This is a genomic window from Metabacillus sp. RB-C-LZQ-3-1, from assembly GCF_058315175.1.
Genome location: NZ_JBZFLI010000003.1, coordinates 115,344 through 346,029, shown reverse-complemented (window position 1 = coordinate 346,029; position 230,686 = coordinate 115,344). Strand labels below are relative to the sequence as shown.

The following is a 230,686-nucleotide window of genomic DNA, read 5'->3' as shown; positions in this document are numbered from 1 at the left end:
CTTGATACTCGAGCAACAAAGGAACCAACAAAAGGAGACCAGGCAATTACCCAAGCCCAATAAAATACTGTCCAATCATGTGCCCATGTATCTCCTGTATAAGGTGTCAAATAAAAACTCATTTCAACAAAATGTTGAAGATAATCACCGATACCAAGTACAAAACTTTCGAGAATAAAAACTGTTGGTCCTCTAAACAAGAAAAAGACCATTAAAACAAGGACGAGTAGCATATTAATATTACTTAAAAACTTAATCCCTTTGTCAATCCCGGTAGTGGACGAAATTAGATAAAGAACAAGCATTATTCCAACAATTCCCACTTGGACCCAGGCAGTATTCGGTATCGAAAAAACATAGTTTAACCCACCATTAATTTGTAGTATCCCCATCCCCATTGAAGTTGCAACACCAGTAATTGTCGCAATAATTGCAAGGATATTAACCGATGACCTAATAATGGATTTCCCTTTTTTATCCTTTACTCCATCAAGTGTCTCACTAATAAGAGCTTTTCTTTTATGTCGGAACTGGAAATAAGATAGAGCAAGTCCAACGATAGCGAATACTGACCATTGATGAATGCCCCAGTTAAAAAAAGAATAGCGCATGGCAACACGGGCAGCTTCTGCAGTATTTGGTTCAACATCCTGAAGTGGTGGTGATGAAAAATGGGTTAAAGGTTCTGCTACACCCCAGAATACAATTCCTACACCAAAACCTGCACTAAACAACATGCTGATCCATGTAAATAAAGAGAATTCAGCTTTTTCATTATCTTTGCCTAGCTTAATATTTCCATATTTACTAAAGGCTAAATATAAACAAAAGAAGACGAACACGGCTACGCTAAATAAATAGAACCATCCGAAGGAGTGACTAGTAAAATCGAACACAGCAGAAGCATACTTAGCTAAGGTATCTGGTGAGAATGCTCCCCAAATAGTAAATAACCCAATGATTAATGCTGATACTTTAAAAACAGTGTTATTATAAGATGCACGTTCCGGGCTTTTCTTCAAAATAAGATCTCCCCTTCATCTCTCACTTTTTTATTTAAGCTCTTTTCTTAAAGTTTGTTATTCCAAGATATAAAAACAACTAATGGGTTGGAAAGACAGATCAATAAACATCATAATATCCGCACGACAACAATCTTTGAGAAAACAGCCTCTATCTTGTGGAAAAAGCAACCATTTTATAAGAAGAGAGAAAATATATAATTAACCAAATTATAATTTTCCCTCTATTCCCAAAATTCAGAATGCAGTTTTTATACTACTATCATCTGCCTTTGATACTAATCTAATTTCTCATTTTTATAGATTGTAGCAAACGACTTTCGGCTCTGTCATTTCCTGGATTGAAAAAGAAATACCTTCACGTCCTAATCCAGACTTTTTCACTCCTCCAAATGGCATCGCATCAATTCGGTAATCACTGCTATCATTAATCATAATGCCTCCTACCTCTAGTTTTGCAATGGCTCTATGTGCTTTACCGACATCATTTGTAAAAATCCCTGCCTGTAGACCATAGTTGACATTGTTCGCCAGAGATATCGCCATGTCAAGATCAACAACCGAGTACAATAACGCAACTGGTCCAAATATCTCTTCTTGAGCAATTGTGCAGTCGTCTGGAACATTTGCTAGTACAGTAGGTGAATAATAGGCTCCATTTCGTTCTCCACCAGTTAACAAACTGGCACCTTTTTCAATTGCTTCATTTACTAGGTTTTCAACTCGAATTGCTTCTTTTTCATTAATAAGTGGCCCCATATCTGTTAGATGTGACAATTTATCTCCTACACAATATTGGCTTGTATGTTCAATAAACTCAGCTTGAAATTGGTGATAAATACTGTCTTGGATGTAAATACGTTGTACACCTAGACAATTTTGACCAGCTGCCCAGAATGCCCCCGATACAGTTGATTGTACAGCTTTTTCTATATCTGCATCTTCTAGTACAATGACTGGAGAGTTGGAACCAAGCTCCATACTAATTTTTTTTAAACCCGCTTTTCTTGCGATTTCCTCTCCTGCCTCAAGTCCACCTGTAAAAGTAATCATACGGACATCTGGATGTGTAACTAACACATCACCTATTTCACTACCATAACCAGTAATGACGGATAATATTTTTTTTGGCAAACCAGCATTGGCAAATGCTTCTGCTAATAAAAGAGCACTAAGCGGGGTAACGGTGGCAGGCTTCACAATAATGGCATTTCCAGACGCGATCGCTGGCCCTACTTTATGCGCAACAAGATTTAAAGGATCATTAAATGGTGTAATAGCACCAATAATTCCAATTGGAAAACGATAATAATAGCCAACTCGATTTTCACTTCCAGGACTTTGATCAAACGATATTGTCTCTCCATTTATACGTCTAGCTTCTTCGGCGCTAATACGAAGCGTTTGTATACATCTTGCCACTTCTTTTGTTGCTTCTCGAATGGTTTTACTTCCTTCTCTGGCAATCGTGTGCGCGTATTTTTCTGAATATTGCTCAATATAATCTGCGGCAGAGTTGACAATTTTTATTCGTTCATGCACAGGCATGGAAGCTGCAATAATGGCTCCACCCTTTGCTTCTTCAATACATTCCAACATCTCTTTCGCTGAAGCAGCAGGTACAGTATCAATAATACTGTTATCCTGAGGATCACGAACCTCAATCATCCGATCACTTTTCACCCAATTACCTGCAAGAAACATTTTTTGACCTGTAAGTTGAGTTGTCATACTATTACCGCCTTTCTATGATTAATTATTAACTAATTGCTTTTGACGATTGATATGGATTAAATCGATAAGTAGAGAGAAACCTGTTTCAACCTTACCTGCGCCTGCTCCACTTAATGTTACTGTACCTAATAGATCACATTCATACGTTATAGCATTAATTGCTCCATTAATTGACGCAAGCGGATCCGTTACATCCACTTTTTCAGGAGCAATGGATGCTATAACCTTATTACCTTCCTTACGAGCTTTCGCTAATAACTTCCAACGCTTGCCTTCAGCTTTTGCCTCTTCAATATCCCGTAATGTAATATTTGTTATCCCTTCACAGCTAACCTCTTCAACGAATAATGGTGTATTCATGACATAATTTGATAGAATAACAATTTTATATCTTGCATCAAATCCCTCTACATCACTTGTCGGATCTGCTTCAGCATACCCTAGTTGCTGTGCTTCTTTTAAAGCATCCTCATATGATACTCCTTCAGCTTCCATCTTCGTTAAGATATAATTTGTCGTCCCATTTAATATCCCGCGGATTTCAGTGATTTCATTTCCTGCCAATGTAGCAGATGGCATTCTTAAGGCAGGGGTTCCACTCATAACCGTTCCTTCAAATCCCCAGTAAACATGATGTTTCTTAGCCAATTCCGATAATTCTTTATAAGCTAATGCAACTGGACCTTTATTGGTCATGACAACATTTTTACCAGTTTCGAAAGCAGCCTTACAATGATCAATTGCTGGTTGACCTGTTTTAACATCAGTATAAGAGACCTCTATTATTGTATCTGCATTTGTTTCACGAATCGTTGTAAGACTATCCCATCCTGTCATAAGCCCGGGTTCATGCGGATAGTTTTCAAGATTACCAGTTTCCTTTACTACTCGTAACACTGTTTCAATATCAAGTCCGTTTGGATGGTAAATTGACCCTTTCATTACATCTGAGATTGCAACAATTCTTGCTTCAAATTCTTCATTTTGTTTTAAGGCTTCCCTCTTATTTTGTAGTATTTCTGCTAAACCTTGACCGACTACACCAAATCCAATAAATGCTAATTTATGCGCCATTTATTTGCACCTCCATATTTTGATCAGTCAGAAAGTTCCCATCACCTTTTAAAAACTTTATAGCCGTTTGCACGAGTATAGACGTACCAATCGGCAAGCAATCTTCATCAATATCAAAAATTGGAGTATGCAAATCCCTTTGAAGTCCACCTTTTTGAGCACTTCCGAGAAAAAACATCGCCCCTGCGAGGTTTTGTGTAACATATCCAAAATCTTCTCCTCCCATACCGAAAGGCTTCTTCTTAACCTGTAGGTGAGGATATATTTCAGAGATTGATTCAATAATCAATTTGTTAACAAGTGGACTGTTATTTAAGGCTGGTTCTCCTCTTTTCACTTCAAGCGAATATTCACCACCAAGTGATTCGACAATAGAAAACGCTTTCTTTATTTCATTTTCTAATAAATCGCGAATTTCAGGTGAATAGCTTCGAATTGTACCTTCAATAACAACTTCTTTAGGGATAATATTGCTTGCTGTTCCAGCATGAATTTGACCTATACTAACGACTGCTGCATCTAATGCAGGAACCTTTCGAGCCACAATACCATGAAGTGCTTGCATGACGGGTCCTAACATCCAAATTGGGTCTGTACCAAGTTCTGGATAAGCCCCATGACCACCAGTACCAACTATTTTCCCTTCAAACACATCAACATTTGCCATACTATAATGATCACTTACTTGAACAGAACCAACTGGAAGCCATGGACACATATGAAGGGCAATTGCTACATCAACTTCATCATAAACTCCTGCATTTACCATATAAGGTGATCCAGAAAGCCCTTGATCATCAGTACTTTCCTCAGCAGGCTGAAACACAAATTTAACTGTCCCTTCTACCTCTCCCATTTTAAAGAGATTAGCAAAAATGGTTGCAACTCCTAATAAAATCGCCGTATGTGCATCATGACCGCACGCATGCATGACACCTTCATTTTTTGAGGAATAGCTAACTTGATTTTCTTCCGTTATCGGGAGTGCATCCATGTCAGCTCTAATCGCAATTGTTGGTCCCTTTCCGGAAGATAAAGTTCCGACGACACTTGTTTGAACACCAATACCAGTTTCGACCTTCATGCCCTCCAGATTTCCTAATATATCAGCAACAAAACGGGAAGTCCCGAACTCCTGAAAGCTAAGTTCGGGATGTTGATGAAGCGTGCGTCGCCATTCAATTAGTTGATTTAATAAGCTATTTGCTTGAATAACGATTGGATGATCTTTTACCATTCACTCTTCACCTCTAATAAGATGTAAAAACTATGCCCTTTTGGCGACAGGTGCTCTAGCATAATCGCATAATCTTTCAGTTCTACTAAACTTGTAATGCACTTTCTACGCGATTAAAAGCCTGTTCAAAATCTGCAATAATGTCTTCAATATCTTCTATTCCACAAGAAATCCGAATAAGTCCTTCAGGAATCCCCATCGCTGCACGTTCTTCCGGTGTACATTCTACATGGCTCGTTGTACGCGCTGGTCCTACAGTTGTTTCAACTGCTCCTAAATTAGCAGCACGGTGAGCATATTGTAATTTTGGGAGAAGATCCCTTACTGTATCTACCCCACCTTTTACAGCAAAGCTAAGCATTCCTCCAAAATTCTTCATTTGTTTTTTTGCAATTTCATGATTGGGATGTGATTCTAAACCTGGATAGAAAACATCTTCAACAAGATCTTTTGTTTGTAAGTATTTTGCAAGAGCCATTGCATTAGCTGATTGTTGACGAACACGAAGGTGCAATGTTTTCATACCTCTTAAAGTTAAATAAGCAGCCATTGGGTCCATTGTCGCCCCGTTGATCTCACGGAAGTGATAAATTTTTTCGACAAGCTCCTGTGCCCCACAAACGACACCACCTAATGCATCTGCGTGACCACCTAAAAATTTTGTTGCACTATGGATGACTAAATCTACTCCAAGTGATAGAGGGTTTTGATTAATTGGTGTTCCAAACGTATTATCAACAATGACAAGTGCTCCAGCATTACGACCTGCTTTAGCCATGCGCTCAATGTCGGTAATTTTCACTGTTGGATTAGTAGGTGTTTCTAAGTATAAGATTTTGCAACCTTTTGCCACTTCTTCTTCAATTTGTTCATGATTTCCAGTTTCACAAAGTACAACCTCAACTTGTTGACGAGGAAGAAATTCCGTAAAAATTTTATTTGTTCCACCATAAGTATCTTTAATAGAAACAATTCGATCACCTGGTAATAAAAACGTCGATAACGTATTACTAATTGCTGCCATTCCTGTTGAAAAGCTTGTTGCTGCTTCTGCACCTTCGAGAATTTTCACTTTGTCTTCAAATGCTTGAACCGTTGGATTTGTATTTCTTCCATAAATATGGCCTTTTTTCTTTCCGATCGCTACATCATACCACTCATCCATATCATCATAGTTATAAGCTACACTAAGAACGACAGGTACTTGTGTTGCACCATGTACTAAATATTCTTTTTCTCCAGCCCATACTGATTTTGTTCCTACTTTAATGTTTTCATTTGTCATATGACCACTCCTAATTGGTTTCTATTGAAAATTCTTTATTTTCAATGGGTAATCCTATTTGACGTTTCACCATTTCGTTGTATGCATATAAGGCGATAGCTGTATCTTGAACCCCTGTACCTGTTAAATCACAAATTGTAATTTGATCATCCCTATCTCGACCTGATACTTTATTTGAGGTTATTTGCCCTAATTCAATTATGTTCGATTGATCTGATATAACTCCAGAATCTAATGCATGATGCAATTCACCGAGTCTGGCACATTGCGCCTTTGTATCACACACAAGCTTATCTACACGTGCAAGCACCTCAGACTCTATCTCTTGCTTATGCTCTGCATCTGAACCCATCGCCGTAATATGGAGGCCAGGATGTAGCCAATCTGCTTGAATAATCGGTTCCCTGGCAGGTGTTGTCGTAATGACTACATCACTATTTCGCACAACCTGTTCAGGACTTTCTATCACTTCAACCACAATATTTAATTCCTTTGCCATATCATCTGCATATTCCTTAGCACGATCAGATGACCGAGCATAGACTAAAACCTTTTGAAAATCCCTTATGAGTTTTAACGCCCTTAGCTGGAATCTAGCTTGACTTCCTGCTCCGATGATACCGACAGTGTGAATATTCTGACGGGCAAGGTATTTAACAGAAATAGCTCCAGCTGCTGCTGTCCGAACCTCTGTTAAATATCCATTGTCTAAAAGCAACGCCTGTGGAATTCCAGTTTGAGTACTAAGTAACATCATGAGCCCATTTCCGCTTGGCAGCCCAAGTTTATAGTTATCAAAGAAACCAGAGGATACCTTTATTGCAAACATATCCTTTCCTTTGATATAGGCTGTTTTTACATCTACCTCACCATTTTGATCGTGAACATCCACCCTCATAATGGGAGGCATCACTACTTCACCTTCTGCTAATTTTGTAAATCCTTCCTCAACAATGGAGATGGCTTCAGAATTTAGTTTCACATATTGCTTAAGCTCCTGCTCTGTAATAATAAGCAAAGCCAGTTCCCTCCTTTGATCATCTCTAATTTTTGGTAAGCACCCCATCTTTTATAAATAAATCTCTAGGTAATTCGGCAAAGGTTTCACAGCCAGTATCTGTGATTCTTATTGCTTCACTAGCTTCAAAACCGTACTGGTCTAACCATATTCCAGGTATGAGATGGAATGTCATGTTTGGCTGAAGAATCGTTTTATCACCTTTACGGATACTTGCTGTGTGCTCACCCCAGTCAGGTGGATAGTTCAATCCCATTGCATATCCTAGACGAGACTCTTTGATAATGCCGCTCTTTTCAATCGTTTTTCTCCATGTTTCTTCGATCTCTTCACATGCAATTCCTGGCTTGATCATATCAAGACAAGCATTCAATCCCTCAACCACAACATTAGAAAGTTTTTTCACTTTATCAGACGGCTGACCAATATTTACTGTTCTTGCAAGTGGCGAATGATAGCGTTTATAACAACCAGCCAATTCTAAGATCACAGTATCTCCTTGTTTATAACGCTCATCTGTCCAAGTTAAATGAGGAGTAGATGTTTTTTCTCCGGACGGAAGTAGTGGAACGATCGCTGGATAATCACCGCCGAACTCGGCAGTTCCTGTAATTTGTGTGTGGAAAATCTTAGCTGCAACATCACACTCACGAACTCCTTCATTAATCATTCCAATGCCGTCCATCATAGCCTTCTCAACAATTACCGCTGCACGTTTCATATACTCAATTTCAGTATTAGATTTAATTAATCGAACCCAGTTAACGAGAAGAGTAGCATCATGAAATCTTGCATTCGGTAATCCTTTTTTTAGTTGTTCATAGCATTTTGCAGTAAAATAGTAGTTTTCCATCTCAACACCAATGGAACGTTTATCCTGACCGATTTGCTTTAAAATATCAGCTACAAAGTCCATTGGGTGTTTGATATCAGATTGTACATAATCATCCGGGTAAGGAATGATGTTTTCATGGTAAAGCCAGGTTGTTACTTTTGCTCCATTTGCATCCTGACCTCTTCCAATCCAAATTGGTTGATCTTCATCATTAATAATGACTAACATTTGATGTACATAGAAGGACCATCCATCATACCCTGATAAATAATTCATGTTAGCCGGATCGGTAATAAGCAATACCTCAATTCCCTTTTCCGCCATTCTCTCTTTTGTTTTACGAATTCTCTCTTGATATTCAGCTGTTCCAAATGACATGGGAACGATCACTCCTTGTTTCGTATAAGTAAAAAGAATAATTAACTATGAATTTATTATAATTTGGAGGCAATTCTTCTATCATCCGCAACAATGTATGAAAATTCAAATTATTTTGTAGTCAGATTATCAAAAAATCCTTGTTTTTTGGTAGATAATCTGACAGGCACCAAGTTATTTCATCAAAAAAATAGACCGATATCTTCGGCCTATTTTCGATAAACTTTGTTCCCTTACACCAAATACTCATCTTCTATATATTTGGTTATCAATTTATGTAATATTGAAAGATCAACGTTTTTCCCACTAATGATGAGCACAATATCGCCATTTTGATGTGAAATCTTCTTACCGAGTACTGCTGCTACACCAGTAGCTGCTGCACCCTCCATAATCATTCGATGCTTATCCATCATAAAAGCCATACTATACCCAATTTCATCTTCCGGTATCAAAAGAACGTCGTCCATATATTGCTGAACCATTCTGAAAGTGTATTGATTATCAAGACCAATTCCACCTAATAAACTATCTGCAAGTGTTTCACTTTCTTCCATTTTAATTGGTTTGCCCGCCTTAAGACTCTCGTACATAACGGCTGAATTCTCCATTGAGACACCAGTTATCTTTGTTTGTGGAGCAATGGATTTTAGTGCTAAGCCAATTCCTGAAAGGAGTCCGCCGCCAGATAGAGGAACAATCACATCTGTCAGCTGTGGAAGATCTTCCACGAGCTCTAAGCCAATTGTACCTTGACCAGCAATTACAAAAGGGTCATCAAAAGGTTGAATGACAGTTAATCCTTTCTCTCTTTCTAATTCAAAACATCGCTCTCCTGCTTCATCTTGACTATCACCAATTATTTCAATTTGCGCTCCCAGCCTTTTTAATGAGTCTACTTTTGCTTTTGGAACACGATTAGAAATGCAAACAACAGCAGGGATCCCAAGCTTTTTGGCAACATATGCTACAGCCATTCCATGATTTCCCGTAGAAAATGTTGCGACTCCTCGTTGTTGTTCTTCATTACTTAAACTGACTATTTTATTTGCAGCTCCCCTTACTTTAAAAGCTCCTATTTCATGAACATTCTCTAATTTAAGATATACGCTACGACCGATCTTTTCTGATAGAATATCTGATTTAATTAGCGGAGTCTTGGTTATTAAGGATGAAATTCTTTTTCTAGCCTCCCATACATGCCGAATACTCATCTCAATATCTTGATTTGTAAGGTATGTCATTTCCTTTCTCTCTCCTTTATAGATCAAACCTAGTTAAGATAAATACTAAAACGACGAATATATGTTATCAATTGTCAAAACTGCCTAAAATTTAGATTATTTTTCATACACTTTTAAAAATGAAACCTTCTGTTCTAAACAAAAAAGCTTAAATCCTATTTTCACAAGGATTTAAGCCAAAAGAAAAATTTATTTTTCTATCAATATATTTTCCTTACACATTCTCCAACCAATTTACCTCTTCTTCTGTCAACGTAATCATCGAACCTTCATAGCATGATTGTAACTCCTGCTCATTTTGCGCCCCAATTAAGGCACAAGTTGGAAACGGCTGATTAAGAACATAAGCAAGTGCAATTTGAATCGTGCTGACACCTTTTTCCTTTGCTAATTGTTCTGCACGTCGCAGACGCTCCCAGTTTTCATCACTATAAAAAACTCTTACAATGTCACTGTCGCTTCGATCCTCTGGTGAAAAACGCCCCGTAAAAAATCCTCTAGCTTGAGAAGACCAAGATAGAAGCGGAAATTGATGTTCTTTATGCCATGCACAATCCGAAGCATCAGCTGATACACATCCTGCCCAGAATGGTTCATTGGCCTTTGCAAGACTTAGGTTCGGACTGCTAAAAGTAAACCCAACAAGTCCCTTTTCAGCAGCATAATCATTAGCCTCTTGTAATCTCTCAACCGACCAGTTTGATCCGCCAATGGCTTTAATACGGCCAGCCTTAATATGTTCGTTTAAAACCTCTACTATTTCACTTACAGGAACAGTTGGATCATCTCGATGTAGAGCATATAAATCTACATAATCAGTTTGAAGTCGATCTAAGCTTTCAAAAAGATCCTTGGTAATTGCATTAGCATTCACACGCGGACCTGTTTGATCGTGATGTGCTCCCTTTGTTAGAATGACAAGATCTTCACGATTGTTTCGTTCTTTCATCCACATCCCGATCGCTACTTCACTTTCACCACCACAATAGATATGTGCCGTATCGATTGTATTTCCTCCGATGGCAACATAACGGTCAAGAACATTACACACTTTCTCGTATACACTAGGTCTAAAATAATCTGAACCTTGAATTAATGTTGTGACAGGTTTTTCTAAGCCTGGTATTGTAATTGTTTTCATTAGGAAACCTCCTCGTTTTTATAATTCAACACGGCGACGCTCTCTTGCTGATGTTACACAAGCATCAAGTGCTTTCATATTTAAAATTGCATCTGTTGCTGGAAATGGCAGCACTTCTCCATTACGAATGCTTTTTCCTAACGCATCTGCTTGTAATGCATATTGATTAAGGTAAGGAACCTCGATCTCTCTTTTCCCATCATTCGTATAAACATGGATATGATCCTGCTCGTTTTGATGAACAATAAATGCTGACGGAACTTCAATTCGACCCTCTGTTCCAACAATTTCAAGCTCATTTCTAAAGGCAGCCCACATTCCGCAATCAAATGTTAGTGCCACACCATTTTCAAATTCAAGAAGCCCTGAAGCCATCATATCTACATTATCATGCTGCTTAGAGAAGAAAGCGTGTACTGTTGCAGCCTGTGGCTCCTGATTTAAAATCATTCTTGCTGCACTGATTGGATAAACCCCTACATCATATAAGGATCCTCCACCCCATTCTTTTTTGTAACGAACATTTTTTGAATCCTTTGCATTGTTGAATGTAAATGTCCCGTGAATACCTCGGATTTCCCCAATTTCACCCGATTGGATAATATCTCGAATAAGATCATAACGAGGGTGATAACGATACATAAAAGCTTCAGCAAATACAACGCCAGCTTTCTGACAAGCTTCTACCATTTCTTCCGCTTCATTAGCATTGATTGCTAGGGGCTTTTCACATAGCACATGCTTACCTGCTTCTGCTGCACGGATTGCCCACTCTTTATGTAAGTGATTTGGAAGCGGAATGTAAACGGCTTCAATTTCTGGGTCTGCCAATAACTCTTCATAGCTTCCATATGCTTTTGGAATATTTAATTGTTCAGCTGTCTCCTTTGCTTTTTCAATACCTCTGCTTGCAATGGCCACAACTTCACCAGTTTCTGATTGCTGAATTCCTGGAATAACAGATCCTTTTGCAATTTTCGCGCTGCCAATAATTCCCCACCGTATTTTTTCCATTCTCATCTCTCCTTCACGTAAACTTACTACTATATTGTCATTATATGAAACTAGTCATAAAATAAAAATAGAATCATTTTGCCCTTATTATGAAAGAATATTGCGATGAAAGAGTGATACTGTTGCCAAGACAATATTTTTTACCAACCCTACAAAATCATGAATATATGATCCTTCCTGAATCGATTGGCTGGTATTGGGATAAACCTGATCATGATGTTGACCGAAAAGTAGGAACCTTAAACAACTTCAGCATCCACTTCGTCATTTCCGGTACAGGATTTATCGAAATTGATGGCAATCAATTTACATTAAAGCGCGGTGATGCATTTTTATATTTTCCTATGCAGGAGCAAAAATATTATAGCAGCAATGACGATCCTTGGAGTATTCGGTGGGTTCATTTTTATGGGAATACCTTAAATTCATTTTTGTCAGAACAAGGTTTTGATCAGCACATACTATGGACCATCCAACACCTTTCTTCTCTTGAAAAAGCGCATGAAAAACTTTTAAATGATGCTGAAAGGAATAGTTTTTTGCATTTATTACAGCTTTCTACTGTTACATACACCTTTTTAATGGAATTTATTACAAATGCATCACCTAAAACCTCTGAGCGAAGAAAGGAATTAGATGATCGGATTCAAACACTATTACCTAGCATGCAAAGGAGAGCATGTGAACCTTTCGAGTTGGATTATTGGGCAGAACAAATAGGGGTTAGCACATATTATTTCTGCCGATTATTTAAACGCGCAACTCAAATGACCCCCATGCAATTTATTACCCTATGCCGTCTGCAGATGAGCAAACAATGGCTACTGGACAAAAAAGAAATGACCATAAAAGAAATCGCTCTAAAAGCAGGCTACCCAAGCATTAGCTATTTTAATAAGCGCTTTTTAGAGCAGGAAGGCATGACTCCTACTGAGTATAGGATGTTGTATGATAGTAGGCTTGAAAGGTGAACATGGAAGAAAGTTCCCCTGCAATCTTGAATCTATTTGTTAAAATCCTTCAACTTTGATAAAAAATCTATCTACTTTGGCAAATAATCTATCATTAAACAAAAGCAGACAGACTCAAATCAAGCTCTCATCAAAACATAAACAAGCATATAGAAAAAATCGGAGACATTACGCCTCCGATCCAGCTTTTAAATCTATAACATTTTCTCTTTTTCTTGTTAATGTAAAAAACGAGACCGAACCAATTAATGAAGTAAGAAATAACGTTGCTCCCATCGGTACTGCCGTTGTTTCATTTATTCCTACGAGAGGAGATACAAATGATCCGAGTAATAGCGGAAGTAAACCTAATAATGCACTGGCGCTTCCTGCTCGATGCCCTTGCTTTTCCATGGCAAGTGTAAATGAACTTGTCAAAATCATTCCCATCGATGTCATATAAATAAAAATCGGAATGACAAGTGTGGCAAGAGGCCCCTTGATGATGGTCATGATCAACAGAACCGTTGTGGCACTAACCGCTGTTATAACAGCTACGCGAAGTAAACTTCTTTCATGAAAAATACTACTTAAACGTCCAATCATAAAGCTTCCTGAAATAATTGCTAGACCATTGATTCCAAATAGAATACTAAAGGTTTGTGGAGAAACCCCATAAATCCCTTGATACACGAACGGTGTACCTGACACGTAGGCAAAACTACCACCATGTATGAACCCTACTGTTAACGCATATCCGATAAATGAACGATCTCTTATTAGATCGCCCATTGTACGTACAGAATGGCCTACAGAGCTTGGGATACGTTTCTCAGATGGTAAGGTTTCTGGCAGTTTTAAAGCAATAAGTGTCACAATGATAATACCTAGTAAACTTAAAAAATAAAAAATTGTATGCCAGCTTGCAAAAGGCAGCAGTAAAATGGCCCCGCCTGCTATCGGAGCCAGCATTGGAGCTGTCGCGTTAATGACCATTAATAAGGCAAAGAATTGTGTAAGCTCTTTTCCACTAAACACATCTCGAACAACTGCACGCGAAAGAACAACTCCTGCTGAAGCTGTAAGCCCCTGCAACAAACGTGCAATTACTAATACGATAATATTTGGTGCTAACGCACAGAAAAGCGATGATAAAGCAAATAACGAAAGCGAAATAATCAAGGGCTTCCGTCTACCTTGCGCATCACTTATTGGACCGACAATCACTTGACCAACCGCAAGACCAATTAAACAAGTTGTTAAGCTAAGCTGTACGAGCGAAGCACGAGCTCCTAAATCATTCGCGATATCTGGAAAACCAGGTAAATACATATCAATATTTAACGGGCCAAGTATACCTAGTGAACTCAAAAGAAAAGCTAATGCTAACCGCTCTTTTCCTGTTGGATTATGTAGCATAAATTTAGTACACCTCACATCTTTCAAATACCTCTATACATCCTACACCTTTTGTCAAAAGATTGGAAGAAGAAAAAAATTGGCTTTTCACTAAGTTCATTAGAGAAGGCTTAACTTAACTTTTTCCTATAGTTACATAAATTTGATCTTCATCACTTCTTTTTTCATGTAAGTAGTGCAAAAACCTTCAATTTAAGATATCTTAATAGTAAAGATCTTTTATACTATTTTCCTTCAACGTAGTATTGAACTTGAAAAGAGGTGTATTTTTTTGGATGTAAAAGAAGCATTTAAACTATTAGAACTGCCGGAAGGCTCTACAATGGAAGAGGTTGAAAAGCAATATATGACTTGGATCAAAAGGGACCGGGCGTTTCAGGATCTGCCAGATAGTGAAAAACCATTTGATATAAACAAAATTACTGAAGCCTATAATATTATTAAACACGTAAATGAATACGGTTCCATTTCCAAGGAAGAAAACAAATCTGTTAAAAATAAGCTGCAACACTTTCTTCATTATCATAAATTGCACATTGTCGGGGTCATCATTTTGCTTATATTCGCGGGGTCCATCATTCAGACAATTGTAAGTAATCATCAAGAGAAAAAAGAGTTAGCTAGTCTTCCGCCTGAGGACCTGGGCATTATGCTGTATGGAGATTATTTTTTACTTGGAAGTGATGTGACTCCTGTTTCTGAAAATGTTCTCTCTCTTTTCCCGACATGGAAACGAGTGACAACGAACTCTAATTATGCACCCACAGAAATTAATGACACGATGGATGCCGGTAATCAACAAAAAAGCATTATCACCCTTATGAACGATCAATCAGATGTGTATATCGTCGGTGAGGAGAATTTTGATCAACTTATGCAGCTTGAGTTATTTCAACCACTTGAAGCTTCCTTTAAAGACCAGCTGCAGGAAGATGATCTTATATATGCAAAGTTACCTGAAGATGAATCAGAGCAACTTTATGGTGTTGTGATCGATGATAGTACCTTGTTTGAAGGACTAGAAGTAAAAGATAATAGAAAAATTGCGGCTATTAGAATGGATTCGGATAATAAAGAAAATGCCATGAAACTAATAATGGAATTAACTAAATAACGAACAAATCAGGACAATTTGACTTGATCAAATCTGTCCCTTGTATCTCTATCTAGATAATGAAAGAAGCAGATCTATTGATTGTAAACTTAAGAATGAATGTTAACACTAGTACTCAGTAAAAAAGATTAAGATTGAGGTCTGTAATAGTCTCCATCTTAATCTTTTTATTTTTAGGATATAAGGGTTTCTGTTTCTTGATCAATTTCAACTGTTTTTCCGGTTCTTGCAGATGTATAGATGGCTTCTAAAATTTGCGTTACAACTAACGCCTGTTCAGGTTTAACTAATGGCTCTGTATCGTTATTAATACAATCCAACCACTGCCTTGCTTCTATCACATCTTCGGCACCTGAATCAAAATATGCAATACCTCCACCTGTTGCAGGTTTTGTTTCGACTAACTTCCCATACCTAGTACTATTAAAGACAAGTTCTCCTGCACTTTTGATTTGCGATTCCACCACAACCAATAATACAGATTTTTAATTTACCTTTTGACATGTCAATCACTCCTCATTAATCGGCTTTTGTAAACTCAGGAACATATTTCTCCATCACCTTTAAATCACTTGCTATGCTCTCAAATTTATTTCCAACAGTACCTTCGTTTTCAACTATCGCATATCGAACCGTTCCCAATTCATGGATCTTTTGGTATGTACCCTCAAAATCGACAATGCCTGTTCCAAGATTTACAAAGTCGGTTGGTTGTACAACTTCACGATAAATTTTTATTGTTTCAATCTCTTCATCCTGCTTTCTGGCAGAGAGAACATTCACGTTATCTACATGTAGACCTAGATCTTTTTGATGAATCATGTCACAGCGTTTTCCTAGTTTTTCAAGAACACTCATTGGATCATGTCCACCTCTTGTTACCCAAACAAGATCCAGCTCAAATTTAACAGCTTCAGGATCTGTATTTTCTACTAAAATATCAAATATTGTTTTTTCACCAATTTGTCTAAACTCATGCGCATGGTTATGATAATAAAAGTCTAGTCCTGCTCTTTTGCATTTTTCAGCAATGATATTTAATTCTTCAGCCGTTTTTAACGCTTCATCATGTGTACTAATAAATGTCATCGGCATTACAATTGACTCGCAACCAAGCACGGCATTTTCTTCAATGATTTTATCCCAGTTTCCATCGACAAGAGCCATTCCCGGTGCAACACCTTCATGTGCAGCAAATGCTCGTAAGCCAAGCTCATCAAATTTCCTTTTTATTGCTTGAACAGTAAATGTATCTGCAAATCTTTCTCCTGTTGAAAAATTCGCAGAAATAAGCTCCAAATTTTTGTACCCCATTCCAGCAATCTTTTCCAACGTTCCAAAATAATCTTCATTTAATTCTCTAAATACAGAGAATAAGTTAAGTCCGATTGTAGTAGTCATCCTATTTTCTTCCCCTTTCAAATCGTTTAAATAAATCACTAGTAGGAATATATCTCCAAATCCATTATAAAACGTTTTCATTTCTTGCACTACATAAAAACTGACTGCTTTCTAGCACTATTCTGACTTCAAATGTGATCACCTCAAAATTCCACCCCTTTACTGACTTCTACCAATCACTTTCATGATTTACATTTATTTTTTATAAACTATTAAAGTTTTTCTTTTCTTTCAATTAGGTTTGGGATATGATCATAGCTAAAAAAACGTGAAGCATCCGGAGGGGTTTCTGAAATGGATTACAAATATGAGTTGGTAAAAACCGATGATGATTTGCCTATTAAAGTCATCCTTCATACCTCAGATGAAGAAATGTTCATTCCCAGGCATTGGCACGAGAATATCGAAATTTCCTATGTTCTTTCTGGGAAAATTGATCAAATTTATACAGATGGTATAGAATATGAATCAAATGAAGGAGATATCGTGTTAATTAATTCAAATTCGATTCATTCTTTTTCAGTGACTACAGGTAAAAATCGGAGGGCAGTTACGATCTTTATAAAGTATGAATTTATGAAAGCGATCTATAAAAACTATGATCAAATTGTGTTTCATTGTATCTCCATTCATGAAGTAGATCCTATTAGAATAAAGAAGTTTGAAAAGTTACGATTATTAATAAACGAAATTGTTGCACAATATCTTAATAAAGAATCTGATCCCTTGGCACACATTAACTTAACAGGTCTATCATATCAATTAATCTATCAATTACTAAACAACTTCAAAGAGGAGAAAAAAAATAGTCCTGCCATTAAATCCAATAAGTATTTGGATAGGTTAACATCGATAACGAATTACATAAAAGAACATTACAATCAAAATCTAGCCATCGATCACCTGGCTGCACAGTTTAATTTATCTTCAGAGTACTTTTCCCGTTTTTTTTTCAAGCATATTGGTATGACTGTACTCAATTATATCCATACAATTCGCCTTGAGAAATCCTATCCTGATTTAATGAATACTGATTTGCCAGTCATTCATATTGCATTAAAGCATGGTTTTCCAAGTGAAAAGTCTTATACAAGGGTGTTTAAGTCTGTTTACCACATGACACCAAGTCAATATCGAAAAATGAATAAATCGAAAAAAGCTGATGCTTCTGAGTTCGAAATCAAGAATTGACCTTTTTTTAGCTAGAAAAAGACAGGTCTTCATGAAGAAAGTCTATTAAACTAACTATGTAAGCGTTTTATAAATCCATTCCAAGGAGGTTTTTCATTTGTTCGCAGGTATGAAAAAACATGCCAAAACAGCGATGTTAAGTACATTAGTTGCTGGTTCCACACTTTTTTTTACATCGGAAGGAGAGGCAAAAGAATTGAAGACCCAACCAACATCCTACAAAACAGTAACAGAAATTGAAGATTGGGGTGCTGCGATTACAAAAGTTATTGTTGACGTTGGAAAACCAATACCGAAGGATTCTGTAACGTCAGACACATTTGATGTCCATGTCTCAAGGAGCGATAGCCGTTTATCTGCACCATTTTTAGAAGAGGGATCACGAAATGTGACGAAAGCTTATGTTGCTGATAAAAATGGAAACCCGGTTGTACAGACTGGAAATTATGTTGTATTAGAAATGCAAATTGGTCCAGATATTTCCTTAGGGTCAGCGATTCACTATGATTGGGCTGGCTCGGGATATAATGATTGGAACGAGAATACCTATACAATTACTCAAAAAGAAGCAATTGAAACTACAGCAGGAAGCATTTCAGGTTTAGTCGTGGACACATTTAATGGTGGTGTTAGAGAACTAGTAGATAATTTTTCAACTGGACAGGCTACATATGATGAAATCACACTTACTTACGCCGACTTTTCACCAGCAAAAGATAAGGGGAAAAACCCGTTAATCATTTGGCTTCATGGAGCAGGTGAAGGTGGAACAGACCCTACAATTGCTATTTCCGGAAACAAAGCGGCAAACTTTGCCTCGGATGAAATTCAATCCTATTTTGATGGGGCCTATGTACTTGCTCCTCAAACACCAACTTTCTGGATGGATGGATTCACAGGATTTGGCGATGGTACGTCCAAATATCAAAATGCGTTAATATCGTTAATCAAGGATTATGTAGCAAAAAATGATGACATCGATCCTAACAGAGTATACATCGGCGGAGATTCTAACGGCGGATATATGACCATGCTGATGATTCGTGATTATCCTGAGTATTTTGCCGCTGCTTTTCCAACTTGTGAAGCACTTAAAGATACACTAATCACAGATGATGAGATTGAAAAAATGAAAAACCTGCCTATCTGGTTTATTCATGCGAAAACAGATGATGTCGTACCTCCTGAACAATATGTTGTTCCAACTTATAATCGTTTAATGGAGGCAGGGGCTGAGGATGTTCATCTCTCCTTATTCGATAACGTTGTCGATACATCTGGATTATACAAAAACGCAAATGGTACACCATACGAATATCATGGTCACTGGTCATGGATTTATGTTTATAACAATAATGTAGAGAAAAACATTGACGGGAAAACAGTAACCCTTATGGAATGGTTAGCTTCAAAAAGTAAATAACAAACAAATAAAAGCTTCAATCCGTATAGCAGGGATTGAAGCTTTTATGTTTACAACGTCACACCAGTTTTAAAAATACCAATTTCTCTAAAATGATTTTTCTCATTATTTACTTTTTCCCCACTCGCAACATTTACAATATACGAAATAAAATCTTCCAACAACTCTTCCTGAGATTGACCATCTATTAGCGTTCCAGCATTAAAATCAATCCAATGCGGTTTTGTTTCATAAATTTGCGTATTTGTTGAGATTTTAATCGTCGGGACAAATGTACCTAATGGCGTTCCTCTTCCTGTTGTGAATAACACTAATTGACAACCAGCAGCAGCTAAAGCTGAAGATGCAACTAAATCATTGCCGGGCGCACTTAGTAGGTTTAGACCTTTTGTTTTTAGAACTTCCCCATATTTTAATACATCCACAACTTGAGACGTTCCTGCTTTTTGTGTACAGCCGAGTGATTTATCTTCAAGTGTCGTGATTCCGCCTGCTTTATTACCAGGTGATGGATTTTCATAGACAGGCTGATCATGTCGTTCAAAATATCGTTTAAAATCATTGATAAGGTTGACAATTTGCTCAAAGACCTCTTCACTTTTTGCTCGCTCCATCAAAATTTCCTCTGCCCCAAACATTTCAGGTACTTCTGTTAATACTGTTGTCCCGCCATGAGCTACTAAATAGTCGGAAAATTGCCCTAATAATGGATTTGCTGTTATACCAGAAAAACCGTCTGATCCTCCACACTTTAGTCCAATTTTCAATTCAGATAACGGAATGTCTTCACGGCGGTCATCTCTAGCATTCTCGTAAATTTCTAGCAGGAGCTTTACTCCCTCTTCTACTTCGTCCATCACATCCTGTGAGCGTAAAAACTTTACTCGTGAGGAATCAAACTCCCCAAGCATTTCTTGAAATTCATTGATGTCGTTGTTTTCACAGCCTAGTCCTAAAACTAAAACCCCACCTGCATTTGGATGCTTAACGGCGTTTCCTAAGATCGTTCTTGTATTAACATGATCATCACCAAGCTGAGAACATCCGTAATTATGCTTTAGAACTTGTATATGTTCAAATGGAGCGATGTCCCCGACTTTTTCCTGAAACACTCGAATCATTTGATCAGCAATACCATTCACACATCCTACGGTTGGCACGATCCAAAGTTCATTACGAATCCCTACCTTGCCATCTTTTCTTCTATATCCTTTGAATGTGTAATGAGCTTTGGGGGGTTGCTCAGTTTGAACCTTTGGCTTATACTCATATTCCTCCACACCTGACAAATTTGTTTTCGTATTATGCGTGTGAACCCATTCGCCCGCTTCTATATGTTGACTAGCATGCCCAATTGGGAAGCCGTATTTCACGACATTTTCACCTTTTGGAATTGGCTTTAGTGCAAATTTATGTCCTTTATTAACAGTCTCTTTTAATTGAATCGTCGTACCGTCTACCTCAATTATTTGATCTTGATCAATTTTGCGAATCGCCACTGCAACATTATCAGATTCCTTAATTTTAATAAACGCTTTCATTTTTCTCACCCTTCTGTTGCATGAATTGTGTTAAAGCCACGTTCATTCCGAATTGATTGATTGTCTTTAATTGGTGCGTAACTGATTCAGCTAATTGTGGAACTTCGGTTAAATCAGCACCCCACAATTTTTCTTTTGAAAGGACGGTTAAAACAAGTTCTTCAATATTATCAGCATATAATGCCCAACATTCATTAAATAAGTGTAAAGTAGATTCATCATCAACAAGAGAAATTGATTCATCTCCACGCTTACCTTTATAAAAATATAGCAATGCACTTAATGAAAAGACAGTGGCTTTAGGTAAAACCCCAAACCTTTCTATATATTCGAGCAATGTAGGCAACATACGTGCTTGAAACTTTGAAACCGAATTTAAAGAAATACTAGATAAATAGTGGTGTATATATGGATTTTTGAATCGATTTAGTACATCTTCTGCAAATTGGTGCAAATTCTCTTTTGGAAAAGGCAATGTTGGAATAATCTCATTATATATAACTCTTTCAACAAATTGTTTAGTAAGATTATTCGTCACAGCTTCACAAACGGTATTAATTCCACATAAATAAGCTACAGGTGTCATCGCAGTATGGGCGCCATTTAAGATTCGTACTTTCTTTAATCTGTACGAGCTTAAATCATCGACTACATGTACATTCAGACCTGCTTGCTCTGCTGGAAACTCTTCTTTAATGAAAGATGGCCCTTCAATAACAAATAGATGGAACTGTTCACCTACTACCATTAAATGATCAATATAGCCTAGCTCCTCTGTTTTTTCTTGAATCGAATCTTTTGGAAATCCAGGAACAATGCGATCCACTAGTGTATTGCAAAATGTATTTGCTTCCTCGACCCATTCAGAAAACTGAGGTTCTAACCTCCAGGTATCCGCATATTTTAACACGATTTTTTTAAGCTCTTTTCCATTATCTTCAATTAATTCACAAGGAAAAATAATAAAGCCCTTGCTTTGATCCCCTTTAAAAGCTTGATACCTCTCATATAAAAGGGCTGTTAATTTCCCTGGAAAACTTTTTTGTGGCTGATCTGTCAGAAGGTCTTCTTTATGATATTGAATACCTGCTTCTGTTGTATTGGAAATAATAAAACGTAATTCGGGATTTTTGGCTAGCTTTAAATATTCATCATATTCACTCGTAATATTTATACCCCGGCTAATACTACTAATGACTTCATGCTCACTTACTGGCTTATTTTCTTTCATGCCTTGTAAATATAGGGTATATAAGCCATCTTGTTCATTAATTGTATCAACAGCACCTTTTGATGTTGATTGGACAACAACCACTTGGCCATTGAACAAATTTTTCTTATTCATCTCATGAATTTGCCAATCTGAAAAGGCGCGCAGGAAATTTCCCGTTCCAAATTGCAATACTTTTTCAGGATACGTTGTATACTCTTTATATAATTTTTTTGATATTTGATCCATCATCATCCCTCCAATATTTGCACACGTTAACATTTTATTGAAAAAATAGCTGAGCCCCATTCGTAAGCTCAACTATCTTTCTTTACTTTACATCAGCAACTGAGTGGCGAGTAACCACATTTGTAGTGAGAAAAGTTGTTCCTTCTTCACCTTTACCTTTATCCATTACTTGTAACAGTTTTTCCGCTCCAACCATACTTATTTCTTCAATCGGTCTTTTGACCGTCGTAAGGGCTGGTGAGGTATACTCTGAAAATCCAATATCATCGAACCCAATAATTGAAATGTCAGATGGAATAGCTAGGCCTTCTTCATGTATCGCTTTCATGGCACCTATTGCCATATCATCATTTGAACAAAAAACAGCAGTCGGGCAATTATCGAGGGCTAATAATGTTTTCATTGCCTCAAAGCCACTTTCCATATCATAATTACCCTTTACCATATACTCCGGAAGAATTGGCAGCTTAAATTCCATTAAAGCTTTTAAATAGCCATTCTTACGTTCTTGTGAAGATTTGAAATGTGGAGTTCCCTCAATAATCGCAATGTTTTGATGTCCATGCTGGATCAATAACTGAATCGCTTCATACACACCTTCTTGGTCATTAGATAGCACATTCACCACAGAACTCTCTTCAATTTGTCTGTTTAAAACAACAAGCGGGATTTCCTTTTCAATGACATGATAAATAAAAGAATTGTCACTTTCACTTTGACTCATCAAAATGATGCCATCAAACCTTTTACGAGTAATCATTGAAAAATCTTTAACATCTTGGATTCCCTTAATATATAAATTATAGTTTTCATCAATGACCGTATTCACACCTTTTATTGTTTCAGACAAAAAACTAGAAGATGTACCATTCGATAAACTCGTAAAAAACAGTCCAATTGTATATGATTTTTGTAAAACCAAGCTTCTTGCATGAACGTCAGGTGAGTAATTTAATTGATTAGCAATTTGAATGATCTTCTGCTTTGTTTTTTCCTTGATTAATGGGCTATTATTAAGTGCTCTTGATACTGTTGTGTGTGAAACATTAGCGATTTTTGCTATATCCTTGATTGTAACTCCCACTTCATTACCTACTTTCAATTCCTTTTCAATTAGGGTATCACAGTCCTTATCCTCGGACCATCAGTTCCTTAAACTGAAAATATTCTTTTGCATTATGATATGAAATTCCTTGAACAATTTGTCCAAGCAGTTCATGATCATTTGGGACTTCTCCACTTTCTACCCATTCCCCAATTAGACCACAAACAAGTCTTCTAAAATATTCATGTCTTGTATAAGATAAAAAGCTTCTTGAATCTGTTAACATGCCAATAAATTGACTAAATACCCCAACATTGGCAAGAGCCTTCATTTGATCAAGCATTCCTTCCTTATGATCATTAAACCACCATGCTGTACCGAATTGAATTTTCCCTTTAATGCCGCCACCCTGGAAGCTTCCAATAATACTAGCAAGCACCTGATTATCTCTAGGATTTAAGGAATAAAGAATCGTTTTCGGAAGTGCATCCTCCTTATCCAGTGCGTCAAGCAGCTGAACTAACGGCTTTGCGATAAGATCGTCATTCATGCAGTCAAACCCTGTATCAGGACCTAATTTTTCAAACATTCGAGTGTTATTATTTCGCAGGGCATTAATATGTAATTGCATCGCCCATCCTAAGCTTGCATATTTTTTTCCTAAGAAAACAAGTGTATAAGATTTATATTTCATTTCTTCTTCGAGTGTCACTTTTTCACCAGATAATGACTTTTTAAAGATTTCATCGACTTCCGCTTTATCAGCTTCCATAAACATAGCCGTATCAATAGCATGATCTGACACCCTTCCACCAAGTGAATGGAAAAAGTCTATTCTTTCTTCGAGTGTTGTTAAGAAATCATCATAGCTTGTCATTTCTTTTCCTGATACTTCTGATAGCTTTTTAACCCATTCACAATAACTATCACGATTTATTTCCAATCCTTTATCAGGTCTAAAGCTCGGTAATACCTGAACATTGAAATCAGCTTCGTTTTTTAGCTTTTGATGATATTCTAATGAATCAGCTGGATCGTCTGTTGTACAGATCACTTCAACATTAGACTTTTTGATTAGCTCTCTAACCGAAAACTCTTTTTTATTTAGTAATTCATTTACTTTTTCCCAAATCATTGGAGCCGTTTTTTCATTTAAAAGCTCGTAAATTCCAAAGAATCGCTGCAGCTCAAGATGTGTCCAATTATAGAGCGGATTTCCAATTGTCATTGGGATTGTTTTTGCCCAAGCAAGAAATTTCTCATAATCACTGGCTGAACCTGTAATATACTCCTCTTCAACCCCATTTGCTCTCATTGCTCTCCACTTATAATGATCTCCATACAGCCAAGCCTCTGTGATGTTAGCAAACTTTTTATCTTCATAAATTTCCTGCGGACTAAGATGACAGTGATAATCAATAATTGGCAGGTTTTTAGCATATTGATGATATAAATCCACCGCTACATCATTTGATAATAAAAAATTTTCTCCCATAAATGTACTCAATTGCTTCAGCCCCTTTGTTTCATTTTTTGAAAACGTGAACATTTTAGTAGATACTAAATAATGACACTATTAAAATCTACTGTTACCCCAAAATGCACACGTTAACATTTATTCTTATTATAAGTTATACAGGAAAATACTTCAATCTTTTCCTGTATAACTATTTGCCTCTTTTTTGGATTAACCCTTCCCTTGATTCTTCCTTCGGAAAAAATTCAGGACGTTCGTTAGGGGTTTTATTTGGCGTATGAATCGTTTCGGTTATGTTTTTGCAACTTTCTTTGAAAATCTATCAACTATTGACTGGAATCTATCAACTTTGGTAATAAATCTATCAAGTTTCCATATAAATCTTTCAACTTTCTTTAATAATCTATCATTTGACAAAATTTGACTTAATTATAATCGCTCTAAAATAGGGTCAAAGCACTTAGTATAGTTGCTTTGACCCTAAATATCGTTATAGGTTACTCCTAAGATTTTCAATCATTTTTTCTGCTTGAGCAGTTAAGATAGATTTGGCTTTTTCAGTTGCATTATTGACCGAGTTTTCATCATTCAACTCTTTTAAGAACTTTTCTAAGAATGAAATGCCCTCGTTATATGAGCCTTTATCTACATGATGCTGAGCCTGTTTTAAGGAGTTTTCGAGTTTTGGTTCAAGGGATCCGTTTATCTCATTCTTTTCAACATACATTTCGAATATGCTTATTAGGGCAGTTAATTCACCAGGCATAAAAATATCAGGATTTGGCACCTTGCTCCACTCAGTATCTGAAGCAAAATAGAAGCTTGGGTATGAAGGTTGATTATAGCCTACATTTTGCCATGCAATACCTGTTCGATATTGTGCGTCATGCATTAGTGTGTAAAGCTTTCGATCTGTAACGTCTGAGCTTAAATAAATCCGGATTGCTTCACTATCCTCTGTTCTCACAAGCAATTCTTCTCTCCAGTCACCAAAGATATCAGCGACTAAGGAAGGGTTGCCTTTAGTATGATTATTTGTTCGGGTATTTGCAGCTGTTAAAACCGTTCCTTTTTTCCAATCCTTGATTGTCGGGGTTTGATCAACGGCTCCATCAACAATTTGAGTTGTCATGTCTGCTGACCATTTAATATTCATATTCGTACCTGGTATACTATTATTTATCTTAGTTCCATCTGCTGTCCAAAGGCCAACAGCCCAGGTTTCAAGTCCTTTATGGTCAGGATCAACGTCACCAACCATACCTCTTCCTGTGTCTTTTCCAGTATATCCACCATAGATAACTTCACCTGTTGCAGCATCTCGAAGTGCATAACCATATGGTGCGTATCGCCCACCTTCATGAACCATAAAGATTTCCAGTCCTTCACGATCTGGGTCAATATCTGCCACATGTAAGGCATCACCATGTCCTAAACCAGCCGTAACACCAGGGGTTGCACTTTCTGGCGGCATCACATCACTTGAGCTGTACAATAACGAACCATCGTGATCAATTGTTGCGGATCCGTAAATAATTTCCTGCTTTCCATCTCCATCCACATCAGCTGTACTTAGTGAATGGGCACCTTGAGTTGTAAGAGATCCATACTCTTCACTAGTACCTAATCGTCCATGTGGTCCATCATTAAACGGATTTGTCATTGGAGTCCATCCACTATCAACGTCCCATTGTTCTTTTAGGTGCTTACCATCCCAAGTATAAGCAACCATTGTTGCTCTTGTGTAATAGCCTCTTGAGAATATAGCAGAAGGCTTTTGGCCATCTAAATAGGCAACACCAGCTAAGAAACGGTCAACCCGATTGCCTGGCTCAATTCTGGACATTGCATAATCTCCCCACATTAAGCCATCATCATGACGCTCATATTTATAACGAATTGTTTCAAGTTCTTTTCCAGTTTCACCTTCAAAAACGGTTAAGTACTCAGGACCTTTTAAAATAAATCCTTCAAAATCTCTTAAATCGTTGCGGGCACTTCGACTTGGGGCATATTCATCGATAAAATAATCAGCCAATGCTTTTGCATCCTCAGTAGAGAGTGGATAATCGTACTGCTTTTCAATTCCGAAGCATTCCTCAAGTGTTGCTGGCCAATTTCCGTTCACAACTTCTTCATGGTTATGCCAATTTTTAAACATATCAACAACATGGTTATAAAAATCTTCACTGTTCATCCGGTAGTCATCCTGATGACTGTACCCAGCTTTTGTATCTTCTTTCAGCATCGTAATATACTCTTCTGAAGTTACCTGTCCGTTTTTATCATAGTTGATCACTTTCGTCCCTGGAGCTGTTTTAAACATAAGCTCACTTTTTCCATCACCATCAAAGTCATAGACTAAAAATTGTGTATAATGGGCACCAGAGCGAATATTTACTCCAAGGTCAATTCGATAAAGCAAGGTGCCATCAAAGGTGTAACAGTCAATATATGTATTACCTGTATACCCTTTTTGTGACACATCCTTTGAATTAGTCGGATCCCATTTAACAAAAAATTCGTATTGGCCATCACCATCCACATCACCGACGCTCATGTCATTTGCTCTATAGGAATAAGCCTCTCCGCTAGGTGTGACCCCATCTGCTGGTTTTTTTAGTTTTAAATCGTAATATGTATTTTTCCATGGTGTCGTTTCACTGCTTTGATCTATTTCCTTTCCATCTTTCACAGCTGACACATAGTACTTGGATGTAGCTGCACCATTTGGATCTAAAAAGTTTGTACTATCTTCAACAGTTCCAATCTTTTGTCCGTCACGAAATACATGAAAATTCACACCAGTTAAACCTGAATCGGAATAACCTGAAATTTCATCTCCAAGTAAGCGCCAGCTTAAAAAGACACCTTCTGATGTGCTTGCTGCTACTAGTCCTCTGTCGAGATATTCTAATTGAACAGCAGTTCCATGATCTCCTTTCGGGGAGGCTGCTAAGGAACTACTTTGAAAACCAGTCATTAATAGTGGTGCTGCGATTGATAAGGATAATAGTTTTTTCGTTAAAGATTGTTTTTTCAAGCTTCATTCATCACCTTTCGTTTTTCATTCGTAGTAGAAAAAGTGTACTAATTGCTTGAGGGGAACAATTTCTGTATTGATTACTTTTAGTTAATAGAAAGATATAGTAGGTCATCTCATTGCTGGGGTTACTCTTTCTTCTAGATGTTTTCTTTTAAAAGACTACTTTGATTCCTCCTTCTTTTTGGTATTCACAACTATTTTGTAAGCCTTTTCACAAGAGGCTAAAGCCCATTATAAGGATCAAGTTTGTTTATGAACATATAAAAAACCGTTTAATTTCTCAGGAAAACAGTGTAATTATCAGTTCATAAAAAAAGAGGAACAATGTTCACCATTATTCCTCTCTCATAATCGTAATTTATTTAACTTTCAATTTACTACTTCCAGTAAATGTTAGTCCTGAATCAACATAACCTGTTAGCGTCACGTCAATCTCACCTTTTATTGTTTCTAATGCAGAAATGATCTCCTGACGATCTACTTTGATTTTAACCTCTTGATCATTTTGAATGATTTTTCCAAAAATTGTTATTCCATTTACATGAAGCTTGACTACTTTAACGGTCCCTTCAATGTTGGATGAAAGGTCAACTGTAATAGTAATAGCATTCTCACCACTCTTGCTTTTTGTATTCAGAACTTCTGGTTCTACTTGAAAACTTACTTCTTTAACTTTCCCAGTATGAATAGCAGGGAATGGAGCTTTTTCCATGTCATGCCCTAGAAAGTAACTTGGGTGAGGAGGTTGATTGTACCCTACATTCTGCCATGCGATCGCAACTCTGTATTGTGAATCATGCATAAGAGTTGGAATACGGTGTTCTGTAACATCTGTTGTAGTATAAACTCTTAAAGCACTGCTATCATTTAATCTCCAAATGGCTTCCTCTCTCCAGTCTCCCAGTAGATCAGCTTGTAAAGCCGGATTTCCTTTTGTCCAGTTATTAGACGTTACTTCATTATCTGTTAATAAATTGTCCAGACTATTTGTTTCAGGATTCCATTTATCAATTTTGGCAGCACCTAAACCGTATCTATGACTACCTTCTGTTTCATCAAAATCATGATCTAATAATTCGCGAAGTAAGTCACCATCCCACCAAATCGCAAAGTTAGAAGTTGGAATGTTTGTACCGATTTTTTCGCCTTTTGCTGTATAGATGCCACCTGTTCTATCATTCCACGCTCCTCCGATTGCCCAAGCCTCTGCACCTGGATAACGAGGATCCACATCAGCTGAAACACCTCTACCTGTATCTCTACCAGTTTTTACACCCCAGATAATTTCACCTGTTTCGCCATCACGGAATGATAATCCATAAGGTGAACCCGCACTTTCATGTACACCAAAAATCTCAAGTCCAGGTCTAGTTGGATCTAAATCACTTACATGCTGAGCATCACCATGCCCCCAGCCTGTAGTATGCAAGCCTGTCCCATCATGGTCAATTGCAGCCGCACCATAAATAATTTCATCTTTCCCATCAAAGTCGACGTCTGCAATACTCATGCTATGGTTACCTTGTCCACGATATTCTTCATTTCCAGGAGTATTTGTATCGAAATTCCAAAGCTTTGTAAGCTCACCATTTTTAAAGTTATAGGCTGTTAAAACAGCTCTTGTGTAATACCCGCGAGCCATGATAATGCTCGGTGTTTTTCCATCTAAATACGCTACACCGGCAAGAAAACGGTCAACTCGGTTTCCATACCCGTCTCCCCAATCATTTACATTTCCCCTTGGCGGATCATATTCTGTTGTTGTTAATGCTTTTCCAGTTGCTCCTTCAAATACAGTTAAGTATTCTGGACCACTTAAAACATAACCGCCTGAATTTCGGTAATCTGCATTAGCATCTCCGATAATCGTGCCTTGTCCATCCTTTGTACCATCAGCTGTTTTCATCACAACCTCAGATTTGCCATTACCGTCAAAATCATATACCAGGAACTGAGTATAATGAGCTCCAGCTCGGATGTTTTTCCCTAAATCCAACCTCCATAAACGAGTACCATCTAATTTATATGCATCAATATATACATTTCCAGTATAGCCGGACCGTGAATTATCCTTTGAATTGGATGGATCCCATTTTAAAATGATTTCATATTCACCATCACCATCAAGGTCACCCACACTGGCATCATTTGCACTATAAGAATATTCGACTCCATCAGGGGTTGTCCCGCCTTCTGGTTTTTGAAGAGGAATGTCAAAGTATTGATTGCTTAACACTTCAGCTTTATCAGCTGTTGGCTGTTCTTTTCCATTTATTACTTCGCGAACTTCATATTCAGAATCAACTGTTCCTTTTGAATCAACATAATTCGTGCTAGTCGCAATAGGTTTATCATTGACTTTCTTTCCATCACGGTAAAGATTAAAAGCTGTACTCTCAGAATCAGTACCTAACAAACGCCAGCTTACATATACCCCTTCTTCTACCTTTACTGCAACAAGGTCACGGCCAAGCTCTTCCATTTGGCGAACCATTGTATTGGCAATAGGCGTTTTAAGTGGGATTGAAAGTTCAGAGAAGCCCCCTAAATTTACTGCACTAATTTTGTAATAATAATTTGTTGTGGTAGCAACAGAATCAATAAATGTTGGCTCTTGAGACGTACCTACTAAGGAATATGATCCATCTTCTGATTTTGAACGATAAATATAGTACATAACCGCACCATCTATTGATTTCCAATTGATTTCAATTGAATCCTTTTCAGCTTTAGTAAGGGCAAGCTGAGCAGGCTCACCTGGAGCTTGTGTCTTTTCATCAAATACATCTACAGTTACTTCATCACTTGGTGTTGACTCAATACCACCTTCATTAATTTGAGTAACCGTATATTTGTATGTAAATCCGAGCTGTGCAGTGGTATCGATAAATTCTCCATTTTCCGTACTTCCAATTTGTATGGCATTTTCTTCTCCATCCAGCTTTCTATATATATTGTAGCTATTAGCACCGTCCACGGTGTTCCATTTCAACGATACACTTGATTCAGTACCTAGCTTCTTGTCTGCTACTTCTAATCCACCTGGAGCGATCATGGGGATAATTTCTAGTGAATTAATCCGTCCATTTTCACCAATGGCGATATTGAGTTGTCCGTCTGTAACTTCAGTATTTGCTTGGAGCTCCTCATACTTAGCAGCACTAGATGAAATGGAACCATATGATTTCTCTTCAATTGAGAAGCTAGTACGATTTGAAGCAATATAATCACCGCTTTTTATTCTGACTGCATATTCCCCATTTGGAAGATCCACCTTAAATTCCCTTCCGCCTGCAAGAGCAAAATCTCTTAATAATGCATCGGGTTCCCCTCTGTCACGAAAATCAACTGCTGAGCTGAATCCATACCCCTTTTCAGGTGTATAAACCAATGTATTGGCTACTTGGTTGTATCCCTCAGCAACAGGACTTGAAGCAGATCCAAAGTCAAATTTTAAGTTCTTTACATCATCTGCAGCTGTAACCGAAGGAGTAGCTATTGGTGCTAGTCCACTAAACATAGAAGTTAACATAACTGTACTTGTGAACACAGAAAATCTTTTGGTTAAACTTTTCCCCACAAAACATTACCTCCCATTTTTTGAATCCCCTAATGCCGCTTTCTATTTCTTACATCAACTACTTCGTAACTCCCTTTACACCTCCCAAGTTTTGGAAACCCTTACATTTTGAAGAATCCTAAATTAATAATCCTTTTTATTTTAAAATGGATCCTTTTAGAAAAACATGTAGATAACAGACTTTATCGTTTAAAAAACAGTGAGATTCACATCAAGAACTCCCGATTAGAAAAAACGAGCTTATTGCCAAGTCCTAATGGCAAAAGTCACCCATAAAATTTTAAAACTTTTTAGTAGTATAAAAAGGAAATCCCGAAAATGGTAAAACCATTATTCGGGATTCATTCGTTTAAATAGCCCATCCAGGTAAATAGTGCTTTGTGTTCTGAAGCATTTCCTCAAATAATGCTTCAGCTTCTGTACGATCAATGGCAAGAAGGGGCTCATTAATGAATGTATTAAGTGCAAGCGCTTTATCCTTTGTTAACGCTGCTTGCAAGATCGACTCTTGATTTAGCACATGCCTGTGAACCATGTTATGAATATCAAGCGGCAGCTTTCCAGCAAACACTGGTTGTACAGAGTCTCTTCTGAATACAGCATTTGTTTCAACAATTGCTCCTAATGGCAAGCCTTCAATTTGACCCTTATTCGGAAAATTAACATTTGTGACGAATTCCTCTAAACCTAGAAGGGCTTGGATAATCTTAACGCCTTCTTCCCCTGAAGCTTTCACCTCAAGCTGCTTCGTTTCTTCAATCAATGCTTGGTTTTCACTCATCTTCTTCTTTAAGTCTTCCTTACGAAAATCAACTGTTGTTAAATGAAATTTCCATGAGGCAACTGTTTCTGGATCTTTTAAATAAATTGGCGGCATGAATTCAGCTAAGTGACGATCCCCTGCCGCGGCGATTAACCCATATTTTTTAAATAGATCAAATTTTACACGGTGACAAGAAGAGAACACGCTGTTCTTCCATTTCCCTTCTTCCTTTTCAAAACCTTTTTCAGCATATTTTTCAGCAAATTGTTTGTAGTATGGCATAAGATCGATATTTTTATAGCTTGCTTGATCAATCCACGTAAAATGATTAATTCCGAGTACATTGACTTTAATATCAGAGCGTTTCTCAACTTCTACGTTAAAATACTCTTTCACGACTTCTCCAAGCAAATGCTGTGTTTCAAATACTTCATGACAACATCCAAATGCTTTGATATCAGGGAATACTTCATAAAGTGTACGTGTACAAAGTGACATTGGATTCGTATAATTAATGACCCAAGCATTCGGAGCATGATTCTTAATTGATTCTGCAATTTCGACATACATAGGAATAGTCCGCAGCGCTCTAACATGTCCACCTGGACCGACTGTGTCGCCAACAGATTGATAGATTCCATATTTCTCAGGAGTATGAACATCTGACGCCATTTCTTCAAATGATCCAGGCAAGATTGAGATAATAACAAAATCACTTTCTACTAAAGCTTCCTCCATCGTGCTAACTGCCTCATACTTCCAATCACTTTTGGCATCATCTAATTGTGATATCCGATTACCAATCTTTGCATTTTGGACAGCAGCCTCATAGTTTAGATCATATAAGGCAACAGTACCTGATATCCTGCTTTCTAAAGCAAGGTCATTCATTAAACTTCTTGCCCAACTTTTTGAGCCCCCGCCTATATAGGCGATTTTAACTGATTGTAAGTTCTTCATGAGAAAACTCTCCCCCCTGTTCATTGTTCATCCGAAACGTGATGATTTTATGCTGAAAAGGTCCAATTTCAATCTGTCCTTTTTCTAATCGTTTTCCTGTCACTTGATCAATTCCATTATTAGGTAAAGACACAACTCCTCCTGCTCCATCCATATTGACAACCACCCAGATCGTTTCATCCTGTCGGGTTCGCGGAGCAACGATCGTACCTTTTGATACATCTGTTTTAAGTTGTACGTCGGCTTCTTTTGCATAATGATCGATACATTTTGTCAGCAAGAGGTCTCCCAACTCTCCTGCAGGAAGTGAACCGATCATGACAATTTTCCCTTTACCACGCTTATGCTCCGTCATAAAAGCAGCTCCGTCCGAGTTGCCGCCCTTAATTGTTCCTACAGCTTTACCTGCTTTTGGTTGAAAAACTGAACTCCACAAGCTTAATGGAGCTGTAACTCCCATAAATTCACCATAAGATTCTGTTCCATCCATTGGATACGTATAAAGTGTTTCCACACCAGCTAGTTGTTCTAGCTGTCCTAATGCTGCATCTGTATGGATTGTATGGTTTTCAGTTCTTCCTCCTGTAAGTGGACCAACAATCCAGATCCCACCCTCCTCTACAAACTTCGTAGCTTTTTGAAGATAGTCATGAGATACATAATGGACAAATGGAGTGAATAATAATTTGTAGCCTTCTAGTTTTGCCCCTTCTGGCAGCAAATCACGATGATAGCCAGCTGATAGTACATTCTCGTAAAATGGGATAATGAGGGAACGATAATCTAACCCTTTATGTGGCTCTGTTTTTAAATAAGCCCTTGCTTTATCAGAATAAGTGATCGCTACCTCAGCTTGTAAAGGTCTAGTCGAGGTCATGATCGGCTCAAGTTCTTTTCTTGCCGCTTCTACTTCTTTAACATTTTTAAACCCAACAGTCGGCTTTCCCCAAGCACTAATAACAGACCCATGTGGTTGTTCACAGCCTGTACGCTGTTGCCTCCATAACCAATAACAAAACGCTTCTCCCCCTAAAGCATATGACGCAACAGCCTCTGCCTTTAAATAACCATTTGGATGCGGGGCTGCATAACTAGCTAGAGACGCACTATGTGATGGACTTGTTTCCATAACCCAATAATCTCTATCCGATTTGAAATTTCTCCATAAATCACAATTAAATAAATACGAAGCAAAGTTACTTCTCTCGGCATACGTATCAAATGAAGCAAAATCAAGTTCTTTGTATAATCTTTCATTATCGACATGAAAAAAAGTTGTGCTATTATGTGTAATTGGTGCCTTAGAATATTGACGAATAATGGCTGCTTGTTCTTCAGAAAATTCGGCGATTTTATCAAATGAAAACAGCTGATACATTGTTCTTAACGATGAATTATGAAGAAAAGGTGTTGAAACCGGCTGTGGAACCTGATCAAAGGAATGATAATATTGACTCCATATATGGGTTCCCCACGCATCATTTAATGCATCAATCGTGCCATAACGCTCTTCTAACCATTCGTGCCACAATGCTTTACATGTTTCACACATACATTCACTAACATGGCATTTAAACTCATTATCTAGTTGCCATCCAATTACTCCAGGTAAATTGCCTACAGCTTTAGCCATTTCCTCTGTAATGATCGCGGCTCTTTCTCTAAAATAGGCATTATTCGTGCAAATGTGCTGTCTAGATCCATGACTCATGACCCGTCCTTCTTCATCAACATGTAATCTTTCGGGATGATTGTGTGTTAACCAAATAGGTGGAGTAGGTGTTGGTGTACACATAACCGTCTCAATTCCATGATTGTTTAGCCTGTTGATGATGTTAACAAAAAAGTTCAGATCAATCTTTCCTTCTTCCTTTTCCATTGTGGACCAGGCAAACTCTCCCATTCTCACAACATTAATCCCTGCTTCTTCCATCAACCTAATATCTTCTTCAATTGTTTCCTCATCCCATAATTCAGGATAGTACGCGGCTCCATGGTATAGTTTTTTCCTCATTAAGCTATCACCCCTACATGTGAATTTAAAAAACCACGAGATCGTGGTCCTAATTTCTAAACATCAAGAACATATCTAGCAATAGGTAATTGAAGCTCTCTTATCCCTTCGACTACTAATTTCCCGACGGCTTTTGCCCCATGCTCACTAAAGTGAGTATTATCTATAATTCCATCCGGATAATTGGGCTGTTCATTAGGAGCAAAAATCGTAAAGAGCTTTTTAGATCCTTCTACGCCAAGATCTTCATATAACTTTTTTGTTTTTGACCATAAGTCAATGAGTGGAACACCATGTTCTTTTGCTAGTTGCATCATTGCATCTGGATAGTCACCTAAAGTGTTTTCCAGCTTTCCTTCTTCATTAAATTTTCTTCGATGAACAGGAGTGATTAAGATAGGAAATGCCTCCTTTGCACGAGCTCCTGTTATATATTCGGTTAAACTCGTTTGAAATGTTGTGTAAGGTTCTGTTCCATACGATTTTTGATCATTATGACCAAACTGAATAAATAGGAAATCATTTGGGTGAATTTCATTTAAAATAGCTTCAAGTCTGCCTTCTTCAATAAAGCTATTTGAACTTCTTCCCCCCATTGCTTTATTAATAATCACAACATGGTCTTGAAAAAAATGATGGAATGTTTGCCCCCACCCAGCCATTGGTGCTTCATTGCTTGGGCAGTTTGCAACTGTTGAATCGCCTGCTAAATAAATCGTAAAGGATTCCTCCATACTGTCTCCTCCAAACAAGAAATCTAGGAAATTAATGAAATACTTGTCTATTACTTTTTAATAATTCAGCTAAAAAGACGAGAGTTAATCCTTGCCCCCACCCTTGAATACGCTTATAAGGTACCTCCTTATAGCCATCAGCATCATTCATAACAGCTGTTCCTGCTGAAACCTTTGATACTTTTCCGTCCTCTTCTATTTCGTTGATGATGCCATGAATTGATTTTTGAATATATTTATTGTATAAAGACCCCCTTTTAAGAAGGGCAGCTGCAATTGCAGATGATCCGGAAACTTCATAATAAGAGGTTGGATCATCAACAATTGTATGCCAAAGCCCATTCTCACCTTGAAGTCGTACTAATGCGCTTAATTGATCACGTAAGGAGCAATCGATAATCATATAGGAAGGATCCTGTACTTCAATTAACTCAAGAGCTTTCGCCATTGTTAGTGCAGCCCAGCCATTCCCACGAGCCCAATAAATAGAAGACATATGATTTTTCGCAATATTGTCCCATCCGTGATAATACAAATTAGTGACAGAATCTTGAAGGAAATCTTCATGGCCATGGTACTGCTTTAAGCCATCCCTGAAATAATCTTCACGATCCAGTAACTTACCAACTCTCAGTAAGAATAAACCTGCCATCATCATCGTATCCACCCAAGCTTGCTCAGGGAATACATCCTTTACAGAATTTACGGTATGCTGAAAGATGCCATCCGCAAATCGCGGTGCATCATTTTGAAGGTAGTCTGCCATTTCTTTAATGACATTTAAATATTTTTCATCTTCTGTTACGTTATAAAGAGTAATCAGCGCATGGCCAATTGATACTCCATTAATCGAAAGCTTTGGTAAACCATCTTCAAGCCATTCATCAACCCATGCTTTTAATAGATCGATATACTCCTGCTTTTCTGTTGCTTCATATGCAGCGGCAACTCCATAAAAGGCAACACCACCCGGCCAATCCCAATTAAAGTCCATATCAAATGTTCTTTTCACAACTTTATCTAGCAAATCTTTGATTTCATTTTCATCAAACTGTAATTTTGGCATACCTTCAAACCTCCATATTATCCTTTTTGTAATATTTCAATTGCTTGGTCTCTAAACTTTTTTGCCCCTTCTTCTGGTGTTATTTTTTTATACATAATCTCGTCTGAAATATTCTTTAGTACTTCCATTACCTGTGAGCTGCCGGTTGGATCTGGTGGATACATTTCCTCTGTAAGTTTTGCGGCTTTTTCCACATAATGAACAATGTCCAATTCCTCTTCAGAAAGCAGCGGCTTCAATTCATCAGATACTTTTGAAGAAACTGGTACACCCCGTTCACCTTTCATTAATTTATTCGCTTCTACATTATTCACAATAAAATCAATGAATTTAGCTGCTTCTTCCTTATATTTAGAGCTTTTTGGAATAGATAGAAGCATGCTTGGCTTTAAAAAAAGCGCCTTATTTTTATGATGCTCTGGAGGTAAATTTAGTGTTAAAGGTGTATCTGTCAGTTGATCAAAACTAGCATATTGATTGGAATAATTCCAAGAAATCGCTGACTTCCCATTAACAATTAAGTCATCCTCCATCCCTCTAACCGCCGCTACCTCATTAGGGGTTGGAAAAGCCTCTCCTTCAATGAGCCTTAACTGCATATTAAAATAATCAATAAATAATTGATCATCTTTATAAGCAAGGCCATTTCCTTCTTTGTTGTAAAATTGTTCACCCTTTGTTCTTAAGTAATAGGGAAAGAAAATATCAGGTGGATGCATACCATTTGATCCATACACATTGGCATTCTTCTTAATATCTAATGCCATTTGCTCCATCTCTTCCCATGTCCAAGCCTCATCATGGATTTTTACACCAGCTTTATCTAACAGCATTTCATTTGAAATAACGGAAAGAACATTTATGCCAATCGTAAAGCCGTATAATTCCTCACCGATCTTCCCGCTGTTCACAACACTGTCCTGAACAGATGAAGTATCAATGGTATCGTTTTCGATAAACGACGATAAATCCTCAAGTAAACCTTTTTCACCGTATTGCGATAAAAAAGCCATATCCATTTGGATGACATCAGGTAGCTGATTTCCTGCAGCCATAGGCGCTAGGTTTTTCCAATAATCATCCCAATTTGCAAAAACAGGTTCCACATTAATAGCTGGATATTTCTTCTCAAAAAGTTCGATTATTTTCGTCGTATACTCGTGTCTTGGGTGCCCTCCCCACCATGCAACCTTGATCGTAATGGTTTCTTTATCATTGATACTTTCATCTTGAAGTTGATTTGACTGACACGAGGTTAAAGATAATAATACAAATAGGGCAATACTTAATAGAAAAAGCTTTTTCATAGTAAATCATCCTTTGTAAATGCTTACATATATAATTATAGTTTAGTAGGGTTTCACAGGATTTTTAATGAAAAATACAGACTGAAATGATGAAAAAACAGTGGTTTCTTCATCATTTCAATTGTAAGCATTTACTCTTGATCTATCTACTTAAAATCTTTTTCTTTATTGATGAACGGTCACTGATTCATGTTTTTTATTTACTTTGTTAAACGCATTCATTGCCGGCTTGGACATGACCAATGCTAATACATTTCCACTGCAAACGATCATAAGTGGTGGAGCAAACGAAAACAAAATAACTAACCCCACACAACTAATCAGCATAATAAGTGTTTTAAATGGATTCATCACCATCACAAAAAATGCATTTTTTAGTACATCCAATACCTTCATGTTGTAATGAACATACATTGGAAACACATAAAGCAACGAACAAATAAAAATAAGGGAAATGATTAAAAAAGGAACGTTCAACAAGTTTTGAACCATTGAAGAAGCTTGTTTTAAAAACAGGAAATCAATGAATAAGATTATTCCAATCAGCGATATAACAGCTCCGAACATATTACTTTTCATAAACTCGCTTTTATATGAGCTCCAAAACACGGAAAACACCGGTGCCTCAAAATCTCCCATTGCCCATCTTCTCACAACAGCAAACATGGCAACTGTTGCGGGATAAAAACCAAGGACAATAAAACCTAGTAAGGAAAAACCGATCCACAATACATTTAATAGTGCTAATCGTGAAATCCATTCCAGTATGTTGTTTACACCACTCATAAATCCATGTGTTTCCATAGCTCTGCCCCATTCCTTTTTTAATAATTTCTTAAAACGTTCAGATGAGGGGTTAGGCTATTAAAGCTTAACCCTTTAATCCGCTTGTACTAATTCCTTCAACAACATGTCGTTGGAATAAGAAGAAGATAACAAATACAGGGATTAGTGTAACAATCGACATCGCAAACATAGCTCCCCAGTTTGAAACTGTTTCATTACTTAAGAACATATTTAAAGCCATTGAAACAGTATATTTATCAGGACTATTTAAATAAAGAACAGGTCCTAACAGGTTATCCCAAGTCCAATAAAAAGAGAAGATCGATACTGTTGCTAAAGCTGGTCTAATTAATGGCAAAATGATTTTATAAAAAATCTTGAATGTTCCACATCCGTCAATTGTTGCTGCTTCATCTAATTCTCTTGGAATTGTTCGAATAAATTGAACTAAAAGGAATATGAAAAACGGATGACCAAAGTAAGCTGGAACTGCAATTGGTTTTATAGAGTCAAGCCAGCCTAATTTTGAAAAGATAATATACTGAGGTATCATAACGACCTCATAAGGCAACATGAGTGTAACCATCATTAGAGCAAACCAAAAGCTTTTTCCGAAGAAGCTTAATCTCGCAAATCCGAATGCTATCACAGCTGAAGAAATCACTTGACCTATCATAGTAATGATAACAAGGACTACCGTGTTCTTAATAAACACACCAAATGAGTTTCCGCCAATTCCTTCCCATCCTTGAGCGAAATTTGAAAGAATAAATGGATCCGGAATAAGTGATTGCGCTGTTACAAAGATCGTATCACTTGGCTTAAAGGAGCTCATTAACAGCCATATAACTGGATACAGCATAAGCACAGCAAACCCGCCAACAAGGATGTGATAAATCCACCACTTCGGCTTCTTTACATTTGGCATTTCAAAGCGTTTTGAAGCCGTATTGATTTCTGTATTTGTTTGCATCCTTATTTTCCTCCTTCCGATTCATAGTGAACCCAAAACTTCGATGTAGCAAAGATAATCGCTGTTAGAATCCCTACAATAATAAGCATGATCCATGCCATCGCTGACGCATAGCCCATATTAAAGAATTCAAATCCTTGAATGAATAAATAGAGTGAGTAAAGAAGTGTTCCATCTAAAGGACCTCCTGTTCCCTTCGAAATAATGAAGGCTGGAACAAAAGTCATAAATGCTGCAATGGTTTGCATAATTGTATTAAATAAGATTACTGGACTTAACATTGGAAGTGTAATTTTCGTGAATTTTTGCCAAAAGTTCGCTCCGTCTACACTTGCTGCTTCATAGTAAGTCATTGGTATACCTTTTAATCCGGCTAAGAAGATTAACATCGAAGAACCAAATTGCCATACAGATAGAAAGATAAGCATCCAGAGTGCTGCTGTTGGATCACCAAACCAACGAACATCAGGAATACTAAAGAATGCCAGCAACAGGTTAATAATTCCTTCATCACCGAAAATATTACGCCACATGATGGCAACAGCAACACTTCCACCTATTAAAGAAGGCAGATAAAATAATGTACGGTATAGCCCTACAGCTCTTGATGCTGTGTTAAGTACCATAGCGATGAATAAAGCAAATCCTAAACGTAATGGGACTCCGGCAAACACATAAATAAGGGTAACTTTAAGAGATTGCCAATACCTTGGATCTTCAGTAAACATTTTTTTATAGTTTTCAAGACCAATCCATGTTGGAGAAGCGAATAGGTTATATTGTGTGAATGAAAAGTATAATGAGGCAACAATTGGGATAAACGTAAACGCTAAAAACCCAATAATAAAGGGACTAATAAATGCGTAGCCTTTCATATTTTGTTTAAGGGCGCGAGCACTCATACGATCATTTCCTTTCTCCCAAATAGTGATGGTATTTTAAAGTCTAGTAGCTGATCGTTTATTGACCAGCTACTAGTGTTTTAATCACTATTTATTTTGAGATAATATGCTTTCTGCTTGTTGTCTAAATTGTTTTGCAGCATCTTCCGGCTTCATTTGACCATAATTCATTTGTTCAGATAAGCTATCTAAAAGCTCAATAACTTGACCTGCACCGATCGGATCCGGACCATCAAATTCAGAACTGTTTTGTTCAGCCCATTCAACACTGTCAAATACTTGAACTTGTTCCGGTGTTAACACAGGCTTTAGTTCATCTTTAATGACAGAAGAACCAGGGATTCCACGATCTCCTAAATTTAATTTGTTTGCTTCAACATTATTTACGAAGAAGTCGATAAACTTCGCTGCTTCTTCTTTATGTTTTGAATTCTCAGCGACAGACCAGAACATACTCGGTTTTAAATATAGTCCATCACTTGTGTTAGGCCCTGGCATGTTGTGGATTTTTAGTGGACGGTTTGCTACTTGCTGAATTCCAACGAATTGGTTAGACCATTGCCAAATTCCTACCGCCTTCTCTTTTACAACCGGATCATCTTCAAGCCCTTTCAACTGAGCAAGATAATCAGGTGTTGGGGCAGCTCCATCTTTTACTAAATCAGAAGTCATCGTAAAGAAGTCAATAAACATTTGATCATCTTCATATCCTAATGTTGTTCCATCCTTGCTATATAAGGATTTCCCTTGTGTTCTTAAGTAGTAGTTAAAGAAAACATCCGCTTTCATACCTGTGTCCATAAAGAGACCAGCGTCTTTTGCTTTTGCAGCAATTTCCTTGTAATCATCCCATGTCCAATCTTCAGCTAATGAATCAACACCAATTTTCTTCAAGAGTGCTTCATCATAATGAAAACCAACAACGTTTACCCCTAAGTTAAAGCCATATAATTTGTCGCCAATTTTCCCACCGTTAATATAATTATCAGTGAAGTTAGTTGTATCAATTTGATTACCTACAAAAGGTGTTAAATCAGCCAATTGTCCATTTTCTGCATACTGTGAAAAATAAGAGAGATCCATTTGGATAATGTCTGGAAGCTGTTGTGCAGAAGCTTGGGGTGCTAACTTCTTCCAGTAGTCATCCCAGCTTGCATATTCCGCTTGAATTTTCACACCTGGATTTTCTTTTTCATACATTTCAATAATTTTTAACGTATAGTCATGTCGAGGCTCAGATCCCCACCATGCAATTCGGAGTTTAACTTCTTCTTTACTTCCGCCACCTGAATCAGAAGTAGATTCTCCAGAAGAACTACTGCTTCCGCCACTACAAGCAGCTAAAGAAAATATCATGACAACTGTTAACATCCAAAACAACCATTTCTTCATTTTCTCTTCCCCCCACTTTTTGTGTTAACGCTTACAAATCTAATTTTATAAGGTTTATAGGTCTTTTGAAATGCAAAAATCAGATAACTCTGTTCAAAAATCAGTGAATTCTGATAAAGCAAAACTTCCATAAGTGGGGTTTTCTTCATCCCCCACTGGTTTGTTGAACCGATCTGATCTTTACAGGCAGTTATCCCTACTTAGCCTCTTTGTAAACTCAGAAGCTTGAGACGGGGGTCCTACTGCTCGATAAGAGTGGGATAGATCCATTTTTTATCATATGGTTATTAACGACATGACAGGTATTTCTTCCTATATCTATTAGGACAAAAAAGCTCACATTCTAGTTCAATAGAATATGAGCTATAAAAGATCAATTTACTTTCTTATATTCCGAAGGAGAATACCCTGTGAATTTCTTAAATACCTGACTAAAATATTGTGGATTATCACCAAATCCTATACTTTCAGCTATTGCAAACACTTTAATATCATCCATTAATTCTATTTGTTCCATCGCCTTATTAATGCGTTGCTGTGTCACATAACTGGAAAATTTTTCACCTGTTTCCTGTTTAAAAAGCTTCCCTAAATAGTCAGCATTCATATACACCTTATTTGCAACCCATTTTAGTGATAGCTCTGTATTTGCAAGGTTTTCATCAACAAGATCGATCATTTTCTGAATAACCTCAGAATGATTGGATTTATGTTTCTCATAATAAATCTGTGTAATCTCATTTGCTGTAACAAGAAATGATTCTTTCATTTGTTGAATCGTATCCATTTCCAGCAATGAGGACATTTTCCCTGTATATGATTGAATCCTTTTAGGATCAGTATGTTGAATCATTACCAAGAATAACTGCATAACATATGATCGTGCTAATCCAATTGAAAGCCTCTTGCTGGCTAATTCCTCGAAAAAATTAAGTATTTCCATTTCAACCTTTTCGAGATTCCCAGATTTAATGAATAAACACAAACTTTGTCCATCATACTCATAATCCGTTAATTTCGTATCCTTCTGAATATCATTTGTTGTTATAATGCTTCCTTCACCTAAATAGAAACGATGATTTAAACATTCAAGTGCCTCTAAATATAGTTTTCTAACATTTGTTATGCAATCCATCTCACTAATCGCAACTGTCATATCCATTTCATAAATTTTAAAGAAATGGTTTCTTAATTGTTCAATTTTTTCTTGAAGAGTGATGAAATTCTGCTCATCCACAAGAAATAATACATATTCTCCTATATTAGTTGATAAGACGGATTCAGAAAAAAGATCTTCTCCAAGATTCTCGATTACAAACATATGCTCATAATGATAGTCGCCTTCAATACGGAAAATGATAAGTCTTATGAATTCATCGTGAAAATTCACCCTTAACAGCTTTTCATAAAAATGAATACTTTGATTTCTATCAAGCTTACTTGTAATAAATTCCTTAAGCAGCTGTTTTTTCACATATGGTTGAATCTGATCCAGTCTACTCTTCATATCAAAGAGAAATTGCTCTTTCTTTGCGTCTTTTGATAAATCATTCATAATACTTGTTAGTGCTTCAACAATACTATTCTCGTTACAAGGCTTTAATAGATAATGCTTAACTCCATGTTCCATGGCTTGCTTAGCATACTCAAATTCATTGAAGCCAGATAAAATGATAAATTTAATAGAAGGAAATTCTTTAGACACTCTTTCCACTAACTCCAAACCAGTCATACCAGGCATTTTAATATCACAAATCACAATGTCTGGATGTTCCTTCACAATAAAATCATAGGCTTCAAGTCCATTTCGTGCAGTTCCAATCAATTCTGTACCGATTTCTCCCCAATTTATAATACTTGAAATACCTTCTAAAATAATTCTCTCATCATCGACAAGTAATACTCTATACATAACCCCACCTCGTTTGATATGGAATGATAATGAGCACCTTCGTTCCAACGTTTAACTCGCTATCGATTTGTAATCCATATTTCGTACCGAAGACAAATTTTATTCTGGAATCAATGTTGCTAAGCCCAATCCCATTTCCTCTTGTCTTGAATTCTCCCCTTCTAACTTGTTCAAGCTGAGCTTTGTCCATCCCAAATCCATTATCCTCAACAACAAGATGCAATTCTTTCCCTTCTTTAAAAGCTGAGACTTTTATTTTACATGGCTCCATCATCATTTCTAAGGCATAATTAATCGCATTTTCGACAAGTGGTTGGATCATTAGTTTCGGCACAAGACATCCTTTCACATTTTCTTGGATATCCAGTGAAAAATCTAATCGTTCCTCAAACCTAAACTTTTGAATAGTGATATAGTGCTGGACCATTTCGATTTCTTCTTGAACAGTAATAACATCTTCCTTTAAACTAATTGCATTTCTTAACAAAAATCCTAGTGATTCAACCATTTTGGAGATTTGATCCTGTTTATTAATTTTCGCTAACCAATTAATTGATTCAAGTGTATTATAGAGAAAATGCGGATTGATTTGTGATTGCAATGCTTTAAATTCCGTGTCCTTTATAAGAAGCTGTTTCTCATAGTTTTCATTGATTAAATCATTAATTCGTTCGATCATGATAAAGAAATTCCTGTGAAGTATACCTATCTCATCTTTTTTATCAGATAATTTAAATGTATCTACAGCTTTAAAATCACCGTTTTGAACGACTTTCATTGCAGAAACCAAGTTTTCAATTGGGTTCGTAATCCTTTTCGAAAAACGAATAAAAAAGAAAATAGAAGATAATAAGATGACAAAAAATAAAAAAATGACCATAAACTTAATCGTAGTAACCTTGGCAAACATCGTTTCAAAAGGTAGTACATTCCAATAAGTCCAATTGGCATACGAAGAATTTGAGTATGTGACAAAATAGTTTCTTCCAAATAGTTTTTGAATTTGGTAGCCTTGCCTATCATTCACAGTTAAATTCAATTTATCAAGCTGTGTAGATGTTTCTTCCGCGAAAAAGACGTCTTCTCCATCTGAAATGACAATACGTCCCTCGTGTCCTCCCCACTCCCTAGGAAGCTCCTTTACAATATCATTTAGTGATACCTCAATGATCAATGTACCTAAATTGTCTAGACTCAGATTTTGATAGGACCTTAACTGTCTTGCTGAAAAAATGGTATTTTGAGAATCCTTTAGTGAGACCCAGACATTTCTTCCATCACCTTCTCTTGCTCTTTGCTCAAGATGGTCAATATTTTCATAAAGAATAGAGGCTGTGATTTTACCTGCTTGATATTCTTTGCCATTTGTGTCGAATAAATGAATGGATTGAATATATTCCTCAGATCCTATATAGCTTGTCAACGTATCCCTGATTTCTTTCTCAATTTGGTATTGATCATAATTTGTGAGTTCTTTCTTTGCTTCAATTAATGCCCTTTGAATTGAGTTATCAGCCAATACTTTATATGAAACTTCTTCTATGTTTTTTAGTTCATCTTCAATTCGATTTGAAGACATAATTAATACTTGGGAGGATTTACGATATATTTGCTCGTCATAGCTATTAAATGCATACTGAAATCCTAAGATAATAAATGATAAACAAACAACCATGATCGTTGAAATAATGATGATTAACTTATACTTTATTTTTAAGTTGTTGTATCGGTTTGAAATACAATTTTTCATGTTTTTCATCATCTTAGAACTCCAATTTATGATTTGTAGGTAACCGCTTTCATTAAATGGTTAAATAGGCACTTGCTTTAGCAAGTTACCTCCTCTAAGCTCTAAGCGGATAACCCATAGTTGACATTAGGGCTAGACCAGGCTGTGTAGAGTCAAGGCGACTGTATTGAACAATAATAGGAATATCGCTTTCTACTTCAATAGAATATGGAACACCAACTGGTATTTTCCTACCGTCCAATTCTAAAGATGAGGTTCGAAGGTGATTACTTCTTTTTCCTTGAACAATGACCGGAATCTTTTCGATTGGGTCACGGTCTTCAAAATAAATTGTAATAAACAGTTGTGCATCCTGATGATGACAATTTAGGATACAGATGGATTCATGACTAACTAATTCCCCAGTACTTTGTGGTGGAATATACCCATCTGGTATAATCCAATGTGTTTCTCCTTTACCAGTATACATGCTAATTCCTCCTTCATAAATGTATAAATTATCCCATTACATTTATTATAATAACAGCAGCAGGGTTGATTACCGTTTCATTTCCCTTTTCTACAGAATGAAAATGTCTTTTCTCTTAATCATATAAAATATGAACGAACATAAATAGATAATTATCAGACAAAAAAGTTTAGAAATCAGTGTATTTTTCATAAGTTAATAGAGATCGAGATGGTGCCTTTGGTTATGTTATGATACTCAAGCCTTTCACTCCATCCAATCAACCATTATAAAAATAGTGCACTATCCAATTAGGATAACGCACTATCTTAAATACTCAGTTATTTCAATTCTTCCATTTTTACAGCATCCATATCTGTAAACGTATAATTTTCACCAGCCATAGCCCAAATAAATGTATAGTTGCTAGTGCCTACACCTGAATGAATTGACCATGGTGGAGATAAAACAGCTTGTTCATTTTTCACGAGTAAATGTCTTGTTTCTTTCGGTTCTCCCATAAAGTGGAATACTCTTGAATTCTCGTCCATATCAAAATAGAGATAGACTTCCATACGACGATCATGAAGATGCGCTGGCATTGTGTTCCACATATTGTTAGGCTCTAATAATGTCATCCCCATCATTAACTGACAGCTTTGAATGCCATCTGCATGAATGTATTTATAGATTGTACGCTTATTTGATTCACTATCAGATCCTAAATGAGTTGGCTCCGCATCTTCAATTGGTGCTTTTTTCGTTGGATATTGTTTATGTGCAGGAGTGGATACAATGTAAAACTTAGCTGGATCTGATGAGCTCTTGCTCTCGAATAATACTTCTTTGTTACCTAATCCAACATATAGACAATCTCTTTTATTCAATGTATATGCTTGCCCATCAACTAAAACAGTTCCTTCTGCTCCAATGTTGATAATGCCAACTTCTCGTCTTTCTAAAAAGTACTCTGTTTTTAAAGTTTCTTGATCTTCTAGTTTAAGAGCTTGATTAGTTGGAATAGCACCACCAGTTACAACACGATCATAATGTGAATACGTCATGTTGATTTCACCTTGAACAAACAGTGAATCAATTAAAAAATCACTTCTTAATCTTTCTGTAGTATAACTTTTAAAATCTGTTGGATTTGTCGCATGTCTAATTTCCATTTTCTTATTCCCCTTTCAATTTTCATAATCTAGTAAAAGCTAAACTTAAGAGCTCATCCATCCACCATCAACACATAAAATATGACCATTAACATAGCTGGAAGCATCAGATGCTAGAAAAATGACCGCACCCTTAAGATCTTCAGGAGTCCCCCAACGACCTTGAGGAATTCTAGAAGTAATATACTCGTTCCGCTCTTTATTTGCTCTTAGTTGAGAAGTATTATCTGTTTCCATATAGCCTGGAGCGATAGCGTTTACATTCACACCTCTGCTTCCCCATTCATTTGCAAGAGATTTAGTTAATCCTGCAACAGCATGTTTGCTAGCCGTATAGGCAGGTACTCTTAAGCCCCCTTGAAAAGAAAGCATAGATGCCACGTTGATGATTTTACCTGAGCCATGTTCAAGCATATGCTTTCCTGCTTCTCTGCAAAGCTGAAACACGGAATGCTGGTTGACCTTAATAACTTCAAACCAATCATCATCTGAAAAATTCTCAGCTTCCGCTCTTCGTATAATACCGGCATTATTAACTAAAATACCAATTCTATCCGTTATCGCTAATGCCTCAGTTACTAGCTTTTGGGCAGCTTGATCCTCTGACAAGTCAATTTTCAAGTCATGAAACACGCCACCAATAGATTCTATTTTGTTCCGTGTTTCTGTCATATCGCTCATACCAGCACCTATAACGGTAGCACCAGCTTCAGCTAATCCAACCGCCATACCTTGACCTAAACCACGGCTTGCTCCTGTTAATAAAGCAACTTTTCCTTTTAGAGAAAAAAGTGAATCCATTTCGGCCCCTCCTTGTTTATTATCGTACTTAAATGTTCGATATTGTTCAGTATAGTTTGATTATAGCACAAATAAAAAAGATGACAACGATAAATTATTTGGTTGCCGTCTTTTTTGGCATTTACTTAGCAAGTACAATGAGCTTGTTATTTTTAAATCGTTCGATTATGTTCGGTTTAATATATTTTTTGTTTATCTTCTTTTTATAAAAATATAAAAAACCTTCTCCAAAAAAGAAGAAGGCCTTTTAATCATAATTATAAAACAAATGCAAAATATGCCATAAAAATAAGAGCTAATACATAAACAATTGGATTTATTTCTTTGTGCTTCTTTAATGCAAGCATAGTAATAGGGTACATAATAAATCCAAGACCTATTCCGGTTGCTACACTATACGTTAATGGCATCATGATGATCGTCACAAATGCAGGTATAGCAATTTCAAGCCTCTCCCATCTTATGTGGCGGACCTCACTTGCCATTAAAGCTCCCACAATAATTAATGCTGGTGCTGTCACTTCTGAAGTAACAATCGAAAGAAGTGGAGAGAAAAATAAAGCTATGGCAAAAAATCCAGAAATAATGACAGAAGTAAAACCAGTTCTACCTCCAGCAGCAATACCTGCTGATGATTCAATAAAAGAAGCTGTTGTTGATGTTCCTAACACAGAGCCTGCGACAGAAGCTGAAGCATCTGCTAGAAGTGCACGGCCTGCATTTGGAATTTTATTTTCTCTCACTAAACCTGCTTGATTGGCAATTGCAATCAATGTGCCTGCTGTATCAAAAAATGCAACAAATAGGAATGTAAACACAACGGCTAATAATTCGATTGAAAAGATTTGATCTAATTGTAATAATGCTACACCAAAGGTTGGCTCTAAGCTTGGAATAGCTCCAACAATTGCAGATGGCTTTTCAATGACTCCAAATAACATCCCGATAATCGAAGTAAGAACCATTCCATAAAAAATTCCGCCACGTATGTTTTTTATTAGTAAAATAACTGTCACAATAAACCCAAAGATCGCTAATAATGTCGGACAGGATTGGATATTTCCTAGTGACACGAATGTGGCTGGATCAGCTTGAATAATACCTGAATTTTTCAAGCCAATAAACGCAATAAAGAAGCCAATTCCACTGCCAATCGCAAATTTTAAATCCTGCGGAATAACCTCAATGATTTTTTCGCGGATCTTAAAAATACTAAGAATGACGAATAATACTCCTGAAATAAACACTCCTGTAAGAGCTGTTTGCCAAGGGATCCCCATCCCAATAACAACTGAGTATGTGAAAAACGAATTTAGCCCCATGCTTGGTGCAATCCCTATCGGATAATTTGCTAAAAGACCAATCAATAAGGTCCCGATAATGGCAGAAACAGCTGTTGCTGTGAATACAGCCCCTTTGTCCATTCCTGCTTCTGATAACACTAAAGGGTTCACAACTAAAATATAAGCCATCGACAGAAAAGTTGTCATACCTGCTAAAATTTCTTGTCGATACGTTGTTCCTCTATCCGAAAACTGAAAAAATTGTTTCATCTTAACCTCCTAATAACTAAAGCGCAGGCGCCTTGGTTAGCCTAGGGCAAATAAGACGATTTAGAATTGAAGTCGTTCTATGCCTTCAATTCTAAATTGCCTTATGACCTCGAGGGGCTAGGCGCCGGAGCTGGATGTAAAAGCGCTTATCCACAGTACTTGGAATTAATAATTTCCTTAGACAACAAAAAAAGCTTTAGGGTCATCTACCCTAAAGCTTCAAATACAAAGATTACACACACCAGTAATAACTGCTAGTGAACATATGTAACCCTTGTAGTCATGCTATTTAAGGTAGCTTGGTAGAAACGTTTAGGCCATATTCCTAAACTTATACAAGGACAATATATTATATTAATATAAGAAAACATTTTAGAGAAAAAAAGCCCTGGCGTCAATGTAAATAATTCTCAAATTGATATTTTTATAGAAAAATAATGTTTACAAAACACAAAAAGCCTCAATACCTTTTCATATAAAGGCACTGAGGCTTTTAAAAAGACAATTATTAAATTTTATAATCCCTCTTAAACAACTTTCCTAAAATCTATATGTCTATCAAGTTTTCGTTTAATTCTTTGTAATGCGTTATCGATTGATTTTACATGGGTATTTAGCTCTTCGGAAATTTCAGCATAAGAATGTCCTTCCATATATAGCATTAAGACACTTCTTTCCAAATCACTAAGTAACTCTTTTATCTTTGTTTGTATTTCATTTACCTTTTCCTTGTTTATTAGAAATACTTCAGGATTTGTGACATTTTCTCCAGAGAGGACATCCATAAGAGTATATGTAGATTCCTCATTCATAAGCGGCTTGTCCAAAGAAATAGAAGAATTTAGCGGGCTATGCTTTTGACGGGAAGCAGTTTTTATTGCCGTGATGATCTGCCTTGTTATACATAATTCCGCAAAAGCGTAAAAAGAGGCCATTTTTTCTTGCCTAAAATCACGAATTGCCTTATATAATCCGATCATACCCTCTTGAAAAAGATCTTCCTTATCAGCACCAATTAAAAAGTATGACTTCACCTTCGAACGCACCAAATGTTGATATTTACTAATTAAAAAAGATAACGACTCACTATCTCCTTCATGAGACATCTCTATTAAAATATGATCGTCTAATGAAGAATAACGTTCAACAGGCTCTACTACGATGTTCACACTCACTCATATCCCTCCCAGTTATCTTTGAGTTTTTGATGATTTTCAAACTAGTAGATTTCCACTACTTGCTTTTAAATTTGTAGTGTTCCTACATTTCTTTTTTCTAATCTCCTTAATTCCTTTTCAGTAAGTATAAGTTTACAGGCTGAAAACTAAAAACGTTGTCGAAATATATAATGGAATACAAATTATTTTAAATTTCGATGGGAAGTTATGTTGAATGGGGGTGAGGTTTACTGAAATTCCCTAGAAAATAGGTGAAAAAAAGAGCTACCGGAATATATTGAACTCATAGCTCTTCTATCGTGGTTGGTTTATTTTTGTTTTATTAAAGTAAATCCAATTCAAAATTTGTGCTTCGAAACATGTACTACTTTCCATTATTCAGCTTTTTCTACATACACACTAACAATTTCAAAGGTTTCAGCATATTCACTAATTGTATACACATCTAAATTCCAGGAATTCCCCGGCTTTAAATCGAAAATCGAGCTAATTTCGCTATCTACGATCGTACCATCTTTATCATAAAATTGTACATCCACACTTATGTACCGATACTCCTGTTCAGAATTATTTTTTATCGTCCCGATCACTTTTGTTTCATAACGATCCTTTTGCATTTCCATATCTGTGAATTCTAGTTGAAAGGTTTCCTCAGCTTCTTCCCTAGGTAATGCGTCAGGAATTACCTCATCATAAACCTCGACGACATGAAATTGTGGTCCGACAATATAACCTGTTAGTACGGCAACCCCTATAAAGAGAAGAAAGCGAAGGAATCCGAACTTCTTTTTTTGCGGTACCCGATTTTTCTTTATATTTTCGTAAAAATCAATTTGAAACGTCAGATCTTGCTTAAAGGAGTTTGCATCATCTGGAGGCAAATCATTTATTTCAATTTTCGTTCCAGCAAAAAACAACTCCATTGTCACATAATAATCGACTTGTTTAACATGTAAATATTCTAATTTCTCATAAGCTACTTCCAACACTTTTGATTGATTAATTTCGTTATAATAGATAAATAATGCCCGGTCATCTGTTAATAAAAATAAACCCTTGTAGCCATCAAGCCCGCCAGTTGTGATATTCAAAATCGTTTCATCTTCATATAATACGTTTTGCAATTCATCTACTTCACGATATGAAAGATATTCATTTGCTTTGGAAAATTCTCTAATTTCTTCTCTTATGTATTCAATATTTTTCAATAAAGGTATCCTCCTTATAACATTTTGCACCTATCCATAAACTAACTATTTGTTAATGATCCTTTACCTTGCAATACAAATCCCTTCCCTATTTTAGCCAAAGGCTTTCCAACGTGCACTAAGTCAAATATCATGTTATTTTATGGAATGAGGTCTCCTGAGGTTATTTTTTTACAAAATATGTGTATTCAGACCTATGTGAAAGGATGTTTAGAAAGGGATTAAAAACTTGGTTTTCTAATCAATATAGTTATAGATGTCTCCATCGTTTACTCCATTAGAAAAGGAGTTGCATTAGCAACCCCTATCCTGGCTTTTATGATAATTCTATTGCTTCTTTCGCTGCATCATTTAATTGCTTAATCATTCCCTGAAGCATTTCCTCTGTAAACGCACCATTACTGAAATTTGATAAGGCACGCAATGGCATATATTTCATCATGGCTTCCATCATTTCAGAGAATTCCCCCTCATCTTGACTTGCTTGAGCAAATGGGCTTCCTTCTTGTGCTTTCATTAAAAGTTCCTTCGCAAGAGGAGCTACCTTTGGATTTGCAAATAAATCTCCGACAGTTGTATTACGATGAATGACAAACGGCAGTTCTGAAGTCGAGTTAACGACAACTTTTTCTGATAAGACAATTTCTTTAGAGCTTTTTCCTACTAATAGCTCGAATTCACCGCTTTCAACATGCCAATCTGCTAAATCTGTATGATAGTAGGCAAATGAACGCTTATCTAACGTGAACGTAACAGTTTTTTCCTCGCCAGGCTGTAAATCTACTTTTTCAAATCCTTTTAATTCTTTTTCAGGTCGGGTAATGCTGGTTTCAACATCCTTAACATATAGCTGGACAACTTCTTTCCCTGCAATACCCCCTGTATTTTTTACATTTACTGAAACTGTTAATGTATCAGTATCTTTGATTTCACTTGAACTAATTGAAAGATTGCTATATTCAAACGTTGTATAGCTTAAACCATAGCCAAATGGGAATAACGGCTCTACCTTTTTCGTATCATAATAACGGTATCCTACAAAGATTCCTTCTCGGTACTCCACTTTATCGCCATCACCTGGGAAATATAAGTATGATGGATTATCATTTAATTGTTTAGGGAATGTTTCAGCAAGCTTCCCACTTGGATTTGCATCTCCAAATAGAATGTCCGCAATCGCACCTCCAAGTGCTTGGCCTCCGAGATAACCTTCTAGCAATCCTTTCACTTTATCTAACCATGGCATTTCAATTGGTGCTCCATTGCTTAACACAACCACGATATTGGAGTTCACTTCAGCCACTGCTTCAATTAAGCGTTGCTGATTTTCTGGGATGTGTAAGTGCACACGGTCATAACCTTCAGATTCGTAGCGATCAGGCAAGCCGGCAAACAAGATAACAGTTTCTGCTTTTGCAGCTACTTCCTTTGCCTCTGCAATTAATGCATCATTTATTGTATCTTTATCACGATAATAGCCTTGTGCATACGTAATATTTGCACTAGATCCAGCTGATTTTTCGATTTCCTCAACAATGTTTTCAAGCTTTGTTGGCTTAATGTGAGAGCTGCCGCCACCTTGATATCTAGGTGCTTTCGCAAATTCGCCAATAACTGCAAGATTGCCTTGCTTTTTAAGCGGAAGAATTCCTTCTTCATTCTTTAACAATACCATGCTTTCTCTGGCTGTTTCTCTCGCAAGCTGGTGATGTGCTTCTTTGTCATACGTCGCATTTTCTTTCTTCTCTTCAACTGCTTTAAAAATAATACGTAATATACGCTCTACAGCAGCGTCAAGCTTTTCTTCAGATAATGTCCCGTTTTGAACCGCTTCAATAACCTTCTTCTCACCAATTCCTTTAGATGCTGGCATTTCAAGCTCTAATCCGTTTGCAAGAGCTACATCCCGTTCATTTACAGCACCCCAGTCAGAAACGACAAACCCTTCAAATCCCCACTCATCTTTTAAAATATCATTTAATAGATAGTTATTTTCAGAGGCAAATTCTCCATTCACTTTATTGTAAGAACACATAACTGTCCATGGCTGTGATTGCTTTACTGCCCCTTCAAAGCTAGCTAAGTAAATTTCTCTAAATGTCCTTTCGTCAACGATGGCATCTGTTGACATTCTTCTATGCTCTTGGTTGTTTGCTGCAAAATGCTTTAACGATGTTCCAACTCCTTGACTTTGAACACCTTTAATATGGTTAGCTGCCATTTCAGATGATAGATAAGGATCTTCTGAAAAATACTCAAAATTACGACCACATAAAGGAGAGCGCTTAATATTTGCTCCTGGTCCAAGAAGAACAGCAACATCTTCGGCTTGGCACTCTTCCCCAAGTGCAACACCCACTTTTTGAATGAGATTTCGATCCCATGAGCTAGCCATACCTGCTGCTGATGGGAAGCATGTTGCAGGTACACTGTCAAATAACCCCAAGTGATCTGCCCCAATTTTTTGTTTACGTAACCCGTGTGGACCGTCAGTTACCATGATTGATGGTATACCTAATCGTTCGATTCCTTTTAAATTCCAGAAGTCTTTCCCAGAACATAAACCGGCTTTTTCTTCTAAAGTCATTTGTGATATCAGTTCTTTAATATTTCTTGTCATCCAAATCCCTCCAAGAATGTATTCAGGAAACGCTTTCTTATAAATTTATTATAAATCTACCGCTTTATCTTTTTTGGTATTATTTTAATTTTTATATCTCTTTTTTAAGATTACTTCAAAATGATATACTATACTTTATCCAGAATAGTTAATGGGAGGTGTTAGTAATGAGCGTTAAGAATTTATCTTATATTTGCAAACTTATTTACGAGTCTTTTAAAATTCCTGTTACTTATATTAATGAACAAGATTCTGTAGAACTTGAATATGGATCCCATTACATACAGAATCCTTTCTATACGTCACCGCAAGACTTTTATCAAGGGATCAACTTTCCAAAGGAGCTTGTATATTTTCCTTTCGTAAGTACAACCACTTATAATGAAAATTATTTTATGATACAGGTTGCAGATCAAAATCAATATAATGGAACAATTGTCGTAGGTCCCGCACTTCCAATTGAGCTTACTGGTGATCGTTTGCAAGCATTAGTTTATGATTTATCAAATCAACAAAATATAAGAGACTTGTTATTACAATATTATGAATCTCTTTCTCGTATATCTAGCCTTACATTTATTCATATCAGCATGCATCTCTACTATATGTTGTATCAAAAACCCCTAGACCCTGCAGAAATTATTCTTAACAATAAATTAGTAGGAGAGCAAACTCTAGAAATTGAGGATCCTCATATCACGATCTCTCTTAGGAGAGAGAATGTATCATTCCACCATGACCACCTGTATGAGAAAAAATTATTTCAATACATCAAAGAGGGAAGAAAAGAAGAGTTTTTAAAGGCCTATAAATTAAGTCCTGAACTAGGAGAAATGGGGGTTCTTTCAAAGAAGAGTCAATTAAGAAATAGAAAAAACCTAGGCATTTCAGCCATTACCTTAGCTACACGAGCAGCAATGGAGGGGGGACTTCACCATGAAATTGCTTACACACTTAGCGACCTATATATTCAAGAACTCGAGGAACTCACTGATATCAAAACAGCGGATATTCTCATTGAACAAGCATTTAGTGACTTTGCAGAACGAGTACGGAAAAATAAACAGCAAAAGTATTCCAAACCAATCAATATGTGCTTGAACCATATTTTTAATAACCTTTATGAAGATATCACACTCTCAAGCCTTGCTAATCTCGTTGGAATGCACCCTAACTATTTATCGTCTTTATTCAAAAAAGAAGTTGGCCTGTCCATAGCAGAATATATCCAGCGAACGAAAATTGAAGAAGCAAAGTCATTATTAACTTTTACAAATTATTCATTGTTAAAGATTGCGACGATGTTAAATTTCCATGATCAAAGTTACTTTACAAAGATCTTTAAGAAATACACCGGAATAACGCCGAGAAAATATAAAAATACTTCTGAAGGAATAATTAAATGACGTAAAAAAAGCATCAATTTCAATCTATGGAAATTGATGCTTTTTTTATTGAATACTGTTATACCCTATTATCCTCATCTAATTTTACATTGTACCCTTTATCTTTAAGCACTTTATGTAACTGCTCAATATGATCCTGATTTTTTGTTTCAACCGATATTTCAAGCTCAGCAAATCCAGGGTAAATATGTTTACCTATTCGATTAAGATTAACAAGCTGAATATTTGCATCTAAGTCAGTAATAGAACTTAATACCCTTTCTAATTGACCAGGCTTATCTTTTAATGTAAGAGTAAAATGAGCATATCTTCCAGCTTCGACCATTCCTCGCTCAATAATCCTAGAAATAAAGTTAACATCTACATTGCCGCCACTCAAAATAGCAGCCACCTTTTTCCCTTTCAGATTCACTTTTTCATAAAGAAGAGCTGCAAGCGAACTGGCACCAGAGCCTTCGACCAATAATTTATTTCTTTCGAGTAGCATAAGCATTGTTCGGGCAATTTCCATTTCATCTACACAGTAAATATCATCAACAAGATCTTTAATGATTTCAAAGGTCCGCTCCCCAGGTTTTTTAACAGCAATACCATCAGCCATCGTTGGTGTTGCTTCTACCATAACTGGTTTCTTTTCTTGTAAAGACATTTTCATACTGGGACAAGCAAGCGTTTGGACTCCATAAACAGAGATGTCTGGATTTTTTCCTTTCACTGCCATCGCTACGCCAGCAATGAGACCACCGCCTCCAACAGGGCAAATAATCGCATCTACGTCTGGAAGTTGATCAATGATTTCAAGTCCAACCGTACCTTGGCCAATCATAACGGCATCATCATCAAAAGCATGGATAAAGGTAGCACCCATTTTATCTTTAAGCTCCAATGCAAAGGAAAGTGCCTCATCAAATACATTCCCCTCCAAAATGACTTCTGCACCATATTGCTTTGTTGCCAATACTTTACTAAGTGGCGCACCCTTCGGCATGACAATTGTACACGGAATACCAAGCATCTGACTGGAGTACGCAACACCTTGAGCATGATTCCCAGCCGATGCTGCTACAACTCCCTTTTTCAATTCTTCCTCTGATAGAGAGATCAACTTATTATAAGATCCCCTTACTTTAAAGGAGCCTGTCTTTTGAAGGTTTTCTAGTTTTAAATACACTTCATTATGAGAAAGGTCACTAAATGTTTTAGAATAATCAAGATGAGTTGTGTGGACAATTCCCTTCAACTTCTCCTTTGCCACGATGATATGATCGAGATTCAACATGTTATTCCTCCTAAAAAACACACTTACTTCTTTTTAGGATGCATGATGAAATGAATAATATTACTACTTTTTATAAAAACGAAAACGAGGAATTATAGCTTATAACTTAAACTTTTTCCTTTTTAGTGATAATGCTCTATTAAATTGAAGACTTTATACTTTTAAAGATTGTACTCAAATCAAAAAAACACTTAAAACATTCTAAATTTAGGACTTAATAAAAAAAGAATCCAATCCTTAGATCAGACTCCTTTTACTATGAATAAATTGCTGCTCCCAATACCCCTGACATCACAATTACCAACGCAGGATGAACACGGAGCTTTATTAAAGAAAACAGTGATAAAGCAAAAATGATGAGTAGACTAGCCGAATACCAAGAGAATGAACCTACTAAATCATTACTGACTGCAAACTTAATTGCAGCATAGCCAATTAAACCAGTGATGATAGGGCGTAAGCCATAAAAGGCAGATTCCACATGTTTATTTTTACTGATTTTATAGAAAAATGTGGCAATGATGATAACTAATAATAACGAAGGAATGACCATCCCTAAGCCGGCTGCAATCGCACCTGTTATCCCATTGACCTGATAACCAACAAATATTGCACTATTTGTTGCAATTGGTCCTGGAGACATACCTGCAATTGCAATAACATCCGTAAACTGTTGAGTTGTCATCCAGCCCTTATTTATCACCTCAAGCTCGATGACAGGGATCATTGCATACCCTCCACCGAATGAAACAAAGCCAATTAATAAAAACGTCCAGAATAATTCAAATAATATCATTTTATATGCCATCTCCCATAAACCATTCTAGTTGCTGTGGCGATGAAGGCTTTTCCTTTTTCCCATCTACCGAAAAACCCAATTTTCTTTTTAGGTTTACAAGAACGATACCAAGAATAATACCTAAGAAGATAATTAAAACCGGATGTAGATGTAGGAAAAACAGGATGGCCATTGACCCAAATGAAATAACGCATGTCGTTTTATCAATGATGGCTGTTTTACCAATCATATATCCTGCATAAACAATTAGGGCAACGATAGAAGCGCGAATCGCTTGAAATGCTGCTTCAATTTTAGGGTTATCTTGAATTTGCAGAAAAACAATACTTAGAACGACAACAATAAGAAAGGTTGGGAGAAACACTCCTAATAATGCTGCTATTGCTCCCCTAATCCCTGCTATTCGGTAACCTATAAAAGTAGAAGAATTAATAGCAATCGCTCCGGGAATAGATTCCGCAATTGCAAATACATCTGTTACATCTTCATGACTAACCCATTTCTTTTTATCAACAACTTCTCTTTCTATTAGAGGAATCATGGCATATCCTCCACCAAATGTGACCGGACCAATTTTTAAGAAGGTCCAGAAAAGTTGAAAAAGTTTTTTCGTTTCTTCCTTCATTATATACGCCTCTTTCATACTGAAAGTTTCATTCTACAATTTATACATTTTTATTCTTACTTCTACGATACCACGCTTAGTGGAAGTTGAATATTGCAAGAAATGCATGGGTTATAACAGAATGTTATATGCTCCTCTTGCAAACTTAATGAGCATGGTATGGTATGATCTTAATATAAGAATAATCGGCATTTATAATCGAGGAGGAGGTTTTCTTGAACATTGAAAATTTGAAAATGTTTTGTTTGGTAGTGGATGAAGGCAGTATAAGTCAAGCAGCTAGATTAAGCTTTGTATCACAGCCTGCCGTGACAAGACAAATACGCCAGCTGGAGAACTTTTATGGAACCTTGTTATTTGACAGGACGGAAGGAAAACTGATTGTCACAGAAACTGGCAAAATGTTATATCCATTTGCCAAAGCTATTATTAATGATTTTGATCGTTCTAAAGAAGTCATCCTTCAGGCAACAGGAGAATACAATTCAAATCTTCGTGTTGGCGCCTCTTTAACTATTGGGGAGTTTTTATTGCCTAGCTTACTAGGACGATTTAAAAAGCTTACCCCAGACATTCGAGTAACATTAACGATCCGGAATACACCTAGTGTTTTAGAAGATTTAGCAAACGACGTCATTGACATCGCTTTGGTTGAAGGAATTGTTGAGGATAAAAGCCTTATCGTTGAAAAATTTGCTGATGACGAACTCATTCTTGTATGTCCCCCTGACCATCCTTGGAGCAAGCGAGCAGAAATCAAAATTGAGGAACTGGCAGATGAACGAATGATATGGCGAGAATCGATTTCCGGGACTAGACTAATCGTTGAAAATGCCCTAAAAGAACATGGTGTATTAAAAAAAATTAATAGTTATATGGAAATTGGCAGTACACAAGCAATTAAAAGTGCAGTTGAGTCAGGGCTGGGTATCAGTATCCTATCTAGGTTAACTGTTGCTAGGGAATTGGAACAGGGATTTTTACAAGAAGTAAACATTAGTGATGTACATATTAAAAGAAGTTTATGGCTTGTAAAAAAACCTCAGAGGTTTCATCGAGAAGGTGTTTCTAAGTTTGTTGAGTTTATACAGGAATAACCATTTATAAAAATACTCTATTTAAAAGATTTTTGAATGATTTCGAATTGAACGAAAAGAGCTTTCATGAACCATTTAGGCACATGAAAGCTCTTTTTGTTTTGACTTAATACAAACGATTAAATTATTTCACCAATTATTAAACGCTTTCAATAAAGAAATTCACCATTTTTAGTTATGCAGTCACACCTTTAACTTATCACGTTTATTTTGATTTAATTTCTATGATCCTTCATGCCTCTTTAGCGACTTGTTGAGCTTCTTTTCTTTCCTTAATTTCTTGGATAATTCTCGCATAGAATTTGTTGTCAATTTTATAGAATTTTAATGCAATAATCGTTGCCACATGCCCTAGGATTGGGAATATTGCATAGAGATATAAAATCATTTGTAAAGTTTCTGCTGATTGAGCTTGACCTGCAACATATCCTGCGCTAGCTAATAGCGCTCCCCCAAGAATCCCTCCAACTGCACTTCCTAATTTATTAATGAAAGTCAAACTAGAGGATACGACACCAGCGCCTTTTAAACCTGTTTTCCATTCACCATACTCAACACAATCTGGTAGCATAGCCCAAGCAATTGCGCCTGTAAATGGTGCAAGAATATTCACTAAAACTGCTGCTGTAAAGTTAACCCAAACCATTTCAGATGGAGCAACGAGTAACACAATAAATGGTATGATGGATGCAATACTTCCATAAAGGAAGACACCTTTTTTCTCAATCTTTTTAGACAGCTTCGGCATAAGGAAAAATAATGGAATAGAAAGCAGTAAACCAACTAGAGATAAAATCGGAAACAAATCAGCTCTACCAACATTATAAGTCCAGAAATATAGAGCAACAGCACTTTGAATTGATGTCGCAATTAGGTTTGTGCTCATTGCAACCATTAACATTAATAATGGTGTATTTTTCCCTATTAATGATAATTGATCCTTAAAAGCAATCTTTGGCTTTGATTCAAGTTTATCATTAACAATTTCGACCTTATCATGTCGTTTAGCACTACTTGCACAGGTCCAAAAGCTTAATACGACAACAATCGAATATATAATCGCTGTAGTTAGATAACCCTGTTCACCACCTCCAAATATAGCGACAAGAGGTAAGAAAAGAACTTGAGCTAACATCTGAGCTGGTATCCCCATAAATTGCTTGGCTGTTGCAATCCAAGTTCTTTGATTTGGGTCTTCACTTAAAACAGGTGTTAATGAATGATAAGGAATATTTACGACAGTTGAGATTAATGAATAAAGAATATACGTGACAAAAACATATACTATTTTTTGACCGTCTGGTAAATCTGGAATCCAGAATAAAGAAACTGTACTTAAACCTAATAAAGGTGCACCGAAAATGATATACGGACGATACTTACCTATTTTTGAATTCGTTCGATCCGCAATGATCCCCATGAGCGGGTCTGTAACAGCATCAATAAAGCGAGTAATAAAGAACAAAGTACCTACTAATGCAGGGGAAATCCCCTCCACTTCAGTATAGAAGAACATTAAATAAGTCAGAATTAGCATGAAAGGTAAATTAGAACCTAAACCACCAAACGCGTACTTAAAAACTTCACTTTTACTTGCTACTCTAGTAATGTTTTGCATAATTTATACTCCTTTATTTGAATTTTAATAGACAATTTAAGTGCACCCCAAATCATTAATTGAAACTTCACTTATATTTGCCTAGCTCGTACGACCTGCTAATCCGATAAAATACTTCGCTTTCACTTTTTCGTTCTTTTGGAGAAAAACATCTATAAATTTCTCAACTACACCAGTATTAACTACAGTGCACTTATAATTTAATACAAATTCTTTAAAACTATTTAATAGTTTCTGGCGTTCATTCTCAGGAGTAATATTAAGTATTGCTCTCATTTGATTCTGTGCCGCTCTATCCCATTGATGGTCTTCTAAAATACTTATTTTTTCCGCTTCTTGAATGGCTTCTTTCTGTTTTTTTAGTTCCTCAATAGTCATTATTCCGTTTTCAGGAATACCCAATCTAATGAATTGCTCTTTAGGAGCATCATTTTTTCTCATCTGCTCAGCTATTTTTTGGATAAACTTTAATTCTATCTCCAGGTCTTCTACTTCCTCTTTTTGTTCTGTATCTATTGTTAGGTTAAACAATTTCGACCCGTACTGGAATGCGTTTACAAAACCACTTCCGGCTTCAATTTTCATCAACTGACATCCTTTAGTAAATGAAAATGGCTCTTGAATTTCTATGTTTTGTAACTCCCCTGGAGCAAACGGCTGTCTCATATGTGTCGGCATTAATGTATATTCAAATAATGGTTTATTTTCTGGAGAAACTGGACCTCTCATATACACATAATTGCCATCTGTTATATTGACATGCCCCCCATGGAATCCAAATAAAGCGGTTTCGCGAATTGGCTGATCTGATTGAATCACTTGTCTTAACGGCTTTCCATCCATATCACCTGGTAATGAAACACCAAAAAATTCAAGTAAAGTAGGAGCTAAATCTACTGTTTGAACGATTGACTGTCTTCTTTCTCCTTTTTTACCTTCTCTAGGATCCCAAACGAATAATGGCGTGTGAGCGATTTCATCGTAGACCGGCATAACACTCTTGGACCACCATCCATGCTCACCTAATAAATATCCATGATCTGTATTAACAATTAACATTGTATCTTTCCACATATCGTGTTCATCCATCATGTCCAAGACTTTTCCTAAATAATTGTCACACATACTTAGTAGAGCAGCATATTCGTACTTACCATGTTCCACTACTTCATCTGACTCTTGAACAAAATAATAAGGTGGCCAATCAAAATGTTTACCATTGTACTCATGTGGATACAGATCTTTGTATTGCTGATAAGCAAAAAATGGTTCATGTGGATCAAATGTTTCTAGCTGTAGAAACCAATTGTCTTCGTCTTTGTTTTTTTGGATAAAATCCATCCCTAAAGAGAATGTTACAGCCTGTGGATGATTCTCTTCTGATTCAAAATAACTTCGGTTCACCATATCTTGTTTAAACATAGTAGAACTAGCAAACAGCTCAGGTGTTTCAGTTTCGGGCATTACTGGAGCTTTCACATGACCTTTCCATGGATCCCCCTCTTGTCCTCGAACCATTTCGAAGGAACTATATCTTGGGTGATATGTGGCACCACCATCTTCCCAATAGTGCTGGTGATCTGTTACTAAATGAGTGTAAACACCATTTTGTTTCAACATTTCTGGCATTGAATTGTCAAAAGGTTCGATGGGACCCCAGCTTCGATGTAAGAAGTTATATCGACCAGTATGGAGCTCTCTTCTTGCTGGCATACATGGTAAACTCCCTGCGTAACTCTGATCAAAAGCGACTGTTTTCTCTCCTAACCGCTTAAAATTAGGTGCATGTGTCCAGTCGCAGCCATAGTTTGGCAGCATATGCCTGTTTAGTGAATCAAACATCACCATAATTGCTCGCATTTTTGAATCATCTCCCATTATAATTTCTTCTTCTGAAAAAGTGCCTTGTATCTTTTGTTGTAGATTTCCCCAAAATATAAAAGCGCTTTTATAAATGTTTAAAAATAAAAAACCTAACGATCTAAAATGAAAATTTAAACATAACAAACTATGTGGAAGCGCTTTTACTTTCCTTGCAACAAATTTATCAGATAATTAAAAACCTTGCAACAACAATTATTTTATAGGGGTATAACAAAATATTATACCTATTATTCTAGGAATTAAGATAATCGAATTGACCATGCTAAATAAATTTGATAACTTTTAAATGTGGAAGCACTTCCATATTTAAAAGCTCTTTTTTCAATGAAAGGAACAATATGATGTTTTTTCTAGAAAAAATAAGATATTTATTTGATATACCGAAACATAATATTGTGGTGAACAATTATGAAAGCATCTATCTATGACGTAGCCAATTTAGCAGGAGTTTCTATTTCTACCGTTTCAAGAGTGTTAAATAAAAGTGGGTATGTAAGCAGTAAAACTGAAAAGAAAGTATATGATGCAGTTAATAAATTAAATTATACACCTAACGTTGTTGCCCAAAATTTAGCGAAAAATGAAACAAAATTAATTGGATTATATTTCCCCCCTCTAGTTGACTCGACAGAAATTCTATCAAGTACTTACATCCTAGAGTTTATAAAAGGAGTCAATGATGTGTTGATTCAATGGGGATATCATCTTCTTTTGATTAATGAAATGAATGATCGTGAACAAATTTTATCAGATAAATGTAGGCCACAGTATTATTCGTTTATTAAACAGAACCGGATAGATGGCCTTATTTTAGGGAGCGCTCCAATTGCATGCTCTTCCTTCATAGAGCTGCTCAATCTTAAATTACCGATGGTGTATATTGGAGAAAAACTTTTTCATAATGGACTAAATGTATACGCTCAATTTAAACAATACAATAAAGATGTATTAGACTATTTTTATAGTAAAGATCATAGGTATATAGCTGTTATTAGTTTAGAAGAAAGGTTAGATTCGGTCATTCGTGAGTTCAAGGAAGATAAACATAATGAAAAGCTAAAGGTTGAGAATTATTTTGACCCCGTCAACCTAGACACATACCTCGGTTTATTAACGAGAATTTTCACAAGTGAAGATAAACCTTCAGCATTATTGGTCCATGATCTATCAAAGGTCCAACAGACCATTAACTTTTTGAACAATATTAAATTGTCTGTTCCTGATGATGTATCAATCATGACGATTGAACATAAATATCAAGATGCTGAAAAATGCTTTCCTTCCGTAACAAGTGTTTATGTACCCGCTTATCAAATGGGTGTTGAGGCTGCTAATCTACTCTTTGAATATTTACAAAAGCCTCAAGACTATTCTAAGGAGATTATCGTTGATTCAAATATTATAGAACGGAAGTCTGTTAAAAGTATGACTAAATCGAGTAATACCTAATGAAGTCCACCGTTCTCTTACTAGATACTAAAATCATGAAAAGAAATTTCTCAAGGATGTGACGAAATGAAGATGGAGCAAAAAATGTCGTGTTGTGCAATAAAAAGAGGAACATCACTTGAACATAAAACCCAAGAAATTACAACTTCAACTGAAATTCAATTCAAGGACAAAATGGTGTATCTTCCTGGTGGAGAATTTTTAATGGGGACAAATGAAAAAGAAGGTTTTCCAACCGATGGTGAGGGCCCTGTTCGGAAAATAAAAGTAGATCCTTTTTTAATTGATCGGCATGCCGTAACAAATGCTGAATTTAAGGAATTTGTACAAGCTACTGGATATGTAACCGAATCAGAGAAATTCGGTTGGTCATTTGTATTTTACAGTTTCTTACCTCCACAGATTTTAAGTCAAGTAAAGAGAGTGACTTCGACCCCTTGGTGGTGTGGGGTCAATGGTGCTTTTTGGTACCAACCAGAAGGTCCAAATTCAACGATTGATGACCGCATGGATCATCCTGTTGTTCATGTAACCTGGAATGATGCCCAAGCCTTTTGTAAATGGGCTGGTAAGCGATTGCCAACAGAAGCTGAATGGGAATATGCTGCACGGGGAGGTCTTGAGCAAAAAAGATATCCATGGGGTGATGAATTAACTCCAAATAATGAGCACTACTGTAATATTTGGCAAGGAAAGTTTCCAGAAAAAAATACCACTGAAGATGGTTTTAAAGGCACTGCTCCAGCAATGTCTTTCCCTGAAAACGGGTTTGGTCTTTATAACATGTCGGGAAATGTTTGGGAATGGTGTTCTGACTGGTTTAGCAGAAGTATTCACAGTCGAGGTGGACGTACAAATCCTAAAGGACCGGCAAAAGGTGAAACGAAGATAATGCGTGGCGGATCCTATTTATGTCATGTTTCTTATTGTAACCGTTACCGAGTTGCTGCTCGAACTTCAAATACACCCGATAGTTCATCGGGGCATCTTGGGTTTCGATGTGTGGCAGATGTTTTGTCTTAGTTTTATTTTCTCTTAGGCTAGTAATTTAATAAAAAATAAAAGAATCTTCAATCACTTATTCAAAGTAATTGAAGATTCTTTTTAATGCTTAACTACAAAAATCTCACGTGAGGTAACACATCACTTATTCCTTAATTAAAGATACATTCCCTCTTTTTATTTAGTTAAGATCTTTTCACTAGTTTTATTTATTCTTCCCCTATGAGCTTTGATTAGTGATGTTTTAAACTATTATAATTTAGCAGTGTAAGTGTGACAATAACGCCTAAATAGGAAAAAAGATGATGATACGAAAAACGTGTATCATCATCTTTAAGAAACTAACTATGCACTATATCTCTCTTGTTCAATTTGCTTTAATGATTTCCCTCTTGTCTCAGGTGCCATGACAAATCCGATAATAGCAGCTACTAATAAGAATCCAATCATAATTAATCCGGATATTTTAAAACCTAGTACCGTAATCATCGTTGGTACTATTAGTGAAATCAATCCGACCGCCACACGAGCAATACAAAATAGGAATCCCTGAGCTTTTGCACGATATTTTGTATGGAACAATTCACTTGCCCATAATCCATAGAACGCTTGGGCTCCAAACCCTGCTGCTATTCCCCATAGGATTACAAACAGGAACAACTCAGTAAGGCCCATTGATCCTAATGATAAGATCGCCCATGCTGCTATTCCCATAACAGCTCCTACTGTATATAGAATTTTCCTGCTTACTTTGTCACCTAACTTAATGAAAACAAAGTAGGTTGATGCGACTGTTAATATCCATAAGAATGCCTGTAATAAATTCGCCTGAGCTGAAGATAATCCGCCAACTCTTTCATATATATATGGCATGAAGTAGCCCATTACCCCTGCAACTAGATTCCAGAAAACATAGATTCCTAATAATAAAGTGATTGCTTGTCGATTTGCTTTTATTGTGAAAAGTTCCTTTATAGGATTTTCTGTTTTTTGACCAGTTGCTTTTAATTTTGCCTTTAATTTCTCTTCTTTCTTCTTTTCTTCTTCCCAGATTGTTGATTCATTTATTTGCTGTTGTAAAATCCACGTAATTAAAGCGATTACAAACAATTGAGCAAAAATAATTCTGCTCCCTAACAGACCAAGTGGTGCTAATGCAACGGAAAGTAGTAATGATACTGCTGGGCCAATTGACCAAGCTAATTGTCCATATCCTACTCGAGCAGCCCGCTCATTATCTGGTGCCTCTTCAGCAATATATGTCCATGCAGCTGGGATAGCAGCACCTACAGCAATACCCGTGATAATATAACCTATTAGTAACATTGGAAAGTTGAAAGAAAAAGTAATTAATAGAACACCAAGCATATAAACCAATAAATCATATTTATAGATTAATTTACGACCATATTTATCTACTAATATTCCCCCAATTAGTGCCCCAATCGCTGCTCCAAAACCATTTGCACTTAAAGCCCCCAGCAACCCTAACTTAAAGTCGTCTAGATTTAAATATTCCATCCAAAGTGTAAGACCACCAGCACCAGCAACAATTGAACCAGCTTCTAAATAGTTCGACATTGCTACTGTAATCGTAGACTTCATTCCCTTTTTTCCTGCCATATTCATACTCCTTTCATGCCATTAGGATCTAAGCTAAATAAAAAACATGTTTTAATTCTTTAGAAACCGGGCTTTTATCAGGGTTTGTTTCCATAAGCGGTTCCATATATGCCCACCATTTTTGACAAATATCTGTACTAGCCATATGATTCCATCTTTCCTCATCTTCAATTTCTAAATAAGCAAATAACTGACCTGACTCTTCATCTAGGAAAATAGAATAATTATGCACTCCATGTGCCTTGAGTTCTTTTTCCATCTCAGGCCATAACTCATCATGGCGACGTTTATACTCTTCATACTGATCCTTATAAACAAACATAATAGATGCTTTTCTAATCATGATAGTCCCTCCAAAGGATTGATTTAAAACGTTTTCTGTTTACGCTTTCTTTTTGATACTCTTACTATATAAAACTTCATTTCCTGTTGGTAGGAGACAAAACTAAGGTAGGGGGGTGAATATTACGATGTTTGAAAGGGGTTTCGAATTAATGTAAAAAACACTAAATCTAACATGAGATTTAGTGTTTTTTAGAATGATATTCACGATATTGGGAAGGAGTTTGACCATACCATTGTTTGAAAAGCCGACTAAAGTATTTTGTATCCTGATATCCTAACTGGGAAGAAATATCATAAATCTTTATGTCTGTCATTTCCAGAAGCTCCTTCGCTTTTTCTAACCGGCATTTCGTTATATAATCTAAAATTGTCTCACCCGTTTGTGCTTTAAAATAATTACTAAAATAGGTTGGGCTCATATAGATTTGTTCAGCAATTTCCTTTATTGTTATATGCTCCCCAAGGTTTTCTTGAATCCAATTTTTCGCACGTTGGATAGGATCTGAATCAAGTTTTCTACTGGTATCTACTCTCCCTTTTATCTCAAAGATCCACTTTTTAATACTCTCTTTAAGTTGATTGAAATTCCCTGCTTTTTTTGTAAGTTGGAAAGCATGAGATAATAGCTCTGAAATTTCACCAAAACCATCGATCACCATACACTTATTAAAGATTTGAAGACATAAATAATGAATCGCATCCTCTATAACTTTCGGAGAACTTATGCTTTCTAACTCCTTAAACAGCTGATGGATAGCTTGGGCAGTTACAGCTTCACTTTTACCATCTAATGATGATAATATTTGTTGAACGTATTTATATAAAGTAGACGATACATTTTGGGGCTGGGTTTTAGCATTCAAACCATCAAGCAGATTTTGATGAAATATCTTATTTCCCCCTTGTATGATCCTGTACTGCAGCAAAGATAAAAGCTGATCCTTTATGTTAGGCATTAAACTTAGCTCTTGAAAGGATTCAGCTAATCCGATCGAAACTGTAAACGGCGTTGATTTCTGTACATCGGATTTGAATTGTTCAATTAATGGATCGACCTTTCCTTTTCTTGTATCATCATAATGAAATAATACCCAGTATTGAAGTTTTCCACTTCTCCACCACCAGTAATCCATATCTTCTACAGCTATTTGAACTCTTTGTTTGAGCATCTCTTCGAATTTCAAATCCCAGTTTTGTGTAGAATCTACGTTTTTTATTAATGATTCGTCCTGGTCAACACTGATATATATTAATTGATAATCCCCTTCTGGAAATTCCTTTGTCCAATCTAATACCGATAAATCTAAATCGGCATTCCAAGTGATTTCACTTAATAACTGTATTTGCTTCGTATAAGTTAGTTGTGTTGCCCTCCCTTGAATATCACTCCACTCTTGTTGTTCTCTTTGTTTGACATATATTTTTGCTTTTACTTCTTCTAATTGCTCAGCAAATTGATGTTTATCTACCGGTTTTAAAATATAATTTACTGCCCCTTCACGCATGGCAGTTTGAAGGTAAGTAAAGTCATCATAGCCACTAATAATCAGTGAAGTAAATGAATGTATTTTTTTCAATTCATTAATTAAGGTGAGTCCATCCATTTCAGGCATTTGAACATCTGTTATAAGTAAATCAAAAGAAATAGATTGCCTTTTAATTTCTTCATATGCTTCTTTACCATCTGAAAAGACTTTAATAATTTCCCAGTCTTCCCCGCAGGATTGAACGAGTCTTTCTAATCTGCGTCTGATTCTACTTTCGTCATCTACGATGATTGTTTTTATCACGGTCATGATCGATCACCATTTTCTCTTGCGTTTTTATCATCTGTGGAATTTTTATCGTTACCACTGTTCCCTCATCTATCTTGCTTTCAATCGTGATTCCATACTCTGATCCATACATCATAACAATTCGTGCATGGACATTTGTAATCCCAAAGCCTGAATCCCTTTTAATAATAGGGTTTTTGTCTAATAGCTGATTCAATTCTTTAAGCTTTTCAGCAGTAATCCCCGGGCCATTATCTCTAATAACAAATAATATTGAATGATCAGTCTCATGGATTACGTCTATTTCAATATGAAGGGATTTTCTCTTTTGCATCCCATATTTAATCGAATTTTCAATGATTGGTTGTAAAATAAATTTTGGAGTCAAGTAATCCTCTTCATATTTGTTCTGATCAATATGAAAAGAGATTCTCTCTTCAAAGCGAAATTTCTGTATAGTTAAATAATCTTCTATATGAAGAATTTCCTTTGAAATTGGGACAATTCTATCTTTATTACTAAGTGAATATCTAAGCATTCTTCCTAAAATCGCTACCATATCCACTACTAATTCAGACTCACCGTCTTCAATAGCAGCACCAATTGTTTCTAACGTGTTATACATAAAATGAGGGTTTATTTGCGACTGCAACGCATATAGTTCTGCGTCTTTTTGACGTAACTCGATGTGATAATTCTTCTTTATTAATTCCCTTATTCTGCTGATCATTGATTGAAAGCTAGTTGCTAAAACTCCTACTTCGTCCTTTGAATGAATTGGGATTTTTACATCAAGGTTACCGCTTTCAACATCCTTCATGATTTTTCCTAGAATATTGATTGGTTTTGTTACACTCCAAGCGACACTAATTGAGATGAAAGTTGTAATGATCACAAGAATAACAAAAATAATCATTGCAGCAGTTTTAACAACATCTGTCCTCTCTGTTAAATAATTAATTGGTATACTGTGAACAAGAATCCATTCCTGTTTCTCAGACTGATTGATACTAATTAATGTTCTATCTTGTTCATCATTTGTACGAAAGCTTCCATTGAGAAGAGGATAATGATGAACTTCTTCAAAATATGAACCAATCTTTGTATGATCTTGATGGTAAATAATTTGGCCTTGACTGTCCATTAGCCACATCATTGCTTTTTCTTCTTCATCTAAATCTTCAAGTATTTCTTCTATAAAAGTTAATTTGACCGCTAAAAATAATGTTCCAAGATTTTTTCGATTATCGAGGTCCACAATATCCTTTACAAGGAGCATATATGGAGGGTTTCCCTCGAAGGACAAATTAACTTGACTTGGCAGGAGTACTTTTGTATCTCCTCCTAAATCATGCGCCTCTCCATATGGAAATGTATGGTCACTAAAATCAAAGCCTTCATAAGATACACGAGTACTAATAAATGATCTATTTTTTGAAAGCAAAAAAGCCCCTAAGATATTATCATTATTACTCCCTAAATAAGTCCTAGAGAGAAAGCTCTCTATTGTAAATTGGTCTTCCAGCAAAGAAGAACACTCATCATAAGGGTTTGTCCTTAAGATCGCCATAACATCACTTGAATTGTAAATAAGATTGGGTAAATTCCCCAGCTCATTAATTTCATTTTCAATATTTTTATTTGCCTGATTTAAAAGCCTTGGTACGTACTCTCCCACTTCCTCCTCTATTGCTTTTGTATTTTGATAATAGGTGATATACCCTAATATAGCCATCGGAATAACGGTTAGAAGAATATACGTAATGATTAATTTTGTCTTAAGGCGGAAGTGCTTTAGATGCACCGCTTCCTTTATTCTAGAAATCATACTGATCAATATTCTCCTTTGTAAAATCAATTGGTTGCCCCATGATGACAGTATCTTCTTTCACACGAATATTTCCGATATTTGAAATATATTGATTATCCTGAATCTCCTGACCATCTAAAATTTCTTTTGCCACACTAACTGTTAAATAGCCAAGCTTTTTCGGACTCCACAAGGTCACAACCTGTGCAGACCCATTCTTTATATATTCTCTCATCAAATTAGGTGTTGATAAGCCCACAATGGTCATTTCACCTGCTTTGTTAACATCCCGGACAGCTTGAGATGCCGCAGGCGGACCTACAGATGAACTTCCTATAATCCCCTTCAAATCAGAGTATTTTTTAAGTAACTCTTTGGCGGCTTTATAAGCTTGTTTCGGGTCATCATTTGACTCAACGATTTCCACAAGTTTCATACTAGGGTAATTCTCCTTTTGATGAAGCTTCATCCACTCGATCCATTCATTTAAGTTAGCTGCATCACTTGCACCTGTAATAATGGCATAACTCCCTTGCTCATTTACCCGGGATGAAAGGGTATCCATAATATGACGCCCTAAAACCTCAGGATCAACCATATTGATAAACATTTCTCTATATTGTTCATTCGTATCTGAATCCCATGTAATCACTCGGATTCCCTGCTGCTTGGCTTTCGTTAAGACTTGCCCAAGCTTTTCGGGGTCATTTGCTGAAACAGCTATTAAGTCTACACCTTGTTCAATATATCCATTAATAATAGCCTCTTGCTGCTCCCAATCAGCTATCAATGAACCTGAATAAAAAACCTCCACATCTAAATCGTTTCCAGCCTCCATTGCCCCCTCTTCTACTGCGTTAAAATAAGGGATCCCAGTAACTTTTGGTACAATAGCAATTGTGTAATTTGGATTGTTTTGAACAGGCTGTTCCTGTTTTTTGTTCTTCTCTCCGTTGTATATGATCTCATATTTTGATGAATCAAAATTGGTATTGCACCCGCTTACAATTAGAAGTAAGAATAGGATGGGAAAAATTCGAAATCGCATGGAATTCTCACCTCATTGTTTACTATATATATTTAAATAGAAGTTCAAATTTTATTATATCAGTAACTATAGAATAGTTTATTATAAATTAAGTAAATAAGAGAATATTATGTTTTGAATACCTTTAAATAATCATGAAGTATATGAATTAATCCTTAGAGGTGTCTATACAAAAAGTGAAGGCCCCAGAAAGTCATTATTCACTAATTTTACAATCATACCTAGATTTTATTTTGTTAACAAAGTTGATCCGGCCATTTTATTTTCATCTTACATTTCAGTTTATAAATTGTGGCCCTTTCGATTACTTGTTATAATTTAAGTTAATATCGTTATCTACAAATCTCAAAAATGTAATCGGTTTCAATGCTTTAACTACTCTTTGGGAGGGTGAATCTATGCAATATATATCTGGATTTAATATTTTAAGAATTTCCGAATGGATATTAAAACTGCTTTATTTAAACATTTTGTTTATTGCATTTTCTTTTTTAGGAATACTTATTTTGGGAATCTTCCCTGCAATAGCAGCTATGCTATTTATCATAAGAAAATGGCTAATGGGTGATACCGAAATTCCTATGTTTAAAACATTTTGGCAATCTTACAAGAAGGACTTTCTTCGTAGTAATTTGCTTGGTTTTATTATGGCCTTCTTCGGATTAACAATCTTTCTATATTACATCCTTCTTAATCAACAAAGCGAATCTATACTTTGGCTGCGCTACCCGCTTTTAATGATTTCTTTTATGTACATAGTATTTCTTTTTTATGTTTTTCCCGTATTTGTTCATTATGATCTGAAAATAGTTCGTGTTCTAAAAACAACTCTATTTATTATGAGTGTTTCTCCGCTTTCAACAATCATGATGATTGCAGGATGTATGATCATCTATTTTGCAATATCCTATTATCCTGGTTTAGCCCCTCTTTTTGGCGGGAGCTTGACGGGTTTTATGATCATGTGGTCCTCTTATCATGCATTTTCAAATTTGAAACAACGTGAAAAGGAGGCAACTTCTCAAAATTCATAAGCTTTATGGCCGAATTGGCTATTCACATGGCTGAATCGGTTTCGAAAATTCTGCTTACCTTCATTTATAATATTCATAAGTTATAGACAAAGGGGGCTGCACCATGAAAATAATTATGATCTCACTTGATTCACTTCGTGCAAAGAGATTAGGTAGCTACGGTTATCATAAGCCAACAAGTCCATATATAGATAAAATCGCAACAGAAGGCGTATTATTTGAAAATGCCTTTGCTTCTGATATCCCGACTGAAGTTGCTCACACTTCTATTTTCACAGGAAAAATCGGACTTCGTACTGGTATTGTTTCACATGGGTCTGAGCTAACAAATCTTCCAAAGACGATAAATTGGCTTCCAACAATGCTTAGGAAAGCGGGTTTTACGACGGGAGCAGTAGATAATCTTTATCAATTAAAAGAGTGGTTCGCAAGAGGCTTCCGATATTATACAAATAGTGTAGGAAAAAACCGCTGGATTGATGGACAGACGATTAATGAGTTGACGATGCCTTGGCTTAAGGAACACAAGGATGAAGACTTTTTTCTATTTCTTCACTATTGGGATCCTCATACTCCATATTTACCACCTGAAGAGTACATCCCCCTTTTTTATGATAAAGATAAAGACCCTTATGATATACACAACAATAGTATGAATCCTGCTTATAACCATATGGCTTATCCATTTTTTAAGCACCACCATTTTGATTTGTTAGGTCCTGTTACGGATGCTGAATATGTCAATGCCTTATATGATGCTGAAATCCTCTATTTAGATAACAAACTTAAAGAACTTGATCATTATTTAGAAGAGTTGGGTATTAAAGATGACACCCTTCTTGTCTTATTTGGAGACCATGGAGAGAGTTTAACAGAGCATGATATATACTGGGATCACTGCGGACTATATGATACAACTGTTCAAGTGCCAGTCATCATGAGATGGCCCGGACATATCCCGCAGGGCAGAAGAGTTGAAGGACTTATCCAACAAGTGGATCTTTTCCCAACAATTTTGGAAGCGGTTTCTGATAACCTCCATTTGGACTTAGAGCCTATAAGCGTTCCGAATGATCTTGATGGCCGAAGCTTATGGCCTTCTATTTTAGGCCATGAGGAAGGCACTCACTCTAAAGTTTATCTAAGTGAATGTGCTTGGCAAGCAGCGAGGGGTATACGTACAAAAAAATTCAAGTATATCCATACCTATGATAGCGGTCCTTTCACACGGCCTCAAAGAGAGTTATATGATCTATCTTCTGACCCTGAGGAAACGATAAATCTAGCAGAAACACTTACAGATTTAGCAGAAGAGTTTGAGACGGACTTGAATCATTGGGTAAACAGTGTTTTACAAGGTAAAGAAGATCCGATGATGATTCAATTAGAAAAGGAAGGACTTCCATTTCGAAAGAGAATTGAAAAAATCCTTTCGGAATCAAATCTTTCATGGGATGCTTGGAAAAAAAATCCATCCCGTGATAGATTAGAACTTACGACTCGTTCATAGTTGATAAACCAGATGTCCTATAATTAGGGCGTCTTTTGTTATCTATTAGAAGTTGTACACTCAAATATCAAGTAAAAAGAACAGGATCATATTGACCCTGTTCTTTAGGTATTTCTAAGCATCCTGTTTTTCTTTGGCCTGGATAGCTCGTGCATTAGTGATCGAACCAAGATATAGTTTTTCATACGCTTCTTGAGATGTCTTGATTGGTCCTCCACCTTGACCATGATAATTTATGTTTCTAACCATTGGATTGATTCGTCCTGTTTGATCTTCTCTTTTCGCGATATGATCTGCCATTTTCTTTTGAAGCATCGCTACAATCTCCGGTTTTTCTTGAGCAACATTATTATTCTCTTCCGGATCATCTATTAGATTATAAAGTTCGATCTCTGGTTTAAAATGAAAATCCGGTTCAAGAGCCTGTATTAACTTCCACTCAGGCGTTCTCCACCCATGCTTCCGCATCCAAGTACATTCCGTAATATAGAACTCAGTTACTTTAGGAATCTCTTCTCCCTTTATTACCTTAACAAGATTACGTCCATTAAACTCAATATTTGTTTCAACCCCAGCTAATTCAAGGATTGTCGGCATAATGTCCTGAATTAGACTTACATCTGAATACCGTTTCCCTTGAGGTAATTTTCCAGGAAACTTCAAAATTAATGGAACTATTAAACAATTATCATACATTCCATGGTGATCAAAATAACAATCATGCTCATAAAGTGTCTCACCATGATCAGATGTAATGACGATCAAAGTTTCCTCTTCAATTCCAAGAGCTTCTACGGTTGCAAAGATATTCTGGATACAAGTATCCATGTACGCAATAGCTCCTTCATATTGAGCTGAAACATATTTCTCATCCGTTACACCCTCTGGAATCCAAGATTTTAAAAAGTCAGCATGCGGTTTAAAATTATAAACAGGATCCATTGATTTATTTTCAGGGTCTTTTTCATTTCCATCATAAAAAATTCGTTCAAAAGGTCGTGGAGGAAGATATGGTGAATGTGGATCCATATGACGAAGAAATAAGAAAAAAGGCTCTTCCTTTCCAGCTAGTCGTTTTAATTCTGGAATAGTAACTTCATTTAAATTCTCTGCTTTAGGGCATCTTCCTGTTTCATCAGGAACCCATGCCTCATAATCCAAGTAGCGATCAAATCCTCTGGAAGAAGGATTTCCGGTAAATCCAACACATGTTGTATTGTAACCATTATCACCTAAAACTTCGGCTAAAGTTTGGACATGATCTCCTAGAGGACCTTCGTGTCGTAACGCGACTACATCAGTTCCAAAACAATCCATTCCTGTCAGCATAGAGGCATAAGCAGGAGTAGTTGGAATACTTGGGCTAAAGTGCTTCTCAAATAGAACTCCTTCCCTTGCAATCTTATCCATATGCGGAGTTGTTAACCTGTGGTATCCGTAACTACTCATATAATCTCGTCTTAAACTATCTATACCGAATACAATAACATTTGGTTTTTTCATCATTAATTTCCCCTCCTAGCTTAGATTTACTATATATCGAAACTTCCTATTGAAATCTAATGAATAGCTTCATCCCTTATAAACGAGTCCCGAAATTTCCCCGGTGAGCAGCCAACCTGCCGATTAAATAAACGAGTGAAAAATGCAGGGTCATCATACCCGACTTCCATTGCAATTGAAATTATCTTTTCATTTGATTCAGTAAGAAGGCATTTTGCTCTTTCAATTCGAATTTGGTGGACAGCCTCAATGACTGTTTTACCAGTCTCCTCTTTAAATACTCTGTTAAGATGTCTGGAACTTATATTGAATAAATCAGATAAAATAGCAAGAGAAACCTTTTGATCATAATGTCTTTCCAAATAACCGCAGATTCTTTGAACAAGCATCTTTCTTTCCTGAATACGCATAACGGAATGGTTTGTTGATGTATTCTGCTGCTCTCCATAAATTCTAGATAACTGAATGAGCAATTGGATTAGTTGTAGTCGGATAAGCGTTGGGTAGCCGGTCCTCTTTTCCTCAAAGTCATTTGATATGCCATCTAATAGAGAAAGAACACGTACCGTGTCATTCCCCTTTAAATGTAAAGAATGATGGAAACGCTCACGTTTATCTAAAAATGGATGTATATAGTAATAGTCCATTGACTCAGATATTCCTAAATTACGCAACCAAACTTTGTTAATAAAAGACGGCATAAAGAGACAGTTTATTATCTCTAGCCTTTTTCCTGGCTCAATAAAATAAGTATGTACTTCGCCAGGATTAATAATAAACACATTTCCGGAAGAAACATCGTAATGTTCTCCTTCAAAAATATGCTTTGCCTCGCCATCAACTACATAAACTAGCTCTACAAAATCATGACCATGGACAGGCGGCATATTAAGGTTAGTATGAACATAGCGATGAATACAAAAGGGAAATTCTTTTACCTTCATATACTGGCTACTATTGTATCTCAATACGATTCCGCCCCTCTTTCCATCCAATATTCTCAGTGAATTCTTACAGGCTATCAGCTATCGACATCTTACAATTTAAAGCTATTCTGTTGGGTATGCCATTGTCGTAAACAACGCTAACGCTTCCTGAGAAGTGTCCAGCCTGCTATGCTGGACAACGATAGGAACATTGCTATCTACTTTTATTGCATACGGTACATTTCTTGGTACTTGGTTTCCTTTTTGATCTTCAATTTTATCTAGACGTATATGATGTGTTCTCTTTGCTCCACATTCTGTGTTAAAGCTTTCCATTGGATCTCGATCCTCAAAATAAAAGGTTAACTGAATTGATGCATGTTCTTCTGTTAAATTTAAAACACATACTGCTTCATGGCTAACCTGTTCACCTATACTTTTGGGCTGCAAAAAACCATCTGGGATAATCCAGCTTTTCTTTCCGATCATTGCAGCATTTCCTTTTTAATTTGAGGAACCTCAATAACGGCACCATCCTCCATCTGAGAGCGGATTGCAGCTTCAATAACCTCTTGACCTGCTAATGCATGTGCACCGGAAGCCTCGATTTGATCAGGTGCTACCCCTTCTTTCACTTGTTTAACAAAGTGGTCAAGTCTATTTTTAAATGTCTCTTGGAAACTACTCACACCTGTCATAATTGAATTACGAAGCACCAACAACTCATCACTTTCATGTGGGTAAAAAGTGAAGTTTTCATAAACATTATCGATCACAAACCTGCCTTTATTGCCTGCTACTTCACAATATTCAATCGGATGGCGCCCAGCAGAATCATAGCTTCCTGTTAAATGACCTACAGCGCCAGATGCAAACTGAAGATTGATAGAAGCAGTGGACCAAATATTCCGTCCAGGTGCTTTTGTCATAAAGGACTGAACTCTTTTAATATCACCTGCAAAATAACGTAATACATCGACTGAATGCGGATGCAGGGCACGAAGATGGAACCACGGACTTGTTTCATTCGGATTTTGAATCGTTAGTTTCATATTTAAATATAGTAGTGACCCTAGCTCACCACTTTCTATTAACTCTTTTCCTTTATAAGCAGCAGGAACAAAACGATGGTTTAAATTGCTAGCTAATCGGACATTTTTCTCTGCTGCTAAACGGACCATTTCTCTTGCTTCTTCAATATTATTCGAAATCGGCTTTTCTACTAAAACATCCTTTCCCGCTTCGATCGCGATAATAGCAGATTCATAATGGTCTCCTCCATTTTCTTCTCCCGCTGTTGCAATGCTGACAATATCAATCTCATCTTGCCTTAACATTTCTTTCATGTCCGTATAGACCTTACATCCGTATAAATCCCCCATCGCTTTTGCTCGTTCTTCAATAAGATCGCATGCAGCAACAAGCTCAACATCCGGGTTTTGACTATAGTAGCGACAGTGAATTTTCCCAATATTTCCAACCCCAACGACAGCAACTTTTAACATGTTACATTCTCCTTTCTTTCCTTAGCTTCCTGGAATAAACGGCTTAAATATCCATGACTTTCTGCTGCAATTGCAACAACCTTTGGTAATTCATAATTTTTTGCACCGATGATCTCTAAAACAGTAGCACCTTCATATCCAACTTCCACCATTTTATTTACTACTTCTTTTAAAGGAACAGTCCCTCTACCTGCAATTTGATATTCTGGTGCCGCAATCGTCAACTGTTCAATAAAAGTATCCCGAATATGACTATGAATAATATGATCTTTAAGGGCTTCAAAAGCAGCTACCGGATCATCACCAACACGTCCGACGTGCGTTGCATCAAAATTCAATCCAAGAGCCGGATGTTTCACTTCATTCATAAGACGAAGAGCTGTTTTTGTATTATAAATGCTTTGGCCATAATGTAATTTAAGGGCAAATTTTATCCCTGCGTCACCTGCTGCTTGAGCTAATTCCTCTATTGCTAGAATAGAAGCTTCCGTTTTCTCTTCATTATCAGACTCACCGGCACTTCCTACCGTGACAATAGGAATGCCTAATTTTGCCGCTCTCTCAAACACTCTTTTAGTCCGTTCCATATTTTCCGGTACTAATATATTTGTAGCAGCTTCAATACAATACATGTCTAGATCGGCCTCTTCAATCACCTTCCTTATTTCAGATAAATCTTCATCACTTGCTGTATCACTTAAGTGCTCTGCCATCCCAACTATAGAAGCTAATTCGATTCCTTTGTATCCGCTAAATTTGATATACTTGACAGCTGTTTTTAAATCATATCCGCCAAATAGTACTGAATTAACGCCAAGTTTCATTCTTATCTCCCCTTTATCTGATTGTTATCCCTAAAACTGAATCCGTTTACATTTTTAGAATCCTTTGCAGGCTTCCCACCCCTATATCTACATAGTAAACTGAAAAGATTCTCGGCTCATTGTTTATGTGGCCTTCGCGAGGGTCTATTAAGCCATTTATTAATTGATGTTTATCCTTTCACTGCTCCAGCTGTCATTCCAGCCACAATTTTCTTATTAAAGAATATGAACAGAATCAGTGGCGGAATTGAGATTAATAGAACATCTGCAAATAATAAATGCCAGGAAGTACCGTACATACCTAGGAAATTATAAAGTGTTAACTGGACGGTTGCATTTTCTGCACCCGGAAAAAAATAAAGCATGTTTTCAAAATCGTTATAAATTTGGATGGACGATAAAACAATAATTGTTGAAGTTACTGGCTTTAATAACGGAAAAATAATTTGGAAGAACAACCTAAAACTACTGCATCCATCTATTAAAGCAGCCTCATCAAGTTCACGAGGAATGGTTGCCATAAATGCTTTGTATAGTAAGCATGCAAACGAGAAATGCAAAGCGGATTCAAGTAAAATAATTCCCGGAAAGGTTTTAAACAATCCAATTGACTGGAGAACCCATATTGTTGGTACAATAGCAGGCGGTATCATTAATCCCATTAGAATGAGATAATTTGCCTTCTCAGTTAATTTACTAGAACGGCGCTGTAAAACAAAAGCAGCCATTGAGCACACAAGAATTAAAATCGCTAACGAACAAATCGTGATAAATGCACTATTAAAGAAGGCTCGAATAACTACACCATCATTTACAGTAAGAACCTCTTTATAGTTTTCAATAAAGTGAAACGTACTTGGCCAAGATAAATTCATCGCAGCAGCTTCTGTGCTGTTTTTAAGTGAATTAATGATAACAAAGTAAAAAGGGATTCCGAATATAACGAGTGACACCAAAACGGCAAAGGTTTCAATTGATAATAGTTTTAGATTCTTCATTCCGCCTATTCTCTTTGCTTTTGCTTGAGTTTGATAGTTATTTTGAATAACTACATTGCTATCTTCATGCTTGATACTCATATATCCACCTCTTTACGATTAAGCAGTTTAAATATTGGAAAAGCAATTAAGCCAACAAACAGGAATAAAAGCACATTACCCGCTGTTGCAAGTCCATAAAATCCACCAGCATATTGTTTATAAACAATTGATGCGAGTAAATCTGTTGTGAACCCTGGTCCACCACCCGTCATTGCCCAAACGAGATCAAAAGTACGTAATCCGCCGATTAATGCAAGAATGATAACCGTATTCATAGCAGGTCTTGACAATGGAAGGGTTAAATGGATAAATTCTTGGAAGGAAGATCCTCCATCAATTTTTAGTGCTTCATAATAATGTTTTGGTATAGCCATAATCCCTGCAATGAAAATAACCGTTGCAATTCCGACACCTTTCCATACGTCAACCATAGCAACTGAAAGAAGTGCGATTTTCGTATCACCCAACCAGTCAATTCCCGGAATGTTTAATAAACCTAACCCTTTATTAATGAGACCTAGAGTAGGATGCATCATAGCTTTAAACACAACTCCAACTGCAATGGTACTTAACAGAACTGGGAAAAAAACGACAGATCTTAGATATCCTTTGTTGCGAATTTTGGAGCAGAGAAAAATAGCGAGCAAGAGCCCGATAACTACTTTTAAACCCATTGTTGTAAAAGCAAAAATAAGCGTATTTTTAAACCCAATCCGCAGGGAGGGCTCTGAGAAGAAGTTAATATAGTTTTCAAAACCGATAAACTCCCAATCAAAAAGTGTCCACCTTGTTAAGCTAAAGAATATGGACATAAAAGTTGGCGCTAAAAAAAATACAGTGTAAATAATAGCTGCAGGTATGAGAAAGGCGTAAGAGTACATGTGTTTTGAAACATTATTCAATATGATCCCTCCTAATTCCTTAAAGAATTGAAGAGGCTAAAAAACTTAAGTAACAGACATTTTTGTGTCAGCCTCTCCTTCATTTTTTATCTAATAAGTAATTACCAGCCTTCTAGTCCAAGCTGTTGTGCTTGCTTCTCAACATCTTTGTCATACATCTCTGCACCTTCTTTAGCAGGTGTAATGCTGCCGCCAACTTGTTGAGTAATTTGCGGTAAGTTAGCACCTTTAATCGGAGAAACGAATTCAAGCGCAGGGGCTACTTTCCCTTCTTCAAAATATGGCATCATTTCCTTTACAGCTGCATATGCGTCATCTGGAATAGCTGCACCTTCAATAACAAATGGTCCAATGTTCTTCGCTTTAGATGCATAAATTTCAAGACCCTCTGGAGAAATAAAGAATTCTAACCATTTCTTCGCAGCCTCTAGATGTTCTGTTTTATTATTAATAAGGACAGCACTAGGCATCCATGTTGTAAACCCATTTACATCCGGATGATCACTTGGTTGTGGAAAAACACCAATATCATTCACTTTATCCGGATAGTTTTCTGCAATAATTGGAAGTGCTTGTGTTAACATTGGGTAATGAGCGCCTTTTCCCTCTGCAAGCATTTGAATACCTTGGTCATAGGTTGTTGCATTAAAGTCTTCATTTAAATAACCCTTTTCCCCAACTTCTTGCAGTTTTTCAAATCCTTGTAGAGCAGCTTGGGATGTTGCATATTTTGCTTTACCAGCAGTGTAGTCCTTTGCGAAATTTGGTTCTTGAGCCTGCACATTATAGTAATCAGCAAGCAAAATCAGCTGTGATGTCCAACTAGTCGCATAAGACCCAATGACGGCAGTTTTACCAGATTCTTTAATCTTTTCATTATTGGCCATTAACTCATCCCAAGTCTTCGGAACTGAAAGTCCTAGCTCTTCATATATTTTTTTGTTATAAAGCCATGCACCTACTTGACTAGAAGAAGAAGGAATACCAAAAACCTTTCCATTTTCACTTACTACTTCTTTATAGGAATCCATTACTTTGTCCATAAATGGTTCATTCGTTAAATCAACGAAATGCTGTTCTGGATTAAGTGTTTTTAACAATGAACCTGAGTTGAAAATGGTTAAATCGGCCATATCTCCAGTTGCTAGACGTGTTTTCATAATATTTTCTCCTTCTGGTCCACCTGGGTGTAATTCAACTTTAGTTTTAATATTTAGCTCTTCTTCAATGGCTTTCACTACTGCTTGGAAACCAGGAGTATTGGCTGTTTCTCCCATCAACATTGTAAGTTCAATTGTCCCTTCAGAGTTAGAACTGCCGCTTGATCCACTCGTCTCTTCATTTCCACCGCTACAACCTGCAAGGATTGTTGAGAGTAACACACCAGTTGTGATAAATTTAGCTAGTTTTGATTTTATTTTCAGCATCGATATTCCCCCTTGATTCCAAAAGTTTTCACGTCTAACGAATAGTGTAGAAAATTGTTGATACTTGTTGAAACCGCTTACATTTAGTTCGTAATTGAATTATTTTCTTTTTATTCCCCCTGAATGTTCGATTAATCATCAGTACTTAAAGTCGTTATTCAACACCTCCTTTAAGCATTACTCAATTGACTTAGTATTCAGAAAATAGCAGATGTTTTTACTATGTGAAAAATGAATTTATATGAGGTTCATCCTGATAGATCATGTTTTTTGTTCTCTAACTAGATGATTAATTGAAAGTATTATTGTATAACTTCTTTTTTAACTTGAGGTACTTCTATAACAGTTCCATCCTCCAAATGCGATCGTATCGCTGCTTCAATTACTTCCTGACATGCAAGAGCATCATATCCAGAAGCATCAATTTTATCTGGGGCAACTCCTTGCTTTACTTGATTAATAAAATGATCCAGTCTATTTTTGAATGTTTCATTAAAGCTTCCAACACCTGTCATAATAGAATTCTGCAGTACTAGTTGCTCATCTCTTCCATGAGGATAAAAGGTTAATTTTTCATACACATTATCTATAGTAAATCTGCCCTTATCTCCTGCAACCTCACAATACTCTATCGGATGTCGCATAGACATGTCATAACTTCCTGTCAAATGTCCAACTGCTCCAGACACAAATTCAAGATTAATAGAAGCTGTTGACCAACTCGTCCGTCCCGGTGCCTGTGTTAAAAATGCCTGTACCCGTTTAATCTCCCCTCCAAAATAACGTATAACATCTATAGAATGAGGATGTAACGCTCGGAGATGGAACCATGGAGTCATATCCTTTTGGTTTTTAATAGTAAGCTTCATATTAATAAATAATAGAGTTCCTAACTTACCGCTATCAACTAACTCTTTGCCTTTATGTGCAGCCGGAACAAAATGATGATTGAGATTACATGCCAACCGAACATTCTTTTCAGCAGCCAAATGGACCATTTCTCTAGCTTCTTCAATATTATTAGAGATAGGTTTTTCAACGAGGACATCCTTCCCTGCTTCAATTGCCAAAATAGTTGGTGTGAAATGATGTCCTCCATTTTCTGTACCTGCTGTAGCAACACTTACAATATCAATTTCTTCATTACTTAGCATGGTCTTCATGTCCGTATAGAACCTAATTCCATACTGATCCGCAATTGCTTTTGCTCTTTCTTCAATCAAATCACATACACAAACAAGTTTAGTATCCGGATTTACCATATAGTTTTGACAATGAATTCTACCAATGTTATTAACCCCAACAACAGCAACTTTAAGCATTTTTTGCCCCCTTTTTCGTAAAATAATGGATTCCTACCCTATAAGGATGATTGTCTTTTCTTAAGTATGTTCTTTAAAGACATTTAAAGCCTTTCTTGTCTTTATATTAATACATATATTTTGGGACATCATGGTCTATCTGGCCTTCTTTTTGTTCTAAACGAAACTTTCAAAGTAGGTTACTAAATAAAATCCCTCACTCTTATTAATAGAAAAACCTAAACCTTAATATTTAAGGCTTAGGCTTTTCATGACCTTATCTCTTTGAAAGTACTTCTTCCTCATACTTCTTCACATCTTCCAACCAAGTTTCCTTTACGGGAACTCCCATTTGGTCACAATAGTAATCCCAAATGGCACCGAATGGATATGTTTTAAATTCTTCCATTAATGCTAATCTTTCTGTGAAGTTTCCTTCTTCTTGAAGTTGTTTAAGGTGAGCGTTTGGTACAAGCATTGCATATAATAATGATTTAATCATATTACGTGTTCCGATTGTCCATGCTGCAACACGGTTAATGCTTGCATCAAAGAAATCCAGACCAATCATGACTTTATCTAAAGCGTCGTTACGCACAATTTCAAGGGCGATTTCTTTTAGTTCATCATCAAGTGTGACAACGTGGTCACTGTCCCAACGAACTGGTCTTGATACGTGTAACGCAAGTTTATCGCTATAAAGGAGCATAGATGAAATTTTATTTGATACAGTTTCTGTTGGATGGTAGTGACCAGTATCTAGTAAACATAGTTTATTATTTTTTAGTGCATAACCCATATAAAATTCATGGGATCCAACTACATATGCCTCAGACCCAATTCCAAATAATTTGCTTTCTACGGCATCGATATTGTATTGCTCATCAATTTGCTCTTCGAATATTTTATCCAATGATTCTTTTAAACGTACTCTTGGGGTCATGCGATCACTTGGAACATCTTTGTAGCCATCTGGAATCCAGATATTCGTTAATGCTGGAGTTCCTAATTCTTTTCCGAAGTACTCGGCAATTTTACGGCTGGCAATACAGTGATTAATCCAAAATTCGCGGATTTCTTGATCTGGATGTGCTAATGTTAAACCATCAGCAGACTTTTCATGTGAAAACAATGTTGGGTTAAAATCAAGTCCTAAGCCGTTTTCTTTTGCCCAATTTACCCAGTTTTCAAAATGCTTTGGTTCTAATTGGTCACGTTCAACGACTTCACCATTTGTTTCTGCATAAATAGCATGCAGGTTGACACGGTGTTTCCCTGGAATTAATGATAATGCTTTTTCTAAATCGTTTCTTAGTTCTTCAGGAGTTCTGGATTTACCTGGGTAATTTCCTGTTACATCAATTCCTCCAGATAATTCACCTTTATTTACTTCAAAGCCGCCAATATCATCACCTTGCCAACAATGAATTGAAATTGGTACTTGTTTTAATTGCTCTAGCACTTGATCAACATTGATTCCCCATTTTTCATATTCCTTTTTGGCTAATTCAAAGTTTTCTTTTACTGACATCTTCATCATCCTCTCACGTATTGTTGTTTAAATGTTTTCACTTCAAAAGAGTCTTTAATTGTTGATCTTGCTTCTTGAATCGTGTTGATTTCGCCAAGAGCCATAAATTGGGCTACAATATTTCCAATAGCTGTTGCTTCTACTGGTCCTGCACAAACCTCTTTGTTTGTCACATTGGCAATCATTTGGTTTAGCATTTCGTTTTGACATCCACCGCCAATGACATTTACTTTCGGAAAGTTTTTCTCAAAAATTTCCTCAATTTCTCTAATCGCCTGTTTATAACTTTCTGCTAAACTATCATACACACATTTTGCGATTTGACCTGGTGTTTGCGGAATTGGCTGATTTGTTTGCTGACAGTATGCTTGAATTTCTTTCACCATATTGTCAGGCTTTAAGAAACGATTGTCATCAACATTAACGATTGACTCGAATTGTTGTTCTTTTTCAGCCAGTTTTACTAATTCAGCAAAAGAGTATTTGTCATCATAATTTCGCTTTACTTCTTGAATCATCCAAAGTCCCATGATATTTTTCAGAAAACGATAGCGATAATCGATGCCGCCTTCATTTGTGAAGTTGTATTCAAGCGCTTGCGGAACACAAATTGGGAAACGATTTTCGACTCCGATTAATGACCATGTACCAGAGCTAATATAAATCGTATCGTCTACCTCAGGTACTGAAATAACAGCTGATCCTGTATCATGTGTTGCTGGCAAAACCACCTTCATATCAAAGCCAAATTCCTCAACAAGCTCTTTTGATAATGTGCCTAACACTGTTTTTGGCGGTAAAATCTCATGAAACATTTCTTTATTAATCCCTAATTTGTCGAGCAGTTCATGATCCCATTTTTTTGTAAAAGCATTTACAAGCTGTGTTGATGTTGCATTTGTGTACTCATTCGCTTTTTTCTCTGTTAATAGAAAATTGAAATACTCAGGAATCATTAAGAATGATTTTGCTTTTTGTAGAATCTCTGGTGATTTTTGTTTTAACGCATATAATTGATAAATCGTATTAAATTTCTGAAATTGAATACCTGTTTCAAAATACAGCTTTTCCTTTGGAATGATAGAAAAGACCTCTTCCATCATCCCATCAGTTCTTGGATCTCTATATGCGACCGCATCTGTTAAGAGGTTATCATGCTCATCAAGTAAGACATAATCAACTGCCCAAGTATCAATCCCAATGCTATCCGGCTTGATATTCCGTTGATTGCATTTTTTTATCCCAACCTTGATTTCTTGAAATAACGCCTCAATATCCCAACAAAAATGATCATTTTTTTTCACGATCTTATTTTCAAAGCGATGAATTTCATCTAAATGTAATTTTCCATTTTTTAAATGTCCAAGAATTAACCTACCACTTGAAGCACCGATATCTACCGCTAAACTATATTTACTCAATTTTACACCTCTTCTCTGAAAACGCTTGCTTTAATTATATTTTAAGTTATATACCCGGAAGTTCCTATATCTTGATTCATTAATTTTATTGTCCTTATTTGCCTTGATAAAAATAGATAAAAAAAGTCATATCTCTACCTTTTTATAGTAGTGATATGACTATTTACTAGATAGCTGCTCTCGAAACTTTTTAGGTGTATAACCATATTTGCCTTTAAATACTCGATAAAAATAGCTAATATTTTCGTATCCTACTTCTTCTATGATCGCTGAAATCGATAGGGATGTATTCTCTAATAACTCCTTCGCAATCGTTAATCTTTTTTCTTGAACAAGCTCTTTAAAGGTAAATTTTGTTGATTTTTTTATTTCTTTACTTAAGGTGTAGTGAGGTTGATTTAGTTTTTCTGCCAATTCATATAAAGAAGCGTGACGAAAATGTTCTTCAATATATTTTAACGATTCTACAATAATATAATGCTTGTTTAAATCTTGATTATATCTCACCTTATCAGAATTCTTGATAAGTTCTACCATTAATAATCCCATATATAACTTTATTGTTGATTCAGATAACATTGAGGGATTCATAATTTCCACAATAATTTTCCTAATAAGCTCTTGAACACTTTCAACGTCTGATACAGCAAAATGTAAATGTTGTCCTTGCTGTGTTTGGTCGAATAAGCTGCTAATTAAAAAGTTTGATATCAAATTCTCTGTCGTTAAGTAAGAAAAAATAAACGAAAAAAATTCCGGTTTAATGATAAAATTTATAATAATGTCTTCTTCATCACATGCTTCAAGTTCATGTTCAATATGTTGATTAAGAAATAATAGATCCCCCTTTTTCAACTCCATACGTTCATTTCCAACCGTTTGGGTAAGGGAACCATTAAAAACATAATTGACTTCTATATAGTTATGCTTGTGCTTCGGGAAGTGCACAAATCTAGTGTGTTTTCGTACCATGATCATTGTATTTTGATTTAAAAATCGTTCTCCTTCAACAATGAAATGTTCTTGGCTTGTATAAAGCTCCTTTTGTACTTCCTTTTTTTGCTGAAGCATCAATTTTTCTTCATCATTTAGTTGTAATAGCTCTTGTAAAAGATTATCATTCATTTCGTTCCCTCATTTTTATATCAGACACTCTTACCATTTACTGCTTAGGTTACCCCAAAGAAATCATATCGTTTATAGCAAAAAACGGAATAGCCTCCACTACTCCGTTTTATCCATTTATCCCAACTGTTTTTACTTGAACGCCTTTTTCCTCTAAAGCTCTGTAATAAGATTCATCAATATGATCATCTGTGATGACAAAACCGATTTGCTGAATATCCGTAATTTGGGCAAAAGTTCTTACTCCAAACTTTGTGGAATCTGCCATCAAAATGGTTTGGTCTGCAATTGACATCATTTGGCTTTTTAGTAAGGCTTGCCACTCGTTTGAATCACTTAAACCTGCTTTAATGTGTACGCCTTTACATGATATAAACGCTTTGTTTACATGGTACATATTGAGTGATCGTTCAGCTAAAGGACCCACATAGGAAAGAGACTTTGGTTGGAGCATCCCTCCGGTTGAAATCACTTTAACCTGTTCTTTTTTACTCAGCTCTATCGCTACTTTGATTGAATTTGTTAAAACAGTTAAGGGCAGATCAGGCATTTCCTTTGCCATATACCATGCCGTTGTACTTGCATCAAGAACGATCTGATCACCTGGTTGAATAAGTTTTACTGCCTCAATAGCAATTGCTCTTTTTTCAGCCGCATTTGTAATTTCACGTTCAGCATACGATACTTCTGTTTGCTCGTCTTTTATACTGACAGCTCCACCATGACTGCGGCGAAGCAGGTTTTCTTTTTCTAATTTTTCTAAGTCACGTCGAATGGTTTCTTCCGTTACTTGAAAAATCTTACTTAATTCTGTCACGCGAACACTTAACTTTTCATTCACAACTTCAACAATTTTTTTGTGTCTTTCTGCTACAAGCATGGTTCTATACCTCCTGATACTACTTTCTAAAAAATGAGGTCGAGCTTACTTGCTAAAAGAGATAGCTCTTATGCTTGTAGGCTCTAAATATTATTATGACATAGTATTAGTTTAAACGCATAGTGTTTTACCACTAATACTATGTCATAATACTGATAAGAAAAGCGCAAGCGCCTTGGTTAGCCCAGACAGGCACATAAGGACGCTATGGGATAGAAGACGCACTTTGTCTTTTAATTCCTTAGTGGCTTATGACCCCGAGGGGCTAGGCGCTGGAGCTAGACACTAACACTAAGTACAAGTATCTGATCTTGTTACAAAACTTGGCATATCGCCAAGTCCTATGGCGAAAGCCTTAAAATTTTTATACTTACTTACAGTATAAAACAAGGTGTAAAAGAATCTCTATTCTGTTACACCTTGTTTTGAAATTTATTATCTAGTAAACGCAGCCGGAACTCCACCATCAACTGTTAACATACATCCTGTTGTACGATCTGATTTTGATGATGCAAAGAATAAAATCGATTGTGCGATATCCTTTGGATAGATATTAACAAGTAATGTTGTACGTTTACGATAGTGTTCTTCTAATTGATCTGGATGAATTCCGTATGCTGCTGCACGCTCTTCTCTCCAGCTTGATCCCCAAATTGCAGATCCTTGAAGTACGGCATCTGGAAGTACTGAGTTAACGCGGATACCAAACTCTCCACCTTCGGCTGCAATACACCTTGCAAGGTGAGTCTCCATTGCTTTAACAGAGCTGTATGCTGCTGCATTTTTCCCTGCATACACGGAATTTTTAGAACCGATGAACACCATGTTTCCGCCAGTTCCTTGTGTTTTCATTTGTTTGAACGCTTCACGAGCAACTAGGAAATAACCTGTACCAAGAACGTTCATGTTTAGATTCCACTCTTTTAAAGATGTTTCATCAAATGGGCTGGAAGTTGCTAGACCTGCATTGTTTACGATAATGTCAACACCACCGAAAGTTAAAGCTGTTTGTTTGAATGCTTCTTGAACTGCTTCTTCACTTGTTACATCCATTTTTACAGCTAATGCACGGCCCTCTCCATATTGTCCATTGATTTCTGCTGCTACCTTTTGAGCACCTTCCAGGTTAAGGTCAGCTATGACAACATGTGCACCTTCTGCAACAAATTGACGGCAAGTTTCACTGCCGATTCCACCAGCACCGCCTGTTACAAATGCTACTTGTCTTGAGAATTCTGCTTCTGCTGGAGCTAATGATAATTTGTATAGCTCTAATGGCCAGTATTCTACATTGAATGATTCATTTTCATTTAAAGAAACAAAGTTTCCTAGAGTTGTAGAGCCTTTCATAACTGCAATTGCACGGTGATATAACGCACCACTTACATTTGCCATTGCAATGTTTTTGCCAGTGTTCACCATTCCGATACCAGGAATTAAAATAACACGTGGAGCTGTTTCTGAAATTTGGTCACCTTCGTTTTTGTTTCTTTCGAAGTATGCTTTGTATTCTTCTTTAAAGCTCTCAATTCCAGATTTTACTTTTTCGATTAAACTAGCAACATCTTGTTCTTGAGGATTCCAGTCGATGAATAGTGGTGTCATTTTTGTATGAACTAAGTGATCTGGACAAGCTGCACCAACTTGTGATAATTCAGGAGCGTTGTTGCTGTTTACAAATTGTAGAACATCTTCAGCATCATCGTAAGTTAAGAGCATTTTCTTTTCTTCGCTAACAGCACCGCGAATAACAGGCATTACTTGTGCTAGAGCATTTTTACGATCTTCTTCAGAAAGTGCCTCGTATTTTTGACCACCAAATACGTTTTCTTCTACTAATCTTGCTTTGATATATTGTTCTGCTTCATTAATAACAGAAATTGTTTTTTCATAACTTTCTTCAGCTGTTTCACCCCAAACAACAAGGCCATGTTTTTCCATCAATACTAATTCTGCGTTAGGGTTGTTTTTTACACCTTCTGCGATCATTTTTGATAAAGTGAATCCAGGTCGTACATAAGGTACCCATACGAAGCGATCTCCATATATTTCCTCGGCAATTTGTCTGCCATTGTCTGCACAGCATAAGCTGATAATCGCATCCGGATGTGTATGGTCAACATGCTTGAATGGTAAAAATGCATGTAATAAAGTTTCAATAGATGCACGTGGGTGCTTGCTATCGATCATGCAGTGTGCAAGGTAAGCAACCATTTCTTCATCTGACATTTCATCACGCTCGATTAATGGGCGAATGTCTTCCATTCTTAAGCCAGTGAAGTTATGCGCCTTCATTGTTGCTAAATCTGATCCGCTTCCTTTAACATACATTACCTCTACGTCACGGCCACGGAAGTCTTTTTCAACCGTTTTCATTGATGTGTTACCGCCGCCCCAGTTACAAACGGAACGATCTGAACCTATTAGGTTAGAGCGATAAACCAGCTCTTCTACTCCTTGAGATAATGAAGCTGCTTTTTCTTTATTCCATAAACTTTGTACCACTTTGTTTCCTCCTCTATTGCGTTTATATCTGTTTTTGTTTGATTATCTGTTTTTAATTATATACTATGTTTGTTTATTTTTGAATATGTTTTTTGTTTATTTTTGAATTTATTTATCTTCCACAAGAATATATGTTGCTTTTATTGGACCGTGAACCCCTACAATAAGATTCAATTCGATGTCAGCACTATTACTAGGACCTGTTATAAAATCAATACAAGAAGAAATGCTTTTGCCTGCTTGAACCTGCTTGTTAATATACGCAGTAGCCTGCGTCATTCTTGGAACAAGCGTGCTTTTTGGTACAATAGCAATGTACGTTTTTGGTAATAAGCTAACAGATCTTCCTTTGTTTTCACTGCTGAATAAAACAACTGTTCCTGATTCAGCTAGTGTTATATCACTGAATGTAATCCCAACATCTGCTTTTTCTGCGGCTTCAATGTTTTTTTCTTTAAGAACCGGGTCCCATATATGAACATCCATTTTCTCTTCAGACAGTTTATCTAAAAGTCCTTCTTCCAGACCAAATTCTTTATGACGCTCATCTTTCCACGTGACAATACTTCCAACCTCATATTGCTTGAAAACCTCACGAATTTTTTGTGGAAGTTCTTTTGTATTTGTTTCAATGAATTGAGTATGAATGACCTCACAATGCTTTTTTAGCACCTCTACTAATTCATCTTGTGTTGCATCTTTTAACACATCATATTGAGGGGTCGTGGTCCATTGTGGTTTTGCGACTGATGTTCTTCTCTCTCTTCCCAGTTTTGCAGCAACTGTACTAAGAAATGAATCACGATTGTGTATTTGTCCTTCTGCCATCTATTATTCCCCTCCCTTCTCTCTCTTTTTATACCAGTCTCTAAATCTTTCTTTATTAGGAGCCGGGAAATCACGCACATCTGTCCAAGGCTTCATTGGGCCTGGTCCTTTTTGAATGCTATTGGATTGGGTAAAAGGTGCCATGACAGAAGATGCTGATTTCGTTCCTGCTTTGTATATGCTTGGTGAACTCGCTGCTAGCTGGTACCCTTTCATCGCAAGCTTTTCTCCAAATGGAGATTTCTTTTCATCTTCAACAATTTTCCTGCGATGCTTTATCAATAATTCATGAAGAGGGATCTTCACCGGACATGCATCTGTACAAGCTGCACATAATGATGATGCATATGGCAACTCTTTATAATCCTCATATCCACCAAGTAATGGTGTTAAAACAGCACCAATTGGTCCTGCATAGATCGATCCATAAGAATGACCGCCGATATGACGATACACCGGACATACATTCACGCATGCTGCACAACGGATACAATGAAGTGCACTTTGGAATTCTGTTCCTAATATATTTGATCGGCCATTATCAACAATAACAAGATGAAATTCTTCTGGGCCATCAACGTCGTCCTCGTCCTTTGGCCCTGTTAATCCTGTAATATAACTTGTTAGCTTTTGTCCGACAGAGCTTCTGCATAACAGACTAACAAGAATATCTAATTCTTCCCACGTCGGAACAATCCGCTCCATCCCCATGACTGTAATTTGCGTTTTTGGTAAAGCGGTTACAAGTCCTGCATTTCCTTCATTAGTAACAAGGCTAATAGACCCTGATTCAGCAACAGCGAAGTTACAGCCTGTTATCCCAAGGTCTGCACTTAAAAATTCTTGTCTTAATTGTTCCCTTGCAAAAAGAGCAAGTTCTTCAGGAATTTCGGATTTATCATAACCTCGTTTTTCTTTAAATGTGTCACGTATTTGCTCTTTATTTTTATGAAGAGCAGGGACAACGATATGGGATGGCGGATCATGATCATCAAGTTGAAGAATATATTCACCTAAATCTGTTTCGATTACCTCACAGCCTGCTTTTTCTAAGGCACTATTTAAATGAATCTCCTCTGTGACCATTGATTTTGACTTTACAACTTTCTTGGCTTGTTTTTCCTTCGCCACTTTTGTTATATATTCATTCGCCTCTTCTTTAGTCGAAGCAAAGAACACATGGCCTCCACGCTTTTTCACATTTTCACTTAATTGCTCTAGATAGTAATCAAGATTTTGAAGTGTGTGTGTGCGAATTTCTTCACCGAGCTTACGCCACTCTTCCCAGTTTCCAAGCTCTTCTGCTGCAGCAAGTCTCTTTCCTTGCATTCTTTCTTGTGCTGACACAACAGCATTTCTCATAAAGGTATTATTTACACCTTTGTCTACACGTTCAAAAAACTTTTCATCACTTATTTTCATCGCCATCTTACTTCACCTCGCTGTTCAATACTTCTGCGATATGCATCACTTTAATCGGCTTTCCTTTTCGATTAATTCTCCCGCCTATATTCATCAAGCAGCCGCAATCAGCACCAATCAATACCTCTGCACCCGTTTCTTCAATATGTTTTACTTTTTCATCAACCATTTGCTCTGATATTGGGACCATTTTCACCGAGAACGTCCCGCCAAATCCGCAGCAATCATGACTATTTGGAAGTGGTTTTACATCTAAACCCTCAACATTATCTAACAGTTTCCCTGGTGCATTTTTAACTCCGAGTAAACGAGTCATATGACATGATTTATGATATGTTGCACAAGCTGGTAAACTAGCATTCACATTTTCTATTTTTAATACTTCAACAATAAATTGTGTTAATTCAAATGATTTCTTAGCTAGTTTTTCTGCCTTTTCTTTCCATTCTGGCTCATTTTCAAAAAGATGGCCATATTCACGTAGCATGGCAACACATGAACCAGACGGTCCTACCACATAATCCGAGTTCTCAAACGTACGAATCATGTGCTTTGCCACTTCTTTTGTTTCTTTATGATATCCGCTGTTAAAAGCTGGCTGTCCACAGCATGTTTGCTGTTCAGGAAAATCAACTACACACCCAAGCTTTTCTAAAAGCTCTACAGTATGCTTTCCAACGTTTGAATAAAAGACATCTGCTAAGCATGTAATAAATAAGGATACTTTCATTTCTAAATTCCCTCCGTTCATTTAGGAGCAGTCTTTTTTTATTGATTATACTACTAAACCCACAAAATATCATCCGTTTTTATTTGTTTTTTTTGTTTTGTTTTTATTTTTATTTGAATTTAGGGGGTTTATAAGAGAGGTTCAAAAATTGGGACATCTATTTATCAGGCTGTTTTCGCAACTTTGCCGTTATAAACTTAGTGTTGCGAAAGGTTGATTTCTGCTACAGGATACTCTCTTTTCATAAGGCGAGCGGTGACTTCCTCGGAGTACAGCTCCTGCGGGGTCTCACCACCTATCTCGCTACTCCAGTTCTTGCTCCAGCACTTATCCAGCAATAAAAAAGCTGTTGAGCATAACTTAGCTCAACAGCTTTTCCAATCATTATTCAGTTTCTGTTTCGGATTCTGTTTTATCCTTTTCAATAACTGATTTTACTTTACTATAATCATACTTGGAACGATCAACAGGATTAAAACCTTGTGGTGTGTAGAAGCGTAAAAGGTCTCCTTCAACAAGTTTATCAGAGTAACTTAATTTCATCTCTGCAATCTCTTGAAGCTGTTTTACCTCTTCTGTAGCTTCTATTTCAGTTCCAGTAGCTGAATCATAGTATTTGCCACCAGTGTACACTACTTCCGGACTTACAAAGTCACCATTTCTAAATGGAACTAGCTCATCATGTTCTTCTGATAATAAGTCTGTTCCAAATTGTACATACTGTTTTGTATCGATTCCTAGTAAGTGCATTAATGTAGGAAGAAGATCAATTTGACCGCCATATTGATGCATGGTGCCTCCTTCAATTCCAGGTGCATGAATAAATAATGGAACTCGTTGAAGACCTGCACTATCAAATGGCGTTACTTCTTTTCCTAATACTTTAGACATTGCTTTATTATGGTTTTCTGAAATACCGTAATGGTCACCATACATGACAACAATCGTATTTTTATCTAAACCAGATTCCTTTAGGTAATCAAAGAATTCTTTTAATGCCTCATCAGCATAACGTGCTGTCTGGAAGTAATTATCAACTGATGTATCTCCCGTTGTATGAGGAGCAATCGTTGCTAATTCTTGATCCATTTTATAAGGATAATGGTGTGTTACTGTGATGAATTTTGTATAAAACGGTTGTGGCAATGATTCAAGTAATTCTTCAGATTGATTAAAGAATGGCTTATCCATCAATCCATATTCAGCAAGATCTTTTGGATTTAACTCATAATATCTTGAATCAAAGAAATAATCATATCCAAACGATTTATAAATTTCATCACGATTCCAGAATGAACCCTTATTACCGTGGAATACAGCTGAAGTGTATCCCTCTTGACCTAAAATAGCTGGTGCAGCTTGATAGGTATTTAAGCCTTTCGTTGAAAAAGCAGATCCTTGCGGAAGCCCAAACAACGAGTTTTCTAACATAAATTCAGCATCAGCCGTTTTCCCTTGTGCTGTTTGATGGAAAAAGTTATCAAAATACAACGTGTTAGAATCCTTTGTTAAAGAATTCAAGAACGGTGTTACTTCCTCTCCATTCAACTTATAGTCGATTAAGAAATTCTGAATCGATTCTAAATGAAGATAAATAACATTCATCCCTTTTGCAGCACCAAAATATTCTGGATTAGGGCTTGCATAGTTAGAACGAGTATAGTTCAGAACTTCTGTAATATCATTACTATCTGCCATTGCACGTTTGGCAGATGCTCTAGTACTTTGTACAGCATCATAAATCGTATAGTTGTACATTCCTAAATATTTCACGATATAGTTACGGTCAAATGTTCTTGTCAATAGTTGTGGTCGATCTTTTTCAGCTAATCCGAGATTAATACTAGTAATAAGAATAGCTGCTAATAGCACTGTTCCCACTTTTCTAAGCTTAATGTCTGGAGCATGGTTGTTTTGGCGGCGTAATAAAATTCCTAACACAAGCACAATAATTGGATCCAGGAACATTAAGATATCAGTTGGATTCAATAATGATGTCACACTCGTACTAACATCTCCAAAGTTTTGAGTCTGAGTCAATGTAGGTAATGTAATAAAATCACTAAAGAAACGATAATACACAACATTGGCAAATAATAAAAAGCTCATTAAAAAGTCAAATACAATTAACCACAGTAATTTTCTTTTTCTTGATAATAATGATAACCCAAGGAACAAAAGAGCTGATCCTAATGGATTTAAAAACAGCAAAAACTCCTGTAAACCATTTTCTAAGCCTAAATTAAATTCATTATGTTGAACGAAATATGTTTTTATCCATAATAATAAAACAGCTAAAAAGAAAAGGCTCATATAATTATTTTGGATGTTATGAAAAAACTTCCTCATTATTTCACCTCTTGTTCTAAATCAAAGTCATTCAATTATTCTATTAGATTTTTAAGATTATGTAAAGAGGAGATCATACACCTTATTATTCCAATGGGTTTAAAGATCTATTTTTAAAAGGAAATGTGAAACTTTAATCAAATTTATTATGCGGCTTTAATAGATGAAAAATAATAGGGAGATTTTAGGGGATGTATAAGAAGGATCACAGCATATGTCTGCGATCCTTCTATCAGTAAATAACTTAATATGCCGTCCATCCAGCATCAGCTGTAATAACTGTACCATTAACAAAACTAGAGTCATCACTTGCTAAGAATAAAGCAACCTTAGCAATTTCTTCCGGTTGTCCTACCCGAGGGTTTATTCCCAATCCTGGTTGGATACGCCCCATCCCAAATTGATTAACTCCCGTCATAGAAGCTGAGATATTTGTTTCTACCCCTCCTGGAGCAATTGCATTACATCTTATTCCTTGTCCAGCATACATATAACCAGTATTTTTTGTAAATCCAACAACAGCATGTTTTGAAGCGGTATATGCAGCACCTGCTCGTGCCCCGTATAAACCTCCTGCAGAAGCGATATTAATAATGACTCCATTTTCTTTTTCTAAAAATATTGGTAATACTTTACGAGTACTTCTCATTACACTATTTGTATTAATCGCAAATATTCTTTCCCATTTTTTATCTTCAATATCACCAGCAGGCTCAAAATTATCCATGATACCAGCATTATTAACAAGGACATCAACTGTCCCATAAGTTTGAACAGCTGTGTCAATAAGATTTTGAATATCATCCTCTTTAGCCACGTTTGCTAAGACAGCGGTCGCTTCTCCTCCCGCAGCTTTAATTTCTTGAACAACTGCGTTTGCTGCCTGGTCATTAATATCAGATACGATCACTTTAGCTCCTTCTTTTGCGTAGAGAATCGCTATTTCCCTTCCCATACCAGAAGCTGCACCAGTTATAACTGTTACTTTGTTTTGAAGTTTCATTATAATTCCTCCTCTCTGATATCGCTTACATACAATTAAACAACATTTGTTTATTATCTTTTCTCTTTTATAGTATGATGAATATGGTAAGCATTCAATCAGCAAATAAACCTTGATTTGTTTGTTAAGCAACATTTCTTTATCGTTTGTCTACTAATGTATGTTTTTTGGACAATAGGAGGGCATTATGTACAACAAAAATCACTCTGTAGATCGAAGAATCATCAAATCGAAACAAGCTCTAAAAAAGGCTATGATCTCACTTATGCAGGAAAAGAAATTTAAAGAAATTTCCATTAAAGATATTGTGAAGTGCGCAGACTTAAACAGAGGAACTTTTTATAAACATTACCAATATAAGGAAGATTTATTAGATGACATTATGAATGATGTGATTGATGACTTAATTGCCTCTTTCCGAGAGCCCTATATAGGGAAAAAGACATTCGAAATGGAAAAATTAACAATTGCTTCTATTAAAATTTTTGAGCACGTAGAAAAAAACAGAGATTTTTATACATTAATGGTTAGATCAAATGTCTTATCCGGGTTTCAAGTGCGTATTTGTAACGTAATAGAAAATTTAGCTTTACACGATTTACAGGCACAGCCTCTTGATTCAAAAATTAACCGTGAACTACAGGCTAGTTATCATTCCTATGCCATATTAGGTTTGATCATCGAATGGATAAATGATGGGTTTACATATAGCTCTACTTATCTCGCGGAACAATTACTTGAGATTTTAAGGTATAATAAGGTCGATACTGTTTTTGAATTAAACATCAATGAATAATAGTTGAATTTTATATAATTACTACAACCAAGAGAGGTTAAAAGATGACACCAGATCAATTTAGTCTAAAAGATTTAAAAAAAGTTAAAGTTGAATTAACAAGATTTATGATGGCCTACCAATTCGCTTTAGATGAAGTTAATACAAAAATTAATATATTGAAGGATGAATTCACATATATTCATGACTACAATCCAATTGAGCATGTGAAGTCCCGCCTAAAATCACCTGAAAGCATCTTAAACAAAATCATAAAAAAAGGTTGCTCTTTGTCATTAGATTCCATTAAGGAGAATATTCGGGACATAGCGGGGATAAGAATTAACGTTTCATTTATCTCAGATATATATGAAATTAGCAAGATGCTCTCAAGCCAAAAAGATATTCGTGTGATCGAATATAAAGATTACATCAAAAATCCTAAGCCAAATGGATACCAGAGCCTTCACATGATTTTAGAAATTCCTATTTTCATGTCAGATCGCGAGGAATTAGTAAATGTAGAAGTTCAAATCCGTACGATTGCAATGGACTTTTGGGCAAGCTTAGAACATAAAATCTACTATAAATATAATAAAGGAATTCCTAAAGAATTGAGGCAGGAGCTTAAAGAAGCTGCAGATGTCGCTGCAAAGCTTGATAAGAAAATGGAGCGCCTTAATCGTGAAATTAATGCTTATAAGGAATCGGCAAATGAACAAGAAAAAGCTGATCCAATTATTACGATTGATAAAAACCAATTTCAGCTTCCGTTAGCGTTAATTGAATCTTTTATTTCAGAGAAGTGATTATGATCATACCGTCTTCCTATTTGAAGACGGTATTTTTATATGATTTATGAATGAAGGTGGAAATTTTTCGCAATGATTTAATTACTGTTTTACCGCACTCAATAGAATTGCTTCCCCAAGAAACGATTTTATTTGGTTATCTTTTATGACAATTTGAAATTTGTGCTTTACCTTTTCTGGTGCCTGAAGGATCAATTCGGTTAAGTCATCTTTCTCTTTTTTCGTCAACTGCATCCGATCACACCAACTTTCAAATTCAAATCTTTTTTCGAAGCGTGAGATTTCTTGAATTTCGAAGCCTAATAATTCTACCTTTCGAATCCACTCTGTTTTTTTCCATGCTCGATAATGACTATAGTCTCTCATTTTTTCAATTTTATTATAAAAGTGATCAAATTCATCGTTCTCAGGAGCAACATTATCATCTAATAAAAATTGCCCGCTGCTTTTTAACACGCGATAAACCTCATTTATAAACTTATCAATGTTTGGGAAATGGTGAGGAGCAATACGACATGTAACGATGTCAAATGTTTCATCTTGGAAAGGCATTTTTTCAGCATCACCTTCAACAAACATAACATTAGTATGCCCATTTCCTTTAATGAATTTTTTAGCCGCTGTTAGCATTTCTGGTGTTAAATCCATTGCTGTTACCTTTTTCGCAAAGGGAGCAAAAGCATTAGCAGTATGTCCGCCTCCTGTTGCGACATCAAGAACCTCTTCGTTTCCTGTTAAATTAGCCATTTGTAGCAGCCTATTTAAATCCAAGCCTTTACTGTGTATCTTGCTTTTCACATAATCATCAGCACTGCGACCAAATTGCTTTTTCACATCGTTCTTGTTATTCATTTTTTCTCCTCCTTATGGTTCATCCCCTGAACATAACGTTGTAAACTCTTTACTTTAAATTATAGTGATTAGTTGATTATAAGAAAATTATATTCATTTTATGATTAATGATAAGGAAAAGTTATTAACAAAAGTTCGAAAAGTAATAAAAAATCCTTAACACTTCATTTTTAAAAGTGTTAAGGATTTTCTCGTTTCTTCTATTATAATTACTTTCAAATACGTATCGAATTATTTACTTAACAATCCAACCATTTGCAAGCCATGAACAATTCCATCTTCTTCAACAGACTTTGTTACATGCTTGGCAACAGCCTTTACTGGTTCTTCAGCATTTCCCATTGCCACACTATTTGATATCTTTGAAAGCATGTCGATATCATTTAAACCATCACCAAATGCATACTGTCGCTCTGATGGATATCCTAATTTTTCAACAATCTTTTCAATGCCTTTTGCTTTAGATCCTCCCTTAGGAAGAATATCAACAGACAACGGATGCCACCTGATAAAATCAAATTCTTCAAAGTTCTTTTCGTATTGAGTTTCTTCTCCTTCTCGGCAGAAAAGAAGTGATTGATATAACTCACGACCTTTGTAGTAGTGCGGATCATGTGTAGGAAAACGATCAATTTTCAATGTGTTAATACTTTCATTAATATATGCATGCTCTGGAACATTTGCTTTCATGTCTTCATGATCCATATACACAACAGGATGTTCATTTAAAAGGGCAGCTTCTGTTAATTTTTTAAGTGATTCAATATTCAACGGGTTTGAATACAATACTTCCCCATCTAAGACAACATACTGACCGTTGTAGCTGACATATGTATGAATGTCCAATTCCTTTCGTATATCTTCAAACATAAAAGGAGCGCGTCCTGTTGCAATGGCAACTTCATGTCCTAATTCCTTTAATTGAAAAATAGCTTCTTTCGTTGAGGCTGGTAACGTTTTATCATGTTTCAGCAATGTTCCATCTATATCAAAAAATATGACGCTTCTATTTGTCATCATAATTCCACCTTTCGTTTTTCCTACCTAAAGCCATTATATAGTAAAAAATGAAATTTTACATAAACCGACTTCAAGCTGTTCCTCTTACAATGAATTGTACCGAAAATTCTTTATGTGTAACATCCGAATTTACGGCTTGAAGAAACATGTTTTCCCCCATTTCCTCAAGGGGAAGTTCAAAAGAGGTAATATTCATCATTCTTGCTATTGGTTGGTTGTCAAATCCGATTATCGCGAGCTGTTCAGGGATCAATATTTGTGAATTTTGACAAGAAGTCACAATTCCAGCTGCCACCTGATCATTTGTCACAATTAATGCAGATGGTGGCGATTTCATTTCTCGTATTCGTTTGACCACTTTCTCTCCGTCCTCAAAATAAAGACACTGATCCATCACATAATCTTGATTGTACATTAACTGATACTTGTTCACAAAATCCCTATAAGCCATCTCTCGCTTACGACTATTTGTCCCGGATTTCCTTCCAATACAATATCCAATATTTCGATGTCCTTTTTGATACAAGTACTCTAAGGCATTAGTAAACGTACTGTAGTGATCAATAAACGTAGATGACAGCTCTTTTGCCTGCACATTTTCACATAATACGATCGGCCCATACTGTAAATGCTCTTCAATTGTTGGTACATCACAGCTTCTAGAACAAATGATCAGTGAATCGATCTGCTTATGCTTTAGCATTTGTAAAGCTTCCATTTCTCTGCTTTCTTTATAATCCGTTTGAAACAAAACCAACTTATAATTGTTTTCTAATGCTTGCTTTGCGATCCCCTTTAATAATAGTGCAAAATAGGGATGATCTGAATAAGGAAGTACGACCCCCATCAACAATGTTTTCCCTCTGCTTAGGTGAACCGCATTAATGTTCTTATGATAATTACTATCCTTAATTGCCTTTAGGACAGCATTCTTTTTTTCTTCACTAACATATGGATGGTTATTGATGACACGAGAAACTGTTGTGACCGAAACTCCAGCCATTTTTGCTAAGTCTCTAATATTTGTCATTTTCTCACCTTCATTAATTGTGCATGTTTTCTTTTGATTTCATTCTACCATTGCTTTCAATAAAATAATCGTCAAAATCTTTCATTGATTTTACATTTACCGATTGCCCGGAACCACGTAAGCACAAATAAGCTGCAGAATAGATAACAAAGCATAGTATCATTAGTCCTAACATAAGTATCTCTCCTTGCTTTCATTCTTTGGTTATGAGTGTAATGTATGAAACGCGTTCCAGGTCAATAAGAGAATAAAAATAAAAAAACTTAACTCCTTTACGTAGTTAAGGCTATGTTCTTATTCAAGATATTAATTAAAAATAATAGACGGGATCAGGTGCTTTTTATTCATAAACATAGCAGGAATCTGCTGTGTAAGATACAAAAAAAGAAGCACTAAACTTTAACAGCTAGTGCTTCTCTACCAATCACTCTATTAGCCTTCCCTTCTTTGGCTATCCTTTTTGAGCTTTTCTAGTACACTATTTAATTCATCCTCATTCGTATAGTTACGAAAGTAAGGGTCATGCTGAGCTAATGGACTCATAAACTTGTTGCAGGCTTGTACCTCAGCTTCCATTAATAATATACGTTCTTTAACACGAGCCACGCCTCTGGAAATCGTATCTGTTTGGAAGGATGCAGTAACATTTTGAATCTGTTTAATCGACTGAGCACATTAACTCTTGATGCTAAAAGTACCTTTTGGTTGATAACAGGTTTATATGGAGCAAGACAGAGGGGAGTAGCGTGTTCGGTGAGACTCATGCAGCGCATTGCGCCGAGCAGGCTCACCGAACGCCCCACGGAAAGCGAGCAACCTGGAGCTGCATCAACCATGCACAATACTTATTGCTTTAGCAACAAAGTTTGCGAGAAAAGCCCAAAAATAAAACCTTATACCGTAAAATGGTATAAGGCCTTAAAAAAGAATTTCATTAAATTTTTCAGTATGTAGATGTATAAAGGAACACCGTTCTACAAACCAAATAGATTAGGTAAAAATAAACTTATTTGCGGGATATATGTGACTAGCAACACGATCATAATGATTGCAACATAAAACGGCATTAATGGCTTTAGGACTTTTTCTATTTTTACTTTACCAATACTCGCTCCTACAAATAGCCCGGTACCAACAGGTGGTGTTATTGTTCCGATACATAAATTGAAAATAAAAAATATACCAAAGTGGACTGGATCAATACCTAGACTTGTAGCGATCGGTAAAAAAATAGGCGTGAAGATCAAGATAGCCGGTGCGATATCCATAAATGTACCAATTAATAATAATATAATGGTAATACAAGCAAGGATAACAAATTTGTTATCTGAGATGCCTAAAATAAGATTACTAATTGCTTCTGGTAACCCAGTTAATGACATAACAAAGGACATACCGGATGAAGCAGCAATTAAAAACATAATAATGCCGGTCATTTTAACTGCTTCTACTAAAACACTTGGCAGTTGTTTAAGTGAAATGGACCGATAAAAGATTAGAGCTAAAAATAATGAATAGACAACACATACTGCTGAAGCCTCTATAGCAGTGAAGATACCAGAAAGAATTCCTCCGATAATAATGACGATCAACAATAAGCTAGGAATTGCTTCAATAATGATTTTCTTTGCTTCACTAAAAGAAACCTTTGGTGCTACTGGATATTTATTCTTCTTTGCAATAATATAGGCTACTAACATAACAGCTAATCCCCATAATATACCCACAACATATCCTCCCATAAACAAGGCAGCAATAGAGGTACCTCCACTTATTAATGAGAAAATAATAAATGCGGAGCTTGGCGGGATTAACATTCCTGTTGGAGCTGATGCGATATTTACTGCAGCAGAAAATGTCTTATCATATCCTTCTTTTTGTTGCAGTGGTATTAATGTACCCCCAATTGCTGTTGATGCAGCAATCGCTGACCCGGAAATAGATCCGAAGAACATATTCCCAATAATATTTGTATGGGCTAATGAACCAGGGATTCTACCACCTATTAACTTTGCTAAATTTACAAGTTTGATAGCAATTCCACCATTATTCATAATAATTCCCGATAAGATAAAAAATGGAACAGCCAATAAGGAAAAGCTATCTAAACTAGTGATCATCTTTTGTGCAGAAGTAAATACAGATACATCGAAAGGTAAAACAATGATCACTGTAGCCAGTGAAGCGGTTGCAATACTAATTGCAATTGGTATTCCTATAAACATAAGGACAGCAAAAACACTAATTAAGATTAAACTAGCTTGTAACTCCATATGATTCACCTACTTTCATGAATGATCTTTAACTTGCATTTCTTTCTTCAATAATCGTGACTTTTTTCTTCTTATTTACTATCTCAAGGATATTGATCGTGCTGTAAACAAGAATGAAAACTCCTGATAAAGGTAGTGCCAAATAAACAAAACCCATCGGTACATGCAATGCTGGAGAAATCTGAGCCATCGTAAGGGAAACTGCCTTTATACCGCCGTATACCATAATAGTTGCAGAGAATAATAGGAAGAATGCTTGAATAACGATATCCAGCTTAAACCCGGAATCCTCATCCATTTTGTCCCTTAAGAATGAAATTGCAATATGCTCACTTTTTCCAACAACATATGCTGTTGCCAGCATGGCAAGCCAAATTAAACTATACCTTAATAGTTCTTCTGTAAATGTACTTGGATTTTTTAAGATAAAGCGACTTAATACCTGCCAACTTGCAACCGCTATCATTATTAAGAATAAAGTACAAGTAAGAAATTCAATGACTCTATCGATACTTTTCTTTACATGCTTCATGTTATCGACCCCGATTATTTATTTTCCTTCATATTTATAATGTCATCATAAATTTGTTTAAACTCTTCGTTATTAGCAAACTCATCATGCAATGGCTGCACAGCTTCTTGGAATGGTTTTTTATCAACTTCATTAAAGACCACATTAAATTCATTTTCTGATCTCTCTTTTGCTTGATTTACAGCATCTTTCCAAACTAATTTTTCAAATTCTGTTGATTCCTTCGCCGCCTCATATACAGCTTCTCTTTGAGCTTCTGTTAAACGATCTAGTGTTTCTGTATTGATGACCATAATGTCTGGAACTCTTGTGTGTTCATCATATGAATAATATTTTGCTACCTCACCATGTCCGGCTTCTGTGATCGCAAACTCATTATTTTCTGCACCATCTAAAATACCTTGCTGTAAGGAAGTATACACTTCACCGCTATCCATAGGAGTTGGTGAACCTCCTAACAATTGAATCATTTTAATTGCTGTTTGACTCTGCATAACCCTAATTTTTTTTCCTTTTAAATCACTAGGTTTTTCAATAGGACCCTCTGTCATATAAAAGCTTCTTTGACCAGAATCATAGTATGTTAACCCAACAAAACCTAATTTTTCAGTTGATTGATAAATCGGTTTTACAAGATCACTATCCATTACCCGATAAAAATGTTCCTCATCCTCAAACAAGTAAGGAAGGCCAAAAATTGAATATTTATCTGAAAAACTTTCTAATGCTGAACCGCTAACCTTTGTTATATCGACTGCCCCTGTTTGCGTTAATTCAATTAATTCTCTTTCTCCACCTAATTGTCCATCTGGATAATATTCAACTGTCACTTCACCATTTGTTTTTTCTGATAATAACTTCCCGAATTCAGCCATCGAATCTTTTACTGGTTGACTATTACTCGCATAAGCAAATCGTAAAACTATGGAATCGTTCTCATTTTTACTATAGCCGGAGATTAAGATAATAGACAATAAGCCTATTATGATAATAGGAATGATCTTCTTCAATTTGTTTACCCCCTTGTACCTATGTTGTTTAATAGACTTGGTAAATAATGAACCAAGTCTATTAAACTTCTGAATGATATTTGTTTAGATATATTCGTATAAAAATTCAGCTAAACATAAAACAGCTAAAGACTGGCCGTATGGCATTGTCGTAATTTTGATTTCTTTATAAAACTCCAATGTATCACCCATGCCTGTTCCTACAGACACTTTTTGTAAGGCACCCTCATCATTGATTTCCTCAACAATTCCTTTGATCGCTTTGAAAGCCACCTCTTTGTATTCCTGACTAATATAACGTTTATGGACTGATTTTAAGATGCCATAGGCAAAGCCAGCTGTTGCAGATGCCTCTAAATAAGATGTTTTATCATTGATCAATGTATGCCATAATCCGCTTTCATTTTGATATTCAGCCAATGCTTCGATCTGTCTTTGTAATGTTTCGATTAGAAATTCCCGTAAGAAATCTCCTTGTTTTAAATCTAGTATTTCTATAATTTCCGGAATGGCTATTGTAATCCAACAATTGCCTCTTCCCCATAAAGCTTCTGCGTAATTGTGATTTTCTTCAAATGTCCAGCCATGAAACCATAATCCAGTTTTTCGGTCACTTAAGTATTTAATATGGATTAAAAATTGTCTTTTTGCTTCTTCAATATATTCTTGTTTATTGAAAAGTCTTCCAATTTTCGCTAAAGGTAATACAGTCATCATTAATGTATCATCCCAAAGCTGATTTTTATTTTCAGGCCCGTAAGTCATATGCTGTAAACCATTTTCATTTGTGCGCGGCATTTCATACATGACCCATTCTGCCCAGCTTTCTAGGTATGGAACAAATGTCTGGTCCTTTGTTTCTTCATACAAAAAAGCTAATGTTAGTAGCGGCGCCATTGTGTTTACATTTTTTGGCGGAACACCTTCATCAAATCTAGCGTTAAACCAATCTGTTATAATCTTTAATGCCTTCTGATTGTTCGTTAGTTTCCAATATTTAAATATCCCATATAATCCAACACCTTGGGGCCAATTCCAAACATTCCAACTCTTATCATCAACTACTAAACCATCAAAGTTTAATAAAAATTCCCCTGTATCATCTTTAATTTGTGAAAGGTTATCCATTAATAGATCTATATAATTTATGATGTCATTCTTTTTAAGAGATGCTTGCTTTTGTACCATTATTTATACCCTCCCATTTAGTTTCCACATTCATTTCCAGCAATCCTAAAATTAAACGTTTTCATTTTTCCTTTTATTGTTTGATTTTTCTTATCTTCTACTACACTAAGATGTACATTCTCTTCTCGGTATGTTTATTTACTTCTGTTTTTGTTTATTTATTTCCACTTTGATTATAAAGAAATTATTTTATCAGGTCAATGGAATTTTAGATAAATTTATAAATAATCAGAAAAATAAAAGTGATTTTTTTCCCGTATTAAGGCTATATCATTAGCATTCTAGCCTTCACTTAGTATTTTCAGTAAATATAAATACTATTTTCCTAATTTTTTAAACAGGCCTAAACATCTCATTTCCTCTTGCGTACATCAAAGGAGCTTGAATCCAACCAACAAAATTCACTATCTTATTGTTTGATATTATCTGTTTATGTTTGTTTATGTTTGGTATGGTTTTATTATAGCACAAACAAAAAAGATGACAACGATTAAATGATCGGTATCATCTTTTTTATCTCTAATATCTGCTTACTTTAACAATTATTATATCTTTGCAAGATGCAGATCAATATTCTTTTCTTGGAATTTTTCTTGTACCTGTTGATCAAGCCGAGAATCTGTTACAATCTCATCCACTTCTTGTAATGTAGCAAATTGAATAAGGGCCACTTTTTCAAATTTTGTTGAATCTGCTAACAGAGTAATTTGGTCTGCACAACTAATAATCTGTTTTTTCCAGTCTGCGTGAATACTATTAAAAACAGTTAATCCATGTTCTATCGACACACCTGTCGTACCAAAAAATAGCCTATTTACTCTCATACGGCTAAGCATTTCTGTAGCTTGTGCCCCCATTAAAGAAGATGATTTATCGATTCTCATTCCTCCTAAAACCATTAATTGCACATTCGTTTTATTTAATAATACATTCGCAATCTTTAAATCGTTTGTAATAACAGTGATTGGAAAATCACCTAATAGCTCGGCAATCGCAAGGGTTGTACTTCCACCGTCCATTAAAATTGTTTCATTTGGTTTAATAAGTTTAACTGCTTCTCTTGCAATCGCGAGCTTTACATCACTATGCCCAGATTGACGTTCGGCAATAGGGAGCATTTTTCCAGCATCCTCTGCTATCACTGCTCCGCCATGTATACGATTTAACAATCCTTTATTTTCTAAGAGCTCAAGGTCTCCACGTATTGTTTTTTCAGTAACACCTAAAAGAGTACTAAGCTCTGATACTTTTACAATTTTATTTTTATCTAGCTGATCTAAAATCCTTTCATGCCTTTCTAATGCAAGCATCATTGTTCCCCCGTAATTTATTCGTTTTTTATATCATTATAGGATAAAATCATACAAAAACAAACCTCACATCGCCTTAAAGTATAATGAGGAATAGCTTTCTAAAATTTTATTCTGTACAAAAAGGCAACCCTCAAAATGATTGGTTGCCTTTTTCAAACCTATTTCTCCCTTGCTTCCTTCACTGCGTTTATAAATAATGATGCTGTTGTTGTGATTTCGCTTAAGTAAGCAGACGTCAGCTCTTTTTTCGTATTCACTAGTGAGCTGCCTACCCCAACACCAGATGCACCTGCTTTAATATATTCACCTGCATTATCTACCGAGATGCCACCAGTTGTAATAAGCGGAACTTGCGGAAGAGGTCCATGAATATCCTTAATATAGCTTGGGCCGAACACATTTGCCGGAAACACTTTAATTAAATCCGCCCCGTTTTCATAGGCAGTGAGTATTTCTGTTGGTGTTAACGCTCCTGGAATGCTCGCAACTCCATATCTTTTGGCCATTTCAATAGTTTTTGGGTTTGTCGTAGGGGAAAAAATAAATTTAGCCCCCGACATAATAGCAACCCGTGCTGTTTCAGGGTCTAAAACAGTTCCAGCCCCTACTAAGACATCGTCGAGTTCTAATGATGCTTTTTCAATTGCTGCACATGCGCCTGGTGTTTCAACTGTTATTTCTAATACCTTTACTCCACCTGCTTTTAGTGCTTCTGCAATGGCGATAATATTGTCAGTTGTTGCCCCGCGAATAACTGCTGCTACTCCAGTTTCCTTAATAATATTAATAGGATTCATTTTTCCCTCTCCTTATCGAACGATATCTTCACTATTTTTATTTAGTAATTGCTCTACTTCATCTCTTTCAGGTAAACCATCAACATCTCCATTTACCATTGTAACTAATGCCCCAACAGCGTTAGCTCTTTCAACCGCTTTGCCCAATTCTAAACCATCAAGTAGCCCTGATAGAAAACCAGCAGCAAAGCCATCTCCTGCACCGACTGGATCTACTACCTGCTTGACAGGGAATCCCGGAATTAAAGCGCTCTCTTTTCCAGTGAAATAATAAGCGCCATCGGCCCCCATTTTCATCACAACAACTTTCGCACCTTGCTCTAAAAATAATTGTCCGAGCTTATCGGGATCCGTTTCTCCAAATAAAAATTCTCCCTCAGCCACACCAGGTAACACAATATCGGCTTCTTGCGCCATTTTTAACAGTGTGTCTCTTGCTGTTTCCTCATCCCAAAGCTTTGTACGGAGGTTTGGGTCGAAAACAATTGTACATCCATTTTGTTTTGCTAACCTTATTGCTTCAAAAACCGTTTCCTTACAGCTTTCACTTAAGGCAGGTGTAATACCAGTTATATGGAGGTATTTAGCCTTACCAAGATAGGTAGAATTAAGATTATTTGGTGAAAGCTTACTTGCTGCAGAGCCTTTTCTATAATAATACACTCTTGTACTATTCTGTCTTCTTGGCTCTTTAAAATAAATACCTGTCGGTGCCTCTGTATCAAAGGTTACTTGACTAACATCAACATTTTCTCCTTTTAAAAAGGCAAGGATCGCTTTTCCAAATTCATCATCACCAAGCTTGCTAACCCATCCCGCTTGATGTCCTAATCTAGCAAGGCCAACAGCAACGTTTGATTCTGCTCCGCCAATCTTTTTTGTAAATTGAGAAGCATTTCTCATAAAACCGTCACTCGTTGGTGTAAAAACAACCATTGATTCTCCAATCGTTACAACATCCATAAAATCCCCCCGCAAACTATGTTTATTTTTGTTTACAAATTATCTTTTTTGTTCACTTATGTATAGTATATAATTAGTTCATGAATTTCTCTATACTTTGTTATAAATAATATAAATGTTTTTATTCGTTGCTAGGATTTTCAATATGAAGATAGAATGAGAGGATATTAAGAGTATAAAAGGATAGCGTTAGGACCAGATTTAAGAAGCTTATGATCCATAGATACTGGTTTATCAACAATTAATGCTCACGCTTCATAAAAAACCGCTCAAATTGATCTATTACTTGAGCGGTTTAAAAGATTAATCTATTATTATTAAATTTAAAAGTTTAAAAAGTTAAATAAATAGATGTGCATATTAAATTTACCTTATTAAAGTAGAGAGTAACAGATATAATCACATAGTCTATTACCACTCTGCAATACTGCTGTCCTTATGCCTCCATATTGGATTTCTCCAATTGTGTCCTATCTCAGCCATCTTTCTTACATGTTCCTCATTTACTTCAATTCCAAGACCCGGACCATTCGGTATCTTTACGAAACCGCTCTCATAATGAAATACACTTTTATCTACAATATAGTCCAATAGATCACTTCCTTGATTATAATGAATACCAAGGCTTTGTTCTTGAATAAAAGCATTATGACAAGTAGCGTCAACTTGCAAACACGCTGCTAACGCTATCGGCCCTAATGGACAATGAGGTGCTGCTGCTACATCATAGGCCTCGGCCATTGAAATAATTTTTTTACATTCTGTAATACCGCCTGCGTGGGATAAATCCGGTTGAATAATGTCTACATAACCATCTGCTAAAAGATTTTTATATTCCCATCTTGAAAACATTCTTTCACCTGTTGCGATAGGTATGTTTGTCGCCCTAGCAATCTCCCTTAATGCCTCATTGTTCTCTGGCAGAACCGGCTCTTCAATGAACATTGGTCGATATGGCTCAAGTTCTTTTGCTAGTACTTTCGCCATTGGTTTATGAACTCGCCCATGAAAATCAATACCTATCCCAACATATGGACCAACAGCTTCTCTCACGGCAGCAATCCTTTCTACCGCTTGGTCGATTTTTTCATAGGAATCAATTATTTGTAATTCCTCAGTTCCATTCATTTTCACAGCCGTAAACCCAGCATCAACAGTTGCTTGCGCAGCAGCCCCAACTTCCGACGGGCGATCTCCACCTATCCATGAATATACCCGAATGGAATCTCTACATGCTCCCCCTAATAACTGGTAAACCGGAGCATTAAAATATTTTCCTTTTATATCCCAAAGTGCTTGATCAATTCCTGCAATTGCACTCATCAAAATAGGACCGCCTCTATAAAAACCTCCTCGATACATCGTATTCCAATGATCCTCAATTCTTAACGGATCTTGACCTATCAAATTTTCCATTAATTCCTTTACCGCTGTTCCAACTGTTTCCGCTTTTCCCTCAATAACAGGCTCTCCCCATCCGACAATCCCCTCATCTGTTTCAATCTTCAAAAATAACCAACGAGGTGGTACTTGAAATAATTCAAATCCTGTAATTTTCATAGATAACTCTCCCCATTTAGTGTTTATTGGTTACTGCAAGAACAAATTGTTTTGCCCTTTCAGTTAGTTGTAACAAATATTGATCTGAAATTTCTTTCCGTGTATCAACAAGAGCGCTTCCAATTCCACACCCTACAGCACCCGCTCTCATAAACTCTTGAATATTGTTTAAATGAACACCACCTGTCGGGAGTAACGGGATTTGAGGAAGCGGCCCTTGAATATTCTTTATGTAGCTAACACCCAAATTAGCTGGAAAAACCTTAACAATATCACCGCCATTTTCATAGGCTGATAGAATTTCAGTCGGTGTAAACGCTCCCGGAATACTTACAGCCCCATACCTTTTTGTCATTTTAATCGTTTCACAATTAACTGTAGGTGATAATATGAATTTAGCTCCTGCTAAAAGAGCAGCACGGGCAGTTTCAGCATCTAATACAGTACCGGCACCAACTGTCACTTTATGACCAAATTCATTTGAAACTTCTTCAATGACTGATAGGATATTTGGTGAATTCATCGTTATTTCTATAACTTTTACCCCGCCATCGTAAAGTGCTTTTACAATCGGTAAAACATCTTTAGGTTTTGCACCGCGAATAATAGCTACAATTTTGTTATCTAGAATTTGGGACATTGTACTCATATGAAAGATACGCTCCTCCTCTACTTTTAACGTGAAATATCCTCATCTCTAGAAGATTGAATAAAAGAATTTAACATCTCTCGATTAGGTAAGCCTTCAATATCACCGCTAACCGTTGTCACCATCGCACCAACTGCACAACCTCTCTGCACAGACTCGCTTATTGTTTTTTCATCTAAAAAACCTGAAAGTAATCCAGCTGCAAAGCCATCACCTGCACCGACTGGGTCAACTACTCTTTCAACTTTAAAACCTTCAATATAATCTGTTTCAACCGGTGTTGAAAAATAGGCACCTTTTTCTCCAAGCTTTACGATAACGCTTTCAACGCCAATCTGATGAAATAATGCTGAAATTTTTTCACACTTGTCAGTGCCAAACAAAAACCTCCCTTCATTTATTCCTGGTAACACAATGTCCGATCTCTCTGCAATGGCAAGCAGCGTATTTCTCGCTTCTTCGTCATTCCACAATTTACGGCGTATATTAGGATCAAACACAACTTTTTTATCATGCTTTTTCGCAAGTTCAATAGCATAAAAAATACTCTCGCGACATGTTTCACTTAACGCAGGGGTAATCCCTGTTACATATAAGTATTTAGAGTTAGCAATATAATCTTCGTCAATGTGGGAAGGTGCTAAATTACTTGCAGCTGAAAGTTTACGATAATAATACATTCGAATATTTTTCTCATTCATCATCTCTTTAAAAAAGATACCTGTCTGTGCCTCATTATCAATCGTCACCTGACTAACATCCACACCTTCACCACGAACAGTTGAAATGATAAACTCCCCAAATTCATCCTTACCTACACGGCTTATCCAACCGACTTTATGACCTAGCTTTGCCAATCCAATTAATGTATTGGTTTCAGCACCGGCGATCCTTGAGGAATAATTTCTTGAGTACCTCATTTGTCCTTGTGTATGAGGAGTAAATAGCACCATTGTTTCTCCAATACTAACTATGTCCATGTTTTCCTCCATTCTCAATAAGACCTTTATCTATATCCAATCGTTTTAGAAATTTTCTTTGCACTCTGAAGAAGCTTTTCTAAAATATAATCCTTTCGGTTTACCATTCTCTCCCTCGGCCCAGCTACACTAATTGCAGCTTGAATTGTTTGATCTGCTCCAAAAACAGGAGCTGATAAACAATATAGACCTTCTTCATTTTCCTCATCATCAATTGAATATCCATTTTTAGCAAATATTTTTAAATTCGCCTCTAATTCTTCCCTATTTATAATCGTTTTTGGGGTAAAAGGAATAAACTCTGTATGATCCAGAATGTCGTTTTTTTTCTCCTCTGACAAAAAGGCTAAAAAAGCTTTTCCTAATCCGGTACAATATAAGGGTTTTCGATAACCTGGTTGTGCTGTTGTACGTATAGATCGGTTGTTGTCTATTTTTAAAACATAGACTAATTCCCTTTCAGACAAAACAGCCATAAATACTGTTTCTTGCACATCTTCCATTAATTGTTTAAGATACGGTTTCCCTTGAGAAGAAATATCTAAAGATTCCATAGCAAATGTTCCAATTTGTATTAATTTAGGTCCTAACTTATATTGTTTAAACGTATCTTGGCTTAAATAGCCTTCGTTTAAAAGAGTACCGATAAGATTTGATGTGCTGCTTTGGGGGAATGAAAGTTTTTCACTAATCTCTTTAATTGTTAAACCTTCTTTGTATAAAGCTAATAGTTCAAATACTCTTAATACACGTTCTGCTGATTTTACTGACATATTACCACTCCTTAAATCACGTATGTGATTTTCAATCCTATATGTGATTTTGCAACTTCATCATATCACATAACATTTACAACGTAAAATATTTTTCAGAAAATTAAATCAATAAAAAAGGAGCAACAAAAAATACTCTGTTTGCTCCTAAAAATGACCTATTAAATTTAATAAAAGCTCAAGTTGATAGATAACTGAGCGATTAAATATATAAACCTAATAAAACTGAAGGTACAGGTGTTGTAAAAAAACCAGTCTACTCAAGTTGTTTCCAAACTTGTTCGTACACTTTTTTCAAAGGAACTTTATATGTGTTCGCAATTTTTTTACATTCCTCAAATTCCGGGGCCCTTTGGATAACTTGTCCATTATATATCCCTTCCTTAACAGTTACAGGTCCCCACTCAGTTTGAACTCGTCTAAACGTCCTTTCGGCCCTATACACGGTCAAAGGGTAATATCTTATTCCAAGAGTTGTTGTTTCATTAAGCAATATTTCTTTTATAGTTGCAAGTTTCTCTTGATTACATAGGAGCTGAAGTAACACACCTGGTCTATTTTTCTTCATATAAATGGGTGTATAAAAGACATCATTTGCACCTGCTTCAAAAAGCAAATCCATCACATAACCAAGCCATTCACCTGAAATATCATCAAGATTCACTTCTACTTTGAGCATTTGATCATCAATATGTTCCTCGTTTGGAGGAGGCTGAGAAATCATATAATTCCCCCTATCCGTTATCTATTCCCCTATCACTACTCTTAGTACATTTGGTCGATCTTTAAAGGTTTTGGTTCCTGCCCCATATCCGATTGCTTTTACCTCCATAGATGGAAGCGTACAAAACTCTTCAGCTAAGACGGATACTATGGCTGCTCCAGTTGGTGTCGTTAATTCAAATCGAACATTACTTTGTTCAATCGGAATACCTTTTAACATTTCTAACGTTGCAGGAGCCGGAACAGGATAAATCCCATGATCGATGTGAATTCTTCCCGATCCTACTGGAATTGCAGACGATTTTACTTTTTTTATACCTAACTGATGAAGTAAAATGGCTGCTCCTACAATATCTATAATTGAATCGACGGCACCAACTTCATGGAAATGAACTTTATCGAGAGGTAAACCATGTATATGACCCTCTGCTTCACCGATTTTTCTAAAAACATTTAATGCCGTTTCTGTTACTTCACTCGAAAAACCTGCTGACTCTATTAAATGAACAATGTCTTTGTATGTTCTGTGATGGTGTGCATGATGCTGATGGTCGTTATGATCATGGCCGTGATGGTGACCATGTTCATGATGATGGTCATGCTCATGGTGGTGATCGTGTTCATGATGGTGATCGTGTTCATGATGGTGACCATGTTCGTGTTCTTGTTCATGGTGATGATCATGTTGTTTTTTTAATATCACATCAAATTTCGTGCTTGTAATACCATTTTTCACAACTTTTTTCCATTGTAGTTCATACTCTTCTTCTATTTTAAGCTTCTTTAATTCTTCTTCAAGATAAACCGGGTCTCCTCCTACATCAATAAGAGCACCAATCATCATGTCACCGCTAATTCCAGAAAAACAGTCTAGATAAAGTGTTTTCATTGTTGTTCTTCCCCTTTTTGAGCTAGTTGATCAATTAAAACTGCATTATATGCTGCTCCAAAGCCATTATCAATATTTACAACGCTAATGCCTGATGCACATGAATTTAGCATGGTTAATAAGGCAGACAATCCATTGAAATTTGCCCCATAACCAACACTTGTTGGTACGGCAAGGATGGGATGACTTACGAGCCCTCCAACGACACTCGGTAAGGCTCCCTCCATTCCAGCAACCACAACGGAAACAGTAGCATTTTGGATCTCTTCTATATGGTCAAATAACCGATGTATTCCTGCTACTCCTACATCATAAAATCTCCTCACATTGCTTCCCAATGCCTCAGCTGTTATTGCCGCTTCCTCTGCAACCTTTAAATCAGATGTTCCTGCACAAACAATAGCAATATAACCTTTGGATCTCACACTTTCCTTTTCATCTTTCCAAAAAAGAATTTGTGCAATCTCATTATAAGTAAATTCAGGATACTCTTTTAAAATGTGTGCTGCTTTTTCTTCAGAAATCCGTGTAACAAGTACATTATTGTCCTTTGAACGTATAGCTTTTATAATAGCTAAAATATGTTCTTTCGTTTTTCCTTCACCATAAACGACTTCCGGGAAACCTTGTCGCTTCTTTCGATGGTGATCAACCTTTGCAAATCCTAAATTTTCATATGTTGAAAGCTTTTCCTTTGCTTCATTGATACTTAATGATCCTGTCTGAACTTGCTTTAAAATATCTTCAAGCATTATTTTCCCTCACCTTAGTTTAAGCTCTTTCCCTAATTATGCTTTATTTAAAAATGCTTTGCTATATCTTTGGCCAATGCCTCATATTTTTTATAGATTTCTAAATAGATATTATGACTATTTTCATTTGGTAAAATTGGAGAACTCATTGGAATATTGTCTTTTATTGTTTCAAAAGAAGGAACTTTTCCAAGAGCGACTAATCCTGTCCACGCTGCACCCCATGCTGCACTATGATGACTCTTGGACACATAAACTTTTTTACCAAATATATCAGCCAGCATTTGAAGCCACAACTTTGATCTGGACAATCCACCGTTCACATAGATCTTCTCAGGTGCACCTGCTTGGCTTTCTAAACTTTGTCCAATTTGATAGAGATTAAATGTAATTCCTTCTAAAACAGCGCGGACGAAATGGTCTTTCTTATGAGTCATATTCATACCAAAAAAATTACCTTTTGCCTGCTGGTTCCATAATGGTGCTCTTTCACCATTGATATATGGAAGAAAAATTAATCCTTCAGCACCTGGAGCTATTTTCTCCGCTAGTTTTGTAAAATCATCAAAACTTCCTTCATAATTTAAAAGTTCCTTCAACCATTGTAATGCTATTCCGCCATTATTTGTTGGACCGCCAATTATTGAATAATCCTCTGTAAAAGCATAGCAAAATGTTTCACGCTTATCGGTTATGCTGAAGCCGCTTGTAAATTGTCTGATGGCTCCACTTGTTCCAGCTGTGATGGCTACTTCCCCTGAAGAAATTGCTCCTATACCTAAGTTAGCTAATTGTCCATCTGCTGCTCCTAATACAAATGGTAAATCCTCTGTGATTCCGATTTCTTCTGCAACTTCTTTTTTCATTCCCCGTAAGACCATTGTAGGTGAAGCTACTTCCGAAAGCTGCTCCTTCCTAACACCAATCATCTCTAATAGTTCACGATCCCAATCAAGTGTATGTGCATTCAATAAACCAGTTGCAGCAGCCATTGAATAATCAACTACACGATTGTTAAACCATTTTATAAGGATATATTCCTTAATTGAAACAAAATAGCTTGCCTTCTCATAAGGCTCATATCCTACCTCTTTCATCCATAGTAACTTTGATAGTGGAGTCATTGGATGAATAGGAACACCCGTTTTTTGAAAAACCTCTATTCCATCTTGTTGCTTCAACTTATCTGCCTGCTCAGTACTTCTCCCGTCTGCCCAAATAAGTGCATTCGATAAAGGTTGATCATCATCATTCATACACACTAATGAATGCATAGCAGACGAAAATCCAATTGTAACTAGCTCATTCTTTTGGATATTTGCTTTCTCTATCACATCTCGCACTGCTTTTCTTGCAAAACTCTCAATTTCGATTGGGTCTTGCTCCACCCAACCTTGTTGTGGGTAAAAAGATGTAATGAGTTCTTCTGCTTCTGAGATTACTTTTCCATTCAAATCGAATACAACGGCTTTAACACTTGTCGTTCCAATATCAAGTCCAATAACAAACTCTCTTAACATATCATCATCTTCCTTCAACAATATTCTTTTCCATAGAAAAGGCCTTGGACTAATTCCAAAGCCTGTTTGATTATAAAAGAACCTTATTCATACTACCGCTCTTATATCCAATTAAATCTAAGGTTATATATTTATAACCGTATTTTGTTAGCTCACTAGCGATCATTTCATGATTTTCAAGAACAAGCTTCATATCATTTGGTTCTACTTCAATTCTCGCCATTTCTTGGTGTGTTCGAACACGAACTTGACGAATATTAAGTGTTTTTAGATATGCCTCTGCTTTTTCAACTTTTGTCAGCTTCTCTATTGTAATCTTTTCCCCATAAGCAATTCTGGAAGAAAGACAAGCAAAGGAAGGCTTATTCCATGTAGGTAAATCAAATTCTCTTGAAAGCTCTCTTATTTCATCTTTAAATAAGTTTGCCTCCTGCAATGGACCACGAATTCCCTTTTCCTTGGCAGCTTTCATCCCTGGTCGAAATTCATTTAGGTCATCTGCAATAACACCGTAAACGATATTTTTAAATCCCTCTTTCTCCATGACAGGGATTAAATGTTCAAATAAGCTGTTTTTGCAAAAATAACATCGATTTCGATCATTTTCTGTGTACCCTGGAATCGCAAGTTCTGACGTTTCGATCACTCTATGATTTGCCCCAATTAATTCTGCTAATTGTTTTGCCTCTTCTAGTTCACTAGAAGGATACGTTTCAGAATCTGCAGTTACAGCCAGGACGTGTTCAGTTCCTAATGTATCAACTGCTACCTTTAACAGAAACGTACTATCTACACCACCTGAAAAAGCGACAACAACTGATTTCATCTCCCGGAGAATTGACACTAAGTTAAGTAGTTTCTCATTCATCGCTGCCTTCTCCTCTCTTTCTATAAAACTAATTATCTCTATTTTAAATTGTCATGCTTCCGAATCCGCCATCTACACGAATAAGGGCTCCTGTTACAAAGCTTGATGCATTTTCTGAAGAAAGCCAAACGGCTGCACCTTGAAGCTCATCCGGGCTGCCAAATCGTTTCATTGGCGTATGATTCATAATAGATTCCACTCGTTCTTCACTTAATATTTTACGATTCTGTTCAGCAGGGAAGAATCCAGGGATAATGGCATTCACGCGAATGCCGTGAGGAGCAAATTCCCTTGCAAGGAATTGTGTCATGCTATTTACTCCTGCTTTTGATACCGAATACGTAAACACTTTCGAAAGCGGTGTTGTTGAAGAAACAGAAGAAATATTGATGATACTTCCTTTTCTTCCTTGTTCAATCATTTTCTTAGCGAAAATCTGACAAGTAATCATCATCCCTTTTAAGTTTACGTCCATAATATCATCCCATTCTTCATCACTTATTTCAAAAAATGGGGTTGAGCTATTTTTACCAGGTGCATTTAGGAGAATATCAAAACCGCCAGACCATTCTTCAATTTCTTTAACTACCTTTTCTAAAGATTCACGGGAGCTAACATCTGCTTGAAAAGCTTTTGCCGTTCCTCCAGCTTCTTCGATTTCTTCTACAACTTGATTTGCTTTTTCAAGATTACGTCCAACAATGGCTATAGATGCTCCATGTTCTGACAGCCCTTTAGCAATTGAAGAGCCCAATACGCTGTTACCACCTATTGCAACAGCTGTTTTCCCTGTTAAATCAAATAAATTAGACATTTTAAAAGTCCCCCTCATTTTATTCAAAAATCAAATGGTATATGTGAAGATCAACGTTTATGTTAAGTTTCCGTCCTCATTAAATGGAAGTTCATAAAGATCTGATATTTGTTCCATACTTGGATGTTTAGCAACATGATCAATCAAAGCTTCTGAAACTTCAATTTCAGCGATCTCTAATGTGTTCTTAATACGAACCATTTTCACCTTTGTAAAATCTAAAATATTACATGTTTTAATGGCAGCTTTAATCGCATCCTTATCATTTGCTAATGTTGTTGCAATTTTCGTCGGTGCACAAACTGTTGAAGTTAATCCGTTAGCATATGTGACTTCCCGATCCATTTTGTCTACAAGGCGTTGAGTGGTAAAATCAGCTGTCCCTACGCCATTGGCATTTCCTTCTGTTTGATGAGTTAAATCAAGAACGACCATTTTATTTACATCTGGTCCCCCCTTAGCATATGGGGTTGGATAACGACCTGTAATATTCGGATCCATTCCATCACCACTAATATTTTTCCCAATCTCATCTATAACAAGAACATCAATTTGTTCAAAAAATAACTTCGGCAATAGTTGTTTTGCTAATGCTTGTAGAGCAGGCTCCTTTTCCTCGATCTCCTCTACTGGTAAAACCTCAACCCTTGCTACTTTATCAAAGGCATTTTCAAGAGTTGCGACACCGAATAAAATTGGTGTTTTTTCCATCATCATTTTCGCCATCGCAGGCACATTCTCTGCCATATATTTAAACCCTAATTGGTGTGTTGCTTCCGCACCTTTTTGCTTTCCTAAACCGATACTTATCATTTTCATAATACCGCTCTCAACAGGACCTCGAAAGGCTGTGTGCGGTTTGATACGGTTGATGACAACAATGCCATCTGCTTGTGAAGCATATTTATCAATATAAACGGGTAATCCATTAGGTAATTCCCCAAGCTTAATTACATCCATGGAGGAACGGATTTCGGCTTTTACACTTTCTTCTGTTACGCCTAGATGAGCTAAAACATCACGCTGGCCTTCTGCAGTCGCTCCACCATGACTGCCCATACTTGGAACAATAAATGGAATCGCACCTAAATCCTTTAGAAATTGTACGGTATGTGCAGTGATCTCTACAAGTCGATCCATTCCACGGCTACCAACAGCTATCGCAATTTCCATTCCCGGCTTTATTTTTGAACGAATCGACTCTTGTTGAAATTTTTCATTTAACGCTTGTTCTAAATCCTCTATTTTCGTATTGTCAAAATGTTGTTTCACTTTTGCCATCTTTGGAACTGGAATGTCTTTTAATAAATCCTGAAGAATACCCATTATTATCTGCTCCTTTAAATATTAACGTTCTGAAAAATATTTTTTTGCATTATTGAAGCCAATATTTTCAACCATTTGCTTTAGAATGTTTTCATCATTTGGTACTTTTCCTTCTTCAACCCACTCACCAATGATATTGCAGACAATTCTTCTGAAGTACTCGTGGCGTACATATGATAAAAGACTGCGGGAATCAGTTGTCATCCCGATAAAATGACTTAAAATACCTAAATTCGCTAAGTCTGTCATTTGGTTGACCATTCCATCATATTGATCATTAAACCACCAGCCGGAGCCGAATTGTACTTTACCTGGAACTCCTTCTTCAAAGAAGTTGCCAATCATCGTTCCTAACACATAATTATCTCGCGGATTTAAATTATAAAGAACGGTTCTAGGTAAGCTTCTAGCTTGGTCCAGCGTATCTAAGAAGCGTGATAACCCTTCTGCTAACAATTGATCTCCGATGGAATCAAATCCACCATCAGCACCAATTTGTTCTTTCATATACGTATTATTATTTCGTAATGCACCCATATGCAGCTGCATGACCCATTGTTTATTTGCGTACATTTTTCCTAATTCAACAAGTACAAATGAACGATAGCCAATTAGCTCCTCACTTGTAAGTTCTTCATTATTCATACGCTTTGTAAAAATTTGATCTGCTTCATTTTTCGATAATTGTTTATATGCCATTAGTTGAATATCATGATCTGATGCATAACATCCATGCTCAGCAAAATAATCCACTCTTTGTTGTAAAGCTTCTATTAATCCATCAAGAGATTGAATTGTTACACCTGAAACATTCTCTAATTTTTTTAGCCAATCTGAAAAACTGTCTCTTTCAAGATAAAGGGCTTGATCAGGACGAAACGTTGGGGCTACTTCCACTTCAAAAGCTGAATCTTCTTTTAGTAACTTATGGAATTCAAGCGTATCTGTAGGATCATCTGTTGTACCGATAAATTGTACATTTGATCTTTCAATAAAACGGCGAGGTGTAAACTCCTCTTTTTGAAGTTTCTCATTACATTCTTCCCAAATTTCTTGAGCGGTATCAGGAGAAAGAAGCTTTGTAATACCGAAGAATGTTCTTAGTTCCATATGTGTCCAGTGATATAAAGGGTTTCCAAATAAATGCGGTACTGTTTCTGCCCAAGCCTCGAATTTTTCCCAATCACTTGCATCACCTGTAATTAAGGCTTCTTTTACACCGTGGATACGCATCGCACGCCATTTATAATGGTCTCCTGCAAGCCAAAGCTGTGTAATATTTTCAAATGATTTATTTTCAAACATTTCTTTTGGACTTAAATGACAATGGTAGTCAAAAATCGGTAACTCCTTCATGGTGTTATGATAAAGTTTCTCTGCAGTAGAATTTGTTAATAAGAAAGCATCACTTAAAAACGTTTTCATTTTATCTCCTCCGTACCTTTTATTTATGATTTTCCAGGCTGTTTCAGCAAACTTTGTGGTTCTGTAATTAGCATTGGGAGTGGTTGATTTCCGCTCCAGAATGCTCGCTTCCGCGGGGCGGGCGGTGAGCCTCCTCAGCGCACAGCCCCTGCGGGATCTCACCTGTCCCGCTACACCAGCAGGAGTCTCGCACCTTTTGCTCCAATCAACAAAAACAGTTTTGTTCATTGAACTTAATAAAACACCTTTTTCGATTGTGCCTTTATTAAAATTTCCTGTTAGTCATGATTATTTGTGCTATAATTAGGTTATTCTTATTAATTAGTTTACAAAACAAATTAATATGTTATGTGTAGAATATCATTTCTACTTTTACTCGTCAATATTTTATCACTCACTTCTTAAAGGGTTGTTTTTCAACTGAAGTGGCAGAATGTATAATAATTTTTATTGATGTTTAAAGTGATAATTTTTAATAAATTTTAAGGGTGATTTACATGGCAATAGGTGATGCTGCTTTTATAAAAAGTATTAATAGACGTTTAATTATAAGTAAAATTATTGAACAAGGAATGATCTCAAGGGCAGACTTATCAAAAATTACGAAATTAACAAGAGCAACCATTTCTGTACAGGTAGCTGATTTAATAGAAGAAGAGTTAATTGTTGAATCTCAACTAGAACATAATAGTGTCGGAAGAAAACCAATTATGCTTTCAATAAACAAAAAAGCAGGTTATGCATTAGGGATTGATTTGGACCACAAACATATTACATTTACTCTTTCCGACCTAGGGGGAAACCATGTAACGACAGATGTAATTGAGTTAAAAAACTCAAATTATGAGGAGATTCTCATATTATTAGTGAACAAAATCAAACAATATGATGATCTATATTCTGATAGCCGCTTCGGAATTGTAGGTGTCGTAATCGGAATACATGGAACTGTATCCAATGACGAAATAATTAATTTTATTCCTCAGCATAAATGGAAAGATACGGACTTAAAAGGGGATTTAGAAAAAGAACTCGATATGGAAATCCATATCGAAAATAACGCAAACTTATGCTCATTTGCAGAAAGAGTATTCAAACATCATCAAAGTGAGAATTTAATCAGTATCAGCATGTACTCAGGCATTGGATTAGGTGTATTAATAAATGGAGAGCTTCTTAAGGGATACCATGGTTACGCTGGAGAAATGGGACATATGATCATCGTACCCGATGGAAAGCCCTGTAACTGTGGAAATTCAGGTTGTTGGGAATTATATGCTTCTGAAGCTAGTATCTTAAACCAACTAAAAGAATTACATTCAAATCAACATCTAACATATCAGGATATCCAAAAGCTTATCAAGGATCAAGATAAAGAAACATGCGTTATACTAGATCAATTTATTAAATATGTTGCCATTGGTTTAAACAATATTATTAATTTACTAAATCCGGAAACAATCGTTTTAAATAGTGAATTATTGAAGATATATCCTGAGGCAATTCAAAAAATTGAATCAAACCTTACTTCATCAATAAGCAACTATAATGAAATATTCATTTCTGATCTAGGAAAACATGCAGCAGCAATGGGCGCCTGCTCTCTGGCCATTAAAAACTTTTTAGATGTTCCTGATATTCGTTTAAACATAGAAGACCTAGATCTTTAAATATAATAAAAACCTACTCTTTGGAAGCTAAAGGGTTTAAGTTTTGAGGTGCTTTTCTGAAATATAAAGCAGAAATAACAAAATTTTAGACAGAGCAGTTGGTAGATTAAAATGTAAAAACTCACCGCATATGGTGAGTTTTCTTTATAAGGCTTATGAAACCTAGTCCGTTCGGAAAATCAGAGAAAATGGGCTTCATTAAGGTGATGATGACTATATCCCTTTGAAAAATCAAAGAAAGTGATCTTCATTAAAACGAAATAGGTCAAATCTCTTTGAAAAAATAGAAGAAATAGTTTTATAGCAAATGCATTTGTTCCATCAACCTTAACCATTTAGGAATAAAAAACTTTAACATATACAGTTAATTTGGCCGTTTTTCTTATTTGTACAATGATTGTTTTCCATCATAAAAAAAATGATGTCAATTGTCATGTCAGAACGATCAAAAATGTTCATTACCCTTGATAAATAAAGAAAATGACGTGTACCAAATTACACGTCATTTCTTATGTCATTTATTAAGAATGCACCCGAAAACGGAACCCTTTGTTTGAAAGCAAAGTTAGGTTTTTTAATACAATGTTTGAAATTAAGACATCCAGTTTGTATGAAAAACTCCTTCTTTATCAATACGTTGATACGTATGAGCACCGAAATAATCACGTTGTGCTTGTAATAGATTAGCAGGCAATGTTTCACTACGATAACTATCATAATAGGCAATTGCACTTGAGAAAGCAGGAACTGGAATTCCATTTTCTACGGCTAAAGAAATAACTTTACGCAATGCTCCTTGATAGTTTGCAGCAATTTCGTTGAAATACGGATCTAGTAACAAGTTTGCCAATTGAGGATCACGATCATAAGCATCTTTAATTTTTTGAAGGAATTGCGCACGAATAATACATCCGCCTCTGAAAATCATCGCGATATCCCCATAACTAAGATTCCAATCGTATTCTTCGGAAGCAGCTCTCATTTGAGCAAAACCTTGAGCATATGAGACAATTTTACTTAAATATAAAGCTTCACGAACCGCTTCAATTAATTCATCTTTATTAGCTTTAAATGAAGCTACTTCAGGACCTTTTAATAGTTTGCTAGCTTTTACACGTTCATCCTTCATGGCAGAAAGAAAGCGAGCAAAAACTGATTCTGTAATAATTGGAAGCGGGGTACCTAAATCAAGAGCATTCTGACTTGTCCATTTCCCTGTTCCTTTTTGACCTGCTGTATCAAGAATCACATCTACTAATGGCTTTCCTGTCTCTTCATCAACTTTTGTAAAGATGTCAGCTGTAATCTCAATTAAATAGCTATCTAATTCACCTTTATTCCACTCAGAAAATACATGGTGAAGCTCATCTGCACTTAATCCAAGTACATTTTTCAGAATAAAATAGGCCTCACATATTAATTGCATATCGCCATATTCAATACCATTGTGAACCATTTTCACATAATGCCCAGCACCATTAGGACCTATATACGTAACACAAGGGTCTTGATCCACTTTTGCCGAAATCGCTTTAAAAATTGGCTCTACTAGTGTATATGCTTCTTTTTGACCGCCAGGCATAATAGAAGGACCTTTAAGCGCTCCCTCTTCCCCGCCTGATACACCTGTTCCTATAAAGTGTATACCTGTTGATTCCAATTCTTTGTTACGTCTAATTGTATCTTGAAAGAACGTATTTCCGCCATCTATTAAAATATCGCCTATTTCTAGATATGGCTTTAAAGAATCAATTGTTGCATCAGTAGCACTACCTGCCTTAACCATCAACAATATTTTGCGTGGCGTTTCCAACGAATCAACAAACTCTTTAATCGTTTTTAAGCCAACAAAATTCTTTCCTTCAGCTTCGTTCTTTAAAAATTCCTTTGTTTTATCAAAAGACCGGTTAAAAACAGAAACGGAATAACCTCTACTTTCAATATTTAAAGCAAGATTTTTTCCCATTACAGCTAATCCAATAACACCGATTTGTTGTTTTGACATCGTTATTTTCCTTTCTGAATAAATTCACATTTGATTATCAGTTAAAAAAGATGACTTAAATAAGATTTGTTAATTAATTTGTTTTGTAAACTAATTAATAATAAAAAGATACCATTTAATATGTTATTGTGTCAATATGACAAGAAGAAAGGATATTAATTGTGGTGTTTATATAAGATCTAATAGTAACGAGAGACCGCCTCTCTCAGCATAGCTGCATTACAGGAAGCTGAATGTCAGTTAGGACTTACAAAAGCTTGATCACTGTATAGCTGAACACTTTTAAAACCAATGGATGATCGGTTTAATAGTTGGAGAAAATACACTTGAAAGGAGTGTATTTGATGAGAAAGCAAAAAAACGCAGCAGCTGATAAACCAACAATTGCAGAGGGAATGAATACTGAGGATGAATTGCAAAAAGATGCCACCCCTGAGGAAATTTCTAAAGGGGAATATACGAATGTAACAACTCTCTCTTTAGATGAAAATGATCCAAGCTAATTTATTTCTTACAAATTCTTTTACACCGTTATTTTTAAACGGTGTTTTTATTATTTTCTTTCTAATAATTTTTAATATAGTTTAGCATTTATCGGAGGAAAAAATGTACAAAATTCTATTTGGGCTGTTGAACTTCACTATAAAAGAAAAAACGTCTTAAATCCTATAATAAAAAGGATTTAAGACGTTCATCGTTCATGATTCTTACAAAGCTACAGTATATCCTTTAGCTCCCTTTTTCAGTTCCTGCCCATTTACATACAATTTACGTTCTTCATTTTCAGGTAAATAGAAGCTAAATGATTCATACGGAAGCTTGTATTCCCCTTCAATTTTATAGCTTACTTCTATTTTTTCAGAATCTGAATTCATTTGAATCGAAACAATTGTATGGTTTTCTTGGTAGTTAGCTGAAATACCATCATCCTCATACAGCTCATAAGAAGTATGGCCGGATTCTTTAACTGGAAATAACAAGAATCCTCGCTCATCTTTTTCTTTATTCAAGAACGTAGTATCTGCATCATTAATTGGAATAATGCTGCCTCCTTTAATTAATAAAGGATTATATTCTAATGGTGCCGGGATCGTCACAGTTTGACCACCTTCATACCATTCAGCTGTATGGTAATCATACCAACCGCCTTCATATGTTGGTAAATAGACTGTTCTTTCTCTTTGTCCTTCTTCAACAACTGAAGCAACAAGCATAGATTCACCTAACATGAAGTCATCATTTTCTTCAAATGTTTTTACATCTGATTCAAACTCATAAAAAGTAGGACGCAGGATTGGCTCGTACTTTTCATGTGCTTTGTATAAAGCCGTATAAAGATACGGGATGATGCGCTGACGGAACTTGATTAAATTTCGAATAGTATCAGTTGTCTCTTCATACATCCAAGGTACATTCACTGATTTGTCGTCATTCCATGAATGAATCGTAAAACGAGGATGGAAAATCCCGTTCTGTACCCATCTGACTAATAATTCTGGCTCTGGAGCCGGGCCTGAGAATCCGCCAATATCATGTCCAATATTATATATACCTGACATGCTTAATCCAAGCCCCATTTTAATATTGTATTTTAAAGATTTCCAGCTTGTATAGTTGTCACCAGACCATGTTTGCACATAACGCTGCATCCCTGGGCTTCCTGATCTTGAAATCAAGTATGGTCTGATCTCAGGAGCGTATTCTTTTTGTGCTTCATAAGAAGCTTTCATCATTAATAGCGGTTGGAGAGCACGTACAGCTTCAAAGTTAATTTTCTCTCCAAAACCATTACATTGTGCATCTTTTGACCAAATTTCGAATTCATTATTATCATTCCATGTGGAATCGATCCCATATTCCAGCAACTGTTCTGTTACTTTTTGTTTCCACCAATTAACAGACTCTTCATTTGTAAAATCAACATATGCACCGACTTCATCCCAGAATTGAGACATTTCTGTGTTTCCATCACCATTTTTAATAAACATCTCTTTTTCCTTCAACTCACTGAAAAGCGGGTGATCTTTTAATAAAGCAGGTTTAATATTCGCACAAAGTTTTACACCTTTTTCATGATATTCATTTATAAATCCTTTAGGATCCGGAAACTTATCTGTGTTCCAGTTAAAAACGTAACGCTTATCTCCTATTGATGTATACCCTGAAGATAACTGAAAAGAATCACAGATGATATCATGTTCTTCACATTCTTCAATAAACTTTTTCAACTGATCCTGTGCATCAGGGGCATCGGTATAGGTCATTGTCGAACCAGAGTATCCAAAACTCCATTTTGGAGCAAAGATTGTTTTACCAGTAAGCCAAGAATATTTTTTCACAACATCTTTCACTTCTGGCCCTAAAATAATATAATAGTCCAAATCCCCATCCATTGATTGATAATAACGATACCAACCATGATAATTATCCATTTCATTTCCCATATCAAAAATGCTTTGTGCCATATTATCATAGAAAATCCCAAACGAAATACCTGTTTGTTTATTTCTAGTAATATAGAATGGAATATGTTTATACAATGGATCTGTATATTGAGCATCATAGCCCATTGGATCAATACTTAACATTCGATAACGTTTACCATATCGATCCATTTCTCCGCTTTTTTCACCCAATCCATAATACTGTTCATCTTTCGTACGTTGGAGATAGTGAAAAATTCCTTCTCCTAATGAACCGTCAAAATTATAGGATTGTGTGTTACGGTCAGCAGCAATTTGCTTCACATTTCCTTCACTGTCTTTTGCATACCAGGTAATTTTAAATCCATCTAAATTAATATTCAGCTTTAACAATTCCGTCTCAACTGTGCAATATCTTCCATCTTTTTGGAACGTGTATTCCGGTAGTGAATATGGGGATAAATCAAGTCGGTCTCTTCCCTTAAGAGGCACGTCATCCATTCCTGGAGCGACTAGCCATGTATTTTTCACCTCTAACTTCTCACTTTTGGTCATCAATACTCGTATCATATCTTGTTCTAACACCATAATTCGGGCTAGCACATCTGAATTTTCTAATTTGAATGTTAACACATTACTCTTTTCATCTAAAAACTGAAATTGATAATTTTCTCTTAAAGACATTCGATTCACCCTTTTTCTGTAAGTTATCTGTTTATAAGAGTTTCGTCATTTATTTTTAGAAAAACTTGGCGAAAGCCCTAGTTTTTCTTTTACTATTATCCATAAAATTTTTATACAAAGCAGATAGCAGGTTACTAACCTGCATCTCTACTTTTAATAACCGAGCATTCTTGGCAGAACCATACTGATTTCTGGTATATACGTAACCAGAAGCAAGACAATAATTATACAAATATAAAATGGAATTAGCGGCTTTATCACATCTTCTAAATCTAAATTAGCAACACTTGCACCAACAAATAGAGCACTTCCAACTGGAGGTGTAATATTACCAATACTTAAATTCAAAATTAGCATAATTCCAAAATGAATCGGATCCATTCCAAAACTCGTTACAATCGGTAAAAAGATTGGTGTAAAGATAAGAACAGCTGGAGTAATATCCATGAATGTTCCAATAATTAACAAGAATATATTGATAATGAGAAGAATAATAATTGGATTATCTGAAATCCCCATTATCATTTCACTAATCGCAGTTGGAATACCTGTGAAAGCCATTACCCATGACATAATAGATGAAGCAGCTACAAGAAGCATAATGACAGAGGTAATCTCCACTGTTTCCATAATTATTCTAGGTAAATCTGATAATTTAACCGTACGATAAATCATTGCCAAAATAAATGTATATGCTACAGCTACTGCAGCAGCTTCAGTGGCGGTAAAAATCCCGCCTAAAATCCCGCCGATCACGATAACAATCAACATTAAGCTTGGGATAGCATCGAAAAACGTCTTAAGTGCTACTTTAAAAGGTACTCTTTCTGAAACAGGATACTTTCTGCGTTTGGCAATAATAAAACCAACAACAATACAAGCTAATCCCCATAAAATCCCTGGTAAATAACCTGCAATAAATAAAGCAGCTACAGACGTTCCTCCACTAACTAGTGAATAAAGAATCAAGGCTCCACTTGGTGGAATAATTAATCCTGTTGGTGCAGAAGCAATATTCACTGCAGCTGAAAATTTTGGATCATAGCCTTCTTTCTTTTGTAACGGCCCCATTGTACCGCCAATTGCTGCAGCAGCTGCAACAGATGAACCAGAAAGAGAGCCAAAAAGCATATTACCAAGTACATTTGCATGAGCTAAAGAGCCTGGCATTTTTCCAACAAGCACCTTTGCAAAATTTATGAGACGCTCAGCAATACCGCCATTATTCATCAAGATCCCTGAAAGAATAAAAAACGGTACAGCTAACAACGTAAAACTATCAAGTCCAGTTACAATTTTTTGTGATGCTGTAAAGATTGCCATATCCATTGGCAAAATGGTAAGAATCGTAACCATAGAAGCAATCACAATACTAACCGAGATAGGCACACTTAGAACAAGCATGAGAATAAATACAACAACTAAAACAAGTCCCGCCTGTAATGCCATAATGCTCACTCCTTTATTCTAGATACCCCTAGAGTTAAAAATTAATCAATCTGAAATTGGCTTTTGTTTTGTGAAATACTCCTTTACATGGAGTATTAAGTAAAATAGAAATAAAATCCCCGAAACGATTAGACTCAAATATAAATACTCCATTGGCATTCCTAATGCTGATGAAACCTGACCTACTGCATTTTGGTAAGCTTTTGTTCCACCAAAAAGAAGGATCACTGCAATAAACACCAAGACAATTGCCTCAACGAGTAATTGCACAAACACTTGATATTTTGCAGGTATTTTTCTAGCAACAAAAATAACTGCTAAATGTTTCTTTCTTCCGTACGCATAGGCTGAACCAACCATTGTCAGCCAAATAAGAGAATATCGTAAAAACTCCTCTGATACAGTACTAGGAGAATTTAGAACGAAACGAGTAAACACTTGCCAACAAGCAATTAAGACCATAACGATCATTAAGGAGCATGTTAAAAACGCTGTAACCCTATCCACTATTTTTCTCATAGGATCGTCACCTTCTCTCATATTTTTTAGGCCTCTCTTTCTGAAATGAACCAATCAGAAAATAGAGGCCTAATATTCCTATCACTTATTTTAGATGGCTTTGGAAGTCATCGAAGTATTTTGCATTGGTTTCATTTTCTGCTTTAAATGTCTCATGAAGTGGTGCTGCTGCATCAATAAATGCCTGTTTATCTATTGTATAGAACGTTACTCCCATTTCTTCTGAAGCTTTAATAGATTCTTCAACTGCTTTATTCCATACATCTTTGTGACTTTCAGATGAAGCTGTTGCTGCATCTTGAATTGCTTTTTGCTGATCTTCTGATAATTTATCCCACATGTTAGTGCTTACAATCAGCACATCAGGTACATATTGGTGTTCAGTATAGGTATACGCCTTAGCAACCTCACCATGTTTACTATTCGTTAAAGCTGTCTCATTATTTTCTGCACCGTCAATTACTCCTTGTTGAAGAGACGTATAAACCTCGCCATAAGACATAGGCGTTGGCGCTCCACCCATTGCTTCAATCATTGAGATAGATGTTGGGCTTTCTTGTACACGAATTTTTAAACCTTTCATATCAGCAGGAGATTCTACTTGTTTGTCAGCTGTGTAAATACTGCGCTGACCTGCATCATACCAGCCGATAGCAACGAAGCCTTGATCTTTTGTTCCTTGGAAAATTTCTTGAACAGCTTCACTATTATCCATTACTTCATGGTAATGCTCTTTGCTTTGGAATACATATGGAAGTGAGAAAATAGCATAGTTTGAATCAAACGCTTCCAATGCACTCGCACTTACCTTTGCCATATCAAGTGTTCCTGATTTTACAAGCTCAATTACATCACGCTCTTGACCAAGCTGTCCATTTGGAAAAACTTCAACCTTAACATTTCCTTCTGAGTTTTCTTCACTTAGTTTTGAAAACTCCACTAATGATGTATGAACTGGATGATCTTCCGGCTGATTGTGTGCTAATCGTAAAGAAACTGCTTTTTCACTACCGCCTTCTGCATTATTTCCTCCAGCACTATTTGATCCACATGCAGCTAATAATGATAAAGATAGAATACTAGTTGCAGCAATTGAAAATATTTTTTTCATTTTCATAAGATATTTCCCCCTAGCTTTTGTTTAATGTTTTAAAATATTCTAACTGTAATCCCTTTCAACACTACTCAAAAAAATATTTGTTATGAAGGAATGACCTTTAACTTCAAAAAACGTTTTCATTATTTAATGATAAAGGGTTTCCATTCCTGTTCCAACAAATATAACAACGTTGTTATTACATTTCCTATCCTACATGATGAAAGCCCTTTTTTCAAGTAGTTTTCGACAAAAAATTTATGAAAATACCATTGAAAGCGTTTGACATTTCTCTTTTGACCTGTAAAAATATGAATATATATTTTAAATACGTGATTATTATTAACAACGTTATCAAACGTTGTTATTCGAATATAAAAATAAATGTTTAGTTGGTGAATTCTCATGACAATAACGATAAAGGATATTGCAAAACAAGTTGGCGTTAGTTATTCAACTGTTTCTAAAGCTCTAAATGATAGCCCGCTTGTAAAACAGGAAACAAAGAATAAGATTATAAAATTAGCAAAAGAGATGGGTTATGAACCAAATTATGCGGCTCAAAGACTTGTCTCCAAACAATCAAAAGTTATTGGTTTAATTTGGCCAACATTAGAGCGAGTTGCCCCTTCTACTTTAATAACAAAAATTAATGAAGAAATTAGTAAACATAACTATTCAATGATCCTCTCCATTAACTCAATTGAGGAATCAATTGAAATGTTTAAACGATTCCAAGTAGATGGAGTCATCATATTTAATAGAGATAACTTTGAAATGCCAAAAACATTTCCAATGCCTGTTGTGTCCTATGGTGTTAATAGAAATAAGTCTATCCCTGTTATTGATGTAAATTATAAGGAAGCCATGCATACTGCTGTAGAATACTTACATCATCTTGGCCATGAAAACATTGCTTTTCTTGGAGACTTTTCTTTTATCGATGAAAGACAGGTCGAAAAATATTATGGATTCCAGCAAGCAATGGAAAAATTCGGTTTAAAAATTAGCAGTCAAAACTTGGTCAATACCGGTGGACTTGATTGGTATGATGGTTATATGGCAACGAATCGCCTTTTAAGCTCACCATTTCAACCTACAGCAATTATCGGAACGAGTTATGATATTAGTGCCGGAATTGTCCGCGCTTTAAGACAGGCGAATTATATTCTACCTAAGGATATGTCAGTTATTAGCTATGATAATATTCCTCAAATGGAAAATTTAGAGGTTCCATTAACAAGCGTCGGAGTTCCTGTTGAAGAAATTGCTCAAAATATGGTGCAAACGTTGTTAAATTATATTAAAGAACCGGATTCAGTTCCACTTAGTCAAACGTTAATACCTAAAATTAATGAAAGAACTTCCTGTGCCAGAGCTGGTAAATTACCATTAGAACAATAAACACAACTTTGTAAATCTGTCTTTAATGACATATATATCTTTTAAGAAGATTCCTGCATAATCAGGAATCTTCTCTTTTTATTTTTATTTTTCCTCGAACTTAATTCAAAATTGGTATATCTGATGTGCTAGAGTTCTGACCAGTTGCAGCTTCTATCGCAACCTCAAGTTCAGCTATAAACCGATGTTTTTCGATGTCAGACCAACCAAATTGGGCTCCCATATATTCGCATACATTAAATTTCCATTTTCTAACGGAATCAATATCAAACAAGAGACTTCCGGTTCTTCTAAAGTAAAAATCTACTGGGGTAGCTGCCATCTCATATTCAATTGCATAAAGTAACTTAGCAAAAATAACTAATGGAATGTCATACTTTTTCGCTTCTTCTTTCTTTTCATTTAGCAATCCAAATACAACCGGAGCATTTGACCCATAAAATGAAGCAAGATGAATAGCATCTTCTTTCGATAACCCTGCTTCTACTCCTTTTCCTGCTGTATCTTGGACAAACTTTGCGTAATTTTTTGAACCTCCAACATCTCCTCCAGAAATAGGAAGTTTCAATGTTTGGCATCCTTTAAAAGTTCTGCCTTCTTCTGATTGGAATTTCTGTGCAACAACATTCACAATTGTTTCAGCCATTTTTCGATATCCTGTTAGTTTTCCACCAGCAATTGTAATCAAGCCTGATTCAGATTCCCAAATTTCATCCTTACGTGAGATCTCTGAAGGATCTTTCCCTTCTTCCAGGATAAGCGGACGAACTCCAGCCCAAGATGATTCCACATCATTTCTCGTAGCCTTTACTTCAGGGAACATAAAATTAATTGCATCAATAATGTAATCAACATCCCCTTGAGTAATTTCCGGAGACACGGGATCATCATGATAAAATGTATCTGTTGTCCCTACGTAAGTTTTTCCATTTCGCGGGATCGCGAATATCATCCTTTTGTCCTCTTTTGTATCAAAATAAATGGCTTGTTTTAACGGAAAGCGAGACTGATCAATAACGATATGAACACCTTTTGATAAGATCAAGCCTTTCCCTTTTTTAGATCCATCTTTTTCCCTTAACCCGTCTACCCATGGACCAGTTGCATTAATGACTTTTTTTGCTCTTACTTCAAACGTTTCACCTGTTAACTGGTCTTCAACAATGACTCCAACTACCTTGCCGTTTTCATATAGAAAATCCTGGACTTTGGCATAATTTATCGCCTTTGTTCCTTTCTCAACTGCAGCCTTTAACACTTCTATTGTTAACCTTGCATCATCTGTACGATATTCAACATAGTATCCTCCGCCCTTTAAACCATCTTTTTTAATTAATGGTTCTCGTTTCAGCGTTTCTTCTACATTAAACATAACTCTACGTTCGCTTTTTTTCACTCCTGCTAAGAAGTCATACACTCTTAGTCCAATAGAAGTCATAAATTTCCCAAAAGTTCCTCCTTCATAAAACGGAAGCAGCATCCACTCTGGTGTTGTAACATGCGGGCCATTTTCATATACGATGGCTCTTTCCTTTCCGACTTCTGCAACTACCTTAAAATCTAACTGCTTTAAATACCTTAATCCTCCGTGTACTAACTTTGTAGAACGACTAGATGTACCTGCTGCGAAGTCCTGCATTTCAACTAATGCTGTATTCATACCTCTTGTTGTCGCATCAAGAGCGATTCCTGCTCCTGTAATCCCCCCGCCAATGACTAATAAATCAAATGAATTCCCTGATAAGTCAGAGATCATACTGTTTCGCTTCAAATTGGTTAACATATGTTTTTCCTCCTTATATACGTAAAAAAAGAGACCACGAACAGCATTATCCAAAAATAGATAATGTGTCGTGGTCTCTCCGTTTCTCAATACCGTTTATTAACTTATCTGTATTATACCAAATTTCGTTCAATTTGGGTATAGCAAATTTAAAATATAATCATTTAAATGCCATAGCTGCATGAACCGCCTTTTTCCAGCCATCATATAGCTGATCACGTTTATCTTTCGTCATATTAGGCTCGAATTGTTGATCAATAGCCCACTGTGACTCAATTTCCTTCTGACTTTCCCAATATCCAACAGCTAATCCAGCAAGGTATGCTGCTCCAAGTGCCGTAGTTTCATTAATCACTGGTCTTTCCACTTGAACGTCTAATATGTCACTTTGGAATTCTAATAAGAAGTTATTCTTGACTGCCCCGCCGTCGACTCGAAGTGTTTTTAGCTTGATCCCTGAGTCAATCTCCATTACAGATAATACATCTTTTGTTTGATAAGCAAGTGATTCAATCGTTGCACGTATAAAATGCTCTTTGCTCGTTCCGCGAGTTAAACCAAAAACAGCCCCTCGTACCTCACTATCCCAATAAGGTGTACCAAGGCCAACGAAGGCTGGAACTACATAAACACCGTCTGTTGAGTCTACTCTTTTTGCATATTTTTCACTATCACTAGCTTGATTCAACATTCTCATTCCGTCTTTAAGCCATTGAATGGCAGCACCTGCAATAAAAATACTTCCTTCAAGTGCATACTCAACTTTTCCATTTATTCCCCAAGCAATAGTCGTTAATAAACCATGCTCAGATTCAACTGCTTTTTCACCAGTGTTCATTAGCATAAAGCATCCTGTTCCATAGGTGCTTTTCCCCATCCCTTTTTCAAAGCAAGCTTGTCCAAACATGGCAGCTTGCTGATCACCCGCTGCTCCTGCAATTGGAACTTCCTCACCAAAGAAATGATATCCAACCGTATGAGCATAAATTTCAGAAGATGATCTCACTTCTGGTAACATCGAAGCTGGGATATTTAAGATTTTTAATAATTCTTCATCCCATTTCAGCTCATGTATATTAAACATCATCGTTCTGGAAGCATTACTATAATCAGTAACATGCGCTTTACCACCGGAAAGCTTCCAAATAAGCCATGTGTCAATTGTTCCAAACAACAATTTTCCCTCTTCAGCCTTGCTCCTTGCCCCGTCAACATTGTCTAATATCCATTTTACTTTTGTACCTGAGAAATAAGGATCAATTAATAAACCAGTTTTTTTACGAATCGTATTTTCATATCCTTCTTGCTTCAGCTCTTCACAAATATCACTAGTCTGCCTTGACTGCCAAACAATGGCATTATAAACAGGAGCACCTGTCTCTTTATCCCACACGACCGTTGTTTCTCGTTGGTTCGTAATTCCAATTCCAACAATTTGTTCAGCGCTGATATTTGTTTCTGATAAAACAGTTGCAATGACAGCAAGAACAGATCCCCAGATCTCATTTGCATTATGTTCAACCCATCCGGCATGCGGAAAATATTGAGTAAATTCTTTTTGGGCAATATGGACAATCTCACCTTTTCTATTAAAAATAATGGCTCTTGAACTAGTTGTCCCTTGATCTAATGATAAAATGTATGTTTCCATCTATAGTCCTCCTACAATAAAAGCTGCCAGTGTAATTGTTATTTTTAGAAAAACTTGACTTATCGCTATAGCATTACTTAGCAAGAGTATTTTGCTTGCATAGAATGGCTTATACTCTATGAGTGCAAGTCCAAATGGCAAAAGCCTTTGTTTTTCTACTATCATCCATAAAATCTTATGTTTTCTGATAGTACAAAAAAAGAAGATTCGACAGAAAACACCCTATGTTTGGCATTTGTCTGTGAATCTCCTAATCTCCGTCACACTCATTAACTTGTATTAAATTATATCCCGATTATGGAAACGATGTCAAATGGTTTTAAAATTTAAAATAACACCGATCACTTCTGGAGAGTTCCGTTTTTAGGTGCTTTCCTTAATATAATCGCCGAATGACGAACGATTAGACATAGTGATTGGTTTTATTAAAGCTTTAAAAAATCGCGGCATAGGGGGATGATGACATAGTCCCTTTGGAAAAACAGAGAAAGTGGTCTTCATTACGGCGATGATGACCTAATCCTCTTGGAAAACCAAAGAAAATGGTCTTCATTACGGCGATGATGACCTAATCCCTTTAGAAAACCAAAGAAAATAGTCTTCATTACGGCGATGACGACCTAATCCCTTTGGAAAACCAAAGAAAATGATCTTCATTACGACGATGATGACCCATCCCTTTAGAAAACCAAAGAAAATGGTCTTCATTACGGCGATGACGACCTAATCCCTTTGGAAAACCAAAGAAAATGGTCTTCATTACGGCGATGACGACCTAATCCCTTTAGAAAACTAGAAAAAAAAGTTTTGATAGCAACAACCTTGATAAACAGAACGCTTTCTTATCACTTTCGGTGTTTTTCTACTTAAATTTTCTTTCCTACCTCATGGTCTGGTGAGGTTTTGTTACCGGTTGATGCTTCGTATCCAACCATATACTTTCCTTTTTTAGCATTTTTTACAGCATCCGGCATCTTGTATTGATCTAAATCATCCTGAAATTGCTTCTCTTTCATACTATACCCCTTTTATTAAAGTTATTGTTATTTCTGTAACATTATCTCCAAACTGGTTATAACGATGAATGGTAATTTTCTACAATAACGACATATCAATAAAAAATACAAAAGGGTATAGGAATCCAAACATTGGCATAACCATGATTGATTTTTCTTTTACTCTTCCTTCCTCATCCTTGCTGCCGCCTGAGTTAATATGAGTAGAATTAAGATTACATTTTTAATTGCAGGCAATGGAAAAAACAATAGTAAGTTTAGAACGCTAATCGCTAACGTATTTCGAAAAATTAACAAGAAGTCCGGGCAAACAAGTTGAAAGTGTTTAAAACCAACCCACAACTCTCTGCAACCCCCAGATGAGGTGGATAATCCTGAAAGGCAATCGCAATTCCCAACATTGGTACGTATTTAAATACTAGGAAATACATAGTTCCTGGTAATGCAAGAAGGTATAAATACTTATCTTTTTACAATTAGTCTATAGAGGCTTTTTAATTTCGCCTCCTTTTTTTGTAAATGGTTACTTTTTGTTGTATATCAATTTCTCTTTCCAGTTTGGCACCTTCCTTTTTTAATAAAATTCATTCTGCATTTACTTCTTTGATTAATTCAAAAGTATTACACCCTTGCATTTCCTGCAATGATATCTTTTATTTTAAATGTTTATTTCTTTCCCGGATCAATCGCTACTCCGTCACCGACTGGCAAGCCAAACTGATCATTAACCAACCCGCACAATAAATTATAGAGGCTATAGCAAGTGATGACACTGATGGTGCAAAATTATTACTTAAAAAACATATTGAAAATACAAATCATCAGTAATAATGGTTTGGAGACCTTTTTAAAAATCGTAAACACCCATTCACAATATCAATATAGGTTTTTATTAATTATGAAACATTGTATTGTGTACATAAAAATATGTTTTATAGTAATCGCAGAGAACCTCGAAGTTTATCACCATTAAATGAAATGCAACCCGAATGATAGAGACAACTAACATTCGGGTTGCATTTTTTTAAGGTGATCATTCATTTACTTAATTCGTTTTTATTTTTATAAACTTTCTTTTTCCCACTTGTACAATTAATTCACCTGTAATTGAGACTTGTAATTGCGGATCTACTACTTTTTCTCCATCAAGCTTCACTCCACTATTACCAATCATTCTTCGAGCTTCACTTTTAGAGCTTAGTAATTTTAATTCAACAAGTAGATCTAAGATAGGTAATTTCTTTTCCCCTTCCCAAATAACAACTGGAATCTCATCGGGCATCGTTCCTTTTTGGAAGACAGAAACGAAATGACTTTCTGCCTTTTCTGCTGCTTCATCTCCGTGGTACATTCGAACAATCGTTTTAGCAAGCAGCATTTTTGCATCTCTTGGATGTAAAATACTGTTCTGTACCTCTTCCTTTATTTTTTTGATCATGTCTGGTGTAAAATCAGTCACTAGCTCAAAGTATTTACTCATTAATTCATCTGGAATTGACATCACCTTTCCATACATTTCTTGAGGGCTTTCATCAATCCCAATGTAGTTGTTCTTCGATTTAGACATTTTCTCAACACCGTCTAGCCCCTCTAACAATGGCATTAATAGGGCGACTTGCTTTTCTTTTCCAAACTTTTCTTGGAAATGTCTTCCCATTAAAATATTAAAATGCTGGTCAGTCCCACCTAGTTCAATGTCATTTTCTAAAACAACGGAATCGTATCCTTGCATTAATGGGTAAAAGAATTCGTGCAATGATATTGGCTTATTAAAAGCGATTCTTTCCTCAAAATCATCTCTTTCTAAAAGTCTTGCAACCGTTATTTTTCCGGCTAATTGAATCACATCCTCGAAATTCATTTTAGATAACCATTTAGAATTGTAGTGCAATTCAACCTTTTCCATATCGATAACCTTTGCAAATTGGTCAAAGTATGTTTTCGCATTGTGCTTTACTTCTTCATCTGTTAGCTGTTTTCTAGCAATAGATTTTCCAGTTGGATCACCAATTTTCCCTGTAAAATCACCAATAATGAGCTGAATAATATGGCCATTTTCTTGGAATTGTCTCATTTTATTTAAGACAACGGTATGACCAAGGTGAACATCTGGAGCTGATGGATCTAACCCTAATTTGATTTTTAAGGGACGATTCTCAACAATTGATTTTGCAATTTTAGCTTCTAATTCTTCAGTCGGGATAATCTCCTGTACACCTTGACTGTATAGTTCAAGTTGCCTTTTTACTTCTAATAATTGTTCTTCAGTTAATTTCATATTTATTTCCCCCATCTTTAACTCCTCCTAGTAAAAAATATAAAAAACCACATCCCTAAAAAGGGACGTGGTTTAACTTTTGCACGCGGTACCACCCTTATTGAAGAATCATGATTCTTCCGCTCAATAGTTAACGGCTTTCAACCGTTCTTTGCTGCAAATTACTGCAACAAAGAAAGCTCAAGGAGTGTAATTCGTGCTATCTATGTATCGATTCACACCACCCATCGACTCTCTGTTTACATGGAGATAGCTACTACTTCTTTTCCTATCATCACTTATTAATATTTCATTTTTTGTTAGAACCCATTATCTCTTATGACTTTTCTAAGTAGTTTTGCAAGCGTTACTTGTTCTGATACTTCTAAACCAGAAACAATGCCAACTTCACCTTCATGAAAACGCGGATACAGCTCCTCTATCACTTGCTTGCCTTTTTCGGTCAATAAAACAAAGGTATTTCTTCGATCTTTTTCATCAACTTTACGGTAGCAAAGCTCTTTTCGTTCTAATGTGTTTGTTATATTACTTATTGTGGCTTTTGACACACCAGCTGATTCTGCCAGTTTTTTTGTTTCGAGTGAGTCCCATATCCACAGATCATACAGGATAGAAAAGGAAGTCCAAGAAAGACCATATTCTGCGAGTACCTCTTGCTCCATTTTATTCCTTAACCCTTGTGTTGCCCTATATATATTCGTTACAACTGCTATGGCTTCTAAATTAAGTGAATCCAATGGTAACTTTGTCAATTGACTGATTGTATCTACTTCTTCTGGGAGTAATTCTCCATCACCATTATAGATATGAATAATAGCCCACCTACTTTTTTGATAATCGTTAGCTATGAAATGATTTTAAAGGAAAATGAATGGATATGCAATAGAATGGAATGGAAAATTTCATTTTTTCTATAGGGCTGTTTTCGCAAACTTTGCAGCTAAAGTATAAGTATTGTCCTTGGAGCAGATTATTTAACTCTATGAACCACTTAAGAAGTTACCTCTTTTAAATTATATAAAATAACACCTCCCATACTTATTTTATGGGAGGTTGTTTTCAACTACTTTTCACTTAATTTACCTGAATGGTATTCTCTGAGATGACAATGGCTTGCTCTTGTGCACGCAGACATAATTCAGCAGCTTTAAAGGCATGAGCTTGGGTCATCGCTGTTTCTGCTCGGTTCATACAATCCAGGATTAATTGTCCAAAGAACGGAAAACCTACTTTGCCAGATACATTAAAATACTGTTCTCCGTCTTTATTAACTAAGTAGACGTGATCTCCCTTTTTGTCTCTTGCAAGATCAACGTATTTGCGAATTTCAATCGTTCCTTCCGTTCCAATAATAAAGGTTCTTCCGTCTCCCCATGTACTTAACCCGTCAGGTGTAAACCAATCAACACGGAAATAATTCGTTGCACCATTATCTCCAACAAGTGTTGCATCTCCATAATCATCTAACTCAGGATAATCTCCATGATGATAGTTTGCTATTTTACTATGCAATACTTCTGCATCCTTACAGCCAGCATAAAATAAAAATTGTTCAATCTGATGGCTTCCTATATCACATAAGATACCACCGTATTGCTCTTTCTGAAAAAACCAGTCCGGTCTGCTCGGTGCATTTAAACGATGTGGGCCAAATCCAGTAACTTGAATAACTCGACCGATGGCACCGCTCTCAATTAGCTCCCCAGCAAAAACAGCTCCTTCAACATGGAGACGCTCACTATAATACACCATGTACTTCTGTCCGGTTTGTTTTACCGCTTCCTTTGCTTCCTCTAATTGTTTCATCGACGTAAAAGGTGCCTTATCTGTAAAATAATCCTTACCTGATTTCATCACTTGAATTCCTAGCTCACTGCGTTTAGAAGGAATCGCAGCTCCTGCTACAAGCTTAATTTTCGGATCAAATAATATTTGATCTAGAGACTCAGCAGGCATGACTTCTGGAAATACTTTAACAAACTGAGCTACTTTTTGAGGGTCAGGATCATAAACCCATTTCAGAGTGGCACCTGCTTCTACTAACCCATTACACATTCCATAAATATGTCCATGATCAAGACAGGCTGCTGCAAACTGAAATTCTCCTTTTTCCACGACAGGATTTGGTTTTCCTTTCGGAGCATAGTTCATACCATCCTTTGACATTAATCATTCTCCTCCTTTAATGTGTGCCTGTCACATCTAAATTCATTTTCGTTACATTCTTTTTTTGAAAAGTAGATTGGTTTATTTTTTCTTGCAGCTTTTCATAAAAAAGCTCTGCATCAATTGGCAATTCAACCGGTTCATTTATCCATGAGGATAAATAGATCGCATTTGAAATTTCAAGGCCTTTAATTCCTTCTTCACCTGGTGCTAATAATGGAATTCCTTTCGTAATCGCATCAATCCAGTTTTGAATAATTCCCTGGTGACCTGTCCCTTCCCCCTCTATAGGCACATCAATTGTCCAACATTCCGGACTCCCAAAACCACCTTTATAAGTTGCGTTAAATTCACGTTCTGATTGGGTTAGGCGATAAAAGGATAGTTTATTATTTTCGACAACCATTTTCCCGCGATCACCGGCAATTTCAAAACGATTTGTGCCAGGTGCTTCACCTGTTGATGTAATGAATACTCCTGTTGCACCATTTTCATATTCTACATATGCAGTAATATCATCCTCGACTTCAATATCATGATATTTTCCATTATGGCAAAAGGCATGGACTCGCTTTGGCATCTGCCCTGTTGTCCACTGCCATAAATCCAGCTGGTGTGGGGCCTGATTTAATAACACTCCTCCTCCTTCACCTTGCCAAGTTGCTCGCCATTCGCTTGAGTCATAATAGCTTTGAGAGCGGTACCAATCTGTAATAATCCAATTCGTCCGTTTAATCTCACCTAATTCACCAGCCTGAATAAGACTTCGCAGCTTTTGATAAATCGGATTTGTCCGCTGATTATACATAATGCTAAAAACTTTTCCGCTTTCCTTTGCTGCAATGTTCATCTCTGCTACATCTTTGGTATATACTCCTGCTGGTTTCTCAATAAGGACATGCATCCCTTTAGCAAACGCCTTTATTGCTAGTTTCGGATGATCATAATGAGGTGTTGAAATAAGGATAGCATCAATACCAGATTCATTTAAAAAAGTATCCTCATCAAGAAAAGTCTTTACCTTGGATGAGGCGTAATTGGATATCGCATCAAGCTGATCTTGATTTGGATCACAAATTGCCGAAAGAATAGCTCCTTCAATTTTTCCATCCGCTAAAAACTTTGCGTGTGATGTCCCCATATTTCCAATGCCAATAACACCTACTTTAATCAACGTCATTTACTTCACCTCAAATACATTCATTTTATTTTTTCAGTAATTTTCTGTAAGTATCTTAAGCTCATTTCTAAGCTTTCTAATGGAGGCCTTTCACAAATGTCCTGCTCAACTGCATACCATTCGATTCCATTTGCTTCTCCCCATTGCAGAATTGGAATAAAGTCAATAACACCTGTTCCTACTTCCGCAAAAGTTCGACGTTCATCTTTTGTCATATCCTTCAAATGGATAATCGGCATCCGATTGGCATAGGGAGTGATATATTCCAACGGATCCAAACCAGCTTTTTTTATCCAATACACATCAATTTCTGCAAGAATATGATTATCATTTGCAGGGTCAAGCAGATAGCGAAGTCCGTCCTGTCCTTCAATGTCTATGTCAAATTCGAATGCATGATTGTGATAAGAAATACGATATTCAGGTGCTTTATTCTTGATCTCGTTTAAGCGTTTCTTAATTTCTTTAAATCCTTCGGCATGATGTAAATCTTTAGGAATCGATGGCAGGATAATATCCTTCGTTCCGTATAAATCTGCTTCGATTAATACACCTTCCAGATCATTTGTTAAGCGATCTAATGATATATGCATTCCGGCTGCCTGCAAGTTATTTTCTTTTAAAGCCAAGGCGACTTCATGTTGATCATAATCTTTAGGCAAAGCTGAAATTTGCACGCCAGCCCAGCCCATTTCCTTAAGCGCTTTAAATAACGGATGAATACCTTCCTTTATCTCTTCACGTAATGTATATAATTGTGCTGCAAATTTATGATCCATACTAAACCCATCCTTCATTGATGATTTAATCGTATTTTTCGGTATTCCTTCGCCGTTACACCTACCTTTTCGCGAAAATAACGGCTAAAATGTGTGGGGCTTTCAAAACCAGATTCATACGCGACATCTTTTAACGATTTAAGCGGTTTCATTTCAAGTAAATATTTTGCCTGTGTGAGTCTGCATTCCATTACATATTCCATGATTGTATAGCCAGTCATCAATTTAAATACTTTAGCAGCATAGGATCTGCTTAAATTCAGCTTTTCAGCAATACTTTGCAAGGTTAATTTGTTCATAAAATGCTGTTGGATATAATCTGCAATGTTTTCAGCATGCCGTGTTTTCTCTTCTTTTTGATTCGGAATTTCAATCGAATTCATTTCTCCAAGCCTATAAACAAGTATCAATGCTTGAAGCAGCAATACTTTCATTTCAGTCTCAACCTGTAGGCTCGGCATATTAGCTGACTTATTTAATGTAGCTAAACGGAAAAAAACCTTTTCTAATTCCTTTGATTCTTCATTTTCATTTGTACGAATTAAACAATTATGCAGCTTTTGAAAGGTTTCCAGCAAATACATACTGCCCATTTCCATAAGCAGACCTTTAATCCAAATAGGAGAAAATTGAATGACACTCCGAACATATTCCTTTGTTGGCCTTACATATGGTTTATGCAATGTTAAACCATCCATTACAATAATGTCACCAGGTACTAAGTCATAAATTTGATTATGAATTAAATATCTGCATTCCCCTCCATGGAAAAAATAAATTTCATAATCTTGATGAGAATGATAAGAAAAGGAATGTTCCCCATTCCATTTGTTTCGATAGCTAGCTGACAACATTTCATTCAAATCAATAAAACTTCCAATGGATTACCCTTATTATAGTGAAAACACTTGGTTCATTCATCGTCTCATATTATCTTGTTTTCTATTAAAATTATCTGAGAGTCTTTTATTACTTCTTTATTATTTAAACGTTTACAGGTTAAGTCCTCTTTTTAATAAATAAAAACTTGGCAGCCATAGGGCATACCAAGTTCAAACATTTCCATATTTAATACTAATTTATTAAGTTTGAATTTCCTTTAATGCTTCCGCAAATCGCACAATCCCTTCTCGAATGATGTGCGTTTCCCCCCGACCAAACGTAAAGCGTACAAACCCTTTCTTCGATCCAAATATACTGCCCGGAACAAAAGCTAGTCCCCTTTTCATCGATACCTCGAGCAAGTGATATTCATTAACAGTTTCATTTAACTTACACCACATATGGATACCACCCTTTGGTACAAAAAACTCGGTCTGATTCCCCAATAATGTATGCAAACTATCCACGATCTCATCACTTTGCCGCTTCAATTCTTTTCGAAGTCGTGATATATGTGAATCAAAATGAGATGAACTTAAAAATTCATTGGCAATCCATTGCGGAAAAATACTATGTCCAAAATCAACCTGTTGCTTGGCATCAGCTAAACGTTGAATTACTTGAGGCGGTCCAATGATCCATCCAATTCTTAAGCCTGACGCAACGATTTTTGATAGAGAACTAATATATAATACATTTCCATTTTGGTCCATCGATTTTAATGTTGAATTTACACTCCCATCAAAGGTTGTTAAACTGTAGGGATCATCCTCAATAATCGGAATACCAAATTCGGCAGATAATTCTAAAACACGCTGTCGACGTGCTAAAGAAAGTACGGTTCCTGTTGGGTTATGATGATCAGGATTTAAAAACACCATACGTATTCGATGCTTTTTATGTAAAGATACAAGATCATCAGGATTCATACCATGCTCATCCACAGGCAAAAGGAACGTCCTTAGTCCTGCAGACTGGAAAATGGGGAGAGAAAAACAATAAGATGGATCCTCAATTGCAACAGCATCTCCAGGTTTTAACAGACATTGAACAATAAGGTGAAGTGCCTGCTGAGCGCCTGATGTAATTAGAATTGAAGAAGAATTCGTATCAATATTTTTATACTCTCTTACGTGAGAAGAAATCGTGTCTCTCAAGATCGTATTTCCTTGTGGATGATCATAACCTAGATATCCGGTGAATCGCTGCTTTGAAAGAATTTTTTGAAACTGATCGGTCGGGAACAAACTTGCATTTAATTCACCGCTAGCCAGATTAATTAGCTCATCTTTTTCAGTTTCCTGACGAATTCGTTGTACTAAAGGAAGATTTGGCAAAAATGAGCCATCTTCTACATATCTCCCCCAATTTGGGATACGCTTTTGAGTAATTCCCCATATGTCAGTACTAACTCGTGTCCCGCTGCCTTTTTTTCGTACAACGATCCCTAACGATTGCAGCTCTTCATAAGCAGCTACCACTGTACTTCGATTTACTTGCAATTCTGTTGCAAGTGCCCGTTCTGAAGGTAACAAACTGGCTGGTGGAAACATCCCCGAAGAAATTCCCTGTTCAATATAAGCTGCAATCTGTTTGTAAATAGGTTTCTTATCTGCACGATTTGGTTTCCAATCCATACCATTCTCATACCTTCCAATGTTTCTTTATGCATTATTATAATGAATTAGATGAACACAGTAAAATCTCTAGTAACCTTCATAGTATTTTTTACTGCTTATTAATTTCAAAATATTTAACTATAAAAAACGAAAAAGCCTTGGTTTTATAACCAAGGGTCATGCTTTCAATTAATTTCTTAATATGATACCTGCGTTTGAGACTTTAGGTGATAAGCTAATGTTTTGTAGATTTTCAGATCTAAGACTATAAGACACTACTTTTTTCTTAATCTGTTTGACCACATCAACTCGGTCTTCATAGCTAAAAACAAATATTTTAACATTTTTATTACCTTTTACTACGTTTATAACAAATGGGATAACATCAGTTTCTGGATTCAAAAACAACTCTTCATTACCTGGAAATATAAAGTATTTTTCCAAAAACATTGCTTCATTAAAATCAGCAGTAAAACGAGCTTTTTCAGTTTCCTCTAAGTATGTGCCCTTAAATGTTACCGTGACATCTTTTGAATCAAGCTTCTGATGTAGCGAGAATTTATTAATAATCCAATCTACTCCATCTGATGGAATACATGTTACGGCAATTTTAAAAACTGCAAGTAAAAACGAAATAATAAAAGCCCATGTCATAATAGTCACTCCCTCTAACATGATTTGCATGTTTTACATAGTAATGATTCCATTCATTAATAGAAAATATCATAATATAATTTCCAAAATAAAAAACCATCCAATTATCGAGAACTTTTACCAACCACTTATTCACTAGCATTCTATTAGAATGGATAAGTGGATGGTAAAATTACTTCCGAATTGGATGGTTTAATATTTGATCAAATACATTAATATATGTATTTGATCAACACCTTCACTTTTTAAACAAAGGAGCATATTCAATGTCAGTAGCTGTTTTTCTTATCATTACTCTTGCCCTGCTTGCATTAATAGGAACAATTTTCGCGGCAAATGATCATGATCATCAATACAGTAAAAAAACGAAAGGAAATGTAACGAGATTAACATCCATTTACGCGATTGTCATTGTTATATCTATTATCGCAGTTGGTATTTATATTGTTCTGAGGTAACGTTTGCTTTCATAAACTATTATTCATGATTAATGTAATAACCGATTTTCTTCCTCTAAAAAACGCTGAAAGGTTATGAATGTTTTCTTAGGCTGAGTATTAAGCAGCTCAATATAATGATGCTGACGACCTGGATCAAGTACTCTGCTTTTTTCTACCCTTTCCTTCATATAAGCAATGCTAATCTTATGAATTTCCTTAACGGAATACCTTACTTCTTTTTGAAATGCAAATCCTAACGCTCCAATGGCTGCAAATATAATTGTAGAAATAAACACTTCTTCGCTCCAAGGTGTGAAAAAAACTAAACTAAGCAAATTCATAATCGAAATAGGAATAATCAGAATAGCTAGGAACGAGTATTTCCTTGTTTTTCTAATAATTGGCTGTGTTCGTTTTTGAATTTCTTCCATTTCCTTCTCTACATATCTAGGTATATTTGTAAACATATTCAACTTTATTCCTCCTTAACATAAGAAAAGCACAAGCGCCTTGGTCATCGCCGTACAAACTGGAGGAGCATCGACTAAAGATTTAGGAAACACGGTAAGCGAAGCGAACCGATGTTGACTTATCTTAGGGAGATGATCTGAAGTTTGATAGGCGATAGGCGCTGGAGCTAGACACCTACACTAAGTACAAAATTTTATACTTTCTTATCTGTGTACAAAAGCGCAAGCGCCTTGATCAGCCTCGGGCAAATAAGACGATTTAGAATAGAAGGCGTTCTTTGCCTTCCATTCTAAATTGGCTAGACCCTAGAGAGTCTAGGCGCTGGCAGTCAAAACGCGACGTCCTGTCGCAAAGACTGCACTTGCACATCCTGTGCTTCGAAGCTGGATGCCAAAGCGCTTATCCACAGTTCAATAATTTTTTATTATTTCCCGGTACATAAAAATGGCCTTATACACTTGGTGTAGGCCAATTTTTATGTACACAAATAGACCTATACCAAATTGGTAAGGTCTCGCTAACAACAACTGTTGCCAACAAAGCCGAGAGATAGCACTCCGTAATGACGACTTTGCTGTAAAAGCTACTCCCCTTAAAGAGGATCTTCAATTTTAGTTAAACTAGTGAACTATATGTATATCTTATAACAAATTAAATTTTTGGTCAATAAAAAAAGTGAATTCCTATTCACTTATTTGGTTATTAGGGCAAATCATTCAAAATTTAGATATTGTTTTTGTCGGGCAAGCTTTAATCAATACAATAAACCTAAAAACTTATTACTAATAAGACTAATTGACGGTTGCTGGAAAAGAAAAATCGAAGAACAGCGGAAGAAAAGAGGAAAATCTAGATAGTGTTTGAAGAGCTTATAGATTCAAATCATCTCGGTACATTTTCAACATATATTCGATTTCAGCTTTACTGCAAGGTTTAAAAGCCATAGAAAAAGCATATAAGTACTTCCCATAGGTATTTAAAAAATTCGTTATTTTTTTCATTTGAACCCCTCCTTCTTAAGGATAATCCTATTATCAAATCAATGTTTCATTTTGACAAAGTCTTAGAAAACGATAACATCCCTTTTGAAAACGTATAATCACTCCCCTTTCATACATTTCCATATATTTCTCCTTCTTGTACAAATAAAAAGCCTTCAACTCCTTATAATCAAGAAATTGAAAGCTTTACTCCCATATCTTTTTTCCCCTTTATTTCACCATTTTTTTATATTTATACGTGTTGAAGTGGAAAATATTCACATCAACCTCCACATCGGATAATGCTTCTTTATTTAGATAAAAATTCTTGGAGTTTTTTAATTCACTATATTCCTTCGGATGCGTTAGATACCATTTCCTACCAATATTTAATACATCTATTTCATTATCCACCCCTTCTTGGTAAAGGGCTGTTATTCTCTTTTTTATGTCATCCTCAATTAGTTTTGTTAATTCTTCTAATGGAATATCTTTTATTTTTTCCAGCAAATCTCCTTTAACTGAAAGGTTTATAGAGAAGCTTGGCTTCTTCGTTCCTTTATTATATTGTACTTTCATCCTTGGTTTAGTGAGCTCAACAGCCGCTACAAGTTCTCCCCCTTTTTCTACTTTTTGATCTAATGTGACATTCTTTTCAAGCAGCCAATTAATAAATACTGAGTCATGAAAAGGAAGATCTTTTTTAAATTTTTGCGTCTGAAACATTGAATATCCATCGATATATAGAATTGGAAATTCTTTATCTGCCTTCCATTGATTTTGATCAATTTTTAATGAGGTCAATTTCGCCGCACCCATTGGTTCATAATAAGATCTTAGAAAATTCATTAATGTCGAAGGTCTAATTTCATCTTGAGATAATTCAACACCGCCTTTTTTAAAAAGAACAGTATATATAGCCGGGTAATGAAATAAAGCTTTGATAGTAAAAACATCTAAAATATTTTCTTCCGTTGTCATGACATTAAGTGTTGGCCGAAGGGATCGATTTCTACTAACCTCTTCTATCACTTCTTCAAAACGATGAGTAACGATATTTTTACTAAGCACAAGAGTACGGACATGACCGAAAAATAATGGAGGCTCTGACTTTTTATATAATTTACTTACAGCTAAATTGAGGGTTTCCCCTGTTTCAGTGGCAACAAAAATTGGAACCGGTTCAGTCGGCCTCCCTCCCTCTTGCTTTGCTACGTTTGCAAAATTCAACCCCTGAAGATAAACTGTGTACTCATCTTTTCCCTGATCATAATCCATGCCAATTGCTACAATATAGGTTAAGTCCTGAATGTTTTTTAATCCTGTACACCCCGATAAGAACATACTGCTAGTAAAGACGAAAGTAATTATCAAGAATTGTTTCATTCATTATCACCTCTTGTAGGGTCATTAGGACTAGTTAAAGCTGTTCTTGATTTATAGTATTGTTGCGGGACCTTTAAAAATGCTTTCATCACTTCTTTTAAATTAATCGGAGCAACTGAACCAAGATATGGTGCCCCAAAAGAAGTAAGGCTCGACAAGTATAAGATCGATAAAATAAAACCTATGATAACGCCAAATAACCCAAAAAATGTGCTCAATAAGATAACCGAAAATCTAATGACAGCTAAAGAAGTACTTAATGATGGATTGACTAAAGTAAAGGAAGATATATATGTTATAGCAGCTACAACTAACATAGTTGGGGATGTTAGTCCGGCACGAATCGCAGCATCACCAACGATTAAGCCTCCTAAGACAGCTACAGTTTGGCCAATAGCTCGGGGCAGCCTAATCCCAGCTTCATTAAAGAGCTCAAATAAGAATAATATGACAAACATCTCAATCGGGGCTGATAAAGGTAGTCCGAAACGGGAAACGGAGATAGTAGCTACTAGCAAATAGGGAATCTGTTCAATATTATAGGAAGAAAAAGCGATCCAGATTCCAGGTAAAAACCCTGATATAAAAGCCCCAAGCAACCTTATCATACGCTCCATTGAAACAAAGAAATAGCTGATATAGGAATCCTCGGGAGATTTTGTTTCTAAAAGAAAATTGGTTGGTGCATAAACAACAGATGGATTTCCATCAACCAAAAGAGCAAACCTGCCTTGATTTAACGACTGAACAATAAAGTCAGGCCTACCAGAATAAGACATAGTCGGAAAAGCAGAATAGGGTCTGTCTCGTACACTTGATTCGAGCTCATAAATACTTGTTAATATATCTAATTCCACTTTGTTTAAACGTGTTTTTATTTCCTTAAGGACACTTTTGTCAATGATATCATCGAGATACATCAAAGCGACCTTAGTTTTGCTTCTTTTCCCAATCGTATAATGTTCTAGACATAAAGAAGAGGTATTTAATCTTCTTCTAATTAAGGAGATGTTTGTTTTGATATCCTCTACAAACCCATCCCTAGGGCCCCTTATTGATGTTTCAAGTGATGATTCTTCCGGATCCCGTTTAGGAAACTCTCCAGCTTGTATACTTAGAACTTTGTCCTCTGTTAGGAAAAAAATATTTCCTTGGAAAAGCAAATCTGAAAGCTGATCTTTTGACTTTAACGAAACATCTTCTGCTTGAAAAAAGGATGTAAGCTTATGATCTATTGGCTTATCTGTATGTATACTTAGCGTAGGTAAAATGTTCTTATCTAAATACTGCGTGTCGATTAAACTTTCAAAAAACATAATGTCAAAAGATTCATTTTCAATACAATGCTTTTTATAAATTAAATCCTGACTTAGCTTAAATTGATCTTTTAACTTGTCAACTATCCCAGTTTTACTTTCATTAGCTTGAGGATTCGAACTTGTTGTTTTTGTCATGTTGTTCATCCCTTTTCTTTAAAATAAATAAAAGTAATGCTGATAGTATGATTTGAATAGAGAAAAATAAAAAGCTTAATGGTAAATAATATAAGTACAAGTATTTAAAAAAATAATGTGATTCAACATTTATTAACATAGAGGTAAATAATATGAGATACACAAATATAACTACCTTTGGATTTAAAATATAACTGTGTTTCTTGGATGAAAATAATGCGCATAGTAGATACATTAATAATCCAACTCTTATCAACGCCCCGCTAAGCCACTGATATAATGCGAAAAAATCTAAATGTGATATATATTCACCAATGCTTAATATTCGCCATTGTTCATGGGCTGGATAACGAAAGTTGATAGACTCTAACCCAAATTCCATTAACGATGCTGTAAGAGGTCCAAGTATAAGACCAGTAAAAATAGTCATGACAATTAATAGATGCTTAAATTTAATAGGTTCCTGTAAAAATGGCTGTAGCAAAATCATGACATAGATTTCAAGAAGTCCTGATAACACATAGATGCTCCCTTTTAAAACTTTAGGAAACCCATCAGAGAAAATAGGAAGCAATAAACTCGGGTCCTTATAGGTACTATTGGTTAAAGAGATAAAAATCCCCAATAAAATAACAATAGGTAATAAAACTCCGCTAGCAATCGCCATGTTTTTTACACCAGCAAGTGTGACGATAAAGCATGAAATAATTAAAACAAGGTTATCAACAGAATAGATGAATCTGAAAGAAAGTAGGCACTTAACCAAATCATTAAATCCCGAATCGTGACATAAGAACTTGTGAATAAAAACAAAATCGGAGGTATAGATAACATAATTGAAATGTTTCTTCCCAACCTCCGCCTAATGAATGAGAAGAATCCTTCTTGAGGGGAATTTTTTACAATATAATAAATTAGCCAAAGAAATAATAAGGATATTGGGTAACTAATGATTACACTTACCCAACTATCTCTTCCTGCTGCAGTAAGTAAATTCGGGATTAGTATGACATGATTCAATAATCCAGTTGATAAGATTAGCAATAATACCAATTGTCTAGGAAGTAACACTTTTACTATGCTTTGCATACACTCACCATACTTCTATAGGATAGTACGTATTATTTCCAATTAATTTACAAATATCAGGAAGGATTTTGCATAAATCTTGTCTAAAATCTGGGCAATTTAATAAAGTCTCTTTTTTGGCTGTTTTTGCTAAAGTAATACGTATTGTGCATGGTTGATTACAGCTCTTAGGATGCTCGCCTTCCGTGGGGCGTGCAGGTGTGCTACCTCAACGCAAGCGCCTGTCACGCTGCTCCCACAAGGGTCTCATACCTTTCGCTTCAATCCACCGAATTATTTTTTGTACATAGAACATCGTTAAACAACAAACATTTTATAGAAAAGAGCTTTCTTTTTTAACACATATTAGTATCAAAGTTATTTCCTTTGACTCAAAGGATGAAAGGTATCACTATTAACTAAATAATGGGCAATTAAATAAATAACCAAATAAATAGGAAAAGAAGCCCAATAGTGCCATCCCGGATAATCTATAAACCCTAACCAATTAAAAAAAGGTTCTGCAAGAAATGCCGTTATCGCAGCAAAGATAAGTCCCTTAATAATTGGGTTTTTCTCTGTTTTTATTTGTAAAAAGAACATAATTGTTACAGGCATTAGAGAGAAATCCCATGCGATAAAATCCGGAATGGAGGGAATTGTTTTCACATTGTATCTCCAAAGCCCTAGCGTGACACCTAGGTAATCCAAATAAGTAGAAATAAACATTACCCAAAAGCCGCCAAGTAGCAATCGTTTAGTGCTGTCCTTTTTTCTAAACCAGAGCCAAATAACCCAAGGCATAATACTTAATGCAACAGTAACCCACCAACTAGTCGAGAACAGGATATGATCAACCCAAATACTAGCAACATGATTATTAGCCTCATCTATTACTTTATACTCTTTATCAAACATATCATTAATTTTAATTGGCGGTTGAAACATGTCATTTGACTCCCTACCTATAAAATATAGATGTAGTATTTAACTTTTAGTTAATTGTCATGTATCTGCTTTTTTCACCCTTTTCTTTCATATATGAATAAAATATCCCAAATTCCTTACATTACTTATGAAATGAAATTTTCATTCATTTTAAATGAGAAAGGAATCATAATATGAAATGGAACACACTCTTTAGTAAATGTTTAATTCTCGTGTTAATATTTAGCTTATTTTTTATTTTTGAAAGTGCACATTCAGCACCGCTAAAATGGTCTTACTCAGGAAAGACAGGACCGGAATACTGGGGATCATTAGACCCTGCTTATGTAAAATGTTCGAAAGGATTTGAACAATCACCAATAAATATCAATACGGCAAATTTAGTAGAAGCGACTGATTTGGATCCATTAAAATTTCGTTATACAACAACTCCTTTTAAGGTATTAAATACAGGACACACGATAGAGGTCATCCCGCGTAATCAAGAAAATAGTTTATGGATTGACAATGAAAGATATATTCTTAAGCAATTGCATTTTCATCATCAAAGTGAACATGAAATAAACAATAAGGAGTTCCCTATCGAAATTCATTTGGTCCATCAACATTCAAACGGGAAATTGGCCGTAGTGGGGATCTTTGTTAAAGAGGGATTGCAGAACAATGTTTTGAAAAATGTTTTTGAACATCTCCCAAGAACCATTAGTTCTGAGGAAATCGTGGAAAAGCCAATAAATCTAACAGCTCTCTTGCCTAAAGATAAGTCATTCTTTACTTATGATGGTTCATTAACAACACCCCCGTGTACAGAAGATGTGACATGGTTCATACTTAAAGAACCTATAGAAATGGAACAAAGACAAATTAGATCGTTTGCAGAATTATATCCTTCAAATGATAGACCTTTACAGCCACTTAACAATCGAGTCGTTTTTAAAAGGATACATTAAGCTAAAGATGTGCTAAATCCTCAGCTATTTTTGACAAGAAAAACAGTAGTACCTTCTTAACAAGTTTAATGTTCAAAATAGAAGGCGTTCTTTGCCTTCTATTTCGAATGATGAGACCTATTGACGGAAGTAAAGTTCTTTATAAAACAATCGTTCATTTTTCATTTCATATTTTAAAGATTCATACACCTTTATTGCTTTGTCATTTGTTTTTCCCGTCAAAACTTTTATTTCTCTAACTCCACGGTTATAGAGTTTTTCTTCCAATAAAGTTATCATAGCGGTGGCTAACCCCTGCCTTCTAGCTGATGCTCTGACATATACTTCTGTTATTTCTCCTTGTAGCTCATCGTAACAAAACGAAGAAAAACTTTGTGCACATGCAAATCCCATAGTCTCGCCGTTTAGCACCGCAATTGCAACCAATTCGTTACTGTGGTTAAGACTATGAAGGATTTCAGATACAGCTCTTCTATCACCACCGTTAAATTCATGATTGAGTCGAGAAAGATCCTCTGCATCCGCTTTAGTTGCTAACCTTATATTTATTTTCATTATTCTAAACCACCTCTTATAAACACGTATTTATGGTTTTATATACAATTTCTCTCTCAATCATTCCTGCTCTGATCAGCACCTTTTCAATGGAAAAAGGGATATATGGAGAATAAGACTTGATTGTGGAGGGATTGCGTAGTCAAATTCTATGAGTGTAATGAGATTCATTTTATCAATTTAATAGAAAGGAACACTAGAATCAATAACTTTATTAATGACTCTAGTGTTTCTCTCAACTTAATCGTTTTTAGTTACTATTATGATTTAAGTTCTTAATCTGAATCTTTGTACTTTACCTGTTGTAGTTTTTGGTAATTCCTCTAAAAATTCTATTTCCCTTGGATATTTAAAAGGGGCCAGGTTATTTTTTACAAAAGCCTTCAATTCATCAGCCAGTTCTTCAGATGGCAATACTCCCTCTTTTAAGACAATATAAGCTTTAGGGTATACGAGGTTATTCTCGTTTTTCTTTCCAATAACTGCTACCTCCATTACTTTTTCATGTTGATAAAGTACTGTTTCAATCTCGATAGGAGAGACCCATATGCCTCCGACTTTTAACATATCATCCGAACGGCCTGAGTACCAAAAGTAGCCATTTTCATCACGATAATACTTATCTCCTGTGTACATCCATTCGCCGTAAAATTTACGATGATTTTCCTCGATATTACACCAGTAGCCGCCAGTTAGGCTTTCACCCTTAATAACCAAATCGCCGGTCACATTAGGTCCAACCTCTTGTGAGTTTTCATCGAGAATTCTTGCCTCATATCCAGGAACCACTTTTCCTGTACTGCCGCTTTTTACATCACCAATACGATTAGACAGGAAAATGTGTAAGGCCTCAGTGGAACCAATTCCATCAAGGATATCCAAATTAAAAATTTCTCTCCACTTTTCTATGAAGGCTGATGGCAGTGCTTCTCCAGCAGATACACAGATTCTTACAGAAGAAAGATCCGGGATCTTACCGGTTTTTTCAACATAATTAATCATTGCTCCATAAAGCGTTGGAACACCGAAAAAGACTGTTGGCTTTGCGGCTACTATTTTATTAAAGGTGTTTTCAGGAGTTGGTCTATCCTTCATTAGAGCGGTTGTCCCGCCTGCTCCCAGCGGGAAATACATTCCATTTCCTAACCCGTAAGCAAAAAATAGTTTTGAGGCAGAAAACGTAATATCCTTGTCGGTAATTTGCAATACTTGTTTAGCATAATTATCAAAAGCAGCTTCCATATTTCTATGATAATGGATAACGCCTTTGGGATTGCCTGTACTTCCTGAACTATAAAGCCAAAAGCATGGATCTTCAGCAGTTGTATAAATAGATTGTATATCAGAAGATGCACGATTTGTGATTTCAAAAAAATCTAAAACATCCGTACTTTTTAAAGTTTGATTAGAAATGACAATAACATGTTTAAGGAAGACAAAGCGTTCTCTATACTCTTGTAACTTGTTCCATATGTTCTCATGAACAACAAGAACCTTTGCACGACTATTATTTAACATATACTCATAATCTTGGGGCTGCAACATTGTGCTAATAGGAATTGGGATGGCACCTATTTTCATTGCACCAAAAAAAGTAGCAATAAACTCGGAAGAATCATATGTTAATAGAATAATTCTATTTTCACTTTCAATATCAAGATTCTTTAAAGCGCTTCCAAATTTATTCACCCGTTGAAGAAGTTCGTTGTATGTTACCTGTTCATCATCATCAATAATTGCTACTTTTTCACCTAATCCTCTTCGTACATTTTCTTCTATAAACCGATTAGCTGCATTATAACGCTCCTTTAATCCCTTAAAGCTTATTGCTGATTCGATCACATTTTTCCCCCCAATGAAAAACGTATTTTATGAACTTGATTCACATGTAAGAATGAAAATTTTCTTCCTTATTAGTCAAGTCAAAAAAACACTAATTAGAAAAACTTGGCTTATCGCCAAATCCTATGGCGAAAGCCTTAGCTTTTCTTATTTTATCTTCCATAAAAACTTATACATTATGATAAAACATGAATCAAAAGGCAAAGGCAGAACCTTTCCCTTTTGATTTAATATTCTCCTAACTGGTGTGTAATCCTCTTATTTCCCAGACCAATTAGCTTCACGCTTCTCAATGAATGCGCTTAGCCCTTCTTGAGCATCTTGTGAACGGAATAGTAGATTTTGAAGCTCACCTTCGTAACGAACAGCTACATTTAATGGCATTTCTTTTCCATTCATAATGGATAGTTTAATATTTGATGCTGCATATGTTGCACTGCTGGCAATTTTCTCTGCGTATTCCAATGTTTTTGCTCTTGTTTCAGCTTGAGGGAAAACACGATCAACTAATTGAATATCTAAAGCTTCTTGTGGTGTTAGTGTTTCACCAGTTAAATTAAGGTCAAGTGCTTTAGAATTGCCTACTTGACGAGCTAAACGTTGTGTTCCTCCAGTTCCAGCTAATACCCCTAATGTAATTTCAGGTAATCCGATTTTACCTGCTTCATCTCCCATAAAGCGTAAGTCACAAGCCAGTGCCATTTCCAATCCGCCGCCAACTGTATGTCCTTCTAAACAAGCAATCCAAATTTGTGGTGAGCGGGCGATTTTATCTAGTGTTTCATTACAGAATAAGCAAAACTGTGTTTTAAAACGAGGCTCTGCTGCTTTTAAGAAATTAATATTTGCTCCAGCTGAGAAAAACTTCGGCATATCACTCATTAAAACAGCGACTTTAATATCATTATCAAAGCGTATATCATCAATTGCCGCATTTAATTCTCTGTAATATTCAAGATCATAAGCATTTGTTTTGTTTACATGTATGTGTACTTCTGCGATTCCCTCGTTTTTAACCACTGTTAAATTTTTTGTTTTTGTTTCTGCTGTAGACATTTTAATTCCTCCCATTTGTTTAACTAATTTTTTTGGTTTAACAAACTATGAATCTAACATCAAATTCCAAATAGATTTAATGGACGCTCTCCTATATAAGAGACAACGCTTTTTGTTTCTGTATATAAATCCAAAGTCTCGATGCTCAGCTCTCTTCCGAACCCTGATTGTTTATAGCCGCCAAATGGTGTTCCAGGGAATGCTGAAATTGGATTATTCACCATCACAATACCAGCCCGCAAACCTGCTGCAATTCGATGAGCTTTTCCATGATCTTTCGTCCATACAGCTGATCCAAGGCCAAAAATTGTGTCGTTAGCTAATTTAAGTACTTCTTTTTCATCGCTGAATTTCATCACAACGACGACTGGACCAAATACTTCCTCTTGTGCAATCCTCATATCATTAGTGACATTGCCGATAATGGTTGGCATATACCAATAGCCTTTTTCAAATTCAGGGCCTTCCGGACGTTTGCCTCCGTATAAAACCTCGCCTCCTTCTTGGATTGCTAGCTTCACATAGCCATCCACCACCTCTTCATGGCTTTTTGAAATTAATGCTCCCATATGGGTTTCTTTGTTGAAGGGATCACCTACTTTTAACCGCTTTGCCTTTTCTATGAACTTTTCTAAAAATTCATCATAGATGTTTTCGTGTACAAAAAGTCGTGATCGCGCTTCACAAGATTGACCTGTATTATAAAAAATCCCATAAAGTGAACCCACAACTGCTCCATCTATATCACAGTCATCGAACACAATGTTTGGTGATTTACCACCCAATTCAAGTGTCACTCGTTTTAATGTTTCAGAGGCTCTCGCCATTATGTCCTTGCCTGTTTCCGTTTCCCCTGTGAACGCAACTTTATCGACACCAGGATGTTCTGTAAGATATGGTCCAATTTCAGAGCCGCTACCCGTGATGACATTTACAACACCCTCAGGTACGCCAGCCTCGTGGCATATGTCCGCGAGCATGTATGCGGTAATTGGTGTATTTGATGCAGGTTTTAAAATAATGGTACATCCCGCAGCTAGTGCAGGAGCGACTTTCCAAGCAGCCATCATTAATGGATAATTCCAAGGGATAATTTGTGCACAAACACCGACTGGTTCCTTTAGTGTGTAATTAAAGAATCCGTTCGGCATAGGGTTTGTACGGCCTCCAAAAGTTGAAATAGCTCCAGCATAAAATTCAAAATCTTCGATAGCTTGAGTTATTTGACCTTGTGCTGCAGCAACTGTTTTACCAGTATCCAAAACTTCTGCTTCTACCAATTCGTTAAAACGCTTTCTCATAATCGCTGCAATATTATTTAATAATCTTGCGCGTTTTGTATGAGTTTGTCTTGGCCATTTTCCAGTCTCAAATGCATTTCTTGCCGCTTCAACTGTTCGATCAACGTCATCTTTTGTTGCTTTTGCAACCTTTGCTAACACTTCTCCGGTTGCCGGATTATACGTTTCGAAGAATTCATTGTTACTACTGTTTGAATAGTCACCGTTAATAAATAATTGATAGCTGTCTTTTAATACACGAGTTTGATTGCTCACATTTATCACATCGATCACTCCTTAAAGTTTTTCAATAATTGTGCTGATTCCCTGACCAACCCCTATACACATTGTGGCTAATCCATAGCGGACATCCCGTTTTTGCATTTCATGAACAAGTGTTGTGACTATTCGGGCTCCACTACAGCCAAGGGGGTGTCCTAAAGCAATGGCTCCACCATTTACATTGACCTTTTCCAACGGAAGTCCAAGCTCTTTTATACATGCAACAGATTGAGCGGCAAATGCCTCGTTGATTTCGATGAGATCCAGATCTTGTATCGTCAGATTTGCTCTTTTTAATGCTTTTTGTGTTGCAGGGACTGGACCTATGCCCATATAACCGGGATCTACACCACTTACAGCCGATGTAACAATTTTTGCGATTGGTTTTAAGCCAAGTTGTTGAGCGATCTCTTTTTCCATAATTAATAACGCACTTGCACCGTCATTAATCCCCGAGGAGTTACCAGCTGTAACGGTTCCTCCATCCCGGAAAACAGGGTGAAGCTTAGATAACGCTTCCAACGTTGTGTCTGGTCTTACATGCTCATCTGTTTGAAACGAAACAGCCGCACCCTTCTTTTGAGAAATCTCAATTGGAACAATTTCCTCTTTAAATCTGCCTGTTTTTATCGCATGTGCTGCTTTCTTTTGACTAAGAAATGCTAATTCATCTTGTTCTTCTCTTGAAATCTTGTATTTTTCAGCTACATTTTCAGCTGTTTCTCCTAGACTAATAGGAGGGTAGATTTCTGCAAGCTTAGGATTAACAAGGCGCCAGCCTATTGTTGTGTCATATAAAGTTTGATTTCCTCGAGGATTTGCTACATGCGGCTTCATCATGACATATGGAGCTCTTGTCATACTTTCTGTACCACCTGCAATAAATACATCACCTAAACCTGCTTTTATCGCTGAGGATGCTTGATTGACCGCATCTAGTCCAGAACCGCATAATCGATTGACAGTTACACCTGACACGGTTTCAGGTACTCCCGCTAAAAGCAGCCCCATTCTTGCGACATTCCGATTATCTTCACCACCTTGGTTTGCACACCCAAAGTAGACATCTTCAATGAGATTTTTTTCTATTGGGACTCTATTAAGTAATTCTTTTATCACATGTGCCGCAAGATCATCAGGTCTTACACTGGTTAAAGCGCCATTCAACTTGCCTATTGGTGTTCGAACAGCATCAATGATGACCGCTTCTTTCATAGTGAAAACTCCTTCAAATTACGATTTTGATAGTGATAAAAACACTTATCTTTTTCGCCGCCAATCCATCCTGCATAAACAAGCTTTTTGATAAGAGGTGCTGGTCTATAACGCTCTTCACCAAATTGTTTATATAATCCTTGCAAAACAGCGTAAACATCATCTAATCCAATCTTTTCACACCATTCAAAAGGTCCAAGCGGATAATTTGTTCCTTTTTTCATAGCTTGATCAATATCATGAACAGATGCCGTGCCTTCTGTTAGGGCAAAGGCAGCTTCATTAATAATGAGTGAAAGAATACGCGGAAATACTAAGCCGACCTCATCCTCCACAACTTCTGTCTCTAAATCTAGTAATCGAAACATAGAGTTCACAATTTGAAGAAAATGCGGTTCAGCCTGCAAAGGAAGCGCCACTTCAACAAGTTCATTGTCGTGGAAATCCGCAAAAGCAGCGAACCCTACAAGTCTTTCTGGATGGTGCAACCATGATGCTGCTTCTGTTGCAGATACTTGAAGAATAGATGTTAAAAGACAAGTATTAGACGATACGATAGACTCTATTTCTTGGAGCTTTCTTTTTTTCTCCTGTACATGAAGATTCGTTGTTTCGATGACGATATCAGCATGCTCCAACAAAGAAAACTCATTAAAGAGAATATCTCCCTTTGTGTTTTTCTTTAGATCCTCTACTAAGTTTTTAGCTAGTAAATTTTCACCTATAACGGCGATTGTTTTATTCATCATAATGAAAGTATCCTCCATTAGACTTCCTTCCTAACGTACCTGCTTGAACCATTCGTTCCTGGTAAAAATGCGGCCTAAATCGAGTTTCTCCATAAAAGCTAGCGTGAACTGATTTCGTTGTAGCAAGATTCACATCAATACCTATTAAATCCTGTAATTCAAAAGGGCCCATTTTGAATTTCCCTGCCCGTTTCATAATGCGATCAATTTGCTCAACATCTGCCACTTGATCATTCATTATTCTTATTGCTTCATTATAAAAAGGGCGCGCAACACGGTTCACAATAAATCCAGGGGTATCCTTACAGGTGACAGGCGTTTTGTTCATGCCTTTTGCAAAGTCAACTAATGTTTCAACTGTTTCAGGCTCTGTTTTTAATCCTTGGATCACTTCCACCAAAGGCATCAATGGTGCTGGATTAAAAAAATGAAATCCTACGACACGTTCCGGATGTGATAGATGGCCTGAAATTTCTGTAATGGATAGTGACGATGTGTTTGTTGCTAAGATTGCATCTTGTGAACAAATTTCTTCTAATTCTTTAAAAAGAGATCGTTTAATTTCAATTTTTTCTGGGGCTGCTTCAATGACTAGCTGACAGTTTTTGAAGTCCTGTAAGTCTGTTGTAATGTCTAAGAGGTCTATGGCTGAGGTCTTTTCTTCATTTGTTATTTTCTTCTTTTCGACTAAACGGTTTAACTTTGCTTCAATCGTTACTTTCGCTTTTTTTAAAAGATCATGATGGATATCATAAATAATTGTTCTGTAGCCGTTTTGAATCATTAATTGTGCGATACCGGCACCCATTGTTCCAGATCCGATTACACCAATTTGTTTTATTTGCCCCATTGTTTGTCGACACCTTTCATTCTTTCGTTTGATCATCTTGCCAACGAATATATTCGAAAACACAGCGGCAATTGTTACAATAATATTGCCTTACTAATTGTGCTGTCCCAAATGATGATATCTTTTCTACTTCACTTGACGAACAAAATGCACATTTTACTTCAGCACATTGTTCAAGCATTGGAAACCGCTCCAACATTTAGTAACTCATTTACAACTTCTTTACACTTAGCAACTAAGTTTTCATTTTGATTAATAATATTTTCTGAGATTAAGAAAGAATCTGATTCAACTGTCTTTAACCAGTCAACAACTTCAATCATCACTTTCTCCAATGAGATTTTGAAGCGTGTAGGAATAGATCCCTGATCATTTAGTAATTGCTTACACCAAACCTTTGAATATACGAGGTGGTCGTTTTGTTCTTTTAGCATTTTACTAAATGGATGATTAATCTCCGTATTTCTTCCTTCAATAATTGCTCGCATGACTAAATCTACTGCTACATTTACTGCATAAAGTCCAGCAATTAGCTCAATCCAATTGCTTATTTCTACATTTCGTGCAAATGCCTTCCCTGTTTGATCTTTAATCTCCACTCTGCTGCCATTAGCACCCTTTAAATCATTTGCCCATCTATAAATGAGTCTGGAATGACCTAATTCCTGTTGTGCCATTGCAATTGCTGAAAGTGTTGCTTCAAGTGTCGGTCCGCTTACACCAATTTCAACAAGCCGGTCTCCTAAAATATATTTATTATCCGCTATCGTTTCAGCAAGATTAATTAATGAGCTGTAATTTTGTTCTGTCATTTAGTTCACCCCTTCCTTTTTGAACAATGGTTCCGGACTGCGCAAGCATATCAATGACTCTTTCGGCACAACATACATTTCTACCCAATCTTCCTCATCATAAATATGTTCAGCGTATATTTTCGCTAAATCGTCACAGGTTGCTTTAAATGACCCTACCTGGATAAGATCATCTCCTCGCTTAATTCGGGTAAAAAGCAAGTAATCAATCTGTTTTGTTTCTGTCATGAACTTACCCCCCAATGCTTTAATTTCTTTTTTCCTTCTTCACTTAGGTTATTAACTGTCCAAGGGGGATCCCATACAACCTTAATATCTACTTCATCAATTCCTTCTTCCTTAAGCAAGCGCTCTCTGATATCGCTTTCAATCCACTGCATACAGGCACACCCTGTTGACGTATATGTCATAACCACTTCTAATTGATTTTCATTTTTCATAATTTCATAGATTAAGCCCATATCAACAACACTGATAGGAAATTCAGGATCCATTACTTCCTTGAGAGCATTCCAATATGTTGCTGTTGCTTGTTCATTCATAGTTGTTCCGTCCAACACTTAAACCACCTCTTCTCTCATTTCTTGTAACTCCTTAAAACCCTTTTGAATTCTATTAACAAATTCTTCATTTTCCGGGCCGCGGGCTTTGAAGCGTTTAATCACGTTTTCCCATGTATCAGGTTGATCGAATAACCATTTTTTATTTTCTACATCAAACTTACAAGGGAACGGTACGTCCAAGACATATTTGCCTTCCTCTTCATCATAATGAGCTGGAACTTTTACTCCGATCGACTCACAGAATGGAACAGCTGTTGATAACCACTTTTGACGAAGCTCATCATTTGTTCTTCCTTTTAATCTATAATCAAGTTGTGCCGAACGGCTTTTCAACCCATCTGTTACTCCAAAAAATTCCAATGCCATTAAGAACATCCAATCGACAGCCTCTTGGACTTGCTTTGCTGTTTCTGGTTTTTTCATACCAGCTTTCATGATGATTTCGCCATTTCTTAAATGGAATAATTCTTCTTTATCCACTTTTACTAGTGCACGTTTCCAAGGCCCGTATGATGTATGCTCATGTGCATCTCCCAATAAGGTATATCCTGCCCGGTCAAATAACCCGTTAAAGACACCTAATTCAATCCAATTTTCTAATTTAAAATCAAAGGCATAAGGATTTTTCCAACGGTTCGGCTGGCGCTCATACAACAGGCTGTTAACATCCTCACCTAAATCCTCCAATAACCTGTAAGCAATATGAGCATGACCAATTTCATCCTGCATGACTGCTAGTGCAGTAATTTTATAGTTAAGGTTCGGTGCTTGATTATAGACAGTTAAAAGCGGGGGAACACTTAGAAGCTCAGTATCTCCAACGATCGTCAACGTTTGCCTTAATGCCTTTAAATACTCTTCATTCATATCATCAATATTTTCTACCTTAAAGCCATTCTGGACTTTCTCTAATAAAACCTCAGCTTGATTTGTACTCATTGTTACACCTCATTTTCATTACGTTTTTATTTTCTTCGTCTATATTTAATAATATAGATCATCCGCAATATTCTGTCAATGATTTTATTATGTTTTATTTACGAACGTTAAATAAAAAAACACATGAATTCTATGAACTAGAACTCATGTGTTTTTTAATCTAGTATTTTGTTAAACTTGCGAATTTACTTTTGTCCCAGGACATTCACTCTTTTTTTATAAACAATTGGCCTAGTACCTTCCCATTCAATTCTATTTTCTTGTTCTAAATAGTTTAAATGGGCAATTGTTTCCGCAATAGCAAATCGCCATTGATGAGGAGTTAAGTTTTTATGTAAAAATAAAACCTCTGCTATTTCAAAGGCCGTTTTTCCTTGAGCTAGCTCCTCGATTTTCAACAAACGCTCATAATGATGGGCAATAAGTTCATCAATCCTCTGGTTTATGTTTTCAATTGATGAATGATGTGAAGTGTAGGCAATACTAATCGTTAGAGTTTTCAACATCCTTAAGGATTCCATATATTCGTGCAAAGGGTTTTGACTAGCACCGGGCCACACACTTATGTTCGGAGTAATTCTGTCCAAAATCATATCACCGGCAATCATAACTCCCTCATCTTGTTGATAGAAACACACGTGACCACTACTGTGTCCCGGAGTATGAATTACCTTCCAATTCCTTTGGGCAAATTGAACTTCTGAGCCAATTGTTTTCATCTTTGGCAATGGAAGAACGTTTGTCCTTAGCTTCTCCATATGCAAAATAATCTTTTCACTTAGTTGTTCCGGAACACCATGGTCAAGGATCATGTCTTTCATTTTTAATGTTTGGACGCTGTTTTCTCCCCATACTCTTACCATCATTTCAGCATCGATATCATGCATATAAACGTCTGCACCTGTTAATTCTTGCATCCAACCAGACAGTCCCGTATGGTCAGGGTGAAAATGTGTTAAATAAATTGTCTTTATATCTGAAAATTGAATGTTCAAATAATCAAACACTTTTCCCCAAGCTTCTCTTGCTTCACTATAATTGAAACCAACATCAATCAAGGCATATCCGTCATTCTGTTTAAAAAGATAGCAGTAAACATACTTCATTGGAAACGGAACCGGAATCCCGATTCGATATCCATCGTACTTTATCTTCTCAATATTCACCTGCTTCACCCCCATTTAATCCATCACAACAAAAGATATATTACAATTACAGCCATTCAATCCCCTGGGACGAGGACACATATGACGACGCTTACTTTTTAATAGTTACGATGATATCATTCCCCTTTAAAGGTCGGCGGCCGCTTATCTCTAAAAGCTTCTAAAGCTTCTATTCTATCCTTTGAAGGAATTATGACTTCATAGGCTTTAGATTCAATAGCGAGACCTGTATGCATATCAACACTTGATCCATAATGAATCGCATATTTAGCTTGAGTAACAGCGAGAGGCCCATTCTTCATGATTTCTTCAGCCAATGATATAGAGCTTCTCGATAACTCATCCATCTGATCAACGACTTTATTGATGATTCCTAATTCAAAAGCCTGTTGAGCATCTATTTTTCTGGCAGTAAGAATAAATTCCTTTGCTTTTGACGTACCAATTAAACGGCTTAAACGCTGGGTTCCGCCTGCACCGGGAATAATCCCCCAGCTAACTTCAGTTAAGCCCATTTGAGCGGTATTGATCGCATAGCGAAAATCACAAACAAGAGCAAGCTCAAAACCCCCGCCTAGCGCGTATCCGTTTATCGCAGCAATTGTTGGCTGCGGCAGTTCTTCAATCATTGTGAAAACATCTCGAATTTTGTTTACATTTCTTCTTACTTCTTTTTCCGTTAAAGTACGTCTTTCTTTTAAATCAGCCCCGGCACTAAAAGCCTTTTCACCTGCTCCTGTGATTATTACAACTCGGATTTCCTTATTTAACTTGATGTCTTCTACAATGTTTTCCAACTCTACTAATGTTTCATAATCAAAACAATTTAATTGTTCTTCACGGTTAATCGTAACGAACGCAAGATGATCCCTGATTTCCATTAACACTTTCCTCATGTAAACCCCTCAATTCTCTGAGATCTGTAGATTAATCATTGACAAGAAACCTTAATAGACTAAACAAATCCGTCCTTTATCATTTCCTAGCAATCAGAAACGGTATCGCAGATGGAGTTAGACAAAAAAACAAATCAACAACGTTAATTGAACTTATACACGTACATCTCTAAATGGATTTATTGCTTTGTCACGCTTTGGCTGGATATCACGATCAGGGGCAGCTTCATAAAGAGTTTCAAAAAAGCGGACTGCAGGTATTGAAATTAGCTGATGGATATTCCAAAATAATTCCCTTGCCTTTGTACCTGACCATTTAGCAGGCAGCAAATCGCGCGGGAAACCCGGGTCCTGAAAGAGAAACTTTCGATATTCATGGACAAGTTTTGTTCTTTCAATAAAACACTCAACATCTGTCATGCTGTTATCTAGTGCTTTGTCACATAAAGTTTCATATATCGAGGTATATTTGTTTATAAAAATATCATACTCACTTGATATTGCATCAAGATCCCAGCCTTTGTTAATAATACTTTGGTTGTCATGTGAAACAATCGAAGAAGAACTAAACAAGAAGGTATTCTCTTCAATTTGATACGTTTGAATCATTTCTAACACTTGTTCTTCCAATGCATTTGGACTAACCCATGTGCTGTTTGAGATAGCTCCAAATCCTGTCCAGTTTAATTCTTTTCTGATCTCATTGCGAAGTTCCCGTTTTTCTTCTGGAAATGAATAGGTTAGAATTCGCCACATACCATCCCATTTTTCACTCTGTGTTGTATAAACCCTTTTTACTCCATCTTCCATTCTACGTTTTCCTTGATCCGTTAATGAATAATAGCTTTTATTTCCTATTTTTCGGACTTTTAATAAGTTTTTTTGCACCATTCGTAAGATAGCACCTCTTACAGAAGATTCTGAAACTCCAAAATGGCTCATTAATTGAATTAAGCTTCCAACCCAAACTTCTCCTCCATAATATTCAATGTACTCACCGTACAAGGTAAACATCAAAGACCTTGGCTTCAACTTCCTCACCATCCAAATTGATATATGTTATTTTAATTCGAGACATCTTTTAATTATAGAGGATAGCTTGTGATTATGCATTAAATACCGTTTTTTCTGCCATGTCTTTTGAATGAATATCTTCTTTTAATATGTCTATAACATCAAAAGGAATTGGCACAGCTTTTATTTCATTTTCTTTTTGACTTACCCAGCCTCTTAGCTCATATCCGTGACCTGTTCGAACATTTCCTTTAAAAACTTCATGACTTAATTTAATTGTCTTATTATTTATTTCCTGTACTACAGTATGAATCGTAATAATATCTTCATATAATAAAGGTTTTTCAAAACTGCATCTTGCGTCTAATAGTGGAAGAATGATATTTCTTTCCTCCTCCAGCTTTTGCGGAGACAAGTTACAGCTGCGGAAGAATTGATGACCTGCTATATCAAACCATTTAAAATAATTTGGATAATAGACAATACCTGCTTTATCAGTATCTCCCCAATTGACCATGATGTTTATTTCATTTGAACGCATATTAATCCCCCTTTTTCTTTCCTGTCCAGAATCCTTCAGGATCAATCTTCCGAATAACATGAAGTTCTTCAGCAGAAGGTGGAACTGTTTCAATTAAGTTAGCAGATATTTTTATATCCCAGCCTGTATTTTCCTTTACATCCGCCACAGTGATACCAGGATGAACACTAATGAGTTCCAATTCCTTCGTCACAGGGTCAGGTTTCATGAGTCCAAGTGTAGTAATTAATGTTCCAACGCCGCCACGCGGAAGACCTTGCTCCTCTCTCCAATTTCCTCCGCTGCCATATCCTGGGGAAGTAACATAATCAACCTTCTCTCTAAACCTTCTTTTCTCGTGATTCATAATGACAAGAAGCCTTTTCGATAGTGATGCAATATCTGCTGCTCCACCGCTGCCTGGGAGTTTGATTTTCGGTTCTTTGTAATCCCCGATGTATGAGGTGTTTACATTTCCGTATTTATCTATTTCTGCTCCACCGATAAACCCGCAATCGACGTTACCTTGCTGCATTAAAAACATTAAATGATTTGTTGTCGTACACCACTGTGCACCAATCACGTTAGGAGTATCACCCATTGTATATAGCAACGTTTTAGAAGGTTCATCACGGACTATTCCACACTCATAAAATCCAACGGCATTTGGGGCATGCAGTTTTTTCGCAACTGCAAAGGCAAGCATTGGTAAACGCATGCCAACAAAAACAACTTCTTGATCTTTTATTTCTCTTGCAGCAGCAACAACCATTAACTCTTCTGTTGTAAAGGTCAACTTCTTCACTCCCTTTTATTCAGAGGCATAATTAACCGGTGCGGCTAAATGATGACTCTTTACTCTTAATGATTCAACCCTTGATTGACCGACTAACTCTAAATAGTTTTCATGTGTTTGGATATCTTTTACCCACTTATTGATCCAATTGATAAACCCTTCTCTTGTCTTTGTTTCTGTATGATACGTATGGAAAAACGCATGATCCCTGCCATAATGCCCTTGCATTGGCGAAGGATGGCAAAATGCCGGACAATGAACGACAGATGTAACTTTAAATCCTGGTACAAAGACTCGATTAGGATCACTTTCTATCACACTCGTATCCACTATTTCTTCCGCTAATAAAATGACCTTCTTACTTGCAAGTGCAGCATCTTGAGCCACGCCAATATTCCCCCAAAGATGGGCATTTCCGTTTTTGTCTGCACGTTGTACCCCAATGACGGCCACATCAGGATTTAAAGCAGGAACATGGACAAGCTTTTCTCCGTTATATTCATCCACCTTAAAGTTTCGATTACTTGATAAAAGTCCGGTTCCTAAGAGGGTTTTCGTTGGTAAATACGGCACCCCCATCGCACCGGCTAAAAGTGCTAATCCTATTGAAAAATTGCTGTGATCTTCAACTTCTATCTTAAAAGGGATACTTTTTTCAATTGAACGACGATAATTATGGCCAAGACCTGCACTTACATTCCCTGCCCAAGCAGCAATGATTTTTTTCACTCTTCCATCACCAATTAACATATCAAACAAAATATCTGAAATTGGAGCAATGACCGTTAACTCGCTTTTTTCCTGGCGAATCATTTCATGTGCAGCTGCAAAGGGAATCATCGGTTCCAGGCAAGCACCAAGCACAACAGAATCACCATGTTGAATATGCTCATCAATTGACTCTGACAAGGTTTGAAGCTTATTCCTCATTTAACACTCACTTCCATTCTTTTATTCTTATAAAGTGAAACTTCCATCAGTGGAAGTCTTACTGCCCGAAGAGAGGGATAAAAACGGCGATATCGGTTATCCGATATCGCCATTTATCATCTTTGTTCACTGTCCAGACCAATTAGCTTCACGTTTCTCAATGAATGCGCTTAGCCCTTCTTGAGCATCTTGTGAACGGAATAGTAGATTTTGAAGCTCACCTTCGTAGCGAACAGCTACATTTAATGGCATTTCTTTTCCATTCATAATGGATAGTTTAATATTTGATGCTGCATATGTTGCACTGCTGGCAATTTTCTCTGCGTATTCCAATGTTTTTGCTCTTGTTTCAGCTTGAGGGAAAACACGATCAACTAATTGAATTTCTAAAGCTTCTTGTGGGGTTAGTGTTTCACCAGTTAAATTTAGGTCAAGTGCTTTAGAATGTCCTACTTGACGGGCTAAACGTTGTGTTCCTCCTGTACCAGCTAATACTCCCAGTGTAATTTCAGGTAATCCGATTTTACCTGCTTCATCTCCCATAAAGCGTAAGTCACAAGCCAGTGCCATTTCCAATCCGCCGCCAACTGTATGTCCTTCTAAACAAGCAATCCAAATTTGTGGAGAGCGGGCGATTTTATCAAGTGTTTCGTTACAGAATAGGCAAAACTGTGTTTTGAAGCGTGGCTCTGCTGCTTTTAAGAAATTAATATTTGCTCCAGCTGAGAAAAACTTCGGCATATCACTCATTAAAACAGCGACTTTAATATCATTATCAAAGCGAATATCATCAATTGCCGCATTTAATTCTCTGTAATATTCAAGATCATAAGCATTTGTTTTGTTCACATGTATGTGTACCTCTGCAATTCCATTAGTTTTCTTCACTGTAAGCGTTTTCGTTTCAGATAGTGTGATTGACATGATAAAACCTCCTAAATTGTTATGGATTAATTTCTTTCGTAACTAATTCATAATATACAGAATGCTTTTCCAATTTTCAAAGTTAATGACATCCTATTTTCAGGAGAAAATTACACTTAATCTAACTTTTTCTCAAGGATACTCCAGAATACTGATTATTTCACGAACGTTATAAAAACATAATCTTTAACTTGTTGATCACATGCCTTAAAGATCATACTTTAATAAGTACAACTATTCATAATAGATAAAATAAGTAAATTATTTATTTCCACAACACCTTGACAGACTTTTTAGAATACTTTATATTACTAATAATTAACGATAGTTAAATAAACGTAATAATAGCCATTAGGAGGTTTTTTATGTCAAATCAATCTGTTCATGAGATAACCATTATAGGAGGAGGACCCACAGGCTTATTTGCTGCATTTTATGCTGGAATGAGAAACTCTTCAGTTAAGATTATTGAGAGTTTACCCCAATTAGGGGGGCAACTATCTGCTCTATACCCGGAAAAATATATTTACGATATCGCTGGATTTCCTAAAGTTCGTGCACAGGAATTAATTGATCGCTTAACAGAGCAAGCACTACATTTCAGCCCAACCATCTGTCTAGAACAAATGGTTGAGAACCTGGAGGTGCTGGAGGATGGTCTTATTCGACTTACGACAAATAAGGAAGTTCATCTAACAAAATCCGTGATTCTCACCGCTGGAAACGGTGCCTTTCAGCCTCGCAAACTTGAGTTAGACAATGCTGAAATCTATGAATCAAGTAATCTTCACTACTTTATTGACAATCTTGAAAAGTTTAGAAAGAAACGGGTCCTTGTTTGCGGCGGAGGTGACTCTGCTGTTGACTGGTCCTTAATGCTTGAGCCCATCGCTGATCATGTAACTCTTGTTCACCGTCGTGACAAGTTTCGTGCCCATGAATCAAGCGTTACCAGCTTAATGGAAAGCAACGTTAACATAAAAACACCGTATATCCCTAAAAGTTTAAATGGCGATGGAAAGACAATTCATTCCGTTTGCCTGGAGCATGCAAAAACTGGTAAGGAAGAAATATTGGAAGTGGATGATGTCATTATTAACTATGGATTCTTATCATCACTTGGTCCAATGAAAAACTGGGGACTCACCATTGAAAAAAATTCAATTGTTGTGAATTCTAAAATGGAGACAAATATCCCAGGCGTTTACGCTGCTGGAGACATCTGTACGTACGAAGGAAAAGTAAAACTAATCGCCACAGGTTTTGGTGAAGCGCCAACTGCTGTTAATAATGCAAAGGCTTTTATCGATCCAAAAGCTAAAGTGCAACCGCTTCATAGCACAAGTTTATTTGCGTAACCCCTATAATTTCATTGGAGGCGATATCGATGGCTAAATATACAATGGTTGATAAGGAAACATGTATAGCATGTGGGGCATGCGGGGCTACGGCTCCTGACATTTTTGATTATGATGATGAAGGAATAGCAGAAGCGATTTTAGATCATAACCAGGGAGTCACAGCAGTTAGCGAAGACTTAGAAGATGACTTAATTGATGCACAAGAAGGGTGTCCAACCGAATCGATAAAGGTTTCTAATCAGCCTTTTCATACACACGCTAATGTATAAAAGAACAATAGCGCAAGTGCCTTGATCAGCCTAGGGCAAATAAGGCTATTTGGAATAGAAGGTGTTCTTTGCCTTCAATTCCAAATTGACTTACGACCTCGAGGGGCTAGGCGCTGGCAGTCTAAAACCGCAACGTCCTGTGCTCCGGAGCTGGATACCGCGCGCTTATCCACAGTACAAGAATATTTCCTAGACTACTATAGAAAAGCAGGTTCAATTCACCTGCTTTATTTTTTATTCTTACCAAAAAAATAGCCAGCTTTCAACTGGCCATTTAAACTACGAACTTAATGATAAATATTTATTTTTTACATCTAAATTAAATTCCTCTGGTGTTCCCTCAAAGACAATAGACCCTTTGTTTATAATGTAAATATAATCTGCTAACTCCATCGCCATGGCTAAATTCTGTTCAACTAGCAGCATAGACATGCCATTATCTTTTAGCTGTCTTATAATTTTCATCACTTCTCTAACCATTAACGGAGAGAGACCTTCTGATGGCTCATCGAGTAAGAGCAACTCTGGATTCGTCATAAGTGCTCTTCCAATTGATAGCATTTGCTGCTCCCCGCCGCTAAGCGTTCCTCCCATTGATGTTTCTCTCTCTTTAAGCCTCGGAAACAAATCATATATTTTGTTTAAATTCCAGCCATTTGTTATTGGTCGAAAAGTAGTTAATAAATTTTCTTTCACTGTTAAATCACTAAAAATTCTTCTCCCTTGAGGCACAATCCCAATTCCATGCTTGGAAATTTGATAGCTTGGCTTTCCATCTATTTGTGTGCTTTTCATCGACACCTTTCCACTTTTAGGCGGTACAATTCCCATTATGGAATGGAGAGTTGTTGTCTTTCCCATCCCATTACGACCGAGAAGGACAGAAACTGTGCCTTTTTTCACTTTTAGTGATACATCGTGGAGGATATGGCTTTCTCCATAGTAAGTATGAAGATTTTGAACATCTAACATTCGACTTCATCTCCACTTCCAATATAGATTTTGTTCACTCTCTCATCTTTTCTTACTACTTCAGGATCACCGTCTATTAATATTTCCCCCTCAAATAACACAACCATACGGTCTGCTAATCCAAAAACGATATCAAGATCATGCTCAATAATCATAACTGTTAAATCCTTTGGCAGCTTATAAAGCAGATCAACGATGTAGTTCGTTTCAGACTGAGACATTCCAGCCGTTGGTTCATCAAGTAATAGAATAGCAGGCTCTGTTGCAACACCAAGTAATATTTCAATTTGCCTTTGTTCACCATAGGATAAATTTTTCACAATAGCATTTCGTTGATGAAATAACCCCCATTTTTCAAGCAGTTCATCTGCCTTTTCAAAAAGCCCATGATATTGCTTTGCCTCTCTCTGCTTGAACCATATATGACCAATCCCTTGTTTCCTCTGTAAAACAAGCAGCAAATTATCAATCACAGACAGATCATTTAGAAGATTATTTTTTTGAAAGGTTCTAACGATACCATTACGGGCACGTTTATAATTCGGGTGTTTTGAAATATTTGTTTTTCCGTAATAAATTTCACCAAAGCTTGGCTCCAAATCTCCCGTTAATAAATTAAAAAACGTTGTTTTACCAGCACCATTGGGACCTATAATTCCAATTCTTTCTCCTTTTTCCACTTCAAGAGAAATATTTTTTAATATGTGTAACCCGCCAAAACTCTTACCTATTCCACTTATTGTTAAGATTTTGTCTCTATCCAAGCAACTCACCTCTTATCTTATTTACATTAAGTAGCATGAGATTTTTTTTGCTCATATGCTTGTTGCTTTCTCGTCTTTATGAATTGGACGACACTTTCCCCAATCCCAACGATTCCTTTCGGGAAGAAGATCACGAAAATAATAAAGACTGATCCGACAATCAACATCCATGAATTTGTGTACGAGCTGATCAATGTTTCAAGTGTGACAAATAAGGCTGCCCCGAAAACCGGGCCGTTCATTGTTCCCGCTCCACCGATTAATACCATGATGAGTGCAGCACCTGACATGGTCCAATACACATCACTAGGTGCAACAAATCCATTAAAATATGTGTATAATGATCCTGCGAGCCCCCCAAAGCATCCTGCTATTAAAAAAGCCGAGTACTTATAAATGTAAGTGTTATATCCCATAGACTTAATTCTAGTTTCGTTTTCACGGATCCCAATTAACACCTGACCAAATGGAGATTTCACGACAAGTCTAAGAGCAAAATAAGTGAGTAAAAAGAAAAGCAAGATTAGATAGAAAATGTAGACGGGATTAGCAAACTGAAACGATCCTACTACTGCCTTTGGTATTCCTGATAATCCGTTAGATCCCCCGGTCAAATTTGTAGATTGATAGATATAGGAATAAATCATCTGAGAGAATGCCAGTGTTAACATTAAAAAGTAAAACCCACTTACTTTTAAACAAAATAAACCAATCAAAGCAGCTACAAGAACAGATATCAACACAGTCATACCTACTGTCATAAATAGGTTACTAGTCAGATTTTTAGCGACTAATCCTGCGGTATATGCACCAACTCCAAAGAAAGCTGCATGCCCTAACGAAACAAGGCCCGTATATCCAACCAATACATTCAAACTTAGTGCAAAGATGCCAAAGATAAGAATTTCAGACAACAAATTCAAATGAAAAAGAGATAAGAAAAAAGGTGTTAAACATAAAGCGAGAATGATCATTAGGTATTTGGCAAATGTTTTTTTCATGTCAAGCCACCTTCTTTCCAAATAATCCATTTGGCTTAACAACGAGAACCATGACCATCAATCCAAAAATAAGAAACATGCTGAGTTCAGGGAAAAGAAATCGGCTAAAAGTTTCAAATACTCCGACAAGCAGCCCCGCCACTAAGGTTCCAGCGATTGAGCCAAGACCCCCAATCACAAGCACAACGAGAGCAAGTATCAATGTTTGGAATTCCATACTAGGATAAATGCCGAGAATTGGGCCAGCAATAACCCCACCGAAACCAGCTAAAAGTCCCCCTACTATAAACACAATCGTAAATACAAGTTTAATGTTTACCCCAAGGGCACTCACCATTTCTTTATCATTCAACCCAGCCCGAATAATGGCCCCCCATCTTGTTTTTGCTTGGATAAACCACAACAATGCCGCAATGATGATTCCGATCACTATGACAACAATTCGATAAGCCGGGAAAACTTGGCCAAACACAGAAATAGAGCCTGAGAAAACAGGGGGTACTTGAATTGTAAGAACATTCGATCCCCATATATATGATGCGATGTCATGAAAAACATAAGCTAAGCCAAATGTTAGTAATACTTGAGATAAGTGGCCTAATTGATAGGTTGGGCGGAGCAAAATGAGCTCCACCACTAACGCTAACAACGCTACACAAATCGGGGAAATGAGTAATGCAATCCAGAAGCTTTGGGTATATGTTGCGGTTAATGAATAGGCAATGTAGGCACCGAACATATACATTGAACCATGCGCTAAATTTAGAACTCCCAATATCCCAAATACTAGGGATAATCCACATGTAATGATAAATAACAGCAGACCATATGACACACCGTTTACTAATTGCGCTCCGATTAGATCCATCTCAAAACTCCTTTCTTATCCTGATTACTTGCCTGGATCCTGAACCTTTTCAATCGTATCGATGATTTTATTTTCTGTTTTTCCTTCAGAAAGAACGGTTTCTGAAATGTACATATTTTGAATCACATGATGTGTTTCTTTATCAAACGAAATCTCTCCTCTTGGACTTGTAAACGAAACATTTGCGATGGCTTCTACCAGCTTCTCAGAATCTGATACATCTCCTTTAGTGACAGTAATGGCCTCCGCAATGATGCGGGCTGCATCATATCCTTTTAATGATTCGATCGTTGGTCTTCTGTTATAAGCTTCTTCGTATGCTTTAACAAATGCTTGATTTTCCTCAGTTTCTAAATTGTAATCCCAGAATGTTGACGCAAAAGTACCTTCTGCAGCGTTCCCAATTGTTTCACGTAAATCCTCTGCGACTAACCACCCAGATCCTACAAGTTTGAATTTTTCTTTTAACCCAAACTGTTCAAACTGCTGAACGAATCGTACGGCATCACTACCAGCAAAAAATCCATACACTCCATCCGCTTCCACTCCACCAATGGTTGTTAAGTAGGAGGAATAATCATTATTTCCAAGCGGCGGATATACTTCTCCGACAATTTCTCCCCCTGCATTTTTGTAAGCCTCTATAAATGCTGCTGAAACCTCTCTTCCAAAAGCATAGTCAGCAGCTGCAATGTACATTTTATCTCCAACGTTTTCAAAAGCCCATTCCCCCATAGAGTGACCGATTTGCCAGGATGAAAAGGAGGATCTCCAAATATAGTCGCTGCGCTTTCCTCTCGTTAAATCATTTCCTCCCGCATGTGAAGTAAGATAAGGCAATTTTTTTGAATCCACCTCATCACGAATAGCATAGGCAACGGCAGTGCTTACCGCCCCATTTAAAATATCAATGTTATCTTGATCCATAAGCTTACGTAATTTTCTCAAAGCAACTTGAGGATCAGCTTCTGTATCTTCCTCAATTAACTCAATCTTTTTCCCTTCTACTTTCCAATTGATGCTGTCAAAATATAATTTCATTCCATCGGATAAATCTTTACCAAGTGATGCATATACTCCCGAAAACGGAAGAATAGAACCAATCTTTATCGTTTCAGCACTTTCACCCTGTTGCGATGCTTCATTTCTTTCTTCATTTGAACTTGTGTTAATTGCACTATTCCCACAAGCAGCTAGTAAGGTTAAAACTAAGATGAAACTGAACATTTTAGATAATCTTCTCTTCACATCCATCCACCCCTTAGTAAAAATACGCATTTAGTAACCGCTTACAAAATTCCCTGCCCTCCCTTTAAGTATTCTAAATATTAGAATATATCTGAAAGTACTATTAATCAATATCTTTTTTTAACTTTCGTTAATAAAATAAAATGCAATTATTTCAATATACGAAAGGAAACATTAATTAACCAAGATGAAATAGCTGAAATAACAATGCATAAAATATTTTTTCGTTCTAAAATCGTTATGTATAGTATTTATTTTTTAGTGCTTCTGTAGTAATATTGGTAATAGCAATAAGACTTTTTTCGGAAACTTTATTCCAAAATAAAAGAGGTGAAAAATTTGGAGGTAATGAAGAACAAGAGCGTTGAAATTATCCCGATATTGATCCCCAGTCAATCCAGCCTAAAAAGTATTAACTTTTATCTAGTAAAAACAGAGCATTCTCTTTCTCTGGTTGATGCAGGGTTAAATAACGATGATTGTTACAATGCACTCATTAATATATTGAATGAAAATGGGTTTTCCTTGACTGATTTAACCGACATCATTCTTACACACCATCATATTGACCATATTGGGCTGGTAAATCGCCTTAACAATGAACATAAAATTCCGATATACACTCACCCTTTGTCCATTCCCCGCCTAACAAGAGACAATACTTTCCTAAAAATGAGAGTTGAATTCTTTTCAATCCTTTATGCACAAATGGGCTGTGGAGAAATGGGAAAGAAACAGGTTGAGTATTTAAAAGAAGCCATAACCAAGAACAGGAAAAATGCCATTACAGCTATGCTTCATCCATTGGAAGATTCTCAACTGCATCATTTTGACATTATCAACACCCCAGGCCATGCCCCTGATCAAATAGCCCTGTATGATTCGAAAAACAAATGGTTATTATCTGGTGATTTATTGATTAGCCACATATCAAGCAATGCATTAGTTGAACCAGATTTATATGGAAATAGGATACATACATTAGTTGAGCATATCAATTCTTTAAGGAAATGCAGCTCCTTACAACTAGATCTTGTTTTTCCCGGACATGGTGAGATCATTAAAACACCAAATGAACTCATTCAAAAAAGACTTGAAAGAATTGAAGAAAAATCGGAAAAATTGTTAAATTTAATCAATGAAGGCTTCAATACCGGAAGCTCCCTTGCTCAAATCTATTACAAGAGTATCTATGAAAAACAATTCGCCCTTGTTATGTCAGAAATTATCGGATTTTTAGATTACTTAGATGTTCAAGGGAAGGTTAGTAAAAAACTAGTTGAGGGTGTTTAGAGATATTACGTAAAATAGAATTCTATTTTTTAAAAATAAAAAAGGAAAGTGGATTATGATTAAAACCTATTAAAAAGACACATTTTAATCGATATTTTTAAAGTCTCTTTTATCAATTTCTTGATTTAATTGGCTGACCTCCATAAGAAAAAAGCTCCACTCCCTTTCCTATCAGGAAATTGATTCTTTTCATCGATATGTTCCAAGAGAGGGATTCGAATTCCGTCACCTGTTAAAAAGGAAAATGAAAGGAGAACCCTCCTTTCATTTTCCTTTTTATTTATCGTGCATCTTTTACAGCCTTAATCGCAGCCTCATAATCAGGATGATTTGATACTTCACTTACATATTCAACATATGTAACCTTATCATTTGAATCAATGACAAACACTGCTCTTGCTAATAAACGTAATTCTTTGATATGAACTCCATACGCTTCACCAAAAGAAAGATTCCTGTGATCAGAAAGTGTTTTAACATTTTCAACTCCATTTGATCCACACCATCTTTTTTGTGCGAATGGTAAATCAACGCTGATTGTTAACACTTCTACACCGCTTAAACTAGAAACAGCTTCGTTAAAACGACGAGTTTGTGCGTCACAAACCCCTGTGTCAATTGAAGGTACTACTGAAATTAAGCGTACCTTTCCCTCGGAATCCTCAAGTGTTACCTTTGATAAATCATTATCAAGTACTAAAAAATCAGGTGCAGTGTCTCCAACTTTTATTTCTTTTCCTACTAATGTAACAGGATCATTTAAAAATGTAACTGAAGCCATACCAATTCCTCCTTAATGTCTTTACATTAGATACACTTAGTTAATTAAAGCTAAAACTTGTAATCTTGTATTCTAAGTAATCCAATACTTAAAGTTTACTTTTCCTCTTTGTCCTTGTCAACATCATAGGCTCAATTCTATTTACCTTTTGTTTTTTGAAAAATTATTTTCGGACTCCTTTTATTTAAAGGCTATTTTCGCCTACTTAAGGCAAGTACCGTGAGAACAGGTCGTTCCATTTCGCTCCAGACACTTCCTTTCCTCTGCCTACTGCAGGAGTCAAGTGTCTTCCACTCCATTCCACTTTCTTTTTAAAATTAGTATTCAATATTCAATAGCAACAATCTTCACGAAAACAGCCTATTTAAAAAGCTCAACTAAGAAAAGAGAGACTTCGGGAATGACTGTAATGACAGTTAAACTTAATATCATTGCAACAAAAAATGGAACTGTTGCTTTTGCAAGGGACTCAATGGATAGACCTGATATACCGGAACCAACGAATAGATTTACACCAACAGGAGGAGTAATAAAGCCAATCGCTAAGTTTACAATCATAATAATTCCGAATTGAATAGGATTAATTCCGATATTTATAGCAATTGGCAATAGTATTGGGACTAAGATAATAATTGCTGCCACAGTATCCATAAACATTCCCACAAATAATAATAAGAGATTAAGGAGTAATAAAATAACTAGAGGATTTGATGACACACTTAATAATGAGTCAGCTACTAATCTAGGAATTTGCTCCATCGTTAAAATCCTGCCAAATGCATTTGCTGTTCCAATAATAATTAATATCGTTGCAGATGTTAATGCTGCATCTTTTAATACCTTAGGAAATGTTTTAAATGTCAACTCTTTATATACAAATATACTAATGAATGCCGCGTATACTACAGCAACTACCGCTGCTTCTGTGGGTGTAAATATCCCGCCATAAATTCCTCCCAAGATAAGGACAGGGATAAATATTGCCCACTTAGCCTCATTAATCCCAGATAGGGCTCTCTTAATAGTAAACTTTTCACCATTTCCTTTGTATTTTTTATTTTTAGAGTATATATAGCTCCATCCCATCATTACAGCACCAATTAGAACTCCTGGCAGGATGCCGGCAATAAACATGTCACCAATTGACACACTTCCGGAAACACCGTATATAACCATAGGAATACTTGGCGGAATGATAATCCCTAATGCACCCGCAGCTACGACTACTGCCGTTGCAAATTTTTTATCATAGCCATATCCAACCATCGCTGGAATCATAATACCTCCAACTGCTGCAACTGTTGCTGGACCTGAGCCGGAAATTGCTGCAAAAAACATACAAGTTAGGACCGCAGCCATTGCAAACCCACCTGTAAAATTCCCAACAAAAACATTTGCCAGCTTAAAAAGACGTTCTGATATTCCTCCTTTCCCCATAATCTCCCCTGCTAAAATAAAAAAAGGTACGGCCATTAAAGGAAATGAATCAGTAGATTGGACCAGACTTTGTGCAAGGTATTCAACTGATGTGACATCAGCATATAAAATAGTGACAAGAGAAGCCAATCCTAGAGAAATACCAATAGGGACTGTTAAAAGTAAAAAGAATACGAAACTGCCAAATAATACGAGTGCTGTCATACTTATCACCTACTCTCCTGATCTAAATAAATCAAATTGTATTTTCATTCTTTGAATAATTCTAATTGCCGTTAGTAATAATCCGACCATTGGTGCTGCGTACACCCATTGCATTGGTATATTCAAAGCGGGTGAAGTCCGTGTCACTTGGATTACTACTTCAAAACTGAAGTATATGAGAATAACAGCAAATGCTAAAAAAGCTAAATTTGCGCACATGGCTAACAAAAACTTCCCTTTTCTTTTAAACAACATAGCCACTGCGTCTACGCTTATATGTGCTTGCCGTTTCACTCCATAACTTACCCCAATATAGATCATCCATATAAAAGCATATCTTGCTAACTCTTCTGACCAGACAAGAGATGAACCTAACACATACCTCATAAAAACTTGAATAAAAACAACTACAACAGTTAGAATACTAAGCAAGATAAGCAAGATCCCCTCTACATTCTCATCTAACCATTTTAAAAGTGACATATGCTTCCCTCCTTTATAAAAGCAGAACCCACCCAAGGTCACATTTAAGGATAGATTCTGCTTTTTTCACCTTATTCTAGTTCCTTTAAGATACGATCAATAAGATCTTTACCATAAGTATCTTCATACTCTTCATACACGGCCTGCGAAGCTTCTCTAAAAGTGGCAATATCTGGTCGATTGACGTTCATTCCTGCTTCTTCCAGCTCTTTTAATAGTGTTTCTTCTTCCTCCATAACTAAGTTTCTATGAAAAGTTGAAGCTTCTTTTAAGCTTGATTGAACGATTTCTTGCAGCTCAGGAGATAGGGTCTGCCAAAATTCATCACTAATTGCTACAGTTGTTGCACTATAGGAATGCCCTGTTAGACTTAAATAATCTTGAACTTCATAGAATTTACTTGCATGAATATTTGAGATTGGATTTTCCTGCCCGTCAACTGTCCCTTGTTGTAAAGCCATGTAAAGTTCACCAAATGCCATTGGAGTAGGGTTTGATCCAAGTGCTTCAAATATACTTACTAAAATAGGCATCTCAGGTGTACGGATTTTTAATCCTTTTAAATCCTCAACCTTTTCAATTGGCTTTGAATTATTCGTAACATGTCTGAATCCGTTTTCAAAATGACCTAACACTCTTAAATTATTATCAAGTAAACCTGAAAATACTTCCTCACCGATTGGACCATCTAGCATTTCCCACGCTTGTTCGTTTGACTCAAATAAAAATGGTAATCCGAAGACATCTACCTTTGGTTCATATTGTGCATACGTACTAGCCGCTACCATCTGTATATCATTAAATGCAACACCTTCAACCATTTGCGGCTCACTACCTAAAACCTCGTTTGCAAAGACTTCAACTGTTATTTCATTATTGGATTTCTCTTCTACTAAAGACTTAAACTTTAATGCAGCCTCATGTCTTGAATTTGATTCAACTGCACTATGGGCAAATTTAATTGTAATTTTTCCGCCACTCTCATTACTCTTTTCACTATCACCAGCTGTTTCCTTCCCACCGCAAGCAGCTAAGAAAACCACCATTATGACTAACACGAAAGATAAAACACCTTTTCTCATCATTGCTCCCCCTTAAATTCATTATCATTTTTTATAGGCCGTTTTCTTAAACATACCTATTTTTTCATTTAAAAAGTTGATCCTAACTTTTTTTTAAATCAAGTACAATTTTGATCGGAGAACCATTCTTTGTTAACGCCACTTTCATTGCCTCATTTATTTGGTCAAACTGAAATCTATGGGTAATTAATGATTCAAGCTTATACTTATGACTCGCTATAATATCAATTGCTGATTTAAAGTCTTCTTTTACATACATGGATGAGCCAAACATCTGAACCTCTGAAATCATCAATCTATTTAAATCGATTGATACCTTTTCATCGAATAACGCAATAGATATGATTTTTCCTCTTCTTTTAATAACAGATAAAGCATCATCTAAAATCGCCCCATAGCCTGCAGTAAGGAAAATATGATCAAATTGACCAATATGAGCATCAACATAATTTTGCAGGGATTGAAACCTTACATTTACAACATCTGTCGCACAAAGAGCTTTTCCTATTTCTAAGTTTTTATCAATTGCATCTGTCAGACATATTGTTTCAGCACCTTTATCATGTGCAGCAACTGCTGTGACAAGCCCTATAGGTCCTGAACCAAGAATCGCTACTTTATCCCCTTTTTGTATGTCAGCGATTTTAACCGCATGGACACCAACTGCTAGTGGTTCAGTAAGGACGGCCAAGTCTGGCGTTAATGTTCTTGGGATTTTATGTAGACTTTTTTCAGGAGATACCACGAATTGGGCAAAGCCTCCATCCCAGTTTGTTGTTCCAAGTACAACTTTTTCTTCGCATAGATTATAATGTTCTTCTGAGCATGGTCTGCAATTACCGCATCCTACTTGCGGTTCGATCGTGACCATCTCTCCAACTTCAAAAGTTGTAACATTTTCTCCAACTTCTTTAATTTCACCTATTACCTCATGCCCTAAAATACTTGGCGGTTGCCTAAATGGATGTTTACCTACATATGCATGGACATCAGAACCGCATATCCCTGCAATCTTCACTTGAATTAATACTTCGTTCCCCTTAATTCTTGGTACCTCTTTACCAATGACCTCAATATGTTCAACCCGATCAAATAACGCTGCTTTCAAATCCCTTCCCCCTTACACTACTTATTTGTGAGAAAAAACAAGGACTAGTAATCGCTTACATTTTACTTCAACTAGAAAATCAATTAATTCAAAAATAAAACCTATCATTCAAAATTGTTTTGTTTGGTAGCGATTACATCAAAACGCAGAGATATCCTCCTTTAATTGTCACCTTGTTAACTTGTATACTAAGTTAACTTATACACGTAGTATACATAGACTTTTCCAAAAAGTCAATGCCCATTAGGCGAATATTCAGACCTTACTAAAATCCCTTCTACTCCAAAAATAAAAAAATGGACTTCACCAAGAAAACACATCTTGAAAAGTCCATTTTAATTGAAATCACTAGGTTTGATTGATCTTTTTAGGTAACAAATTAATCTTTCCAATATCGATCATAAAGGTTCTGCATATGAAAGGTCATAATCTCTACAGCTTCCGTTTCATTGTGTTCCTCGATGGCTTTTATAAGCATTTTATGCTCTTTAAAATTAACCTCTCGGTAATCTGGACGAGTTACCGTACGATCACGTATAAATTTCCACATTTCTTGAGATTTCATCGCATTACTGATGGCGGCCATAATCTTTATAAATAAATCATTATGAGAAGCCTTCGCTATTCCTTTATGGAGTGCCTCATCTGTCTCTGGAACATAGATGCCAGCCTTTGTTTCTTCCTCCATTTTTTGAATAGTAGAGCGGAGTTCCTTAATATCCTCTTCTGTAGCTCTTTGTGCTGCATATTTAATAATTAATGGTTCAATATTCATTCTTGCTTCTACAATGTCTTCTGGCGAGGTTGAATCCAATATAAAGGATGATTCAGAATTGTTAGTAATCTGTGTGTTTTTAACATACACACCTTCTCCTTGACGAGAATAAATAATGCCATTCAACTCAAGGGCACTCAATGCTTGTCTAATCGGAGCACGACTTACTCCAAACTGGGCACAAAGCTCTCGTTCTGCAGGCAATTTATCACCTATATTAAAAGATCCTGATTGGATTTCTGAAAGAATTTGATTATAAATTTGTATGTATAATTTTTCACTTGATACCCGATTAAAGCTAATTTTAATCACTTCTCTCAATATATATTCTTAATAAGTAAACGTTTTAAAACATATATAATTATAAGCCTTTCTTTTTTAAAGAGCAACACTATTACTGGTTGAATACATAAAACCAATCTCTTCGAATGAAATAAATTAGTTCCATTAGGATAAGAAAAGCGCAAGCACCTTGGTCATCGCCGTACAAACTGGTGGAGCATCGACTAAAGATTTAGGAAACAAGGTAAGCGAAGCGAACCGATGTTGACTTATCGTAGGGAGATGATCTGAAGTTTGATAGGCGATAGGCGCTGGCAGTCTAAAACCGCAACATCCTGTTGCAACGACTGCACTTGCACGTCCTGTGCTTCGGAGCTACTACTAAAACTAAGTATAAGTACAAAAATTTTATACTTTCTTATCTGTTTAAAAAAGTGATGGTTAGACCATCACTCTCATCAAACACAAATATACTCTTGTTTTATAATAAAGCTATTGTGGACTATTTCAATTTTAACTAAATTGCATTTCAATATCAGTGATCTTATTTTTTCGCTTTTCATGTCTTCCCCCTTCTTCAAAGGCGGTAGTTAACCATACTTTTGTAATGTCACGAGCTAATCCTGGACCAATAACCCGCTCTCCCATGGCGAGAACATTAGAGTTATTATGCTCCCTCGTTGCTTTTGCACTAAAGGTATCATGGACAAGTGCACAACGAACTCCTTTTACTTTGTTCGCTGCGATACTCATTCCAATACCAGTACCACACACTAATATCCCTCTTTCCGCCTCACCTTTTGCTACCATTTCTGCTACTGGAACCGCATAATCCGGGTAATCAACAGAAGTTTGACATTCACATCCTAAATCAACATACTCTATATTCAGTTCCTCAAGCAAATTGATAATTTCTTTTCGAATTGTAATCCCGCCGTGATCAGATGCAATAGCTACTCTCATTTTGTTCCTCCTAAATTCATATAATCTCAAGTTCATTTTCAAAACAACTGAAAACCTTTTCATTCTTTTATAAAAAAAATGCTTTTTATCTAAATCATTTTTTGTTATTACGATCTACCTTATGAATATCGTCACAGCATTCACACTTAGAATAAAGTACAGTTACCTTTTCATTTTCAAAGTGATCAATTGTTGAATTACAATTTTGGCAAATTACTGTACCCACCTGTCCTTATCCTCCATCCAAACAATCCCAAATTTGTCAACTTGTATACTTGTCATACAAGTTATCTTATAAATATAGCTTACTTTTCAAACTATCAGATGTCAATCATTTTTTGTTAGCCATCAATTGTTTCTAATCTAACTATTTTTATAAAATCAAAGAAACCAAAATAAATGCATGATGATACTGGTTTTAAACCGAATTAGCAGTCATCAATAAAATAGATAATATTAAGATTTCCAATATCTCTCATAAAGGTTTTCCATATGGGAGGTCATTAAATCAACTGCTTCTTTTGCATTATGATCCTCAATAACTTTAATGAGTGATTGATGCTCTTGAAAATTTATCTCACGGTATTCCGGTCTAGTTACGGTCCTATCTCTTATAAAATGCCACATTTCCTGTTGCTTCATTGCATTACTAATGGCTGACATAAATTTTATAAATAAGTCATTATGAGAAGCCTCAGCAATCTGTTTGTGTAAAATCTCATCTGTTTCGGGCTCATATACCCCAGCTTTTGTTTCTTTTTCCATTTTCTTTATCGTTTGTTGAAGTGCTTTAATATCTTCATCAGTTGCTCTTAAGGCTGCAAATTCAATAATTAGCGGCTCTATACTCATTCTCGCTTCAACAATATCCTCTGGTGAAATTGATTTTAAAAAGAAAGCCGTTTGAAAATTCCCCGTTAGAACTTTATTGTTTTTAACATATACTCCTTCCCCTTGGCGTGAAAAAATAACACCATTCAACTCTAATGCACTGAGTGCCTGTCTAACAGGTGCACGACTAACATTAAAAAGATCACATAGCTCTCTTTCCGTAGGAAGCTTCTCCCCTTCCTTAAATGTGCCAACTTCAATCTCTGAAAGGATCTGATTATAAATTTGGATATATAGTTTTTGACTTGAAACACGGTTAAAATTGATTGTACTCACTTCTCTCTACATTCTTAATTATATACAAAATCAAAAGAAATAATGAAACAGACATCCGACCGTGTCAGTTGCCTGTTTCATCTATATAAATTAATCCATGTGAGAACCGCCGTTGATATCTATTTCTTCTCCTGTAATATAAGATGCTTCTTCAGAAGCTAAAAATGCAATAGCTGATGCAATTTCACTCACTTCACCAGGTCTGCCCATTGGAATGCTATCAATAACCTTTTTTGCATCCTCTTCAGGAAGAGACTTCCAAATTTCAGTGTTTACAAGTCCTGGTGCAACACTGTTTACTGTAATTCCATCAACAGCTACTTCACGCGCAAGATTCTTTGAGAAGCCTAGTACAGCAGCCTTAGAGGCTGAATAATGTGCACCACCGAATACACCGCCGCCTCTTTTTGCAGATACAGAAGAAAGATTAATAATGCGACCAAACCTTTGTTTTTTCATTGGATCTAGTACTGCTTGAGTGCAAAGGAATAAACCGAACATATTCACATTAAATATTCTTGTCATATCTTCGAGTGTCATATCCTGAACGGTTACTTTTTGAGAAATTCCAGCATTATTAACAAGGATATCGATTCTTCCATATTCCGTGAGTACTTTATCTACCATTGCATCAACAGATTCTTTATTAGTCACATTCAGCTCTACCCCTAATGCCTTTCCGCCTGCTTCAGTAATAGCGTTTACAGTATCATCAATTCCTTCTAAATTTAAATCTGCCACAACAACTGCAGCACCCTGTTTGGCAAGTGATAATGCGATTGTACGACCAATCCCTTTTTTAGATCCACTTCCTGTTACGATTGCTACTCTTTCCTTTAATTCAAACATTGACATCCACTCCTAGTTTCATAGTTTAATAACATTTGTTTATCTTTATTGAAGCATTTCTTTTGCAGTATTAATGATATTTTCAACAGTGATTCCATTTAGTTCTAATAGCTTTTCATATGGTGCAGATTGACCAAATTGATCCTGAACCCCAATTCGACTGACTTTCCCCTTACCTTCTTCAGCTACGACTTCACATACAGCACTTCCTAGACCATTTAAAATATTGTGGTCTTCAACAGTAATGATTTTTCCAACATTTAAACATTCAACTACTGCATCACGGTCTAGTGGTTTAATCGTGTGCATATCTAATAGCTTGACAGAGATTCCTTGTTTTTCTAACTCTTTTGTCGCTTCAATAGCTAAGCGTAAAGTATCACCGTTTGCAATGATTGCAATGTCAGAACCTTCTTGTAATTTTTTGGCCTTACCAATTGTAAATTCTTCATTTTCATCATAAATCATTGGAACTGTATCTCTTGTAAAGCGCAGGTAAACAGGACCATACATTTTTGCTGCTTGCTCAACTAGCTTCCTAGTAGAATAGTAGTCTGCCCCCATTATGACTGTCATGTTCGGAAAGCTTCTTAATACCCCCATATCCTCAATTGCTTGGTGACTTCCGCCATCATTGGCAGGCGTTAATCCTCCGTGGGAACAAGCGATTTTAACATTTAAATTTGGATAGCAAACCTCTTGCCTAATTTGCTCTGCCATTCTTAAAGAACCGAATACTGCGTAAGTGCTTACAAACGGGATCTTACCAGTTGTTGCAAGACCAGCTGCTAATCCGGCTGCATTTTGCTCTGCAATTCCAACATTGATATGCTGATCTGGTAATTGCTTAATAAAATTGCTTGTTTTACATGATTTTGCAATATCAACATCGATCACGTAAATATCTTTGTTTTCTTTCCCTAGTTTCACAATTTCATCGCCAAATGCTTCCCTGGTTGCCTTCTTTGTCGTTAGCGTTTTTTCTAAGATACTCATTATTTTAACCCCCCTGATATTTCTCCAATTGCCTGTTTGTATTCTTCATCATTAGGAGCAACTCCGTGCCATTCAGCAACGTCTTCCATATAAGAAACTCCCTTCCCTTTTACAGTGTCCATGACAATACATTTTGGTTTACCATTTTTGGCAACTCTTACTTCATCAAGTGTCTCAACAATCTCTTCCATTGAGTGTCCATCGATACGCTTAGTTTCAAATCCAAATACTTCAAATTTCTTTTCTATATCTTGCAGTGGCATGATCTCATCAGTAAAACCATCGATTTGAAGTCTATTATTATCAACAAATACGACTAAATTATCTAATTGATATTTAACAGCTGTTTGAGCTGCTTCCCAAATTTGACCTTCTTGACATTCCCCATCACCTAATAGTGAGAAGACACGATAAGATTTTTTATCTCTTTTTCCTGCAATCGCCATCCCTACACCGCATGAAAGTCCTTGACCTAATGAACCTGTTGAGATATCAATTCCAGGACACTTTTTCATATCTGGATGACCTTGAAAAGGAGAACCGTATTCTCTTAATGTATAAATGGTTTCATACGGGACATAACCTTTTAATACTAAAGCTGAGTATTGAATAGGACAAACATGCCCTTTTGAAAGTACGAATCTGTCCCGATCCTCCCAATTCGGATTATTCGGATCAATGTTCATTTCTTTAAAATATAACGCTGTCATTAGGTCTGCAGCTGAAAGTGATCCACCAGGATGACCAGATTGCGCTTTGTGAATCATTGTTACGGCTGTTTTTCTCATTTCAATAGCTATTTCTTTTAACTCTTCAACACTTATATTTTTCACCTTCATCACCTCAATGAATTATTTTATAGCGGTTTCAAATTTGTAATGTTGTCAACTTGTCATACAAGTTACTCCACATTTATCTAACAAGTTATTCTATAACTGTAGTATACATTCTCTGACGTCACTTGTCTACTAAGTATACAAATTATTTTTTGAAGTTTTTTATTTTTATATTTTGATTAGAAAAACTTAGCTTGTCGCTATTATTTTTATCGTTTCTAATAGTATAAAAAAAGAGGAGAGAAATAACATTCTCTCTCCCAAACTTACAGTAATAACAGTGTTAATTTTGGAATAACTGCTATTATAGCCAAACTCACCAGCATAATGAAAAAGAATGGAACAACACCTCTTACTAGCGTTGGCATACTTAATCCGGAAATACCTGAGCCGACAAATAAATTCACTCCAAGTGGAGGAGTAATAAAACCGATTGATAACGTAACAATCATGATAATCCCGAAATGAATTGGGTCTAACCCTACTTGGCTTGCTACAGGAAAAAGAATTGGTGTAAAGATTATTACTGCTGCTGATGTATCAATAAAGCAGCCAATAATTAGTAGCAAGAGGATGATGATTAAAATAATAACAATTGAGTTTTCAGAAACTGATAAGAAAGACTCTGCGATTGCTTGTGGTATTTTCTCCATTGTTAGAATAGTACCAAACGCATTTGCTGTTCCAATAATGATTAAAATAGCCACCGAGCTTATTGCTGCTTCCGCAATAATTTTAGGGAAATGGCTGATTTTGATCTCCTTATGCAGGAATATACTGACAAAGGCTGCATAAACGACTCCAAATACAGCTGCTTCTGTTGGCGTGAAAATTCCTCCGTATATTCCCCCTAAAATAATAATTGGAACTAAAAGTGACCATTTTGCTTGATTTAAAGCAATTAGCATCTTTTTAAAACTGAAGCTTTCCTTCGTTCCTGAATATCCCTTCTTTTTTGAATAGAAATAACACCAAATGATTAAACAAATTCCAATTAAAATTCCTGGAAAAATCCCACCTAAGAATAAATCTCCGATCGACTGGTTTCCTGAGATCCCATAAAGAACCATCGGGATACTTGGAGGAATAATAATCCCCATTGAACCAGCTGTTACGATTACAGCTGTTGCAAACTTTCTATCATAACCTTGTGCAACCATTGCAGGTATCATAATGCCTCCAACTGCTGCTACTGTTGCTGGCCCCGATCCAGAGATAGCAGCAAAGAACATACAAGTAATAACTGCTGCTATAGCAAAACCTCCAGTATAACGTCCAACAAATATATTAGCTAAATTGAATAAGCGAGTTGAGATCCCGCCCTTTCCCATGATTTCACCAGCCAGGATAAAAAATGGGATGGCCATTAAGGCAAAATTATCGGTTGAAGTTACCAACCCCTGCGCAAGAAATGTAATCGATATATTAGGTGAATAAATAGCTGTGACCAAGCCTGCTAATCCTAAAGATATCGCAATCGGGACAGAAAGGATCATGAACAAAAAGAACGTACCAAATAATACAAAACTCGTCATACGATTCCCTCCTGAAGCTCAGTCTGTTCTTTACAATCGTCACACTTATATTTTTTTAACGCTTTCAATTCATTTACTAAACGAACTAATTTTTGAATTAAACGAATGGAGGTTAGAACCATCCCGACTACTGGTGCAGCATATACCCATTCAAGAGGTATTTCCAACGCAGCAGATTCTCTTGTAACTTTTAGAACGATATCAAATCCGAAGTAAGTCATGACAACCGCAAAAACAAAAAATGAAAAACTGGCAATTATATCAATGATAATTCTACCTTTTTTTTCAAACATCATTGGAAAAGCATCTACCCCAAGGTGCTTATCTTTTTGTACTCCATAACTTACACCTACATAAATCATCCATATAAATAGGTATCTTGCAACCTCTTCTGACCAGGTAAGAGACTCGCCAAGCACATACCTCATAAAAACCTGTGCAAAAACAATGATGACGGTAGAAATACTAAGTACGATTAATATATATTCTTCTAAATGTTTATCTAACCAATTGATGAATTTCATTAAACGGACCTCCTCATGTTGAAGAACTCTTATTTCCTCTTTCTTTTTACTCAACCGCTTTCAATATATCTTGAATAAAATCTTCCCCAAATCTCTTCTGATAGGCTTGATAAACACCTTCAGCTTTTTCTCTAAACTTCTCCCTATCCGGTTGAATAACTGTCATACCAGCATTTTGAAGTTCGCTCAGCATTTCTTCTTCATTTTCTCTTAAAATATCTCTGTGGAATTGCGCTGCTTCTCTTGCACTACTAATAATTATTTCTTGCTCCTCTGGAGTAAGTGTTTGCCAAAACTCTTCACTTATCGCAACAGGCAGCGGCATGTATTGATGACCTGTTAAATTTAGATAATCTTGAATTTCGTTAAATTTACTGGCATAAATGTTTGCGATAGGATTTTCCTGAGCATCTACAGTTCCCTGCTGTAAAGCCATATATAATTCTCCAAAAGCCATTGGTGTAGGATTGGAACCAAATGCCTTAAAGGTACTAACAGATAACGGAAATTCCGGAGTCCTTATTTTCAATCCCTTTAAATCCCCTGGTTCTTCAATTGGTACATTTGAAGTAACATGACGGAAACCGTTCTCAAAATAGGATACTATTCTTAACCCATCCTCTAATAAAGGTGCTGCCACCTTCTGTCCAATTTCACCATCCAGAACCTTCCATGCCTCTTCGTAAGTATCAAAAAGATAAGGTAATTCAAACACACTTATTCGTTGGTCATATTGACTAAATGCACTTGCTGCTACCATTTGAAGATCATTAAACGTAACACTTTCTATCATTTCAGCCTCTGAGCCAAGCTGCTCATTAGGATACACTTGAACTTTCATTTCACCTTGTGATTTTTCTTCCACCAACTCTTTAAATTTCATAACAGCTAAATGTCTTTCATTTGATTCTGCAGCACCATGTCCAAACCTAATAAGAGTTACATCATCAGAACCTACTGCATTATTAGTAGTAAAGAAAACTACTAATATACTTAGAGCTAGTCCTATTGTTAAAAACACCATTAATTTTTGAAAGGCTTTCATTAATATCCCTACCTTCTGTTAATTTCTGTCTTTAGGTTATATAATGAGTTTTTAACTCCACTTTTCTGTAAGCGCTTTAACCAAATTCAGATTAGGTTACCTATGTCTATTACAAAAAGTGAAATTTGTTTGAGCTAATAAAACTAGAATAACTCATCATACACCTGATGTACATTGTTGTTATATAAGGAAGAAAACCGACGAATGTAATCCTTTACATTACTACTCAAACATTAAGTTATGCTTTATAAATAAATATAACATCGCACTTTTGTTGATCTTTCCAGTTCACTTTCCTATTAATATAACAAACTTTTGGTCATATCCTTTTACCAATTTTTCACTCAGATCTTGTTCACTTGTCTACTAAGTAACTCTGTAGTTAAATTGTACTTTTCACAATAACAATTGTCAAACGTTTTTTAGGTGCTACTATTTTCAGCATTATATGGTAGGTTTCGCTTAGACAGTTAAAAACCTCAATTATACAAAAAAACTCCAACTCCTATACAATAAAGAGTTGAAGCTTATTTTCCTGATTTTTTATGATAGATTGCCTGCCAAATCTATACAGAAATAGTTCTCAATTAGCAATATCAAAAACACTTCTCAGTTTTAACTGATCTTTAAATGATTCAAGGCTAAGATTTTCAGTAAGACTATCTTTGTTAACAATTATTTTTCTTATATCACCAGCAGACAAATCAAAATAATTTTCGTTAAACTTACAATCTGCAGTTTCTAAATCCAACTCAATGTATTTCGCAAAAGCTTGAGAGGATATATGAATTTCAAACGTATCTTTTGTTTCAGAAACGAGATATGTTAACTCAGGGTCTAAAAATTCAAAGTGCTTTGGTTTTGTAAACAGCATGGTTGTTACTGCCATTTGTTCGCCATTTACATATAATTTACATTCCAGATACGTATTTCTTTTTTTATCTTCTGTTAAATATTCACCTAACAATAGCTTTTCACAGTGCTTAGCTGATAAATTTTTCACAATCGATTGAACGGTTCCTTGAGCCAGGATTTCAGATGTATGTCTTCGTAATGTCCATTCAATGTGAGCGTCTATTGGAGATAACGTATCATTCGTTAGATGAATCTCAACGTCAGAACCATCCTCTCTCAGTGACATTAAGATAGGTGCATAAAATTTCTTCGCATAATAATGAAGAGCCTTCCATCGACCAAAATAATCAACACTTGACCATGATGCAACTGGCCAACAATCATTTAATTGCCAATACAGCGAGCCCATACAACGTCCACGATTTCTCCTCCAATGCTCGACCCCATACTTTATTGCCTCAGCTTGTAAAAGTTGTGAAGCATAAAGTAATGAATCAAAATCCTTTGGATAGAGGAAATTTTCAGAAAGATAAAATAAGATCTTTCCGTTTGCAGCCCCATTTTTTTGATGTTTCTCCATTACATAAGAAAAAATATTGCGGTCTCCTTCCTCTGTAAATGAATGGATGGTCTTCATAGATGGAAACGACTGAAAACCAAATTCAGAGCAGAATCGGAAGTGAAATTTCTCATACTCAGAAAAAGGTTTCAAACCATGCCATACTTCCCAGTAGTGCATATCACCCTCGTTTGGATTTCTCGGTTCATTAAATCCACCGCCTGAGGAAGGAGAAGATGACCAATAAAATGTCTGCGGATCAAGTTCTTTTGCAAGTTCGGGAATAATAAACTCAAATAACTTTATGTAATCCGCTTTATGTTTATAATCCTCATCAGGCATATCTCCCCAGTAGACCCAAGCTTCCTCAACTTCATTATTCCCACACCAAATACCTAAACTAGCATGATGTCTAATTCGTTTCATATTATCTATTACCTCTTGTTCTACATTTCTACGAAAATCATCATTTAAGTCATACACACTGCAAGCAAACATAAAGTCCTGCCAAACGATAATTCCTTTTTGATCACATAAATCAAAGAAATAGTCCTCTGGATAAATTCCTCCACCCCATACACGAATCATATTAAAATTTGCTTCGACACAATCATTTATAATCCGTTCTGTTCGTTCCTTTGAGTTACGGGCAAGTAAACTATCCTCAGGGATATAATTTGCCCCCATCGCAAAAATCGATAAACCATTCACTTCAAACTCAAATGATTTTCCCCACTGGTCTGGTTCATGTTTAATTGTTATTGTGCGAAGCCCAATATTTATCACCTTTTCATCTAAAACACCAGTTTCATTTAATGTGATAACCTCAACCTTATATAAAGGCTGCTCACCATAATTATTCGGCCACCATAACTGTGGATTTACCACATGAAAGGATACTGTTTCATCCTTTAACACATGGTCAATACTAACTGACTCTACATTACCTAACGGATTCATCAAATTCACCTTAAGACTTACAGGATCAAATGAATGCGCTTCCAATTTGACTTGAACACGTACTTCGACTTCCTTATGACGATGATCTTGTGTTACATACACTTCATCGATACGCCCTAAGTTCCAAGCAAGTAATGACACATCTCTCCAAATCCCTAAATCCGGTATTTGTGGACCCCAATCCCATCCAAACATATAATGTCCTTTTCGAAGATGTGGATATCCTTCGATGGCATCCGTTACACCCCATAGTTTTTCTTCCTTTTGTTTATTCGAGATATAGTGAATTGGTGAAAAAAGAGTAACTTCTATCTTGTTTACACCAGTAACTAAAAATGGTTTAATATTGAATTCATATACCCGGTGCATATTATTTGTCTTTGCTATACTATTCCCATTGATTTTTATCTCTGAGATTGTATCTAGACCATCAAAACGTAATACTAGGTGCTGATTATGTAACAGTTCTTCTTCCACTATAAATTCACGTATAAATTTATAATCCTTTGAAGCAATTTCATAGGCAAAACGTTCATTATCTCTATAAAAAGGATCCTCAATTTCCCCATGTTTAAAAAGTTCATTCATAACAGATCCTGGTACTGAAGCCTCTAAACAATTTAATCCATCTGAGCTTTTCATTAGCCATGCACCATTTAAGCTAATTTTTTTCATTACTTCCGACCTCCGTTTTTTATGTTTTTGTTATTTTATTTGTTTAATAACTCTAAAAGAAAAACAAGGTATAAAAAACACCTTGTTCTAAATTTTCTTAACAGAATTTCTATATATCATTTTTCCTTTAACAAGTACCCGTCCAAATGTTTTATTCTTGTCTCTTATCTTTTCAAGAACAAAATTGACAGAATAGGAAGCCATTTGTTCAACGTCTACTTCAACTGTTGTTAAAGGAGGATCAGTAATTGTTGCATAAATATCATTATCAAAGCCAACGACCGAACAATCTTCAGGTACTTTATATCCAACCTTTTTCATCTTTTGAATTAAGTTATGAGCAACTTGATCACAATTGCAAACAAACGCCGTTGGTAGAGTTTCTGGTAATTCCATATCTATATAAGTACCTTCTTCATCCCGATCGTTAATAATATACTCTTGTTTCAACGAACATCCATGTTCAAGTAATGACTTATAATATCCTAAAAAGCGGTCTTGAATACTGCTTGTTGAATAAAGATTTCCAACATATGCAATCTCTTGATGACCATTACGGAAAAGATAGTTTGTTAATTCATATGCTGCATAAAAGTTATCAGTTGTAACTGAATCAATATCTGCGTTTTCATCATAAAAATCAAGAAATACCTTCGGAAGGTCTATCTCCAGGATTTTTCCTATATATGATTTACTGATTTGGCCAAGTATAATGAAGCCGTCGACTTTATTTTCATGATAGATTCTGGGAAGATTCAGTTGTTTTTCATCACTATGACTTAAGATGTGGAGAATACCATAATACCCCCTGTTTTCTAGAATCCTAGTCATACTTTTATAAACATTTAAATAGAATGAAGATTGTTCAGTACCAGCAAAACGTTCAGGAATTATAACTCCAATATTATACGACAAACCTTCCTTCATCGATTTAGCCATTGCATTATATCTATATCCCATTTCCTCTGCAATAGTCTTTATCTTTTGTTTAAGCTCTTCGCTGACACCCTCTTTATCATTAAGTGCTTTTGACACAGTTACACTGCTTACACCTAATTTGTCAGCTATATCTCTCATCGTTACATTACTTTTCATCACTCTCTCCCCCTTTCCTATATACGTTAATTATTTATTACATACATCAGGTACACAACCAATAATCTTGTTCGTTCAAATACTTGTGAATCAACTAGTCTAGTTTCTCCTTACAGATTCTGAATTTGTAAAAACAGATGGTAAACCGAAATCTTAAAATTGAAAACGCTATCTTCAAAGAGTATTATACTAAGGTTAACTTTAATTTTAAAGTATTTTTTTGAGTGTTTTAACTTAACAATTACTTAAACGATAAATGCGTTACCTAATAAGCTATACTAGGAAATGAATTAAATAAAGGGTCTTCTATCCAAACATTACTTAAATAACCCATATTTATGAGATTTTGCACATTATGAAACAAAAATAAATATTAAACCTGTTATGGTCAAGGACCAATTTTTTTTTAAGGTGATATATAAAAAACATCAGCCTAAACTGAATTATCGGTCACCAATGACCCATAACTCATCTACTTTAGCTGATGTTCATTTTATAATAATTCTCAAGTTTCATTTTATCTAAACTGCTTTTTATATTCGGCAGGAGTATAGCCTGTGAATTTTTTAAAACAGATACTAAAATATTGAGGATTGTTATAGCCTACTTTTTCACATACTTCATATGTTTTTATGTCAGCTTCACGCAATTCTTCCATTGCTTTTTTCATCCTTATCTCCAGCAAGTAATCCCCAAAATTAAAACCTTTTTCAAGTTTAAATAGATTGCTTAAGTATGGAGTACTGACATGGATAAACTCAGCAACTTTTTTGAGTGTTAAGGTGCTATCATGATAATGATCTTTGATATACTTTATCGCTTGATCAACATGGCTGAAATGATTCTTATCTTCTTTTTTATACATTTCATCACGCCATTGCAGAATGAGTTTGTTCAAAATCTCCATCATTTCTGAAAGGGTTTCCATTTTCATGATATCTTTATAAACATCCGATGAATTAAAACTTATTATCTCCTCTTCTTTCCACTTTTCAACTTCGAAAAATAGCATTGTACTAAACTTCAGCGCGAGGATTTTTAACTCACTCAACGGCACTAACTTCCTCTCAACAATCGCTTCATTTAAATGTTTAAGAGTTTCACTCACCTTTTCAGGTATTCCTACCTTAATATGACTTTCTAATTCTGACTCTAGTTTTTTTATGCGATCTTCTGTTTCTTCATTACTTGATACAGTATCTTCAAAAGAAAAGACCTTTCCTGTTCCCATAATATGCCGCAATTCCATCGCTAAATGGGATTCAAGTAATGATTTTCCAAGTTCAAACAAATTTGGATATGTTCTGCCGAGTGTAATCGTAACTGAATGTTCCATTTTCTTAAAGGAATCAATTAATTCTTGAGCTAACTGCCCTTTTCTGATATCACTCTCATCTTCAAGAGATAAAAGAATTGCGTATTCATTAGGATCAATATTTATTACACTATAGTTTTCCTGTGAAAAAAAGGATGAACTAATCTCTGTAATCTTTCTTTTACATGCATCATTTATACTGATTGAGGAATGAACAAGTACAGCTGCAAAGTCTGGTCCCTCTAACTCTACCCCCAGCTCCACTAATTCCTTCTCTACATCCAACCGCTGAACTCCTTCCTTCATCAACTTTTGAAAGAATTTTCGCTGAAGGTAAGGAAGGGATTCTTTGATTCTCAATTCTTTTTTTGTTTCCTTTTCCCAATCTACAGCTGCTTCTTTAACTTTGTTAAGCAGTTGCTCTGAGTCTACTGGTTTTAATAAATAATCAAACGCTTTGAGTTTTACTGCTTCATGAGCATATTTGAATTCTTCATATCCTGTAAGAAAAATAATCCTCGTTTCTGGACTTATTTCTCTTATCTTTTTCCCCATTTCTAAACCATTCATAAATGGCATATTAATATCAGAAATGACGACTTGAGGCTGTTCCTTTTTGATTAAATCAAGTGCAATCTCACCATCTCCTGCTTCTCCTGCAACGATAAAGCCATGCTCTTTCCATAGAGTTGACTGACAAATCCCTCGACGAATAATACGATCATCTTCAACCACAATCAATTTATACATTCTCATTGATCTCCCCTTTTGTTTTGGGAATAATAATGCCCACTACGGTGCCATGACCTGGTTCACTTGATATCGTTAAACCATACTCTTTTCCAAAATGAATTTTAATTCGCTCATTTACACTTTTTAATCCAATTCCAATAAAACTCTTTTTCTCTTGAAAGGAAGCTTCCATTTCTCTTGAAATTTCTAATAATTTTTCTCTTTCGATTCCATTTCCGTTATCAGAAACCTCTAAGCGAATCGTTTCGTCCGTCTGATAACCTCTAATGCTAATCTTTCCTTGCCCTCTTTTCTGCTTTACCCCATGGTAAATGGCGTTTTCAATAATCGGCTGTAAAGAAAGTTTAATAATATTATAGGAAAGAATATCTTGATCAACGTTCACTTCGTAAGAGAAGTCGTCCCCATAACGCATTTCTTGAATGAATAAATAGTGCTCAATATGTTCGACCTCTTCCTTAATTGAAATAATTTCTTTTCCCTTACTAATTCCGATACGGAAAAAGCTTGAGAGAGCGCTTACCATTTGACTGGCATCCTTATTAAGTCCCATATCACATAACCCTTTTATCGAATAAAGTGTATTGTAAAGAAAATGAGGATTAATTTGTGCATGCATAACTGCAAATTCTAATTGCCGTTTCTCTTCCTGTTCTAACCTGATCTGATCCATCAAAGTTTGAATTCGGAAAAACAGCTCGTTAAAGCCATTTTGAAGGATTTTCATTTCTTCCGGGGATGCCTCATCATAAAAATCCGGACTTTTTTCATTAATTGTCCGCATATGTTCAGCCATTTTTTCAAAAGGCTTTGAAATATATTTCCCAACGAAGCTCGTTAAAAATATTGCACTAACGACCATCATTAAGATGAAAAAAACCGTGGAATGTTTTATATAATCTACTTTATTTAAAATTTCATTTTCAGGGACGACTGCTGCAAGCTTCCAGTTATTTGCCTGGATTGTATCATAAATCACAATCATATCTTCACCAGCAGCACTTTCATACGAGAATTGGCCACTTTCCTTTTTGGTATTCTGGAGGGAATAAAGAGTTTTATTATCCAGCCTATATTCATTTTTAACGTCTTTGGATTCATATTTTCCATTCGGGCTAATAAGAGTCAGATAACCATTTTTCCCGATTAACGATTTGTTCAATACTTGTTCAAAAAAATTATCCCTAAGGTTAAAGAGTACGATGCCTTTCCCTTTATCACTCTTTTCAATCAATCTCAATACTGACATTACTTCGTCATTTGTATTAAAAATTTGATCTTCGTGTATATTTCTCCAATAAAATCCCTCTTTGCTTCCCTTATATTCGTTAAAATAATGCTCATATGGCACTGATGGGTTAGAAGCATAATCACTATGATAAAGCAAAAATTCTCCTTGATTAAGATCAATCAGAACGGATTCAAGTATGACATTATACCGAGAATAAACAAGCTGCAAATTCTTATCAATCTCTACGTAATGCTCTGGTTTAATTTCTGATTCTTCAGTTCCAATTAAGTTTACTATCCTTGGATCACTCGAAACAGAAACGAGTTGCTGGAAAACATCTGAAAGCATATAATCCAAATAATTTATTGTTTGGAAAATCGTATCATTTACATTTTTATATGCATTTTCTTCAATTTGTGCGGTGGCAAGCATAGAAGACACCCATCCTGAAACGGATATAAAAATAATAATGATAGGTAAATAGAGAGTGTTAATTGTTGATTTAATCGAGTACATAAAATATTTTCGAATTATGTTCTTTATTTTCATAACCATCACTTATGTTCTCCTATCGATGCATAATAGAAGCCTGACTCTCCTACTTCAACAATAACCGATATTATGTAAGCGGTAAACAAAATTTCACCCCTAATTCTTAATATAATGAATTTTCTACCTTCTGCAATACCTATACTTGAAATAGAAGCTTCCATTGTCGGAAGCTTCTTAAAACGTTTCTAATAAATTGTGAATGACTTTCAGATTTAGATCATTGACTCACTGCTTTACCAGGAATAAGATGAACGGTTTTACTTGGTCCAAAACCGCTCCATCTATATCCTGCAACTTCAACAAGACCATTCGGAAACACATCGGAAAGTCTTTCTCGTTTTGAATACTTAATTCCTTTCCCTACAGCTTCAACTTTAAATGTGTATTTTTTCCCTTGTTTCAAATCTGTTATAGTATAATTTGTTTCAGCTGTCGTTATTTCCCCATTAATTGGTGTAAATTCAACATCTTCAGATTTTATCGGTTGGCCATTTACATAGACTCGGTAACCAATAATCTCTTGGTTTGTCGCTTTTGCTTCATTCCAAGAAAGAGAGATGCTCTTTCCATCTTGACCGATTCTTGCATTTAGCCCGCCATCAAAGGATGGAGCACCAATTGCATAAGGATGGGCTGTTTCTACTTCAATAAAGGTGTTATATGGAGTTTTATTCCCGGCAAGGTCAACTGCCTCGACTTCCACTTTGTATTTTTTCCCTGGTTGAAGGTCTCCCATCGTATATTTGTTTGAAGTCGCAAATCCATGGAGTTCTCCGTTAGCAAAAACATTATAGCCGGCAATCCCAGTATCATCACTTGCCGCTTCCCATTCAACTGATGCCCAAGTAAAGCCTGGATACACCACTTCTACATCTTTCCCGCTAAATGTATCGGTAGCAGGTATTTTGGTTGTTGGCTCTTTAATCGTTCGATCCTCAGGAAGTACTGGTGCTGTTTTATCCGCTAGTCCAGCCGTTGTCATAGTGATTTCCGGGCCATCTGAAGTACGATTTCCAGTTTCATCAGCAGCCTCAACTTTGAACGTATATTCCTTTGCTGGAGTTAAACCGGTTACCGTATAACTATTTTTATCTGTCGTCGTATAATTAGGACCCATTTTCTCTCCGTCTTTATAAACCGTGTAACCAGCAACCCCTACATTATCAGTTGCTGCATCCCAAGTTAGTGTTACACTCTTTCCATCGGCGGAAGATGTCGCTTGAAGTGCAGATGCTTCTGGCCATTCAGGTTTCTTTTCCGCATCCAGAGGGGCTGCTGTTGTATTATCAAATACTAGACCAGTTGAATGTTTAATTCTCCATGGATTTCCGTCATTATCTTTGACATTCGTAAACGATACATTGATAAATTTAAAGTCTTTGGCATAATCCATGTTAACGGAATAAACATGATCGAATTTCACATCTTTAAAGATGATATTTTCATGATAAACTTCTCCTGCATCACTATTCCCTTTCACAAGTATCGCTTGTTTCTTACTTCCACCTTGATTACGAACTGTTGTATTTTCAATCTTCATATCTTTAAATTGAGAGATTTCTTGAGTTGGTTCATAAAGGATAGCTGCATTCGCATCAGTGTAATCAGAAGTAAAGACGAACGGACCGTCGCCATCAATGCCTTCTAAAGCATTATCTCGGAACAGAATATCTCTTGCTCCGCCACCCATTGGAGTATTCGTTTTACTTCGTAATCCCACATCTGTTTTATACATAATGTTGTCTTCTACTAAAAAGTCTTGAATCCAGCTGCCAGTATGACTGCCTGTTACCACTCCGCCATGACCTTCGCGAATGTAGTTATTGAAGATCCATGCATTTCCAGTCGGTTCCTTACCCGCTGCTGCTTGACCCATACCTGCAGCAAAGTTAATCGCATCGTCTCCAGTATCAATATAATTATTGAAGACCATGATATTTTGTGAATCCCCAAACTCATATCCATCAGCATTGTTGGCATCGTATGTTTTCGATATCGTCCCATTTACAACAATGTTTTTACTATGAAGGTTTACGATACCGTGAAAGGCAGGATTTAATTGAGTTATCCCTTCATAATACATCCCGTCAACACCACGAACAGTAATCAAATTTGAACGCGTAGAATAGGCTGACTTGGCGTTCATACCTAACTTTTGGGCTGCATAGGATTGTGTTGCACCTAAAATCCCTAGGGTGCTTTCAGCTTTAAGATCTAACAGACTCATCTTTCCATCTTCCACTTTTACATTTCCAGTGACTTTTGAGTTATTTCCTGCTGCTAAACGCGGAAGTTCATTGCCCATCTCATCAATCGTTGGATGATTCTCATCATACTTCCAGCCATTCCCATCGATAATTCCGTTCCCGACAATACGAATATTTTTTAGGCTGCCATAATCGTATGTATGAGCATTGATAAGGGAGTAAGAACGCTCATCCGTTGAGTAATCGTATAACCAGAAACCCGTGCTATAATCTTCTGGATCCGCAGAACCGAGTAAATATCCATCTACTTGTAACGTCATATCAGATTTAAGCCATAATTCACCAGAGATAAATTGACCTTCCGGAATTAAGACTTTTGCTCCAGGTGTTGCTGCATCAATTGCTGCTTGAATCGCCTCTGTATCTTTTGTGTCATCATTTGGTGTCGCACCGAAATCAACGATATTGAAAACATCTGGAACAGGAGTTGTTTTCCCGACAATTTTATTAGATGGAGCTGATTCAACACCATCTGTATTTACCGATGTTACATAAAACTCATACGATTTGTTTGGTTTTAAATTTTCAACAGTAAAATTATGAATCAGAATATCTACGTGAAAATCATCTTGATCAATCGTTTCATAAAAATTATCAATATATGCTTTGGCTGGTCCACTATTGTCCTTAAAGGAGCTGCCAATCTTTTTGCCATTCATATAAACATTAAAATCTACGATGTCACTATAGTTTTCAGGTTTTTCCCACACCAAGGTAATGCTGTCTTCGTCAAAAGCTAGGTTTGGTATCTGTAAGTTCACAGGTGATTGCGGTGCATGCCCTTTTGTTTTTGCAAGAGCCTCTATACCATAATGACTGAATACTAGTAATACAGTTAAAAAGATCAAGAGACTAACTTTAAATTTCCTCACCTTTTATTCCCACCTTTCATCTATCTTTTGTGAAGTTTCTTATTTTCATAATCCTCCTTTCCCTCAAAATATATAGAAACCTTTTCTTATGCCAAAAAGACAGCATATGAAAAGGTTTATATCCCCATATTGTGCAAGAAACTCTGAAGTTTAAATGGTTATTCCTTAATAAGGTCATAATACGCCATGCTACCTAAAATAAACGCACCCATTCCATGTAAATCATTTTCAGAGGTAGGGCGGTCCACATAGTAGTCATAAACTCCAGCCGAAGTTCCAATACAAATTCCGCTTAACGTAATTGTTGCTCCCTTTTCCTCTACCATGTGCTCTAACAATCCTTTATATGCCTTATCTACTACGGCACGATAGGAGTCATCCACATAGCCATGTTGAATACCTTTCGCGATAAAATAGAGGAATAATGCAGAGCAAGAGGACTCTAGCCAGTTGTCTTCAAGATCGCCTTTATCCACAATTTGATACCATAAGCCCGATTTCTCCTCTTGGAAGTTAACAATTGCCGGAATGAAGCTTTGAAGCGATTTAATTAACTGCTCTTGTCCTCGCTTTCTATCTCCTAAAATCTCTAATAAGTCAATCAATGCTGTGCCGTACCAGCCGACAGAACGTCCCCAAAATTCTGGTGAACAGCCTGTTTTAGGATTAGCCCATGGTTGAACCTTCTTCTCATCCCACGCATGATAAAGCAGACCTGTTTTCTCGTCCGTCATATGTTTTCTCATCAACTTTTCTTGCAAAAGAACAGTTTGAATTAATTCTTCCTCATGGAAATGCTGGCTATAAAGTAACATGAACGGTCCGCCCATAAAGAGTCCATCTAACCACATTTGATAAGGGTATTTTTCTTTATGCCAGAAACCATTTTCTGAGGTTCTATTAAGAGTATCTAAAGCACTTCTTAATCGCTTAGCCGCAATCATATATCTTGGATCTTTTGTCTCTTCGTATAATGGGAATAACAGAATTCCTGCCATTGTTGAGTCAAGCTCATCCCTGGCAAAACACACATTTCCATGCTCATCAATTAAATGATCAAAATAGGCTTTAATGTATTCAAAATATTCTTGTTTACCTGTTGCTTGATAGACTCTATACATTCCATACAGAAATACTCCTTGGTGGTAATGGAAATGATTCACTGGCGGCAGTTCCTCTGCACGAAATGTTTGCATTAATGCCTGACATGCCTTTTCCGCCATCACCAATGGAGTTTCAATTGCAATTTTTTCTGTTGTATTTCCCATTGTTCATTCCCCTTTTCCTGAAAGTTTAGGATTTTCATATTACGTATCTCGACTTGGTAATTAAACCAATACCAAGTTTGTTTTCTTCCATATGAACTGGCAGTAAAACCTCCAAATTGGTAGATTTAACTGCCAGATTACACCGAGATTCTTAGCCTTTTTAGAGGAGACAGCGCCCCACTGAATAAAGGCTTACCTTAAGTTTATTTATTGAAGGTCTCATCATATTTTGTTTTTGAATCTTCGATTGCTTTTGCCCATTCGTCGAGAAATTCTTTGGCTGTCTTTTCGCCGCTCATTACTTGTTGAATTCCTGGGTCAACTATATTATCAAGAATTGAACGATAATCTGGTAAATAGAATGGCGGTTCGTAAAGTTTTGTATCAGGGTTTTCATAAACTTCAAATGCTACCTTGATATGCTGTGCATTTTGTACCCACTCGTCATCTAATACATCGGCGTTTGTTGGAATTTGACCTGTTGACTCATTCCATAAGCTTTGTGATTCTACAGAGTTAACGAACTCGACAAATTTCCAAGCAGCATCAGGATTTTCAGTATTCTTAAAGACCGCTACATTGACAGCGTTTCCACCTTCAGCAACAAATTTTCCATCCTCTGTTTTAGGAAGTGGTATGGTCTTAAATGTACCTTCTTCTAATGACTTTTTATGTTCACCGTAAGATCCAACATTGTGGTGAACCATTGCTACGACACCCGTATCAAATCCTGCGATCATTTCCTTATAACCATTTGTGATATCACTCTTTGGAGTGAATTTTTCATAGTATGATAGATATTTTTCAACGAATTCCACATGTTTAGGGTCATTGATATTTACTTTGCCATCTTCGTCAAAGTAATCTAAGCCGCTATAAGCAAACATTAAACGCTGAAGCTGGAAAGATCCGCCTGCACCCCCGCGAATTGTATATCCGTAGCGTCCGTTTTCCTTGTCGGTCATTTTCTCAATAGCAGTAAAAAACTCATCAAATGTTTCCGGTTCTTTTACTCCTGCTTCCTCAAACCAATCAGTTCGGATCCAGATTGTATCTAAGTTTTGAGCATATGGAATACCATAAAGTTTGCTATCTTGTGCGATTTTCTTATTAAAATCGATAGCACTCGAGTTAATTTTATCCTTCAATTCAGAACCCTCAAAATAATCATCTAGTGGAAGTAATGCGTCACGTATTGCAAATTCCGGCAGCCATGTTGTTTGAACTGACCCAACATCTGGAGTATCATTTGCGGCAATGGCTGCATCGTATTTTGATTTTGCTGATTTATTTGGAATTCCAACATATTCAACATCAATACTTGGATTTGCTTCTTCAAACTGTTTAATAACTTCTTCCCATAGCGGCGTACGCTCTGGACTTGCATTCTCATCCCAGAAAGTAATCTTTACTGGTTCATCTGAATTGCCGCCCGACTCTTTTGGTGTTGAAGATGTTTCATCACCGCCGCTGCAACCAGCTAGCAGCAATCCTGAAGCCATCGAAAGTGCTAAAATAGAATTTGACCATTTTCTCTTATTCATAAACATGGTGTTGCCCCCCTTAAAATTTTACTGATAATGATTTTTATAAAATTACCCTTTGACAGCCCCACCCATACCATTAACCAGGTGCTTCTGTGCGTAGGCAAATAATATAACTGCGGGAATTAAAGCAATGACACTTCCAGCTGCTAATGCGCCATAGTTGACATTAAATTCTCCCATCATTGAACTTAATCCAACAGGAAGTGTGAACTTGGATTGCTGATTTGTCAGCATTAAGGCTAATAAAAATTCGTTCCATGTATAAATGAAAGTAAATACTCCAGTTGCTACGATCCCTGGAAGCAGCAGCGGGAAAACGACGTGGCGCAAGGATTGCATTTTTGAACAGCCATCAATCATAGCCGCTTCTTCCAATTCCTTTGGTACATTAGAGATAAATCCCGCCATTAAAATTGTCGTAAACGGAATTTCAACTGCTGTATACGTAATGATCAGTGAAAGAGGATGACTAATTAATCCTAAATTCTTAAAGATGATAAATAATGGAATAATCATCATTGCCCGCGGGATGAACTGAGTGCACAATAGCATCAGCATGAAACTTCTTTTCCCTTTGAATTGGTATCTGGAAAGTGCATATCCAGATAAAGTTGAGCAAATAAGAACAATGATAACCGTAAAAAACCCAACGATTAAACTATTTTTAAAGAATGTTGCAAATCCAATATTGGTCCAAGCATATACAAAATTTTCAACTGTAGGATTGGCTGGCACATATTGCAACGGCCGCTTGATAATATCCCCTTCAGGTTTCAATGCCGTATTGATCGTCCAGTAGATTGGAAACATGGTAAAACTTAGCATCAACGCTAAAGGTAAATAAAGTGTTAAGAGTTTGTCTAATTTTTTATTTGCTGATAGCATCCTTCAGATCACTCCTTTTCATAACGGGATAGTTTCAGATAAAGGATGGCAAAGATTAATAGAATGCCAAATGAAACAACCGTTAATGCTGAACCATAACCGAAATTACTTCCGTGTACAGCTAAATCTGCAATATACATCGTAAGTGTGGTAGTAGAATGTGCAGGACCACCGCCCGTTAAGTTGAATATGAGGTCGACATTATTAAACTCCCAAACGACCCTTAATAATGTTGTTAAGACAATCGTATTTTTCAGTTGCGGCAGAGTGACATAAATAAATGTTTTCCATCTACTGGCACCATCCACTCGGGCTGCTTCATATAATTCGTTCGGAATACTTTGCAAGGAAGCTAATAGAGTAATCGCAAAGAAAGGAATCCCCCTCCATAGTTCAGCAATCACCACTGCCCAAAATGCGGTTGATGTACTTGCTAGAAATGCCATTGGTTCATTAATTAAACCAACTTTCATAAGCATGTCATTGATGACACCCATATGTTCATTTAGCATCATTGACCACATGACTGAAGCAAGCACCCCTGAGATCGCCCATGGAATAAAGGCAACTGCTCGTGCTAGCCCCCTAAACTTAAAGGTTTGATTTAATAATAATGCCAAAATCATACCAAAAGTTAATTGAAGACCTACTTCTGAAACAACCCATTTCAAACTATTCAATAAACTTGGGACAAACATTGCATCCTGTGTAAAGATCTTGACAAAGTTATCAAGACCTGCAAAACCATTATAGTAAGGTGCAGATACATCATAGTTTTGAAGACTATAATAGAATACAGTCGCAATCGGGTAAAACAAAAACCCTACAATTATGAGGAATGATGGCAAAATAAAAAGATATGGCACCCATTTTTCTTTTTTTATTTTCTTTTTATGAACCACCTTTTTGCTGTTTACCGTCGTTTCGGGAAATCCTTGTGAATAACTCATTTAGTTTCCTCCTTTCTGGTGTTAATTGTAAATGTAAACGGTTTCTCACGTAATTAAAGATTTTAAGATGTTTGATTAAAATTTTAAGATATTTTAGATAATTTACTTTTTATTGTAAATTTCTTTCTGTAGACCCCTACACTTTTTCACAGAAAAAAACATACGATTAAGTCCTCAGATAAGGAATCGTATGTTTGATAAAAACCTTTAACTTTTAGATTTGTTTATGATTTTCTCTGATTGATATAGAAGTTCTTTTATATTCATTGGCTTTCTCTCTTTCACAGATCTCCACACACCTTCTCCAACTGCGATGGAATAAGCACCTGCTTCTGAGCCAGCTAAAATCGGATATTTCCGTGTTGGGTCTGGACCAAGGAAAAGATCTTCTAGTAATATAGGATCTCCGCCACCGTGGCCGCCAGGATTTTTGACTACTTCAATTGTTTCTTTTGCACCAAAAAGCGGAAAATAATCGATTGTTTGCTCTGGATAATCAAAGTGGATTCGAGATGGCTCATGGAATTCGGTTGTCTCAATCCTTCCTTTCGTTCCATTAATGGCTAGTCGGTATCCCTCGTATGGAGCTGAGAAATTAATCGAATAGCTTAATAAGCTTCCTCCATCATATTTAACCGTGGCCACATATGTATCCTCAATACTAATCTCTTCATCGTAAATACAAGCATCAGGTCTGTAATTCGTATAAGGAATTTCCTCATAAACTCCTGCCAACAGATGATCATCTCTGACATTATTGGAACCACTACGTGGATTCCATCGTCTAAAATAGGCACAGCTATTTTGATCATCACATGTTCCACAAAAGCGACTCGTTACCTTTCTAGGATTTAATTCCCCGTCTGGACCAAAATAATGTAAGCTTCCATATGCAAACACTTCTTCAGGTTTTTGATCCAGCCACCAATTCACAAGATCAAAGTGATGAGTTGATTTATGAATAGACAATCCTCCTGAAATTTCCCTATCACGATTCCATCTTCTAAAATAACTAGAACCATGGAATGTATCAATATACCAATTTAAATCAACGGATGTGATTCTGCCAACTTTGTCTTCAAGGATCATTTCTTTAATTTTTCGATGGAATGGACTATATCGATAATTAAATGTGACAATAACATTTGCATTGCTTTCTGCTTCAGCCTGCATGACTTTATATGCATCTCGAGCATTGGTTACCATTGGTTTTTCCGTTATCACATCAATCTGTTTTTGTAACGCTCTTAAAATGTAATCAATATGGGTATCATCCCTCCCCGTAACAATGACATAATCCGGTTCAGTTTGGTCGATCATTGTTTCAAATTGATCAGGAGAAAACGTTGGAATTTGTTCTAGGACTGGATATTTTTCTACACATACAGTAAAGCGATGAGGGTCTGAATCTAATATCCCTACAATCTCGTTTTCTCTTGAAAACTCGTTTATGATTGGACCGATAAACATTTGTAATGCCCTGTTACTAACACCGCAAATGACATACTTTTTCATACCAATATCCTCCCTTTTCCTTCATGTTAACGTTATCATTCTAAGGAACCCAAAATCTTTCAACAGTAACGATAGTAGTTTAAATCAATCTTTCCTCACGCTCAACGAATAATTAACAAACCAAGTACATATCTTAAAATTTTACTCATTCATCTTAAAATCTTTCATTATTTCAGAAAGCGTATTCATTTAAAATAGATGTAGAGACAAATAAAGAAAAATAATGATGAAGGAGAGCATTATTTTGAATAGCAGGAAAATACATATCGATTGTTCAAAACCTATTAAACTATCTCCTGCACGATCATGGCGGACCTACTTAGGAGGAAAATTGATCGATGAAATTCATGGAAGCGAAGCTCCAAAGGATAGTCATTTTCCAGAGGAATGGATAATATCGATTGTTTCTAGCCGAACTTTAGGCCGTGAAGAGGATGGATTAAATAAACTTGACCTTCCTGATATGGACATTACCTTAAAAGAAATTGTTGATGAAAATCCTATCGAATTTTTAGGTGAAAATCATGTAGAAAAGTTTGGGAAACAGACAGGAGTTCTTGTAAAGTTAATTGACTCGGCGGAGCGCTTGATTATTCAGACCCACCCTGACAAGGAGAAGGCGAAAGAATTATTTCATTCTGCTTATGGGAAAACCGAATGCTGGCATTTCGTTGGCGGAAGGGAAATCAATGGCGAATCTCCATATGTGTACCTTGGCTTTAAACCTGGTGTAACAAAAGAACATTTTAAAACTTTGTTTAAAGAACAAAATATACAAGGAATGCTGGATTGTATGCACAAATACTATGTTCACCCAGGAGATACTTTTCTAATTGAAGCAGGCACTCCCCATGCGATTGGAGCTGGTTGCTTGTTAGTTGAGATTCAGGAACCTACTGACTATACAATCCGTTTAGAAAAAACATCCCCTTCAGGATTAAAGCTTGAAGATTACTTAATTCATCAAGGATTGGGCTTTGAAAAAATGTTTGATGTTTTCAAGTACGATACGTTCACAAGAGAAGAAACCTTAAAAAAATGGAAAGTAGCCCCTTCTACCTTAACAGCATCTGCAAACAATAAAGAACTCGAACTCGTTGGATATAAACAAACACCTTGCTTTAGGATGACACTCGTAGAAGTAAACAATGAAGTTGAAATCCAGGGTAATGGAGTGTTTTCAGGATTATACATCCTTTCTGGAAACGCAACTGTTATAACAGGGGAGGATCATCAGAAAGTAAAAAAAGGTGATCAACTATTTATTCCTGCACAAATTTCTAGCTTTACAATTAAAAATAATGGAGAGCAAGCGGTAAAAGCTTTGCGGTTATTTGGACCTTCCTTAAATGAAAAGGTCCATCCTGATGAGGATACCCAAGCCTTAACAAAATGAAAAACAAGGCATACCTTTGTATGCCTCTTTTATGTTAAGAATTGATAACACAACTAATTTTCAAGTTGATCTATGTATTGCTTTTGAGCTGTTTCCATTGCACTTGACCACTTATTAAGAAAATTCTCTACGGTCATTTTCCCGCTTAAAACCTCTTGGATACCTGGATCCACAATTGTATTGAGGATTGTTCGGTATTCCGGCAGGTAAAATGGCGGTTCATACTGAATAGTCTCTTTGTCACCATAGACTTGTGTAGATACTTGAATATGTCGTAACTCTTTTATCCAATCTTCATTGAGTACATCTATATGAGTCGGGATTTGACCGACAGATTGATTCCATAACTGTTGTGCTTCTTTTGAATTTATGAATCGAACAAACTCCCAGGCCTCATCCGGGTATTGAGTTCCTTTAAAAATACTAATTCCAATTGTGTTTCCAGCTTCCGTAACGTATTGACCATTGATTGACTTAGGCAGAGGAATAGCCTGAAATTGATCGCGATCTAATACTTCACTATGCTCAGCATAGGAACCAATATTATGCTGAATCATCGCAGCAACTCCTGAATCGAAATTAGCTACCATTGCTTTATAATCATTTGTAATATCACTTTTAGGAGTATGATTTTGATACAACCCAATATATCTTTTTAGGAATTCAACGTGTTTTGGGTCATTAATAGTACTTTTCCCATCTATAAAATAATCCTCAATTCCTGAATAGGCATACATCATTCTTTGTAATTGGAACGATCCACCTGCTCCTCCTCGAATGGTGTATCCATAACGTCCATTTGATTTATCGGTTAGTGTTTCAACAGCATTGAAAAATTCATCCCATGTTGCTGGAGACTTTACATTTGCCGCTTTAAACCAATCTGAACGAATCCAAAGTATATCCAGGTTTTGTGTGTAAGGAATTCCATATAACTTATGGTCATTTACAATTTGTTTATTAAACTCAATTGCTTCCTTATTTATTTTGTCCTTCTCACGCCAATTCTCAAAGTAAGAATTTAGAGGCAGCAATGCATCTCGATGTGAAAATTCAGGCAGCCAACTTGTATAAACACTTGCGACATCAGGCATATCTTCTGCGGCAATTGCTGCATCAAACTTTGACTTTGCATAGTCTTTAGGTAGACCAACATACTCCACATCAATGGTCGGGTTTTCGAGTTCAAACCTTTTAATTAACTCGTTCCAAATGGGTGTACGCTGTGGCCCTGCATTATCATCCCAAAAGGTAATCTTTACTTTCTTTTCTTGATTTTCAGCGATTTCATTGGATTGAGAGTCCGCTCCTTTACAGCCAGTTAATAGCAAACCAATGATAAATACTAGTAGAGGAGGGATTAATATCTGGCGCGTTAGCATACCATTATCTCCTTCTTATTTTTGTATTATATATCTTTACTTGAGACTGTTTTCGCAAACCTTGTTTTTAAATGTAATAAGTATTTTGCTTGTTGATTGCAGCTTCAGGATGCTCGCTTTCCGTGGGGCGTACGCTGCTTCTACAGAAGTCTCGCACCTTCCGTTTTAATCAACCTATTCAATTTTTGTTCAAAGAACTTATTAAAAAACAACAATCCTTTTGAAAATAGCCTCACTTTAAAAGATGATTTTCATATCAAATGTCTTTCTATAGTTTCAGCACGAATTTTCTCATACATGAACTATTCTCTGAATAGCATAGCCCTATAAATATAAGGAAACAAGATTAAAAATAATAACTCCTTAAAAACCTTACAAAAAAGACAAGCCTCTCAGAAATTTGGCATACTATTACAAGGTTAAAAAATACTTAGAAATCTACTGATATTTCAATATGGTAATGATTGGATTTTCGCCCTAAAATAGGAGAATCTTATACAATCTAATATAAATAAAAATTGAGGATAATGGATGGAAATGGTCGACCATCCATGAGGCTCTTATCATATTTACAATTGTCATGAGTCTTCGGATGACGGGCTTATAAGGAAGGGATGTTATTGCTATTGAGCCGATGATCTTGACTCGTGAAGGGAACGTTTTCATACAAAGTCGGAGACGTATGTGACAAAAAACAGCTATGTTGTGTAAATTGAACAAACAGTCATCATTACTAAAGGATAGATTTATTGTCATCACTGACGAATTTTCACAACTAATTTTTAAGTTGGATTTCATTATGGATCGCTTCTAGAAAAGAATCGGCGTCAAAGATTTTGATAAGTGGTTTTTCACTAACTTCTCTTGATGTGCAAACTGCTGCATAGTGCTGTGGGTCTAGTTGTAATGTTTGGAAGAAACAATAATCCTTATAATTACTACTGAATATAAGTTGCTGCTCCTGATTATAGATAAAACGAAAAGAGTCTAACAATGTACTAAGACCGGTCCCTTTCCATTTTATATAGCTTTCCTTTAATGACCATAATGTAAAAAAGTGCTTCGTTCTATCTTTAGAATTCATTGTTTCAAGTTGTTCAACTTCTAGTGGATCAAAAAAACTTTTTGCAAGAGCAAGCTCATTTAGTTGATGAATGACCTCCACATCTACACCAACTGGCTCTTCGTCCATAGCAAAAAAGATCCAATCACCAGAATGCGACCAATTAAACGATATTGATTTATCTAAATCCACGTAAGGTTTACCATAGGAATTCTTTTGAAATTCAATTGAATCAAACTGGCACCCTGTTGCTTCAGAAATATATTTTCTCGCAATTAGTTCACTTATCATAGCTCGAATACGATCCAAATCAAATTTCAGATGACTTATCTTTTCCTGCCTTTCCTCTGATACTCCTGAAATCCATTTCTTATAATTGTCCCACTTCATACTTGAATGGATTCGAACAGCAACAATTAACATGTTAGGCAATTTATACCAACCTTTCTATACAATTGTCAAAAATCATAGACTTCTATTTTTATCTTATATAGTTCTCTTAAAACAAAGAATCGCCACTTTATTTAAATTAAAGCAGCGATCTTTAGACAATAGTTTTTCTTACTCCACACGGTTCTTTAAAACCTCTGCCATTGAAATACTCATTATTCTTTTTCTAGCAAGCAGGTTTGATATTGTGTAAGTCATATAAATAATAACAAAGCCAATAAGGATATTCATTTTATTGAGGTGTGCCGGTAAGGTCATTTTGAGATCCTTTGCTATGCTTTGGAACATCACATCTACCGACAGTAAAATAAGCGGTACAGCTATGATGAATCCGATAACCACAAGGATAGCATTACTACTTAAAACTAGTGAATAAATCTTCCGTTTAGGATAACCAAGCACCTTTAATAAGGAGATATTTGTTTTGTTCTCCTCAATCATCATTGAGGTAATCATGAAAATAATGATCAATCCAAGGATGAATGCGACAACAGACACTCCACCTACCATATATTTGACAGGCTTTGTCGCTTCCTCAAAAGCAGCCATTACCTCATCATTTGTTTGCGACATTAGCAAGCTGTCTTTTTCAAGTTGCAGCTTCCGTTCGGACATGATACCAATGTAGCTCCCATCTGGATAATCATTCATCTGATTAAACTCATCAAGTGGTAAAAATATATATTCACCTGCGTAAGTATCAGCAATTGCATCAATTTTAAGGGTGATTTCCTTAGCATTTAGTTTATTCTCAACCTCAATGGTGTCTCCAACAGCTAATTCTAAATTATTTGCTAAAGATTTCGTAACGATTACTTGGTCTTTATCTAAAGGATTGTTGGAGTCATCCGTTAGATTAATTAGTTTAGCATCTTCCTCAATCCCATAAATGCTGAATGAATAAGGATCAGCATTCTCTTCAGCGACTTCAAAAGACGAAATTGATAGCTTCTCTCCCTGGACTGGCTCACTAAATTGCATGTCTTTAAAAATATAATAATGCTCGTAGTTGAAGGTTTCTTTGAGTGAGTGATTAAAAAGATGGTCAATAGAATCCTTTGTCGTAAAGCCCATCAATAACAACATGGATGCAAAGGTTATCCCAAGTATCATCATAATCACACGCGGAACACTGCGAACCATATCTCTGATACGGAACTTAGCTTCAAATGAGAATCGGTTTAATTTCAAGCTACGCTCAAACCAACTAATCTTTGTTTTCACCTGTTTGCCACGCATTAATTCTTGCGGTGTTAACCACAGTGCTTTTCTAACAACAAAAAAAGTAACAGTCACTAAAAAGAACAGTGGCAGCAACAAACTGATAATCACATGTTTCAAAATAAATGAATCGATGTCTAAGATAGGAAGATTATACTGAAACGTAAAGGACATCATCAAAGGCTCTGCAAGGTACTGACCGACAAATGTACCGATGATACTTCCTACGAGCGATACAATAATCGAATACATGAGGTAATGCTTTAAAATTTCCCTTTTAGTATAGCCAAGTCCAAATAACGTCCCGATTTGTACATATTCCCCTTTTAACAGTCGAGACAAAACCGCTGCAATTAACATACAAGTTAGGACTAAAATGATAATAGGCACAACTTTACCAATTTCAGAGAATGCATTAATATCACCATTAATAAAGGTGATACGCGGGTTATCACTCTGACTGATCCATTGACCCACAAAATTGGTTTCTGACAATTTCTCCTTAAATGCATCTATGTTATCTTGATTAAATTTTACACTGTAATAAGGAAAACCTTGCTCCATTTCCTGTAACTCTTTTTTACTAATAATTGCGACTCCAAAACTATTTGAATTTGGTGCCATATCCTCTTCCGTTTTTAGAGGGTAAATATAATCAGGCATTGCAACTAATCCACTTATGGTGAAAGTTTCTTCTGAAATCGTTACTTTATCTCCAACGCTTAAGTTATGGCTTTCTGCAAAGTGTGGATCTAAGACTAGCTCGTGATCCCCGTTTAAAGGTTCTCCCTCTATAACCGAATATCGATTTAGTTTCTCCGTCTCACTAAGAATACGTAATGTCACACCATCACTGTACTCATAATCCCAACTATATCGCTCCTCCAGAATCAAATCGTATTCCTTCTCCAACGACTCTACATCTGCTATTGGCTCTTGTGTTATGAAGTTTGCATCCTCTAGAGCACTATCACGTTTATATTCATCGAGTCCGGTTTGAAGATTTGGAACGGTCATATTGAAGGCAGTATACAATGCACAACTAATAATGATTAAAACAACTGATCCTAAATACCTCGACTTATTTTCCATCATTGTCCGCAGGATTTTACGGTTTAATTTCATCACCATTCAATCCTTTCAGGTGGTATCAAGGTGTCATTCACCATGTCCTCTATTATTTTCCCACTTCGCATCTTTAGTACACGATGTGCCATCTCAGCAATGGCATTGTTGTGAGTGATAATTAAGATGGTTGTATTGAACCTTTTATTCACATTAACTAGTAATTTTAAGATTTCCTTAGAAGTCGCGTAATCCAATGCTCCAGTAGGTTCATCACAGAGTAATAGTTTTGGATTTTTCACCAATGCTCTGGCAATCGATATTCGCTGCTGTTGTCCTCCACTTAATTCTTTTGGAAAATGATGTTGAAATTCCTTCATTCCTACCGCTTCCAAAATCTCATCAATATCAAGTGGGTCCTTGCTTATATTTGTCGTTAATTCTATATTTTCACGTGCAGTCAGGTTGGGAACCAAATTATAAAACTGAAAAATAAACCCTACCGCGTCCCGACGATATTGTGTAAGTTGCTTTTCTTTGAGGTTATTTAACTTCCAATCTGCCACGTGAATCGTCCCGCTATCAGCATTATCAATACCGCCAATAATGTTAAGCAAAGTAGATTTTCCTGATCCTGATGGACCTAAAATGACGCAAATTTGACCTTGTTCCAAAGCAAATCCTACATTTTTTAAAGCTTGAAAAGTTGTGTCACCCGATTGGTATGTTTTATTAATATCCTCCATCTGCAAGAACATCTTAAACTTGACCTCCTAATAATCCTCATTAAAAACATATGACTCAAATATTTTTTGAGTCATACATAGTATAAATGGTTTCTCTCCATTCAGCAATGGTTTTTAAAAAACTCTTCGCCTAAATCTTACCAATAACCATTGGATAAATAATAAATGGATTGTAATACCACCAATTACAAACAGGCTATACAGTAGAATGGAACTAAAACTTGAAAAAAAAGCATGCGATACCCAGAAGGTTGGAACTACTAATCCAACCCAAGTCCAATTAGAAGACACGAAGTAAACAATAAATGGGACTGTTAGGATAACACCTCCACCCTTAGCTATCGCTAGCCCCTCTACCTTATTAGATGCAGAAACTGCCATAGCTAAAGAAATTAACGGGGCTTCAAGAGCAGTTAATAAAGCTAAAGGTAGCAATTTAATTACGTTAAGCTCTATAAACCCGCTAAACGTCCACATAAAAGTAGAAAGTGCGAAGCTTAGCACAACAGGTACTGCTAATCGGTAATAAAGGTATCCTTGTTTTGCGAGTGGTGTCACAGCATAATAAATAATCAGATTTTCGTCTTTTTCATCAAGAATGAGTAAACCTATCAAAATCCCTACGAGAAATGGGACGAGCAACATAATAAATCCCATTATTAGTTCTTTATACCCCAGGAGATTAAAGCTTAAGTAAGAATAGATTAGTTTATCTAAGACCGGCAACCCAAATCGGAACAAAAATGTAAGTAAAATGGGACCGAGAATAATAACCAATAACATTGGGTCACGGCGAATATTTTTTAAGTCATTCATGGATAGCACGAAAATTCTCTTCATTTAACGTCCCTCTATTCTTAAAATAATACGTTTATAAAATGAACGATGCGCTAGCATATATGCAAGAACAATCCAGGCTGACAATGTAGCTACGGCATAAACCAGTGACAGAGGTTCAAGTTCTTCAAATCCACCTTCAAGTAAAACTAAACTCGCCTTACCAGGGATGATGTTAAACAACGGATGATGATAAATATTCAAGTATTCTAAAACCGGCAGGTAAAACACTGAGACAATTAGAGGTGCTTTTAAAAGATATTCATTAAGACTGTTAGAATAAACTGCTGCTGTTAATCCAAGCAAGGTGAAGAATATCGAAGTCAAAATGACTCCAAGTAATAATGTAAATAGATGCAGTGGTCCATCCCATGTTGTCAGTAAAATGATGATCGTTATTAACACTGCCAACAATGTCAGTGATATAACCTTGGAAAAGATATATTCATAGATTCTAATCGGCGTCACAAAGAGATTTTCCATTGTATTCTGATCCTTCTCAAGTAACAGAATGCCACCGATAATAAAATAACCAACTGCAGATGGGTCACTGAAAATAATTAATACCTCTATTTCATTTCTCAGTTCAGTCGGGATATTTGTTAACAATCCATAGTAAAGAATGAGAATGGCGATGTAGGCATAATAAAATCCATAGCGAAACTGTGATAATACATCGTATTTAATCGTGTTAATTAGTCTCATAAGACAACTCCTCCCCTTATCCTAACCGGATAAAGCTTGCCACACTTATTTGTTTAATGTATTACTTTGCTGTACATTCCCCTGAAGACGAAGGAACTTCATTAATTTTTTATAATTAGTACTCCATGCATCATACGTATACGCCCACATAAACTGCCCAAGTAAAATTGGGACAATAATTCTGAAAGGAAAATGTGAGATATCATTCGGCTTTGGTAAGAAAAACTTTGCATGTTTTATTTCCAGTTCTTTTCCGGTAATGTCAATCAACTCTCTTCTCCCGGAAAAAGGCAACTTAAACAGTTTAGGAAGAGGAGGCCATAATAATTTTATTTTAGGTGTTTTTACTCCGTTATTAATTCTCCATCGTGCTCGTTCACCCATCTTTCGCTGCAAATAGCCTTGAATTTTACGTGCAGTCTTAGGCTTCACTATATTCATAGAAAGTGCCGCGGAATGATAAAGATTCCTACGAAGTTTGCTGCGTAATTTCTTGTGTAACTGTGTTTCATTGGCCGGGTTACACTTTGTTTCAGTTAGTAATCTTGTAATATACCATCTTTCATTCAAACCGGAAGAAAGAATTGTATTATCTAATAAATGAGAAAGAATAAAGAAACGATTGTCCGCTATAGCAGATGTATATTTCTCTTTAATAATATTTCGAATAATGAGCCAATCTTCTTTAAGGTTGCGGTTCATCAAATCAATATACTCCGTGTCAAGTTCATTCTCTCGTACATCTTTATACACAATGTTACTTATGTGAAACGATGTCATAAGTGACATAGATATACCTTGGCTATAGTATGCATCAACGTTAGTTGCCGCATCTCCAACTATTCCATACCTCTTTGCACTCACAAAGGTATCCGTTGTATATTGCACATCCTTGTACATACTAAATTCAAGCATATTCTCTTCTTTGAGGAATCGAGTTAATAAAGGGTAACGATTTATAATATCCCAATATTGATCCTTTGGCGTTTTTCCCTGGGGTGCTTTTTTCTGATCAAACGTTACGCCAATACTAATACGTCCATCTTTCAAGCGGATAACCCAAATCCAATACCCATCTCCCCATAGATGACAAGTGTGCTGTTCTCTTCTACTTTCTGCACCGCTGAAATAGGTATACTTCCACGTATCACCAAAGGCCTCATCTGGGACCTGATCAAATTGAGCCCAAAGCGCAGTTGTCTGGAAGTCATCTCCAAATCCTGTTGCGTGATTAAATTTTTTTGCAAGCATACGCCTTCTACCTGCACTGTCAATAACCCACTTGCTTCTCGTAAGACCAGTCTCTTTCGTCTCTCTGCAAACCCACTCTATTTCATGAAGCCGATCATCATCGTAGATCGTAACATCTTTTACTAACGCTGTATCAAGGATCGTGACATTGGTGTATGTACGAAGTCTCTCAAGCTGGAATGCCTCTGCCTCTGGCCGTACTAATTGCTTCTCATGGAATGTTGCACGATATTGCAAGGTATCAGGCATATGGTTGAACCAATCTTGTTGATAGGAAAGCGCCCATTCCGTTTTATCATCAAAGGTTTCTTCGCCTTCCATTCCATATGTAAACCAAATTCCTAACTTAGGGTGTGACTTACGTGCATACTCGTCCAACTCGCCCATTGTCCTTAAGAATACGTTACTATGGCTTAATAACGACTCACCAACTTTAAAACTCTTCTTCTTGTTGTGTACTAAATTATCAATCACAACTACCTTAAGACCTTGTTTAGCATACATTAGGGCGTTACAAAGACCGATAATCCCTGCACCCATTACGACAACATCAGCAGTTTCAGCAGCTCTTTTGACTTCTATGTTCATTTCAATTCCTCCTTTTATTTATTCATTTACAAGATATGTTGATACCATATCTACCACTAACTCAATCATTTCATCGTACGACTCCTCACCAAACCCATCCTTGTTCATATTCACAAAGAAAATCATCTTAAATATCCCTGAAATGGCTTTCGAATCATAATCTTTAAAAACGCCGCGACGTTTTTGCTCCTCAACAAATTGCAGGAAGAAGTCATCCTCATCTCCGAAATGTTCCATAAGCTTTTCTTCCGGCAGTTTGCGAAGTAAATACTCCATTTCACCTTTACGAAATTTATCTAAAATTGGGTTTTCCTCCATCATTACAATGGCTTTCTTAAGGAATCGTTTTAAACTATCCTTTGGATCTACGCCTTCTTGAAAAGCCTCTTTAAGTAACTGTTCTCGGAATTCAGATTCATAATGCTCAAGAATGGCAAAAAACAATTCTTCTTTTGAATTATAAAAAGAATAAAATGCTCCTTTCGAGATACCCACAGCTTTTGTTAAATCCTCAACACTTGTTTTCTTTATACCAAATTGACCAAATAATTCTTTACCTTTTTCAAATAAACCCTTTTGGATAATTTCTCTTTCTCTTTTAGAAAATCCCTTCACGATTTGATTAACCTCCTTCAAATCCATATGACTATATTGGATTTTTGTTCATAAAACAGACAGAATTCCCTTTTATTGATTTTAAAATAAACCATGTGTTAGTCCAACTTTTGCCCTGTTACCTTTATAAAAATATCTTCCAATGTCGCTTCTTGTGTATGCATCCTTTCGATTTGCTCCGATTTAAGCAACTCTAGAAAGCTCTTATTTTCACCGATGCCCTCCAAAGGAAATTCCTCTTTTATAATTGTGTTATGTTTTAGGTATTCCAGACGAAGCTGTTTTTTACCATATTGAAGCTTCAATGCCCGTGGTGAATCAATTAACGCAACTTGCCCATCAACGATAAAAGCAACACGATCACAGATTTCTTCTGCTACACTCATATTATGAGTCGTTATCAAGATCGTTTTCTCTTCTTGTTGCTTCTCTAAAATAATTTCTTTAACAAGTCTTGCATTTGTCGGGTCCAGACCTGAGGTTGGTTCATCTAGAAAGATAAGGTCAGCATTATTAAGAAAAGCTCGACAGAAGTTGAGTCTCATCTTCATCCCTTTGGAAAAATTAGCAACCTTTGTATTTGCCTGTTCTCCAAGTCCGACAGATTCAAGTAGTTGAACAGGATCATTGGTCTTACCTGCATAGAGAGAACGAAAAAATGACAGGTTTTCCATTGCAGTGAACTTAGTATATAAATTCGGAAGCTCAAAAGATACTCCTATTTTTTCATAATAATTAGCATCTACTTCGTTTATATTTTGGCCCATTACACGAACTTGCCCTTGATAACCTTTTAGTATGCCAATAATAATTTTTTGTATTGTGCTTTTTCCAGCCCCTGATGGGCCAAGAAACCCAAAAATCTCACCTTTTTTAACGTCAAAATTTACCCCTTTGATCGTTGGGCTTTTTTTACCAGGATAGGTGTATTCCAAATTTTCGACTTCAATCATAGCTAATATCTCCCTTTTGGATTACTTCAATTCTCCCATGGTTTTTAAAATGCCACAGGAGAATTGATAATTAAACAGCTTTAATTACATTTGTTGTGATGATCTTGTCATTTTCAATCCGGATGTAACCTTTTAATTCAAGTGTGTCAATCCATGAATGAAATAGACTAGCATAAACATGCGGGAGTTCAAGTTTTGCAAACAATGTTTGCATGGTATATGATTCACCTTCATGTTTAAACACGCCCATACTTTGGAATGTTTCCAGTAAGATTTCAGCGTTATGTCCCAATTCTGTGTCCACACTCTTCCTTGGTTCTTCTTTCAAAGGATATGCTTCTAATAACTGAAGTACTTTTGGAGCCACCTCACTTAAAACCGGCTCTTCCAAGATACTGTTATGATCACATTCTACTGTAAAAACATCCAGTTCCTTCCTGACCATTTTTCCCCAATAAGTTGTGTAGTCATAATTATCTAAAATGTTAACTCCTGGCAAACCAAGTGGGTTATCTTCGGCAACAAAGCCTTTAGTTGTTTTAAAGAATGTGACATTAGATACATCATACGGATCTGGACGATGTGCTGCATAAGCCTCTTCCGCATAGTCAGAAACCAGCATGCCACCTTTGATAAAATTATAAATTTCATCTGTTTCAATGATTGTTCCGCTTTTTTCCTTCGCTAATTTAGCTAGATAGGAAATTTGCAAGCGTCTTGGGACATTTTCAATATCTTCATTCGTTATGAGTAACTCAGGATTCTCATCTGACTTTAAAAAAGCATTGACGAGAAATAGCTTTAAAAAGTCAAAATCATATGTGCCATAGAATAGGTCATTAACCTCATCTGTCGGTGGATACGTATCAAACATAACGAGGTGGAGTATTTCCTCACCCTCTGCTTTGAGACGCCGCGCAATTTCCATAGCTACTAAGCCTCCAAAGGAATAACCGCCAAAGAAGTATGGTCCTTTTGGTTGGATCATTCTGACACAGTGGTAATAATGGTCTACCATCTCATCAAACATTTGCGGCATTGTCTTACCATCTGTTCCACGTGCTTGGAAAGCATACATTGGATAATCAGGTCCTATTATCTTTGACAAGTTTCGAAAGACTGTAGAATATCCAGTTGCCCCGTGGAACCAAAAGGAAATCTGTTTAGTTCCTTTTGTATTAATCGGTATAAGCTCCGGTGGATATTTTGATTTACTCGCCTTTGGTTTGGACGGTGAAGGTGTTAGATCTATTTCCCTTGGCTTTACTTCCTCTAAGATATAGGAAGCCAAGGAAGAAATAGTTGGGTATTCCACAATGACACTCGCATCCATTTGTTCTCCAAAACGTTCTTCAACAACCTGCATAATAACTGATGATAGCATCGAATCTACACCATATACTGAAAGCTCCACATCAGCTTCAAGCTCAGCAGAGTCAAGCTTTAGTTTTTCTGCCAGAATTTCCTTTAAGATTTGGATAATCTGCTTGTGGCTAATAGCTTTGTCTGATTGTGCTCCTAAGGTATTGTTACTAGTAACAGCTAATTCTAACTCGGTCATAGCCATTAATGATTGTTCCGACTGTGCACCTTTTGCTGTTGGTTTAGATTTTGGTGCCCAGTAACTCTCCTTGGCAAATGGATAAGTCGGCAACGGGATACGTTGGATCGTTAGATTGTCATATAATGTCTTCCAATTAATGTGTGCACCTTCTGTCCACCTTTTAGCGAGGGCATATAAATCTTTTCCCTGCAATAGACGGTCAATTTCGGATGCATTACCCGCGCTCTGTTCATTTAATCCCCTTGTAGAGACAACTTTCCCGAAATAGAATCCATCAATATTTTCTATTCCCTTTACATAATCCTGCAGCTTCGTTACAAGATCTGAAAGACTCTTTGCTACAGTGGCGATTCGTGTATTCATTTCCTCTCTGCCAAGGTGGAGTGTATAGGCCAAACGTGTGAACAGCCGCTGCTGATCTTTATTAACCGCAATGCTGTTTCCACTTCCCCCTAGTTCTAGGGTTAGTAAAAACTCTGTCAACTCACTAATTGATTGATAGTCATTTTGTACATTCAATACTGACTGAATATCTATCCCATACTTTACGTGTAATTCGGTTAGCAGTCGATTCCACTGTACAGCCCCGAAACCATAATCTTCAAAGTTCTCAAACACATCCAGATCCTCAGAACTAACATTAATGATACCAGCTATAATGTCACATAATTCAGCTTGAAGGCTGCCTTTTGATACGAAAGAATGATTCTCTCTATATGTCTGCTTATCTATAAAATGAATGAAAAGTTTCACATATTCTTTTAGTTGATGTTCGTTTTTTGCAGACAATACAAATAGCTGATTGCTAGATTCTGTTTCAACTTCAGCAGAAATCTCTTCATATTCTTCTAGGACAATATGGGCATTGACTCCACCGAAACCAAATGAACTAACTCCAGCCCGTCGAGGAATTTTATTTCCACTAGCATCTGTCATCTGTTTCCAATCACGAGTTTGATCAGTAATATAGAATGGTGTGTTTTCAAGCTTGACATACGGATTAACCTTGTTGAGATGTAAGATTCCTGGCAATTTCTTATTTTGCATCGCAAGGATGACCTTCATGATCCCTGCAATCCCTGATGCAGGCTCTAGATGACCAATATTTGTCTTAACAGAGCCAATCCCACAATAAGCTTGTTTGGTCAATGGCTTTCCTTGCTTACGTGTTAATTGCTTGAAGGCTTTTTTAATACCTTCTATTTCTACAGGGTCACCAAGTTCTGTTCCTGTACCATGTAATTCAATATAATTGATCGTTTCAGGATCAAAGCCTGCTTCTTCATAGGCTGCTGTTAACAAGTTCGCCTGTGCTTCAGAATTAGGTGCCGTTAACGAGTTAGCTTTACCACCGTGATTAACTGCGGTTCCTTTAATGACGGAATAAATATGGTCGTTATCGGAAATTGCCTTACTTAACGGCTTAAGCATAAGCATACCGATCCCTTCCCCTTTGACATAACCATTAGCATCTGCAGCCAATGTTTTGCAACGCCCATCTGGAGATAAAATGCCCATTTGCCCCGCACTAATCATTCCATAAGGAGCTAATATTAAACTAACACCACCAGCAATTGCCACTTCACTTTCACCATTTCGAATGGACTGAACCGCACGATGTATAGCAACTGATGAACTAGAGCACGCCGTGTTATAAGGTTCACTTGGACCATGAAAATTGAGTAAATAAGAGATTCGATTCACTAGAATAGAAAGCTCATTCCCAGTTCCCATCTGAGCATTAAATTGCCCATCATCATGCAGTAATTGCAGGTAATCTTGGAACTGAGCACCAACAAATAACCCTACATTACGTCCTGAAAAATCTGAAGCCTTATATCCGGCATCTTCGATTGTTTTCCAAACAGTCTGTAATGCCAATCTTTGTTGCGGGTCCATCATTTCAGCTTCATAAGGAGAAATATTAAAAAATCTCGGGTCAAACTTATCAACATCCTCAATGAAGCCGCCCCATCTTGAAGAAGAATAGAGCTTACCAGCTTTATCAGCAAACTCTTTCCAATCCCAACGATCTTCAGGTACTTCGGAAATCATATCTTTTCCTTTCACTAAATTGCTCCAATATTCCTCCAAATCCTTGGATTGTGGAAACATACCGCTCATACCTATAATGGCAATGGGCTCATTATTAGTGTAAAGCTGTGATTGGGAAACCGATGTTTCTGATTGTGTTGGTTCTCCTTCCACAACAACTTTTTGGTTAGGTTCCTCTTCATGATCATACTCATAGTGAGATCGTATTTCTTCCCTGAACTCCTTGAGCATGTATTCTGCTATTCCGGCAATATGACTTTGTTCAAAAAAAGCTGTTGGTAAGACATCAACTTTATACAAAGAACTCAGTTCATGAGACAGTTCTTTTAGAGTCACAGAATCAAAACCAAAATTCCCAAGATTTTCGTGAATGTCTAGACGATCAGGTTCTATCTTAATAAGATATGCTGCCGTCTGGTGTAGATCATTGACCACTTTCTTTAAAAGACCATCATCTGAAAGAGTTATCGGTGCAGGTGTTTGTACAACCACTGATTTCCTTTCATTTGTTAGCATGGACTTTGTTGAAACTGTCTTTGGTTCTTCTTGAATGTCTACCCAGTAACGTTCGCGTTTAAATGGATAACCAGGTAGTGAGATACGTTGTGGCTTGACTGCCGGATAAAATAGATCCCAGTCAATCTCCACGCCAACAGACCAAAGCTTTGCAATTTCTGCAGTTTCTTTATCAGCTATGATCGCTTTAACAAATTCTTGAGCCATTTTTCCTCGTCCTAAAACATCAATAACCGAATCTCTTTCAAGGTTGCCGCTATAGATCCCGCGACTGCGGCTATCTCCCGCTAAGAAGTGATCGAGTTTGCTTGCGAGTTCATCAAGATCAGACGCAACTATCGCTAGTCTTTCCGCCATTTGTTCTCGCCCTACTTGCAACGTATAGGCAATTTGCTGAAAGTTCTGCGGTGAGGCATCACGTATATAGTCACGTAACTTTCCAGCATAAGATTTCAGGCTTTCTTGATCCTTCGCTGATAGAATGAAGATTTGCTTATACGGCCCCACTACTTCTTCTCCTGGTCTTCTTTCATAGTCTTCAATAATGATATGGGCATTTGAACCCCCTGCTCCAAAAGAACTAATTGCAGCAAGTCTTGGTTTATCTAATTTTGTGTCAGCTCCTTGTGAGGGATGCCAATCCTGGATTTCACGCTGTACATAAAACGGTGTATCCGCAAAATCTATATTCGAATTTAAGGTTTCCGAATGTAAAGACGGAACAAGTTTGCGATGCTTCATTTGCAAAAGGACTTTGGTAAGAGCAGCAATTCCTGCCGCAGACTCGGCATGACCAATATTTGACTTAACAGACCCTATAGCACAGTATTGTCGTTTACCATGTTGTGTACTATAGGCTTTTGCCAATCCGGAGATTTCAATCGGATCACCAAGCGCGGTCCCTGTTCCATGTGCCTCAATATAACTAATCTGCTCAGGTTCTACGTTTGCTTTTCGCAGAGTTTCTTTCATCACATTTGCTTGAGCATTCGGATCAGGAACAGTAAAGCCGTTCGTTTTTCCACCATGATTGATCGCACTTCCCCTGATCACACCATATACTTGATCTCCATCAGCCAAAGCTTTACTAAGCGGTTTGAGTAACACAGAACCTACTCCTTCACCGGGAACGTATCCGTCACCGCCGTCACCGAAGCTACGGCATCGTCCGTCAGATGAAGTAAAACTACCTTGGCTTAACAAATGATACTTATAAGGATGAATGGATAGATTAACTCCCCCCGCTATAGCAGTCTCAACCTCACCTTCTTGAATACTTTTACAAGCTAGATGTAATGCAGTTAAGGAAGAAGAACACATCGTATCTACCGCCATACTCGGACCTGTCCAATCCATATAGTATGAAACACGATTAGCGACCGAAGCATATGAAGAGCTTGGAACATACCCTTCACCGTTAAATACATTTTGCGTGCCATACATTTGATACAGGCCATACATAACCCCAACAAAAACCCCTGTACGACTTTTCTTTAACGCAGTATGCGTATAACCTGCATCTTCAAGCGTATGCCATACTGATTGCAAGAAAAGTCGTTCCTGCGGATCCATTAGCTCTGCTTCTCGCGGTGATATATTAAAAAAGAGCGGGTCAAACTTGTCTACATCATTGATAAAGCCCCCCCATTTACTTTCACTAATACTCCTCTCTTTGTCCCATCTTTCCTCTGGAATTTCCGTAATACAATCCTTACCGCTTTTAAGATTCTCCCAAAATTCATCAACATTATCAGCCATCGGATAACGGCCGCTGACACCTATAATAGCTACTGGATCATCTATTTGCCTTTCAGTTGAAGGATGAAGCGGAAAGGATTCCCTTATAAATCTATTTCGTCTTTGTTCAGCCGTTTTTATACTTTCCTTTTTTGTCACTTTGACCTGCAATTTAGATTCAGTATGCTTTTCAGGGTTTGACCCAAATAATTGAGTTAACTGATTTTGGTACTGTTCCGCAAAAAAAGCAGCTAATTCTTCAATCGTCTGATATTCAAAGAACAATGTCTTTGAGAGCTTGCCAAAATCTCGTTCAAGTACCCGTGTCAAGTTGACGATCATCGCCGAGTCAATTCCATATATTTCGAGCGGTTCTTGACATTCAATTTTAGCAACCGGAATCCGGGTTTCTTCTGCAAGAATACCAATCAAGTATTCTTGCATCTTCTGATAGTAAAATAATGTATTCTCACTTGTTTTATATTTATCTATCGTAACTTCATGAGGGATGGTATTATT

Annotated in this window: 189 protein-coding genes, 2 pseudogenes, 1 riboswitch and 1 other annotated feature (2 of these 193 only partly in view); of the genes and pseudogenes, 21 read left to right on the top strand and 170 right to left on the bottom strand. The window is 36.3% G+C overall.

What is annotated here, in order from left to right; all coding sequences use genetic code 11:
• From AC4GZ8_RS07035 to AC4GZ8_RS06990, 10 genes are all read right to left on the bottom strand, one after another.
• Window positions 1–1,022, bottom strand: the 5' portion of a protein-coding gene (locus AC4GZ8_RS07035; protein WP_491081105.1) for a BCCT family transporter. It extends 529 nt beyond the left edge of the window; only the first 1,022 of its 1,551 coding nucleotides appear in the window; its start codon is at window positions 1,020–1,022; the stop codon falls past the left edge of the window.
• Between the two features lie 297 nt (window positions 1,023–1,319).
• Window positions 1,320–2,753: an aldehyde dehydrogenase family protein gene (locus AC4GZ8_RS07030; RefSeq protein ID WP_491081104.1), complete on the bottom strand. Its 1,434-nt coding sequence runs from the start codon at window positions 2,751–2,753 to the stop codon at window positions 1,320–1,322.
• A 21-nt stretch (window positions 2,754–2,774) separates the two neighbouring features.
• Window positions 2,775–3,830, bottom strand: coding sequence for a homoserine dehydrogenase (locus tag AC4GZ8_RS07025; RefSeq protein WP_491081103.1), 1,056 nt, complete (start codon window positions 3,828–3,830; stop codon window positions 2,775–2,777).
• Entirely contained in the window at window positions 3,820–5,067 is a 1,248-nt protein-coding gene (locus tag AC4GZ8_RS07020) for a M20 metallopeptidase family protein (RefSeq protein ID WP_491081102.1), read from the bottom strand. Before AC4GZ8_RS07020 ends, AC4GZ8_RS07025 begins: the two co-directional genes overlap by 11 nt.
• An 85-nt stretch (window positions 5,068–5,152) precedes the next feature.
• Complete coding sequence (locus tag AC4GZ8_RS07015) at window positions 5,153–6,352, bottom strand: cystathionine gamma-synthase family protein (protein WP_491081101.1); 1,200 nt, start codon at window positions 6,350–6,352, stop codon at window positions 5,153–5,155.
• Between the two features lie 10 nt (window positions 6,353–6,362).
• On the bottom strand, window positions 6,363–7,370 hold the full coding sequence (locus tag AC4GZ8_RS07010; RefSeq protein ID WP_491081100.1) for a cyclodeaminase: 1,008 nt from the start codon (window positions 7,368–7,370) through the stop codon (window positions 6,363–6,365).
• A 25-nt stretch (window positions 7,371–7,395) separates the two neighbouring features.
• A complete protein-coding gene (locus AC4GZ8_RS07005) occupies window positions 7,396–8,583 on the bottom strand; it encodes a M24 family metallopeptidase (RefSeq protein ID WP_491081099.1) in 1,188 nt (395 codons plus the stop codon).
• 233 nt (window positions 8,584–8,816) lie between these two features.
• On the bottom strand, window positions 8,817–9,827 hold the full coding sequence (eutB, locus tag AC4GZ8_RS07000; protein ID WP_491081098.1) for a hydroxyectoine utilization dehydratase EutB: 1,011 nt from the start codon (window positions 9,825–9,827) through the stop codon (window positions 8,817–8,819).
• A gap of 214 nt (window positions 9,828–10,041) precedes the next feature.
• Entirely contained in the window at window positions 10,042–10,968 is a 927-nt protein-coding gene (locus AC4GZ8_RS06995; RefSeq protein WP_491081097.1) for an aldo/keto reductase, read from the bottom strand.
• 18 nt (window positions 10,969–10,986) lie between these two features.
• Window positions 10,987–11,988, bottom strand: coding sequence for a Gfo/Idh/MocA family protein (locus AC4GZ8_RS06990; RefSeq protein ID WP_491081096.1), 1,002 nt, complete (start codon window positions 11,986–11,988; stop codon window positions 10,987–10,989).
• A 116-nt stretch (window positions 11,989–12,104) separates the two neighbouring features.
• On the opposite strand from AC4GZ8_RS06990, the gene AC4GZ8_RS06985 reads away from it, so the two are divergent.
• Window positions 12,105–12,953, top strand: coding sequence for an AraC family transcriptional regulator (locus AC4GZ8_RS06985; protein WP_491081095.1), 849 nt, complete (start codon window positions 12,105–12,107; stop codon window positions 12,951–12,953).
• Window positions 12,954–13,121: 168 nt separating this feature from the next.
• Here AC4GZ8_RS06985 and AC4GZ8_RS06980 read toward each other — a convergent pair whose 3' ends face one another.
• A complete protein-coding gene (locus AC4GZ8_RS06980) occupies window positions 13,122–14,351 on the bottom strand; it encodes a Bcr/CflA family efflux MFS transporter (RefSeq protein WP_491081094.1) in 1,230 nt (409 codons plus the stop codon).
• A gap of 271 nt (window positions 14,352–14,622) precedes the next feature.
• Here AC4GZ8_RS06980 and AC4GZ8_RS06975 point away from each other — a divergent pair, with 271 nt between their 5' ends.
• The gene (locus AC4GZ8_RS06975) at window positions 14,623–15,465 is read left to right on the top strand and encodes a hypothetical protein (RefSeq protein ID WP_491081093.1); all 843 of its coding nucleotides are present in this window, start codon (window positions 14,623–14,625) and stop codon (window positions 15,463–15,465) included.
• Between the two features lie 173 nt (window positions 15,466–15,638).
• Here the strand turns inward: AC4GZ8_RS06975 and AC4GZ8_RS06970 are convergent, their stop codons facing one another.
• Window positions 15,639–15,929: a Gfo/Idh/MocA family oxidoreductase gene (locus AC4GZ8_RS06970; RefSeq protein ID WP_491081092.1), complete on the bottom strand. Its 291-nt coding sequence runs from the start codon at window positions 15,927–15,929 to the stop codon at window positions 15,639–15,641.
• A gap of 55 nt (window positions 15,930–15,984) precedes the next feature.
• Window positions 15,985–16,866 carry a sugar phosphate isomerase/epimerase family protein gene (locus AC4GZ8_RS06965; RefSeq protein ID WP_491081091.1) on the bottom strand — a complete coding sequence of 294 codons (882 nt, stop codon included), beginning with the start codon at window positions 16,864–16,866 and terminating at the stop codon, window positions 15,985–15,987.
• Window positions 16,867–17,160: 294 nt separating this feature from the next.
• Here AC4GZ8_RS06965 and AC4GZ8_RS06960 point away from each other — a divergent pair, with 294 nt between their 5' ends.
• Entirely contained in the window at window positions 17,161–18,057 is an 897-nt protein-coding gene (locus AC4GZ8_RS06960; RefSeq protein WP_491081090.1) for an AraC family transcriptional regulator, read from the top strand.
• A gap of 109 nt (window positions 18,058–18,166) precedes the next feature.
• A complete protein-coding gene (locus AC4GZ8_RS06955) occupies window positions 18,167–19,480 on the top strand; it encodes a prolyl oligopeptidase family serine peptidase (RefSeq protein ID WP_491081206.1) in 1,314 nt (437 codons plus the stop codon).
• A 50-nt stretch (window positions 19,481–19,530) separates the two neighbouring features.
• On the opposite strand, the gene AC4GZ8_RS06950 is transcribed toward AC4GZ8_RS06955, so the two are convergent.
• From AC4GZ8_RS06950 to AC4GZ8_RS06835, 24 genes are all read right to left on the bottom strand, one after another.
• Entirely contained in the window at window positions 19,531–21,021 is a 1,491-nt protein-coding gene (locus tag AC4GZ8_RS06950) for a UxaA family hydrolase (protein ID WP_491081089.1), read from the bottom strand.
• Window positions 21,005–22,480: a tagaturonate reductase gene (locus AC4GZ8_RS06945; RefSeq protein WP_491081088.1), complete on the bottom strand. Its 1,476-nt coding sequence runs from the start codon at window positions 22,478–22,480 to the stop codon at window positions 21,005–21,007. The genes AC4GZ8_RS06950 and AC4GZ8_RS06945 overlap by 17 nt, the downstream gene beginning before the upstream one ends.
• A gap of 82 nt (window positions 22,481–22,562) precedes the next feature.
• Window positions 22,563–23,564, bottom strand: a complete 1,002-nt coding sequence (locus tag AC4GZ8_RS06940) for a LacI family DNA-binding transcriptional regulator (RefSeq protein WP_491081087.1) — start codon at window positions 23,562–23,564, stop codon at window positions 22,563–22,565.
• A 46-nt stretch (window positions 23,565–23,610) separates the two neighbouring features.
• Window positions 23,611–25,020, bottom strand: a complete 1,410-nt coding sequence (uxaC, locus tag AC4GZ8_RS06935) for a glucuronate isomerase (RefSeq protein WP_491081205.1) — start codon at window positions 25,018–25,020, stop codon at window positions 23,611–23,613.
• 472 nt (window positions 25,021–25,492) lie between these two features.
• The gene (locus AC4GZ8_RS06930; RefSeq protein ID WP_491081204.1) at window positions 25,493–27,985 is read right to left on the bottom strand and encodes a rhamnogalacturonan lyase; all 2,493 of its coding nucleotides are present in this window, start codon (window positions 27,983–27,985) and stop codon (window positions 25,493–25,495) included.
• A 421-nt stretch (window positions 27,986–28,406) separates the two neighbouring features.
• Complete coding sequence (locus tag AC4GZ8_RS06925) at window positions 28,407–31,628, bottom strand: rhamnogalacturonan lyase family protein (RefSeq protein WP_491081086.1); 3,222 nt, start codon at window positions 31,626–31,628, stop codon at window positions 28,407–28,409.
• Window positions 31,629–31,977: 349 nt separating this feature from the next.
• A complete protein-coding gene (locus AC4GZ8_RS06920; RefSeq protein ID WP_491081085.1) occupies window positions 31,978–33,351 on the bottom strand; it encodes a family 4 glycosyl hydrolase in 1,374 nt (457 codons plus the stop codon).
• A complete protein-coding gene (locus AC4GZ8_RS06915) occupies window positions 33,329–35,365 on the bottom strand; it encodes a beta-galactosidase (protein ID WP_491081084.1) in 2,037 nt (678 codons plus the stop codon). Before AC4GZ8_RS06915 ends, AC4GZ8_RS06920 begins: the two co-directional genes overlap by 23 nt.
• A 56-nt stretch (window positions 35,366–35,421) precedes the next feature.
• Window positions 35,422–36,099, bottom strand: coding sequence for a rhamnogalacturonan acetylesterase (locus tag AC4GZ8_RS06910; RefSeq protein WP_491081083.1), 678 nt, complete (start codon window positions 36,097–36,099; stop codon window positions 35,422–35,424).
• A gap of 31 nt (window positions 36,100–36,130) precedes the next feature.
• Window positions 36,131–37,165 carry a glycoside hydrolase family 88/105 protein gene (locus tag AC4GZ8_RS06905; protein ID WP_491081082.1) on the bottom strand — a complete coding sequence of 345 codons (1,035 nt, stop codon included), beginning with the start codon at window positions 37,163–37,165 and terminating at the stop codon, window positions 36,131–36,133.
• Window positions 37,166–37,182: 17 nt separating this feature from the next.
• Window positions 37,183–38,472, bottom strand: a complete 1,290-nt coding sequence (locus tag AC4GZ8_RS06900) for an ABC transporter substrate-binding protein (RefSeq protein ID WP_491081081.1) — start codon at window positions 38,470–38,472, stop codon at window positions 37,183–37,185.
• A 165-nt stretch (window positions 38,473–38,637) separates the two neighbouring features.
• A complete protein-coding gene (locus tag AC4GZ8_RS06895; RefSeq protein WP_491081080.1) occupies window positions 38,638–39,276 on the bottom strand; it encodes a YesL family protein in 639 nt (212 codons plus the stop codon).
• A gap of 67 nt (window positions 39,277–39,343) precedes the next feature.
• Entirely contained in the window at window positions 39,344–40,186 is an 843-nt protein-coding gene (locus tag AC4GZ8_RS06890) for a carbohydrate ABC transporter permease (RefSeq protein WP_491081203.1), read from the bottom strand.
• A gap of 47 nt (window positions 40,187–40,233) precedes the next feature.
• Complete coding sequence (locus AC4GZ8_RS06885) at window positions 40,234–41,133, bottom strand: carbohydrate ABC transporter permease (protein ID WP_491081079.1); 900 nt, start codon at window positions 41,131–41,133, stop codon at window positions 40,234–40,236.
• An 87-nt stretch (window positions 41,134–41,220) separates the two neighbouring features.
• The gene (locus tag AC4GZ8_RS06880; RefSeq protein WP_491081078.1) at window positions 41,221–42,525 is read right to left on the bottom strand and encodes an ABC transporter substrate-binding protein; all 1,305 of its coding nucleotides are present in this window, start codon (window positions 42,523–42,525) and stop codon (window positions 41,221–41,223) included.
• 373 nt (window positions 42,526–42,898) lie between these two features.
• A complete protein-coding gene (locus AC4GZ8_RS06875; protein WP_491081077.1) occupies window positions 42,899–44,437 on the bottom strand; it encodes a response regulator transcription factor in 1,539 nt (512 codons plus the stop codon).
• Entirely contained in the window at window positions 44,430–46,196 is a 1,767-nt protein-coding gene (locus AC4GZ8_RS06870; RefSeq protein WP_491081076.1) for a cache domain-containing sensor histidine kinase, read from the bottom strand. The genes AC4GZ8_RS06875 and AC4GZ8_RS06870 overlap by 8 nt, the downstream gene beginning before the upstream one ends.
• Before the next feature lie 85 nt (window positions 46,197–46,281).
• The gene (locus tag AC4GZ8_RS06865) at window positions 46,282–46,656 is read right to left on the bottom strand and encodes a sensory rhodopsin transducer (RefSeq protein ID WP_491081075.1); all 375 of its coding nucleotides are present in this window, start codon (window positions 46,654–46,656) and stop codon (window positions 46,282–46,284) included.
• 320 nt (window positions 46,657–46,976) lie between these two features.
• Window positions 46,977–47,807 carry a 5-dehydro-4-deoxy-D-glucuronate isomerase gene (gene kduI / locus AC4GZ8_RS06860; RefSeq protein WP_491081074.1) on the bottom strand — a complete coding sequence of 277 codons (831 nt, stop codon included), beginning with the start codon at window positions 47,805–47,807 and terminating at the stop codon, window positions 46,977–46,979.
• A gap of 45 nt (window positions 47,808–47,852) precedes the next feature.
• Entirely contained in the window at window positions 47,853–48,608 is a 756-nt protein-coding gene (gene kduD, locus AC4GZ8_RS06855) for a 2-dehydro-3-deoxy-D-gluconate 5-dehydrogenase KduD (protein WP_491081073.1), read from the bottom strand.
• A gap of 257 nt (window positions 48,609–48,865) precedes the next feature.
• Entirely contained in the window at window positions 48,866–50,161 is a 1,296-nt protein-coding gene (locus tag AC4GZ8_RS06850; RefSeq protein WP_491081072.1) for an NCS2 family permease, read from the bottom strand.
• Window positions 50,162–50,418: 257 nt separating this feature from the next.
• A riboswitch (purine riboswitch) is annotated at window positions 50,419–50,520 on the bottom strand.
• A 168-nt stretch (window positions 50,521–50,688) separates the two neighbouring features.
• Complete coding sequence (gene sigH, locus AC4GZ8_RS06845; protein WP_491081071.1) at window positions 50,689–51,336, bottom strand: RNA polymerase sporulation sigma factor SigH; 648 nt, start codon at window positions 51,334–51,336, stop codon at window positions 50,689–50,691.
• A gap of 377 nt (window positions 51,337–51,713) precedes the next feature.
• A complete protein-coding gene (locus tag AC4GZ8_RS06840) occupies window positions 51,714–52,547 on the bottom strand; it encodes an FxLYD domain-containing protein (RefSeq protein ID WP_491081070.1) in 834 nt (277 codons plus the stop codon).
• Window positions 52,548–52,863: 316 nt separating this feature from the next.
• Complete coding sequence (locus AC4GZ8_RS06835) at window positions 52,864–55,167, bottom strand: glycoside hydrolase family 3 C-terminal domain-containing protein (RefSeq protein ID WP_491081069.1); 2,304 nt, start codon at window positions 55,165–55,167, stop codon at window positions 52,864–52,866.
• 167 nt (window positions 55,168–55,334) lie between these two features.
• Between AC4GZ8_RS06835 and AC4GZ8_RS06830 the strand changes: the two genes are divergently transcribed.
• Window positions 55,335–56,573 carry a helix-turn-helix domain-containing protein gene (locus AC4GZ8_RS06830; protein ID WP_491081068.1) on the top strand — a complete coding sequence of 413 codons (1,239 nt, stop codon included), beginning with the start codon at window positions 55,335–55,337 and terminating at the stop codon, window positions 56,571–56,573.
• Between the two features lie 58 nt (window positions 56,574–56,631).
• Here AC4GZ8_RS06830 and ilvA read toward each other — a convergent pair whose 3' ends face one another.
• From ilvA to AC4GZ8_RS06815, 3 genes are all read right to left on the bottom strand, one after another.
• Window positions 56,632–57,852 (bottom strand): threonine ammonia-lyase, encoded by a 1,221-nt coding sequence (ilvA, locus tag AC4GZ8_RS06825; RefSeq protein ID WP_491081067.1) that lies wholly within the window; start codon window positions 57,850–57,852, stop codon window positions 56,632–56,634.
• A 256-nt stretch (window positions 57,853–58,108) separates the two neighbouring features.
• Entirely contained in the window at window positions 58,109–58,648 is a 540-nt protein-coding gene (locus AC4GZ8_RS06820; protein ID WP_491081066.1) for a chromate transporter, read from the bottom strand.
• 1 nt (window position 58,649) lies between these two features.
• The gene (locus tag AC4GZ8_RS06815; protein WP_491081065.1) at window positions 58,650–59,276 is read right to left on the bottom strand and encodes a chromate transporter; all 627 of its coding nucleotides are present in this window, start codon (window positions 59,274–59,276) and stop codon (window positions 58,650–58,652) included.
• Window positions 59,277–59,491: 215 nt separating this feature from the next.
• Between AC4GZ8_RS06815 and AC4GZ8_RS06810 the strand changes: the two genes are divergently transcribed.
• On the top strand, window positions 59,492–60,373 hold the full coding sequence (locus AC4GZ8_RS06810; RefSeq protein WP_491081064.1) for a LysR family transcriptional regulator: 882 nt from the start codon (window positions 59,492–59,494) through the stop codon (window positions 60,371–60,373).
• A gap of 232 nt (window positions 60,374–60,605) precedes the next feature.
• Here the strand turns inward: AC4GZ8_RS06810 and AC4GZ8_RS06805 are convergent, their stop codons facing one another.
• Both AC4GZ8_RS06805 and AC4GZ8_RS06800 read right to left on the bottom strand, forming a co-directional pair.
• Entirely contained in the window at window positions 60,606–61,991 is a 1,386-nt protein-coding gene (locus AC4GZ8_RS06805) for an MFS transporter (protein WP_491081063.1), read from the bottom strand.
• A gap of 81 nt (window positions 61,992–62,072) precedes the next feature.
• Window positions 62,073–63,851, bottom strand: a complete 1,779-nt coding sequence (locus AC4GZ8_RS06800; RefSeq protein WP_491081062.1) for a sulfatase — start codon at window positions 63,849–63,851, stop codon at window positions 62,073–62,075.
• Window positions 63,852–64,283: 432 nt separating this feature from the next.
• Between AC4GZ8_RS06800 and AC4GZ8_RS06795 the strand changes: the two genes are divergently transcribed.
• Together AC4GZ8_RS06795 and AC4GZ8_RS06790 are read left to right on the top strand one after the other, a co-directional pair.
• Window positions 64,284–65,324: a LacI family DNA-binding transcriptional regulator gene (locus tag AC4GZ8_RS06795; protein WP_491081061.1), complete on the top strand. Its 1,041-nt coding sequence runs from the start codon at window positions 64,284–64,286 to the stop codon at window positions 65,322–65,324.
• Window positions 65,325–65,390: 66 nt separating this feature from the next.
• Entirely contained in the window at window positions 65,391–66,347 is a 957-nt protein-coding gene (locus AC4GZ8_RS06790) for a formylglycine-generating enzyme family protein (RefSeq protein WP_491081060.1), read from the top strand.
• A 324-nt stretch (window positions 66,348–66,671) separates the two neighbouring features.
• On the opposite strand, the gene AC4GZ8_RS06785 is transcribed toward AC4GZ8_RS06790, so the two are convergent.
• From AC4GZ8_RS06785 to AC4GZ8_RS06765, 5 genes are all read right to left on the bottom strand, one after another.
• Window positions 66,672–67,949: an MFS transporter gene (locus AC4GZ8_RS06785; protein WP_491081059.1), complete on the bottom strand. Its 1,278-nt coding sequence runs from the start codon at window positions 67,947–67,949 to the stop codon at window positions 66,672–66,674.
• 28 nt (window positions 67,950–67,977) lie between these two features.
• Complete coding sequence (gene rhaM, locus AC4GZ8_RS06780; RefSeq protein WP_491081058.1) at window positions 67,978–68,292, bottom strand: L-rhamnose mutarotase; 315 nt, start codon at window positions 68,290–68,292, stop codon at window positions 67,978–67,980.
• A gap of 181 nt (window positions 68,293–68,473) precedes the next feature.
• Window positions 68,474–70,090, bottom strand: coding sequence for a response regulator transcription factor (locus AC4GZ8_RS06775; protein WP_491081057.1), 1,617 nt, complete (start codon window positions 70,088–70,090; stop codon window positions 68,474–68,476).
• Window positions 70,059–71,897, bottom strand: a complete 1,839-nt coding sequence (locus AC4GZ8_RS06770; protein WP_491081056.1) for a cache domain-containing sensor histidine kinase — start codon at window positions 71,895–71,897, stop codon at window positions 70,059–70,061. The genes AC4GZ8_RS06775 and AC4GZ8_RS06770 overlap by 32 nt, the downstream gene beginning before the upstream one ends.
• Window positions 71,887–72,927, bottom strand: coding sequence for an autoinducer 2 ABC transporter substrate-binding protein (locus AC4GZ8_RS06765; RefSeq protein WP_491081055.1), 1,041 nt, complete (start codon window positions 72,925–72,927; stop codon window positions 71,887–71,889). Before AC4GZ8_RS06765 ends, AC4GZ8_RS06770 begins: the two co-directional genes overlap by 11 nt.
• A gap of 398 nt (window positions 72,928–73,325) precedes the next feature.
• On the opposite strand from AC4GZ8_RS06765, the gene AC4GZ8_RS06760 reads away from it, so the two are divergent.
• Together AC4GZ8_RS06760 and AC4GZ8_RS06755 are read left to right on the top strand one after the other, a co-directional pair.
• Window positions 73,326–73,961: a YesL family protein gene (locus AC4GZ8_RS06760; RefSeq protein ID WP_491081054.1), complete on the top strand. Its 636-nt coding sequence runs from the start codon at window positions 73,326–73,328 to the stop codon at window positions 73,959–73,961.
• Between the two features lie 103 nt (window positions 73,962–74,064).
• Window positions 74,065–75,471, top strand: a complete 1,407-nt coding sequence (locus AC4GZ8_RS06755; RefSeq protein ID WP_491081053.1) for a sulfatase family protein — start codon at window positions 74,065–74,067, stop codon at window positions 75,469–75,471.
• Window positions 75,472–75,585: 114 nt separating this feature from the next.
• Here the strand turns inward: AC4GZ8_RS06755 and AC4GZ8_RS06750 are convergent, their stop codons facing one another.
• The 19 genes from AC4GZ8_RS06750 to AC4GZ8_RS06660 form a co-directional block, all read right to left on the bottom strand.
• On the bottom strand, window positions 75,586–76,977 hold the full coding sequence (locus tag AC4GZ8_RS06750; RefSeq protein ID WP_491081052.1) for a sulfatase family protein: 1,392 nt from the start codon (window positions 76,975–76,977) through the stop codon (window positions 75,586–75,588).
• Between the two features lie 53 nt (window positions 76,978–77,030).
• Window positions 77,031–77,942 (bottom strand): helix-turn-helix domain-containing protein, encoded by a 912-nt coding sequence (locus AC4GZ8_RS06745; protein WP_491081051.1) that lies wholly within the window; start codon window positions 77,940–77,942, stop codon window positions 77,031–77,033.
• A gap of 81 nt (window positions 77,943–78,023) precedes the next feature.
• Complete coding sequence (locus AC4GZ8_RS06740) at window positions 78,024–78,389, bottom strand: sensory rhodopsin transducer (protein ID WP_491081050.1); 366 nt, start codon at window positions 78,387–78,389, stop codon at window positions 78,024–78,026.
• Complete coding sequence (locus AC4GZ8_RS06735) at window positions 78,386–79,405, bottom strand: Gfo/Idh/MocA family protein (protein WP_491081049.1); 1,020 nt, start codon at window positions 79,403–79,405, stop codon at window positions 78,386–78,388. The genes AC4GZ8_RS06740 and AC4GZ8_RS06735 overlap by 4 nt, the downstream gene beginning before the upstream one ends.
• Window positions 79,399–80,229, bottom strand: a complete 831-nt coding sequence (locus AC4GZ8_RS06730) for a sugar phosphate isomerase/epimerase family protein (protein WP_491081048.1) — start codon at window positions 80,227–80,229, stop codon at window positions 79,399–79,401. Before AC4GZ8_RS06730 ends, AC4GZ8_RS06735 begins: the two co-directional genes overlap by 7 nt.
• Window positions 80,230–80,399: 170 nt before the next feature.
• Window positions 80,400–81,308 (bottom strand): carbohydrate ABC transporter permease, encoded by a 909-nt coding sequence (locus AC4GZ8_RS06725; RefSeq protein WP_491081047.1) that lies wholly within the window; start codon window positions 81,306–81,308, stop codon window positions 80,400–80,402.
• Complete coding sequence (locus AC4GZ8_RS06720; protein WP_491081202.1) at window positions 81,305–82,150, bottom strand: carbohydrate ABC transporter permease; 846 nt, start codon at window positions 82,148–82,150, stop codon at window positions 81,305–81,307. Before AC4GZ8_RS06720 ends, AC4GZ8_RS06725 begins: the two co-directional genes overlap by 4 nt.
• Window positions 82,151–82,272: 122 nt before the next feature.
• Window positions 82,273–83,598, bottom strand: coding sequence for an ABC transporter substrate-binding protein (locus tag AC4GZ8_RS06715; RefSeq protein ID WP_491081046.1), 1,326 nt, complete (start codon window positions 83,596–83,598; stop codon window positions 82,273–82,275).
• A 302-nt stretch (window positions 83,599–83,900) separates the two neighbouring features.
• Window positions 83,901–84,920 carry a Gfo/Idh/MocA family protein gene (locus AC4GZ8_RS06710; RefSeq protein ID WP_491081045.1) on the bottom strand — a complete coding sequence of 340 codons (1,020 nt, stop codon included), beginning with the start codon at window positions 84,918–84,920 and terminating at the stop codon, window positions 83,901–83,903.
• 256 nt (window positions 84,921–85,176) lie between these two features.
• Window positions 85,177–86,430, bottom strand: a complete 1,254-nt coding sequence (gene rhaA, locus AC4GZ8_RS06705; protein WP_491081044.1) for an L-rhamnose isomerase — start codon at window positions 86,428–86,430, stop codon at window positions 85,177–85,179.
• Between the two features lie 5 nt (window positions 86,431–86,435).
• On the bottom strand, window positions 86,436–87,851 hold the full coding sequence (rhaB, locus tag AC4GZ8_RS06700; protein WP_491081043.1) for a rhamnulokinase: 1,416 nt from the start codon (window positions 87,849–87,851) through the stop codon (window positions 86,436–86,438).
• A 159-nt stretch (window positions 87,852–88,010) separates the two neighbouring features.
• Window positions 88,011–88,976: an AraC family transcriptional regulator gene (locus tag AC4GZ8_RS06695; protein ID WP_491081042.1), complete on the bottom strand. Its 966-nt coding sequence runs from the start codon at window positions 88,974–88,976 to the stop codon at window positions 88,011–88,013.
• Window positions 88,977–89,085: 109 nt separating this feature from the next.
• Window positions 89,086–89,856: a DeoR/GlpR family DNA-binding transcription regulator gene (locus AC4GZ8_RS06690; RefSeq protein WP_491081041.1), complete on the bottom strand. Its 771-nt coding sequence runs from the start codon at window positions 89,854–89,856 to the stop codon at window positions 89,086–89,088.
• A 435-nt stretch (window positions 89,857–90,291) separates the two neighbouring features.
• Window positions 90,292–92,361, bottom strand: coding sequence for a bifunctional aldolase/short-chain dehydrogenase (locus AC4GZ8_RS06685; protein WP_491081040.1), 2,070 nt, complete (start codon window positions 92,359–92,361; stop codon window positions 90,292–90,294).
• 108 nt (window positions 92,362–92,469) lie between these two features.
• Window positions 92,470–93,189, bottom strand: a complete 720-nt coding sequence (locus tag AC4GZ8_RS06680) for a LutC/YkgG family protein (protein WP_491081039.1) — start codon at window positions 93,187–93,189, stop codon at window positions 92,470–92,472.
• A gap of 3 nt (window positions 93,190–93,192) precedes the next feature.
• Window positions 93,193–94,617, bottom strand: a complete 1,425-nt coding sequence (locus AC4GZ8_RS06675; RefSeq protein ID WP_491081038.1) for a LutB/LldF family L-lactate oxidation iron-sulfur protein — start codon at window positions 94,615–94,617, stop codon at window positions 93,193–93,195.
• A 1-nt stretch (window position 94,618) separates the two neighbouring features.
• On the bottom strand, window positions 94,619–95,341 hold the full coding sequence (locus tag AC4GZ8_RS06670) for a (Fe-S)-binding protein (RefSeq protein WP_491081037.1): 723 nt from the start codon (window positions 95,339–95,341) through the stop codon (window positions 94,619–94,621).
• 384 nt (window positions 95,342–95,725) lie between these two features.
• Window positions 95,726–97,690, bottom strand: a complete 1,965-nt coding sequence (gene ltaS, locus AC4GZ8_RS06665; RefSeq protein ID WP_491081036.1) for a lipoteichoic acid synthase — start codon at window positions 97,688–97,690, stop codon at window positions 95,726–95,728.
• A gap of 244 nt (window positions 97,691–97,934) precedes the next feature.
• The gene (locus tag AC4GZ8_RS06660; RefSeq protein WP_491081035.1) at window positions 97,935–98,693 is read right to left on the bottom strand and encodes an SDR family oxidoreductase; all 759 of its coding nucleotides are present in this window, start codon (window positions 98,691–98,693) and stop codon (window positions 97,935–97,937) included.
• A gap of 187 nt (window positions 98,694–98,880) precedes the next feature.
• On the opposite strand from AC4GZ8_RS06660, the gene AC4GZ8_RS06655 reads away from it, so the two are divergent.
• The gene (locus AC4GZ8_RS06655; protein ID WP_491081034.1) at window positions 98,881–99,489 is read left to right on the top strand and encodes a TetR/AcrR family transcriptional regulator; all 609 of its coding nucleotides are present in this window, start codon (window positions 98,881–98,883) and stop codon (window positions 99,487–99,489) included.
• 44 nt (window positions 99,490–99,533) lie between these two features.
• On the top strand, window positions 99,534–100,277 hold the full coding sequence (locus AC4GZ8_RS06650) for a GTP pyrophosphokinase (protein WP_491081033.1): 744 nt from the start codon (window positions 99,534–99,536) through the stop codon (window positions 100,275–100,277).
• 84 nt (window positions 100,278–100,361) lie between these two features.
• Here the strand turns inward: AC4GZ8_RS06650 and AC4GZ8_RS06645 are convergent, their stop codons facing one another.
• The 23 genes and pseudogenes from AC4GZ8_RS06645 to uxaC (AC4GZ8_RS06535) all read right to left on the bottom strand — a co-directional run bounded on the left by AC4GZ8_RS06645 (window position 100,362) and on the right by uxaC (AC4GZ8_RS06535) (window position 123,537).
• Window positions 100,362–101,132, bottom strand: a complete 771-nt coding sequence (locus tag AC4GZ8_RS06645; protein WP_491081032.1) for a class I SAM-dependent methyltransferase — start codon at window positions 101,130–101,132, stop codon at window positions 100,362–100,364.
• Between the two features lie 231 nt (window positions 101,133–101,363).
• Window positions 101,364–102,149 carry a Cof-type HAD-IIB family hydrolase gene (locus AC4GZ8_RS06640; RefSeq protein WP_491081031.1) on the bottom strand — a complete coding sequence of 262 codons (786 nt, stop codon included), beginning with the start codon at window positions 102,147–102,149 and terminating at the stop codon, window positions 101,364–101,366.
• 73 nt (window positions 102,150–102,222) lie between these two features.
• Window positions 102,223–103,182 (bottom strand): LacI family DNA-binding transcriptional regulator, encoded by a 960-nt coding sequence (locus AC4GZ8_RS06635; protein ID WP_491081030.1) that lies wholly within the window; start codon window positions 103,180–103,182, stop codon window positions 102,223–102,225.
• Between the two features lie 13 nt (window positions 103,183–103,195).
• Window positions 103,196–103,357, bottom strand: coding sequence for a hypothetical protein (locus tag AC4GZ8_RS06630; RefSeq protein ID WP_491081029.1), 162 nt, complete (start codon window positions 103,355–103,357; stop codon window positions 103,196–103,198).
• A gap of 257 nt (window positions 103,358–103,614) precedes the next feature.
• A complete protein-coding gene (locus tag AC4GZ8_RS06625) occupies window positions 103,615–103,788 on the bottom strand; it encodes a hypothetical protein (protein ID WP_491081028.1) in 174 nt (57 codons plus the stop codon).
• A gap of 368 nt (window positions 103,789–104,156) precedes the next feature.
• Window positions 104,157–105,455: a TRAP transporter large permease gene (locus AC4GZ8_RS06620; protein WP_491081027.1), complete on the bottom strand. Its 1,299-nt coding sequence runs from the start codon at window positions 105,453–105,455 to the stop codon at window positions 104,157–104,159.
• 28 nt (window positions 105,456–105,483) lie between these two features.
• Window positions 105,484–105,987 (bottom strand): TRAP transporter small permease, encoded by a 504-nt coding sequence (locus tag AC4GZ8_RS06615; protein ID WP_491081026.1) that lies wholly within the window; start codon window positions 105,985–105,987, stop codon window positions 105,484–105,486.
• Between the two features lie 14 nt (window positions 105,988–106,001).
• Window positions 106,002–106,997 (bottom strand): TRAP transporter substrate-binding protein, encoded by a 996-nt coding sequence (locus tag AC4GZ8_RS06610; protein ID WP_491081025.1) that lies wholly within the window; start codon window positions 106,995–106,997, stop codon window positions 106,002–106,004.
• Between the two features lie 84 nt (window positions 106,998–107,081).
• Window positions 107,082–108,185 (bottom strand): beta-galactosidase BglB, encoded by a 1,104-nt coding sequence (bglB, locus tag AC4GZ8_RS06605; RefSeq protein ID WP_491081024.1) that lies wholly within the window; start codon window positions 108,183–108,185, stop codon window positions 107,082–107,084.
• Window positions 108,186–108,730: 545 nt separating this feature from the next.
• The gene (locus tag AC4GZ8_RS06600) at window positions 108,731–109,495 is read right to left on the bottom strand and encodes a DeoR/GlpR family DNA-binding transcription regulator (RefSeq protein ID WP_491081023.1); all 765 of its coding nucleotides are present in this window, start codon (window positions 109,493–109,495) and stop codon (window positions 108,731–108,733) included.
• 161 nt (window positions 109,496–109,656) lie between these two features.
• Complete coding sequence (locus AC4GZ8_RS06595) at window positions 109,657–110,295, bottom strand: bifunctional 4-hydroxy-2-oxoglutarate aldolase/2-dehydro-3-deoxy-phosphogluconate aldolase (RefSeq protein WP_491081022.1); 639 nt, start codon at window positions 110,293–110,295, stop codon at window positions 109,657–109,659.
• A gap of 12 nt (window positions 110,296–110,307) precedes the next feature.
• Complete coding sequence (locus AC4GZ8_RS06590) at window positions 110,308–111,258, bottom strand: sugar kinase (protein ID WP_491081021.1); 951 nt, start codon at window positions 111,256–111,258, stop codon at window positions 110,308–110,310.
• A 411-nt stretch (window positions 111,259–111,669) separates the two neighbouring features.
• Window positions 111,670–112,818: a galactonate dehydratase gene (dgoD, locus tag AC4GZ8_RS06585; protein WP_491081020.1), complete on the bottom strand. Its 1,149-nt coding sequence runs from the start codon at window positions 112,816–112,818 to the stop codon at window positions 111,670–111,672.
• Window positions 112,819–112,834: 16 nt separating this feature from the next.
• Window positions 112,835–113,467 (bottom strand): bifunctional 4-hydroxy-2-oxoglutarate aldolase/2-dehydro-3-deoxy-phosphogluconate aldolase, encoded by a 633-nt coding sequence (locus tag AC4GZ8_RS06580; protein ID WP_491081019.1) that lies wholly within the window; start codon window positions 113,465–113,467, stop codon window positions 112,835–112,837.
• Window positions 113,468–113,493: 26 nt separating this feature from the next.
• The gene (locus AC4GZ8_RS06575; protein ID WP_491081018.1) at window positions 113,494–114,447 is read right to left on the bottom strand and encodes a sugar kinase; all 954 of its coding nucleotides are present in this window, start codon (window positions 114,445–114,447) and stop codon (window positions 113,494–113,496) included.
• 26 nt (window positions 114,448–114,473) lie between these two features.
• A complete protein-coding gene (locus AC4GZ8_RS06570; protein WP_491081017.1) occupies window positions 114,474–115,220 on the bottom strand; it encodes an IclR family transcriptional regulator in 747 nt (248 codons plus the stop codon).
• A gap of 256 nt (window positions 115,221–115,476) precedes the next feature.
• A pseudogene (gene larC, locus AC4GZ8_RS06565) lies at window positions 115,477–116,784 on the bottom strand (nickel pincer cofactor biosynthesis protein LarC).
• Between the two features lie 44 nt (window positions 116,785–116,828).
• Entirely contained in the window at window positions 116,829–117,584 is a 756-nt protein-coding gene (gene larB, locus AC4GZ8_RS06560) for a nickel pincer cofactor biosynthesis protein LarB (RefSeq protein ID WP_491081016.1), read from the bottom strand.
• A gap of 47 nt (window positions 117,585–117,631) precedes the next feature.
• The gene (locus AC4GZ8_RS06555; RefSeq protein ID WP_491081015.1) at window positions 117,632–119,122 is read right to left on the bottom strand and encodes a gluconokinase; all 1,491 of its coding nucleotides are present in this window, start codon (window positions 119,120–119,122) and stop codon (window positions 117,632–117,634) included.
• Window positions 119,123–119,174: 52 nt separating this feature from the next.
• Window positions 119,175–119,972: an ATP-dependent sacrificial sulfur transferase LarE gene (gene larE, locus AC4GZ8_RS06550; RefSeq protein ID WP_491081014.1), complete on the bottom strand. Its 798-nt coding sequence runs from the start codon at window positions 119,970–119,972 to the stop codon at window positions 119,175–119,177.
• Window positions 119,973–120,015: 43 nt separating this feature from the next.
• Window positions 120,016–120,786: an SDR family oxidoreductase gene (locus AC4GZ8_RS06545; protein ID WP_491081013.1), complete on the bottom strand. Its 771-nt coding sequence runs from the start codon at window positions 120,784–120,786 to the stop codon at window positions 120,016–120,018.
• A gap of 57 nt (window positions 120,787–120,843) precedes the next feature.
• Window positions 120,844–122,112 carry a nickel pincer cofactor-dependent isomerase, group 22 gene (locus AC4GZ8_RS06540; protein WP_491081012.1) on the bottom strand — a complete coding sequence of 423 codons (1,269 nt, stop codon included), beginning with the start codon at window positions 122,110–122,112 and terminating at the stop codon, window positions 120,844–120,846.
• A gap of 21 nt (window positions 122,113–122,133) precedes the next feature.
• The gene (gene uxaC, locus AC4GZ8_RS06535; protein ID WP_491081011.1) at window positions 122,134–123,537 is read right to left on the bottom strand and encodes a glucuronate isomerase; all 1,404 of its coding nucleotides are present in this window, start codon (window positions 123,535–123,537) and stop codon (window positions 122,134–122,136) included.
• Window positions 123,538–124,034: 497 nt separating this feature from the next.
• Here uxaC (AC4GZ8_RS06535) and AC4GZ8_RS06530 point away from each other — a divergent pair, with 497 nt between their 5' ends.
• The gene (locus AC4GZ8_RS06530) at window positions 124,035–125,207 is read left to right on the top strand and encodes an ROK family transcriptional regulator (RefSeq protein WP_491081010.1); all 1,173 of its coding nucleotides are present in this window, start codon (window positions 124,035–124,037) and stop codon (window positions 125,205–125,207) included.
• Between the two features lie 592 nt (window positions 125,208–125,799).
• Here AC4GZ8_RS06530 and gnd read toward each other — a convergent pair.
• Entirely contained in the window at window positions 125,800–127,212 is a 1,413-nt protein-coding gene (gene gnd, locus AC4GZ8_RS06525) for an NADP-dependent phosphogluconate dehydrogenase (RefSeq protein WP_491081009.1), read from the bottom strand.
• 344 nt (window positions 127,213–127,556) lie between these two features.
• Between gnd and AC4GZ8_RS06520 the strand changes: the two genes are divergently transcribed.
• A complete protein-coding gene (locus tag AC4GZ8_RS06520; RefSeq protein WP_491081008.1) occupies window positions 127,557–127,715 on the top strand; it encodes a hypothetical protein in 159 nt (52 codons plus the stop codon).
• Window positions 127,716–127,919: 204 nt separating this feature from the next.
• Here the strand turns inward: AC4GZ8_RS06520 and AC4GZ8_RS06515 are convergent, their stop codons facing one another.
• The 4 genes from AC4GZ8_RS06515 to AC4GZ8_RS06500 all read right to left on the bottom strand — a co-directional run bounded on the left by AC4GZ8_RS06515 (window position 127,920) and on the right by AC4GZ8_RS06500 (window position 133,404).
• Window positions 127,920–130,319 (bottom strand): glycoside hydrolase family 31 protein, encoded by a 2,400-nt coding sequence (locus AC4GZ8_RS06515; RefSeq protein WP_491081007.1) that lies wholly within the window; start codon window positions 130,317–130,319, stop codon window positions 127,920–127,922.
• Window positions 130,320–130,472: 153 nt separating this feature from the next.
• Complete coding sequence (locus tag AC4GZ8_RS06510) at window positions 130,473–131,768, bottom strand: TRAP transporter large permease (protein WP_491081006.1); 1,296 nt, start codon at window positions 131,766–131,768, stop codon at window positions 130,473–130,475.
• Window positions 131,769–131,813: 45 nt separating this feature from the next.
• Window positions 131,814–132,287, bottom strand: a complete 474-nt coding sequence (locus AC4GZ8_RS06505; protein WP_491081005.1) for a TRAP transporter small permease — start codon at window positions 132,285–132,287, stop codon at window positions 131,814–131,816.
• Between the two features lie 85 nt (window positions 132,288–132,372).
• Entirely contained in the window at window positions 132,373–133,404 is a 1,032-nt protein-coding gene (locus AC4GZ8_RS06500; RefSeq protein WP_491081004.1) for a TRAP transporter substrate-binding protein, read from the bottom strand.
• Window positions 133,405–133,788: 384 nt separating this feature from the next.
• Here AC4GZ8_RS06500 and AC4GZ8_RS06495 point away from each other — a divergent pair, with 384 nt between their 5' ends.
• The gene (locus AC4GZ8_RS06495) at window positions 133,789–134,787 is read left to right on the top strand and encodes a LacI family DNA-binding transcriptional regulator (RefSeq protein WP_491081003.1); all 999 of its coding nucleotides are present in this window, start codon (window positions 133,789–133,791) and stop codon (window positions 134,785–134,787) included.
• A 100-nt stretch (window positions 134,788–134,887) separates the two neighbouring features.
• Here the strand turns inward: AC4GZ8_RS06495 and AC4GZ8_RS06490 are convergent, their stop codons facing one another.
• The 11 genes from AC4GZ8_RS06490 to AC4GZ8_RS06440 all read right to left on the bottom strand — a co-directional run bounded on the left by AC4GZ8_RS06490 (window position 134,888) and on the right by AC4GZ8_RS06440 (window position 148,795).
• Window positions 134,888–136,570 (bottom strand): glycerol-3-phosphate dehydrogenase/oxidase, encoded by a 1,683-nt coding sequence (locus tag AC4GZ8_RS06490; RefSeq protein WP_491081002.1) that lies wholly within the window; start codon window positions 136,568–136,570, stop codon window positions 134,888–134,890.
• A 160-nt stretch (window positions 136,571–136,730) separates the two neighbouring features.
• Entirely contained in the window at window positions 136,731–138,221 is a 1,491-nt protein-coding gene (gene glpK, locus AC4GZ8_RS06485; protein ID WP_491081001.1) for a glycerol kinase GlpK, read from the bottom strand.
• An 866-nt stretch (window positions 138,222–139,087) separates the two neighbouring features.
• Window positions 139,088–139,237: a hypothetical protein gene (locus tag AC4GZ8_RS06480; RefSeq protein WP_491081000.1), complete on the bottom strand. Its 150-nt coding sequence runs from the start codon at window positions 139,235–139,237 to the stop codon at window positions 139,088–139,090.
• Between the two features lie 1,045 nt (window positions 139,238–140,282).
• On the bottom strand, window positions 140,283–141,530 hold the full coding sequence (gene tyrS / locus AC4GZ8_RS06475; protein ID WP_491080999.1) for a tyrosine--tRNA ligase: 1,248 nt from the start codon (window positions 141,528–141,530) through the stop codon (window positions 140,283–140,285).
• Between the two features lie 43 nt (window positions 141,531–141,573).
• Window positions 141,574–141,799, bottom strand: a binding site (T-box leader).
• Between the two features lie 15 nt (window positions 141,800–141,814).
• On the bottom strand, window positions 141,815–142,327 hold the full coding sequence (locus tag AC4GZ8_RS06470) for a MarR family winged helix-turn-helix transcriptional regulator (RefSeq protein ID WP_491081201.1): 513 nt from the start codon (window positions 142,325–142,327) through the stop codon (window positions 141,815–141,817).
• 262 nt (window positions 142,328–142,589) lie between these two features.
• On the bottom strand, window positions 142,590–143,681 hold the full coding sequence (locus AC4GZ8_RS06465) for a Gfo/Idh/MocA family protein (RefSeq protein WP_491080998.1): 1,092 nt from the start codon (window positions 143,679–143,681) through the stop codon (window positions 142,590–142,592).
• A gap of 16 nt (window positions 143,682–143,697) precedes the next feature.
• Window positions 143,698–144,861, bottom strand: a complete 1,164-nt coding sequence (locus tag AC4GZ8_RS06460; RefSeq protein WP_491080997.1) for a Gfo/Idh/MocA family protein — start codon at window positions 144,859–144,861, stop codon at window positions 143,698–143,700.
• A gap of 20 nt (window positions 144,862–144,881) precedes the next feature.
• Window positions 144,882–145,640, bottom strand: coding sequence for a sugar phosphate isomerase/epimerase family protein (locus AC4GZ8_RS06455; protein ID WP_491080996.1), 759 nt, complete (start codon window positions 145,638–145,640; stop codon window positions 144,882–144,884).
• 14 nt (window positions 145,641–145,654) lie between these two features.
• Window positions 145,655–146,494, bottom strand: a complete 840-nt coding sequence (locus tag AC4GZ8_RS06450) for a helix-turn-helix transcriptional regulator (RefSeq protein WP_491081200.1) — start codon at window positions 146,492–146,494, stop codon at window positions 145,655–145,657.
• Between the two features lie 228 nt (window positions 146,495–146,722).
• Window positions 146,723–148,159, bottom strand: a complete 1,437-nt coding sequence (pdxR, locus tag AC4GZ8_RS06445; protein WP_491080995.1) for a MocR-like pyridoxine biosynthesis transcription factor PdxR — start codon at window positions 148,157–148,159, stop codon at window positions 146,723–146,725.
• Window positions 148,160–148,330: 171 nt separating this feature from the next.
• Complete coding sequence (locus AC4GZ8_RS06440) at window positions 148,331–148,795, bottom strand: YfmQ family protein (RefSeq protein ID WP_491080994.1); 465 nt, start codon at window positions 148,793–148,795, stop codon at window positions 148,331–148,333.
• 266 nt (window positions 148,796–149,061) lie between these two features.
• Here AC4GZ8_RS06440 and AC4GZ8_RS06435 point away from each other — a divergent pair, with 266 nt between their 5' ends.
• Entirely contained in the window at window positions 149,062–149,253 is a 192-nt protein-coding gene (locus AC4GZ8_RS06435) for a hypothetical protein (RefSeq protein WP_491080993.1), read from the top strand.
• Window positions 149,254–149,282: 29 nt separating this feature from the next.
• Here the strand turns inward: AC4GZ8_RS06435 and AC4GZ8_RS06430 are convergent, their stop codons facing one another.
• The 6 genes and pseudogenes from AC4GZ8_RS06430 to AC4GZ8_RS06405 form a co-directional block, all read right to left on the bottom strand.
• Window positions 149,283–149,702 (bottom strand): DUF5392 family protein, encoded by a 420-nt coding sequence (locus AC4GZ8_RS06430; protein ID WP_491081199.1) that lies wholly within the window; start codon window positions 149,700–149,702, stop codon window positions 149,283–149,285.
• 873 nt (window positions 149,703–150,575) lie between these two features.
• On the bottom strand, window positions 150,576–150,707 hold the full coding sequence (locus tag AC4GZ8_RS06425) for a hypothetical protein (protein WP_491080992.1): 132 nt from the start codon (window positions 150,705–150,707) through the stop codon (window positions 150,576–150,578).
• 210 nt (window positions 150,708–150,917) lie between these two features.
• Entirely contained in the window at window positions 150,918–152,072 is a 1,155-nt protein-coding gene (locus AC4GZ8_RS06420; protein WP_491080991.1) for a Ger(x)C family spore germination protein, read from the bottom strand.
• Window positions 152,069–153,526 (bottom strand): spore germination protein, encoded by a 1,458-nt coding sequence (locus tag AC4GZ8_RS06415; RefSeq protein WP_491080990.1) that lies wholly within the window; start codon window positions 153,524–153,526, stop codon window positions 152,069–152,071. Before AC4GZ8_RS06415 ends, AC4GZ8_RS06420 begins: the two co-directional genes overlap by 4 nt.
• A pseudogene (locus tag AC4GZ8_RS06410) lies at window positions 153,492–154,615 on the bottom strand (endospore germination permease). The gene AC4GZ8_RS06415 and the pseudogene AC4GZ8_RS06410 overlap by 35 nt, the downstream one beginning before the upstream one ends.
• Before the next feature lie 357 nt (window positions 154,616–154,972).
• Complete coding sequence (locus AC4GZ8_RS06405; RefSeq protein WP_491080989.1) at window positions 154,973–155,542, bottom strand: CBO0543 family protein; 570 nt, start codon at window positions 155,540–155,542, stop codon at window positions 154,973–154,975.
• A gap of 173 nt (window positions 155,543–155,715) precedes the next feature.
• Here AC4GZ8_RS06405 and AC4GZ8_RS06400 point away from each other — a divergent pair, with 173 nt between their 5' ends.
• Complete coding sequence (locus AC4GZ8_RS06400) at window positions 155,716–156,492, top strand: carbonic anhydrase (protein ID WP_491080988.1); 777 nt, start codon at window positions 155,716–155,718, stop codon at window positions 156,490–156,492.
• 117 nt (window positions 156,493–156,609) lie between these two features.
• Here the strand turns inward: AC4GZ8_RS06400 and AC4GZ8_RS06395 are convergent, their stop codons facing one another.
• From AC4GZ8_RS06395 to AC4GZ8_RS06305, 19 genes are all read right to left on the bottom strand, one after another.
• Window positions 156,610–157,047: a GNAT family N-acetyltransferase gene (locus tag AC4GZ8_RS06395; protein ID WP_491080987.1), complete on the bottom strand. Its 438-nt coding sequence runs from the start codon at window positions 157,045–157,047 to the stop codon at window positions 156,610–156,612.
• A 267-nt stretch (window positions 157,048–157,314) separates the two neighbouring features.
• Window positions 157,315–158,889, bottom strand: a complete 1,575-nt coding sequence (locus AC4GZ8_RS06390; RefSeq protein ID WP_491080986.1) for a benzoate-CoA ligase family protein — start codon at window positions 158,887–158,889, stop codon at window positions 157,315–157,317.
• A 258-nt stretch (window positions 158,890–159,147) separates the two neighbouring features.
• Window positions 159,148–159,945 (bottom strand): enoyl-CoA hydratase/isomerase family protein, encoded by a 798-nt coding sequence (locus AC4GZ8_RS06385; RefSeq protein WP_491080985.1) that lies wholly within the window; start codon window positions 159,943–159,945, stop codon window positions 159,148–159,150.
• 59 nt (window positions 159,946–160,004) lie between these two features.
• Entirely contained in the window at window positions 160,005–161,510 is a 1,506-nt protein-coding gene (locus AC4GZ8_RS06380) for an aldehyde dehydrogenase family protein (RefSeq protein WP_491080984.1), read from the bottom strand.
• 12 nt (window positions 161,511–161,522) lie between these two features.
• Window positions 161,523–162,722 (bottom strand): thiolase family protein, encoded by a 1,200-nt coding sequence (locus AC4GZ8_RS06375; protein WP_491080983.1) that lies wholly within the window; start codon window positions 162,720–162,722, stop codon window positions 161,523–161,525.
• Entirely contained in the window at window positions 162,719–163,471 is a 753-nt protein-coding gene (locus AC4GZ8_RS06370; protein WP_491080982.1) for a 3-hydroxyacyl-CoA dehydrogenase family protein, read from the bottom strand. The genes AC4GZ8_RS06375 and AC4GZ8_RS06370 overlap by 4 nt, the downstream gene beginning before the upstream one ends.
• The gene (locus tag AC4GZ8_RS06365) at window positions 163,461–164,321 is read right to left on the bottom strand and encodes a 3-hydroxyacyl-CoA dehydrogenase NAD-binding domain-containing protein (RefSeq protein WP_491080981.1); all 861 of its coding nucleotides are present in this window, start codon (window positions 164,319–164,321) and stop codon (window positions 163,461–163,463) included. The genes AC4GZ8_RS06370 and AC4GZ8_RS06365 overlap by 11 nt, the downstream gene beginning before the upstream one ends.
• A gap of 16 nt (window positions 164,322–164,337) precedes the next feature.
• A complete protein-coding gene (locus AC4GZ8_RS06360) occupies window positions 164,338–164,502 on the bottom strand; it encodes a PaaD-like zinc ribbon domain-containing protein (protein WP_491080980.1) in 165 nt (54 codons plus the stop codon).
• On the bottom strand, window positions 164,495–165,133 hold the full coding sequence (locus tag AC4GZ8_RS06355) for a Phenylacetic acid catabolic protein (protein ID WP_491080979.1): 639 nt from the start codon (window positions 165,131–165,133) through the stop codon (window positions 164,495–164,497). The genes AC4GZ8_RS06360 and AC4GZ8_RS06355 overlap by 8 nt, the downstream gene beginning before the upstream one ends.
• The gene (locus AC4GZ8_RS06350) at window positions 165,134–165,361 is read right to left on the bottom strand and encodes a hypothetical protein (RefSeq protein ID WP_491080978.1); all 228 of its coding nucleotides are present in this window, start codon (window positions 165,359–165,361) and stop codon (window positions 165,134–165,136) included.
• Window positions 165,358–165,675 (bottom strand): metal-sulfur cluster assembly factor, encoded by a 318-nt coding sequence (locus AC4GZ8_RS06345; protein ID WP_491081198.1) that lies wholly within the window; start codon window positions 165,673–165,675, stop codon window positions 165,358–165,360. The genes AC4GZ8_RS06350 and AC4GZ8_RS06345 overlap by 4 nt, the downstream gene beginning before the upstream one ends.
• 18 nt (window positions 165,676–165,693) lie before the next feature.
• Entirely contained in the window at window positions 165,694–166,635 is a 942-nt protein-coding gene (locus AC4GZ8_RS06340) for a Phenylacetic acid catabolic protein (RefSeq protein ID WP_491080977.1), read from the bottom strand.
• A gap of 185 nt (window positions 166,636–166,820) precedes the next feature.
• Window positions 166,821–167,801, bottom strand: a complete 981-nt coding sequence (locus AC4GZ8_RS06335) for an MBL fold metallo-hydrolase (RefSeq protein ID WP_491080976.1) — start codon at window positions 167,799–167,801, stop codon at window positions 166,821–166,823.
• A gap of 116 nt (window positions 167,802–167,917) precedes the next feature.
• Window positions 167,918–168,697 (bottom strand): enoyl-CoA hydratase-related protein, encoded by a 780-nt coding sequence (locus tag AC4GZ8_RS06330; RefSeq protein WP_491080975.1) that lies wholly within the window; start codon window positions 168,695–168,697, stop codon window positions 167,918–167,920.
• 153 nt (window positions 168,698–168,850) lie between these two features.
• Entirely contained in the window at window positions 168,851–169,729 is an 879-nt protein-coding gene (locus AC4GZ8_RS06325; protein WP_491080974.1) for a PaaX family transcriptional regulator, read from the bottom strand.
• 73 nt (window positions 169,730–169,802) lie between these two features.
• The gene (locus AC4GZ8_RS06320) at window positions 169,803–170,252 is read right to left on the bottom strand and encodes an acyl-CoA thioesterase (protein ID WP_491080973.1); all 450 of its coding nucleotides are present in this window, start codon (window positions 170,250–170,252) and stop codon (window positions 169,803–169,805) included.
• A gap of 1 nt (window position 170,253) precedes the next feature.
• Complete coding sequence (locus tag AC4GZ8_RS06315; protein WP_491080972.1) at window positions 170,254–171,027, bottom strand: CoA-transferase subunit beta; 774 nt, start codon at window positions 171,025–171,027, stop codon at window positions 170,254–170,256.
• A 15-nt stretch (window positions 171,028–171,042) separates the two neighbouring features.
• Window positions 171,043–171,957, bottom strand: coding sequence for a CoA transferase subunit A (locus tag AC4GZ8_RS06310; RefSeq protein ID WP_491080971.1), 915 nt, complete (start codon window positions 171,955–171,957; stop codon window positions 171,043–171,045).
• Window positions 171,958–172,083: 126 nt separating this feature from the next.
• The gene (locus AC4GZ8_RS06305) at window positions 172,084–172,881 is read right to left on the bottom strand and encodes an enoyl-CoA hydratase/isomerase family protein (RefSeq protein WP_491080970.1); all 798 of its coding nucleotides are present in this window, start codon (window positions 172,879–172,881) and stop codon (window positions 172,084–172,086) included.
• 365 nt (window positions 172,882–173,246) lie between these two features.
• On the opposite strand from AC4GZ8_RS06305, the gene AC4GZ8_RS06300 reads away from it, so the two are divergent.
• Complete coding sequence (locus AC4GZ8_RS06300; RefSeq protein WP_491080969.1) at window positions 173,247–174,239, top strand: NAD(P)/FAD-dependent oxidoreductase; 993 nt, start codon at window positions 173,247–173,249, stop codon at window positions 174,237–174,239.
• Between the two features lie 29 nt (window positions 174,240–174,268).
• Window positions 174,269–174,511 carry a ferredoxin gene (locus tag AC4GZ8_RS06295; protein ID WP_491080968.1) on the top strand — a complete coding sequence of 81 codons (243 nt, stop codon included), beginning with the start codon at window positions 174,269–174,271 and terminating at the stop codon, window positions 174,509–174,511.
• 279 nt (window positions 174,512–174,790) lie between these two features.
• On the opposite strand, the gene AC4GZ8_RS06290 is transcribed toward AC4GZ8_RS06295, so the two are convergent.
• Genes AC4GZ8_RS06290 through AC4GZ8_RS06270 form a run of 5 tightly spaced genes read right to left on the bottom strand, consistent with a single transcriptional unit; the run spans window position 174,791 to window position 179,370 of the window.
• Window positions 174,791–175,483, bottom strand: coding sequence for an ABC transporter ATP-binding protein (locus AC4GZ8_RS06290; RefSeq protein WP_491080967.1), 693 nt, complete (start codon window positions 175,481–175,483; stop codon window positions 174,791–174,793).
• Complete coding sequence (locus AC4GZ8_RS06285) at window positions 175,477–176,247, bottom strand: ABC transporter ATP-binding protein (protein ID WP_491080966.1); 771 nt, start codon at window positions 176,245–176,247, stop codon at window positions 175,477–175,479. Before AC4GZ8_RS06285 ends, AC4GZ8_RS06290 begins: the two co-directional genes overlap by 7 nt.
• A 26-nt stretch (window positions 176,248–176,273) precedes the next feature.
• On the bottom strand, window positions 176,274–177,248 hold the full coding sequence (locus AC4GZ8_RS06280; RefSeq protein WP_491080965.1) for a branched-chain amino acid ABC transporter permease: 975 nt from the start codon (window positions 177,246–177,248) through the stop codon (window positions 176,274–176,276).
• Window position 177,249: 1 nt separating this feature from the next.
• Window positions 177,250–178,116, bottom strand: a complete 867-nt coding sequence (locus AC4GZ8_RS06275) for a branched-chain amino acid ABC transporter permease (RefSeq protein WP_491080964.1) — start codon at window positions 178,114–178,116, stop codon at window positions 177,250–177,252.
• A 24-nt stretch (window positions 178,117–178,140) separates the two neighbouring features.
• Window positions 178,141–179,370 carry an ABC transporter substrate-binding protein gene (locus AC4GZ8_RS06270; RefSeq protein WP_491081197.1) on the bottom strand — a complete coding sequence of 410 codons (1,230 nt, stop codon included), beginning with the start codon at window positions 179,368–179,370 and terminating at the stop codon, window positions 178,141–178,143.
• A 342-nt stretch (window positions 179,371–179,712) separates the two neighbouring features.
• Between AC4GZ8_RS06270 and AC4GZ8_RS06265 the strand changes: the two genes are divergently transcribed.
• Window positions 179,713–180,657 (top strand): MBL fold metallo-hydrolase, encoded by a 945-nt coding sequence (locus AC4GZ8_RS06265; RefSeq protein ID WP_491080963.1) that lies wholly within the window; start codon window positions 179,713–179,715, stop codon window positions 180,655–180,657.
• A gap of 280 nt (window positions 180,658–180,937) precedes the next feature.
• Here the strand turns inward: AC4GZ8_RS06265 and tpx are convergent, their stop codons facing one another.
• From tpx to AC4GZ8_RS06140, 25 genes are all read right to left on the bottom strand, one after another.
• Window positions 180,938–181,438: a thiol peroxidase gene (tpx, locus tag AC4GZ8_RS06260; protein WP_491080962.1), complete on the bottom strand. Its 501-nt coding sequence runs from the start codon at window positions 181,436–181,438 to the stop codon at window positions 180,938–180,940.
• 360 nt (window positions 181,439–181,798) lie between these two features.
• A complete protein-coding gene (locus tag AC4GZ8_RS06255) occupies window positions 181,799–183,079 on the bottom strand; it encodes a TRAP transporter large permease (RefSeq protein ID WP_491080961.1) in 1,281 nt (426 codons plus the stop codon).
• 9 nt (window positions 183,080–183,088) lie between these two features.
• Window positions 183,089–183,562 carry a TRAP transporter small permease gene (locus AC4GZ8_RS06250; protein WP_491080960.1) on the bottom strand — a complete coding sequence of 158 codons (474 nt, stop codon included), beginning with the start codon at window positions 183,560–183,562 and terminating at the stop codon, window positions 183,089–183,091.
• A gap of 71 nt (window positions 183,563–183,633) precedes the next feature.
• Window positions 183,634–184,644 carry a TRAP transporter substrate-binding protein gene (locus AC4GZ8_RS06245; RefSeq protein WP_491080959.1) on the bottom strand — a complete coding sequence of 337 codons (1,011 nt, stop codon included), beginning with the start codon at window positions 184,642–184,644 and terminating at the stop codon, window positions 183,634–183,636.
• An 82-nt stretch (window positions 184,645–184,726) separates the two neighbouring features.
• Window positions 184,727–185,752 carry a zinc-dependent alcohol dehydrogenase gene (locus tag AC4GZ8_RS06240; RefSeq protein ID WP_491080958.1) on the bottom strand — a complete coding sequence of 342 codons (1,026 nt, stop codon included), beginning with the start codon at window positions 185,750–185,752 and terminating at the stop codon, window positions 184,727–184,729.
• A gap of 379 nt (window positions 185,753–186,131) precedes the next feature.
• Window positions 186,132–186,839 (bottom strand): FadR/GntR family transcriptional regulator, encoded by a 708-nt coding sequence (locus tag AC4GZ8_RS06235; RefSeq protein WP_491081196.1) that lies wholly within the window; start codon window positions 186,837–186,839, stop codon window positions 186,132–186,134.
• Window positions 186,840–187,322: 483 nt separating this feature from the next.
• A complete protein-coding gene (rpiB, locus tag AC4GZ8_RS06230) occupies window positions 187,323–187,772 on the bottom strand; it encodes a ribose 5-phosphate isomerase B (protein WP_491080957.1) in 450 nt (149 codons plus the stop codon).
• A 94-nt stretch (window positions 187,773–187,866) separates the two neighbouring features.
• A complete protein-coding gene (locus AC4GZ8_RS06225; protein ID WP_491080956.1) occupies window positions 187,867–187,998 on the bottom strand; it encodes a GapA-binding peptide SR1P in 132 nt (43 codons plus the stop codon).
• 230 nt (window positions 187,999–188,228) lie between these two features.
• Window positions 188,229–188,939 carry a FadR/GntR family transcriptional regulator gene (locus tag AC4GZ8_RS06220; protein WP_491080955.1) on the bottom strand — a complete coding sequence of 237 codons (711 nt, stop codon included), beginning with the start codon at window positions 188,937–188,939 and terminating at the stop codon, window positions 188,229–188,231.
• 90 nt (window positions 188,940–189,029) lie between these two features.
• Window positions 189,030–189,788, bottom strand: a complete 759-nt coding sequence (locus tag AC4GZ8_RS06215; RefSeq protein WP_491080954.1) for an SDR family NAD(P)-dependent oxidoreductase — start codon at window positions 189,786–189,788, stop codon at window positions 189,030–189,032.
• Between the two features lie 45 nt (window positions 189,789–189,833).
• Window positions 189,834–190,784 carry a transketolase family protein gene (locus AC4GZ8_RS06210; protein WP_491080953.1) on the bottom strand — a complete coding sequence of 317 codons (951 nt, stop codon included), beginning with the start codon at window positions 190,782–190,784 and terminating at the stop codon, window positions 189,834–189,836.
• Window positions 190,784–191,617 carry a transketolase gene (locus tag AC4GZ8_RS06205; RefSeq protein ID WP_491080952.1) on the bottom strand — a complete coding sequence of 278 codons (834 nt, stop codon included), beginning with the start codon at window positions 191,615–191,617 and terminating at the stop codon, window positions 190,784–190,786. Before AC4GZ8_RS06205 ends, AC4GZ8_RS06210 begins: the two co-directional genes overlap by 1 nt.
• A 269-nt stretch (window positions 191,618–191,886) precedes the next feature.
• Window positions 191,887–193,155: a TRAP transporter large permease gene (locus AC4GZ8_RS06200; RefSeq protein ID WP_491080951.1), complete on the bottom strand. Its 1,269-nt coding sequence runs from the start codon at window positions 193,153–193,155 to the stop codon at window positions 191,887–191,889.
• The gene (locus AC4GZ8_RS06195; RefSeq protein WP_491080950.1) at window positions 193,152–193,679 is read right to left on the bottom strand and encodes a TRAP transporter small permease; all 528 of its coding nucleotides are present in this window, start codon (window positions 193,677–193,679) and stop codon (window positions 193,152–193,154) included. The genes AC4GZ8_RS06200 and AC4GZ8_RS06195 overlap by 4 nt, the downstream gene beginning before the upstream one ends.
• A 46-nt stretch (window positions 193,680–193,725) precedes the next feature.
• Window positions 193,726–194,724, bottom strand: coding sequence for a TRAP transporter substrate-binding protein (locus AC4GZ8_RS06190; RefSeq protein WP_491080949.1), 999 nt, complete (start codon window positions 194,722–194,724; stop codon window positions 193,726–193,728).
• 583 nt (window positions 194,725–195,307) lie between these two features.
• Entirely contained in the window at window positions 195,308–197,773 is a 2,466-nt protein-coding gene (locus AC4GZ8_RS06185) for a beta-mannosidase (protein WP_491080948.1), read from the bottom strand.
• Window positions 197,774–197,860: 87 nt separating this feature from the next.
• Entirely contained in the window at window positions 197,861–198,868 is a 1,008-nt protein-coding gene (locus tag AC4GZ8_RS06180; protein ID WP_491080947.1) for a substrate-binding domain-containing protein, read from the bottom strand.
• Between the two features lie 517 nt (window positions 198,869–199,385).
• Window positions 199,386–200,933: a response regulator gene (locus AC4GZ8_RS06175; RefSeq protein ID WP_491080946.1), complete on the bottom strand. Its 1,548-nt coding sequence runs from the start codon at window positions 200,931–200,933 to the stop codon at window positions 199,386–199,388.
• Entirely contained in the window at window positions 200,926–202,722 is a 1,797-nt protein-coding gene (locus AC4GZ8_RS06170; RefSeq protein WP_491080945.1) for a sensor histidine kinase, read from the bottom strand. Before AC4GZ8_RS06170 ends, AC4GZ8_RS06175 begins: the two co-directional genes overlap by 8 nt.
• 214 nt (window positions 202,723–202,936) lie before the next feature.
• Window positions 202,937–205,858, bottom strand: coding sequence for a fibronectin type III domain-containing protein (locus AC4GZ8_RS06165; RefSeq protein ID WP_491080944.1), 2,922 nt, complete (start codon window positions 205,856–205,858; stop codon window positions 202,937–202,939).
• A 158-nt stretch (window positions 205,859–206,016) separates the two neighbouring features.
• A complete protein-coding gene (locus AC4GZ8_RS06160; RefSeq protein ID WP_491080943.1) occupies window positions 206,017–207,126 on the bottom strand; it encodes a glycoside hydrolase family 88/105 protein in 1,110 nt (369 codons plus the stop codon).
• A 203-nt stretch (window positions 207,127–207,329) separates the two neighbouring features.
• Window positions 207,330–208,676: an ABC transporter substrate-binding protein gene (locus AC4GZ8_RS06155; RefSeq protein WP_491080942.1), complete on the bottom strand. Its 1,347-nt coding sequence runs from the start codon at window positions 208,674–208,676 to the stop codon at window positions 207,330–207,332.
• A 45-nt stretch (window positions 208,677–208,721) separates the two neighbouring features.
• Window positions 208,722–209,558, bottom strand: coding sequence for a carbohydrate ABC transporter permease (locus AC4GZ8_RS06150; RefSeq protein WP_491080941.1), 837 nt, complete (start codon window positions 209,556–209,558; stop codon window positions 208,722–208,724).
• An 8-nt stretch (window positions 209,559–209,566) separates the two neighbouring features.
• On the bottom strand, window positions 209,567–210,508 hold the full coding sequence (locus AC4GZ8_RS06145; protein WP_491080940.1) for a carbohydrate ABC transporter permease: 942 nt from the start codon (window positions 210,506–210,508) through the stop codon (window positions 209,567–209,569).
• A gap of 207 nt (window positions 210,509–210,715) precedes the next feature.
• Window positions 210,716–212,023, bottom strand: a complete 1,308-nt coding sequence (locus AC4GZ8_RS06140) for a Gfo/Idh/MocA family protein (RefSeq protein WP_491080939.1) — start codon at window positions 212,021–212,023, stop codon at window positions 210,716–210,718.
• A gap of 244 nt (window positions 212,024–212,267) precedes the next feature.
• Between AC4GZ8_RS06140 and AC4GZ8_RS06135 the strand changes: the two genes are divergently transcribed.
• Complete coding sequence (locus AC4GZ8_RS06135) at window positions 212,268–213,419, top strand: type I phosphomannose isomerase catalytic subunit (RefSeq protein ID WP_491080938.1); 1,152 nt, start codon at window positions 212,268–212,270, stop codon at window positions 213,417–213,419.
• 53 nt (window positions 213,420–213,472) lie between these two features.
• Here AC4GZ8_RS06135 and AC4GZ8_RS06130 read toward each other — a convergent pair whose 3' ends face one another.
• From AC4GZ8_RS06130 to AC4GZ8_RS06085, 10 genes are all read right to left on the bottom strand, one after another.
• Window positions 213,473–214,801 (bottom strand): ABC transporter substrate-binding protein, encoded by a 1,329-nt coding sequence (locus AC4GZ8_RS06130; RefSeq protein WP_491080937.1) that lies wholly within the window; start codon window positions 214,799–214,801, stop codon window positions 213,473–213,475.
• A gap of 775 nt (window positions 214,802–215,576) precedes the next feature.
• Window positions 215,577–216,287 carry a 4'-phosphopantetheinyl transferase family protein gene (locus AC4GZ8_RS06125; RefSeq protein ID WP_491081195.1) on the bottom strand — a complete coding sequence of 237 codons (711 nt, stop codon included), beginning with the start codon at window positions 216,285–216,287 and terminating at the stop codon, window positions 215,577–215,579.
• Between the two features lie 138 nt (window positions 216,288–216,425).
• Entirely contained in the window at window positions 216,426–218,660 is a 2,235-nt protein-coding gene (locus AC4GZ8_RS06120) for an ABC transporter permease (RefSeq protein ID WP_491080935.1), read from the bottom strand.
• Window positions 218,660–219,358, bottom strand: a complete 699-nt coding sequence (locus AC4GZ8_RS06115; protein ID WP_491080934.1) for an ABC transporter ATP-binding protein — start codon at window positions 219,356–219,358, stop codon at window positions 218,660–218,662. The genes AC4GZ8_RS06120 and AC4GZ8_RS06115 overlap by 1 nt, the downstream gene beginning before the upstream one ends.
• A gap of 102 nt (window positions 219,359–219,460) precedes the next feature.
• Window positions 219,461–220,186: an Rv2686c family ABC transporter permease subunit gene (locus tag AC4GZ8_RS06110; RefSeq protein ID WP_491080933.1), complete on the bottom strand. Its 726-nt coding sequence runs from the start codon at window positions 220,184–220,186 to the stop codon at window positions 219,461–219,463.
• Window positions 220,187–220,888 (bottom strand): fluoroquinolone export ABC transporter permease subunit, encoded by a 702-nt coding sequence (locus AC4GZ8_RS06105; protein ID WP_491080932.1) that lies wholly within the window; start codon window positions 220,886–220,888, stop codon window positions 220,187–220,189.
• Between the two features lie 45 nt (window positions 220,889–220,933).
• Window positions 220,934–222,727 carry an NAD(P)/FAD-dependent oxidoreductase gene (locus tag AC4GZ8_RS06100; RefSeq protein ID WP_491080931.1) on the bottom strand — a complete coding sequence of 598 codons (1,794 nt, stop codon included), beginning with the start codon at window positions 222,725–222,727 and terminating at the stop codon, window positions 220,934–220,936.
• Window positions 222,728–222,745: 18 nt separating this feature from the next.
• On the bottom strand, window positions 222,746–223,342 hold the full coding sequence (locus tag AC4GZ8_RS06095; RefSeq protein WP_216413366.1) for a TetR/AcrR family transcriptional regulator: 597 nt from the start codon (window positions 223,340–223,342) through the stop codon (window positions 222,746–222,748).
• 98 nt (window positions 223,343–223,440) lie between these two features.
• Entirely contained in the window at window positions 223,441–224,295 is an 855-nt protein-coding gene (locus AC4GZ8_RS06090) for an ABC transporter ATP-binding protein (protein ID WP_491080930.1), read from the bottom strand.
• Between the two features lie 70 nt (window positions 224,296–224,365).
• Window positions 224,366–230,686: the 3' portion of an SDR family NAD(P)-dependent oxidoreductase gene (locus AC4GZ8_RS06085; protein WP_491080929.1), read on the bottom strand. Its footprint extends 5,415 nt past the window's final position; 6,321 of the gene's 11,736 nt are visible here — the last part of the coding sequence; the start codon falls outside the window, past its right edge — the gene reads right to left on this strand; its stop codon occupies window positions 224,366–224,368.

Excerpts from the sequence above, each read along its gene's own strand:
- AC4GZ8_RS06850 (WP_491081072.1), bottom strand. The coding sequence starts at position 50,161 with ATGAAACAATTTTTTCAGTTTTCGGATAGAGGAACAACGTATCGACAA.
- AC4GZ8_RS06370 (WP_491080982.1), bottom strand. The coding sequence starts at position 163,471 with ATGATGAATAAAACAATCGCCGTTATAGGTGAAAATTTACTAGCTAAA.
- larB (WP_491081016.1), bottom strand. The coding sequence starts at position 117,584 with ATGCTTGAAGATATTTTAAAGCAAGTTCAGACAGGATCATTAAGTATC.
- AC4GZ8_RS06405 (WP_491080989.1), bottom strand. The coding sequence starts at position 155,542 with ATGTTTCAACCGCCAATTAAAATTAATGATATGTTTGATAAAGAGTAT.
- AC4GZ8_RS06690 (WP_491081041.1), bottom strand. The coding sequence starts at position 89,856 with ATGCTTGTAGCAGAAAGACACAAAAAAATTGTTGAAGTTGTGAATGAA.
- AC4GZ8_RS06655 (WP_491081034.1), top strand. The coding sequence starts at position 98,881 with ATGTACAACAAAAATCACTCTGTAGATCGAAGAATCATCAAATCGAAA.
- AC4GZ8_RS06460 (WP_491080997.1), bottom strand. The coding sequence starts at position 144,861 with ATGACGTTGATTAAAGTAGGTGTTATTGGCATTGGAAATATGGGGACA.
- AC4GZ8_RS06450 (WP_491081200.1), bottom strand. The coding sequence starts at position 146,494 with ATGTTGTCAGCTAGCTATCGAAACAAATGGAATGGGGAACATTCCTTT.
- AC4GZ8_RS06815 (WP_491081065.1), bottom strand. The coding sequence starts at position 59,276 with ATGAAGGAAGAAACGAAAAAACTTTTTCAACTTTTCTGGACCTTCTTA.
- AC4GZ8_RS06215 (WP_491080954.1), bottom strand. The coding sequence starts at position 189,788 with ATGTTTGAATTAAAGGAAAGAGTAGCAATCGTAACAGGAAGTGGATCT.
- AC4GZ8_RS06545 (WP_491081013.1), bottom strand. The coding sequence starts at position 120,786 with ATGTCTAATTTATTTGATTTAACAGGGAAAACAGCTGTTGCAATAGGT.
- AC4GZ8_RS06440 (WP_491080994.1), bottom strand. The coding sequence starts at position 148,795 with ATGACATGGGCTTTTATTATTTCGTTTTTACTTGCAGTTTTTAAAATT.
- AC4GZ8_RS06310 (WP_491080971.1), bottom strand. The coding sequence starts at position 171,957 with ATGAGGAATAAGCTTCAAACCTTGTCAGAGTCAATTGATGAGCATATT.
- AC4GZ8_RS06830 (WP_491081068.1), top strand. The coding sequence starts at position 55,335 with ATGAGCGTTAAGAATTTATCTTATATTTGCAAACTTATTTACGAGTCT.
- AC4GZ8_RS06750 (WP_491081052.1), bottom strand. The coding sequence starts at position 76,977 with ATGATGAAAAAACCAAATGTTATTGTATTCGGTATAGATAGTTTAAGA.
- AC4GZ8_RS06455 (WP_491080996.1), bottom strand. The coding sequence starts at position 145,640 with ATGGATCATAAATTTGCAGCACAATTATATACATTACGTGAAGAGATA.
- AC4GZ8_RS06740 (WP_491081050.1), bottom strand. The coding sequence starts at position 78,389 with ATGATCGGAAAGAAAAGCTGGATTATCCCAGATGGTTTTTTGCAGCCC.
- AC4GZ8_RS06895 (WP_491081080.1), bottom strand. The coding sequence starts at position 39,276 with ATGGAAACACATGGATTTATGAGTGGTGTAAACAACATACTGGAATGG.
- AC4GZ8_RS06180 (WP_491080947.1), bottom strand. The coding sequence starts at position 198,868 with ATGAAAAGTAATGTAACGATGAGAGATATAGCTGACAAATTAGGTGTA.
- AC4GZ8_RS06355 (WP_491080979.1), bottom strand. The coding sequence starts at position 165,133 with ATGACAGAACAAAATTACAGCTCATTAATTAATCTTGCTGAAACGATA.
- AC4GZ8_RS06195 (WP_491080950.1), bottom strand. The coding sequence starts at position 193,679 with ATGAAATTCATCAATTGGTTAGATAAACATTTAGAAGAATATATATTA.
- AC4GZ8_RS06905 (WP_491081082.1), bottom strand. The coding sequence starts at position 37,165 with ATGCCAAAATTACAGTTTGATGAAAATGAAATCAAAGATTTGCTAGAT.
- AC4GZ8_RS06140 (WP_491080939.1), bottom strand. The coding sequence starts at position 212,023 with ATGAAAAAGTATGTCATTTGCGGTGTTAGTAACAGGGCATTACAAATG.
- AC4GZ8_RS06930 (WP_491081204.1), bottom strand. The coding sequence starts at position 27,985 with ATGACTGGTTTTCAAAGTAGTTCCTTAGCAGCCTCCCCGAAAGGAGAT.
- AC4GZ8_RS06880 (WP_491081078.1), bottom strand. The coding sequence starts at position 42,525 with ATGAAGAAATGGTTGTTTTGGATGTTAACAGTTGTCATGATATTTTCT.
- tyrS (WP_491080999.1), bottom strand. The coding sequence starts at position 141,530 with ATGGGGGAAATAAATATGAAATTAACTGAAGAACAATTATTAGAAGTA.
- AC4GZ8_RS06660 (WP_491081035.1), bottom strand. The coding sequence starts at position 98,693 with ATGAAACTTCAAAACAAAGTAACAGTTATAACTGGTGCAGCTTCTGGT.
- kduI (WP_491081074.1), bottom strand. The coding sequence starts at position 47,807 with ATGGAAATTAGACATGCGACAAATCCAACAGATTTTAAAAGTTATACT.
- AC4GZ8_RS06800 (WP_491081062.1), bottom strand. The coding sequence starts at position 63,851 with ATGCGAGCAATTATGGTGATGTTTGATTCACTAAACAGGCATATGCTG.
- AC4GZ8_RS06305 (WP_491080970.1), bottom strand. The coding sequence starts at position 172,881 with ATGTCAATCACACTATCTGAAACGAAAACGCTTACAGTGAAGAAAACT.
- AC4GZ8_RS06945 (WP_491081088.1), bottom strand. The coding sequence starts at position 22,480 with ATGGATCAAATATCAAAAAAATTATATAAAGAGTATACAACGTATCCT.
- AC4GZ8_RS06275 (WP_491080964.1), bottom strand. The coding sequence starts at position 178,116 with ATGGATCTAATCGGAGCGCAATTAGTAAACGGTGTGTCATATGGTCTG.
- kduD (WP_491081073.1), bottom strand. The coding sequence starts at position 48,608 with ATGGATTCACTTTTTTCTCTAAAAGGAAAAGTTGCTTTATTAACAGGA.
- glpK (WP_491081001.1), bottom strand. The coding sequence starts at position 138,221 with ATGGAAACATACATTTTATCATTAGATCAAGGGACAACTAGTTCAAGA.
- AC4GZ8_RS06680 (WP_491081039.1), bottom strand. The coding sequence starts at position 93,189 with ATGGCAGAAGGACAAATACACAATCGTGATTCATTTCTTAGTACAGTT.
- AC4GZ8_RS06420 (WP_491080991.1), bottom strand. The coding sequence starts at position 152,072 with ATGAAACAATTCTTGATAATTACTTTCGTCTTTACTAGCAGTATGTTC.
- AC4GZ8_RS06490 (WP_491081002.1), bottom strand. The coding sequence starts at position 136,570 with ATGTTAACCAATTTGAAGCGAAACAGTATGATCTCTGACTTATCAGGG.
- uxaC (WP_491081205.1), bottom strand. The coding sequence starts at position 25,020 with ATGGGAGAAAATTTTTTATTATCAAATGATGTAGCGGTGGATTTATAT.
- AC4GZ8_RS06145 (WP_491080940.1), bottom strand. The coding sequence starts at position 210,508 with ATGAGTTATTCACAAGGATTTCCCGAAACGACGGTAAACAGCAAAAAG.
- AC4GZ8_RS06715 (WP_491081046.1), bottom strand. The coding sequence starts at position 83,598 with ATGCTGAAAATAAAATCAAAACTAGCTAAATTTATCACAACTGGTGTG.
- AC4GZ8_RS06210 (WP_491080953.1), bottom strand. The coding sequence starts at position 190,784 with ATGAGTATCTTAGAAAAAACGCTAACGACAAAGAAGGCAACCAGGGAA.
- AC4GZ8_RS06255 (WP_491080961.1), bottom strand. The coding sequence starts at position 183,079 with ATGACAGCACTCGTATTATTTGGCAGTTTCGTATTCTTTTTACTTTTA.
- AC4GZ8_RS06110 (WP_491080933.1), bottom strand. The coding sequence starts at position 220,186 with ATGAAGAGAATTTTCGTGCTATCCATGAATGACTTAAAAAATATTCGC.
- dgoD (WP_491081020.1), bottom strand. The coding sequence starts at position 112,818 with ATGAAAATTACAGGATTTGAATTATTTCAAGTACCACCTCGTTGGTTA.
- AC4GZ8_RS06430 (WP_491081199.1), bottom strand. The coding sequence starts at position 149,702 with ATGTTTACAAATATACCTAGATATGTAGAGAAGGAAATGGAAGAAATT.
- AC4GZ8_RS06725 (WP_491081047.1), bottom strand. The coding sequence starts at position 81,308 with ATGAGTATCAAGCATGAAGATAGCAATGTAGTTATTCAAAATAACTAT.
- AC4GZ8_RS06755 (WP_491081053.1), top strand. The coding sequence starts at position 74,065 with ATGAAAATAATTATGATCTCACTTGATTCACTTCGTGCAAAGAGATTA.
- AC4GZ8_RS06530 (WP_491081010.1), top strand. The coding sequence starts at position 124,035 with ATGGCAATAGGTGATGCTGCTTTTATAAAAAGTATTAATAGACGTTTA.
- larE (WP_491081014.1), bottom strand. The coding sequence starts at position 119,972 with ATGAATGAGAAACTACTTAACTTAGTGTCAATTCTCCGGGAGATGAAA.
- AC4GZ8_RS06965 (WP_491081091.1), bottom strand. The coding sequence starts at position 16,866 with ATGACTACTACAATCGGACTTAACTTATTCTCTGTATTTAGAGAATTA.
- AC4GZ8_RS06890 (WP_491081203.1), bottom strand. The coding sequence starts at position 40,186 with ATGCCAAATGTAAAGAAGCCGAAGTGGTGGATTTATCACATCCTTGTT.
- AC4GZ8_RS07030 (WP_491081104.1), bottom strand. The coding sequence starts at position 2,753 with ATGACAACTCAACTTACAGGTCAAAAAATGTTTCTTGCAGGTAATTGG.
- AC4GZ8_RS06415 (WP_491080990.1), bottom strand. The coding sequence starts at position 153,526 with ATGACAAAAACAACAAGTTCGAATCCTCAAGCTAATGAAAGTAAAACT.
- AC4GZ8_RS06900 (WP_491081081.1), bottom strand. The coding sequence starts at position 38,472 with ATGAAAAAGCTTTTTCTATTAAGTATTGCCCTATTTGTATTATTATCT.
- AC4GZ8_RS06175 (WP_491080946.1), bottom strand. The coding sequence starts at position 200,933 with ATGTATAAATTGATTGTGGTTGAAGATGATCGTATTATTCGTCGAGGG.
- AC4GZ8_RS06675 (WP_491081038.1), bottom strand. The coding sequence starts at position 94,617 with ATGGCGATGAAAATAAGTGATGAAAAGTTTTTTGAACGTGTAGACAAA.
- AC4GZ8_RS06580 (WP_491081019.1), bottom strand. The coding sequence starts at position 113,467 with ATGAGTACAATGTCCCAAATTCTAGATAACAAAATTGTAGCTATTATT.
- rhaA (WP_491081044.1), bottom strand. The coding sequence starts at position 86,430 with ATGTCAGTAAAAGAAAACTTTGAATTAGCCAAAAAGGAATATGAAAAA.
- AC4GZ8_RS06520 (WP_491081008.1), top strand. The coding sequence starts at position 127,557 with ATGAGAAAGCAAAAAAACGCAGCAGCTGATAAACCAACAATTGCAGAG.
- AC4GZ8_RS06295 (WP_491080968.1), top strand. The coding sequence starts at position 174,269 with ATGGCTAAATATACAATGGTTGATAAGGAAACATGTATAGCATGTGGG.
- AC4GZ8_RS06250 (WP_491080960.1), bottom strand. The coding sequence starts at position 183,562 with ATGTCACTTTTAAAATGGTTAGATGAGAATGTAGAGGGGATCTTGCTT.
- AC4GZ8_RS06540 (WP_491081012.1), bottom strand. The coding sequence starts at position 122,112 with ATGGGTATTCTTCAGGATTTATTAAAAGACATTCCAGTTCCAAAGATG.
- AC4GZ8_RS06595 (WP_491081022.1), bottom strand. The coding sequence starts at position 110,295 with ATGAATCCTATTAATATTATTAAGGAAACTGGAGTAGCAGCAGTTATT.
- AC4GZ8_RS06915 (WP_491081084.1), bottom strand. The coding sequence starts at position 35,365 with ATGAGGAAAAAACTATACCATGGAGCCGCGTACTATCCTGAATTATGG.
- AC4GZ8_RS06950 (WP_491081089.1), bottom strand. The coding sequence starts at position 21,021 with ATGAAAGCGTTTATTAAAATTAAGGAATCTGATAATGTTGCAGTGGCG.
- AC4GZ8_RS07025 (WP_491081103.1), bottom strand. The coding sequence starts at position 3,830 with ATGGCGCATAAATTAGCATTTATTGGATTTGGTGTAGTCGGTCAAGGT.
- AC4GZ8_RS06160 (WP_491080943.1), bottom strand. The coding sequence starts at position 207,126 with ATGGGAAATACAACAGAAAAAATTGCAATTGAAACTCCATTGGTGATG.
- AC4GZ8_RS06960 (WP_491081090.1), top strand. The coding sequence starts at position 17,161 with ATGGATTACAAATATGAGTTGGTAAAAACCGATGATGATTTGCCTATT.
- AC4GZ8_RS06570 (WP_491081017.1), bottom strand. The coding sequence starts at position 115,220 with ATGTCAGTAAAATCAGCAGAACGTGTATTAAGAGTATTTGAACTATTA.
- AC4GZ8_RS06590 (WP_491081021.1), bottom strand. The coding sequence starts at position 111,258 with ATGGATGTTGTAACGATTGGAGAATCAATGGTTGTTTTTACACCAACG.
- AC4GZ8_RS06265 (WP_491080963.1), top strand. The coding sequence starts at position 179,713 with ATGAAGAACAAGAGCGTTGAAATTATCCCGATATTGATCCCCAGTCAA.
- AC4GZ8_RS06835 (WP_491081069.1), bottom strand. The coding sequence starts at position 55,167 with ATGACAAGAAATATTAAAGAACTGATATCACAAATGACTTTAGAAGAA.
- AC4GZ8_RS06200 (WP_491080951.1), bottom strand. The coding sequence starts at position 193,155 with ATGACGAGTTTTGTATTATTTGGTACGTTCTTTTTGTTCATGATCCTT.
- AC4GZ8_RS06435 (WP_491080993.1), top strand. The coding sequence starts at position 149,062 with ATGTCAGTAGCTGTTTTTCTTATCATTACTCTTGCCCTGCTTGCATTA.
- AC4GZ8_RS06515 (WP_491081007.1), bottom strand. The coding sequence starts at position 130,319 with ATGTCTTTAAGAGAAAATTATCAATTTCAGTTTTTAGATGAAAAGAGT.
- AC4GZ8_RS06300 (WP_491080969.1), top strand. The coding sequence starts at position 173,247 with ATGTCAAATCAATCTGTTCATGAGATAACCATTATAGGAGGAGGACCC.
- AC4GZ8_RS06765 (WP_491081055.1), bottom strand. The coding sequence starts at position 72,927 with ATGCGATTTCGAATTTTTCCCATCCTATTCTTACTTCTAATTGTAAGC.
- AC4GZ8_RS06320 (WP_491080973.1), bottom strand. The coding sequence starts at position 170,252 with ATGCGTTCAAATGAAATAAACATCATGGTCAATTGGGGAGATACTGAT.
- AC4GZ8_RS06120 (WP_491080935.1), bottom strand. The coding sequence starts at position 218,660 with ATGAAATTAAACCGTAAAATCCTGCGGACAATGATGGAAAATAAGTCG.
- AC4GZ8_RS06645 (WP_491081032.1), bottom strand. The coding sequence starts at position 101,132 with ATGAATAACAAGAACGATGTGAAAAAGCAATTTGGTCGCAGTGCTGAT.
- AC4GZ8_RS06425 (WP_491080992.1), bottom strand. The coding sequence starts at position 150,707 with ATGAAAAAAATAACGAATTTTTTAAATACCTATGGGAAGTACTTATAT.
- AC4GZ8_RS06465 (WP_491080998.1), bottom strand. The coding sequence starts at position 143,681 with ATGTCAAAGGATGGTATGAACTATGCTCCGAAAGGAAAACCAAATCCT.
- AC4GZ8_RS06125 (WP_491081195.1), bottom strand. The coding sequence starts at position 216,287 with ATGTTAATTGTTGCTGTTCGAATCCATTCAAGTATGAAGTGGGACAAT.
- AC4GZ8_RS06100 (WP_491080931.1), bottom strand. The coding sequence starts at position 222,727 with ATGAACATAGAAGTCAAAAGAGCTGCTGAAACTGCTGATGTTGTCGTA.
- AC4GZ8_RS06790 (WP_491081060.1), top strand. The coding sequence starts at position 65,391 with ATGAAGATGGAGCAAAAAATGTCGTGTTGTGCAATAAAAAGAGGAACA.
- rpiB (WP_491080957.1), bottom strand. The coding sequence starts at position 187,772 with ATGAGAGTAGCTATTGCATCTGATCACGGCGGGATTACAATTCGAAAA.
- AC4GZ8_RS06400 (WP_491080988.1), top strand. The coding sequence starts at position 155,716 with ATGAAATGGAACACACTCTTTAGTAAATGTTTAATTCTCGTGTTAATA.
- AC4GZ8_RS06695 (WP_491081042.1), bottom strand. The coding sequence starts at position 88,976 with ATGAATGATAATCTTTTACAAGAGCTATTACAACTAAATGATGAAGAA.
- AC4GZ8_RS06385 (WP_491080985.1), bottom strand. The coding sequence starts at position 159,945 with ATGTCTACAGCAGAAACAAAAACAAAAAATTTAACAGTGGTTAAAAAC.
- AC4GZ8_RS06480 (WP_491081000.1), bottom strand. The coding sequence starts at position 139,237 with ATGAAAGAGAAGCAATTTCAGGATGATTTAGATCAATACAAGATGCCG.
- AC4GZ8_RS06290 (WP_491080967.1), bottom strand. The coding sequence starts at position 175,483 with ATGTTAGATGTTCAAAATCTTCATACTTACTATGGAGAAAGCCATATC.
- AC4GZ8_RS06340 (WP_491080977.1), bottom strand. The coding sequence starts at position 166,635 with ATGAGTACAAATCAAGCTGAGGTTTTATTAGAGAAAGTCCAGAATGGC.
- AC4GZ8_RS06995 (WP_491081097.1), bottom strand. The coding sequence starts at position 10,968 with ATGAAAACAATTACAATACCAGGCTTAGAAAAACCTGTCACAACATTA.
- AC4GZ8_RS06785 (WP_491081059.1), bottom strand. The coding sequence starts at position 67,949 with ATGGCAGGAAAAAAGGGAATGAAGTCTACGATTACAGTAGCAATGTCG.
- AC4GZ8_RS06365 (WP_491080981.1), bottom strand. The coding sequence starts at position 164,321 with ATGGGGCAAATAAAACAAATTGGTGTAATCGGATCTGGAACAATGGGT.
- AC4GZ8_RS06620 (WP_491081027.1), bottom strand. The coding sequence starts at position 105,455 with ATGGAGTTACAAGCTAGTTTAATCTTAATTAGTGTTTTTGCTGTCCTT.
- AC4GZ8_RS06190 (WP_491080949.1), bottom strand. The coding sequence starts at position 194,724 with ATGAAAGCCTTTCAAAAATTAATGGTGTTTTTAACAATAGGACTAGCT.
- AC4GZ8_RS06155 (WP_491080942.1), bottom strand. The coding sequence starts at position 208,676 with ATGTTTATGAATAAGAGAAAATGGTCAAATTCTATTTTAGCACTTTCG.
- pdxR (WP_491080995.1), bottom strand. The coding sequence starts at position 148,159 with ATGGATTGGAAACCAAATCGTGCAGATAAGAAACCTATTTACAAACAG.
- AC4GZ8_RS06245 (WP_491080959.1), bottom strand. The coding sequence starts at position 184,644 with ATGAGAAAAGGTGTTTTATCTTTCGTGTTAGTCATAATGGTGGTTTTC.
- AC4GZ8_RS06990 (WP_491081096.1), bottom strand. The coding sequence starts at position 11,988 with ATGAGAATGGAAAAAATACGGTGGGGAATTATTGGCAGCGCGAAAATT.
- ltaS (WP_491081036.1), bottom strand. The coding sequence starts at position 97,690 with ATGAGGAAGTTTTTTCATAACATCCAAAATAATTATATGAGCCTTTTC.
- AC4GZ8_RS06720 (WP_491081202.1), bottom strand. The coding sequence starts at position 82,150 with ATGTACTCTTACGCCTTTCTCATACCTGCAGCTATTATTTACACTGTA.
- AC4GZ8_RS06505 (WP_491081005.1), bottom strand. The coding sequence starts at position 132,287 with ATGAGAAAAATAGTGGATAGGGTTACAGCGTTTTTAACATGCTCCTTA.
- AC4GZ8_RS06670 (WP_491081037.1), bottom strand. The coding sequence starts at position 95,341 with ATGAAAGTATCCTTATTTATTACATGCTTAGCAGATGTCTTTTATTCA.
- AC4GZ8_RS06820 (WP_491081066.1), bottom strand. The coding sequence starts at position 58,648 with ATGATATTATTTGAATTATTCTGGACGTTTTTATTAATTGGCTTTGTT.
- AC4GZ8_RS06090 (WP_491080930.1), bottom strand. The coding sequence starts at position 224,295 with ATGATTGAAGTCGAAAATTTGGAATACACCTATCCTGGTAAAAAAAGC.
- uxaC (WP_491081011.1), bottom strand. The coding sequence starts at position 123,537 with ATGAAAACGTTTTTAAGTGATGCTTTCTTATTAACAAATTCTACTGCA.
- gnd (WP_491081009.1), bottom strand. The coding sequence starts at position 127,212 with ATGTCAAAACAACAAATCGGTGTTATTGGATTAGCTGTAATGGGAAAA.
- eutB (WP_491081098.1), bottom strand. The coding sequence starts at position 9,827 with ATGACATACCTTACAAATCAAGATATTGAGATGAGTATTCGGCATGTA.
- AC4GZ8_RS06500 (WP_491081004.1), bottom strand. The coding sequence starts at position 133,404 with ATGAAAATGAAAAAAATATTTTCAATTGCTGCAACTAGTATTCTATCT.
- AC4GZ8_RS06150 (WP_491080941.1), bottom strand. The coding sequence starts at position 209,558 with ATGCTATCAGCAAATAAAAAATTAGACAAACTCTTAACACTTTATTTA.
- AC4GZ8_RS06360 (WP_491080980.1), bottom strand. The coding sequence starts at position 164,502 with ATGCTTGAACAATGTGCTGAAGTAAAATGTGCATTTTGTTCGTCAAGT.
- AC4GZ8_RS06920 (WP_491081085.1), bottom strand. The coding sequence starts at position 33,351 with ATGAAGAACTTACAATCAGTTAAAATCGCCTATATAGGCGGGGGCTCA.
- AC4GZ8_RS06635 (WP_491081030.1), bottom strand. The coding sequence starts at position 103,182 with ATGACAAATATTAGAGACTTAGCAAAAATGGCTGGAGTTTCGGTCACA.
- AC4GZ8_RS06885 (WP_491081079.1), bottom strand. The coding sequence starts at position 41,133 with ATGAGTGCTCGCGCCCTTAAACAAAATATGAAAGGCTACGCATTTATT.
- AC4GZ8_RS06375 (WP_491080983.1), bottom strand. The coding sequence starts at position 162,722 with ATGAAAGAAGCGGTCATCATTGATGCTGTTCGAACACCAATAGGCAAG.
- AC4GZ8_RS06805 (WP_491081063.1), bottom strand. The coding sequence starts at position 61,991 with ATGCAAAACATTACTAGAGTAGCAAGTAAAAGTGAAGTTTTTAAGTAC.
- AC4GZ8_RS06600 (WP_491081023.1), bottom strand. The coding sequence starts at position 109,495 with ATGCTTGCATTAGAAAGGCATGAAAGGATTTTAGATCAGCTAGATAAA.
- AC4GZ8_RS06795 (WP_491081061.1), top strand. The coding sequence starts at position 64,284 with ATGAAAGCATCTATCTATGACGTAGCCAATTTAGCAGGAGTTTCTATT.
- AC4GZ8_RS06510 (WP_491081006.1), bottom strand. The coding sequence starts at position 131,768 with ATGGCATTACAGGCGGGACTTGTTTTAGTTGTTGTATTTATTCTCATG.
- AC4GZ8_RS06955 (WP_491081206.1), top strand. The coding sequence starts at position 18,167 with ATGAAAAAACATGCCAAAACAGCGATGTTAAGTACATTAGTTGCTGGT.
- AC4GZ8_RS06330 (WP_491080975.1), bottom strand. The coding sequence starts at position 168,697 with ATGAGGAAAGTGTTAATGGAAATCAGGGATCATCTTGCGTTCGTTACG.
- AC4GZ8_RS06775 (WP_491081057.1), bottom strand. The coding sequence starts at position 70,090 with ATGACCGTGATAAAAACAATCATCGTAGATGACGAAAGTAGAATCAGA.
- AC4GZ8_RS06615 (WP_491081026.1), bottom strand. The coding sequence starts at position 105,987 with ATGAAGCATGTAAAGAAAAGTATCGATAGAGTCATTGAATTTCTTACT.
- AC4GZ8_RS06760 (WP_491081054.1), top strand. The coding sequence starts at position 73,326 with ATGCAATATATATCTGGATTTAATATTTTAAGAATTTCCGAATGGATA.
- AC4GZ8_RS06770 (WP_491081056.1), bottom strand. The coding sequence starts at position 71,897 with ATGATTTCTAGAATAAAGGAAGCGGTGCATCTAAAGCACTTCCGCCTT.
- AC4GZ8_RS06630 (WP_491081029.1), bottom strand. The coding sequence starts at position 103,357 with ATGTTAGGACTAATGATACTATGCTTTGTTATCTATTCTGCAGCTTAT.
- AC4GZ8_RS06575 (WP_491081018.1), bottom strand. The coding sequence starts at position 114,447 with ATGGACATAGTTAGTATTGGAGAAACAATGGTGCTATTTACTCCTCAT.
- AC4GZ8_RS06345 (WP_491081198.1), bottom strand. The coding sequence starts at position 165,675 with ATGAATGAACAAGCAACAGCAACATATTGGAATGCTCTCAAGGAAGTA.
- AC4GZ8_RS06280 (WP_491080965.1), bottom strand. The coding sequence starts at position 177,248 with ATGAAAAAAACATTTGCCAAATACCTAATGATCATTCTCGCTTTATGT.
- AC4GZ8_RS06170 (WP_491080945.1), bottom strand. The coding sequence starts at position 202,722 with ATGGTTATGAAAATAAAGAACATAATTCGAAAATATTTTATGTACTCG.
- AC4GZ8_RS06735 (WP_491081049.1), bottom strand. The coding sequence starts at position 79,405 with ATGTTAAAAGTTGCTGTCGTTGGGGTTGGAAATATTGGGAAAATTCAC.
- AC4GZ8_RS06130 (WP_491080937.1), bottom strand. The coding sequence starts at position 214,801 with ATGCTAACGCGCCAGATATTAATCCCTCCTCTACTAGTATTTATCATT.
- tpx (WP_491080962.1), bottom strand. The coding sequence starts at position 181,438 with ATGGCTTCAGTTACATTTTTAAATGATCCTGTTACATTAGTAGGAAAA.
- AC4GZ8_RS07015 (WP_491081101.1), bottom strand. The coding sequence starts at position 6,352 with ATGACAAATGAAAACATTAAAGTAGGAACAAAATCAGTATGGGCTGGA.
- AC4GZ8_RS07020 (WP_491081102.1), bottom strand. The coding sequence starts at position 5,067 with ATGGTAAAAGATCATCCAATCGTTATTCAAGCAAATAGCTTATTAAAT.
- AC4GZ8_RS06185 (WP_491080948.1), bottom strand. The coding sequence starts at position 197,773 with ATGAAAAAAATTAGCTTAAATGGTGCATGGCTAATGAAAAGCTCAGAT.
- AC4GZ8_RS06910 (WP_491081083.1), bottom strand. The coding sequence starts at position 36,099 with ATGGAGGAATCCTTTACGATTTATTTAGCAGGCGATTCAACAGTTGCA.
- ilvA (WP_491081067.1), bottom strand. The coding sequence starts at position 57,852 with ATGTTGAATCTCGATCATATCATCGTGGCAAAGGAGAAGTTGAAGGGA.
- AC4GZ8_RS06875 (WP_491081077.1), bottom strand. The coding sequence starts at position 44,437 with ATGTATAGAGTATTACTTGTCGATGATGAGAGAATTATTTTAGAAGGT.
- AC4GZ8_RS06640 (WP_491081031.1), bottom strand. The coding sequence starts at position 102,149 with ATGACAAATAGAAGCGTCATATTTTTTGATATAGATGGAACATTGCTG.
- bglB (WP_491081024.1), bottom strand. The coding sequence starts at position 108,185 with ATGGTACAAAAGCAAGCATCTCTTAAAAAGAATGACATCATAAATTAT.
- AC4GZ8_RS06865 (WP_491081075.1), bottom strand. The coding sequence starts at position 46,656 with ATGTATACTGGTAAAGGAGAAACACATTGGATTATACCAGATGGGTAT.
- AC4GZ8_RS06495 (WP_491081003.1), top strand. The coding sequence starts at position 133,789 with ATGACAATAACGATAAAGGATATTGCAAAACAAGTTGGCGTTAGTTAT.
- AC4GZ8_RS06980 (WP_491081094.1), bottom strand. The coding sequence starts at position 14,351 with ATGCTACATAATCCAACAGGAAAAGAGCGGTTAGCATTAGCTTTTCTT.
- AC4GZ8_RS06650 (WP_491081033.1), top strand. The coding sequence starts at position 99,534 with ATGACACCAGATCAATTTAGTCTAAAAGATTTAAAAAAAGTTAAAGTT.
- AC4GZ8_RS06395 (WP_491080987.1), bottom strand. The coding sequence starts at position 157,047 with ATGAAAATAAATATAAGGTTAGCAACTAAAGCGGATGCAGAGGATCTT.
- AC4GZ8_RS06105 (WP_491080932.1), bottom strand. The coding sequence starts at position 220,888 with ATGAGACTAATTAACACGATTAAATACGATGTATTATCACAGTTTCGC.
- rhaM (WP_491081058.1), bottom strand. The coding sequence starts at position 68,292 with ATGATTAGAAAAGCATCTATTATGTTTGTTTATAAGGATCAGTATGAA.
- AC4GZ8_RS06730 (WP_491081048.1), bottom strand. The coding sequence starts at position 80,229 with ATGAAACTTGGCGTTAATTCAGTACTATTTGGCGGATATGATTTAAAA.
- AC4GZ8_RS06270 (WP_491081197.1), bottom strand. The coding sequence starts at position 179,370 with ATGGATGTGAAGAGAAGATTATCTAAAATGTTCAGTTTCATCTTAGTT.
- AC4GZ8_RS07005 (WP_491081099.1), bottom strand. The coding sequence starts at position 8,583 with ATGTCATTTGGAACAGCTGAATATCAAGAGAGAATTCGTAAAACAAAA.
- AC4GZ8_RS06870 (WP_491081076.1), bottom strand. The coding sequence starts at position 46,196 with ATGAAAAACATGAAAAATTGTATTTCAAACCGATACAACAACTTAAAA.
- AC4GZ8_RS06710 (WP_491081045.1), bottom strand. The coding sequence starts at position 84,920 with ATGCTTAAAGTTGCTGTTGTTGGGGTTAATAACATTGGTAGAATTCAT.
- AC4GZ8_RS06115 (WP_491080934.1), bottom strand. The coding sequence starts at position 219,358 with ATGTTCTTGCAGATGGAGGATATTAATAAAACATACCAATCGGGTGAC.
- AC4GZ8_RS06350 (WP_491080978.1), bottom strand. The coding sequence starts at position 165,361 with ATGACAGAAACAAAACAGATTGATTACTTGCTTTTTACCCGAATTAAG.